This is a genomic window from Cronobacter dublinensis subsp. dublinensis LMG 23823 (assembly GCF_001277235.1).
GTDB classification, from domain to species: Bacteria; Pseudomonadota; Gammaproteobacteria; order Enterobacterales; family Enterobacteriaceae; genus Cronobacter; species Cronobacter dublinensis.
The window spans coordinates 3,259,303-3,489,418 of sequence record NZ_CP012266.1 but is presented as its reverse complement, the minus strand read 5'-3'; the positions used below and the strand labels follow the sequence as shown (position 1 = coordinate 3,489,418).

The 230,116-nt window shown below is 57.6% G+C and carries 219 protein-coding genes, 2 tRNA genes, 3 rRNA genes, 1 other RNA gene, 1 pseudogene and 1 other annotated feature (2 of these 227 running past the window's edge); of the genes and pseudogenes, 167 read left to right on the top strand and 59 right to left on the bottom strand.

What is annotated here, in order from left to right:
* The 3 genes from AFK67_RS16085 to AFK67_RS16080 form a co-directional block, all read right to left on the bottom strand.
* Nucleotides 1-897: the 5' portion of a site-specific integrase gene (locus AFK67_RS16085; RefSeq protein ID WP_007730305.1), read on the bottom strand. Its footprint begins 273 nt before the window's first position; 897 of the gene's 1,170 nt are visible here — the first part of the coding sequence; its start codon is at nt 895-897; the stop codon falls past the left edge of the window.
* The gene (locus tag AFK67_RS22215) at nt 858-1,064 is read right to left on the bottom strand and encodes an excisionase (protein WP_071602770.1); all 207 of its coding nucleotides are present in this window, start codon (nt 1,062-1,064) and stop codon (nt 858-860) included. Before AFK67_RS22215 ends, AFK67_RS16085 begins: the two co-directional genes overlap by 40 nt.
* 455 nt (nt 1,065-1,519) lie before the next feature.
* Nucleotides 1,520-2,188, bottom strand: a complete 669-nt coding sequence (locus AFK67_RS16080; RefSeq protein WP_032967594.1) for a LexA family protein — start codon at nt 2,186-2,188, stop codon at nt 1,520-1,522.
* Between the two features lie 87 nt (nt 2,189-2,275).
* On the opposite strand from AFK67_RS16080, the gene AFK67_RS16075 reads away from it, so the two are divergent.
* The 7 genes from AFK67_RS16075 to AFK67_RS16050 all read left to right on the top strand — a co-directional run bounded on the left by AFK67_RS16075 (nt 2,276) and on the right by AFK67_RS16050 (nt 6,053).
* Complete coding sequence (locus AFK67_RS16075) at nt 2,276-2,506, top strand: helix-turn-helix domain-containing protein (protein ID WP_032967586.1); 231 nt, start codon at nt 2,276-2,278, stop codon at nt 2,504-2,506.
* 28 nt (nt 2,507-2,534) lie between these two features.
* On the top strand, nt 2,535-3,071 hold the full coding sequence (locus AFK67_RS16070) for a YmfL family putative regulatory protein (protein ID WP_007730303.1): 537 nt from the start codon (nt 2,535-2,537) through the stop codon (nt 3,069-3,071).
* 193 nt (nt 3,072-3,264) lie between these two features.
* A complete protein-coding gene (locus AFK67_RS22210; protein WP_015386538.1) occupies nt 3,265-3,432 on the top strand; it encodes a DUF4222 domain-containing protein in 168 nt (55 codons plus the stop codon).
* Nucleotides 3,429-4,310 carry a conserved phage C-terminal domain-containing protein gene (locus AFK67_RS16065; RefSeq protein ID WP_007725981.1) on the top strand — a complete coding sequence of 294 codons (882 nt, stop codon included), beginning with the start codon at nt 3,429-3,431 and terminating at the stop codon, nt 4,308-4,310. Before AFK67_RS22210 ends, AFK67_RS16065 begins: the two co-directional genes overlap by 4 nt.
* Nucleotides 4,307-4,543 carry a PerC family transcriptional regulator gene (locus AFK67_RS16060; RefSeq protein ID WP_007725982.1) on the top strand — a complete coding sequence of 79 codons (237 nt, stop codon included), beginning with the start codon at nt 4,307-4,309 and terminating at the stop codon, nt 4,541-4,543. The genes AFK67_RS16065 and AFK67_RS16060 overlap by 4 nt, the downstream gene beginning before the upstream one ends.
* Nucleotides 4,543-5,721: a phage N-6-adenine-methyltransferase gene (locus AFK67_RS16055; RefSeq protein ID WP_007725983.1), complete on the top strand. Its 1,179-nt coding sequence runs from the start codon at nt 4,543-4,545 to the stop codon at nt 5,719-5,721. Before AFK67_RS16060 ends, AFK67_RS16055 begins: the two co-directional genes overlap by 1 nt.
* On the top strand, nt 5,718-6,053 hold the full coding sequence (locus AFK67_RS16050; RefSeq protein WP_007725984.1) for a LexA family protein: 336 nt from the start codon (nt 5,718-5,720) through the stop codon (nt 6,051-6,053). The genes AFK67_RS16055 and AFK67_RS16050 overlap by 4 nt, the downstream gene beginning before the upstream one ends.
* 94 nt (nt 6,054-6,147) lie before the next feature.
* Here AFK67_RS16050 and AFK67_RS16045 read toward each other — a convergent pair whose 3' ends face one another.
* The gene (locus AFK67_RS16045; protein WP_007725985.1) at nt 6,148-6,624 is read right to left on the bottom strand and encodes a hypothetical protein; all 477 of its coding nucleotides are present in this window, start codon (nt 6,622-6,624) and stop codon (nt 6,148-6,150) included.
* Between the two features lie 81 nt (nt 6,625-6,705).
* On the opposite strand from AFK67_RS16045, the gene AFK67_RS16040 reads away from it, so the two are divergent.
* From AFK67_RS16040 to AFK67_RS16010, 8 genes are all read left to right on the top strand, one after another.
* Nucleotides 6,706-7,086, top strand: a complete 381-nt coding sequence (locus AFK67_RS16040) for a RusA family crossover junction endodeoxyribonuclease (protein ID WP_038884399.1) — start codon at nt 6,706-6,708, stop codon at nt 7,084-7,086.
* Nucleotides 7,083-8,132, top strand: coding sequence for a DUF968 domain-containing protein (locus AFK67_RS16035; RefSeq protein ID WP_038884397.1), 1,050 nt, complete (start codon nt 7,083-7,085; stop codon nt 8,130-8,132). Before AFK67_RS16040 ends, AFK67_RS16035 begins: the two co-directional genes overlap by 4 nt.
* An 18-nt stretch (nt 8,133-8,150) precedes the next feature.
* Nucleotides 8,151-8,909 carry an antitermination protein Q gene (locus AFK67_RS16030; RefSeq protein WP_038884395.1) on the top strand — a complete coding sequence of 253 codons (759 nt, stop codon included), beginning with the start codon at nt 8,151-8,153 and terminating at the stop codon, nt 8,907-8,909.
* Between the two features lie 214 nt (nt 8,910-9,123).
* A complete protein-coding gene (locus AFK67_RS22960) occupies nt 9,124-9,405 on the top strand; it encodes a hypothetical protein (protein WP_134792932.1) in 282 nt (93 codons plus the stop codon).
* Between the two features lie 363 nt (nt 9,406-9,768).
* Nucleotides 9,769-10,149 carry a phage holin family protein gene (locus AFK67_RS16025; RefSeq protein ID WP_053532914.1) on the top strand — a complete coding sequence of 127 codons (381 nt, stop codon included), beginning with the start codon at nt 9,769-9,771 and terminating at the stop codon, nt 10,147-10,149.
* Entirely contained in the window at nt 10,136-10,420 is a 285-nt protein-coding gene (locus AFK67_RS16020; RefSeq protein ID WP_007710540.1) for a phage holin family protein, read from the top strand. Before AFK67_RS16025 ends, AFK67_RS16020 begins: the two co-directional genes overlap by 14 nt.
* The gene (locus AFK67_RS16015) at nt 10,417-11,040 is read left to right on the top strand and encodes a glycoside hydrolase family 19 protein (RefSeq protein WP_007710538.1); all 624 of its coding nucleotides are present in this window, start codon (nt 10,417-10,419) and stop codon (nt 11,038-11,040) included. The genes AFK67_RS16020 and AFK67_RS16015 overlap by 4 nt, the downstream gene beginning before the upstream one ends.
* The gene (locus AFK67_RS16010) at nt 11,040-11,504 is read left to right on the top strand and encodes a lysis protein (protein ID WP_032966260.1); all 465 of its coding nucleotides are present in this window, start codon (nt 11,040-11,042) and stop codon (nt 11,502-11,504) included. Before AFK67_RS16015 ends, AFK67_RS16010 begins: the two co-directional genes overlap by 1 nt.
* A 277-nt stretch (nt 11,505-11,781) precedes the next feature.
* Here the strand turns inward: AFK67_RS16010 and AFK67_RS16005 are convergent, their stop codons facing one another.
* Nucleotides 11,782-12,378, bottom strand: a complete 597-nt coding sequence (locus AFK67_RS16005; RefSeq protein WP_032966259.1) for a hypothetical protein — start codon at nt 12,376-12,378, stop codon at nt 11,782-11,784.
* Nucleotides 12,365-12,814 (bottom strand): hypothetical protein, encoded by a 450-nt coding sequence (locus AFK67_RS16000; protein WP_007710533.1) that lies wholly within the window; start codon nt 12,812-12,814, stop codon nt 12,365-12,367. Before AFK67_RS16000 ends, AFK67_RS16005 begins: the two co-directional genes overlap by 14 nt.
* A gap of 139 nt (nt 12,815-12,953) precedes the next feature.
* Between AFK67_RS16000 and AFK67_RS22205 the strand changes: the two genes are divergently transcribed.
* The 26 genes from AFK67_RS22205 to AFK67_RS23295 all read left to right on the top strand — a co-directional run bounded on the left by AFK67_RS22205 (nt 12,954) and on the right by AFK67_RS23295 (nt 35,554).
* The gene (locus AFK67_RS22205) at nt 12,954-13,307 is read left to right on the top strand and encodes an HNH endonuclease (RefSeq protein ID WP_032966258.1); all 354 of its coding nucleotides are present in this window, start codon (nt 12,954-12,956) and stop codon (nt 13,305-13,307) included.
* A 63-nt stretch (nt 13,308-13,370) separates the two neighbouring features.
* The gene (locus AFK67_RS15990; protein ID WP_032966256.1) at nt 13,371-13,712 is read left to right on the top strand and encodes a hypothetical protein; all 342 of its coding nucleotides are present in this window, start codon (nt 13,371-13,373) and stop codon (nt 13,710-13,712) included.
* A 134-nt stretch (nt 13,713-13,846) separates the two neighbouring features.
* Nucleotides 13,847-14,320, top strand: coding sequence for a phage terminase small subunit P27 family (locus AFK67_RS15985; protein WP_032966255.1), 474 nt, complete (start codon nt 13,847-13,849; stop codon nt 14,318-14,320).
* Complete coding sequence (locus tag AFK67_RS15980; RefSeq protein WP_038884387.1) at nt 14,320-16,077, top strand: terminase large subunit; 1,758 nt, start codon at nt 14,320-14,322, stop codon at nt 16,075-16,077. Before AFK67_RS15985 ends, AFK67_RS15980 begins: the two co-directional genes overlap by 1 nt.
* Complete coding sequence (locus AFK67_RS15975; protein ID WP_007710518.1) at nt 16,077-17,381, top strand: phage portal protein; 1,305 nt, start codon at nt 16,077-16,079, stop codon at nt 17,379-17,381. Before AFK67_RS15980 ends, AFK67_RS15975 begins: the two co-directional genes overlap by 1 nt.
* A gap of 8 nt (nt 17,382-17,389) precedes the next feature.
* Nucleotides 17,390-18,244 carry a head maturation protease, ClpP-related gene (locus AFK67_RS15970; RefSeq protein ID WP_007710517.1) on the top strand — a complete coding sequence of 285 codons (855 nt, stop codon included), beginning with the start codon at nt 17,390-17,392 and terminating at the stop codon, nt 18,242-18,244.
* A gap of 13 nt (nt 18,245-18,257) precedes the next feature.
* The gene (locus tag AFK67_RS15965) at nt 18,258-19,478 is read left to right on the top strand and encodes a phage major capsid protein (protein ID WP_007710515.1); all 1,221 of its coding nucleotides are present in this window, start codon (nt 18,258-18,260) and stop codon (nt 19,476-19,478) included.
* A 51-nt stretch (nt 19,479-19,529) separates the two neighbouring features.
* Nucleotides 19,530-19,730 (top strand): DUF7210 family protein, encoded by a 201-nt coding sequence (locus AFK67_RS15960; RefSeq protein WP_007710513.1) that lies wholly within the window; start codon nt 19,530-19,532, stop codon nt 19,728-19,730.
* 9 nt (nt 19,731-19,739) lie between these two features.
* Nucleotides 19,740-20,066, top strand: a complete 327-nt coding sequence (locus AFK67_RS15955) for a head-tail connector protein (RefSeq protein ID WP_007710510.1) — start codon at nt 19,740-19,742, stop codon at nt 20,064-20,066.
* Nucleotides 20,063-20,404 carry a phage head closure protein gene (locus AFK67_RS15950; RefSeq protein WP_032966254.1) on the top strand — a complete coding sequence of 114 codons (342 nt, stop codon included), beginning with the start codon at nt 20,063-20,065 and terminating at the stop codon, nt 20,402-20,404. Before AFK67_RS15955 ends, AFK67_RS15950 begins: the two co-directional genes overlap by 4 nt.
* Nucleotides 20,401-20,850 (top strand): HK97-gp10 family putative phage morphogenesis protein, encoded by a 450-nt coding sequence (locus AFK67_RS15945; protein ID WP_007710503.1) that lies wholly within the window; start codon nt 20,401-20,403, stop codon nt 20,848-20,850. The genes AFK67_RS15950 and AFK67_RS15945 overlap by 4 nt, the downstream gene beginning before the upstream one ends.
* Nucleotides 20,847-21,176, top strand: coding sequence for a tail completion protein gp17 (gp17, locus tag AFK67_RS15940; RefSeq protein ID WP_007710500.1), 330 nt, complete (start codon nt 20,847-20,849; stop codon nt 21,174-21,176). Before AFK67_RS15945 ends, gp17 begins: the two co-directional genes overlap by 4 nt.
* Nucleotides 21,177-21,222: 46 nt before the next feature.
* The gene (locus AFK67_RS15935; protein ID WP_004388601.1) at nt 21,223-21,678 is read left to right on the top strand and encodes a phage tail tube protein; all 456 of its coding nucleotides are present in this window, start codon (nt 21,223-21,225) and stop codon (nt 21,676-21,678) included.
* Nucleotides 21,679-21,727: 49 nt separating this feature from the next.
* Nucleotides 21,728-22,123 (top strand): phage tail assembly chaperone, encoded by a 396-nt coding sequence (locus tag AFK67_RS15930; RefSeq protein ID WP_007710495.1) that lies wholly within the window; start codon nt 21,728-21,730, stop codon nt 22,121-22,123.
* Between the two features lie 23 nt (nt 22,124-22,146).
* The gene (locus tag AFK67_RS15925) at nt 22,147-22,416 is read left to right on the top strand and encodes a phage tail assembly protein T (protein WP_007710490.1); all 270 of its coding nucleotides are present in this window, start codon (nt 22,147-22,149) and stop codon (nt 22,414-22,416) included.
* Nucleotides 22,417-22,541: 125 nt separating this feature from the next.
* Complete coding sequence (locus tag AFK67_RS15920; RefSeq protein WP_032966252.1) at nt 22,542-22,862, top strand: lipoprotein; 321 nt, start codon at nt 22,542-22,544, stop codon at nt 22,860-22,862.
* A 95-nt stretch (nt 22,863-22,957) separates the two neighbouring features.
* Complete coding sequence (locus tag AFK67_RS15915) at nt 22,958-26,230, top strand: phage tail tape measure protein (protein WP_038884382.1); 3,273 nt, start codon at nt 22,958-22,960, stop codon at nt 26,228-26,230.
* Nucleotides 26,231-26,276: 46 nt separating this feature from the next.
* Nucleotides 26,277-26,615 carry a phage tail protein gene (locus tag AFK67_RS15910; protein ID WP_007710483.1) on the top strand — a complete coding sequence of 113 codons (339 nt, stop codon included), beginning with the start codon at nt 26,277-26,279 and terminating at the stop codon, nt 26,613-26,615.
* Nucleotides 26,616-26,621: 6 nt separating this feature from the next.
* Nucleotides 26,622-27,374 carry a phage minor tail protein L gene (locus AFK67_RS15905; RefSeq protein ID WP_053532912.1) on the top strand — a complete coding sequence of 251 codons (753 nt, stop codon included), beginning with the start codon at nt 26,622-26,624 and terminating at the stop codon, nt 27,372-27,374.
* 2 nt (nt 27,375-27,376) lie between these two features.
* Entirely contained in the window at nt 27,377-28,081 is a 705-nt protein-coding gene (locus AFK67_RS15900) for a C40 family peptidase (protein WP_007716443.1), read from the top strand.
* Entirely contained in the window at nt 28,078-28,674 is a 597-nt protein-coding gene (locus AFK67_RS15895; RefSeq protein WP_053532894.1) for a tail assembly protein, read from the top strand. The genes AFK67_RS15900 and AFK67_RS15895 overlap by 4 nt, the downstream gene beginning before the upstream one ends.
* A gap of 49 nt (nt 28,675-28,723) precedes the next feature.
* The gene (locus AFK67_RS15890) at nt 28,724-32,026 is read left to right on the top strand and encodes a TipJ family phage tail tip protein (RefSeq protein WP_038884377.1); all 3,303 of its coding nucleotides are present in this window, start codon (nt 28,724-28,726) and stop codon (nt 32,024-32,026) included.
* Nucleotides 32,026-32,985: a DUF6453 family protein gene (locus AFK67_RS15885; RefSeq protein ID WP_053532910.1), complete on the top strand. Its 960-nt coding sequence runs from the start codon at nt 32,026-32,028 to the stop codon at nt 32,983-32,985. The genes AFK67_RS15890 and AFK67_RS15885 overlap by 1 nt, the downstream gene beginning before the upstream one ends.
* Before the next feature lie 58 nt (nt 32,986-33,043).
* Complete coding sequence (locus AFK67_RS23305) at nt 33,044-35,089, top strand: hypothetical protein (RefSeq protein ID WP_053532908.1); 2,046 nt, start codon at nt 33,044-33,046, stop codon at nt 35,087-35,089.
* Between the two features lie 2 nt (nt 35,090-35,091).
* Nucleotides 35,092-35,334, top strand: coding sequence for a hypothetical protein (locus tag AFK67_RS23300; RefSeq protein ID WP_050569288.1), 243 nt, complete (start codon nt 35,092-35,094; stop codon nt 35,332-35,334).
* On the top strand, nt 35,327-35,554 hold the full coding sequence (locus tag AFK67_RS23295) for a tail fiber assembly protein (RefSeq protein ID WP_050569290.1): 228 nt from the start codon (nt 35,327-35,329) through the stop codon (nt 35,552-35,554). The genes AFK67_RS23300 and AFK67_RS23295 overlap by 8 nt, the downstream gene beginning before the upstream one ends.
* 260 nt (nt 35,555-35,814) lie before the next feature.
* On the opposite strand, the gene AFK67_RS23085 is transcribed toward AFK67_RS23295, so the two are convergent.
* Entirely contained in the window at nt 35,815-36,600 is a 786-nt protein-coding gene (locus AFK67_RS23085; RefSeq protein ID WP_038884363.1) for a hypothetical protein, read from the bottom strand.
* Nucleotides 36,601-37,192: 592 nt separating this feature from the next.
* Here AFK67_RS23085 and umuD point away from each other — a divergent pair.
* Together umuD and AFK67_RS15855 are read left to right on the top strand one after the other, a co-directional pair.
* Nucleotides 37,193-37,630 carry a translesion error-prone DNA polymerase V autoproteolytic subunit gene (umuD, locus tag AFK67_RS15860; RefSeq protein ID WP_032966622.1) on the top strand — a complete coding sequence of 146 codons (438 nt, stop codon included), beginning with the start codon at nt 37,193-37,195 and terminating at the stop codon, nt 37,628-37,630.
* A complete protein-coding gene (locus AFK67_RS15855; RefSeq protein ID WP_038884361.1) occupies nt 37,614-38,879 on the top strand; it encodes a Y-family DNA polymerase in 1,266 nt (421 codons plus the stop codon). Before umuD ends, AFK67_RS15855 begins: the two co-directional genes overlap by 17 nt.
* Before the next feature lie 84 nt (nt 38,880-38,963).
* Here the strand turns inward: AFK67_RS15855 and AFK67_RS15850 are convergent, their stop codons facing one another.
* The 5 genes from AFK67_RS15850 to AFK67_RS23485 all read right to left on the bottom strand — a co-directional run bounded on the left by AFK67_RS15850 (nt 38,964) and on the right by AFK67_RS23485 (nt 42,791).
* The gene (locus AFK67_RS15850; protein WP_032966283.1) at nt 38,964-39,392 is read right to left on the bottom strand and encodes a hypothetical protein; all 429 of its coding nucleotides are present in this window, start codon (nt 39,390-39,392) and stop codon (nt 38,964-38,966) included.
* Entirely contained in the window at nt 39,382-40,149 is a 768-nt protein-coding gene (locus tag AFK67_RS15845) for a hypothetical protein (RefSeq protein ID WP_032966282.1), read from the bottom strand. The genes AFK67_RS15850 and AFK67_RS15845 overlap by 11 nt, the downstream gene beginning before the upstream one ends.
* A 385-nt stretch (nt 40,150-40,534) precedes the next feature.
* Complete coding sequence (locus tag AFK67_RS15840) at nt 40,535-40,849, bottom strand: hypothetical protein (protein WP_032966280.1); 315 nt, start codon at nt 40,847-40,849, stop codon at nt 40,535-40,537.
* A 350-nt stretch (nt 40,850-41,199) separates the two neighbouring features.
* Nucleotides 41,200-42,216: a site-specific integrase gene (locus AFK67_RS15835; protein ID WP_007710861.1), complete on the bottom strand. Its 1,017-nt coding sequence runs from the start codon at nt 42,214-42,216 to the stop codon at nt 41,200-41,202.
* Nucleotides 42,216-42,791, bottom strand: a complete 576-nt coding sequence (locus AFK67_RS23485; RefSeq protein ID WP_234008666.1) for a phage repressor protein CI — start codon at nt 42,789-42,791, stop codon at nt 42,216-42,218. Before AFK67_RS23485 ends, AFK67_RS15835 begins: the two co-directional genes overlap by 1 nt.
* A 435-nt stretch (nt 42,792-43,226) precedes the next feature.
* Between AFK67_RS23485 and AFK67_RS15825 the strand changes: the two genes are divergently transcribed.
* From AFK67_RS15825 to AFK67_RS15805, 5 genes are all read left to right on the top strand, one after another.
* The gene (locus tag AFK67_RS15825; RefSeq protein WP_032966278.1) at nt 43,227-43,730 is read left to right on the top strand and encodes a phage regulatory CII family protein; all 504 of its coding nucleotides are present in this window, start codon (nt 43,227-43,229) and stop codon (nt 43,728-43,730) included.
* Between the two features lie 10 nt (nt 43,731-43,740).
* Nucleotides 43,741-43,932, top strand: a complete 192-nt coding sequence (locus AFK67_RS15820; protein WP_007710858.1) for a phage filamentation protein Fil family protein — start codon at nt 43,741-43,743, stop codon at nt 43,930-43,932.
* Nucleotides 43,925-44,341 carry a hypothetical protein gene (locus AFK67_RS15815; RefSeq protein ID WP_320769043.1) on the top strand — a complete coding sequence of 139 codons (417 nt, stop codon included), beginning with the start codon at nt 43,925-43,927 and terminating at the stop codon, nt 44,339-44,341. The genes AFK67_RS15820 and AFK67_RS15815 overlap by 8 nt, the downstream gene beginning before the upstream one ends.
* A 3-nt stretch (nt 44,342-44,344) precedes the next feature.
* Nucleotides 44,345-44,746 (top strand): hypothetical protein, encoded by a 402-nt coding sequence (locus tag AFK67_RS15810; protein ID WP_007751600.1) that lies wholly within the window; start codon nt 44,345-44,347, stop codon nt 44,744-44,746.
* 66 nt (nt 44,747-44,812) lie between these two features.
* Nucleotides 44,813-45,046: a DUF2732 family protein gene (locus AFK67_RS15805; RefSeq protein WP_007710855.1), complete on the top strand. Its 234-nt coding sequence runs from the start codon at nt 44,813-44,815 to the stop codon at nt 45,044-45,046.
* A gap of 27 nt (nt 45,047-45,073) precedes the next feature.
* Here the strand turns inward: AFK67_RS15805 and AFK67_RS15800 are convergent, their stop codons facing one another.
* Complete coding sequence (locus AFK67_RS15800; RefSeq protein ID WP_032966277.1) at nt 45,074-45,376, bottom strand: hypothetical protein; 303 nt, start codon at nt 45,374-45,376, stop codon at nt 45,074-45,076.
* Between the two features lie 299 nt (nt 45,377-45,675).
* On the opposite strand from AFK67_RS15800, the gene AFK67_RS15795 reads away from it, so the two are divergent.
* From AFK67_RS15795 to AFK67_RS15785, 3 genes are all read left to right on the top strand, one after another.
* Nucleotides 45,676-47,538: a replication endonuclease gene (locus AFK67_RS15795; RefSeq protein ID WP_007710851.1), complete on the top strand. Its 1,863-nt coding sequence runs from the start codon at nt 45,676-45,678 to the stop codon at nt 47,536-47,538.
* Between the two features lie 87 nt (nt 47,539-47,625).
* Nucleotides 47,626-48,330, top strand: a complete 705-nt coding sequence (locus AFK67_RS15790; RefSeq protein WP_032991145.1) for a hypothetical protein — start codon at nt 47,626-47,628, stop codon at nt 48,328-48,330.
* Nucleotides 48,323-48,748 (top strand): hypothetical protein, encoded by a 426-nt coding sequence (locus AFK67_RS15785; protein ID WP_032966276.1) that lies wholly within the window; start codon nt 48,323-48,325, stop codon nt 48,746-48,748. The genes AFK67_RS15790 and AFK67_RS15785 overlap by 8 nt, the downstream gene beginning before the upstream one ends.
* A 410-nt stretch (nt 48,749-49,158) precedes the next feature.
* Here the strand turns inward: AFK67_RS15785 and AFK67_RS15780 are convergent, their stop codons facing one another.
* From AFK67_RS15780 to AFK67_RS15770, 3 genes are read right to left on the bottom strand one after another with little or no spacing between them, the layout of a single operon-like run.
* On the bottom strand, nt 49,159-49,482 hold the full coding sequence (locus tag AFK67_RS15780; RefSeq protein ID WP_007751594.1) for an Ogr/Delta-like zinc finger protein: 324 nt from the start codon (nt 49,480-49,482) through the stop codon (nt 49,159-49,161).
* Nucleotides 49,482-50,519: a phage portal protein gene (locus tag AFK67_RS15775; protein ID WP_007710845.1), complete on the bottom strand. Its 1,038-nt coding sequence runs from the start codon at nt 50,517-50,519 to the stop codon at nt 49,482-49,484. Before AFK67_RS15775 ends, AFK67_RS15780 begins: the two co-directional genes overlap by 1 nt.
* Nucleotides 50,516-52,294, bottom strand: coding sequence for a terminase large subunit domain-containing protein (locus AFK67_RS15770; RefSeq protein WP_032966284.1), 1,779 nt, complete (start codon nt 52,292-52,294; stop codon nt 50,516-50,518). Before AFK67_RS15770 ends, AFK67_RS15775 begins: the two co-directional genes overlap by 4 nt.
* A 164-nt stretch (nt 52,295-52,458) precedes the next feature.
* On the opposite strand from AFK67_RS15770, the gene AFK67_RS15765 reads away from it, so the two are divergent.
* From AFK67_RS15765 to AFK67_RS15655, 26 genes are all read left to right on the top strand, one after another.
* Entirely contained in the window at nt 52,459-53,283 is an 825-nt protein-coding gene (locus tag AFK67_RS15765) for a GPO family capsid scaffolding protein (RefSeq protein ID WP_007710842.1), read from the top strand.
* Between the two features lie 60 nt (nt 53,284-53,343).
* Entirely contained in the window at nt 53,344-54,366 is a 1,023-nt protein-coding gene (locus AFK67_RS15760) for a phage major capsid protein, P2 family (RefSeq protein WP_007710841.1), read from the top strand.
* A 3-nt stretch (nt 54,367-54,369) separates the two neighbouring features.
* Entirely contained in the window at nt 54,370-55,068 is a 699-nt protein-coding gene (gene gpM / locus AFK67_RS15755) for a phage terminase small subunit (protein WP_007710839.1), read from the top strand.
* Between the two features lie 96 nt (nt 55,069-55,164).
* Nucleotides 55,165-55,617 (top strand): head completion/stabilization protein, encoded by a 453-nt coding sequence (locus AFK67_RS15750; RefSeq protein WP_007710835.1) that lies wholly within the window; start codon nt 55,165-55,167, stop codon nt 55,615-55,617.
* Nucleotides 55,614-56,114 carry a phage tail protein gene (locus tag AFK67_RS15745; protein ID WP_007710834.1) on the top strand — a complete coding sequence of 167 codons (501 nt, stop codon included), beginning with the start codon at nt 55,614-55,616 and terminating at the stop codon, nt 56,112-56,114. Before AFK67_RS15750 ends, AFK67_RS15745 begins: the two co-directional genes overlap by 4 nt.
* Nucleotides 56,114-56,821: a hypothetical protein gene (locus AFK67_RS15740; RefSeq protein ID WP_032966272.1), complete on the top strand. Its 708-nt coding sequence runs from the start codon at nt 56,114-56,116 to the stop codon at nt 56,819-56,821. The genes AFK67_RS15745 and AFK67_RS15740 overlap by 1 nt, the downstream gene beginning before the upstream one ends.
* On the top strand, nt 56,818-57,945 hold the full coding sequence (locus AFK67_RS15735) for a DUF2586 domain-containing protein (protein WP_032966271.1): 1,128 nt from the start codon (nt 56,818-56,820) through the stop codon (nt 57,943-57,945). Before AFK67_RS15740 ends, AFK67_RS15735 begins: the two co-directional genes overlap by 4 nt.
* A complete protein-coding gene (locus AFK67_RS15730; RefSeq protein WP_007710825.1) occupies nt 57,942-58,397 on the top strand; it encodes a phage protein in 456 nt (151 codons plus the stop codon). Before AFK67_RS15735 ends, AFK67_RS15730 begins: the two co-directional genes overlap by 4 nt.
* 9 nt (nt 58,398-58,406) lie before the next feature.
* Nucleotides 58,407-58,700, top strand: coding sequence for a phage holin family protein (locus AFK67_RS15725; RefSeq protein ID WP_007710824.1), 294 nt, complete (start codon nt 58,407-58,409; stop codon nt 58,698-58,700).
* Nucleotides 58,701-59,042 carry a M15 family metallopeptidase gene (locus tag AFK67_RS15720; protein WP_007710822.1) on the top strand — a complete coding sequence of 114 codons (342 nt, stop codon included), beginning with the start codon at nt 58,701-58,703 and terminating at the stop codon, nt 59,040-59,042.
* Nucleotides 59,042-59,374, top strand: a complete 333-nt coding sequence (locus AFK67_RS15715; protein ID WP_007710820.1) for a hypothetical protein — start codon at nt 59,042-59,044, stop codon at nt 59,372-59,374. The genes AFK67_RS15720 and AFK67_RS15715 overlap by 1 nt, the downstream gene beginning before the upstream one ends.
* Nucleotides 59,346-59,534, top strand: coding sequence for a hypothetical protein (locus AFK67_RS23475; protein ID WP_007710812.1), 189 nt, complete (start codon nt 59,346-59,348; stop codon nt 59,532-59,534). Before AFK67_RS15715 ends, AFK67_RS23475 begins: the two co-directional genes overlap by 29 nt.
* A complete protein-coding gene (locus AFK67_RS15710; protein ID WP_007710810.1) occupies nt 59,521-59,778 on the top strand; it encodes a putative phage tail assembly chaperone in 258 nt (85 codons plus the stop codon). Before AFK67_RS23475 ends, AFK67_RS15710 begins: the two co-directional genes overlap by 14 nt.
* 17 nt (nt 59,779-59,795) lie before the next feature.
* Complete coding sequence (locus AFK67_RS23680) at nt 59,796-59,969, top strand: DUF6890 family protein (protein ID WP_373330296.1); 174 nt, start codon at nt 59,796-59,798, stop codon at nt 59,967-59,969.
* Complete coding sequence (locus AFK67_RS15705) at nt 59,966-62,023, top strand: phage tail tape measure protein (RefSeq protein ID WP_007710805.1); 2,058 nt, start codon at nt 59,966-59,968, stop codon at nt 62,021-62,023. The genes AFK67_RS23680 and AFK67_RS15705 overlap by 4 nt, the downstream gene beginning before the upstream one ends.
* On the top strand, nt 62,023-62,349 hold the full coding sequence (locus AFK67_RS15700) for a DUF2590 family protein (RefSeq protein WP_007710803.1): 327 nt from the start codon (nt 62,023-62,025) through the stop codon (nt 62,347-62,349). The genes AFK67_RS15705 and AFK67_RS15700 overlap by 1 nt, the downstream gene beginning before the upstream one ends.
* Nucleotides 62,346-63,530: a baseplate J/gp47 family protein gene (locus AFK67_RS15695; RefSeq protein ID WP_007710801.1), complete on the top strand. Its 1,185-nt coding sequence runs from the start codon at nt 62,346-62,348 to the stop codon at nt 63,528-63,530. Before AFK67_RS15700 ends, AFK67_RS15695 begins: the two co-directional genes overlap by 4 nt.
* Nucleotides 63,523-64,110 (top strand): phage tail protein, encoded by a 588-nt coding sequence (locus tag AFK67_RS15690; RefSeq protein WP_007710799.1) that lies wholly within the window; start codon nt 63,523-63,525, stop codon nt 64,108-64,110. The genes AFK67_RS15695 and AFK67_RS15690 overlap by 8 nt, the downstream gene beginning before the upstream one ends.
* Before the next feature lie 8 nt (nt 64,111-64,118).
* The gene (locus AFK67_RS15685; RefSeq protein WP_007710796.1) at nt 64,119-65,966 is read left to right on the top strand and encodes a phage tail-collar fiber domain-containing protein; all 1,848 of its coding nucleotides are present in this window, start codon (nt 64,119-64,121) and stop codon (nt 65,964-65,966) included.
* Nucleotide 65,967: 1 nt separating this feature from the next.
* Nucleotides 65,968-66,399 (top strand): tail fiber assembly protein, encoded by a 432-nt coding sequence (locus tag AFK67_RS15680; RefSeq protein WP_032966270.1) that lies wholly within the window; start codon nt 65,968-65,970, stop codon nt 66,397-66,399.
* Nucleotides 66,389-67,114, top strand: a complete 726-nt coding sequence (locus tag AFK67_RS15675) for a hypothetical protein (protein WP_007710789.1) — start codon at nt 66,389-66,391, stop codon at nt 67,112-67,114. The genes AFK67_RS15680 and AFK67_RS15675 overlap by 11 nt, the downstream gene beginning before the upstream one ends.
* Nucleotides 67,086-67,634, top strand: coding sequence for a baseplate complex protein (locus AFK67_RS15670; RefSeq protein WP_032966269.1), 549 nt, complete (start codon nt 67,086-67,088; stop codon nt 67,632-67,634). Before AFK67_RS15675 ends, AFK67_RS15670 begins: the two co-directional genes overlap by 29 nt.
* A gap of 2 nt (nt 67,635-67,636) precedes the next feature.
* Entirely contained in the window at nt 67,637-69,337 is a 1,701-nt protein-coding gene (locus AFK67_RS15665) for a hypothetical protein (RefSeq protein ID WP_038884354.1), read from the top strand.
* A gap of 110 nt (nt 69,338-69,447) precedes the next feature.
* Nucleotides 69,448-69,996 (top strand): YfbU family protein, encoded by a 549-nt coding sequence (locus AFK67_RS15660; protein WP_032967442.1) that lies wholly within the window; start codon nt 69,448-69,450, stop codon nt 69,994-69,996.
* Nucleotides 69,997-70,198: 202 nt separating this feature from the next.
* Entirely contained in the window at nt 70,199-70,474 is a 276-nt protein-coding gene (locus tag AFK67_RS22620) for a hypothetical protein (RefSeq protein ID WP_164474027.1), read from the top strand.
* A gap of 155 nt (nt 70,475-70,629) precedes the next feature.
* Nucleotides 70,630-71,265, top strand: coding sequence for an Ssp6 family T6SS pore-forming effector (locus AFK67_RS15655; protein WP_134792936.1), 636 nt, complete (start codon nt 70,630-70,632; stop codon nt 71,263-71,265).
* 336 nt (nt 71,266-71,601) lie between these two features.
* On the opposite strand, the gene AFK67_RS22950 is transcribed toward AFK67_RS15655, so the two are convergent.
* The gene (locus AFK67_RS22950; protein ID WP_134792935.1) at nt 71,602-72,075 is read right to left on the bottom strand and encodes a hypothetical protein; all 474 of its coding nucleotides are present in this window, start codon (nt 72,073-72,075) and stop codon (nt 71,602-71,604) included.
* Between the two features lie 162 nt (nt 72,076-72,237).
* Nucleotides 72,238-72,601: a transfer-messenger RNA gene (ssrA, locus tag AFK67_RS22190) on the bottom strand.
* Between the two features lie 610 nt (nt 72,602-73,211).
* On the opposite strand from ssrA, the gene AFK67_RS15640 reads away from it, so the two are divergent.
* The 4 genes from AFK67_RS15640 to AFK67_RS15625 all read left to right on the top strand — a co-directional run bounded on the left by AFK67_RS15640 (nt 73,212) and on the right by AFK67_RS15625 (nt 90,150).
* Nucleotides 73,212-85,373 (top strand): Ig-like domain-containing protein, encoded by a 12,162-nt coding sequence (locus AFK67_RS15640; RefSeq protein WP_038884352.1) that lies wholly within the window; start codon nt 73,212-73,214, stop codon nt 85,371-85,373.
* 89 nt (nt 85,374-85,462) lie between these two features.
* A complete protein-coding gene (locus AFK67_RS15635) occupies nt 85,463-86,812 on the top strand; it encodes a TolC family outer membrane protein (RefSeq protein ID WP_007726992.1) in 1,350 nt (449 codons plus the stop codon).
* A 23-nt stretch (nt 86,813-86,835) separates the two neighbouring features.
* A complete protein-coding gene (locus tag AFK67_RS15630; protein WP_007726990.1) occupies nt 86,836-88,971 on the top strand; it encodes a type I secretion system permease/ATPase in 2,136 nt (711 codons plus the stop codon).
* A gap of 9 nt (nt 88,972-88,980) precedes the next feature.
* The gene (locus AFK67_RS15625) at nt 88,981-90,150 is read left to right on the top strand and encodes a beta-barrel domain-containing protein (RefSeq protein WP_007726988.1); all 1,170 of its coding nucleotides are present in this window, start codon (nt 88,981-88,983) and stop codon (nt 90,148-90,150) included.
* A gap of 191 nt (nt 90,151-90,341) precedes the next feature.
* Here the strand turns inward: AFK67_RS15625 and smpB are convergent, their stop codons facing one another.
* Complete coding sequence (smpB, locus tag AFK67_RS15620) at nt 90,342-90,824, bottom strand: SsrA-binding protein SmpB (protein ID WP_007726986.1); 483 nt, start codon at nt 90,822-90,824, stop codon at nt 90,342-90,344.
* 148 nt (nt 90,825-90,972) lie between these two features.
* Between smpB and AFK67_RS15615 the strand changes: the two genes are divergently transcribed.
* Both AFK67_RS15615 and AFK67_RS15610 read left to right on the top strand, forming a co-directional pair.
* Nucleotides 90,973-91,410, top strand: coding sequence for a type II toxin-antitoxin system RatA family toxin (locus tag AFK67_RS15615; protein ID WP_007681574.1), 438 nt, complete (start codon nt 90,973-90,975; stop codon nt 91,408-91,410).
* Complete coding sequence (locus tag AFK67_RS15610) at nt 91,400-91,690, top strand: RnfH family protein (RefSeq protein WP_007726984.1); 291 nt, start codon at nt 91,400-91,402, stop codon at nt 91,688-91,690. Before AFK67_RS15615 ends, AFK67_RS15610 begins: the two co-directional genes overlap by 11 nt.
* A gap of 92 nt (nt 91,691-91,782) precedes the next feature.
* Here AFK67_RS15610 and bamE read toward each other — a convergent pair whose 3' ends face one another.
* From bamE to nadK, 3 genes are all read right to left on the bottom strand, one after another.
* The gene (gene bamE / locus AFK67_RS15605) at nt 91,783-92,127 is read right to left on the bottom strand and encodes an outer membrane protein assembly factor BamE (protein ID WP_007726983.1); all 345 of its coding nucleotides are present in this window, start codon (nt 92,125-92,127) and stop codon (nt 91,783-91,785) included.
* Nucleotides 92,128-92,343: 216 nt separating this feature from the next.
* Entirely contained in the window at nt 92,344-94,005 is a 1,662-nt protein-coding gene (gene recN / locus AFK67_RS15600; protein ID WP_007726980.1) for a DNA repair protein RecN, read from the bottom strand.
* Between the two features lie 86 nt (nt 94,006-94,091).
* A complete protein-coding gene (nadK, locus tag AFK67_RS15595; protein WP_007726977.1) occupies nt 94,092-94,970 on the bottom strand; it encodes an NAD(+) kinase in 879 nt (292 codons plus the stop codon).
* A gap of 122 nt (nt 94,971-95,092) precedes the next feature.
* Between nadK and grpE the strand changes: the two genes are divergently transcribed.
* Nucleotides 95,093-95,686 carry a nucleotide exchange factor GrpE gene (gene grpE, locus AFK67_RS15590; RefSeq protein WP_007726974.1) on the top strand — a complete coding sequence of 198 codons (594 nt, stop codon included), beginning with the start codon at nt 95,093-95,095 and terminating at the stop codon, nt 95,684-95,686.
* Nucleotides 95,687-95,747: 61 nt separating this feature from the next.
* Here grpE and AFK67_RS15585 read toward each other — a convergent pair whose 3' ends face one another.
* Both AFK67_RS15585 and AFK67_RS15580 read right to left on the bottom strand, forming a co-directional pair.
* A complete protein-coding gene (locus AFK67_RS15585; protein ID WP_007726970.1) occupies nt 95,748-97,037 on the bottom strand; it encodes an HlyC/CorC family transporter in 1,290 nt (429 codons plus the stop codon).
* Nucleotides 97,038-97,064: 27 nt separating this feature from the next.
* Nucleotides 97,065-97,856 (bottom strand): cytochrome C assembly family protein, encoded by a 792-nt coding sequence (locus AFK67_RS15580; protein WP_007726968.1) that lies wholly within the window; start codon nt 97,854-97,856, stop codon nt 97,065-97,067.
* A gap of 162 nt (nt 97,857-98,018) precedes the next feature.
* Here AFK67_RS15580 and ffh point away from each other — a divergent pair, with 162 nt between their 5' ends.
* From ffh to AFK67_RS15530, 10 genes are all read left to right on the top strand, one after another.
* Nucleotides 98,019-99,380 carry a signal recognition particle protein gene (ffh, locus tag AFK67_RS15575; protein ID WP_007681558.1) on the top strand — a complete coding sequence of 454 codons (1,362 nt, stop codon included), beginning with the start codon at nt 98,019-98,021 and terminating at the stop codon, nt 99,378-99,380.
* A gap of 272 nt (nt 99,381-99,652) precedes the next feature.
* A complete protein-coding gene (gene rpsP, locus AFK67_RS15570) occupies nt 99,653-99,901 on the top strand; it encodes a 30S ribosomal protein S16 (protein WP_004385557.1) in 249 nt (82 codons plus the stop codon).
* An 18-nt stretch (nt 99,902-99,919) separates the two neighbouring features.
* The gene (gene rimM, locus AFK67_RS15565; protein WP_032967439.1) at nt 99,920-100,468 is read left to right on the top strand and encodes a ribosome maturation factor RimM; all 549 of its coding nucleotides are present in this window, start codon (nt 99,920-99,922) and stop codon (nt 100,466-100,468) included.
* Between the two features lie 30 nt (nt 100,469-100,498).
* Nucleotides 100,499-101,272 carry a tRNA (guanosine(37)-N1)-methyltransferase TrmD gene (gene trmD / locus AFK67_RS15560; protein ID WP_007726962.1) on the top strand — a complete coding sequence of 258 codons (774 nt, stop codon included), beginning with the start codon at nt 100,499-100,501 and terminating at the stop codon, nt 101,270-101,272.
* A gap of 45 nt (nt 101,273-101,317) precedes the next feature.
* Nucleotides 101,318-101,665 (top strand): 50S ribosomal protein L19, encoded by a 348-nt coding sequence (gene rplS, locus AFK67_RS15555; RefSeq protein ID WP_006178051.1) that lies wholly within the window; start codon nt 101,318-101,320, stop codon nt 101,663-101,665.
* Between the two features lie 163 nt (nt 101,666-101,828).
* The gene (locus tag AFK67_RS15550; RefSeq protein WP_007726959.1) at nt 101,829-102,260 is read left to right on the top strand and encodes a DUF2946 domain-containing protein; all 432 of its coding nucleotides are present in this window, start codon (nt 101,829-101,831) and stop codon (nt 102,258-102,260) included.
* 55 nt (nt 102,261-102,315) lie between these two features.
* Nucleotides 102,316-103,683 (top strand): PepSY-associated TM helix domain-containing protein, encoded by a 1,368-nt coding sequence (locus tag AFK67_RS15545; RefSeq protein ID WP_007726956.1) that lies wholly within the window; start codon nt 102,316-102,318, stop codon nt 103,681-103,683.
* Nucleotides 103,684-103,881: 198 nt separating this feature from the next.
* Nucleotides 103,882-104,952, top strand: coding sequence for a 3-deoxy-7-phosphoheptulonate synthase AroF (gene aroF / locus AFK67_RS15540; RefSeq protein ID WP_038884351.1), 1,071 nt, complete (start codon nt 103,882-103,884; stop codon nt 104,950-104,952).
* 10 nt (nt 104,953-104,962) lie between these two features.
* Entirely contained in the window at nt 104,963-106,084 is a 1,122-nt protein-coding gene (gene tyrA, locus AFK67_RS15535; RefSeq protein WP_007726951.1) for a bifunctional chorismate mutase/prephenate dehydrogenase, read from the top strand.
* A 75-nt stretch (nt 106,085-106,159) separates the two neighbouring features.
* Entirely contained in the window at nt 106,160-107,029 is an 870-nt protein-coding gene (locus tag AFK67_RS15530) for an SMP-30/gluconolactonase/LRE family protein (protein WP_038884348.1), read from the top strand.
* Between the two features lie 32 nt (nt 107,030-107,061).
* Here AFK67_RS15530 and pheA read toward each other — a convergent pair whose 3' ends face one another.
* From pheA to raiA, 3 genes are all read right to left on the bottom strand, one after another.
* Nucleotides 107,062-108,222: a bifunctional chorismate mutase/prephenate dehydratase gene (gene pheA / locus AFK67_RS15525; protein ID WP_007726947.1), complete on the bottom strand. Its 1,161-nt coding sequence runs from the start codon at nt 108,220-108,222 to the stop codon at nt 107,062-107,064.
* A 21-nt stretch (nt 108,223-108,243) separates the two neighbouring features.
* Nucleotides 108,244-108,369: a sequence feature (Phe leader region), on the bottom strand.
* Nucleotides 108,321-108,368 (bottom strand): pheA operon leader peptide PheL, encoded by a 48-nt coding sequence (gene pheL, locus AFK67_RS23290; RefSeq protein WP_171999258.1) that lies wholly within the window; start codon nt 108,366-108,368, stop codon nt 108,321-108,323. It overlaps the preceding feature by 48 nt.
* A gap of 103 nt (nt 108,370-108,472) precedes the next feature.
* Entirely contained in the window at nt 108,473-108,814 is a 342-nt protein-coding gene (gene raiA / locus AFK67_RS15520; RefSeq protein WP_004385565.1) for a ribosome-associated translation inhibitor RaiA, read from the bottom strand.
* 351 nt (nt 108,815-109,165) lie between these two features.
* Between raiA and AFK67_RS15515 the strand changes: the two genes are divergently transcribed.
* Nucleotides 109,166-110,377 carry a lysozyme inhibitor LprI family protein gene (locus AFK67_RS15515; RefSeq protein WP_038884346.1) on the top strand — a complete coding sequence of 404 codons (1,212 nt, stop codon included), beginning with the start codon at nt 109,166-109,168 and terminating at the stop codon, nt 110,375-110,377.
* 53 nt (nt 110,378-110,430) lie between these two features.
* Here the strand turns inward: AFK67_RS15515 and bamD are convergent, their stop codons facing one another.
* Nucleotides 110,431-111,168 carry an outer membrane protein assembly factor BamD gene (gene bamD / locus AFK67_RS15510; protein ID WP_007726944.1) on the bottom strand — a complete coding sequence of 246 codons (738 nt, stop codon included), beginning with the start codon at nt 111,166-111,168 and terminating at the stop codon, nt 110,431-110,433.
* 129 nt (nt 111,169-111,297) lie between these two features.
* Here bamD and rluD point away from each other — a divergent pair, with 129 nt between their 5' ends.
* The 9 genes from rluD (at nt 111,298) to AFK67_RS15465 (ending at nt 122,133) form a co-directional block, all read left to right on the top strand.
* On the top strand, nt 111,298-112,278 hold the full coding sequence (gene rluD, locus AFK67_RS15505; protein WP_032967437.1) for a 23S rRNA pseudouridine(1911/1915/1917) synthase RluD: 981 nt from the start codon (nt 111,298-111,300) through the stop codon (nt 112,276-112,278).
* A complete protein-coding gene (yfiH, locus tag AFK67_RS15500; RefSeq protein ID WP_007726942.1) occupies nt 112,275-113,003 on the top strand; it encodes a purine nucleoside phosphorylase YfiH in 729 nt (242 codons plus the stop codon). Before rluD ends, yfiH begins: the two co-directional genes overlap by 4 nt.
* Nucleotides 113,004-113,132: 129 nt before the next feature.
* Entirely contained in the window at nt 113,133-115,706 is a 2,574-nt protein-coding gene (gene clpB, locus AFK67_RS15495; protein ID WP_038884344.1) for an ATP-dependent chaperone ClpB, read from the top strand.
* 438 nt (nt 115,707-116,144) lie between these two features.
* Nucleotides 116,145-117,687, top strand: a 16S ribosomal RNA gene (locus AFK67_RS15490).
* A 69-nt stretch (nt 117,688-117,756) separates the two neighbouring features.
* Nucleotides 117,757-117,833: transfer RNA gene (locus AFK67_RS15485), tRNA-Ile, on the top strand.
* Nucleotides 117,834-117,867: 34 nt separating this feature from the next.
* A tRNA-Ala gene (locus tag AFK67_RS15480) sits at nt 117,868-117,943 on the top strand.
* A 169-nt stretch (nt 117,944-118,112) separates the two neighbouring features.
* Nucleotides 118,113-121,016 (top strand): 23S ribosomal RNA (locus AFK67_RS15475).
* A 90-nt stretch (nt 121,017-121,106) separates the two neighbouring features.
* A 5S ribosomal RNA gene (rrf, locus tag AFK67_RS15470) occupies nt 121,107-121,222 on the top strand.
* The 16S, 23S and 5S rRNA genes sit together here with 2 tRNA genes alongside, the layout of an rRNA operon.
* Before the next feature lie 443 nt (nt 121,223-121,665).
* Complete coding sequence (locus AFK67_RS15465; RefSeq protein ID WP_007728364.1) at nt 121,666-122,133, top strand: helix-turn-helix domain-containing protein; 468 nt, start codon at nt 121,666-121,668, stop codon at nt 122,131-122,133.
* A gap of 38 nt (nt 122,134-122,171) precedes the next feature.
* On the opposite strand, the gene AFK67_RS15460 is transcribed toward AFK67_RS15465, so the two are convergent.
* Entirely contained in the window at nt 122,172-123,968 is a 1,797-nt protein-coding gene (locus AFK67_RS15460) for a thiamine pyrophosphate-requiring protein (protein ID WP_007728363.1), read from the bottom strand.
* Between the two features lie 157 nt (nt 123,969-124,125).
* Between AFK67_RS15460 and AFK67_RS15455 the strand changes: the two genes are divergently transcribed.
* Both AFK67_RS15455 and AFK67_RS15450 read left to right on the top strand, forming a co-directional pair.
* Nucleotides 124,126-124,581, top strand: coding sequence for a DUF4385 domain-containing protein (locus AFK67_RS15455; protein ID WP_007728361.1), 456 nt, complete (start codon nt 124,126-124,128; stop codon nt 124,579-124,581).
* Between the two features lie 121 nt (nt 124,582-124,702).
* Entirely contained in the window at nt 124,703-126,004 is a 1,302-nt protein-coding gene (locus AFK67_RS15450; protein WP_007728358.1) for an MFS transporter, read from the top strand.
* Here AFK67_RS15450 and AFK67_RS15445 read toward each other — a convergent pair.
* The 5 genes from AFK67_RS15445 to trxC form a co-directional block, all read right to left on the bottom strand.
* On the bottom strand, nt 126,001-126,324 hold the full coding sequence (locus AFK67_RS15445; RefSeq protein ID WP_007728355.1) for a YfiM family lipoprotein: 324 nt from the start codon (nt 126,322-126,324) through the stop codon (nt 126,001-126,003). The genes AFK67_RS15450 and AFK67_RS15445 overlap by 4 nt on opposite strands.
* A gap of 53 nt (nt 126,325-126,377) precedes the next feature.
* Nucleotides 126,378-127,733, bottom strand: a complete 1,356-nt coding sequence (gene pssA / locus AFK67_RS15440) for a CDP-diacylglycerol--serine O-phosphatidyltransferase (RefSeq protein WP_007728354.1) — start codon at nt 127,731-127,733, stop codon at nt 126,378-126,380.
* Between the two features lie 112 nt (nt 127,734-127,845).
* Nucleotides 127,846-130,506, bottom strand: coding sequence for a bifunctional acetate--CoA ligase family protein/GNAT family N-acetyltransferase (locus AFK67_RS15435; RefSeq protein ID WP_038883059.1), 2,661 nt, complete (start codon nt 130,504-130,506; stop codon nt 127,846-127,848).
* 33 nt (nt 130,507-130,539) lie between these two features.
* On the bottom strand, nt 130,540-131,241 hold the full coding sequence (locus AFK67_RS15430) for a tRNA-uridine aminocarboxypropyltransferase (RefSeq protein WP_032967510.1): 702 nt from the start codon (nt 131,239-131,241) through the stop codon (nt 130,540-130,542).
* 65 nt (nt 131,242-131,306) lie between these two features.
* Nucleotides 131,307-131,738, bottom strand: a complete 432-nt coding sequence (gene trxC / locus AFK67_RS15425) for a thioredoxin TrxC (protein ID WP_007728351.1) — start codon at nt 131,736-131,738, stop codon at nt 131,307-131,309.
* A 209-nt stretch (nt 131,739-131,947) separates the two neighbouring features.
* Here trxC and AFK67_RS15420 point away from each other — a divergent pair, with 209 nt between their 5' ends.
* Nucleotides 131,948-133,009, top strand: a complete 1,062-nt coding sequence (locus AFK67_RS15420; protein ID WP_007728350.1) for a tRNA/rRNA methyltransferase — start codon at nt 131,948-131,950, stop codon at nt 133,007-133,009.
* Nucleotides 133,010-133,068: 59 nt separating this feature from the next.
* Here AFK67_RS15420 and ung read toward each other — a convergent pair whose 3' ends face one another.
* Nucleotides 133,069-133,758, bottom strand: a complete 690-nt coding sequence (gene ung, locus AFK67_RS15415) for a uracil-DNA glycosylase (RefSeq protein ID WP_007728349.1) — start codon at nt 133,756-133,758, stop codon at nt 133,069-133,071.
* A 306-nt stretch (nt 133,759-134,064) separates the two neighbouring features.
* On the opposite strand from ung, the gene grcA reads away from it, so the two are divergent.
* The gene (gene grcA / locus AFK67_RS15410; RefSeq protein WP_007728348.1) at nt 134,065-134,448 is read left to right on the top strand and encodes an autonomous glycyl radical cofactor GrcA; all 384 of its coding nucleotides are present in this window, start codon (nt 134,065-134,067) and stop codon (nt 134,446-134,448) included.
* A 69-nt stretch (nt 134,449-134,517) separates the two neighbouring features.
* Here grcA and srmB read toward each other — a convergent pair whose 3' ends face one another.
* Entirely contained in the window at nt 134,518-135,855 is a 1,338-nt protein-coding gene (srmB, locus tag AFK67_RS15405) for an ATP-dependent RNA helicase SrmB (protein ID WP_038883061.1), read from the bottom strand.
* A 128-nt stretch (nt 135,856-135,983) separates the two neighbouring features.
* Here srmB and trmN point away from each other — a divergent pair, with 128 nt between their 5' ends.
* Nucleotides 135,984-136,721 carry a tRNA(1)(Val) (adenine(37)-N(6))-methyltransferase TrmN gene (gene trmN, locus AFK67_RS15400; RefSeq protein ID WP_032967509.1) on the top strand — a complete coding sequence of 246 codons (738 nt, stop codon included), beginning with the start codon at nt 135,984-135,986 and terminating at the stop codon, nt 136,719-136,721.
* On the opposite strand, the gene nadB is transcribed toward trmN, so the two are convergent.
* Nucleotides 136,706-138,325 carry an L-aspartate oxidase gene (nadB, locus tag AFK67_RS15395; RefSeq protein WP_032967508.1) on the bottom strand — a complete coding sequence of 540 codons (1,620 nt, stop codon included), beginning with the start codon at nt 138,323-138,325 and terminating at the stop codon, nt 136,706-136,708. The two genes, trmN and nadB, sit on opposite strands and share 16 nt — an antisense overlap.
* Nucleotides 138,326-138,749: 424 nt before the next feature.
* Here nadB and rpoE point away from each other — a divergent pair, with 424 nt between their 5' ends.
* The 11 genes from rpoE to acpS all read left to right on the top strand — a co-directional run bounded on the left by rpoE (nt 138,750) and on the right by acpS (nt 148,103).
* Nucleotides 138,750-139,325 (top strand): RNA polymerase sigma factor RpoE, encoded by a 576-nt coding sequence (gene rpoE, locus AFK67_RS15385; protein ID WP_007728334.1) that lies wholly within the window; start codon nt 138,750-138,752, stop codon nt 139,323-139,325.
* Nucleotides 139,326-139,356: 31 nt separating this feature from the next.
* Complete coding sequence (rseA, locus tag AFK67_RS15380) at nt 139,357-140,007, top strand: anti-sigma-E factor RseA (RefSeq protein ID WP_007728333.1); 651 nt, start codon at nt 139,357-139,359, stop codon at nt 140,005-140,007.
* The gene (gene rseB / locus AFK67_RS15375) at nt 140,007-140,960 is read left to right on the top strand and encodes a sigma-E factor regulatory protein RseB (protein WP_038883064.1); all 954 of its coding nucleotides are present in this window, start codon (nt 140,007-140,009) and stop codon (nt 140,958-140,960) included. The genes rseA and rseB overlap by 1 nt, the downstream gene beginning before the upstream one ends.
* Complete coding sequence (gene rseC / locus AFK67_RS15370; protein ID WP_007712624.1) at nt 140,957-141,436, top strand: SoxR-reducing system protein RseC; 480 nt, start codon at nt 140,957-140,959, stop codon at nt 141,434-141,436. Before rseB ends, rseC begins: the two co-directional genes overlap by 4 nt.
* A 200-nt stretch (nt 141,437-141,636) precedes the next feature.
* Nucleotides 141,637-143,436: a translation elongation factor 4 gene (lepA, locus tag AFK67_RS15365; protein ID WP_007751446.1), complete on the top strand. Its 1,800-nt coding sequence runs from the start codon at nt 141,637-141,639 to the stop codon at nt 143,434-143,436.
* Nucleotides 143,437-143,450: 14 nt separating this feature from the next.
* Entirely contained in the window at nt 143,451-144,416 is a 966-nt protein-coding gene (gene lepB / locus AFK67_RS15360) for a signal peptidase I (protein WP_007712630.1), read from the top strand.
* 171 nt (nt 144,417-144,587) lie between these two features.
* Nucleotides 144,588-145,268: a ribonuclease III gene (gene rnc / locus AFK67_RS15355; protein ID WP_007664232.1), complete on the top strand. Its 681-nt coding sequence runs from the start codon at nt 144,588-144,590 to the stop codon at nt 145,266-145,268.
* Nucleotides 145,265-146,170: a GTPase Era gene (era, locus tag AFK67_RS15350; RefSeq protein ID WP_007712633.1), complete on the top strand. Its 906-nt coding sequence runs from the start codon at nt 145,265-145,267 to the stop codon at nt 146,168-146,170. Before rnc ends, era begins: the two co-directional genes overlap by 4 nt.
* A gap of 9 nt (nt 146,171-146,179) precedes the next feature.
* A complete protein-coding gene (recO, locus tag AFK67_RS15345) occupies nt 146,180-146,917 on the top strand; it encodes a DNA repair protein RecO (RefSeq protein WP_007712636.1) in 738 nt (245 codons plus the stop codon).
* A 74-nt stretch (nt 146,918-146,991) separates the two neighbouring features.
* Nucleotides 146,992-147,723: a pyridoxine 5'-phosphate synthase gene (gene pdxJ, locus AFK67_RS15340; RefSeq protein ID WP_007712638.1), complete on the top strand. Its 732-nt coding sequence runs from the start codon at nt 146,992-146,994 to the stop codon at nt 147,721-147,723.
* Nucleotides 147,723-148,103: a holo-ACP synthase gene (gene acpS, locus AFK67_RS15335; protein ID WP_007712640.1), complete on the top strand. Its 381-nt coding sequence runs from the start codon at nt 147,723-147,725 to the stop codon at nt 148,101-148,103. Before pdxJ ends, acpS begins: the two co-directional genes overlap by 1 nt.
* Here acpS and AFK67_RS15330 read toward each other — a convergent pair.
* A complete protein-coding gene (locus AFK67_RS15330; protein ID WP_032966467.1) occupies nt 148,100-148,360 on the bottom strand; it encodes a YfhL family 4Fe-4S dicluster ferredoxin in 261 nt (86 codons plus the stop codon). The genes acpS and AFK67_RS15330 overlap by 4 nt on opposite strands.
* Before the next feature lie 56 nt (nt 148,361-148,416).
* Nucleotides 148,417-149,265, bottom strand: coding sequence for a MurR/RpiR family transcriptional regulator (locus AFK67_RS15325; RefSeq protein ID WP_007712644.1), 849 nt, complete (start codon nt 149,263-149,265; stop codon nt 148,417-148,419).
* A gap of 121 nt (nt 149,266-149,386) precedes the next feature.
* On the opposite strand from AFK67_RS15325, the gene murQ reads away from it, so the two are divergent.
* The 4 genes and pseudogenes from murQ to tadA all read left to right on the top strand — a co-directional run.
* Nucleotides 149,387-150,280: an N-acetylmuramic acid 6-phosphate etherase gene (gene murQ, locus AFK67_RS15320; protein WP_007712645.1), complete on the top strand. Its 894-nt coding sequence runs from the start codon at nt 149,387-149,389 to the stop codon at nt 150,278-150,280.
* 13 nt (nt 150,281-150,293) lie between these two features.
* Complete coding sequence (locus AFK67_RS15315) at nt 150,294-151,661, top strand: PTS transporter subunit EIIC (protein ID WP_007712646.1); 1,368 nt, start codon at nt 150,294-150,296, stop codon at nt 151,659-151,661.
* Nucleotides 151,662-151,664: 3 nt separating this feature from the next.
* Entirely contained in the window at nt 151,665-152,300 is a 636-nt protein-coding gene (gene yfhb / locus AFK67_RS15310) for a phosphatidylglycerophosphatase C (RefSeq protein WP_007712647.1), read from the top strand.
* Between the two features lie 100 nt (nt 152,301-152,400).
* Nucleotides 152,401-152,799 (top strand): annotated as a pseudogene (gene tadA / locus AFK67_RS22165) (tRNA adenosine(34) deaminase TadA); the annotation flags it as partial.
* Here the strand turns inward: tadA and mltF are convergent.
* Nucleotides 152,762-154,321 carry a membrane-bound lytic murein transglycosylase MltF gene (gene mltF, locus AFK67_RS15300; RefSeq protein WP_007712650.1) on the bottom strand — a complete coding sequence of 520 codons (1,560 nt, stop codon included), beginning with the start codon at nt 154,319-154,321 and terminating at the stop codon, nt 152,762-152,764. The pseudogene tadA and the gene mltF sit on opposite strands and share 38 nt — an antisense overlap.
* Nucleotides 154,322-154,588: 267 nt before the next feature.
* Here mltF and purL point away from each other — a divergent pair, with 267 nt between their 5' ends.
* The 5 genes from purL to glnB all read left to right on the top strand — a co-directional run bounded on the left by purL (nt 154,589) and on the right by glnB (nt 163,035).
* Nucleotides 154,589-158,479, top strand: coding sequence for a phosphoribosylformylglycinamidine synthase (purL, locus tag AFK67_RS15295; protein ID WP_038883066.1), 3,891 nt, complete (start codon nt 154,589-154,591; stop codon nt 158,477-158,479).
* Between the two features lie 578 nt (nt 158,480-159,057).
* Entirely contained in the window at nt 159,058-160,494 is a 1,437-nt protein-coding gene (locus AFK67_RS15290; RefSeq protein WP_007712656.1) for a sensor histidine kinase, read from the top strand.
* Complete coding sequence (gene qseG / locus AFK67_RS15285; protein ID WP_038883069.1) at nt 160,491-161,264, top strand: two-component system QseEF-associated lipoprotein QseG; 774 nt, start codon at nt 160,491-160,493, stop codon at nt 161,262-161,264. Before AFK67_RS15290 ends, qseG begins: the two co-directional genes overlap by 4 nt.
* Nucleotides 161,261-162,598 carry a two-component system response regulator GlrR gene (gene glrR, locus AFK67_RS15280; RefSeq protein ID WP_007712661.1) on the top strand — a complete coding sequence of 446 codons (1,338 nt, stop codon included), beginning with the start codon at nt 161,261-161,263 and terminating at the stop codon, nt 162,596-162,598. The genes qseG and glrR overlap by 4 nt, the downstream gene beginning before the upstream one ends.
* Nucleotides 162,599-162,696: 98 nt before the next feature.
* The gene (gene glnB, locus AFK67_RS15275; RefSeq protein ID WP_002438074.1) at nt 162,697-163,035 is read left to right on the top strand and encodes a nitrogen regulatory protein P-II; all 339 of its coding nucleotides are present in this window, start codon (nt 162,697-162,699) and stop codon (nt 163,033-163,035) included.
* A 171-nt stretch (nt 163,036-163,206) separates the two neighbouring features.
* Here glnB and hmpA read toward each other — a convergent pair whose 3' ends face one another.
* The gene (hmpA, locus tag AFK67_RS15270) at nt 163,207-164,397 is read right to left on the bottom strand and encodes an NO-inducible flavohemoprotein (protein WP_007712665.1); all 1,191 of its coding nucleotides are present in this window, start codon (nt 164,395-164,397) and stop codon (nt 163,207-163,209) included.
* A 324-nt stretch (nt 164,398-164,721) separates the two neighbouring features.
* Between hmpA and glyA the strand changes: the two genes are divergently transcribed.
* The 4 genes from glyA to AFK67_RS15250 all read left to right on the top strand — a co-directional run bounded on the left by glyA (nt 164,722) and on the right by AFK67_RS15250 (nt 168,104).
* Nucleotides 164,722-165,975: a serine hydroxymethyltransferase gene (gene glyA, locus AFK67_RS15265; RefSeq protein ID WP_007751396.1), complete on the top strand. Its 1,254-nt coding sequence runs from the start codon at nt 164,722-164,724 to the stop codon at nt 165,973-165,975.
* Nucleotides 165,976-166,043: 68 nt separating this feature from the next.
* Nucleotides 166,044-166,406: a MerR family transcriptional regulator gene (locus AFK67_RS15260; RefSeq protein ID WP_007712669.1), complete on the top strand. Its 363-nt coding sequence runs from the start codon at nt 166,044-166,046 to the stop codon at nt 166,404-166,406.
* Nucleotides 166,407-166,461: 55 nt separating this feature from the next.
* On the top strand, nt 166,462-166,839 hold the full coding sequence (locus AFK67_RS15255; RefSeq protein WP_007712672.1) for a carboxymuconolactone decarboxylase family protein: 378 nt from the start codon (nt 166,462-166,464) through the stop codon (nt 166,837-166,839).
* A gap of 125 nt (nt 166,840-166,964) precedes the next feature.
* A complete protein-coding gene (locus tag AFK67_RS15250; RefSeq protein WP_038870276.1) occupies nt 166,965-168,104 on the top strand; it encodes a 3-phenylpropionate MFS transporter in 1,140 nt (379 codons plus the stop codon).
* Here the strand turns inward: AFK67_RS15250 and csiE are convergent.
* The gene (gene csiE / locus AFK67_RS15245) at nt 168,101-169,381 is read right to left on the bottom strand and encodes a stationary phase inducible protein CsiE (RefSeq protein ID WP_032966470.1); all 1,281 of its coding nucleotides are present in this window, start codon (nt 169,379-169,381) and stop codon (nt 168,101-168,103) included. The two genes, AFK67_RS15250 and csiE, sit on opposite strands and share 4 nt — an antisense overlap.
* A 125-nt stretch (nt 169,382-169,506) precedes the next feature.
* On the opposite strand from csiE, the gene AFK67_RS15240 reads away from it, so the two are divergent.
* Both AFK67_RS15240 and AFK67_RS15235 read left to right on the top strand, forming a co-directional pair.
* On the top strand, nt 169,507-170,154 hold the full coding sequence (locus AFK67_RS15240; protein ID WP_032966472.1) for a DUF1007 family protein: 648 nt from the start codon (nt 169,507-169,509) through the stop codon (nt 170,152-170,154).
* A complete protein-coding gene (locus AFK67_RS15235) occupies nt 170,145-171,122 on the top strand; it encodes a nickel/cobalt transporter (protein ID WP_007712682.1) in 978 nt (325 codons plus the stop codon). Before AFK67_RS15240 ends, AFK67_RS15235 begins: the two co-directional genes overlap by 10 nt.
* Nucleotides 171,123-171,321: 199 nt before the next feature.
* Here the strand turns inward: AFK67_RS15235 and suhB are convergent, their stop codons facing one another.
* Nucleotides 171,322-172,125 carry an inositol-1-monophosphatase gene (gene suhB / locus AFK67_RS15230; RefSeq protein ID WP_038883071.1) on the bottom strand — a complete coding sequence of 268 codons (804 nt, stop codon included), beginning with the start codon at nt 172,123-172,125 and terminating at the stop codon, nt 171,322-171,324.
* Nucleotides 172,126-172,246: 121 nt separating this feature from the next.
* Here suhB and trmJ point away from each other — a divergent pair, with 121 nt between their 5' ends.
* The 13 genes from trmJ (at nt 172,247) to AFK67_RS15165 (ending at nt 185,639) form a co-directional block, all read left to right on the top strand.
* Complete coding sequence (trmJ, locus tag AFK67_RS15225; RefSeq protein WP_007712696.1) at nt 172,247-172,990, top strand: tRNA (cytosine(32)/uridine(32)-2'-O)-methyltransferase TrmJ; 744 nt, start codon at nt 172,247-172,249, stop codon at nt 172,988-172,990.
* Between the two features lie 124 nt (nt 172,991-173,114).
* Nucleotides 173,115-173,603: a Fe-S cluster assembly transcriptional regulator IscR gene (gene iscR / locus AFK67_RS15220; RefSeq protein WP_007712698.1), complete on the top strand. Its 489-nt coding sequence runs from the start codon at nt 173,115-173,117 to the stop codon at nt 173,601-173,603.
* Nucleotides 173,604-173,719: 116 nt separating this feature from the next.
* Complete coding sequence (gene iscS, locus AFK67_RS15215; RefSeq protein ID WP_007712700.1) at nt 173,720-174,934, top strand: cysteine desulfurase; 1,215 nt, start codon at nt 173,720-173,722, stop codon at nt 174,932-174,934.
* Between the two features lie 28 nt (nt 174,935-174,962).
* On the top strand, nt 174,963-175,349 hold the full coding sequence (gene iscU, locus AFK67_RS15210; protein WP_004385925.1) for a Fe-S cluster assembly scaffold IscU: 387 nt from the start codon (nt 174,963-174,965) through the stop codon (nt 175,347-175,349).
* Between the two features lie 24 nt (nt 175,350-175,373).
* Entirely contained in the window at nt 175,374-175,697 is a 324-nt protein-coding gene (iscA, locus tag AFK67_RS15205) for an iron-sulfur cluster assembly protein IscA (RefSeq protein ID WP_007712703.1), read from the top strand.
* Between the two features lie 81 nt (nt 175,698-175,778).
* Nucleotides 175,779-176,294, top strand: a complete 516-nt coding sequence (gene hscB, locus AFK67_RS15200) for a co-chaperone HscB (protein ID WP_007712707.1) — start codon at nt 175,779-175,781, stop codon at nt 176,292-176,294.
* Between the two features lie 15 nt (nt 176,295-176,309).
* Nucleotides 176,310-178,160 carry a Fe-S protein assembly chaperone HscA gene (gene hscA, locus AFK67_RS15195; protein ID WP_007712710.1) on the top strand — a complete coding sequence of 617 codons (1,851 nt, stop codon included), beginning with the start codon at nt 176,310-176,312 and terminating at the stop codon, nt 178,158-178,160.
* Nucleotide 178,161: 1 nt separating this feature from the next.
* A complete protein-coding gene (gene fdx, locus AFK67_RS15190; protein ID WP_038883073.1) occupies nt 178,162-178,497 on the top strand; it encodes an ISC system 2Fe-2S type ferredoxin in 336 nt (111 codons plus the stop codon).
* A gap of 1 nt (nt 178,498) precedes the next feature.
* Nucleotides 178,499-178,699, top strand: a complete 201-nt coding sequence (gene iscX / locus AFK67_RS15185) for a Fe-S cluster assembly protein IscX (protein WP_007664159.1) — start codon at nt 178,499-178,501, stop codon at nt 178,697-178,699.
* A gap of 63 nt (nt 178,700-178,762) precedes the next feature.
* Nucleotides 178,763-180,049 (top strand): aminopeptidase PepB, encoded by a 1,287-nt coding sequence (gene pepB / locus AFK67_RS15180; protein WP_007712717.1) that lies wholly within the window; start codon nt 178,763-178,765, stop codon nt 180,047-180,049.
* Nucleotides 180,050-180,292: 243 nt separating this feature from the next.
* On the top strand, nt 180,293-181,090 hold the full coding sequence (sseB, locus tag AFK67_RS15175; RefSeq protein ID WP_032966474.1) for an enhanced serine sensitivity protein SseB: 798 nt from the start codon (nt 180,293-180,295) through the stop codon (nt 181,088-181,090).
* A 210-nt stretch (nt 181,091-181,300) separates the two neighbouring features.
* Complete coding sequence (locus AFK67_RS15170) at nt 181,301-183,403, top strand: M48 family metallopeptidase (RefSeq protein WP_032966476.1); 2,103 nt, start codon at nt 181,301-181,303, stop codon at nt 183,401-183,403.
* Between the two features lie 112 nt (nt 183,404-183,515).
* Nucleotides 183,516-185,639: a M48 family metallopeptidase gene (locus AFK67_RS15165; protein ID WP_007712725.1), complete on the top strand. Its 2,124-nt coding sequence runs from the start codon at nt 183,516-183,518 to the stop codon at nt 185,637-185,639.
* Between the two features lie 73 nt (nt 185,640-185,712).
* Here AFK67_RS15165 and AFK67_RS15160 read toward each other — a convergent pair whose 3' ends face one another.
* The 4 genes from AFK67_RS15160 to AFK67_RS15145 form a co-directional block, all read right to left on the bottom strand.
* Complete coding sequence (locus AFK67_RS15160) at nt 185,713-186,486, bottom strand: MurR/RpiR family transcriptional regulator (protein ID WP_007712731.1); 774 nt, start codon at nt 186,484-186,486, stop codon at nt 185,713-185,715.
* A gap of 3 nt (nt 186,487-186,489) precedes the next feature.
* Nucleotides 186,490-187,335 carry a 3-mercaptopyruvate sulfurtransferase gene (sseA, locus tag AFK67_RS15155; RefSeq protein WP_007712734.1) on the bottom strand — a complete coding sequence of 282 codons (846 nt, stop codon included), beginning with the start codon at nt 187,333-187,335 and terminating at the stop codon, nt 186,490-186,492.
* A 92-nt stretch (nt 187,336-187,427) separates the two neighbouring features.
* Nucleotides 187,428-188,792, bottom strand: coding sequence for a 6-phospho-alpha-glucosidase (locus tag AFK67_RS15150; RefSeq protein ID WP_007712741.1), 1,365 nt, complete (start codon nt 188,790-188,792; stop codon nt 187,428-187,430).
* A 12-nt stretch (nt 188,793-188,804) separates the two neighbouring features.
* Nucleotides 188,805-190,349: a PTS transporter subunit EIIC gene (locus AFK67_RS15145; protein ID WP_032966478.1), complete on the bottom strand. Its 1,545-nt coding sequence runs from the start codon at nt 190,347-190,349 to the stop codon at nt 188,805-188,807.
* A 357-nt stretch (nt 190,350-190,706) separates the two neighbouring features.
* Here AFK67_RS15145 and AFK67_RS15140 point away from each other — a divergent pair, with 357 nt between their 5' ends.
* The 11 genes from AFK67_RS15140 to AFK67_RS15090 all read left to right on the top strand — a co-directional run bounded on the left by AFK67_RS15140 (nt 190,707) and on the right by AFK67_RS15090 (nt 207,630).
* Nucleotides 190,707-195,656: an alpha-2-macroglobulin family protein gene (locus AFK67_RS15140; protein ID WP_032966480.1), complete on the top strand. Its 4,950-nt coding sequence runs from the start codon at nt 190,707-190,709 to the stop codon at nt 195,654-195,656.
* A 13-nt stretch (nt 195,657-195,669) separates the two neighbouring features.
* Nucleotides 195,670-198,000: a peptidoglycan glycosyltransferase PbpC gene (gene pbpC / locus AFK67_RS15135; protein ID WP_038883161.1), complete on the top strand. Its 2,331-nt coding sequence runs from the start codon at nt 195,670-195,672 to the stop codon at nt 197,998-198,000.
* A gap of 166 nt (nt 198,001-198,166) precedes the next feature.
* A complete protein-coding gene (gene ndk, locus AFK67_RS15130; protein WP_007712751.1) occupies nt 198,167-198,598 on the top strand; it encodes a nucleoside-diphosphate kinase in 432 nt (143 codons plus the stop codon).
* Between the two features lie 182 nt (nt 198,599-198,780).
* Nucleotides 198,781-199,947, top strand: a complete 1,167-nt coding sequence (locus tag AFK67_RS15125; RefSeq protein ID WP_007712753.1) for a dual-specificity RNA methyltransferase RlmN — start codon at nt 198,781-198,783, stop codon at nt 199,945-199,947.
* Between the two features lie 417 nt (nt 199,948-200,364).
* Nucleotides 200,365-201,375 (top strand): cytoskeleton protein RodZ, encoded by a 1,011-nt coding sequence (rodZ, locus tag AFK67_RS15120; RefSeq protein ID WP_038883076.1) that lies wholly within the window; start codon nt 200,365-200,367, stop codon nt 201,373-201,375.
* Nucleotides 201,376-201,401: 26 nt separating this feature from the next.
* Entirely contained in the window at nt 201,402-202,520 is a 1,119-nt protein-coding gene (gene ispG / locus AFK67_RS15115) for a flavodoxin-dependent (E)-4-hydroxy-3-methylbut-2-enyl-diphosphate synthase (protein ID WP_038870318.1), read from the top strand.
* Between the two features lie 114 nt (nt 202,521-202,634).
* Nucleotides 202,635-203,909: a histidine--tRNA ligase gene (hisS, locus tag AFK67_RS15110; RefSeq protein WP_007712762.1), complete on the top strand. Its 1,275-nt coding sequence runs from the start codon at nt 202,635-202,637 to the stop codon at nt 203,907-203,909.
* Nucleotides 203,910-203,944: 35 nt separating this feature from the next.
* On the top strand, nt 203,945-204,565 hold the full coding sequence (locus AFK67_RS15105) for a YfgM family protein (protein WP_007751267.1): 621 nt from the start codon (nt 203,945-203,947) through the stop codon (nt 204,563-204,565).
* A 10-nt stretch (nt 204,566-204,575) separates the two neighbouring features.
* The gene (gene bamB / locus AFK67_RS15100) at nt 204,576-205,757 is read left to right on the top strand and encodes an outer membrane protein assembly factor BamB (RefSeq protein WP_007712764.1); all 1,182 of its coding nucleotides are present in this window, start codon (nt 204,576-204,578) and stop codon (nt 205,755-205,757) included.
* A gap of 119 nt (nt 205,758-205,876) precedes the next feature.
* Entirely contained in the window at nt 205,877-207,358 is a 1,482-nt protein-coding gene (gene der, locus AFK67_RS15095) for a ribosome biogenesis GTPase Der (RefSeq protein ID WP_038870322.1), read from the top strand.
* A 50-nt stretch (nt 207,359-207,408) separates the two neighbouring features.
* Nucleotides 207,409-207,630 (top strand): zinc ribbon domain-containing protein, encoded by a 222-nt coding sequence (locus AFK67_RS15090; protein ID WP_007712780.1) that lies wholly within the window; start codon nt 207,409-207,411, stop codon nt 207,628-207,630.
* On the opposite strand, the gene AFK67_RS15085 is transcribed toward AFK67_RS15090, so the two are convergent.
* The 3 genes from AFK67_RS15085 to xseA all read right to left on the bottom strand — a co-directional run bounded on the left by AFK67_RS15085 (nt 207,627) and on the right by xseA (nt 210,458).
* Nucleotides 207,627-207,977, bottom strand: coding sequence for a protealysin inhibitor emfourin (locus tag AFK67_RS15085; protein WP_007712783.1), 351 nt, complete (start codon nt 207,975-207,977; stop codon nt 207,627-207,629). The two genes, AFK67_RS15090 and AFK67_RS15085, sit on opposite strands and share 4 nt — an antisense overlap.
* On the bottom strand, nt 207,977-209,002 hold the full coding sequence (locus AFK67_RS15080; RefSeq protein WP_007712785.1) for a M4 family metallopeptidase: 1,026 nt from the start codon (nt 209,000-209,002) through the stop codon (nt 207,977-207,979). The genes AFK67_RS15085 and AFK67_RS15080 overlap by 1 nt, the downstream gene beginning before the upstream one ends.
* A gap of 82 nt (nt 209,003-209,084) precedes the next feature.
* Entirely contained in the window at nt 209,085-210,458 is a 1,374-nt protein-coding gene (xseA, locus tag AFK67_RS15075; protein WP_007712787.1) for an exodeoxyribonuclease VII large subunit, read from the bottom strand.
* 170 nt (nt 210,459-210,628) lie between these two features.
* Between xseA and guaB the strand changes: the two genes are divergently transcribed.
* Together guaB and guaA are read left to right on the top strand one after the other, a co-directional pair.
* Entirely contained in the window at nt 210,629-212,095 is a 1,467-nt protein-coding gene (guaB, locus tag AFK67_RS15070; RefSeq protein ID WP_007712790.1) for an IMP dehydrogenase, read from the top strand.
* Nucleotides 212,096-212,161: 66 nt separating this feature from the next.
* Nucleotides 212,162-213,739: a glutamine-hydrolyzing GMP synthase gene (gene guaA / locus AFK67_RS15065; protein WP_038883077.1), complete on the top strand. Its 1,578-nt coding sequence runs from the start codon at nt 212,162-212,164 to the stop codon at nt 213,737-213,739.
* A gap of 263 nt (nt 213,740-214,002) precedes the next feature.
* Here guaA and AFK67_RS22155 read toward each other — a convergent pair whose 3' ends face one another.
* Nucleotides 214,003-214,203, bottom strand: coding sequence for a YfgG family protein (locus tag AFK67_RS22155; RefSeq protein WP_071601058.1), 201 nt, complete (start codon nt 214,201-214,203; stop codon nt 214,003-214,005).
* Nucleotides 214,204-214,564: 361 nt separating this feature from the next.
* On the opposite strand from AFK67_RS22155, the gene AFK67_RS15060 reads away from it, so the two are divergent.
* Nucleotides 214,565-216,805, top strand: coding sequence for a sensor domain-containing phosphodiesterase (locus AFK67_RS15060; RefSeq protein ID WP_007712812.1), 2,241 nt, complete (start codon nt 214,565-214,567; stop codon nt 216,803-216,805).
* A gap of 36 nt (nt 216,806-216,841) precedes the next feature.
* On the opposite strand, the gene ppx is transcribed toward AFK67_RS15060, so the two are convergent.
* The 4 genes from ppx to purM form a co-directional block, all read right to left on the bottom strand.
* Nucleotides 216,842-218,383: an exopolyphosphatase gene (gene ppx / locus AFK67_RS15055; protein WP_007712815.1), complete on the bottom strand. Its 1,542-nt coding sequence runs from the start codon at nt 218,381-218,383 to the stop codon at nt 216,842-216,844.
* Between the two features lie 3 nt (nt 218,384-218,386).
* On the bottom strand, nt 218,387-220,447 hold the full coding sequence (gene ppk1, locus AFK67_RS15050) for a polyphosphate kinase 1 (RefSeq protein WP_038883078.1): 2,061 nt from the start codon (nt 220,445-220,447) through the stop codon (nt 218,387-218,389).
* 235 nt (nt 220,448-220,682) lie between these two features.
* Nucleotides 220,683-221,324: a phosphoribosylglycinamide formyltransferase gene (gene purN / locus AFK67_RS15045; protein WP_007721221.1), complete on the bottom strand. Its 642-nt coding sequence runs from the start codon at nt 221,322-221,324 to the stop codon at nt 220,683-220,685.
* A complete protein-coding gene (gene purM, locus AFK67_RS15040; protein WP_007721222.1) occupies nt 221,324-222,361 on the bottom strand; it encodes a phosphoribosylformylglycinamidine cyclo-ligase in 1,038 nt (345 codons plus the stop codon). The genes purN and purM overlap by 1 nt, the downstream gene beginning before the upstream one ends.
* A gap of 232 nt (nt 222,362-222,593) precedes the next feature.
* Here purM and upp point away from each other — a divergent pair, with 232 nt between their 5' ends.
* The 3 genes from upp (at nt 222,594) to AFK67_RS15025 (ending at nt 225,387) form a co-directional block, all read left to right on the top strand.
* Nucleotides 222,594-223,220: a uracil phosphoribosyltransferase gene (gene upp / locus AFK67_RS15035; protein WP_007721223.1), complete on the top strand. Its 627-nt coding sequence runs from the start codon at nt 222,594-222,596 to the stop codon at nt 223,218-223,220.
* Nucleotides 223,221-223,299: 79 nt separating this feature from the next.
* The gene (gene uraA, locus AFK67_RS15030; protein WP_007721224.1) at nt 223,300-224,589 is read left to right on the top strand and encodes a uracil permease; all 1,290 of its coding nucleotides are present in this window, start codon (nt 223,300-223,302) and stop codon (nt 224,587-224,589) included.
* 96 nt (nt 224,590-224,685) lie between these two features.
* Nucleotides 224,686-225,387 carry a DnaA inactivator Hda gene (locus AFK67_RS15025; protein ID WP_071601059.1) on the top strand — a complete coding sequence of 234 codons (702 nt, stop codon included), beginning with the start codon at nt 224,686-224,688 and terminating at the stop codon, nt 225,385-225,387.
* A gap of 52 nt (nt 225,388-225,439) precedes the next feature.
* On the opposite strand, the gene arsC is transcribed toward AFK67_RS15025, so the two are convergent.
* Nucleotides 225,440-225,796, bottom strand: a complete 357-nt coding sequence (arsC, locus tag AFK67_RS15020) for an arsenate reductase (glutaredoxin) (protein WP_007721227.1) — start codon at nt 225,794-225,796, stop codon at nt 225,440-225,442.
* 11 nt (nt 225,797-225,807) lie between these two features.
* On the bottom strand, nt 225,808-227,274 hold the full coding sequence (bepA, locus tag AFK67_RS15015; RefSeq protein ID WP_007721229.1) for a beta-barrel assembly-enhancing protease: 1,467 nt from the start codon (nt 227,272-227,274) through the stop codon (nt 225,808-225,810).
* A 223-nt stretch (nt 227,275-227,497) separates the two neighbouring features.
* Here bepA and AFK67_RS15010 point away from each other — a divergent pair, with 223 nt between their 5' ends.
* Complete coding sequence (locus AFK67_RS15010) at nt 227,498-228,562, top strand: AI-2E family transporter (protein ID WP_007721231.1); 1,065 nt, start codon at nt 227,498-227,500, stop codon at nt 228,560-228,562.
* Between the two features lie 108 nt (nt 228,563-228,670).
* Here the strand turns inward: AFK67_RS15010 and bcp are convergent, their stop codons facing one another.
* Entirely contained in the window at nt 228,671-229,141 is a 471-nt protein-coding gene (bcp, locus tag AFK67_RS15005; protein ID WP_032967181.1) for a thioredoxin-dependent thiol peroxidase, read from the bottom strand.
* A 2-nt stretch (nt 229,142-229,143) separates the two neighbouring features.
* Nucleotides 229,144-229,713: a glycine cleavage system transcriptional repressor gene (locus AFK67_RS15000; RefSeq protein ID WP_007721234.1), complete on the bottom strand. Its 570-nt coding sequence runs from the start codon at nt 229,711-229,713 to the stop codon at nt 229,144-229,146.
* Between the two features lie 147 nt (nt 229,714-229,860).
* Here AFK67_RS15000 and dapA point away from each other — a divergent pair, with 147 nt between their 5' ends.
* Nucleotides 229,861-230,116, top strand: partial view of a 4-hydroxy-tetrahydrodipicolinate synthase gene (gene dapA, locus AFK67_RS14995; RefSeq protein WP_007721236.1) — the 5' end (the start) only. It continues 623 nt past the right edge of the window; 256 of the gene's 879 nt are visible here — the first part of the coding sequence; the start codon lies at nt 229,861-229,863; the stop codon falls past the right edge of the window.

Sequence of the window (230,116 nt, the reverse complement as noted above, 5' to 3'; positions counted from 1 at the left end):
AAATATGGTTGCGTCTTTCATGAAGGTGAATGCCTTCTGCGACGCCAGTACCGCCATTGCCTGCTCGTTGAGCTCCACTTTACGTGTACCAGCTTTGGTCTTTGTCCCTTTTATTACGCCCACTACGCTTGCGTTCTGTACGTGAGCCGTTCTTCCGATAAAGTCGATATCGCGCCAGCGCAACGCGCAAAGTTCAGAGCTGCGCAAGCCTGTCTGGATAGCAAACATGAAAAGATTTTCCCACTGCTTATTACCGGCAGAGGATAGGAGGGCATCTATTTCTGCTGGTGAAAGTGGATCGACAATATAGTCGCTGTCAGCAGTCGATTTATCGCTTTGATACCGCGATGCAGTTACCAGTGATACTGGGTTGAGTTGGATCACGCCATCTGTTACAGCCTCATCAAGCGCTGAGCGCAGGAAAGAAAGTTGATTACGAATTGTTTTTAGAGTGGTGGTGCGGCTTTGGATCCATGCTTTCATTGATGCCGGCGTAAGCTCGCTTGCAGGCAATGAATGAAGGGCTGCCAGCGCGCTACGGCATTTTTTATAACCGCCGATAGTTGAAGGTGATAATTTTCGTGTTTCACAAATGCCAATATACTCGTCCAGGTACATCTTGACGGTTTTACCAGCAGCTGCATTTCCGAATATCTTCAGGCGCGCTGATCGCGGGAAGTATTCAGCGTAAACGAACGTCCCGCGCTCAATTTTATTATAAATTTCGCCGAGGATACGCTCGGCGTATTTTAGGTTCTTACTGTTCACCTCAAGATTAGAGAGCGGCTCACGGCACTTAACTCCTTTATAGGTGAAAGTAATATTAATTGTCTCTCCCTGGCTGTGCTTTCTTACGGTCACGCCGCGCGGGAGTTTTGGCAGCTCTGTCTTGCCCATTTAGCAACCTCATTAAGATCAATCCATCTTTCCTTAACGCCTTCCACCTTCAGCACTTGAACGCCTTCACGCCAAACGCCACGTTGCACACGTTTGGTGATGGCATCCGGTGTCTCGCCAGTTTCTTTGCAATAAGTTGAGATGGGAACACAATCGAGGTTCAGCATAATTCCTCCACTAGTACCGGCTGCACCCGGCTATTTCTGGTCAAAAACGCATACATCGCATCTCGTTACTGACATCCATATCCCGGTAGCCTTACTTGCCGCCGCGCTGTCCTTTGGTTGTAGCTACCTTGCTCATGTGAAATGGGGTAAGTCTGTTTAAACAGTTTTATTCACTCCCGTGAAAGGGGGCGGCCATCTGCACTGGCCGCCAGGTAGTTTCTCCATACAACACATAAGAGCACCTGCGGTTAGGAGTGACCCCCGGGTGGATTGGGTTATGAGCCGGTCACCCAGTGATGCTCTTGTGTGTAGCGTAAAATTGAAGCTGTCCAGCGACGCCAAAAGGAGCGTCAAACTAAGCTATCATGTTCCTTGTGGGTACATTATGTACCTAAATGGTACATTGTCAAGGCAAAAAAAAGCCCGCCTAAGCGAGCTTTGATTCAGAAGATAATTTATTTGAAGTAACGTCTTGGTTTACCAGAGAAAATAACGGTGCCAATTATTGAACAGTTACCGTCTATTTTTAGATATTGATCAGGCCAGCTCTTATTTAACGCTTTCAGATATTTTTGCGAACCATCTTCAACAAGACGCTTGAAGGTGGTTTCACCACTTTCGTGCATTAAGGCAATGACATCATCACCGTGAACCGGTACGACTTCAGGATCCACAAAAATCATGTCACCAGGACGGTATTCTTCGATCATCGAGTCACCGATAACACGGAGTATATAAGTCATCGGCCCGCAGGGAACGGGGCAAGGAAACGTCTCTGCTGTGCTCAAATCAACCTCTGAATATCCTATTTCAGTCCATGCGCCAGCTTGTACCCAAGATATTACGGGCACTAATTGGAATTCAACCTCTGTTTTAAAAACGTCTTTCGTGGGCGCAACATTGGTGGTCTGATGCTCTTGGTCAAGCCATCCCATAGGTAGCTGGAAGCATTTTTCAATATGGCGTGCGAGATCATCCCCAATCCGTTTCGAAGGATTGCGGCCGATTATTCGACTTATCTGGGTCGCTTCTCGGTCAAGTATAGTAGCGAATGACTTATTGCCGCCAACGCTATCACGCAGTGTCCGCGCGTTATCCCGCCTGATTTCATCAATGGTTTTCATGCCCAATATTAAACCGTGTGTACCCGTAAGGTACAAGGTTCTTGCGGGTACATCGTTTTCGTGCATAATGTATCTCGGAGGTACACTATGAAAGAATACTGGAACACCCTTTCTGCCACGCAAAAAGCCGAACTGGCTAAAAAAGTTGGAAGCAGTACTGGATATCTCAGGCTCGTTTTTAAGGGGCACAAAAAAGCTGGCTTTCAGCTGTGCCAGAAGCTTGAAGAAGAAACGGCTGGTGCTATCTCGAAAAACGAATTGCGCCCAGACATTTACCCAAACTCACTACTTGCAAGCAACGATAACAGCAGGGCGTGAAAAATCTAACTACCACAGGAAAAGCCAAATGGTAGACAACATCAAAGCAGCAATCAGTGCGATGTGTAAGGCGCACCCCGCCGGCCGCCTCGGGATGGCTGCCGATCTCGGCATGAACATCGACACCTTTCATAACCACATGTACCAGAAATGCGGCAGCCGCTTCTTCACGCTGGCCGAACTTGAGCGCATGGAGGACCTGTCCGGCATATCAATGCTGGCGGAATATGCCGCGGCGCGCGTCGGCAAATTGCTGGTGGACATTCCAAAGCCGGAAAGCATGGACAACGTGGACCTGTTCGCGATCGACATGAAGACCAGCGCGGCGAAAGGCCAACTGGCCCAGGCGCAGATTGAAGCGGCTGAGGATGGGGTAATTGACCGTCATGAACGAAAAAAGCTCTCTGAGCTGTTTCGCAAGACTATTCGCCACCAGTTCCACGGATTCATGGGTTTTATGGCGCTGTATGGGGTTTCAGACCAGGCAGTAGAAGTGTTTATGAGCACCAGAAAAGGTGACGCCCCGAGTGTGCAGCTCGAGGCGTCGGGCGCGTCTTTTCAATAGTGGAGAAACTACGCATGAACAGTTTAACAACACGTTACCGCAGGTCGCAACTTATTGCGCTGCCGGTACCGGGCGGAGCCGGTCCGGTGCAGTACCGGTATGCAGTGAGAGTATCAGGCCACTGTGTGCCCGTCAGCTACCAGCTCGTTCAGCAGATGGTAGGGGAGTTTAACCGTCAGGCGGGGGCTTTCGCGTGCAGGAACTCAACAGACGATACCGCGACTGGCGGGGAACTGAAGTCCACGTCACCGGTTACGACCCCGAAAAACGACAGGTTATCTTCCGGCGCGCGGGTTACCCGCACGACTGCATGCAGCCTGTTGAGCGGTTCCGCGAGAAGTTCAAAAGGGTGGATGCATGAGCGTTAAGTTATCAGCATACGTGTGGGATGGCTGCGCGAGTGCCGGTGTTAAAGGTACGAAGCTGCTGATCCTGGCGCGCCTGGCTGATTTCTCCAGCGATGAAGGTATCAGCTGGCCCAGCGTCGACACTATCGCGCGCCAGATTGGTGCCGGTCGCAGCACCGTTATTACCGCAGTTGGTGAGCTTGAGCGTGACGGATGGCTGACCCGCAAAGAACGCCGTCAGGGCCAGCGCAGCGGTACCAACATCTACACGCTGAACGTGCCGCGCCTGCGACAGGCGGCTGCCGGTGCTTATTCTCAGGGTCCGGATTCTGAACATTCAGAATCCGAAGGTTCAGAAGCTGGACGTCCAGAATCTGAACGTCCGGAAAACCGCAATAACCGGTCTTCTCAGGGTCCAGAATCTGGACACGATCCGTCAGTAACTTCAAAACAAGAACCATCAGATAAACAACCTTCTTGTCAGGTTGCCGGGCAACCCGACGCTGAGCAGCTGATCACCGATAAAGCGATTACTGTGCTGAAGCACCTGAATCTGGTCACCGGCGCGCGTTACCAGAACTCGAAATCCTCACTGGAGAACATCCGGGCCCGGCTGCGCGAAGGTCATTCGGTGGACGACCTGCAGCTCGTTGTCGACTACAAGCACGAGCACTGGCACGACACGGAGATGTACGACTACATGCGCCCGCAAACGCTGTTCGTCCCGAGCAAGCTTGAAGGCTACCTGCTGAGCGCTACCCGCTGGAAAGAGCGCGGACGCCCGTCGCGCCAGCAGTGGAAGCAGCGCAGTGTGCAGCGTGACGACAGCGCATTTAAAGCCAGTTATGCCGGTGTTGATTACAGCCAGGTTCCGGAGGGGTTCAGAGCATGACAAACGAGAAGCTGAAACACGAAGTTTTTGAAGAGCTGGCCTGCCAGCTGGAAAGACAGAATCTGTGGCGCCGCGCCGCGCATGTTTACCTGGCTGCATTCGATGCCTCGAAGAGTAACCGGGACCGCGAACGGCTGGCGAAGAAGCGTACCCAGTGCCTGAAAATGAGCAACCGCGTTGGTTACGTGGAAGGTCGTTGCTATCTGGCCGGTAACTATGTGGGGGAACTGTGATGCACGCGTTGAATGCTTATAACCAGGCGCTGGCGGCGCTGCGCAGCAAACCGGCTCACGAACTTAAGGAAGTCGGCGATCAGTGGCGGACGCCGGACAATATTTTTTGGGGCATCAACGCCATGTTTGGCCCGCTCGTACTGGACCTGTTCTCTGATGGCGAGAACGCCAAATGTGAGGCTTATTACACCGCCGAAGATAACGCACTGACGCAGGACTGGTCCGCGCGTCTGACCGAACTCAACGGAGCCGCGTTCGGCAACCCGCCGTACAGCCGCGCGTCCAGGCACGACGGGGAGTACATCACCGGCATGCGTTACATCATGCAGCGCGCCAGCGAGATGCGGGAAAAAGGCGGGCGGTACGTATTTCTGATTAAGGCGGCCACCAGCGAGGTCTGGTGGCCGGAAGACGCGGATCACGTCGCCTTTATCCGTGGCCGCATCGGTTTCGATCTTCCGTCATGGTTCATCCCTAAAGACGAAAAGCAGATCCCGTCCGGCGCGTTTTTTGCGGGTGCCATTGCAGTATTCGATAAGACCTGGCGTGGCCCGGCAATGAGTTATATCAGCCGCAACGAGCTGGAAGCGCACGGCGACGCGTTCCTTGCACAGATACGCCGTCAGGCTGAACGCCTGCTGATGAGTAACCGCCTGGAACCCGATGAGGATGCAACAGATCCGCATTCAGAAACTGAGCAGCAACTGCAGGCTGATGAAAGTGAATTACCGCTGACAGCAGCCGACATCCTGGAACGAAGCGGCGTTGAAGTATGGGCCTGTGCCACCGCGGCGTTCGGCAGCAAAGAGGTGTATGCCTTCCATGAATCACGCTTTGCTCACAGCTGGGCCGCCGATTCTGTGGAAAGCCCGATGCTGGTGACGGTGACCGCAGACGTCATTTCGCGCGCGCAGTCGCTGATTAAAGAGCATCACAACGGTGTGAAACTGCGGGCGTTCATGGACCTCAATGATTTTGTCTTTCAGGACGATGCGGAGCGGAAAGACATGTACGAACGGCTCGCGACAGTCGCTCGCGAAGCTGAAGATCAGCATGGCCTGGCGATGGATGAGGTTCTGCTGGTTGTCGGGGCAATTGACACCACGCACTGGCGGAACATTCGGCAGCTTAGAGCCTCCGTTCGCGAAATGGCTGGCGCGCGGGAGAAAGCGGCATGAATTCCACCTCTGCTTTGACCGCCCGTCAGCAGCAGGTGCTGAATATGCTCGCGGATTTCCAGAGACGAAACGGTTACCCACCAACGCAAAAAGAAGTGGCCCAGCTAATGGGGGCTGCTTCACCCAACGCTGCGACCGATATGCTGCGTAAGCTGGAGAAGAAGGGAGCTATATCGGTATCAAGGGGCGTCGCCCGCGGCATCATCATCAACGGCATCGCCAAAGAGGATGAGGCCGTTTCGCTGCTGCGCGCCATGGTTGAACGTGAATCTGATGCACGTGAACGGGCAATTTCTTTCCTGCATAAAATGGAGAGCGAGCAGTGCAAATAACCTTTCTGTCCAGCCTCAGTAACACCGAAGCCATTATGCTCCCGGGAAATAACCCTCATATTCCCGTAGGCACAAAAGCGTGTTTAAAAAGATGTCATTTACTGAATACAGTGCGACGAAACTCTTCAACAGCAGCAGCGACAGGCGGCCAGATTGAAACTTCACTGCCATTAACATCAAAGACTTTTCCGTGGTTCTTTTCGGCGATGTTTTTCATCTGTACGAAATTAATGTCGAAGTTGTCTTCGCCAACCTCTTGTTTAAGTTGTGCTTCAGATACTTTGCGATCCGTCCCATCTGAAAGCTTAAGGAATGCTTTCAGGATCCTGGTGTTCATTTGTTCAGGACGCTTAGCCCAGAGTTTAAGACGACGTGAAACTTTGGAGACTTCCTGCAGTTCGCCCTGCGCGGAGGCGGTGCCTGTAGCAAACATTCTTTCTAACTCCTCAAGAGATACTAAACCCTTAACAATGTTTCTGTGCGCTTCCAGTAATTCCCTGCCGGAGGAAACCTGGAATGCTGCTGCCTCAAGAAAATTTTTAGCCTCTGTGATTTTTTCGGTAATGTCCATTTTAGTTAAATTCCACTCAATATTAGTTGATTTAGTAAATTTAGTCTTTTTAAGTGTTTTTAGCAAGGGGGAATTGTGCACATGAAACTGGTTTTGCCATTCCCTCCCAGCGTTAACAGCTACTGGCGCGCCCCTACTAAGGGGCCGCTAAAAGGCCGTCATCTCGTCAGCGCCGACGGGCGCAAATATCAGAGCAATGCCGCAGCGGCCGTTGTTGAGCAACTGCGGCGCATACCCAGGCCTGTCACCAGCCTGCTGGCGGTGGAGGTGGTGCTTTACCCACCTGACCGGAAACGCCGCGATCTGGATAACTACCTGAAGGCACTTTTCGATGCGCTGACGCTGGCCCATGTCTGGGAGGACGACAGCCAGGTGAAAAAGATGCTGGTGGAGTGGGGGCCGGTAACCAGCAAAGGGAAGGTGGAAATCACGATCAGTAACTTTGGGATAGGTACAGTATGAGGGCGCTGTTAACACCGGAAATCGCGCGCGGCATGGGTATCGTTTTGCTGCGCCCTGGCCCGGAACTGATGCCCATATTTGCAAACGGGCGCGTGCTGGTGGAGGTGCAGCCAGAAAGCATGGCACGGTTCCCGAGCGGCGCGGTGCCGCCAGCGCACCAGCCGCTGGTTGACGACGAGGGGCTGAAAATCTTCTTTACTGATGAGCGAGTAATCCGGGCTGCTGGTGGCGTCAATGCGCTGGAGCACTGGCTGATGAAGCAGCAGGGCGGCTGCCAGTGGCCGCATAGTGAGTACCATCACCATGAGATGACCACGATGCGGCATGAACCCGGCGCGCTGCGTCTGTGCTGGCACTGTGATAATCAGCTGGCCGAACATTTTACTGAGCGCCTGTCAGCAATTGCCCGTTCCAATGTGATAGCCTGGATTATCAGCGTCGCGCGCGGTGCCCTCGCCTTTGACGTTACCCACGAGCTGACTCTGCCGGAGTTATGCTGGTGGGCTGTCAGGATGGATATCACTGATGCGCTGCCGGACAGTGTGGCGCGCCGCGCGCTGCGCCTTCCGCCTTTGCCAGTGCAGGGCGTGTCGCGTGAAAGCGATATGGTTCCGGGACCGTCGGCGGCTGAAATAGTACAGACGAAAGCACAGCGTGCTGGTGCCTTGAAGACGCTAATAAACTGCGACAAGCCGCAGGGACAACAGCCGCGGGTGGTTGCGCTGACAATCGACCCTGAGTCGCCTGAAAGTTACATGCTCCGGCCAAAGCGCCGCCGCTGGGAAAACGAGAAATACACCCGCTGGGTTAAGCAGCAGCCTTGCGCATGCTGCAACCAGCGGGCAGACGATCCCCACCACCTGATCGGCCACGGGCAGGGCGGGATGGGTACCAAAGCCCATGACCTTTTCGTGTTGCCTTTGTGCAGAAGGCATCACGATGAACTTCATCGGGACACCGTGGTATTCGAAGAAAAATATGGCTCACAGCTCGAGCTGATTTTTCGTTTTTTAGACTGCGCGCTCGCGATCGGCGTGCTGTCATAAGTGGAGTGGAGACCACACATGAACTTCGAAGCCTTACCAAAGTTCTATTCCCCAAAATCACCTAAACTCAATGATGAGACACCAGCCACCGGCAGCGCCGCGCTGACCATCTCGGATGTTATGGCCGCACAGGGTCTCGTCCAGTCTAAGGCGGCGCTGGGGTTCAACCTTTTCCTCGCCAAAATGGGCGTTCAGGATCCGCAGCCCGCTATTGATGGGCTGGTTAAATATGCGCTCGCGCTAAACAACGGCGTAATGAAAAAACTCGGTGAGAGTGCGCGCGAGGAAATGGCCCTTTGTCTGGCTCAGTTCGCCTACAGCGACTATTCGCGTTCGGCAGCCAGCAATTGCGAATGCCATCACTGCGAAGGAAAAGGGGTTAAGCGTATGCGTCGGGAAGTGGTGAAGCATCCTGGCGTGAAAGGCGTGGATGCGACAATTCGCGAAGAGGAAATGGAAGAACTCTGTAAGCAATGCGGCGGGAAAGGGGTTATCAGTACGGCCTGCCGGGACTGCTCGGGACGGGGAACGGCGCTTGACCGTAAGCGTACCGAGTTACACGGCGTGCCGGTGCAAAAGCTGTGTGAGCGATGCGGCGGTAAAGGGTTTGCACGTCTTCCCACCACTCTGGCGCGCCGTCAGGTGCAGGTTCTGGTGCCTGATATGACGGATTATCAGTGGTACAGCGGCTTTGCTGACGTGATTAACCTGCTGGTGACGAAATGCTGGCAGGAAGAAGCATTCGCGGAAAAGATGCTGCGAGAAGTAACACGTTAGAAGCCTGATTAAACATTTTAGCGACACGATGCTTGCTAAATCCAAAAAAATCGGGTAGGATTTTTCTAACGATGGGCATTGTGTATCCACCGTTCAGAACCCGCCGATGAGCGGGCTTTTTATTGGCTGCAATGCGGGGAAGCGGTAAAATGCGTTCGTCACTCATCGGGTGATGCGCGCAGGATGTGCGGTTCGTCTCTATGAAGGTGAAACTATGCACAACTCAGAAACAATACGTTATATTTTAGCTCTCCATAATTCTAATGATGGAATAAAAGCCGTTGTGCGAGAAATTCGCATCTCAAGTTATAGCTGTGATGGGATTAATTATTACCATGGACTTTTTCCTGATACTGGCGTAAGCATCCTAATGACTGAATATTCCTATCTAAGGACGTATGACACAGCCGAAGAGGCTGAGATGGGAAAGCCACAGTGGCTTCATTGGCGGCAGCAGGAAGCGTTAGATTTAAAAAGAAATCTATATGAAACTTAAAATTGAATCATTCAAGCCCTGGCAATAGCTGGGGCTTTTGTGTTTCTGAAGGGAAAGAAAATGTGAAAGCCAAACGGATAGACCGCAGCCGCAAGGCTGTGCAGCAGTCGTGATCCTGCCCCGAGTCGCCATTGTGCGAGCCTGTGTAGTGATGGGTAAGGGTTCATAGATTAAAACAAGCTCCGGTAAAGCAGCGCGAACCGCCAGACGCGCACCGGTCATTAGCGGCGATGAAGCGACAGCACCTCAAGGGCATGAGCGTGGCTACTCCGGGAAGTGGCAAAGAATTAACAGAGGCTCGCATACGCGGGCCTTTTTTATTTCCCCTCTTTGGAGAGGATACACAGCAATAGAGGGGGCTAAATGTCCGATCCGGTTTCGGGAACTGTCGCGGCAGGAGCTGCGCTTACTGGTGCAAGTATCTATGGACTGCTGACCGGCACAGATTATGGCGTAATTTTTGGCGCGTTTGCCGGTGCGGTCTTTTATGTTGCCACCGCGGCAGACCTGACCCTGATCCGGCGCGCAGCCTATTTTGTTGTTTCGTACATCGCTGGCGTTTACGGTGCCGGGCTGGTGGGCTCCAAACTTGCCAGCTGGACGGAATACAGCGACAAGCCGCTTGATGCACTGGGGGCCGTTATCCTCTCTGCGCTGACGATTAGAATCCTGACGTTCGCCAGCCAGCAAGACCCCGCGCAGTGGTTCCAGCGGTGGAGAGGGGGAGCCAATGGTAATAAGTGATCCGCTGGTACTGACCAACGTGGCGACGTGCTCGGCCATTGTTTTGAGGCTGATGCTGTTCCGCAAGCCCGGTGCTCGTCACCGCTGGTGGGCATCGTGGCTGGCATATCTGATTATTCTGGCGTATGCCTCTGTGCCGTTCCGCTACGCCTTCGACTTTTACGTCCACACTCACTGGGCGTCGGTCATCATCAACTTAATCATCTGCGCCGCCGTGTTCCGTGCCCGGGGCAACGTGGCGCGCCTTTTCCATGTACTGAGGCCCGAATGAACCAACAACAATTTCAGCACGCGGCTGGTTTAAGCGCCGGCTTAGCTGCGCGCTGGTTCCCGCACATTGATGCGGCGATGCGCGAATACGGCATCACTGCGCCGGTCGATCAGGCAATGTTCATTGCGCAGGTCGGCCATGAAAGCACCGGCTTTACCACGCTGGTGGAGAGTTTCAACTACAGCATCGCAGGGCTGAATGGCTTTATCCGGGCTGGCCGGTTAACTCAGGATCAGGCCAACATGCTGGGCCGCCGCACGTATGAAAAGGTGCTGCCCCTTGAGCGTCAGCGCGCGATCGCCAATCTGGTTTACAGCAAGCGCCTCGGTAATTACGCCCCGGGTGATGGCTGGAAATATCGCGGACGCGGCCTCATCCAGATCACCGGGCTCGAGAATTTCCACGATTGCGGCGCCGCGCTGAAACTCGACCTTGTGAACTCGCCGGAACTGCTTTCCGAAGACGCCACCGCAGCGCGCTCTGCAGCATGGTTCTATACCAGCAAAGGCTGCCTGAAATATCCGGGCGATGTGCTTCGAGTCACGCAGATTATTAACGGTGGGCAGAACGGGCTGGAAGACAGACAGGCCCGCTATGCGGCAGCGCGCCGGGTGCTCTGATGGTTGCGCTATGGGCTTTTGTCCGGGCATGGTGGAAGCCGCTACTCTTCCTGGCCGTTGTTGGATTCGCGTTTTATTACCGGGCCTCGCTCACAAAAGCAGAGGCATCTTTAACCAAAGTTAATCGTGAATTAAAACTGGCTAAAGATGACATTGAGGATATGCAGCGCCGTCAGCGCGACGTAGCGGCTCTTGATGCGAAATATACGAAGGACTTAGCGGATGCTCAGAAAAATATTGCTCAGCTTGAGCGCGATGTGGCTGCTGGCCGTAAGCGGTTGCAGCTTAACGCCACCTGCCCCGCGAACGGAGCGCCCAGCACCACCCGCGTGGATGATGGCCCCGGCCCCCGACTTACTGACGCCGCTGAACGGGATTATTTCAAACTCAGAGAGCGAATCGAAACTGCTACAAAACAATTGAATGGCCTGCAAACCTACTTACGTGAACAGTGTTTGAACTGACCTAGAGGTAAATATGATTTGGTTAACAAAATCGTATTTAGATGTGTTTCCTATATCCATTTAACATTACCTGTCACGTCGCAAATTTATTAAACCGCCATTTGGTTGTCACAATGCTGGTTTTCGAGCTGATCTGATGGTTGTTGTAGTTATTCGCATTTTAAAGTAAGTAGTGTGTGTGGTAATTGGCAAAATGTATACGGCAGGATCCCCTCGTTGCCGAATGAGCATATGCTAAAGTTATTTGCCTGTTATATCTGGATATAACAGGCAAGGCTTATTGGTTTTTGCTCTTATAAAAGACATAATGTCCAGCTATTCTTTTATATTGAGCACGTTTAGGCGCCATACTGTGGTTGGCTGGGTTACTTTCTCTTTTGTAGTCAGAATCATTTACATGCTCTAGCAAACCATCAAAACGAGGCTCAAAGGTTTTGTCGCTATTTATTTCATTGATTTTCTTCATTATAAGAGCTGTTGCGTCTTGCTTTGATAATGATGAGCAAGCTTGATGCACTTCAAGTAACAGCGAGATTATTTTGCTTTTGGGTGATAGTGATCGATAGGCTTTCTTATTATCCTCAAGTGCTATTTCGAGCCTTTTTATTTCTTCACTTTTTTCATCAATCTCTATGTCCTTATCGGAGGCTTTACATACAACTCTATACGTAGTAAAGAGACCGCTAAAAAAAGCACCAAAAAGATAAGCAATAATAGACAGCTTATCACCATAGTCTGTAGATGCATTAGGATAATACTTTTTAATTAAAATAAGGCAAGCTGTGGGGACACCTACAGCCAACGTCGACGCAAACCATCCAATAATAAATATACCTAAGTCACTTTGTTTTTTCTTTTTGTTAGGATTTGCCATTTTCTTTAATCTCATCATTTATTGTTTCGAAAACTTTAATGGCAGACTTTATCAGATCAAGTGACAAGCTAATTCTGGCTTTTAAAAGATCTTTGTTAAGTACATCTTTAACTCTTATTATCTCTTCACGAACAAAAAGAAAATGGCTTTTTTCTTCATCTGAAATTATTGCTTTTGTTCCTACAGCAAAAGTATTAAAATCATTTACAAGATCTTTTATTGGCTTATTAAAATGCATTTCCTCTAAAGAAACTGGATTCGAAGTGTTGATTACAATGTATTCTTCAGATATGTTTTTTATCATCATGAAAAATTGTTCGTCTTTATTTTCGAATCTCATTACCTTAGTATCATCGTCGAGACTTTCTTCATCAGTAATTTTGACAATATCTATCTTTTTAATTGTTGCTATTAAATCTTTGATTTGTTTGTTCACTTTTTATCCTTTAAGTATGCGACTGATTAAACTATAGAGCTAGTTGACAAGGATTTTATAAATTTCGTATAGGTAAGTATAGTGTTTTATTTATACAAAAAACATTATCCTTTAAAATTCAATATGTTGAGGTTGGGTTATGCCTGTTGCTATATATCGAGCTTGTCGTAAACGTGGTTGTCCAGGAAAAACCACTCATCGCTCAGGTTTTTGTGAAGCGCATAGTAGCGAAGGATGGCTGCAATATCATCGCGGGTTAAATAGGCACCAGCGTGGCTATGGTAGTAAGTGGGATATCATTCGTGTTCGTATCCTTAGCCGTGACAGGCACATCTGCCAAGAATGTCTGCGCAATGGCAGGCCGCGCCCGGCTGAAACCGTCGACCATATCATCCCGAAAGCTCATGGCGGCACAGACAACGACAGCAACCTTCAGGCGCTGTGCTGGCCCTGCCATAAACGTAAAACCGGCAGAGAAAATACCAAAAATTGATAGTTTTCTTTTTTTAGTAAATGAACAACGATTCTCCTTAATTTACTAAAACAGGAGAAAAGCATGTCTTTGCAAAGAGGTGAAGCCGCAGCCTTTATGACTCAGCTGGTTAACAACACGGCTAGTTACGTCACATTAATTGCCGCCATGACATTCATTGTCATTATGGCCGATAAGAAAGGCTATCCCGGAGTTGGGGTTCCCATGGCTATTATTTATGGACTTTGCGCAATGGCTCTTCTTGGATATTGGATTAAAAATGTCATAGAAGAATGTAGAAAATTTAAAGTTGATAAGGAGGGGTTCTGGGCTGGCTTACATGTATCCATCATTGGTTTAGTTACCTTATTAGGTTGTTCTGGCGCAGTCATCGTCACCATCTATACGCTTACTGAAACCCTGTAAGTCGGGGTAGGGCGGGGCAAAAGTTCAGGGCCCTGCCTGTTAAGGACCGCCGCCTAACCCTTTTTCACACCGCCGCAGGTTAGAAAACTTTTTTATGGGGTCCCCCACTCGATGATTAATAGGAGTTTTCGATTATGTCCGGACCACCGAAAACCCCGACCCATCTGCGTTTGGTGAGGGGTAACCCATCAAAACGCCCGATCAATAAAGACGAGCCACAACCCCCTGCAGGGGTACCCCCAACTCCAAAGCATTTCGACAAACAGGCGAAGTACTGGTTTAAGCGAATGGCCGAAGAACTGGATGCCGTTGGCGTCATTTCTCAGCTGGACGCCCGCGCGCTCGAATTGCTGGTTGAGGCTTATACCGAGTACCGCCACCACTGCGATACGCTGGAAATCGAGGGCTATACATACCGCACTGAAACGCAGACGGGAGATGTACTGATTAAGGCGCATCCGGCAGCAATGATGAAGTCAGATGCCTGGAAGCGGCTGCGCGCCATGCTGGCAGAATTTGGGATGACGCCAGCCAGCCGGTCGAAGGTCAGCGCCAGTACGCCGGACGCGGTTGACCCGCTGGCTGAGTTCATGAAAGCGAGGGATTAATGGCTAAGGTTGCCGATGGTATCCGCTATGCCGAGCGCGTCGTGGCGGGGGAGATTATTGCCTGTGAATACGTCCGGCTGGCCTGCCAGCGTTTTCTGGACGATCTGCAAAACGGCGAGGCGCGGGGTATTTTTTTCAGCGAGCCCCGCGCCCAGCACATCCTGAATTTTTATAAGTTCATTCCGCATGTGAAAGGCGCTCAGGCCGGGCAGCCGATCGCCCTGATGGACTGGCATGTTTTCATCCTTATCAATATTTACGGTTTCGTTATTCCGCTGATGGATGAGGAGACCCACAAGGTTGTGTTGCGGAATGATGGCAGCGGCCGCCCGGTAATGGTGCGGCGGTTCCGTACCGCTTACAACGAGGTGGCGCGTAAAAACGCCAAATCCACGCTTTCTTCCGGGGTTGGCCTGTACATGACGGGCGCGGATGGCGAGGGTGGGGCCGAGGTCTACTCTGCGGCCACAACCCGCGACCAGGCGCGCATCGTTTTCGAAGATGCCAAAAATATGGTGAAAAAAGCGAAATCGACGCTTGGGCGCCTGTTCGAGTTCAACAAGCTGGCTATCTATCAGGAGCAAAGTGCCTCTAAATTCGAGCCGCTTTCCAGTGACGCAAATAACCTGGACGGCCTGAATATTCACTGCGGCATTGTTGACGAGCTGCACGCTCATAAAACCCGTGACGTATGGGACGTTCTGGAGACGGCGACCGGCGCACGCCTGCAGTCCCTGCTGTTTGGTATTACCACCGCGGGTTTTAACAAAGAAGGCATCTGCTACGAGCTGCGCGATTACGCCATCAAGGTGCTGCGCGGTTTCAACAGTGAAGTGGAGGGGGCGGTCAAAGACGACACCTTCTTCGCCATCATCTACACCCTGGACGACGGCGACGACCCGTTCGACGAAACGGTATGGCAGAAGGCTAACCCCGGACTTGGTATCTGTAAGCGCTGGGATGATCTGCGCCGCCTGGCGAAGAAAGCAAAAGAGCAGGTGTCCGCCCGGGTTAACTTTTTCACCAAGCATATGAATATCTGGGTGACCGCCGAGTCTTCCTGGATGGACATGCTGAAGTGGGATAAATGCGAATTTATTGCGCCGGCGCATGAGCTGAAAACCTACCCGCTGTGGGTCGGCGTCGACCTGGCGAACAAAATCGACATTTGCGCCGCCGTAAAAGCCTGGCGATCCCCTGATGGTCACGTTCACGCCGACTTTAAGTTCTGGTTGCCCGAAGGACGACTGGACAAATGCTCGCGGCAGATGGCTGAGCTTTACCGTAAGTGGGCAGAGCTGGGCAAACTCATCCTCACTGATGGTGATGTGATCGACCATGCCCAGATTAAAGAAGAACTGCAGGAGTGGGTGACCGGCGAGAGCCTCAAAGAGATTGGCTTCGATCCATGGAGCGCCACCCAGTTCAGCCTTGCGCTTGCTGAAGAGGGCTTACCCCTGGTTGAAGTGCCGCAGACGGTGCGCAATTTCTCCGAAGCCATGAAAGAGGTTGAGGCGCTGGTTTACGGCGGCCGGTTCCACCACAGCAATCACCCCGTGATGAACTGGATGATGTCGAACGTCACGGTGAAGCCGGATCGTAACGACAACATCTTTCCCAACAAATCGACACCTGAGGCCAAGATTGATGGTCCGGCTGCGCTGTTCACCGCGATGAGTCGTCTGCTCGTTAACGGTGGCAATGACCAGCAGGACCTGAGCGGCTTCTTTGATAATCCCATCATGGTAGGTTTCTGATGAAGAAAAATAAGCAGCCGGGCAGGGTGAAAAGCGCCCTGCTTAACTGGCTGGGCGTCCCCATCAGCCTGACCAACGGGACGTTCTGGCAGGAATGGTACGGTACGAGCAGCAGCGGGAAGGTGGTCACCGCGGATAAGGCCATCCAGCTGTCAGCGGTCTGGGCCTGCGTCCGGCTGCTGAGCGAGTCAATATCAACGCTACCGCTGAAGATTTACGAGCGGCAGCCTGACGGCTCGCGCAGGCTGGCCCAACAGAATCAGGTTTACCAGGTACTTTGTCGCAGGCCGAATCTGGAGATGACACCATCGCGGTTTATGCTGATGCTGGTGGCGAGTATCTGTCTTCGCGGAAACGCCTTCGTGGAGAAGCTGTTTATCGGCAACAAACTGGTCTCGCTGGTGCCGTTGCTTCCCCAGAACATGGTGGTAAAACGCCTCGATACCGGCCGGCTTGAGTACACCTACACCGAGAACGGTACTGCGCGTGTCATTGCGGAAAGAAACCTGATGCACATTCGCGGCTTCGGTCTCGACGGGGTCTGCGGCATGATGCCGCTGAGTTCCGGGCGGGATGTGATCGGTGCCGCAATGGCGGTCGAAGAGTCGGCTGCCAAAATATTTGAGAACGGTCTGCAGAGCTCGGGTTTTCTCTCAGCAGAAATGCCGCTGGATAAAGATCAACGCGAACGGCTGCGCAGCTACATGGCACAGTTCACCAGTTCAAAGAATGCCGGGAAAATCATGGTGCTTGAAGGCGGTCTGAAATATCAGAACGTCACGATGAATCCAGAAGCAGCTCAGATGCTGGAGACGCGCTCTTTTGGCATTGAGGAAATCTGCCGCTGGTTCCGCGTGCCGCCGTTTATGGTCGGGCATACCTCTAAGCAGAGCAGCTGGGCATCAAGCCTGGAGGGAATGAACCTGCAGTTTCTGACCCATACGCTGCGGCCACTGCTGGTCAATATTGAGCAGGAGATTTCCCGCTGCCTGCTGAACGGTGAAGAGGACATTTTTGCCGAGTTTTCTGTTGAGGGGCTGCTGCGTGCCGACAGCGCAGGGCGCGCCGCCTACTATACCAGCGCGCTGCAGAACGGCTGGATGTCACGCAATGATGTGCGCCGGCTGGAAAATCTGCCTCCCATTGAAGGTGGAGATATTTACACGGTGCAGCTGAACCTGACGCCGCTTGAGGACCTTAAAAAGAACAGCCCGGCAGCGCAGGCTGCCGCGCTTCGTCAGCTTCACAGTCACGTTTTCCCCGATATTCCCTTCGAACAGTCCCCGCTGAAGCAGGCGGCATAGGAGCATCCATGACCATTAAAAGCCTTCCGGCGGCGCCGGAGGGGCGACCTTTTGCGCGCGAAAAACCAGACCTGCCTGCTGCGGCGATGGAACGCTGGAACGGTAGCATCCGTGCGGCGCGCGACGGTGATAACAGTATCTCGATTTTTGACGTGATCGGCGCAGATTACTGGGGCGAGGGCGTGACCGCGAGCCGTATCGCCGGTGCGCTTCGTTCGCTTAATGGCGAAGACGTTACGGTCAACATCAACAGCCCCGGCGGCGACATGTTCGAAGGGCTGGCGATTTACAACCTGCTTCGTGAGTACGACGGCAAAGTCACCGTGAAAGTGCTGGGACTGGCAGCTTCTGCTGCGTCGATTATCGCAATGGCAGGCGATGAAGTGCAGATAGGCCGCGGCGCGTTCCTCATGATCCACAACTGCTGGGTCTATGCGATGGGCAACCGTCACGACTTGGCGCAGATTGCCACTGACATGGCGCCGTTTGATAAAGCCATGAGCGATATCTACCAGGCGCGCAGCGGCCTCGACGCCGCCACCGTCGATAAAATGATGGACGGTGAAACCTATATTGGCGGCAGCGAAGCCGTGGAAAAGGGCTTTGCTGACAGCCTGCTGTCTGCTGATGAAATCGCCGACGATGATGAAAGCCCAGTCGCCGCGCTGCGCAAGCTTGATGCGTTACTGGCGAAAGCAAACACGCCACGGTCTGAACGCCGAAAACTGCTTAAAGCCTTATCGGGCAGCACGCCGGGCGCTGCTGCCACCCCTGACGGTACGCCGAGCGCTGCCACCATCGAAAAAGAAACCATTGACCGTCTGGAAGCCGCCATTAGCGGGCTGAAAGCGGCTGCCCAGTAAATACGGAGATGTTATGTCTGAAGTAAACGAGATCCTGAAAAAAGTCAGCGCCAGCATTGAAGAGGCCACCGGCAAATTCAACGCGAAAGCAGAAGAGGCGCTGAAAGAAGCCCAGAAAACCGGCAAGTTGTCGGCAGAAACTAAAGAAACCGTCGACAAAATGGCCTCCGAGTTTAACGCCCTGAAAGAGGCGGAAAAGACGCTTAAGGCCGCGCTCGGCGAGCTGGAGCAGCAGGTCGCTCAGATGCCCCTGGCGAATGCAGCAAAAGTGGTAGAAACCGTCGGCCAGACCGTTATCAGCAGCGAAGCACTTAAAGCGTTCGCCGCCAGCGTTGAAGGTGGCAAGCGCGTGAGCGTGCCGGTTAATGCTGCACTGATCTCTACTGACGTGCCAACCGGTGTGGTAGAGCCGCAACGCCTGCCGGGTATCGACACCGCACCGAGACAGCGTCTGTTCATCCGTGACCTGATCGCCCCCGGCCGCACGGCGGCACCGGCTATCTTCTGGGTGCAGCAGACGGGCTTCACCAATGCGGCAAAAGTGGTCCCGGAAGGTACCGCCAAACCGTACAGCGATATTCAGTTCGCCACCCAGATCACCCCGGTAACCACCATTGCGCACATGTTCAAAGCGTCCAAGCAGATCCTGGACGACTTCGCGCAGCTGCAGTCCACGATTGATGCGGAAATGCGATATGGCCTGAAGTATGTCGAAGAGCAGGAAATTCTGTTTGGCGACGGCACCGGCGCGCATCTGAAAGGCATCGTGCCGCAGGCGTCCGCCTTCAGCGCTGCGTTTGAAGTCGAGAAACAGAACGGAATTGACGTGCTGCGCCTGGCGATGCTGCAGGCACAGCTGGCGCGCTTCCCGGCGTCCGGCCATGTTCTGCACTTCATCGACTGGGCGAAGATTGAACTCACCAAAGACAGTCTGGGCCGCTACGTCCTGGCGAACCCGGCTGCGCTGAGCGGGCCGACCCTCTGGGGCCTGCCGGTGGTGGCGACCGAAACGGCAGCGTTCCAGGGTAAGTTTCTGACCGGCGCGTTCAACGCGGCTGCGCAGCTCTTCGACCGCGAAGATGCCAACGTGGTGATTTCCACCGAGAACGCGGATGACTTCGAGAAAAACATGATCTCGATTCGTTGTGAAGAACGCCTGGCGCTGGCGGTGAAACGCCCGGAGGCGTTCATCTACGGTGCGTTTACTGCGACGGCCGCCGGTGGCGGTGCGTAACCCTTATCAGCGGCTCCCGGGCCGCTTTTCTTTTCCCTGAAGGAGAACATCATGAAGCTGATCGCTATCAAGCCCATCTATTTTGAAGGCAATGTACTGACTGAAGGCACTGAGTTCGAGACGCTTGAGCAGCACGGTCGCGAATTGCTTAAAAAAGGTTACGCCGCCGCACCGTCGAAGAAAAATACTGCGGAGCAGCCGGAGCAGCCGGAGCAGCCGGAGCAGACAGCAGCAAAAAAGAAGCAGAAATAAGGGGCGCGCATGCTGACCAGAGAGCAGGTTAAGCATCACTGCAATATCGAGCCGGATTTTACGGAGGACGACAACTGGATCGAAAACAGCATAAAGGCGGCTTCGCGGTATGTGGAAAAGTGGACCCGCCGCCGGCTTTATGATTCACCTGAAAATCCGGGCTACCTTTCCGACCCTGAGCACCTGCTTTACAGCGATGATATTGAAATGGCGATGCTGATGCTTATCGGGCACTGGTACGCGAACCGTGAAGCGGTCAACGTGGGTAACGTCACCTCTGCACTGGCCCTCTCCACCGAAGCACTTCTTCAACCTTACCGGGTGTATGGCGTATGAAAGCAGGAAGACTACGGCACAGGGTAAGCCTGCAAAAACCCGCTACCGGGCGGCTACCGTCCGGGCAACCGGCAACAGGATGGATTGATGTTGCTTCGGTACGCGCAGAAGTCGCAGATGTATCGGGACGGGAGATGATGGATGGTGGCGCGGAGCTGAGCAGCACCACTACCCGAATTTGGATGCGGCGGTATCCGGGTATTCCGGTAACGACAGGCTGGCGCGCCGTTCACCTGCCGCCTACCGGCAACGGTGAAATATACGATATCAGTTCGGTTATCTCTGCGGAAAACGGCACCAGACTTGAACTACTCTGTCAGAAGGGGGTGAAGCAGTGATATCGACGAATCTTGATTTTTCCGGACTGGTCGACATTGCAAAGGATCTGGAAACACTCAGCCGGGCAGAAAATAACAAGGTATTACGTGACGCGACGCGTGCGGGTGCTGAAGTTCTGAAGGATGAGGTCGAAAAGAGGGCCCCAGTTAAAACCGGCAAGCTGAAGAAAAATGTTGTGGTCGTGACGCAGAAAGCGCGTCGCCGCGGCGAAATTTCATCAGGCGTACATATCCGCGGCGTAAATCCGGTCACAGGTAACAGTGACAGCACCATGAAGGCCAGCAATCCGCGTAACGCATTTTACTGGCGCTTTGTTGAGCTTGGTACATCAGCTATGCCGGCGCACCCTTTTGTGCGTCCGGCCTTCGATACCCGTCAGGAAGAGGCCACGCAGGTGGCGCTTCGGCGGATGAATCAGGCGATCGATGAGGTGCTGGCGAAATGACGGAGGCTGATATCTACGCGCGACTCGGTGCACTGGCAGGCGGCAATGTTTTCCCGTTTGTCGCCCCGCAGGGCACAGCAGCACCGTGGGTAGTTTTCCTTCTGCCCGCATCTGCCAGCGAGGATGTTTTATGCGGACCGGCAGAAACCGCCTGCGCGGTTCAGGTAGATGCCTGGGCCAGCTCGATTGACGACGCCCGCGCGCTGCGCGAGCAGGTTAAATCAGCTCTTGCTGATCTGCATCCCGTTGGTCTGAACGAGATTAACGCATACGAGCCTGACACTGCGCTGTACCGCGCCACGCTGGAAGTTCAGATCTGGCAATAATCCACTCAGCCGCCTCCGGGCGGTTTTTTTATATTCGGAGCTCTCTATGTCCTCAAAGTACGAAAAAACGCAGGGAACGAAAATTAACGTTTCCGCCGATCCGGCAACGGTGCCTAATCCCACCGGTGCGACCTGGCAGTCCATTAACTGTTCGACCAAAGAACTCAGCTATACCGGCGGGCAAAAATCGGATATCGACACCACCACCCTTTGCTCCACCGAGCAGGAGATGACGAACGGCCTGGCTGCGCCCGGGGAGATGACGGTTTCCGGTAACTGGTCAGCCGATGAAGAAGGTCAGAACACGCTTCGCGCCGCCTACGATACCGATGCACTGCATGCGTTTCAGGTGATTTTCCCCTCCGGTAATGGTTATGCGTTCCTGGCAGAAGTACGCCAGAACAGCTGGAGCCTGGGCACGGCCGGGGTGGTGACGGCGTCGTTTACGCTGCGCATCAAAGGAAAACCCGTCCCGATCGTACCGGCCCCAGCAGCAGGTTAATCACAGCGGCGAAAGCCGCTTTTTTTAGTGCTAAAACGAGAGTCATGAAATGGAAAAGCAGGTTTCACAGAGTTCACTCCGCGCGCTTGCGCTGGCACCTATGGCGGGCTTCCGTACCAAAGTCGTGACTGTACCTGAATGGGAAAACGCCACAGTAAAACTGCGTGAGCCCTCCGCTCAGGCCTGGCTGGAATGGCAGCAGGTGCTTACCCCGAAGCAGACAGATGGCGAACCAGAAGAACTGACGGCTGCAGAGCGGGCGCTGCGTAACAAGAGCGCTGACGTCGTTTTGTTTATTGATGTACTACTTGAAGAAGATGGCTCGCAGGTATTTTCTGAAGAAGACAAGCCGCAAGTGGAGCTATTTTATGGCCCGGTGCACGCCCGTCTTCTTAAGCAGGCACTCGATCTGACCACTTCGGCTGCCGAAGTGGAAAAGCCGTAAGCCAGCCCGGCACTTTCTTCCTGATGACACTGGCGCTGCGTCTCGGGCGTACGCTTCTTGAACTGAAGCAGACAATGACGGCCAGCGAGTTGCGTATGTGGATCGAATTTGATCGCCTCAACCCGATCAGCGACCGGCGCGGCGATATCCAGGCTGCGCAGGTTGCCGCTGCAGTGCTTAACTCACAGGGCGCAAAGTTAAGCATTGATGATGTTCTCCTGCAGTGGAGCGCGCTGGATCAGCAAGAGGACAACTCCGGGCTGGAAGGCTTTTTTGCTGCGCTGGCACAATGAAGTAATGGCCTGCTGTCGCCTTAGCTGCGGCACACACTTAATGATTCTGATCCCTGCAAAATAGTAGGGTAGGGATAAGGCTATAATGTTAGGATGTTTCCGATTGCAATTAACGGAAACATAAAATGAAAAAATTAATGGTTTTAGGAGTTGGATTATTGATGCTCACTGGATGTGCGACCAAGCAGTATCCACAGGCTTCGTCTGTAACGAGCGAGGAGGCCAGCGCATTCGACTGTAAGGCATTAAATGTAGAGATTGCTAAAGCACATAGTGTTCAGCAGGAGATTGAAAGCACCGGCCAGTTTGATGGACGTACTGTGCTTGGTTTTCTCGGCGACTTCGGTATCGGAAACGGTATGGCCAAAAATGATGCGCGAAAAAAAGCACATGAGCGTCTGAATCAGCTCGAGTCACTTAAAGCAGTGAAATGCACACAGCAATAATTAAGTGCGAAATTCATTTCGACTTACGTAAGAACAAGTTCCGGTTGAATTTTTAAATGTGAACCCGCTTCGGCGGGTTTTTTTATGGGACTAACATGGCCACTCTGCGCGAATTAATAATCAAAATCTCTGCAAATTCTCAGTCATTTCAGTCTGAGATTTCCCGCGCCTCCCGGATGGGCTCTGATTATTACAAAACGATGGAACAGGGGGGCCGCCGTGCGGCTGCCGCTACGCGAGAAACGCAGCGTTCTTTAGGCGAGCTCAATGCGCAGCTTGCATCGGTTAAGTCATCCGCAGCAGGTATGGCTGGCGCGTTTGCCGGAGCGTTTGCTACCGGACAGCTGATTCACTATGCCGATACCTGGAACCAACTGAATGGTCGTCTGCGGCTCGCCTCTTCTTCGGCACAGGACTTTACTACGGCGCAACAGTCGCTGATGTCTATCAGTCAGCGGACCGGAACCTCTTTTGAAGCAAACGCCAATCTCTACAGCAGAATCGCTCAGTCCCTGCGTGACGCTGGCTATGCATCTGCGGACGTGGCGAACGTCACCGAAACCGTTGCGACCTCCCTCAAGTTATCCGGCGCCAGCACGGAAGAAGCCAGTTCTGTCATTACGCAGCTCAGTCAGGCGCTTGGTTCTGGCGTGCTGCGTGGTGAGGAGTTTAACGCGATTATGGAAAGTGGCGGACGTCTCGCCAAATTTCTTGCCGACGGTCTTCACACGACGATCGGCGGACTGCGTAACATGGCCAATAATGGGGAACTGACCACCGATAAGATTGTGCCGCTGCTGACCAATGTGGCGCAGCTTCGTAAAGAATTCGACACCCTTCCGGCAAGTATCAGCGGATCTGCTCAGAAGGTAGAGAACGCTTTTATGGCCTGGGTGGGCGGCGCTAACCAGGCCGTGGGTGCATCTTCCTCATTGTCGGGCGCACTTGATGGACTGGCAGAAAACATCGATACCGTAGCGAATGTCGCGGGCGCGCTTGTCGGGCTGGGCGTGGCGCGATACTTCGGCAATATGGTCGGCAGCATCACAACTGCAACAGCTTCTCTGGTTGGGAATACAGCAGCAGAGGTGGGGCTTGCGGAAGCGCAGCTGCGCGGCACCCAGGTCAGTGTGGCAACGGCAAGGCAGGCTGTTTACCGTGCGCAGCAGGCCCGTGCCGCCGCGGCTGGCATTGAGGCGCAAATCACAGCAGAGCGGCAGCTAACCGCGGCGCAGGCACAGCTTCATAACGCTATCAGCGCCCGCTCCTCCGCTGCCAGCCGGTTAACTGAAACCGCCTCTGTGATGTCCCGCCTGGGTGGTGGCGTACTGAGCCTGTTAGGCGGCTGGCCGGGCGTCATCCTGGCATCTGGTGCAGCGATGTATGGCCTGTACCAGCATACCGAGCAGGTTCATAAAGAAGCTGTAGGCTTTGCCAGTAACCTGGATGAGATCAACGCCCGGCTTAAGGATATGTCATCCCTCGGCCTGCGCTCTACGGCAGCGAATGCCCGCTCATCCATTGATGCCCAGAAAAAGGATATAGCCGATCTTGACAGTCAGATAGCTAGGGTTAAAGACAGTCTGACGGGGCTCGCACAAATTCAGCAGGACTATAACCAAAACCCAACCATGACGTGGATTAACACGTTTATGGACCAGGCGGATATTACAGAGAAAAATATTTCTCTTACGGATCAGCTGAACAATCTGGAGTATCAGCGGGAGCAGGCCGTTTCAAAACTTCAGCAGACCCAACGATTGTTTAACGACGCCAGCGAACAGGCTACGCAGAAAGCCATTCAGGAGGCAGGGGCTATTGCCACCCTGAAAGGGGCATATGATCTACTGAACCGCAGCATGGGGGTAACACCCGCCAGTCGACCTGCATCGTATGCCGGGCCGGTAATTTCCGCCTCTAACGCGACGCCCCAGCAGACAACAGCACTGGAAAAAGCCCGTCGCGATAATGAGCTGGCGAGTCTGTCCGGCTTGCAGAAACTTCATCAGCAGCATGTTTATGAAGCGCAGGATCTGAAACTGACCGGGGCGCTCTATACCCAGTATATTTACAATAAGGATCAGGCCGCCCGGAAAGATGAGGCGCTGGCCCAGGTGAAAAAGGATGAGACGGCTGCAACCCATGCCCAGAATAAAGCGGCGAGAGAGGCGGCGCAGACCGCTGAACAATACAGCCGAAAAATCGCCGATCTGAGTGTTGCTGTAGAGGTCCAGAAGGTACGCGCTACGCAGGGAGAAAAAGCGGCTGAGCTCTACGCTGCCTCTCATGAAAATGGCGTGAAGTGGAGCGAGGAGCAGCGAAAATCCATTGAGGCGGGTGCCGTGGCGCTGGCTCAGTGGACGCAGAAAGCCGATGAGGCTGTCCGCAAGCAGCATGAAATGGCTGACGCGCTGAAAGATCTGAAGGACGCGGCACGCCGCTACCAGGATGATGCTGGCTTAACCGCCACTACGTCAGGAATGGGGAACCGCCAGCGTGAACAGTACCGCGAGCGGCAGGAGGTTGAGCGCGTTTTTGATAAAACCGATAAGGGGGCAGAAGCAATCGCAGCGCGTCAGTCAGCGCTGGATGCGCTTGATAAAAAATATCAGCAGGCGAAGGCCAGCGAACTGGACTGGCGCGCGGGCGTAAGTGCGGGGCTTGCTGACTGGATGGATAACGTCAGCAACATTGCCGGCACGGTATCGCAGGGCATTACCTCCACGATGGACAGTGCGCTTGATAACGTCTCCGCAATGCTGGTGGGTAACAAGGCCAGCTGGAAGGACTGGGGGTTATCCGTTCTGCAGACTATCTCAAAGGTTGCGCTGCAGATGGCCGTGGTTAACGCGATGGGTGGCGGTTCGTCTGGCAGTGGACTTTTCGGCTCCCTTCTCGGAGGAATTGCGGGAGGCGTCGCCGGAAGCGCAACCGGCAGTGCCGGTGCGGGCACCGCCATTCAGAACTACGGTGCGTCGTTTCAGTTTAACGCGAAGGGTGGGGTTTATTCGTCAGCCGATCTTAGCAGCTATAGCGGTAGTGTCGTTGATACCCCCACCTTTTTTGCGTTTGCGAAGGGGGCCGGCGTGATGGGCGAGGCCGGGCCGGAAGCCATTATGCCGCTGACCCGCGACGCCACCGGCAGGCTGGGCGTAAAAGCGCTGGGTAGCGGCGCGCAGGGCGGCGCGGGCGTCAGCGTCAGCATCGGGACCATTAATTTCACAGGCGACAAAGGTGGTGCACAGGGTAACGCTAACGCCGCGGGCGCGGTGGCTAACCAGCTCACCGGCGCCATCCTCGATACCATCAACTCGCAGCTGCGCAAGCCCGGTACCCCCTTGTGGAACGCTACGCAGGGCAAGCGCTAAAAATCAATTTACCACCCGCTACGGCGGGTTTTTTTATGGGTGAAACATGGCAACCGAAACCTTTACCTGGTGCCCGCGCATTAATGCCGGGGGCGAGGTGACTCACCGCGTCCGCCGCGCGCAGTTCGGCGACGGGTACGCCCAGGCGTCGGGAGACGGCATTAACGCCCGCGGTCAGAAATGGGATCTGGAATTCGTCGGGGATGAAAGCTACATCACCGCGATTATGGACTTCCTCGACAGACATGGCGGCAGCCGTTCATTCGTCTGGCAGGCACCGCTGAAAGGCGCGGGGCTTTACCGTTGTGATGCCTACCGCCCGTCGGCGCTGGGCGCCGGTAAATATTCGCTTTCAGCGACCTTCACACAGGCATTCGCTCCGTAGGTACTTATGGCAATCAGTAATGACGTTCAGAAGCTTGAGCCCGGCGACAGTGTCCGCCTGGTGACCGTCGATGGCTCGGCGTTCGGCGCGGGCGTGCTGCGCTTTCACGCCTGCACCATTCCCCACTCGCCGGAAGAAATCGCGGCAAGCGGCGGTGACACTTCGAAGCTTGCCGCTAAATCCATCTGGTTTGATGACGAGGAATACGGTGCCTGGCCGTTTGAAATTACCGGGCTGGCGTCGTCGAGTGACGGCCAGAGTGCGGAGCCGGTGCTGCGCATCGCCAACCTTGATGGCGTGGTGACCGCGCTCTGTCTGCGCTTTGATGACATGGTGCAGGCGAAGGTCACGATTCTGGATACATTCGGGCAGTATCTTGATGCGCGTACCTTTCCTGACGGCAACCCGTCGGCGGATCCGGGGCAGTATTTCCGCCAGGTATTTTACATCGACAGCAAGGCGGCAGAGGACAACGAGGTGGTGGAGTTTCGCCTCTCCAGCCCGATGGACCTGCAGGGGCTGCTGATCCCGACGCGCCAAATCACGGCGGTCTGCACCTGGGCCTGCCGCAATAAATACCGCAGCGGTGACGGCTGTACCTACAACGGCCCGCGCATGTTTGATCTGAAAGGTAACCCGGTGACCGACCCGGCACAGGATAAATGCTCAGGCCTGCTGACCGACTGTAAAAAACGCTTTGGCGCGGATGCCCAGCTCGATTTCGGCGGCTTTCCCGGCGCCAGCCTGATCCGGAGGTAACCATGCGCGATAAAACCATTGCCGATATCCTGGCCCATGCTGAGGCGGAATACCCGCGCGAGTGCTGCGGCCTGGTGGCGCAGAAAAGTCGCGTCGAGCGGTATTTCCCGTGCCGGAACATCACCGGCGCGCCGGAGGAGCAGTTTGAACTGTCGCCGGAGGATTACGCTGCCGCGGAAGACTGGGGCACCGTCACCGCCATTGTGCATTCCCACCCGGGCGACGGCGCCACCACCCAGCCGAGCGAGCTCGACCAGCTTCAATGCGACGCCCACGGCATCCCCTGGGTAATCGTCTCGTGGCCGGAAGGTGACCTGCGCACCATCGCGCCCCGCGGCGAACGGCCGCTGGGAGGGCGCGCTTTTGAGCTGGGTTATGCGGACTGCTGGTCGCTGGTGATGGACTGGCACCGGCAGCAAGGCGTGACGCTTCGCAACTACAGCGTTGATTACCCGTGGTGGGAGCGGGGCGAAAATCTCTATATGGATAACTGGTATGCCGAGGGGTTTCGCGAAGTCACAGAGCCGCGGCCCGGCGACATGGTGCTGATGCAGGTGTCCGCGCCGGTGGTGAATCACGCCGGTATTCTGCTGGAGGGTAACCAACTGCTGCATCACCTCTACGGCCAGCTCTCCTGCACCACGCCATATGGCGGCTACCTGCGCGAGCGCACCATCAAAATTGTCAGACACAAGGATCTGCCATGAACCAACTGAAAACGGTGCGGCTGTACGGCGCGCTGGGTGCGCGGTTTGGTCGCGAGCACCGGCTGGTGATAGCCAGCCCGGCGGAAGCCTGCCGCGCGCTGTCAGTCATTATCCCCGGCTTTGAGCAGTACATGCAGACGGCGCACCTGCGCGGCCTGCGCTTTGCCGTGTTCAGGGGGAAAAAGAACATCGGCCAGGATGAGCTGAAGCACAACAGCGGCGAAGCGGATATCCGCATTGCGCCGGTGATCGCCGGCAGCAAGCGGGCGGGCGTGCTGCAGACAATACTGGGCGCGGTGCTGGTGGTGGTCGGTGCCATTGGCATGACCATTGGGCAGGCCTGGGGCGGGGCGACGTGGGGCCCGTATGCCTTACAGGCCGGTATCGGGCTGATGGCCGGCGGCGTGGTGCAGATGCTGTCACCGCAGCCCGGAGGACTGGCATCGCGTCAGGACCCCGATAACGCGCCGAGCTACGCCTTTGGCGGGCCCGTGAATACCACGGCAATGGGTAATCCCGTCGGGCTCTTGTATGGCGAGCGCGAAATCGGCGGCGCGATTGTCTCCGCCGGCATCTACACCAACGACCAGTGAAAACCGGTCTGATAACAGCGCCTGCGGGCGCTTTTTTTATGGGCGCAGTATGGAAAAAATAACCGGTAAAAAGGGTGGCGGTGATAAACCCCGCACGCCGCATGAATCCCCTGATTCACTCCAGTCCATTGCGACCGCCAAAATCTTGCTTGCGCTGGGCGAGGGGGAGTTCGCCGGCGGCCTCACGGATAAAGATATCTTTCTCGACGGCACCCCGATCCGCAGCGCTGACGGCACGCTTAACTTTCCGGGTGTGAAATGGGAGTTCCGGTCCGGCACCCAGGCGCAGGCTTACATCCCCGGCGTGCCGTCGGTGGAAAATGAAATCACCATTAACACTCAGCTTAAAGCGACACAGCCGTGGACGCGCGCCATCAGTAACACGCAGCTCTCTGCCGTCCGGGTTCGCCTCGGCGTACCTTCGCTGCAGCGCATGAAGGACAACGGGGATGTGGTCGGTTACCGCGTCGACTACAAAATTGAGCTGTCCGCCGACGGCGGCGGGTATGTCACGGTGCTGAACGGCGCGTTCGACGGTAAGACCACCTCGCTGTATGAGCGCAGCCACCGCATCGATCTCCCGCCCGCCCGGACCGGCTGGCAGCTTCGTGTACGGCGGACGACGGTGGACAGCACCTCCAGCCGCATCGTCGACACCACCAATATCGAGGCCTATTCGGAAATCATCGATGCAAAGCTGCGCTACCCGAACACCGCGCTGCTCTTTGTGTCGTTCAACGCGAAGCAGTTCAGCAATATCCCGCAGATCAGCCTCCGCGCCCGCGGGCGGCAAATCCGCGTGCCCACCACTTACGATCCGGTGACCCGCAGCTATTCCGGCACCTGGGACGGCTCGTTTAAATGGGCCTGGAGCAATAACCCCGCCTGGGTCTTTTACGACCTGGTGCTGAGCGACCGTTTCGGAACCGGTGACCGGCTGGATGCGACCCAGGTGGACAAGTGGGAGCTCTACCGCATCGCGCAGTACTGCGACCAGCCCGTGCCCGACGGTACCGGCGGCAGCGGTACCGAGCCGCGATTTCTCTGCGACGTGTATATCCAGAGTCAGAACGAGGCGTTTACGGTGCTGCGCGACCTGGCGAGCATCTTTCGTGGCATGACCTACTGGGCCGGTAACCAGCTCTCCGCGCTGGCGGACATGCCGCGCGACATGACGTATGTCTACACCCGGGCCAACGTCATCGACGGCAAATTCTCCTACGCCAGCGGCAGCGAGAAGAACCGTTATTCAACGGCGATGGTGAGCTGGTCAAACCCGGAGAACCATTACACCGATGAAGTGGAAGCGGTAATGGAGCCTGACCTGGTGCGCCGCTACGGCGTGCGCCAGACGCAGATCTCCGCCATCGGCTGCACGCGGCGCACCGAGGCCAACCGCCGCGGCCGCTGGGCGCTGCTGACAAATGCTAAAGACCGGATGGTGAGTTTCGCCACCGGGCTCGAAGGCATTATCCCGCTGCCGGGCCATATCATCGGCGTGGCGGATCAGTATCTGTCCGGGCGGGTGATGGGCGGGCGTATCAGTCAGGTGAACGGTCGCGCGCTGACACTCGACCGGGCGCCGGATGCAAAAGCGGGCGACAGGCTTATCGTCAACCTGCCGTCCGGTAAATCACAGGCCCGTACCCTGCAGGCGGTCAGCGGCCGCAACGTCACGGTGTCTGCGGCATTCAGCGAAACGCCGGAGCGCGAGGCGGTCTGGTCGGTGGATGCGCAGGATGTGGCGATCCAGCAGTACCGGGTCACGTCTGTCGAAGACAACAACGACGGCACCTGGACCATCAGCGCGGTGCAGCACAATCCGGATAAGTATGCCGCCATCGATTCCGGCGCCAGGCTCGATGAACGCCCGGTATCGGCCATTCCACCCGGCGCGCAGGTGCCGCCCGCATCCGTGACCCTCAGCAGTTACAGCCGCGTGGTGCAGGGCCTCAGCGTGGAAACCCTGCGTGTCGCCTGGCCCGCCGCGCCCGGTGCCGTGGCGTATGAATGCCAGTGGCGCAAGGATAACGGCGACTGGGTGAATGTACCGCGCACGAGCTCGCTCGGCTTTGAGGTGCAGGGTATCTATGCCGGGCGGTATATGGCGCGCGTCAGCGCCGTGAACGCCAGCGATGTTGCCTCGGTCTGGCAGACCAGCGACGAGGTGACGCTGACCGGCAAGGTGGGGCAGCCGCCGGTGCCGCTGAACTTCCGCACCACGGCGATCAACTGGGGCATCCAGCTCGACTGGACTTTCCCGGACGGCGCGGACGACACGCTGATGACCGAAATTCAGTATGCCGCTGCGCCCGACGGCAGCGACGCGCTGCTGCTCTCCGATGTGCCCTATCCGGCGCGCCGCTACACGCAGCTCGGTCTGCGCGCCGGTCAAATCTTCTGGTACCGCGCGCGGCTGGTTGACCGTATCGGGAACCAGTCGGCATGGACGGCGTGGGTACGTGGCATGGCGAACGACAACGCGGAGGATTACCTGGGCGATATCGCGGGCGACTTCATGACGAAGGAAGACGGTGAGGCGCTGCTCAGCCAGATAACCCTCGATCCCGAAGCCATTCTGCAGAATGCCCTGGGCGGCCACGACACGGTGAACCAGCAGTGGAAGATGTATGGCAATAACCGCGCGGGCATCATTGAGGCCCGGACGCTGGCCGCCGATGCCGGTAAGTCCGTCGCAGCGCTTGAGACGACGGTGAACGCGAAATTTGACGATTTCAACGCCACCGCCAGTCGTCTCGAGAAAGCCACGGCGGATAACACATCGGCCATCAGTGAGATAAACGACACGGTGGTGGCGCGGTTTGAGGATGTGGCGGCCGCGGTAGAAGGCAAAATGGATGCGTATGTTGATGCAAACGGCGGCTCTGCCATCTACACCATGAAAACCGGCGTGCAGTATAAGGGGCAGTATTATGACGCCGGGCTGTCGGTGGCGGTCACCATTAACGGCACCGCTGTCGATACCCGCTTTGCGGTGAATGCGAATCAGTTTGTGGTGATGAGCGGTAGCGGAAACAACCGTTACTCACCGTTTGCAGTGGTAAACGGCCAGGTGTTTATGAACTCGGCCTTTATCCAGAACGGCACGATTACCAGCGCCAAAATCGGCGCGTCCATTCAGTCAAATAACTACGTGGCGGGCTCCGCGGGCTGGATCATCAATAAAGCCGGTAACGCTGAGTTTAATGAAGTGACGGTGCGGGGGGCCATTATTGCAACGGAGGGAAGATTCTCCCTGGCCGGTAGCGGAAATGGTGTGGTCATCAACGGTAACGGTGTGACGGTAAATCTGGCGAATGGCGGGCGTATTATTCTGGGGGAATGGAATTAATGCCGAGTGGGCTGTATATCGATCTCAATGACGGCGGTCCGGCGATGACCATCACCGCGGGGCTGCGGTGCCCGTCCTATTGCGGGTATGCCAGCGGCAGCGGAAATCAGTACGCGATACCGGGCTATGTGGCGGGTGCGTCAGCCGTCTTCGCACCGCATGTCACCGCCGGGATTTATCTTGGCGGCAGCACAAGCCTGATCCCGGATATGGACGTGTTAACCGGCGTATCACAGAGCGGAAATGTGCTGACCTTCTCCGTCTGGTCAAACTACAGAATGAGCAATGGGAAAATATACCCCGGCACGGTCTGGCAGATCCTGCCCGCCAGTCAGTCGGGCAATCGCGGGCTTTATATTTCTGACAGTACTGATTTCACCGTTATCACAGACGGGGCCGCGGTCGGTCAGTGTGTGTATCGGGGGCGGGTAACGTTTACCGGCTCCTGGTCACCGCCCCCGACCGGCTATACCCGGCAGTCCTACGCCGTATTTGCCAGGTGGAGCGCCAGTGGGGTGGTGGTGGAATACGACGGTAACGTGGTCCGGGCCGTGGCCGAGCGTAACGGGGCGAACGTCAGCGCGACCGTAACGATGGACGTGGTGATTTTTGCGACCGGCACCGCGCCGGTTCCGGGGCCCGGACTGAACTTCTTCAACAGCAGAGGGCAGTGCACCTTTTCCACAACAAAGCGCCCGTTCCTCTACAGCAATGCCTTCTGCAGGCCGTCAGGGGCTGCCACTGATATCGGGAACCGGTACATCATGCTCGGTCGTTACGGCGCGCAAACCGACATCTCCGGCGGCTGGTGTTATGCAAAATATCAGGGGCTGGTCCGGGCGGGTAATGCCGTCCGGGTGGGGCGCGGTTATGTGGCTGCGGTATGGACGTCTGACTATTCGCTGGACGTAAACAGAACGACCGGCATGAATATCCTGTTACTCGACAGTATGTACTGACCGCTTATTGACTGAATGACCCGCTACGGCGGGTTTTTTATTTTAAGGAGCAGGCCTGATGGCTAAAGGCACGATCAGCATCAAAAACGGCGCAACGACCATCAACGGCGACGGCACCACATTTACCAGCGAACTGGTCGCGGGGGATTACGTCGTCTTCACGGCGGGTCAGGTTGTCTACACGCAGGCCGTTAAAACGGTCAGCAGCGACACGGCGCTGACGCTCACCAGAACGTATACCGGGCCCGATGCGGCGGGGCTGGCATGGTCAGCGGTGCCGCGCGGTACCATGAGCCAGGTAACGATGGAAGTGGTGAATCAGGTTACCGAAGCCTTACGCGGGCTCAACCTCGACAAAGCCAACTGGCAGCAGGTTTTTTCCGCAGGTGAAAATATCACCGTTACGCTGCCTGACGGCAGCCAGTTTAAAGGGCCGAGCTGGCCGTCACTGGTGAGCCTGCTCGAAGACCTCGATCCGGGCAGCCTTCAGAAAATCGTGGAGGGTATTAAGCAGGCGCAGGCCAGCGTCAGCGCGGATCGGCAGGCTGCCGAGACGGCCAGCAGCGGGGCAAAGGCTTCCGCAGATAATGCCGCCGCGGCTAAAAAGGCGGCAGAGGACGCTATGGCCGTTGCCAGCAGAGGAGCCAGCAATGCCGCAGCCAGCGCAAGCACGGCGGCGCAGGCCGTGGGCACTGCCAGCCAGGCCGCTACTGACGCACGCACTCATGCCGATCGTGCGCAGTCGCTTGCCGATAAATTTGACGCCGAAAAAGTCCTTACGAAAGACGCGAACCTGTCCGACGTCACAGACAGGGCGGCTTCGCTGCAAAACCTGCTGAACGGGAAGCCGTTGCCGCTGCCTGCGGAAGCGGTATCTGATTATGATGCGGTGACCCTGCGTCAGCTCAAAGCGTCGTCTGGTGGGGGCGGTGGGGCAAGCATGAACGGCGTGATGAATGACTTCATCGGCGCGGTTCAGTGGTTCAACGGCTTGCGGGCGGCGCTGCCTGCCGGTTATATCGCGGCAGACGGCCAGCTTGAGAGCCGTACCGATGCAAAAACCGCCGATTTATGGGCCGCCGTAAACGCCGGTATTCTGACGGCGACGCAGACGGATGCGGTCTGGCTGACGTCCAGCAACGCTGGCGCACCGGCCATGAACCGTGGCATGTACTCGCCTGGAAACGGAACGACAACGTTCCGCGTGCCGGATCTCAACGGCATTCAGGACGGCAGTATCAAATCGCCGTTCCTTCGCGGCGCGGCGTCTGGTGACGTGGTCGGGCGAATTTTGCAGGACAGCGCACCTAACATTTCCGGGCAGTTGTTCGCCTACAACTACGATCAGTCAACCAGCGGTAAAAACGGGTTTGTCAGCTGGACCAACGGCGGGAATAACGTATTTCAGCTTGACGGTACCACCACCAGTTCAACCCGATATGAACGTTACGTTCTTGATGCCAGCACTCAAAGCGCAAATTATGGTCGTGACGGAAGCGGTGAGATCCACCCGAACGAGGTTTTTGGGATCTGGATTATCCGCGCGTCCGGCGCATTTCAGGCGGCCGGCACATCCTTCGATGTGGTTAATTCATACGCAACGCAGCCGGGCAGCGGCGTGCTGATGCGTGGTGGTGATGTTAAGTCAACGATGAAGGTTGCAGGCCAGATTAAATCGTCCGCCTCGCTGGTTGCGCTACAGCGGGTTGGGGCGCGACCGTTCTCTGCCATCACCGTAAACGACGGGGCCACAACCAGGGTATACAGCATTCCGGCCTCTGATGTTGACGTTGAGCTGCTTGCCACCAATTCGCCCCAGGGCGCTGTGGCGTGGTGTCGTTTCAGTGGTGACACGATAGTCGCGGCTTTTAACATTTCCTCTGTCACTAAGGAGGCGGCAGGTGCTTACCGGCTCGTTTACCAGAACCCACCGGCAGATGAAATCAATCAGTCCATTATGGTGACGGCAATTCAGGGCTCTAATGATGTTAACGCGATCAGCGGCAGCGTTTATTCGATCAGCAAAACCTTTTTTGCTGTTGCGACAAGGAATAACACGGGCCGGATTGACGCCTCCGTGATGGTTACGGTTCACAGGAAATAGATATGGAAAAGCGAATTATCTATAAATCAGAGTTTGGTGTGTCGCTCATGATCCCTTATCTCCCATGCGGCCTGACCGTTCTGGAAATCGGGCAGAAAGATGTTCCCGACGGCGTCCCATTCTGGATCGTTGATTCTGCCGAGGTGCCTGACGATATTCCGCAGGAGGCGTGGGAAATTAACGAAAGCACTATGCCTGCGCCGGACGGGTATGGCGGAACCTATGAGGCTGCCCGCGATGATTAAAATTAATCAGGAGAAGTTAGAGGCCATCAGGGCCGCAGAAGTGCGCGCCGAACGCGATCGACTTATTGCCGCTTCTGACTGGGCAATGATGCCTGACGCGCCGACCGACAAAGAAGCATGGGGCGCTTACCGGAAGGCATTACGTGAGGTTCCACAACAAGAGGGTTTTCCCGAAAAAACTGTCTGGCCGGTGCCCCCGGTCACCGTAAGCGGGGAATAATTTGATCGCATTACTCTCTGGTAGAGAAGATAACTATCATTGTCATGCCCCCAAATATGACTCATGTCAAAACAACGACATTATTAAATCATTCACATGATATTTTTACAGTGAAGTGTCAGCCCATATCCTCTTCTGGAAAGAAATGGGTATGGGTGAACGGAGTGAAATTTATACTGTCATATTTAAAGGGCAGATGATAAAATTTCTCAAATTATTAATATTTTAAATTTAACGGTGAGCTGGCGAAGGTTTTTTCTTTACTCTGCTTCACATTCCATGAGCTTAAATGAATAGGTTTCGTTTTGGTTTGTAGCAACGAGGATTTTATCATCTCCAATGAATGCAACTTTCCCTTTAATGAAATTAGAACATTTGCTTTTATCAAACATCTCAAGATTGTAAATTAACCATTGAGATTTATAACTTATGTAAGACATGTAATCGTTGCCCTTGAGTGTTGCAAGATGGAATAGGAAAGACCAATAAACAACGACTAAAAACATTTGTATTAACAAAGTCACCTTATGTAGGAACGTTTTGTTGTTTGGCTGGTAACCTGGGAATAAGAATTTAATAAGCTTTTCATCGTATACAAAAAACCAACCCCATAAAGGCAATGTTATCAGGATGATAGTAAATGGCAGTGACATAACAATGGGGATAATCAAGGGGATCATTGCAGTAGCAATGAATATCAAAGAGTGAGGGAAGTTTGACGGTGATACAGATGTGATGTCATTTATTATTATTCCCGAAAAGCATAGGGCTAAATTTACGCAGATAGAGCCTGCCAAGATTAAAATTCCTTTACCTAAAGTTGTTTCGTATGCTTTTTTATATAATTTAATTAAGAAACTCACTACTGCATAAGACCAATACATTAAAGTTATAATAAAAAAGCCTTTCCATAATTTCTCACTTCCCGATAGAGAAAGCAAATATAGAATAAACATGGATATAATTAGGTTTCTAATTACTTTTTGTGAGGAATCGAGTTTTGCATTGAATGTCGATATTTTCTTAAAAAAAACACTATTTAACATTGTTCGCTCCGCATAGTTAGTAATGAGCAACCGATCTTATGACTTTTCAGTAAAGCATGCTAGTATATATAGAGAATATATCTCTGGGATTGTAGGGGGTGTAGAACTGGCATGAATGTAGTATCCATAGTTTCTCTCATATCAAAACACTACATATTGTATTAAATTTCATGTCCGTGCGGATTATATAGCGTATATTGAGGTTTATTTTTCTTTTCACATAAGATTCAGCTCAATTAGCTTAAATACTGACAATCAGGCTGCGTTATTCGAAAGCACGTCCGCCCGAACTCGACGTACATTTTCCAACTCTTACTGGGCAATGATTCCTGACGCGCCGACCGACAAAGAAGCATGAGGCGCTTACCGAAAGGCATTACGTGAGGTTCCACAACAAGAAAGCTTTTCCGAAAAACTGTCTGGCCGGTGCCCCCGGTCACCGTAAGCGGCGAATAATAAGCTGGCGCATTGTCCTGGCAGAGCAGCTGTTAAAACTGCTCTGCCGTTACGATTAATAGGCCGCTTCGTCTTGATTTCGTTACCTCCTGAAACTACTGTATAAATACACAGTAATTTTTACAGGAGGTACATAATGAAAATACACCCCCTCGTCTTGCCGGTTAAGCCGGTCAGCATCCCATTCTATGCAGACCTGATTTCTGCTGGTTTCCCGAGCCCTGCCGCTGATTATATCGACAGCGGTATTGATCTTGTTTCCCACCTTATTGCACATCCCTCATCCACCTATGTTCTGCGGGTCGCAGGAGACTCGATGCGCGACGCTGGTATTCTCGATGGCTCCCTTCTGCTGGTGGACTTCAGCCTTCACGCGAAGCACAACGATATCGTCGTCGCCAATATCGGCGGGGAGTTCACCGTGAAAAGGCTGGTGACGTACCCGGTGGCGCAGCTGTGCGCCGAGAACCCGGCTTACCTGCCTATAGCTGTTTATGACGCCGACGACCTCGAAATCGTCGGCGTTGTCATTTGCGTGATTAATACCCTGCACCGCAATGTTCGCGCTGGTTGATATGAACTCGTTCTACACGAGTTGCGAGACGGCATTCCGTCCGGATCTGGCCGGTCAGCCCATCGTGGCGCTCTCGAATAACGACGGCTGTGTGATAGCGCGCAGCCGCGAAGCAACAGCGCTTGGCATAAAAATGGGCATGCCCTGGTTCCAGCTGCGCGAGATGCAGTTTCCGCAGCGGATCATTGCCTTTTCCAGCAACTATGAGCTTTACGGTGACATGAGCCAGCGGGTGATGACCACGCTTGAGGAAATGTGCCCGCGCGTCGAGGTCTACAGCATCGATGAGGCTTTCTGCGACCTGATGGGCGTGCGGAACTGCCGCGACCTGGCTGATTTTGGCCGGGAGATACGCGACACCGTCCGGCGTAACACCCGGATCCATTGTGGTGTCGGTATCGCCCAGACGAAGACGCTGGCGAAGCTCGCCAATCGCGCGGCGAAGGAGTGGCCGCAGACGGGCGGGGTGGTGGACCTGTCGAACCAGGCGCGCCAGCGGCGGCTGATGGCGCTGATGCCGGTGGAGGAGGTCTGGGGCGTCGGTCGGCGTATCGCCAGAAAGCTGGAGGCAATGGGTATTAAAAATGCTTTGCACCTCTGTGATACCGATATCCGCTTTATCCGCAAACACTTTAACGTCGTGCTGGAGCGCACCGTGCGCGAGCTGCGCGGCGAGCCCTGTCTGGAGATCGAAGAGTTTGCCCCGGCGAAACAGGAAATCGTCTGCAGCCGGTCATTTGGGGAGCGAATCACCGATTATGAAGCGATGCGCCAGGCTATCTGCAGCTATGCGGCGCGCGCGGCGGAAAAGCTCCGTGGCGAGCATCAGTTCTGCCGGTACATTTCGGTGTTTGTGAAAACGTCGTCGTTCTCTGCTGAGCCGTATTACGGCAACCACGCCGGGACCAAATTGCTGACGCCCACACAGGACACGCGCGACATTATCGCCGCGGCGACGCGCTGCCTCGATGCGGTCTGGCGCGACGGCAACCGGTACCAGAAAGCAGGTGTGATGCTGGGTGACTTTTTCAGCCAGGGCCTGGCGCAGCTGAACTTGTTTGATGAGAACGCGCCGCGCGCTAACAGCGAGGCGCTGATGTCACTGATGGACAAACTCAACCAGCAGGGGCGGGGAACCCTGTATTTTGCGGGGCAGGGCATCCAGCAGGCGTGGCAGATGAAACGTGAGATACTGTCGCCCTGTTACACGACGAGGTTGAATGATGTGCCAGTAGTAAATGCAAGTTAATAAAAAGCTTGCCTCGAGTAAATACACCTCGGTACATATAAAAAACGGCCTAATCAGGCCGTTTTTTATATCTTTCGCGATTTACTAAAGTGTAGGGGCTTTAGCGGACGGGCTGGCAGGCTGTGGTGGGTAGGTTTCTTCATACATAGCCTTTGCTTTTTCAAGACCTTTTTGAGCCATAATCAGCACTGCTTCGGCGTCGGCCTTAGGGTAGTCATCATCAAGATTATAATCCGCCCATTTCCGTTGGATGTGCAGATGCTTAAGCAATGTTCCTAACGAGATGAGTTTCATTTTATCAAAAGGCTCATTACCCATAAGCCATGCACTATCAATGAGATAGTCTCTTACGGATCTATGGGTAGCTGGGTCAGGGCCTTTCTCTAGTTTCGAGCATACCTCATGATAGAGGCCGTAGTATGCTCTTCCGACAGCATTTCTGTACCCGATTTCATCGCCATGAGCTATGCATTTCACAGCAAAGTTAAAAAAGTCTTGCCCGTTAACTGTCACGGCGTTGCTCCATGCCATCCATATCGCTGCGGAACCAAGAAGTAAAAGGCAAAGAGCGATACTCCTCGGAAGACAATAAGCAGAGCATTTCGAGATTCAGCTCTGCTAGAATCTCGGGATCATCAGTTTCTGCGCGTACAACGAAAGCGTTGTCTAAATCTTCATTAACAAAATAATGAACACCAATGCAGTTGATCCCATGTTTGTTGGCAATACCTTCTGCCGCATCACACAGTACTTGGATTTGATTCGAAGAAAGCGTTGTGGCCTGCTTGAATTTTTCAACCTGTGCAATCATAAATGCCCCTTGATCCTTCAATTCTTGTTTTTCTTTTCCGTCACAGAGCGCAGCGAGCTTCAATGTATAGCGACGGATGAGCTTAACATCGCCTATACAGTAAGCCGCGTTCCTGGCAATGCGACGCATGGTAGGTAAACAGAATTGTTCTTCCAAGCGGAAGATTTCCATTCTATGGAAATAGTTATGAGCGCTTGAGCCAATGTAAGCTAGGTAGTTAAGTGCAATCGTGCCGTCTTCAAACTTTAGCGCATCATTGAACCATCGAACGGCTGCATCAAAGTCGCCTTTTGCGGCATAAAGGAGGGCGCTAAGATAAGCTTTTTCCTCGCCATGCAGCGCGGCGATAATCTTTTCAAAGTTATCAACAGCTTCCTGTTCGATCACCTCTTTACGGTTTATGTATGACCATAAAGTACTGTGAAGTTCGTTTGCTTTCGTCTGTGCCTGAGCTGACATGCTAGACCTTGTAACTCATTAAAAAAGAACAAATAAATTGTTCGGATGTCTTGGCGTAAGCCTTTATATGTAGGCGCAGAGTGTACCACTCTGCTACAAACTGTCACTCCGAAAGTGATTGTTTTCGTGCTCAACCCACATATAAAAAATGATAGTCGACGAATGTCACCTTTTGTAATCGGCAACGGAAACACAAACTTTAGAAGTTGGTTCTGGGGGATGATCAGCTTTCTGAGTAACCCATCCTATTTATATCTATGTGAATAATAACAATTAGATACTAAATTGAATGCAGGCAAAAAAACAACCACAATGCGCGGCTTTTCGAAGTTAGTGTGTCCGACAAGCCGTTGAGTTCCGACTCTGCCTCACTGTGATTAAGAGATTAATCAATCATATAGCGAATTTGTTGCGCTACCGCTTTTATCTGGTTTTGCAGGTGTGCACCAAAAGGCATTGTAGGAAATTGAGCCTCAGGAACAAGCCATTCAATTGGATAACCTTGCTCATCTACGATGTATAACCCCGGATCACCCAAATGCGACTGTTGAAATTCAATAACATTTTTAACATGCTGGACAGCAGATTCGCGGGAATACTGGGACGTTACGATAAGTATTGCCGCTTTTTCAGCTATAAAATCGTACATGCCTTGACGATACTCTTCTTCCATTTGCTCGGTGATGTAGTCTGCTGCCATACGTACCTCTGACTTTAGCGAAGAAAACAAGTATAAGAAGACAAAAAAGCCCGCAAAAGCGGGCTTTCATAACACTACGAGCCGCGGCTCCTGTGCGTATCCTTTTTTGTCCCTTGGGTGTCCGGTCACCGTCCGGGTTAAGTAGCTAAGGCGCTGTTTTTTAAGCTTCTGTCCTGCCACTGTCCATGTATATTTGGTGGAGCTGGCGGGAGTTGAACCCGCGTCCGAAATTCCTACATTCTTCTGGACGCTAAAGAAAAACAACCACTTATCTTATTAATCAGCTATTTATATGACAATGGTTAACAAGCGTAACCAACGGTTACAGTATTCGGTGGACAAAATGTGGATCACACGTCCAAAGCTGACAAGGGGTTTTTGGTTACCGCGTCCTCAAGATGTGTGGGCGCAAAGTGAGCGTAAATCATTGTCATTTTGATGTCAGAGTGGCCGAGAATGTCTTTTAAAACTAATATATTGCCGCCATTCATCATAAAGTGGCTGGCAAAGGTATGTCGTAGCACGTGTGTACACTGGCCTTCCGGTAAATCGATTCCAGCTTTTTGTATGACTCGCTCAAAAGTTTTTCTGCACGGAGTAAATAAGCGCCCCCGCTTTTTTGGTATTTCATTATAAAGCTTTTCAGAAATGGGTACGGAGCGAACTTTTTTATTTTTCGTATTACGATATGTAATTCTATATGGAGTAACCTGAGCGCCTTCGAGGTTTTCAGCCTCGCTCCATCGCGCCCCAGTTGCTAAACATATTTTAGCAACCAATAACACGCTTGAACTATTAGACTCATTGAGATATTCAAGCAATGTCTTGATTTCGGCTGGATATAAAAACGAAACCATTTTTTCATCCACTTTAAAAGTAGGAATGCCAGCCAACGGGTTAGGGAGTTGCCAGTGCCCTAATTTTTTTAGTGTGCCAAATACGGCAGATAAATTTCGCTGTTCATGGTTGACTGTTTGTGGTTGGATTGGCATGCAGCGACCTGTAATATCTGGTATCTCGCCTTTAAGTCGCCCCTCACGATATTCACTGAAATCTGCTGCCGTGATGTTAGAAGCGATGGGATCACCCATACCTGCACAAATAGCTTTAAGTTTTGACATCATTCGGTTTGAATCAGACAGTGTTCTACCGTAAAGGTCATACCACAAATTAATCAAATCTGATAAGCGTCTATTATCCTGCTTTTCGCCTAGCCAAGGCTTATCCTCTAATTCAGCATTAATGAATTTTTCATAGGCCAGCGCTTCACCTTTAGTGACAAATTTCTTTCTTATCCGCTTTCCTTTTACGCCATTAGGGCGCAAGTCGCATAGCCATTCGCCAGAATCAAGCTTTCTAACAGTCATTACTCGTTTACCATATAAATCGCTACTACCTTACCCAGTAAATTCACGTCTGCGACTTCACAGTCTATAGGGTATTTGCCCCAGTCAATTCTGAGCTTGTTACCAGGTAAGAGCGAAACATCCTTAACGCTTTTTGCGCCAGAGTATTCAATCAAGAATCGTCCATCCGTAACTTGATAGTCTGCAATATCAACAAAGTAATTTGTTTTCACATCTGTAATGATTTGTAGTTCTCCTTTGTAGTCAGGAAGCATAGCCTTATCGCAGATGAACGATGCCTGGCGAAGCAAATTCCCACCTTCGATTTTATAAGCAGAAACGCGCTTTATATCACTCGCTACTGGATCAAATTTGACGCCTTCACCAGTAGTCAACCAGTAAATAGAAGCCCCTGTTTCTAAAGCACAAAGCAAGACTAAATCAGCCGGGAAATTGTCTCTCATTATGCGCGTGCTAAGTGCACTTGCTGACATGCCTAAGTAATTCGAAAGCTGTAGTCGTGATGTGAATCCGTATGCCTCACAGATGCGCTCAACAGCTTCACGTGCACCCGTTTTGATGTTGTAAGTTGTCATTTTTGTAGTTCGCAATGGTTGACAAACGACAACATGAGCAATAGTCTTTGCATTGTTTCGTATGTAGACAATTGAATGTGTCGAATGTGGTTGGTTAACAATCGTTGCCACTGGATGACAAAGGTGACAACAAATAGGAGATTTTGCCTTATGCGTGTAAGCGCTGCAACAGACAAAGCTAAACGCCCAGTACTGGGTGTAAGCCATACCAAAGATAACGATGCACGATGGATTCCTCTCAAAACTTTTTGTGACCGCGTAGGCATTAGAGTTCGCACGGGCCGTTACTGGTACCAAATCGGACGCATAAGAATTCGACCAAAAGTGAAGCCAAAGGATCATGTTTGGGTTGATTGGTACGCATGGCAAGAAGGCAAGTAATTGTCACGTTTGGTTAACGTGCCTTGAAGGCTAACAGTTAGGAAACAGTGATTCATGTACGATTATAAAGTTTCTGTACGCAACTACTTAGATGCCGCATGTCGTGATTTTGTGCAGGCTCATAACATCACTGCGGTTGCTAAGGCCGTTGGTATGCATCCGGCTACATTGCGCCACAAACTTAACCCGGAACAGCCTCACCAGTTATCGCTTTCTGAGCTTATAGCGATCACTGATTACACCGAGGATTCCCGGATTCTTGATGGCCTGCTGCGTCAGATTAATTGTCAGCCATCCGTTCCCATCAATAACGCGACGCCGGGAAACATGCAGCTTTGCGCGCTGACCGCTGCGGCCAGCGTGGGGGCGATAGCCGGTGAGGCTGTATCAACTGAGCACATGAGCGCCGCGCGCCGTAACCACATCCTTGATAAAGCGCGCGATGCTATACGCAGCCTTTCGCTGCTTGCTTACACGGTTGAAAACCGTATCCATTCCGCGCCCGTCCTGGCCGCTGCCGTCGATATCGTAACCGGCAGCGCTACCGGCCTGATGTAAGGGGAACGCTATGCGACCTTTCGTTTCTTATCTGACCGAGCAGTCACCCAGCCCGCAGCTGAATGCCTTTAGTCACGGCTGGATTGAACTGCCGAACGGGCAGCGCTGGAACCCGGCGACCCGTTACAAATTCACAGGTAAAAGCCCGCGCCGCCCACTGTGGCGACGTTTACTGAATATCAAAGGGGGTAAGCGTGGCTGACGGTCTGGTGTGGTGTGAGCGTATGCGCAAGCAAATTAATCCCAGCCATTCCGCCGCGGCAGATTTTTGGGATTCCTTACAGCCTGAATGGCGCGGTGTGGTTCTTCATGCGGCGGCGATTTCCGGCACCTGTGAACTTAAAGCCACACTGGCGAAGTGCAACTGGCGTGAGCTTTATGCGCGTGTCGGCGTTCGAGGGATGGTGCAAATTCGCACCGGTATTCAGCAGGCGCGCAACATGTTCGGCGGCTTTGGCTCGCTGCGTCGTGATGATTTTGTACCCCGTACCGCTAACCGCAAGGCAAAGCCGTGTGTGCCGGTTAAGAACGGCCCGGAAATGGTTATTGCGCCGCAGATACTCCAGATAATGGAGCAGCGCGCGCAGCTGCATAACAACACAGGAAACTGAACAATGACGATTATCGCGGTAGAAAAAGAGTGTTTGATGCAGGAAATGGAAGCATGGCGCGTGCCGATGAATTATGTGCGTGCCTTTACTGCTAAAAGTACCCAGACAGGCGGCCTCATTGGCCTTGACCTGTTTTTCTTCAACGACACGGAGCATCTGATCAGCCCTCGCCACTGGCTGGCCATACAGGCGGCGTTCTGGTGTTGCGCTTACCGTGAGGCAGAAGGGCGGGAAGCGCAGATTGAGGCTCTTGCTGGCGTAAGGGCCATATTTTACACGGCGGGCGCGCTGGGCGTCGGCGAAATAACCGCAATGATCCAGGCGTGGTGGCGCGCGGCTTATCCGGTTCACCTGGTGCCAGCCCCGAACCATTCAGCTGCCGTAACTCCTCCCATTTTTCATTAATTAACCCGGTAATGCACAGGCCACCCATGGCGTGGCCGGGCATTCCTTTGCCTTGAGGAAACCCAAATGAAAATGATTCGTCAGGATTTAAACACCACGACGCCAGCTGTCGACATGCTGGCCATGCTGGCTAAAGCTACGCAGGAAGGTAAGGCCGTCGCCGCCGATTTGTGTTCCACCCGTCTGGATAAACTGGCGACCTTTGCCGCTAACGAAGGCTTAAGCGCTGCTGAAATTGTGGAGCTTATCCGCGAAGAAGCTGCCGCCATTACAAGCCAGGGTGGTGCAGCATGGCAGTAAAGACACCACTAAAATGGGGAGTCGGTTCTAACGAGAAGATGCACGGTCAATATACTCCTGACTCAAAAATACAGAGTCGTAATCCTTCAAACCCATTCCGTAGTCCGATGCATCTACAAGATCCAGAGACAGGAGAAATTCACGTGCTGCAACGTATTCACCCAGTCCATCACACGTGAGGGCTCTGTAAAAAACATTCTCGTTGCAAATAAGGATTTTGTATGGAACTCCGGGAAGGGATTCCTGCTGTTTTTCAAGCCATGCAGCGATGGCTGAATCGTATGAGGGCAGTTTTAAGCCGTCTTTCATCTTGAATAATTTATGTTGCATCGCAGTACCTTTTTACTCTCAATTTTGCGTGAGGCTACACAACCAATGGCATGTAATCAAAGAGAAAATATACAGAAAATACACGATGGCAAAGCAGCCAGTGTTACCCATGAACTGATCACTGTAGGCGGTTAATCGTGAGTGATAATGTTTTGTCGGTAGGAAACCATCATGCTGTAGATACCTGGCGGCGTGAACATTTCGCGCGTGGTGTGCCGCGTGATGTAACACTGACAGAGCGTAAGCTTTGGCAGACCAATCCCGCCGATCATGATTTCCGCGCGCAGTATCTTCACGAAATGCCCGACTGGTTAGCCGGGTATTTCGGCCAGCGTTATGAAGCCCTGTTTAATGGCCGCGACGGGCGTCGCCGTGCCAATACTTTTTTGCGCCAGACCATTGGCCAGAATGTATTGCCACGTCTGCGCAAAGTATCAGAGCGCTATCGTATGCGCGCAGATGAAAACGATCTGCCTTTCGGTAAGGCGCTGGCGCGTCTGCCTTCCCTTGACCGCCGGGAGGTCAAAGAGCTTTCTGCGAAGGTGGCCAGCTGGATGGCGCAGTCGTTTTATGAGTTCACCGACACACTCAAAGGCAAGCCCAAAGACGAAAAAGAAATGCGCCAGCGTACGTATGATGCATATATTCGGCTTTCTGACCTTGCCACATTCATTGGTTTTACAGCGCCCTACTGGGCCACTTTCAAGGCTGACAAGCTGACCACTCGCCAGGCGGAATGTGGTCTGCTGCGCATGATGGCCCCGGCGTGGTGGTACGCGAAGATTAAGCGCGCCCGCGACGTGCAGCGCGAACACATGGCAATTGCCGTGGGGCAGGTGCAGAAGGCGGCCAGTGCTTATGTGTCGCGCGGTGCGCTCAATGAATGGACGGAGCAAAAGCGACGCAACGCGGAGTTTTTTAAGAAGTTCGACCTGATGAATGAGGACGGCGATCGGGTTTCGCTGGCTGATAAGGTTTATGGCAGCGTGGCCAATCCTGCGATTCGTCGCTGCGAACTGATGGTGCGGATGCGCGGCTTTGAAGATATCGCAAGCGAAAAAGGCATGGTGGGCGATTTCTACACCATCACGGCACCGTCACGTTATCACTCTGTACACAGCAAGGGCGGCTTTGTGTCGCAATGGAATGGCTGTAATCCGCAGGACACCCAGCGTTACCTCTGCGGCGTATGGGCGAAGGCCCGCGCTGCGCTTTCCCGCGCTGGCATTCACGTTTTTGGCTTCCGTGTGGTTGAGCCGCACCATGACGGCACACCACACTGGCACATGCTGCTTTTCATGCGCCCGCAGGATGTTGATGCGGTGCGCGATATCATTTGCTATCACGCCCGCATCACCGACTCAGAAGAACTGAATACACCCGAAGCGCTTAAGGCGCGTTTTTTTGTTGAGCCTATCGATCCGGAAATAGGGTCAGCCACCGGCTACATCGCCAAATACATTTCAAAAAATATTGATGGCTTTGCCCTCGACGGTGAAAAAGACAGCGAAACCGGCGAGAGCCTGCGCGATATGGCTAAAGCTGTAAGTGCCTGGGCATCCCGCTGGCGTATCCGCCAGTTTCAGCAGATTGGCGGCGCGCCGGTGACGGTCTGGCGTGAGCTGCGCCGTTTGCGTGGTCAGCAACTGGCCGATCCGCATATGGATGCTGTTTTAGCTGCGGCGGATATCGCCAGCGACTGGGCATCGTATACGGAATTACAGGGTGGGCCACTGGTGGCGCGCCGCGATCTCGTTGTGCGTCTCGCATATGAAATTACCGAACAGGGCAACGAATACGGCGAGGATGTGCAGCGCGTTCAGGGCATCTATTCCCCGCATGTTCAGGGGTCGGAAGTCGCCACGCGCCTGGTGAAGTGGGCGATTGTGCCGAAGTTGGCCGAAGCGTCAGCGGAGGCTGGTTTTTCTGGCGGCGCAGCCGCCCCTTGGAGTTCTGTCAATAACTGTACGGGGGGGATCCGCCGACGATTAACGATAGAGCTACAAAATCGCGGTTTTGATGGCAGCGATTTGGAAATTGATGCGCTGTTAAGGGGCAGCAGTCTGGCGCTGGGGTCCGGAAAATCACTCATCTACCGAAAAGGGCGGTTGCAGGAACGGATGCCACAGCCCCAAAATGAAACCTGGCCTGGATGGTCATAGTCTGTTTTGTCAGTGGCAGGCTCTTAAAATGCATCTGCCGCCGGATATCATCTGGTTTAGTGCCGCCTCGAAAGGAGAAGATTAAGGATGAGTAAGCGTGAAGATATAGTGGATGGTAAGCTCAGCGCTAGTCTGAAATATGGACTTATCTATACGGAAGTTCTGGGCTGGATTGATTTAGGACATGCTCAGGGAAATGATATACGGAAGCTATTGGCGCAGTTCGAGGCAGGTGAAGCCTCAGGGCAAAAAGAATATGACGTAACCTATTCCCAATCGATGGTTGATCCCACCAGGACCAGGAAAATGGGGAAGTTTCTTAAGTGGACTATAAAAAGCGGTCGGACATATAACGAGCGGTTGAGTATCGCCCTTGCAATGATGATGGCTTTAGCGAAGAAGTTTGAAGGGCTTCAGGATTCTTTCATTATCAGTCTCTTTACTGATAGCGGTTTCAGTGGCGAGGATTTGGTTTCTGATTTGCTGGGGTTTTACCGCGTGGTATCCATAGAGAATCCTTTTGATTTGCTGCGGCCTGTCAGCAAAGAGGCTGCGTTAATGCGTTGGGATTATTATGGAAAAATAGGTGACTGGAAAAACAAAGGCTTCACCCCGTGGCTTTTCCCTGATCCAGAGAGGTTTCGTAACGCTAAACCCCACAAAGGGTATCTCCCCAGCTTCATGCGTACCATTATGCCGTGGAATGATTTCCGCTCAGGTATTGTTAAAATCAATACTATGAACGGTAATTACATGGATAAAGCAAAAGGGGGCAGTCTGCCTTATGCATAAAAAGACCAAAATCCTTCTAAGCCTGGTAGTGCTGTTATGTGGCTTTATCATTTACGCAATTCCGTTTATAAAAATGGAGTTCGCAGAGAGTGCTCATTACACAGAAAAGGACTCTCGCGAATACAGCTTCTATACGCCCGAAATTTTGCAGGAAATGCCACGGATTTCCGAGAAATATGAATTCATTTTCATGAATGTTACCGGGCCCGCCGCTCATGTAAATGTGGTTAAGTTTTATGGCACTATGGATACTACGAAGGTTGATGAATACCTGTTAAACAAAGGGTTTGAGAAGCAAGACAAGTGCGATATCAAAGCGACTTGTTGGCATGGCAGCGATCCTCAAGAAACCATATATGTTAACAGCCCCCCAGGCGAAAACATGGTTATCGTTCAGGTAGTAAACGATTTTTCGTAACGAGTATTTTTCAGTAATAAATATACAAAAAGCCGCAATTTTGCGGTTTTTTTGTGCATCTGATGGTTCAAGACTTAAGCAAGCTGCGGTGAAGTTAGTCGGCCAAAGCTCTTGTAAATACAGAGATAGTTTCAAAACGAAATCATTGTTTACAGGTGTTTTTAAGGTAATATACTGTTTATATGTACAGTGTTTTATGGAAGGGAGGGGCCGTGCGGGATCTGTTGTTAGAAACTGTGGAATTACAGCGCATCATCTTGTTTACGAAGTTAGTAGCGAGCGGTGATTGTACACATAGTGAGAAAGAGCTGGCGTTACAGTGGCTGGGCGAAATGACCGGTTCGCTGGAAAGAAACCTTGATAAGTACCGTTTAGATAAAGAAAACCCCCAGGAAAGGGGGTCTTATAACTCACACAGCAGGCGCGGCTTTCAGTAAGTCCAGCGCCATTTGTTTTTGATCCGGCGACAGAGCGCTTAAGATCTTTTGCACCATCGCGTCGCCGGTTTTCGCGCTTGGGCTGAGGGTGTGTGAGAACGTCAGATTCATTACGAAAGTATGGCCACACTCCACGTCAGCACAGGCGCAGTAAATATCTGATATCTGCCGGTGCTTCCGGTTAGTTTTACGAATAACAGCCTTAGAGCCGCACTCCGGGCATTCGATTTTTAAAACGCGCATATTCCATGCTCCAGCTGCCAAAATATGCCTGGATTTTAACCTTTTTTGCATCATCATGCACCTTCCCGGCCCGCTTCCAGGTAGCTTAAATCAAAATTTAGCTGAAGGCGTTCCGGCACCTCCGGATCGGTATTTACCGCCTGCATGAACCGGCGCTGAATGGGGGCCACCTCGTTCTTTTTATACGTTCTCTCTGCTTTCTCAACGTCGCCCAGACCGGCAGCATTTTCCGGGATGATACCGGCGAGCCCTGCCGGGAACCGGTGGGCGTTCAGCACGTCCTGCGCACTGATGTTTTTCACGCTGGCAAACTCGTCCTTTGCGGAAATATCCCCCATCTGAATAAACTGCACGCCTTCTTTATCGCCGCCCGGAATGTTCACCAGTATGGTTGAAAAGTTGCCAATGCCTTTGCTGTCACGTAGCTGGCGTTCGATTTCTTCTTCCATCTCATCGGTCAGGCTCGGATCGCGCGTGTAGAGAATGCCGCCGGTATGCGCGCCGTTGTGGTAATAGCGGCGGCGAAAAATCACCGCCTCACTATTCAAGAGGGCGGAGTGAATGCCGCCGATGTAATCCGGCAGGCCATAGATGTGCTGCTGCGGGTCATACATCTTGATGAAAATGATGTCGTCCCGCGGGTAAACAATTGGCTCGCCATCCTGTAGCACGACAAATTCACCGGTTTTGCGGCGGCGGGTGTAGAGCCCCGGCAGCGGTGCCAGGCCGATCACGTCACCCCAGCCGTTGCGCACCTTCAGGATGGCCACGTCGCCGAACGTCAGAAAATCAAAGGCGCCAGCCTCCATCTCATCGCGCGACAGACCGCCGCCCTGATAATCAGCCAGAACCATGTTTTTGCGTGCATGAATGATGCCGCCGTGCTGGCCGTTCAGGTTAATAAGCTGCGCCAGCGCCAGCCGGTCAATCGGCAGCGTGTAGTGTTCGGCGTCATTGTCATACCACACATCGCGATAATCTGTGCCGGTGGTCAGTACGGGTTCGGGTTTGCCGAAGCGCAGAATGCTCATGCTGCGCGCCGGTTTGCTGCTGTCCTGGCGCTTTGCGGCGCGGAATTTCTTCTTACTCATGCGGATTGTCTGAGCCTCCAACGCGATTTTGGTCGGTTTTCATAGTTAAGGGGTTCGTTATGCAGGGCGTGCGCGATGGCCCAGAACGCCTCGGCGTGTCCGGTGTCCGTGCTGCGATCTGCGACAAAGGTCATGGCGCCACCGGCCTGCGTGGTGGTGCGGCGGATGGCCATAAAGCTGGCCGGAATTTCTTTCAGCTCCTTATCCCACTCAATGCGCTGGCTTTCCACCACGTCAGCGGCCTTGAGTACCAGCTGATTTTTGGTGTTGCGGTCATAGCGGATTGGCACGGCGACGCGCAGCGCAAAATGCTGAATGTTGTCGAACACGCCCTGACCAATGCCGGTTACATCAACGCCCAGATAGGTGAAGTTGTATTTTTTGAAAAGCTGCTCAATCTGCTTGGCCTGCCAGCGGAAATTCATTCCTTTCCAGTTGAACACCCGCAGGACGCGGAATTTCTCACCTGCAAACAGCGGCGGGGCGACAATCACAAAGCAGGAAAAATCACCGCTGCGGGCCGGGTCAAAGCCGCCCCATACTTCCCTGTCACCAAAGGGGCGCATCGCGTCGGGTTTATGATCCTGCCAGGTCTCGGTTTCCACCGCGCAGGCTTCCAGGTCGCCATAGCTGAAAACGGAATCCTTACTGTCCACGAAAACGCACATGTAGAGCATGTTGAACGTGGTCGGGTTGTAGCGGTTACGCAGCTTGTCGATGTTGGCCAGGTTGAAGCCGCCCGCAATGGCATCTTCCATCGTAATGACGTAACGCCACTGGCCATCTGGGCAAAGGCGGCCGCCATCGCGCATCTCATCAAATGATGGAAACTGAACGGCGGCGCGTTTCTTGCTGCCCTGTTTCCATTCCTCACCCGTCCAGAACGGATACGCCTGGTGTGTTTTGGCGGAAGGCGTGGAAAAGTAGGTGGTGCGCCATTTGTCATGGGTGGCCATCGCAGAAGCGACTTCATTAAGCCGCGCGAAGTTAGGCACCCAGAAATATTCGTCACAATACAAATGACCACTGTATGACTGTGCGGTGTTTTTGTTGGTGGACAGAAAGCGCAGCTCGGCGCCGTTGCTTAATCGGATCGGGTTGCCGGTGAGCGTGACGCCGAAATACTGCTCCGCGATGTTGACGATATAGGAGCGGAAAACCTCTGCCTGGGCTTTTGACGCGGAAAGGAAAATCTGCGGATCGCCCGTCAGCACGGCGTTTTCAAACGCCTCAAACGCAAAGTACCAGGTGGCACCAATCTGGCGGCTTTTAAGGATGTTGCGCACCTGCTGGCCAATGTTGGCGCGCAGGTGTTTCTGATACCCGAAAAGGTGTTCATCCGCCCAGGCGTTAAAGTCGTCCTCTGACAGCCCGGAAATGTCATTCTTTTTGTATTTGCGTTTGCGCTTTGGCTGGTCGTCGTCGCTCTCGTCTGCGGTCGCAGCTGCACGCGCGACGCCCTGGCTGGTTGCCAGCTTCTCTTTATGCTTGTTGCTCTGCGCCCGCAGTTTAGTGGCGTGCGCGATCAGCATGTCCATCTCTTTTAAATCCAGGTCGGTTTTGTTATCCCGCCCGGCAAGCAGCTGATAGCGGCGCTCAATCGCATCCTCTGTGCTTTCCATGCTGAGTAAATCCGCCCAGCTGTATTTTTCCGCCCAGTAGTAAACGATCCGCGCATTCGGCAGATTTAATTCTGATGCTATTTCTTTTGGCGTATAGCGGCGCAGGTAAAGCGAGCGTACAACGCCTTTTAATTCGTCTGAGTATTTAGCCATAGCCTTTATTATGCCTGCGCCTTTTTTATAAAACGGTGCCGTCAGTTCGTACTTATTCGGGAAAGGCGTTATATCCGAACTGATAAGAATAAAGCGGCGTGCGGCGTCGGGTTTATTTCGTAATAATTCATTCTGCAACATGATGGCAGGCAATCAGGGGGGATATGTCGCAATCGCATTTACGCACTGACTGGCTTTGCATCGCAACGGAAGGAGATACGGTTGATGGCCGGGAATTAAAAAGGCAGTGGCTGGTTGATGCTGCTGAAACTTATAACCGGCAGTGGTACGGTGCATTAATCTGGCCCGAACACGAAAAGAACTGCGGAAACTTTGGTGAAGTGCTGGATGTAATGGGGGAGGAAGGGGAAGACGGGTTATATCGCCTTTATGCCCAGATACGGCCCAATGCTTACCTGCTCGAAGCGAACCGCTATGACCAGCTTATCTATTTCTCTGTGGAACTGACGCCAGACGGCAACTTTCGCAATACGGGCCGTACCTATCTGGAAGGGCTGGCGGTGACTGACAGACCGGCCAGCGTGGGAACAACCCGGCTGCGCTTTAACAGGCGCAAGGTCAATAAAGCAGGTTATTACGGATGTGTAATTACCCGCGACGGTAAATTTATTCAGGAAAACGAAATGAAAAATAACTGGCAGTCTTATTTTGGTCTTAAACCGAAAACGAAAAACTTTGCTGAGGGCGATGAAACGGAAACCCCATCAGGCGACGATCAGCTTAATGTGCTGGCTAATGCCGTCAATGAACTGGAAGGCCGTGTGAGTGTGGTCGAAACCCAGTTGAAAGAATTGTCCGGCGATATGGACAAGGTGGCCGAAGTCATGGATACCGAAGATTTCGCGCGCCTGCGCGATAACCTCGGCACCATTCTGGCGAATTTTGGCAAGCTGGACGAAAAAATCACGAAGCTGCCGAAACGTAATTTCGGCCAGCAGGATAAGAAGCCGCGTTTTAACGTGCTTTAATTTCGCCTTCGTTCCTGTAACCGGGAATTAATTTATATCGCGTTAACGCGAGGGAACATTATGCAACTTAATCAACGTGCGCGTGATCTCATTGGCGCATATTCGGCGGCACTCTGCCAGGGCTATAACGTCCAGCAGACCGACCGTTATTTCTCGCTGACTGACCCGAAAGAAACCGCGCTGCGCCTGGCGCTGCTGGAAGCGGTGGAATTTCTCAACATGATTACCTGCGCGGATGTCGATCAGCTGTCCGGCCAGGTGGTCAGCGTGGGTTCCTCGGCGCTGCATACCGGGCGTAAAGAAGGCGGTCGCTTCATGCGTAGCGTCGGTGTGGACGGTAACGACTATAAGCTGGTCGAAACCGATTCCTGCGCCGCGCTTAAGTGGGATTTGCTGTCCGTCTGGGCAAATGCCGGTAAAGAGGAAAACGAGTTTTTCAACCTCGTTCAGACCTTCTCTAACCAGGCGTTTGCGCTGGATATGCTGCGCATCGGTTTTAACGGTGATCGCGTGGAAAAAACAACCGATCCGGAGAAAAACCCGAACGGCGAGGATGTGAACATCGGCTGGCACAAGCTCATGAAAGGCTTTGAGGCCGGTAAGCAAATTATCACCGATGCCGTCACGCTGGATGACAAAGGGGATTACCGCTCGCTGGATGCGATGGCCTCCGACCTCATCAACACCAAAATACCGCAGCAGTACCGCAATGACCCGCGTCTGGTGGTGCTGGTCGGCGCTGACCTGGTGGCGGCTGAACAGTACCGCCTGTACCAGAGCGCAGACCGCCCCAGCGAGAAAATCGCCGCCCAGATGCTGGGCAGTACCATCGCGGGCCGTCCGGCCATCGTGCCGCCGTTTATGCCGGGCAAGCGCATGGTGGTAACGCCGCTGAGTAACCTGCACATCTACACCCAGCGCGGCACGCGCCAGCGTAAGGCTGAGTTTGTGGATGACCGTAAGCAGTTTGAAAACAAATACCTGCGCAACGAAGGTTACGCCGTTGAAGTGCCGGAGCTGTACGCGGCCATTGACGAAAACGCCGTGACCATCGGCCAGGTCACTGAGCCAGCGGAGGGCTAACCGATGGCACTTTCACCCGCACAGCGACACAGCCAGCGCATTGCGATGGAACAGCAGCTGCTGCGCCGCGAGGCCGTGGAGCGCGCTGAAAGCCTGCATTTGCAGATTCAGGCGCTGAATAACGACGTTGCCTACGTGCGCAGCCTGCCGACCATCGCAGACCGTGAAGCGTACAAGCGTGATGTGCTGCTGCCGAAATGGGTTCCGACTGTGGAATCGTATCTGTCCGGCGGCCAGGTGTATGCCAATCCGGTTTTTGCGTGGTGCGTGGTGTGGCTGTTTGATGCGGGCGATTTCGAAAAGGCGCTGGCTTGGGCAGATATCGCCATTGAACAGCAGCAGCCGACGCCTGAGGAAATCCGCAGCCACTTCCCGGCATTTGTGGCGGATACCGTCCTGAGCTGGGCGGAAGCCACGGCGGCAGCGGGTGAAAGTGTCGAACCCTATTTTTCGCAGACCTTTGAGAAGGTCACGCAGTGCTGGCGTCTGCATGAGCAAATCACGGCGAAATGGTTCAAGTTCGCCGGGCTGTTGATGCTGCGTGATGACGAAGGTCAGCCACGCGCCACGGCGCTGGATGATGTGGAGACGCTGGAAAAGGCCGATGCGCTGCTGGCGTCAGCAGAAAAGCTTTATAAGCGCGTCGGGGTGGGAACGATGCGTGCGCAGATTGGCGCGCGTATCCGCAGCCTGACGAAGTAACGACTACCGCAAGCCAGGCGGGCGCGGCTGAGGGCAAAACACACTGTGTAATGCGCCGTGGACGCCGGTCAGCCCGCCTTTTTATTCGGGGGATTCATGTTTAACGGCAGGCCGCTGGAATACCAGGATGCACCGCTGACCAATAACGGCTTCTGGCCGGATCTGAACCTGAAAGATTTTCAGGCACAGCGCGCACTACCGCCGGATATCGAGGCGGACACCATCGCGCAGGCGCTGATTGCCGCCGTGATGGAAGTCAATGCGGAGCTGGTCAGCGTGGAGGCCATGCACAGGGCGCAGGGCCATGCGTCGGCAGCGGATGTGCCGGGCGTGATGATGGCAGGCATTAACGGGCTCTGCGCGCAGTACACGAAAGCCGTATTTGCCCGCGCCAAAGCGGATTTGCTGGGCGAGTTTGCCACTATCGGGCGACGTGAAACCCATCCGGGGCAGGAAAGTGACGAAACCCGCGCCGGACTGCTGGCCGAAGCCTCGGTGGCCATCCGGCGCATGAAGGGGCTTAAACGGGCCACGGTGAAAAAAGTATGAAAACGCAGCTGGAATCACTGACCGATTTTTTCAGTGAAAACATCCCTGAGCGCGCCCGGCAGGGCTTTGACAGCGTGATCGATGAGATGCAGGTAGTGCCGGCGGCCAAAGAGATGGGCCTTGACCAGTACCGGCAGGCGCTGATCCGCTACAACGCTTTACTGAGCTGGGAGCGTTTCCCGTATCGCCTCTGCCCGCCGCAGCTGCTGGTTTCGCTGCTGGAAGCCTGGCTGGACGAGTACGGCAGCGAGCTGATGGAGCATATCGGGATTACCGATGCCGATCCGCAGTGGGATGTCACGGTGGAGGATGCGGAAACCGCCACGGTGGTGCTGACTGTGCCACTGGTGGAAGAACTGGTGATCCGCAGGGATGAGAAAGGCGCTATCCCGTTTCGCGGCGAGCGCTGGTCACTGGTTGATCCGGAAATCTGGACGGCGTTAAGCGCGCAGGTGTACGGGGTGGATGAAACCGGCGCACCGGTAGGGCAAGGATGATGTTTGTCGGCGGAGAGCTTAACAAAAAGCAGCTGGCCGATTTGCGCGGGGCGCTGGCCAGTCTGGAGCTGCCGCCCCGAAAGCGTCAGCGTCTGCTGTGGCGTCTTGCGAAATACGGGCTGATCGCCGCGGCAAAACGCAACGTGCGCAATCAGCAGTCACCGGATGGCCAGGCATGGCCGGGCCGTCAGACGAAGCGCAAAGGGAAGATGCTGCGCAACATGCCGAAGCTGCTGCATATCCGGGAAATGCCGGAAATCGACGCGGTGAGGGTTTATCTGGCGGGCGGCGGCTACCGCAACGGCAAAACACCGGTTTCTGCCGGTGCCGTGGCCTGGAGCCAGCAGAACGGCATGAAGATGCGCATCAACCGCAGCGCGCAGCCGCGCGAGGCGACGGCGGGAAAAATGGCCACCATCGCCCAGGCCAAAAAGCTGCGGGCGCTGGGGTATCAGGTGAAGCGCGGGAAGCGGATGAAAAAGCCCACCTACCGCGAGATTACCGAAACGATGCCTTATGCGCAGGCCGGTTTGCTGATCCGCAAACTGACCGGCAGGGCAGCAAAAACAAGCTGGACAATCGACCTTCCCGCGCGTGCCTTTCTCGGCATGAGCGACGAAGAATTTAACAAGGCGCTGGCGCGCCAGCTGCAAGCCATCGGCTTTGGCTGGGATGTGAATGCGCAGGATATCAGGGGGAGAGTATGACCTGGCCAAGTGTGGACGTGAACCAGGTAAACCAGCTACAGGGCGAAACCAGTGAGGTGGAGCGCGTGGTCTTGTTTACCGGCACGGCTAAAACCAATACCGGCAAAACGCTGGCCGTCACCGCGCAGACGGATTTTGATGCGCTGCTGGGTGCCGCCGACAGCCCGCTTAAGCGTGATTTGAAGGCGGCGCAGGCGAACGCGGGCCAGAACTGGTGGGCGTTTGTGCATCCGCTGGCTGCGGATGCCGGGGCGGATGCGTGGGTAAATGCCGTACTGGCCGCGCAGGTGTCGTGTTCCGTGGAAGGCGTGGTGCTTTCGGATGATGTGTCCGACAAATCCGTGATTAACCAGGCCGCCACGCTGCGATCGACGCTGATTGCAAAATATGGCCGCTGGGTATGGTTTGCCCTGGCCGTGCAGGGAATGCAGCCCGACGAAGGGCAGGCGGATTACCTCAAGCGCCTTTCTGAGCTACAGGCCGGGATTGCCGAAAAGGCGGTGCAGCTGGTTCCCCGCCTCTGGGGTAACGAGCCGGGCGTGCTGGCCGGGCGGCTGTGTAACCGTGCCGTGACCATTGCCGACAGCCCGGCGCGCGTGAAAACCGGCGCGCTGCTGAATACTGGCAGCGATGAAATGCCGGTGGACGGCACCGGCGCGGTGCTGGAGCTGGCGACGCTGCGCGCGCTGGAGTCGCAGCGCTACAGCGTGCCGATGTGGTATCCCGATTATGACGGCATCTACTGGGCAGACGGGCGCACGCTGGATGTGGAAGGCGGTGATTATCAGTCTATCGAAACGCTGCGCATCGCGGATAAAGCGGCCCGCCGTGTGCGTCTGCTGGCCATCGGCAAGATTGCGGATCGCTCGCTGAACAGTACGCCGGGCAGTATTGCGGCGCATCAGTCGCTGTTTGCCAGGCCGCTGCGCGAAATGTCAAAGGCCGCTGAAATCAACGGCGTGACGTTTCCCGGTGAAGTGAAGCCGCCGCAGGATGGCGACGTGTCCATCGTCTGGAAAACCAAAAAGCAGGTGGAAATTTATATCGTGGTGCGCACGTATGAAGTGCCGCTGCAAATTTCGATTAGCCTGGTGCTTGATCAGAGTCTGGAGGCCAGCGCATGAGTAAGCGTATTTCCGGTATGTCTTTTGATTTTTACATCGACGGCACGCTTGTCCATGCCGAAAAAATCACGCTCGACATTACCGACAACACCACGGCAGTACAGACGCGGGGCGTGCCGGATGGTTTCGTGGATGGCGATGTGTCTGCCGAAGGCGAAATTGAGTTCAGCATCAAGGCGCTGGCCGTGCTCAAGGGGCTGGCCCAGCGTTATGGCTCCTGGCGCGGTATCCCGCCGGTGGATTACCTCTTTTACGCGAAAGCGGGCGATGAGGAATCAAAGGTGGAGGCGTTCGGCTGCAAGATGAACCTGAGCAGCATTCTGGACATCGATCCGAAGGGCGGCGCGCTGTCCACGCGTAAGGTGAAATACCAGGTCACCGATCCGCGCTTTATTAATATTGACGGCGTTCCGTATCTGGAACCGGAAGCCACTGAAAACCTCATCGGGTAAGGGAAGGGAATGCAGGAATACGAAAAGGGCTTCTGGGCGCTGCTTATCATGGGCGGGCTTATCGCCCTCGGCAAGATGCTGACCAGTAACGAGCCGATCACGGTTCGCCTGGTGCTGGGCCGGGTGATTGTCGGCAGCGCGCTGTCACTGATGGCGGGCGTGGTGCTCTATCTGGTGCCGGATATTCACCCGCTGGCGCTGATTGGGTTTGGTTCGGCGCTGGGTATCCTGGGCTTAAGCGGCGTGGAAGCCTGGCTGCGAAAAAAGGGTATCAGCGGTTTATTCAGCAAGGGAGGCAATTAAGTGACCTTAAGCGAAAAGCAGCAGCTGTTCACCGTGATGGTGGCAAATCTCATCCACTGGACCGAAGAAAAGGGCTATCGCCTGACTTTTGGCGAAGCGTACCGCACGCCTGAGCAGGCGGCGCTGAATGCGAAGAAGGGCAGCGGCATCAGCAACAGCCTGCATACCCAGCGCCTGGCCGTGGATTTTAACCTGTTCATTAACGGTCAATACGTCACGCGCACCGAGGACTATCTGCCGCTGGGTGAATACTGGGAATCGCTGGGCGGCAGCTGGGGCGGGCGTTTTAAAACCAACCCGGACGGCAATCATTTCAGCCTTGAACATAACGGGGTGCGCTGATGAGCCGCGCCGCGCTGGCGGTGATGGTTGCCCTGGTGCTGGCGTTTGCCGGGGGCTGGAAGGCCGCAGGCTGGCAGCGTGACAGCATCGACCTGGCCATCCAGCGCACCGCAGCGGCCACCGGCAAACAGGTGCAGGATGCGGCCAGCAATTCGGGCCGGGCGCTGGAGGAAAAACTGGAGGCTTTACGCAATGCGCCACCGCGTGAAATCCGCACGGAGCTGGTTAAGCCGGTGTTTACCAGTCGCTGTCTGTCTGATGAGTTTGTCAGCATGTACAACGACGCCACCGCCAGTACCGAGCGTGCGTTATCAGGAAAACCTGAAAACTAAATGCAGCACGCAGCTGCCGCGCCTGACCGGCATAACCGGCAGGGATGCGGCGGAATTATTAACCCTTTATCTGGAGCTGTACGGGCAGTGCGCCGCACGCCATAACCAGCTTGTTGACGAAATTAACCAAAGAGAGACGTTATTAAATGGAAAAAATTAAACTTGTCGTGGCCGGTACTGAAATTACTTTTGAACCGAACCAGACCGCCTATAACAAATTCATCAACGAAATGTCGATGGATAATAAAGTCGCCCCGGCGAATAACTATCTGAACCGTATTGTTGCGGCAGAAAGCAAAGAGGCGCTGGCCGAAATTATTAAGCGTCCGGGCGCGGCTTTGCAGCTGGTCGGGAAAATTAACGAGCTGTACGCGCCTGAACTGGAAATTGAAGTAAAAAACTAACAAAGCGAGTCCAGTCGATTGAGCAAAATGGACTCGACCAGTATTTAATTTTACGCCGCCATTATCTGCCGACCGGGCAGGATAATATTGATGATATTGCCGCCGCTATCTGGCTGGATAACCGCTACTGGGAAAATATGTCCGTGGCGGTAGCCAATGGCGTGGGCATCGCTTTTAAAGGCTCTGAATGAAACAGCTGGATTTTACATTAAGCCTTATCGACAAATTAACGCGCCCGTTAAAGCAGGCGCAGAATTCTGTCACGGGCTTTGCGGATAAATCAAAAGAGGCTTTTAAGCGTATCGGCGGCGGCGCGCTGGCCATGTGGGGGGTGGCGGAAACGGTAAAAGGGGCGCTGGGCCCGGCTATCGAAATGTACGACGCCCTCAACGAAGCCTCGGCGCGCGGTGTGGACAGTACGGCACTGCAAACCGTTCAGCGTGATGCGATGCGCTTTTCCATGACCTACGGGGCCAGCGCCGTGGAGTTTGTCAACTCCACCGCTGAAATCAGCGGCGCGATTGACGGGCTGACCAGCACGGATCTGCCGCAGGTGACGAAGGTTGCTAACACGCTGGCTTTTGCGCTGAAAGCCACGTCTGCGGATACGGCGGAATTTATGGGGCAGATGTTCGCCAACTTTCGCAGCGATGCGCAGCGCCTCGGTAACGTGCAGTTTGCCGAACAGCTGGCCGGGAAAATGGCTTACATACGCCAGACGTTTGGCGTGGAAATGGGGGCCATCAAAGACCTGATGGAAGGCGCGCGCGGCGTCGGCACTAACTTCAACATTGGCCTCGATGAGCAGCTGGCCGTGCTGGGCCAGCTTAACCGCACGCTGGGCAGTGAGGCGAGCAGCGCTTATGAAGGCTTTATGACCGGCGCGATCGACGGGGCCAAAAAGCTGGGCCTGTCCTTTACGGATATGCAGGGCAACATCCTGTCCATGCCGGAAATGCTGATGAAGTTGCAGGGCAAGTACGGCAAGAGCCTGGAAGGGAACCTGAAAGCCCAGGCGGAGCTTGATGAGGCGTTCGGTGACAGTTCGGCAGTGGTCAAACAGCTTTACGGCAACGTCGCGCTGTTGCAGCGCAATATTAACGAGCTGGGCGGCGCGGACGGGCTCAAGCGCACGCAGGAAATGGCTGCGAAGATGGTTAAGCCGTGGGATCGCTTTGTGCAAATCCTAAAGGCCATCCAGACCGTCATCGGGTTAACCCTTGTGCCGGTGCTCTATCCGGTGCTGAACCGCCTGGCGGATATGGGGCAGACCTTTGCGCGTTGGATGCAGATTTTCCCCAATATTGCGCGCGTGGTGGGTTATGCCGCGCTGGCCATTCTGGGATTTGCGGCGGCGGGCGCCTCGGCAAACATCATTCTGGGCCTGTCCTCGTTCATTCTGACGGGATTAAAGGCGCTGTGGTATGCCGTCACGCTGCCGGTGCGTCTGTTCACCGGCGCGGTGTGGCTCGCCAGGAGCGCGATTGTGGCCTGGAACGCCATGCTTGGCGTGCTGCGCGGCGTACTGCTGGCCGTGCGCATCGCGGCGGTGCTGGCCGGTGTGGGTATTAACTTCATGAGCTGGCCGGTATTACTCATTATCGGCGCCATCGCGCTGCTGGTCGCGGGCTGCTGGTTACTGGTCAAACACTGGGATGCCATCAAAGCGGCGGTAATGGACACCGCAGCCTTTCAGACGGTGGTTGCTGCCGTTAAATGGGTGGCGGATATGTTCGGGAAAGCCTGGCAGTTTATTGCTGAGGGATGGGAGGCGTTCACAAAACTGTTAAGCGGTTTCTCGCCTGCGGCGGCGCTGGCTGACATGGCCAGCGGTATCGTGAATGTGTTCAGCAATATCTGGTCAACGATTACAGAGAGCTTTTCCAAAGCGTGGAAGTGGATTGTTGACAAGCTGAATAACATTCCCGGCGTGAATATTCCTGTAACCGCTGAAATTAAACAGGTGGACGCTTTAACCGGTGCCGGTGCGGTGCCTAAAAACAGCGCATTTATTTATTCGGGAGCTGCTGCGGCACCGGTGAAAACTGATGCGGCACCGTTAACGGCTAATACGCTTTCAACCGGCGGGCAGGTTAAAAATCTGGATAAAGGCGGCATCAGCAAAACGATAAATAACAACGGCAGAACGGTGACGGATAACAGCCGGAAAATTAACACGGTAAATATTTATCCGAAAGAAACGCTTTCGCCGGGGCAATTAATGGAATGGCAGGAACTGGGCTGATGAGTGATTTATATATCGATTTATTAATTGAGGGGCGCAATTTTACCCTGAATCCCGGTAATGAGCCGGTGCTGTGTAATAACAGCCAGAGCATCGGGCAGGACATTGTTCACGCCATTCTTGAAAGCGGGCTGGCCACGGAACTGGTTGCGGAGCGCAGCCCCACATTGCGCGCCGATATCCTTACCCGCCTTGAGCTGCTGATAGAAAGCGATGAGCGTATTGAGCCCGGCACGGTGCTGGTTAACGAGGAAAACCAGACGCGGCTGTGGATCACTGCCGGTACATGGGATTTCGGGCCGGTATCCGTGAGGGCTGACTTATGACCGAAAAACCGCAGGTGGATTTTGAAGAAGTGGTGAAAGCCAGCGGAATGCCCGTAACAAAAGAGGCGCTGCGCGAGCGTTTCAACGGGATTGTGCAGGAAGAAGGGCTGATCACGAACACGTCGAACATGTCACCGTTCTGGCGGCTTATCACCGCGATTGTGACCACGCCGGTGCTGTGGCTTAAGGATGTGCTGGTCGGCACGGTGCTGGCCAATATGTTTGTGGCCACGGCGTCCGGGCAGATGCTGCGCCTGCTGGCGTGGGCGGTGAACGTCACGGCAAAACCCGCCACGGCGGCGCAGGGCGTGATCCGCTTTTATAAGGCTGACGCCGGGGCCGTGGTGACGGTAAAAGCAGGAACGCTTATCCAGACGGAAAGGATTAACGGCACCGTGTACGAGCTGGCCACCACGGCAGATTTTACCATCCCCAACGGTGTGGCCAGCGCACTGATCCCGGTTCAGGCCACGGCCACCGGCGGCGCGTATAACCTCGCGCCGGGGTATTACCGCATCCTGCCGGTTGCCGTGGATGGTATCAGCCATGCCGTGAACGAAGCCGACTGGCTGACAGTGCCGGGCGCTGATGAGGAAAGCGACGACGAGCTGCGCGAGCGCTGCCGTAACCAGTTTAACCTGGTGGGCAATTACCACACGGATGCGGTTTACCGCTCCATGATTGCCAGCGTGGCCGGGCTGAGTATTGACCGTATTTTCTTTGAGCATGAGGCACCGCGCGGGCCGGGAACGGCAAACGCCTATCTGTTGCTGGATACGGGTGTGACCTCCGATCCGTTTATCGAGGCGGTCAACGACTACATCACCACGCAGGGCTATCACGGCCACGGCGACGATATGCAGTGTTTTGCCATGCCGGAAACCCGGCACGTCCTGGCGGTGACGCTGTATGTCAGAAATCTGGCCAACCTGACCGACGAGGAACAGAGCGTGCTGCGCACCGGGGCCGAAAACCTGATCCGCTGCGCTTTTCGGGAGAACAATGAATTTGACGTGAAGAAAACATGGCCATTTTCGCGTTTCTCGTTTTCCAACCTGGGGCGCGAGCTGCATCGCCAGTTTGCCGCGATTGATTCGCTGGCCTTTTCGCTGACCGATATCGTCAGCGGGCTGAACGTGCCGCGCCTCGATACGCTGACCGTGAGGCTTATGAATGCCTGACTTTATGAAAAAACTGGCCGGGCTGCGCCTGCCTTTCTGGATGAGCGAGGGCGAACCCGCCACGCTGCTGCGTGCTGCGCGGCGATTCTGGACGCTGGTTTATGGGTGGGTGACGTGGCCGGTGAGTCAGTTTGATCCGCTGACCTGCGCCGAACCGCTGTTAAACCTGCTGGCTTATGACCGCGACGTGACGCGCTTTGATGGTGAGCCGCTGGCGCTGTTTCGCAAGCGCGTGGCGTATGCCTTCGTGAACGCCCGCGATGCCGGTTCGGTTGAGGGGTTTATTAATATTTTTGAGCGGCTCGGCATCGGTTATGTGGAGCTACAGGAGCGCCAGCCGGGCATCGACTGGGATGTGATTCTGGTACGTGTCACGGATGGCCAGATTGCGGATAACACGCAACTGATGATCCAGATTATCCGCCAGTACGGGCGCACCTGCCGCCGCTATCAGTTTGAAGTCATTACTTCGGAAAGTCTGGCCATCCGGGCCGGATGGGATCAGGGCGAATACGTGGTTTATCCGGCGCAGCTGAATGGCGCCGGGGCCGCAGGCGCAACATTCAGCGCGACGTTATAGGGAGTTTTATGTCACAGACAGTAATCACACTGGCCTTTGAGCAGTGGAAAGCGAAGCAGGGCGTGACGGGTGAAGCCATCCTGCTGGATGAATTTGTGTTTGCAAACGTGCCGGGGCTTAACCCTGATGCGCCGATCAGCCGCAGTGAAACGCTGCCACCGGCGGCGCAGATTGTTCACCGGCAGGCGGTCAGCCGCAAGGGTGTGGTGAATGAAAATGCCGTGGTGCATTCCGTGGTACTGGGCGCGGATGTGGGCGATTTCTCGTTTAACTGGATTGGCCTGATGAACAAGGCCAGCGGCACGCTGGCAATGATTGTTCATGCGCCGGTGCAGCAGAAGCTGAAAACGAAAGCGGGCCAGCAGGGCAACGTGCTCACGCGCTCTTTTCTGATGGAGTACAACGGCGCGCAGGCCGAAACGGGCATTAACACCCCGGCGGAAACCTGGCAGATTGATTTTACCGCGCGCCTGGCCGGGATGGATGAGCGCCAGCGCCTGGAAAACATCGACGTATTCGGCGCGGCGGCGTTTATGGGCGATGGCTGGCTTGTCGGCAAAACCGGTACACAGTATTTCGTGACGCCTGGCACCGGTTATGTGCAGGGGCTGCGCGCGCAGCTGGCTGCCAGCCAGAACATCACAGTGACCACGAAGCCGGTTAAGGTCTGGCTTGATGTGAGCTGGGAAGGTTCGCTGGTCAGTGCCTGGCAGGTAAAAAGCAAAGTGACCGTGGCGGCAAATCTTGCCGATTACGTGCAGAACGGGGTGCAGCATTACGTGTTTGCGCTGGCCAGTATTGATGCAAGTGGCGTGATTACTGACCTGCGCCCGAAAGGTTCGCTTGCGGGGCAGGATGCCAGCGATGCCATGAAAAAACATGAGCAGTCGCGTAACCATCCTGATGCGACGTTAAACGCGAAGGGCTTCACGCAACTGAGTAGCGCGCTGGACAGTGAAGCGGAAGATAAAGCCGCCACGCCGAAAGCGGTTAAGGCCGCGAATGACAACGCCAGTGGCCGCGTGCCGTCCGGACGCAAGGTTAACGGTCGCGCCCTGAGCGAAGATATCAGCATCACCGCGCAGGATATTTTTAACGGGCAGTCGGTAAGCATCGGCAGTGCGGCAGACCTGAACGCATACACCGTGCCGGGGCTGTATTACCAGCTTGCTAATTCGCAGGCGGCTAACGGAAAGAATTACCCGGAGCCGGTCGCGGGTTCGCTTGAGGTCTATAAGCACGCCGGTATTACGCAGATTTACCGTATTTACAACAATTCCCGTGCGTACATCCGCACGGCGTTTAACGGTACCTGGTCAGCCTGGGCGCAGCAGTACGACGAAGCCAACAGGCCCACGGCGGCGGATGTGGGTGCCCTGCCGGCGGGTGGTACTGCCGTTGCGGCCAGCAGGCTGGCCACCGCGCGCAAAATTGCCGGTGTGGCGTTTGACGGTACGGCAGATATCGCCATCCCTGCCGCGAACGTGGGGGCATATACCAAAGCAGAGGGTGACGCGCGCTACCAGCCCAAAGGCAGTTACACCCCGGCGGGGCAGGCTTACACGAAAGCGGAATCTGATGCGCGCTTTCAGAAAATCAACACCGCCTCACTTGGGGCGAACGGGTGGTTCAGGGATACCAATACGGGGATGCTTATCCAGTATGGCAAGGTCACCGTAATGACCAGCGGGCAGGGCGTCACGTTCCCGGTGGCATTCAGTATTGTTCCGTCGCTGTCTCTGAACGTTAACAGCGGCAGTTATGGCGATGTGGGGGCGTCGAGCACATCCACCACAGGGTTTGTGATTGTCGCTTCGCAGCGTAATACCGTGGGCTGGATGGCTATAGGACGATGAGATGAAAGTATATTTTAGTGCCACAACTAACGGCTTTTATCCTGAGCAGATGCGGGCCGATTATGAGCAACAACAGTGCTGGCCTGATGATGCGCGGGAGGTATCAATAAGCTGGTATCAGTACCTTCTGGAATCCCAGACCGGAGGCAAAGTTATCACGTCAAACGAATATGGCCAGCCGGTACTTGCCGATCCGCCACCGCCCGACCAGGAAACGCTGAACGCGCTGGCCGCCAGTAAAAAGACCGCGCTGATGAGAGCGGCAGGCGATGCGATTGCCCCGCTTCAGGATGCAGTAACTCTGGGCCTGGCAACCGATGAAGAAAAGATGCGGTTAACTGAGTGGCTACAGTACCGCGTGCTGCTTAACCGCATTGATGCCAGCGCCGCGCCGGATATCACATGGCCGGAGGCGCCTGGCGATGTGGCGTGAAGCAAAACTGGCGTTCTCTGATGCGTTTTCCGCGCTGGACTGCGCCATCGTTCCGGCGCATCCGTGGATTTACGGGGTTGGCCAGCAGACCGAAAACGGGGCTTATCTGAGTCCGGCCAATGCCGTGGCGTATCTGGCCGGAAGGCTGGCGAGTGCGGCGGATGTGCAGGATGTGGTGATTTTTCTCATTACCGGCCAGACGCAGGATGATTTTATTCAGCGTCTCGATGCGCTGACAGAGGTTTTTCCGGCGCCCGCTTTTACGCAGGTGAGCCGCCTGGCGCGTTCGGCGGCGGAGCTTGCCACGGTACGGATGCAGCTGCCTGCGCGCAGTGGCGGCGGCCTTCCCGCTGCGCTGCCGCTTTCTGTGCCAACAAGCCGGGCGGTAATGAACGCCAGAGCCGTGGCCAGCGCCCAGGCACAGGCCAGCGCCGGTGTTGATATGGCCGGAATGAAAGCCGCGCTTGCCGGGTTCGCCGCCGAGCGCGCCGGGCTGCTTTCACAGCTGGCTGACGGGCTCAAACAGTTAACCGGCAAGAGCGCCCGCGCCTGGGTTTTTACGGCGAAGGGTGACGCGGCGACGCGCACGCGCACGCTCATGCAGGATATACCGCAGCCTTTTGCCGTACACAGCGCGGCCATCATGCTGGCCGGTGACAATCTCGACGGAATTAAGGGAATGATCCATGACATCAACGATCATGCTGGCGCTTAACGGCGAAGCCATACCGCTTAAAAACATGCGCGTGACGGTCAGCCAGCAGTTTCAGGACAAAGACCAGAGCGGGCAGACCAGCGCCACCACAAAAGCCGAGCAGGGCGCAAAAGGCAAAGAGCTGCGCGTGGTGGGCGAAGTGCCGTTTAAGCAAATCAGCACGCTGTCACGCATTTTCGCCCTGGCGAACGCCACGGATGCGGGCGGCAAGCGGCAGGTTTACCGCGTGGCCAATGAGGTGGCTCGCGCCGTTAATCTGCGAGAAGCCACGTTTACCGGCACAGTGGACGCGCCGCCGCAGGATGGCCGCATGAGCTGGCTGGTCACGTTCACTCTGACCGAACATCTTAGCGTTCAGGAAAAACGTGAAGCGCGGGCGGCGTCCAGAACGGCCAGCAAAACGCAGAAGGCTGGCGCCGGTGGCGGCGCAGCCAGCCAGGCCAGCGCCGGAGAGGATGCGGAAACGCTGTCATGGTTTGAAAGTAAGGTGCTTAAACCTGTCAATGATGCGCTGGGGTAACGATGAAGCCTGTTAAACGTCTGTACCTGTCCACGGATGAGGTGCATCTGGTTGATGTGAATATGACGCTTGAGCTGAACAGCTGCGGGCGGGGGTTTATCACAGCGGAAACCGACACGGACTACACCGGAAAACTGGTGCGGCTTGATGTGGGTTACAGCGATTTATTGCTGCGCTGGTTTACCGGCTACGTGGAGCGCTCGCAGCCCGCCGAAAAGGGCTTCCAGCGCCTCTTTGTGCGCGAGCTGGTCGGCGTGTTCGAACGCAGCTGGCCCTGTTCGTTCCAGCATCCCACGCTGAAAGAAATCGCCAGCTGGATGACGGAGCACAGCGGCATTACGGTAACGGTGCCGGATGCCGCCTACCGCGACACGCCGATCCCGCATTTCACCCATTCCGGCAGCGGGTTCCAGCTGCTGGATAATCTGGGCCGCGCTTTTGGCGTGAATGATTACGTCTGGTATCAACTGCCGGATGGCTCTTTGTATCTGGGCGGCGCGGAAAAGGCGCTGTTTGCCGGGCGGCCCGTTGAAATTCCGGCAGACTTTAACCAGGGCGCTGCCGGTGGCAACAGCATGACCATTCCCCTGGTGCAGACCCTGCGCCCCGGTGCGGAAGTGAACGGCCAGCGGGTGACGAAAGTTAATCTGTCCGGCGACAGCATGACCATCACGTGGACGCCGCGCGACAGGAAAACCGGCAGGCCGCTACAGAAAACCCCGGCGCAGCGCCAGATTGAGGCGCATTATCCAGAGCTGGCATCCGGGCTGCATCTGCCGAAATTCGCGCGGGTGGTGGCGCACAGCGAGCCGGTGAGCAGCGGGAATTTTTCCGATCCGTTCCGCCCGCGCTACGCCGTTGACGTGCAGCTGCTTGACGCAGACGGTAAGCCGGACGGTAACACGCCGGTGTATTCCGCCGTGCCGCTGCCGGTGCCGATGGCCGGTAATGATTCGGGGATGTTCCAGTTTCCGCCCGAAGGCACGCTGGTAGAGGTGGGCTTTACCGGCGGGCGCGCGGATAAGCCGTTTGTACGTCAGACCGTGCCGGATGGCACAAGCCTGCCGGACGTAAAGCCGGGTGAGCAGCTGCAACAGCAGCGGGAGGAAGTTTCCCAGCGTGTCACGCAGGCCGGTGACTGGGTGCGGAAAACTGACCAGACCATCAGTGAAACATCAATGAGCCGCGAAGTGACCGCAGACCGGGAGCGCCGCGAGCTGGTCAGCCGTGAAACCACGGTAAAAGCCACGGATAAAACCACGGTACTGGGTACCGTCAGCCTGTTGGCCGGAGCCGTTCAGCACGTGGCCACCGGCGATTACGCCATCGCGGCCAGCGGCAAATTTCTGGCCCGCGTGGAAGGCGATGCCGAAGCTGAAATTGACGGCCAGCAGAAAACGCACGTGAAGGGCGGCATCGAGACGCAGACCGATGGCGCACTTACCGAGAAAATCGCGCAGCTGCGTAAAAGCATCGCCGCGGGCGGCCAGCAAATCATGGGGCCAACGGTACACATCGGCAGCGAAGGCGTTAACACGCTGCAGATGATGCTGGATACCATAGACCTGCTGGCACAGCTGGCCAGCCAGTGCGCCAGCCATTCACACCCTGGCACCGGCGGGCCGACCACTGCCGCCGCGTTCAGCCAGACGGCGGCGGAGGCGGCACAGACCCGCAGCCGGTATGAAAATATAATTGCCTGATTTGTGAACATCTGCCTGCTCAAAGAGGTGTAACAGAGCGTCGGTGCTACACTGAGTAGTCTAAGTTTTAAGCAAATCTAATGCGTTCAGGTATCGTTAAGGAGATCCCTATGAAACTGACCGATGCCGAAAAGGTGTCTTTGACATTGCTGACTGAGATACATCGCTCATTAAAATTATATGAAGAGGGTATTGACTCAACACTGATAAGTAATGCCATAGATACCGGAAACGAGTGGGCTATTACGTGGAAATATGGAAGCTATCTTGGGTTTAATGACAGAGAAATACCTGACGAAGTTAAAGAGGTCAGCAATATACTTGAAATGTGGTCCTTTATTGAGGAAGGCGTAGCGGCTTTAGACGCCAGTGAACGACAGATACTTGAGGAAAAAGCGGCCCCGTATGGTAGAAACCCTGTCTTTAGCGGATTTGATGGAAATAATGAGGCCCGGTTACAGAGTATTGCGAGTTTTCTTTCCAATGAGTTAGGTGTATATGAACGGTTCGCTGGGCGTAGCTTCTACTCACCGTCGCCACGTATGCCCATTTATCAGCGTATGTATGTAATTTTCGAGGCATGGCTTAAAAACTATCCGGACCGGAATCTTAATCTTGATGAGTTGGTTAAGATACTTAATGCAAGACAGTCCCAATAAGTTACAGGCCCGCCAGTGTGCGGGTTTTTTTATGCCCGACATTAACCGATCCAGAACGCCGCACAGCGCCCGCAGCGCGTAAACCACGCACCGCCACCCCTGAAATAGATCCCGCCCGCCTCGTTGCGCTGACGCAGCCATAGCCCCACAAAAAAAACGTTCGCAGACAAAAACGGCACTACACCGCACCCGCCTGCAAGTTTTGGATCGCAAAATTTTTTCAGTTTTGTTTTTTTACAAACGACATGGTCAGACCGCGCCAGCGCTGGCGCATTGCCAGAAAAGCGAAACTGAAATGATTGAAAATAATTTCAGTGTTTTTCATTTTTTTGGATCGCTGATGGATCTGCCTGAAAATTCATGCGCATGTTTTAATTGGATTTTTTTGATTTTACGTCAGAGGAAGGGAGCTTCGGCCGCAATGGCAGACGGCACGTTATATAGAGAAAAGCCAGACGCGGCAGGGCATGTACAGTAACTTCCACCTCCGGCAGAACTGAAAAAATGTTCATTAAACATTGCACTGCTGATTTCCATTTTCCAGGAATCATCCGAAAGGTTAAGCCGTTCAGATGGTAAGAATATGCTGTTTTGATAACCTTCCACTACCGCATATTTCGTGAGATGGGTTTTATGGATGCAAAACTGATAGCGAAGGGAATTGTTGACGGGCTCGCAGCTTTTCCGGAAGGGCTTTATTTAACCGCCGTGAGGACAGTTGAAGGGTCAGGTGCCTTTGGGCGCGAGTTGAAAGTGCGCAATGAGTATGAAACCGAGCGATTTATGCGGGCATTCAAAGACCTCGCATCAAATGAAGAGCCGGTTAGAAGACTGGTTACGATGGTGATAACTGATTTCTATCAGAAATTAGATGATGCAGGTAAGAAAGCGATCAACGATAAGCTGCATTACTCAGATGCAAAGCTGGGTAGCCGTATGGGGGCTCAGGCATTTGTCTCGCAATACATTGCTAAACGCATAATAAATAGGGTGAAAATGGGAAAGGTCATGACGCGTGTCACTCGCGTAGCGTCAGCCTTCACGCTCAACATTGTTATGATACAAGGCATGATTGAAGAGGCTGCCAGAGCATCCCGAAGGATGAAAACCAAATATCCGATTACCTATTACAAAGTTGTCTACATGAATTTAGATATGGTTTATTTTCTGGTCGAAAGTGAACTTGAACCCTATCTGATATATATCGAAAGCCACCCAGTTCAGTGTAAAGGTATTGAAAATGAAATGTGCAAACTCCTCGCGAAATAATGTTTTTAAATCTGTGAGGAATCATGCGGCAAACATGGTCGAGGCGGTTACAACCTGCCTTTGCGCTTTCGCGGCTTTTGGTTGTCTGTTTATAGTAGATGGTTGGCTGATGAAGCTGGCCGGGTTCGTCGGCTTTTTTGCGTTGGCTTATCTAATCGCTTGGCTTGTCGATCTGGTGAAGACAGAGCGCCCGGAATAGCACTGGAATATCGTTGGATGGAGGCAAACTAACTCTGTGTCGCCATTTTGTCGCCTTTGATTGCAAAGCAATCTGACAAGCTGCTGTTTTGTAAAGATTAATTTTAGTGGCAATAAAAAACCCATTATCGTTGATACTCAAGGGGAAAGTGCTACACGTTGGCAAAACTCAAAGTCTGCTACCCCTATGGCATTTTTTCCTTTTTCGAAACTATCAGATATGCGGTTTATGGCGTACCCATCACCTTTAAACTCACTTATGATCTTTGCGTATGATAATACTTTTTCATAAGGTGTTAATTGTGTAGAGGAGCCTAAAGAGCATGAATTAAAGCTTGCTTTGATAAGCCTGATGCCTTTGTCTTGCGCAGTCTCATTTTTGAGTGCTTTATCTTTTATAAATTTGTCAGCTTTTCTCATCATATCGATATCCCAGCAGACTCCCGTTCCTTTTGGGCCGCTATCTTCACTTTCAGCGAATCCATGTTCATTAATACTATAATTACACTCAACCCCTTGTTTGTTGTAAATTTTAAAGGTTACAGCATGGGAGCAGACACTTAGTGGCGATAAAGCAAGCAGGAGCAAGGACTGATTCAAAAATGTGCGCATACCCTTCAAAGTTCCCTTGTGTTGGATTACAAACGCCTTAGAGCATCTCCAACATAAGTTAGGTCAAATGGCGATGTCTATAGCTCGTTGATAGTGGTGGACGCAAAGTGGTCTTGGGCAAAGAAAAAGGGGCTACGCTTGCGCGTAACCCCTTGTTTTATTTGGTGGAGCTGGCGGGAGTTGAACCCGCGTCCGAAATTCCTACATCCTCGGTACTACATGCTTAGTCCAGTCTTTACATTCGCCTGGCAGCTGCGGACGGACACGCCACTACCAGACTAGCCTGATTAGTTTTAACGCTTCAACCCCAGGCAGGGTATCCACGCGATCTCTTTTGGGTTTGACCTCTCTTGATCCCCGTCCTAAGAGCGGAGGCTAGGGAGAGAGGGCTCTAAGCAGGTTATTAAGCTGCTAAAGCGTAGTTTTCGTCGTTTGCGACTATTTTTTTGCGGCTTTTTACGAGGCCAACCGCCCCTCGGCATGCACCTTGGGTTTCGCGAATCCCGTCGAATCCAGAATCAGCCCCAAAAGTGTAACGCTAAGTATAACAGAGTTTACCCACGCGTGACCAGTCCATATCGTTTCGCCTGCTGACTGCTTGTTTTTTGTGCTTTTAGGTTGCCAGCAAAGCAGTTGCAGAAAAGTGAGACATCTTTCACAACTCTACCGTTTCGCTTCGTTATATCCCCAGAAAATACCCCCTGAATTCCTGGGAAATAAATCGAATCAAAAAATAGAATATATTTTTACGCTTCTTTAAGAATCGGGTGATTAATTCATTTTTGATGATTTTAAAATTCATTAATAACGCCTGAGTCGCATTTTAAATTTCCGTGACTTAACGACAAAATAACGCCGGGTAGACCACGCCGCATTATTGTGCAAGCACTCTTTTTTTTATGTTTTTTTTGCCAAACGGCACCGCGTTGCTTATACATTTTGTTAAGTATTTGTACACATAAACCGCTTCGTTTTACATCAACTTATTGTTTTTATTGGTTTAACAAATATTTCAACACATTTCGGGACATCGACTCTCCCCAGCGCCGCCCTGTTCGGTAAGGGGTAACCCATAAGTGTCTATTAATGGACGCTTGTGCCGCGCAGCGTGCTTCCCCAGTCAGAGGAAATGAAGAATGGCCGTTCAAAATAGTCTTTCGCCTACCGTGGATATTCTCAACCAGAATACCGGAGATGTCGTTAACCATTATTCACAGAGTGCGGACCGGGTGGTGAATTTATCCCAGACCAGCATTGTGCGAATAAATGCTTCTCCCGAAACGGTTAATTTTTATGAACGGCAGGGAAACGACCTGATTGTCCATATGAAAGACGGGACAACGGTGCGCTACCAGAACTTCTTCCAGCTTGATGCTGAAGGTCAGCACAGCGAACTCATTTTCGAAGACGACAACGGCGTGCACCACGCGCTGTTTCCTTTTGCCTCCGAGCCCGGCCCGGCGGTCGCCGAGGCGATTGTGCCGACGATGGCGGAAACCTCCCTCGGCGCGCTGACGGGTGCGGAAGGGCTGACCACCCTGGAAGTGCTGGGCGGGATCGCGGCAGTCGGGGCTATCGCGGGCGTCGCGATTGCAGCCAGCGACAGCGGCGGCGGTGGGGGCGGCGGCAACGATAACAACAACGGCGGCGGCGACAACGGGGGCGGGGATAACGGCGGTGGTGACAATGGCGGTGGCGAAACGCCAGATCCGGCGGCAATCGACCTCGATCCGTTCACCGAGGATAACGTGCTTAACGCCAGCGAAGTGCTGCAAAACCAGGTGCTGAGCGGCGTCGTGGATGTCGCTAACGCGGGGCGCACCATCACCGTCACGCTGGGCGGCCAGACCTACACTGGCGTTATCGGTGCCGACGGCACCTGGAGCGTGACGCTTCCTGCAAGCGTACTGCAAACGCTGCCGCAGGGGCTGAACACAATCACCGTATCGCTGGTGGACGTTAACGGCAACACGGTGAACCAGACGGTCGATATTAACGTCGACACCGTGGCTCCCACGTTACAGCTGACGCCGTTTACCGACGGGGTGCTCGGCGGCGAGCAGACCGCAACCGATCAGATCCTGCGCGGCTCCACGGGAGTCGCGGAAGAGGGGCAAATCGTCACCATCACGCTGAACGGGAAAACCTACACCGCCGTTGTGGAAGCCGATGGCCGCTGGCAGGCGGCCATTCCGGCGGCAGATCTTCAGGCGTTGCAGGACGGGCAGCAGTACGTGCTTGGCGTCAGCATTACCGATCTTGCGGGCAACACCACCACCAGCGAAACCCGGTTTACCGTTAATTTCGACCAGCCGGCGCTGGCGGTGGATCCGCTGACGGCGGATAACGCCCTGAATGGCGCTGAGCTCGGCATCGATCAGGTGCTGAGCGGCTCGACGCAGAATATCGCGGCGGGCACGGTAGTGACGGTCACGCTCAATGGCCAGAACTATTATGCTACGGTCGGGGGCGACGGCACCTGGCAGGTGACCCTCCCGAGTGGTGACCTCCAGGCGCTCGCCAACGGCAACGCCACGCTCAGTGTCAGCGTACCGAACGGCACCGGCGCGCCGCTTACCGTGACGGACACTATCCCGGTCGATCGCACCGTGCCGTCGGTCTCGATTGCCATTCTCTCCACAGACGACTACCTCAACGCGGCGGAAGCCACGCAGCCGCTGGAAATTCGCGGTATCACCACCGTGACCGGGCCAGGCGCGCAGGTGACGGTCACATTTAACGACAAAACCTACACCGCCGTGCTCGACAGCGCGGGCAACTGGAGCGTGCTGATTCCGGCGGCCGACCTGGCCTCGCTGCCGGATGGCCCGCGCACCGTGACGGCGACCGTCACCGCCGGGCAGACCAGCGCCACCGCCGACCGCGTGATTAACGTCGCGATTAACGATCTGCCGGAGCCGACCATCACCACGCCGTTTGGCGACGGCGCGCTGAACGCCGCCGACCTGCAGCAGAATCAGACGCTCACCGGCAACACCGGCGTCAGCGGTAGCGGCCAGACGGTCACCGTACAGCTCGGCAACCAGACCTATACCACGACAGCAGGCGCTGACGGCGGCTGGAGCGTCACCGCACCGGCCTCGCAGCTGCAAACGCTGCCGACCGGGCAGACGCCGGTTGTGGTCACGGTCACGGACGGTGCGGGCAACAGCGCCAGCAGCAATACCACCGTTACCGTTGACACCACGCCGCCCACGCTCTCGCTCTACACCCTGACCGACGACGGCAAGCTGAACGCCCAGGAGCTGACGACCGATCAGGTGCTCTCCGGCAACAGTTCGGAGGCAGGGCAAACCGTTACGGTTACGCTCAACGGCCAGACTTACACCACGACGACCGGCAGCGACGGCAACTGGCAGATAACGCTACCGGCGGCCGATCTTGGCGCGCTGTCACCCGGTGCAAACCCGGTTGTGGTGACGACCACCGACGCCGCGGGCAATACCACGACGGTGACCGACGCCATCGATGTGAAAACCGCGCAGCCATCTGTCACCGTCACGCCGTTTACCGGTGACAATGTGCTGGACGCGGCGGAAATCAAAACCGCGCAGCCCCTGCAGGGCAGCGTGGCCAACGCCGAGCCGGGCAGCCTGGTCGCCGTGACCATCGGCGCGTGGAGCGCCACGGCGACGGTGGATGCGGCAGGCAACTGGCGCGTCGATGTGCCTGCCGTCGTGTTGCAGGGGCTGGCGAACGGCGATAACGCCATTCAGGTGAGCGTCACGGATACCTGGAACCAGACGCAGACGATTCAGGCGCCGATTACGGTCGATACCGCGGCGTCCGGCGTCGCCATCAGCATCATCGCCGACGACGATTTTATTAACCGCGCCGAAGCGGATTCCCCGTTAACCATTCGCGGCACCAGCGCCGGGCTGGCGGCCAACACCGAAATCACCGTCACGCTCAACGGCATCACCTACACCGCAACCGTCGACGCCAGCGGCAACTGGCAAACCACCGTTCCGGCCGCAGATCTGCAACAGCTCCCCGATGGCAGCTATGAAGTGACCGCCACCGCGCAGGCGGGCGGCGTCAGCGACAGCCATACGCTCACGGTTATCATCAACAACCTGCCGGATGTGACGGTGGACCCGCTGTTTACCGACGGCACGCTGAGCCAGGCGGAAGCGGGTGTGAACCAGACGCTCACCGGCACCACCGGCAGCACCGGCGCGGGCCAGACCATCACCATCACGCTGAACGGCCAGGCCTATCAGGGCACTGTCGACGTCAACGGAAACTGGTCGGTGACGCTGCCGTCCGGCGCGCTGGACTCGCTCACCGGCAATGACTCCCCTGTGCCGCTGCAAATCGTGGTACGCGACGCGGCGGGCAACAGCCAGACCTCGACGGTCGATTTCACCGTCGATGTCGACGCGCCGACGCTGACGCTCAATCCGTTCGCGCAGGATGACGCGCTGAATATCACCGAAGCGGGCCAGGCGCAGCCGTTCTCGGGCGTCGCCGCCGGGGCCGCGCAGGGCGACAGTATCGTCGTGACGCTGAACGGCAAAACCTACAACACCACCGTGACCGGCGCGAACGGCGAATGGACGGTGGATATTCCGGCGGCGGATCTGCAGGCGCTGCCGAACGGCCAGGCGCAGTTTAGCGTCACGGTCACCGACGCGGCGGGCAACACCGCCACCGCCTCGCGCCCGATAACTGTCGCGGTCGACCCGGCGCGCGCGCCGCTGCTGACTATCGATCCGGTGGGCGGCGACGGCGTTATCGACGCCGGGGAACGCGCCACCGGGGTAACGCTTCGCGGCACCGCTACCAACGTCACCGCCGGCCAGACCGTCACGGTGACGCTTGGCGACGATACGTTCACCGGCGTCGTGGATTCAGCGGGTCGCTGGCAGGTGGATCTGCCCGCCAGCGCCTTAACGGGCCTGACTAACGGCGATTACACTTTGACGGTTGGCGCGAGCGACGCGGCGGGCAACAGCGTAAGCCTCGATCGCGGCTTTAGCGTCGATACCGACATCAGCGCGCTGACGGTTACGCCGGTAACCGGTGATAACCGCGTCTCGCTGAACGATATCGCCGATGGCCTGGTGCTGAGTGGCACCAGCGTGAACTTCGCGCCGCAAACGACGCTAACCATCACGCTCAACGGCAAACAGTACACCGCGGCCACCGACGCCGACGGCGGCTGGAGCGTCACCGTACCGCGCGCGGATGCGATCGCCATCGGCGACGGCACCGCAACGCTGACGGTCTCCGGCACCGATGAAAACGGCGCGGTCGTCTCCGGCAACCAGAGCTTTACCATTATCACCACCGCGCTGCCGGAAGTGACGCTCAACACGCCATTTACCGACGGTATTATCAGCGCTGCGGAAGTGAGCGCAGGCGGCACGCTGAGCGGCGCTACCGGCGTTAATGGCGCGGGGCAAACCGTCACCGTTCAGCTTGGCGACGACACCTACACCGCCGTGGTGGACAGCAGCGGCAACTGGTCGGTCACGCTGCCGCCCGCCGCGCTGCAGGGCCTTAACGAAGGCGAGACGCCGCTGGTCGTGACCGCGACTGACGCCGCCGGGAACCAGAACACCTCGACAAGCACGGTGACGGTCGATCTCACCGCGCCGGTGCTGAGCGTTAACGACATCACCGCCGATAACATCATCAACGCTACCGAAGCCGCACAGCCGCTGACCATTAGCGGCAGCGCGACGCCGTACGATCCGCAGAACCCGCAAACGGTGCTGGTGCAGATTGGCGGCCAAAGCTACAGCGCGCTGGTGCAAAGCGACGGCAGCTGGAGCGTGACGCTGCCTGCGGGCGCGCTCGCGAGCCTGCCGGACGGCCCGGTCAGCGTCATCGCCACGGTGAGTGACGCGGCGGGCAACACCAGCAGCGAAAGAGTGTCGCTGACGCTCGATGCCTCGGCGGCTAACGCGCCGCTGGTGACGGTGAATACCGTGGCGACGGATAATTTCATCAACGCCGCCGAAGCGCAGTCGCCGCTGCAAATCACCGGCACCACCACCCGCGTCGAGTCGGGCCAGACCGTGACCGTCACCCTCAACGGGCAGACGTATACCGGCGAGGTTCAGGCGAACGGCACCTGGACCGTGACGGTCCCGACCACCGCGCTGGCGCAGGTCGCGGATGGTCAGCAGATCGTGGGCGTTACCGTTACTGACCAGTCGGGCAACCAGGCGTTTGTTCAGTATCCGGTGAACTTCGCCGCCCAGCCTGGCTCACAGCCACAGGTGGCGCTGAACCCGATCGCGGGCGATGACATCATCAATAGCCAGGAGAGCGGCCAGCCGCTGGATATCACCGGCACCTCGTCGAATCTCGCGCCGGGCACTATCGTCAGCGTGGTCTTTAATAACGTCACCTACACCGGCACCACTGATGCCAACGGCCTGTGGAGCGTGACGGTGCCGGCGTCGGCGCTCGCCGGGCTTGCCGATGACGGTTATACCGTCACGGTCACCGCCAGCGACGCGGCGCAAAACACGGCGACCGACACCAGCACGGTGACGGTGGATACCTCACTGCCCGCAACCGGCATCAACCCCGGCAGCTTCCTGGATGACGGGATCCTGAACGTCAGTGAATCACTGACCGAGCAGACGCTCGGCGGCACCACGACGGCAGGATCGACGGTGGAATTAACGGTCGGCGACCAGACCTATCAGACGGTGGCGGGTAACGACGGCAACTGGAGTATTACTATTCCGGCTGCGCAACTGCAGGCGCTGGAGAATGGCCCGCAGGAACTGACGCTCACGGTGACCGACCCGACCGGCAACCGCGACAGCCAGCCGCTGCCGGTTACCGTTGGTAATGACACCACGCCGACCGTCGCGCTCGGCACGATTTTCACCGACGGCCTGATTAACCTGAGCGAAATCCAGAACGGCGGCGTTATCAGCGGCACCTCGACGGGGCTTGCCGTCAATACGCCGATTGTGGTCACCGTGGGCGGCGTGACGCTGAATGGCGTCATCGGCGCGGGCGGCGCATGGCAGATTAATGTCGGCCCCGACCAGCTGACGGCGCTGCAAAACGGCCAGTACACGCTCTCCGTCAGCGCGCAGGATCAGTTCGGCAACCCGGCGAGCGCGGGCGCGTCGGTGGAGGTGTTGCGCACGCCGCCGACCGCCGCCGTGCCGGATCTGCTCTTTGGCGATGGCATTATCAACCAGAGTGAGGCGGCGCTCGGCCAGCAGGTTACCGGCAATACCGGCCTGACCGGCGCGGGCCAGACGGTGCAGATAAGCATCGATGGCGGCGCGGCACTTACCGGCACGGTCGATAACAACGGCAACTGGACGGTGGCGCTGACGCCGGCGCAGTTGGGCGCGCTGGCCGATGGCAATCACACTATGACGGTCACCGTTTCGGATCGCGCAGGCAATACCGTCACCAGCCCGGAGGCGACGTTTACCGTTTACGCCGACCCGCTGCCGACCCCAGCGCTGACGGAGCCGTTTACCGACGGCATCCTGAACGCCGCCGAAGCCGGCGCGGGTAGCGCGCTTAGCGGCGCTACCGGCCTGCCTGCCGGGCGTATCGACACCGTGATGGTGAGCGTCAATAACGGCACGATGGTGGAGGCGACCGTCGATGCGAACGGCAACTGGTCGCTGCCGTTGACGCCTGCGCAGCTCGGCGCGCTGCCGGACGGCACCATTGCGGTCACCGTCGTGGTCACCGATACGGCGGGCAATACCAGCACGCTCACCGACAGCTTCGAATCACGCATTAACAACATTCCGGACGCGACTATCAACACGCCGTTTATCGATGGCGCGCTGAACAACGCCGAGGCGGGCGCCGCCCAGACGATCACTGGCTCCACCGGCGTGAGCGGGGCGGGCCAGACGGTAGCGATTGTGCTGAACGGCAACACCTACACCGGCACGGTGCTGGAGAACGGCGACTGGTCAGTCTCGCTGCCGCCTGCCGCGTTCACCGATCTGACGCCGGGCAGCACGCAGGATTTCACGGTCAACGTGCGTGACGCCTTCGGCAATACCGACAGCCAGCCGGGGTCGTTCGCGGTGCAAACCCAACTGCCTGCGCCGACGGTGACCACGCTGTTTGGCGATGACACCATCCTGAACATCAGCGAGGCCAGTGCGCCGCTGACGCTTACCGGCACCACCGGTATTACCGGCTCTAACCAGTATGTTTCAGTCACGATCGACGTGAACGGCACGACCTATGTGGCCAATGTCGACAACGCGGGCAACTGGACGCTGCCTCTGCCCGCGGGCGCGCTGGCGGGGCTGTCGCCTGGCGACCATACGCTGACCATCATCGCGCAGGATAACTTCGGCAACACCCAGCCCATCGAGGTACCGTTCCAGGCGGCGCTGACGCCGCCTGCGGTGGCGGTCACCCAGCCGCTGTTCGGCGACGGTTATGTGAATATCAACGAAGCGGGCGCGGCGGGCGCTATCAGCGGCACGCTGACCAGCGATATCCCGGCGGGCAGTGAGATTACCGTCACCATCGGTAACCAGACCTTCGGGCCCGATCGCGTGACCATCACCGGCAATACCTGGACGCTGAACCTGAGCGCGGCGGACTGGGCAAACGTGCCGAACGGCCTGCAGGCGGTGAGCGTGAGCCTGGTGGATGGCGCGGGCAACACCGCCGTGACCACCGCGCCGCTCTACGTGTCGCTCGCCGCGCCTACGCTCACCATCGACGCGCCGTTTGGCGGCGACGGGCTGAGCGGGGCGGAGAGCCAGCAGGCGCAGACCATTACCGGTACCGTGACTAACGTCGAGCCGGGGCAGACCATTACTGTCACCCTGGCGGGCCAGAGCTTTACCACCACGGTACTGAACGGTAACACCTGGTCGCTTCAGCTCTCCCCGGCGCAACTGGCGACGCTCGCCAACGGCGCTCAGGAGATTAGCGCTACGGTCACCGACCGGGCAGGCAACGTAGCGACCGCGCCTGCGACGCCGGTATCGGTGGACACCACGCCGCCGCCGGTGGCGGTCAGCATTAACCCGGTCACGGGCGATAACATCATTAACGCGGGCGAACTGGGCGATACGGTGGCGCTGAGCGGCACCACGCTTGGCGATGTCTCCACCGTGACCGTGACCATTAACGGCGCGACGGTCGGTACGGCGACGGTACAGCCGGACGGCAGCTGGTCGCTGGATGTTCCTGCCACGCAGTTCCCGGATCAAGGCAACTACACCGTGGTGGCGACGACCGATGGCGGTACGCCAGCCACCACAACCGTGACCGTCGCGCTCGATACAGTGCCGCCGGTCGTGACCGTGGGCGCGATTGCGGGCGATGACATTATCGACGCGACCGAAGCCAGCCAGCCACTGGTGCTGAGCGGCACCGCCAGCACTTCGGAGGCGGGTCGTCAGGTCACGGTTACCTTTAACGGCGAAACTTACTACGCCGTGGTCGGCGCGGACGGCGCGTGGAGCGTCAGCGTGCCGCAAAGCGCGGTCTCCGGGCTGGCGGACGGCGACTATACCGTCACCGCCACGCTTACCGACGCGGCGGGGAACACGGATACCGACAGCCGCACCGTTACTCTGAACGCCGACGGGCCGCTGCTGACGGTAGACGCCGCGGGCGTGCCTGCGGTGCTCAACACCGTTAACGCGGCGGGCGGGCTGCTGTTACAGGGGACCGGCGAGCCGGGCCAGACGGTCACGCTGCGGATCGGGCCATTGACGCAAACAGCAGTGGTGGATCAGGACGGCAACTGGAATTACACCTTCCCGCAGGTCGATCTCAACACGCTCACCGACGGCGCACAGGTGATAAACATCACTTCTACTGACGCGCAGGGCAACACCTCCACCAACAACGTGGCGCTCAATGTCGCGCTCAACAAAGGACTGGGCGTGCTGGTGGATGACCTGTTCGGCGGGGACGGCATCCTGAACGTGGCGGAATCGCTGGTGACCCAGACATTGACCGGTCAACTGAGCGGCGACTATCGCGGCGCGACAGTGACCGCGACGCTGGTGGGCACCGATATCAACGTGCCGCTGGACGTGCTGGTAGGCGGCGACGGGCGCATCTCCGTTGATTTCCCGCCGAGCCTCTGGCAGGGCATCGTCGATAACACGCTTGCGGTACAGCTCAACGTCACCGACGCTTTCGGCAACGTGCGTAATGAAATCATCGACATTAACCTGGCGCTGACGGACGTACCGGTCATCAGCCAGGTGCTGGTGGGCGGCGACAACCTGATTAACGTCGCGGACAGCACGGTTAACCAGACCATCAGCGGCGTGGTCAGCAATGCGGAAAATGTCTCGTCGGTTATCGTTAATATCGCCGGTCAGCGCCTGACGGCGGTGGTGGACGACGCCGGTCGCTGGACCGCGACGCTGCCCTCCACGCTACTCGCAGGGCTGCCTGACGGTCAGGTCGCGTTGCAGGTCGTGGTCACCGATAACGCAGGCAACGTCAACACTACGGGCGCAAGTTTCAACGTCGCTATCAACAACCTGCCGACGATTAACATCGGCTCGCTGTTCGGCGACGGCACGCTGAGTATCCCTGAGCTGTTGCAGGGCGCGCTCAGCGGCACCGCCACCGGGCTTGCGGGGCAGACGCTGACGATCCAGATTGGCAGCACGCCCGCCTTTACGGCCACGGTCGGCCCGAACGGCGTCTGGAGCGTGAACCTGCCGGGCGCGGTACAGAGCGCGCTCACCGGGATCGCCACCGGCAACCAGACCGTGACCGTTACGGCCACGGATACCAACGGCAATACCGCCTCCACCAGCGGCTCGCTGAGGCTGGATCTGCTGGCCCCGACGCTCAGCTCGCTGTCGGTCTTCGGCGACGGCCTGCTGAACGCTACCGAGGCGCTGACGAGCCAGACGATTTCCGGCGTTGTGACCAACGCGACGGCGGGCTCGACGGTGAGCGTGGCGCTTGGCGCGCGCACCTTTAACGGCACGGTGGGCAGCGACGGGCGCTTCAGTATTCAGCTGAACCCGACCGATCTCGCCTCGCTGGCCGAAGGCTCGCTGACCCCGCGCGTGACCATCACAACGCCTGACGGCAACACCACGACGGTGAATGGCGCGCCGGTGGTCGTTGGGATCACCTCACTGCCGACGGTCGCTATTACTACGCTCTTTGGCGGCGACGGCTGGCTGAACGCGGCGGAGGCGAACGCCGGGCAGGTCATTAGCGGCACCAGTAACCTTGCGAACGGCACCGTCACGGTGAATGTCGGCGGCAGTGCCTTTACGGCGACCATCAATAACGGCGCCTGGTCGGTGAATGTCCCAGCCACGACGCTCAAAGGTATCCAGGACGGCACGCTGACGGTGAGCGCCAGCGTGACGGACCCGGTCGGCAATGTGGCGACCGGCTCGCAGGTGGTGAGCGCGATTGTTCAGGCGCTGCCGCAGGTGGTGGTGAACCCTGTCTTTGGCGACGGCCTTCTGAGCTTAAGCGATCTGCTGAGTCCGCAGCTTATCAGCGGCACCGCCACTAACCTGGCGGCGGGCAGCGCGCTAACCGTGACGCTCGGCGCGCTGACGTTTAACACCACAGTACGCGCCGACGGCACCTGGCAGGTATCGGTACCGACGACCTCGCTGCAAGGGCTCGCCGACGGCCCGCTGAATGTGACCGTGACGGCGCGCGATACGGCGGGCAACACCGCCAGCGCCAATGGCGGGCTGAATGTCAGCATCGGCGCGCTGCCGACGCTCGCCATCACCTCGCTGTTTGGCGATAACGGCCTCAACGCTACCGACATTCTGAGCGCCCAGACCATCACCGGCACCAGCACCAATGCCGTAGGGTCGCAGGTCAGGGTGTCGCTTGGCGGTAAAAGCTACGTCACGACCGTCGGCAACGACGGCACCTGGCAGCTCTCGGTGCCGAAGACCGATCTCAGCGGTCTGCTGGACGGCACGCTGACGGTCAACGCCAGCGTCACCAACCCGGCGGGCAACAGCACCAGCACCAGCGGTTTGCTGAATGTGGTAACCCATTCGCTGCCGACCGTGTCGCTCACCTCGCTGTTCGGCAACGACGGTTATCTGAACGTCAGCGAAGCGGGCAGCGGCCAGACGCTGAGCGGCAAGATCAGCGGCGTGACCGATGGCGCGACGGTGAAGGTGACGCTCGGCGCCAACACCTATAACGCGGCCGTGGCCAGCGACGGCACCTGGACGCTGCCGGTGACCAACACCATTCTGCAGGGCCTGAGTAACGGCGCGCTGAAAGTCGGCGTCTCGGTGACGGATAAAGTCGGCAACGTCAACAGCACCAGCAGCGACGTGACGGTGAAACTCACCACCCCGACGCTCTCCTTTACGCCGCTGGCAAGCCTTAACCCGCTCGCGCTGCTCTCTACGGGCCTGACGCTGCGCGGTGGCTCGACCAACCTGGCGCCGGGCTCGGTCGTGCATCTTTCGTTGCTGAACGGGACGGTGAACACCACGGCCATTACCGACAGCAACGGTAACTGGTCGGCCAACCTCGGGCTGGGGCTCAATATTCTGCAACTGCTGTCGCTCTCCAGCGTGCTGAATATTTACGCCACGGATGCGGCGGGCAACACCGGCTACCTGAACGTCGGCCTCGGCGGGCAGATTATCTCCACCACGCCGCCTGCCACCTTCGCCGCCGCGAGCGTTGAGCATGAGGCGGCGCTGTTCGCGCTCTCTGATGAAAACAGCCAGACCGCCACGCAGAGCGACACTCAGCAGACCACAGCGACAGCGAAAACCGCGACAGTGGCGGTCACGGCGGAGGAGAACAGCGCCACGGCGGAGGATACGGCAAGCGCGACAGGCGGTTACACCATCGGCGGGGTCAGCATCGATCTCGCCGATGGCACCAGCCAGAGTGGCGAGTCACTGCAGGGCAGTAGTGGCAGCGACACCATTCACCTCGCGACGCTCGGTTTCGCATCACTGGATGGCGGCGCGGGCACCGATACGCTGGTGATTGACGGCGTCAATATGAAGCTCGATCTCACGGCGCTCGACGGCCAGATCAAGCACATCGAGATTTTCGATCTCGGTAAGTCCGGCACTAACAGCCTGACGCTGGATCTTCATCAGGCCCTGACCTTAACCGACAAGCCGGAAGACGATCTGATCGTCAAGGGCGTCGACGGGGACCGGGTCAATCTGGTGAAAGGCGGCAGCGACATCTGGGAAGTGAGCGGGCAGCGGGAAGTGGACGGCGTGCAGTTCGACGTCTGGCATAACAGTTCACAGACCAACACGCTGGGAGATGTGCTTATCCAGCACGGCTTGCACGTCAATATGGTCTGACAACGCCACGGCGCCTCAGGGAAGAGGTGCCAGCGTCATTTTAACAATATCACCGGCCGCAAAGACGGCGTTATTAAGGTGGAAACAGGATGCACAACAATACAATGCGCTACAGGCGGCTGGCATTGATGCTGGCGACCGTCCTGATGAGTTTTCCCGCTGTTTCCCAGGAGGAATTTACCTGGCAGACCGCCCCGAGCGAGCAGTTGCAGGCGCAGCTCACTATTAAAGAAGCCATTCTGCGCGCCTTCGCGCGTAACCCGAAAATCGCCCAGGCGGCGGCGCAGATCCGGGTGGGCAAAGCCAATCTGGAAGAGGCGCAAAGCGCCTGGTTTCCGCAAATCTCCCTTCAGGGCAACGTCGGGCGTAACCATCGCACCGACTCCTCAGGCTCACTCAACAGTAACGCCGCAGGCGGCGTGAACCTCAAACAGCTGATTTACGACTTCGGCAAAACCGGCGGCAGCATCGACGAGCAGGAGAATCTCTCCGAAGCCTACCGGTTTCAGCTTTACGACACGCTGAATCAGGTCGGGATGCAGACGCTACAGGCGTATTTGCAGGTGCGCCGTTATCAGAGCCTCGCCGAGGCCGCGGTGCGTAATCTTGCGTCGTTGCGCGCCGTGCAGAATATGGCGGATTTACGCTCAGAGGCCGGGCTCAGTACCCAGTCGGACGTGTTGCAGGCGCAGAGCCGTATCGCCGGGATGAACGCGACGCTTGAGCAGTATCGCGCCCAGGCGCGTTCGGCGCAGGCGGCGTTAAGCGTGCTGACCGGCGTGGTGGCCGACACGCTGCCCGATCTCCCGGAAGATTTATTGCGCCAGCCCATTACGCTGAAATCGCTGCCGTACGAGCAGACCAACGCGGTGCGCGCCGCGCAGGCCAAACAGCTCGCCGCCGAACAGCGCATTCGTCAGGCGCAGGCGCAGCACTGGCCGACGGTCTCGGTGCAGGCCGGACGCACGCGCTACCAGAACGACAACGCGAATTACTGGGACGACCAGGTGCAACTGGTGGTGGACGCGCCGGTCTATCAGGGCGGGGCGGTCAGCGCCCGCGTGGACGCCGCCGAAGGCGATCGCGCCAGCGCCCGTGCGGATGTCGAGGCGAGCAAGCTTGAGATCAACCAGAAAGCCGCTACCGCCTGGGCCGACCTCACCGGCGCCCAGCAGCGCCAGCGGGCCGGTGAACAGCAGATAGCCAGCGCCGGACATGCCCGCGAGGTCTACCGCGATGAATACCGGCTCAGCAAGCGCAGCCTCAACGACCTGCTCAGCATCGAACAGGATGTGTTTCAGGCCGACACGCTCGCCATTACCGCCCGCTACGACGCCTGGGATGCGGCGGTCCGCTACGCGGCGGCAGTGGATAATTTGCTCGATATGCTCGGCATTGAACGCGCCCGGATGACCGGCGATACCCTGCCGTCGCTCTGAGCGCGGCATTTTGAGGAGTAGTGATGTCCCAGATCCCTGATACCGAAAGCTGGATCCGCGCCATGACCCGCGCGGCGGGGCGTTTCGGGCTCCCCGCCGACGCTCCGGCGGTGCGCCAGCAGATGCGCTGGTTTGAAAATCTGCCGCTGGCGCCGCGGCTCGACCGGCTCGCGGCGCTGATGGGCTTACAGGTGCGCCTGACGCCGCTGAAAAGTATGCGCTGGAACAGCCAGACCCTGCCGGTGATTGTTCAGCTGGAAGAGGGCGGCCTGATGCTGCTGGAGGCCATCGACGCCGACGGCGTGGTGACCTACTGGCTGAGCGAAGGCGGCGACCTGGTGCGCGAAGAGCCGCTGGACGCGCTGCTTGAGCGCGTCAAACCGGAGGTGGCGCTGCTCGGCATCGCCGCCCGCGGGCGCGACGCGCGCATTGACGATTTTACCCGGCCTTATGAACAGCATTGGTTCTGGCGACACTTCCGCCACGCCGGACGCAAGCTTGCCGAGATCTCGCTCGCCTCGGTGCTCGGCAACGTGCTGGCGCTGGGGGGCATTCTCTTTTCGATGCAGGTCTATGACCGCGTCATCCCGGCGGAGTCCTTCCCGACGCTGTGGGTGCTGTTTTTCGGCGTGCTGCTGGCGGCGCTGTTTGAGTTTTTTATTCGTCTCGCCCGCACCCATGTCTCGGACATTATGGGCAAGCATATCGATCTCAACGTCTCGTCGCTGTTTTACGCCCGCGCGATGGCGATTAAAAACGACGAGCGGCCGAAATCCACCGGATCGTTTATCTCGCAGCTGCGCGAAATCGATCAGGTGCGCGAGCTGCTGACCTCCACTACCGTTGGCGCGGCGATGGATATCCCGTTTGTATTGCTCTTTTTAGGGATCATGGCGCTGGTGGGCGGACAGCTGGTGGCGATCCCGCTTATCGCGATCCCGCTGATTGTGATCCCAGGTCTTCTGATCCAGTGGCCGATGGCGAAACTCGCCAAAGAGGGGATGCGCGAGAGCGCGATCCGCAACGCGGTGCTGGTGGAGTCGATCGAGGGCGTGGAAGATATCAAAGCGTTGCAGGCGGAGCCCTATTTTCAGCGCCAGTGGGAGCATACCCATAGCGTCGGGGCGGGCATCGGTATGAAGCAGCGCGTCTGGGGCGCGCGCTTAAGCGGCTGGGCGTCCACGGTGCAGCAGATAACCTACGCGGGCATGCTGGTGTTCGGCAGCTATCTGGTCCTTGATGGACAAATCACGACCGGCACGCTGGTGGCGTGTAGCCTGCTTTCTTCGCGCACGCTGGCGCCGCTGATGCAGCTGACGATGGTGTTCTCCCGCTGGCAGCACGCCAAAACCGCCATGAGCGGACTGAACGAGCTGCTGAAAAAACCGCTTGATAAAGAGGCGGGCAGCAAGATGGCGCACTGTCCGGTGCTGGCGGGCCACTATCAGTTTCAGGATGTGCAGTACAGCTACGACAAAGAAAAGGGCGATCAGGCGCTGCTGGTCCCGTCGCTGGAGATAAAGCCCGGCGAGCGCGTGGCTATTCTCGGCAAAGTGGGCGCCGGGAAATCGACGCTGCTGAAACTGCTTTCGGGTCAGGCGCAGGCCAGCAAGGGCAAGGTGATTATCGACGGCGTCGATCTGGCGCACATCGACCCGATGGATGTACGTCGTCAGGTGGGGTATTTGTCGCAGGAGTCGCGGCTGTTCTTCGGCACGCTGCGCCAGAACCTGATGCTCGGCCACCCCAACGCCACCGATGCCGAGCTGTTGCAGGCGCTGCGTATCAGCGGCGCGCTCTCGATGGTTCAGCATGACGCGGCGAGCCTCGACCGGCTGATTAACGAAGGCGGGCGTGGGCTCTCCGGCGGCCAGCGCCAGATGGTACTGCTGAGCCGTCTGCTGGTGCGTAACCCGCAAATTGTGCTGCTGGACGAACCTACCGCGTCGATGGATGAACAGCTTGAGGCGCATGTGATTCGCCAGCTTCACCAGTGGCTCACCGGTCGCACGCTGGTGCTGGTGACCCACCGCCCGGCGCTGCTGTCGCTGGTCGATCGCGTGGTGGTGATGGAGAACGGCAAAGTGGTGGCGGACGGCCCGCGCGACGCCGTTTTGCAAAAGGCGCAGCGCAACAGCAACGTGGCCTCGGTGGCGTAAGGAGCATTAATGAGTCAACTGACGATGCAGGAAGAACTGGCGCGCCAGGGGCGGTTTTACTCCTCGGTTATCTGGTTGACGCTGGCGGCGCTGGTACTGTTTTTCGTCTGGGCGTGGTTCGCAACGCTGGATGAAGTGACGGTGGGCACCGGGAAAATCACACCGTCAAGCCGTGCGCAGGTGATAGAGAGCCTGGACGGCGGGATAGTCAACGCGCTGCTGGTGCATGAGGGCGATGTGGTGGAACGTGGGCAGATGCTGGCGCGGCTCGACCCGACGCGATTTCAGTCAAATTACGGCGAAGCGGCGGCGCGCGCGAGGGCGCTGCGCGCCTCCAGCGAACGGCTGCGTTCGGAGCTGACCGGCGAACCGCTTAAGTTTAGCGAGGAGTCGCTGCGCGAACCGGCGCTGGTCGCTCGCGAGCGTCAGTTATATGAGTCGCGCCGCCGTAATCTGAACGAAACGTTAGAGAACCTGCAAAAAACCTACAATCTGGTGATGGCGGAGCTACGCATGACCCAGCCGCTGGTGGCGAAAGGGGCCGCGAGCGAAGTAGAAGTGATCCGCCTGCAACGCCAGGCCGCAGAGCTGAAAGGCAAAATGGACGACGCGCGCAACCAGTTTGCGGTACGCGCCCGCGAAGAGCAGGTGAAAAATAACGCCGATCTCGACGCCCAGTTGCAGGCAATGGCAGGCAAGGCAGATCAGCTCGATCGCGCCACGTTGTTTTCGCCTGTGCGCGGGGTGGTGAAGGATATTCAGGTGACAACCGTGGGCGGCGTGCTCCAGCCTGGCGGCAAGCTGATGGAGATCGTGCCGCTGGAAGATCAACTGCTGGTGGAGACGCGCATTAACCCGCGCGACATCGCCTATATCCGCCCCGGCCTGCCGGCGACGGTGAAGATAACCGCCTACGATTCGTCGATTTACGGGGATCTGAAAGGCGAGGTGGAGATGGTGTCGCCGGATACGCTGCAGGATGAGGTGAAGCGCGATCAGTTTTATTACCGGGTGTATGTGCGCACCCGGAGCGCGGAGCTGAAAAACCGCAACGGCAAGCGCTTCCCGATCCTGCCAGGCATGGTGGCGAACGTGGAGATTAAAACCGGCCAGAAAACGGTGCTCGATTATTTGATTAAACCGCTCAACAAAGTGAAAGAGGCGCTCCGGGAGCGGTAGGCGGGGGGACGTTGGGGTTAGGTTGATAGTGATGTTGATATGGCGGGTGCGCTGCGCTTACCCGCCCGACGCACAGCAATAGTCGTGTTGACGATGTAGGGTGGGTAAGCGTAGCCCACCCACCATTTAACCCCAGCCCATCTTTGTGCCATAAAAAAACCGGCTTTTGCCGGTTTTTTTTGCTGGTGCGTTTAGCGTCCGGCATGTTTCATAATGCGCGCTTTGTCGAGCTGCCATTCGCGATCTTTCAGGTCGGAGCGCTTGTCATGCTGCTTCTTACCTTTCGCCACGCCGATTTTGACTTTGCACCACGCGTTCTTCCAGTACAGCGACAGCGCCACCACGGTATAACCTTCGCGGTTCACGCGGCCATACAGCGTGTCCAGTTCGCGCTGGTTCAGCAGAAGCTTACGGGTACGGGTCGGATCGCAGACCACGTGGGTGGATGCCACATTCAGCGGCTGGAAGTTAGCGCCGAACAGGTACGCTTCGCCTTCTTTGAGGATCACATAGCTGTCGCCGATATTGGCTTTACCCGCGCGCAGGGATTTTACTTCCCAGCCCTGGAGGGCCAGGCCTGCTTCAAACTCATCTTCGATGAAGTATTCGTGACGGGCGCGCTTGTTGAGCGCAATAGTGGCTGAGCCAGGTTTGTGTGCTTTTTTCTTGGTCATAGTGCCGCTCAGTATAGGTAATCCAGTCGTAAAACGCACCCCTTCCCCGGGGTGGAAAAGGGTTATCTTAGCATGTCTGCCGGCGAGTTTTTGTTTAATGGATGATAAATGTTATTATTTCTAAGTCGTATGACTCACAGGAAATACTATGCCCCAGATTAGTCGTACTGCCCTGGTGCCTTACAGCGCTGAGCAGATGTATCAGTTAGTGAACGATGTGAAATCCTATCCGGAATTTTTGCCCGGCTGCGTGGGAAGCCGCGTGCTGGAGTCTTCTCCGGGCCAGATGACGGCGGCGGTCGAAGTCTCGAAAGCCGGGATCAGCAAGACGTTCACCACCCGCAATACGCTGATCAGCAATCAGAGCATTTTGATGCATCTGGTCGATGGCCCCTTCAAGTCGCTGATGGGCGGCTGGAAATTCACGCCGCTGACCGAAGACGCCTGCCAGATTGAATTTAATCTCGATTTTGAATTCACCAACAAGCTCATCGAACTCGCGTTTGGTCGGGTCTTTAAAGAGCTGGCCTCCAGCATGGTGCAGGCGTTCTCGCAGCGCGCCAAAGAGGTTTACAGTGCCGGGTGAAATCCAGGTGGAGGTGGCGTATGCCCTCCCTGAAAAACAGTACCTGCGTAAAGTGAAGCTGGCCGAAGGCGCGTCGGTGGAAGACGCGATTATCGCCTCCGGGCTGCTTGAGCTGCGCAGAGATATCGACCTTAAAAAGAACAAGGTCGGGATTTACAGCCGCCCGGTTAAACTTGCCGATACGCTTAACGATGGCGACCGCGTCGAAATCTACCGGCCGCTGATTGCTGACCCTAAAGAGCTGCGCCGTCAGCGCGCCGAGCGAGCCGCGAAAAAGTAACGCGTCGCGGGCTACATTTCAGCTCGCTATTGCGCGCAATAAAAAAGGTGCCTCAGGCACCTTTTTTGTTTTATCGCGTTCACGCACGGCGATTAGCGCTGCGCGTCGAGCTTCGGTTTGTTATCCATGTTGGTCAGCACGCCGTTGCTGTTGAAGGTCAGGGTCAGCGTCTGCTGTGTGACATCTTCGTGGCCCGGCTGCTGGCGAAAAATGTAGAACCACGTATTGCTGCCGAACGGATCCGACATCATCGGCGTACCCAGCGCGTAGGCAACCTGCTGTTGCGTCATGCCGATGCGGATTTTAGCAATGTCGGTAGGCGTCAGGTAGTTACCCTGATTAATGTCGGGGCGGTAAACCACTCGCTCCAGAGTAGAACAGCCTGCGGTCAACATCAGAAGGACCGCTGCGGCAGCAGTCAGCGTTTTACAGCGCATAGTGATTAGATTCCTTTTCGGGCCCGAGCAACACGCGGCTCATACATAATTAGCCGATGATAATAAACCTTCAGTCAGTTTAAAACCTTAAGGCGCTTCACTATGACCGTAGCGGATGAAAAAAGTTAGCGCAAAACGCGATTAAAGCACGCGGTGCGCTTTGGTTGCTGGTTTTCTGAGCGAAAGGGCGGGGCGCTGGCCCCGCCTGCTGTGATGTTACGCCGCCAGCAGCTCTTTGGCGTTCGCGAGCGTGTTGCGTGTGACTTCGCTGCCGCCGAGCAGACGGGCCAGCTCCTGCAGGCGCGCTTTTTTATCGAGCGGCTGCATATGGGTTTCGGTCATCGCGCCGTCCGTTTCCTTGCTGACAAAGAAGTGATGGTGTCCGCAACCGGCTACCTGCGGCAGGTGGGTGACGCACATCACCTGCGTTGACTCGCCGAGCTGGCGCAGCAGCTTACCAACCACGGCGGCGGTCGGGCCGCTGATACCGACATCCACTTCATCGAAAATCAGCGCCGGGGTTTCCATCTTACGGGCCGTGATCACCTGAATCGCAAGTGCGATACGGGAGAGCTCGCCGCCAGAGGCCACTTTGGCGAGCGGTTGCAGCGGCTGACCGGGGTTCGTGGAGACACGGAAATCGATGCGGTCTGCGCCTTCCGCCGTCAGATGGTGCTCTTCAAACACCACGTCAATGGTGAACTGACCGTGCGGCATCGACAGCGAATGCATGCTGTCGGTGATGAGCTGCGTCAGTTCGCGCGCATAACCCACGCGGCTTTCGTGAAGCTCGCGGGCCACCGCCAGCGCCTGCTGGTGATGCTTGTTGACCGCAAGGGTCAGGGTTTCCAGGCAGTCGGCCTGGTCGTCCAACTGCTGCTGTTCGTCAAGCAGCTTCTGGTGGAACGCGGGCAGCTCTTCCGGGGCGATATGGTGCTTACGCGCAAGCGTAATCTGACGGGAGAGACGCTGCTCCAGCTCATACAGGCGGTTCGGGTCGAGATCCAGACGCTCGCAGTAGTGGCGCAGTTCGTCACTGGCTTCGCTCAGCTGGATGGCGGCCTCTTCAAGCATATTCAGCACGCCGGAAAGTTTGTCATCCATACCGACCAGATCGGTCACCAGGTTGCGTGCGCTGTAAAGCTGGCTTTGCAGGTTGGCATCTTCCGCGTCGGCCAGCAGGTTTAACGCCTGCTGGCTGGTAGAAAGCAGCTGCCCGCTGTTGGCTAACCGTTTGTACTCTTCATCAATTTGCTCAAACTCGCCCGGCTGCGGGTTGAATTCGTTGAGCTCTTTTAACTGATAGTGCAGCAGCTCGGCGCGGGCGACGCGCTCCTGGCTCTGCTGCTGATGCAGGGCTAAATCGCGGCAGCTCTGGTGCCACTGACGATAGCTTTGGGCCATTTGCGCCATCAGCGAACCTTCGCCAGCGTAACCGTCCAGCAGGCGCTTCTGGTGTTCAGGCTTCAGCAGAAGCTGGTGGGCGTGCTGGCCGTGAATCTGAATCAGCAACTGGCCGAGCTCGCGCAGTTGCGAAAGCGGCACGGCGGTGCCGTTGATAAACCCGCGCGAACGGCCATCGCTGCTGATAACGCGACGCAGCAGACACTCGCTACCGTCTTCAAGCTGGTTCTCTTCGAGCCAGCGCAGCGCGGCGGGGGTATCTTTCAGCGCGAAGCGCGCGCAGAGATCGGCGCGGCTGGCGCCTGCGCGGACCATGTCGCCCTCAGCGCGGCCGCCGAGGCACAACCCCAGCGCATCGATCGCGATGGATTTACCGGCGCCGGTTTCACCAGTGATGGCGGTCATCCCGGCGTTAAAGTCGATTTCCAGTTCACGAACGATAGCGAAGTTACTGATGGTTAATTGTGCCAGCATAGCCGCCTTCCTGTATAAACTCACAGAGCTGTAATTGCATACAGTATAAACTGGTTTTATATACAGTAAAGTGGCTAGCGCGGGTTTCAGAATAATTTTTTTGACCAGCCGAGTTTTGAACTTAACGTATTGAAATAGCTATAGTCTTTTGGATGAATAAGATTCAGCGGGTAATCGCAGCGGCGGATAAAGACATCTTCGCCCTCCTGAATCGGCAGCGCAATCTGGCTGTCGCAGCTGATTTCCAGATCGCTGCGCATGTTGGAAAAGCGCAGGCGGATGGTGCTGCTGCTGTTAATGACGAGCGGGCGCGCCGAGAGCGTATGCGGGAACATGGGCACCAGCGTGATGGCGTCGAGCGACGGCGTGAGTATCGGGCCGCCCGCGGAGAGCGAGTAGGCGGTCGAGCCGGTGGGCGTGGAGATTATCAGCCCGTCAGAGCGCTGGGAGAAAGCGAATTTTTCGTCGATATAGACTTCAAATTCAATCATGTGCGCCACTTTGCCGGGGTGCAGTACGACTTCGTTGATGGCGGTACTGATGCGCTTCTGGCAATTTTTCTGGCAGACCTGCGCCTCCAGCAAAAAGCGCTGCTCGCGGATGTAATGGCCTTCGAGCACGTCCGCTAATTGTTGCTGGGCGTTATCCGGGTCGAGATCGGTGAGAAACCCGAGATTGCCGCGGTTAATGCCGATGACGCTGATGTCGTAACGCGCCAGCACGCGCGCGGCCCCCAGCATGTTGCCATCCCCGCCGACCACCACCGCCAGATCCGCCTGCTGGCCTATCTGTGCCAGCGTCCCGGTGCGGGCATCCCTGAGTTTTAACTCCTCGGCAATCTGCTCTTCGATAATGACGTCATAGCCGCGATCTAAAAGCCAGCGCCAGAGCATTTCGTGGGTCGTCAGCGCGGTAGGGTGGCGCGGATGTCCGACAATACCGATGCAGTTGAAATGGTTATTCATTTTCCTGGTCGTCCTTATAGGCGTGGAAAGGGGGACAATCTGTCTGCTTCCCTTGAAACCCGCAAACTGATCCCCATAATAATCCAGGTTAGCGATACGAATGCATAAACGCGGAGAATTTCATGAGTAGTAAAGAACAGAAAACGCCTGACGGGCAAGCCCCGGAAGAGATCGTCACGGAGCAGCATGAAGAGGTTGAGGCTGTGGAGTCTGCCGAATCTGCTGAGCAGGTGGATCCGCGCGATGAAGAGATTGCCCGGCTGCAGTCGGAGTTAGCGGAATCTCAGACCCGCGAGCGCGACAATGTGCTGCGCATGAAAGCGGAGATGGAGAACCTGCGCCGTCGTACTGAGCTGGATATCGAGAAAGCGCATAAGTTCGCGCTGGAAAAATTCATCAACGAGCTGCTGCCGGTTATCGACAGCCTCGATCGCGCGCTCGAAGTGGCGAACAAAGAAAACCAGGATATGGCCGCGATGGTGGAAGGGATCGAACTGACCCTGAAATCAATGCTGGACGTGGTACGCAAGTTCGGCGTGGAAGTGATTGCCGACACCAACGTGCCGCTGGATCCGAACGTGCATCAGGCTATTGCGATGGTGGAATCGGAAGAGGTTTCGCCGAACCACGTGCTGGCCGTGATGCAAAAAGGCTATACCCTGAACGGTCGTACTATTCGCGCCGCGATGGTAACCGTCGCGAAAGCGAAGGCGTAAGCCGCGCAGTAATAAAAAAGGCCAGTCATCGCGACTGGCCTTTTTTTTATGGGCGCAACGGCTAGCTGCCTTCCACGCTCTCGCGCAGCGGTTTCACCGGCGTAACCCGCACCTGCTTAATCATGTTCTCCTGCACATCGAGAATATCAATGTCGTACTGATTGAGGCGCAGACGAATACCGCTTGAAGGGATATCTTCCAGGGCTTCGAGGATCATGCCGTTGATGGTACGGGCTTCGTCCTCCGGCAGACGCCAGTTAAAGGCTTTGTTGATTTCCCGCACGTTGGCGCCGCCTTCGATAATCACCGAGCCGTCATTCTGCGGCGTGACCTCTTCAGCAAGCGTCGGCGACATTGATGTAGTGAAATCACCGACAATCTCTTCGAGAATATCCTCAACTGTCACCAGCCCCTGGATGTCGCCATATTCGTTGACCACCAGGCCTACTTTCTTTTTATTACGCTGGAATTTCACCAGCTGGACGCTGAGCGGCGTACCTTCCGGCACGTAATAGATTTCATCGGCGGCGCGCAGCATGACCTCTTTGGTGAACTCTTTTTTCTCATTCATCTGCCGCCATGCTTCGCGGATGCGTAGCATGCCGATGGCGTCATCGAGCGACTCGCGATAGAGCACGATGCGCCCGTGAGGCGAGTGCGTGAGCTGGCGCACGATGGATTTCCAGTCGTCGTTGATATCAATGCCGACGATATCGTTGCGCGGCACCATGATGTCGCTGACGCTGACCTTTTCCAGGTCCAGCACTGACAGCAGCATGTCCTGATTGCGGCGCGAAATCTGCGAGCGCGACTCATGCACAATGGTGCGTAGTTCATCTTTACTGAGCGCGGCGCTGACGACGTTATCGGCCTTGATGCCGACCATACGCATCAAAAGGCGCGTAATGGTGTTCAGCAACCAGACCAGCGGCATCATGACGATTTGCAGCGGCCCCAGCAGAAAGCTGCTCGGAAACGCGACTTTCTCCGGGTAGAGCGCCGCGACGGTTTTCGGCAGGACTTCGGCGAAAATCAGCACCACAAAGGTGAGGACGCCTGTGGCGATGGCGACACCGGCGTCGCCATAGAGGCGCATACCGACGATGGTCGCCAGCGACGAGGCGAGAATATTGACGAGGTTGTTACCGATTAACACCAGGCTTATCAGGCGATCGGGCTTGCGCAGCAGGCGCTCGACGCGTTTTGCCGCGCGGTTGCCCTGCTTTGACAGGTGCCGCAGACGGTAGCGGTTGAGGGTCATCATCCCGGTTTCGGAGCCGGAGAAGTAAGCGGAGACCACCACCATCACGATAAGCGTTACGATGAGCGTGGTGGTTGAGATATGTTCCAAACGCGTTGTCCTTAGATGTGTGATTCGTTAACCGGCGAACTGCTGAATAACCCGGCTGCCGAAATAGGCCAGGGTCAGCAATGCGGCGCCCGCGACGTTAAACCACACCACGCGGCGCCCGCGCCAGCCTTCATGATAGTGTCCCCACAGCAGGATGATATAGACAAACCATGCGACGATGGACAGCACCGCCTTGTCGATATTCTCCATGCTGAACATGTTGTGAAGATAGAACAGGCCAGTGCAGAGCGTCAGGGTCAGCAGCACGACGCCGACCTGGGTGATATGGAACATTTTGCGCTCGATGCCCATCAGCGGCGGCATCTCGGCGCTGAAGACCAGCTTTTTGTTTTTCAGCAGATAGTCAATCCACGCCAGTTGCAGCGCGTAGAGCGCGGCGATGATCAGCGTCGCGTATGAGAAGAGCGACAGGCCGATGTGCACCATCATGCCCGGCGTAGCCTCAAGGTGCGTAATGTATTCATTCGGCACGAACGTCGCGAACGCCAGATTGATAAGCGCGAACGCGTAGACAATCGGCAGCAGCAGCCAGCCGCGATTTTTCGAGGCGACAATGGTCATCACGGTGCAGATCATCAGACTCACCAGCGAGCCGACGTTCAGCAGGCTGAGATTCTGCCCGCCGCTGCCGTCCGGGAATATGCGGCTTTCGAGCGCGACGGCGTGGCAGACGAGCGCTATCACCGCCGAAAGTATCGCAAGGCGGCGCCACGCGCTGTTCTTGCGAAGCAGGCCGGGAATGATAAGCGCCAGGCTTACCGAGTAGGCGACAAGCGCCAGCAGTGAAAAAACAGGCATATAGGATGTCGGTTTAGCCAGAAGAGAAAGAGAAGCAGTATAGCGTTACGCGCCGCCTGCTCCAACCGTTGCATCACAACCAGGGCGGCTTCATGTTATACTGCGCCTCATTCGTACTCGGTGTCGCTGCGGCGGCCTAAAGTTACCCTTGGGCAAGAGATCATGTTTGATAATTTAACTGACCGTTTGTCGCGCACGCTGCGCAATATCAGCGGCCGTGGGCGCCTGACTGAAGACAACATTAAAGAAACGCTGCGCGAAGTGCGCATGGCGCTGCTGGAGGCGGATGTCGCGCTGCCGGTGGTGCGCGATTTCATCAACCGCGTAAAAGAGAAAGCGGTAGGGCATGAAGTTAATAAAAGCCTGACGCCGGGCCAGGAGTTCGTGAAGATTGTTCGTAACGAACTGGTGGCGGCGATGGGCGAAGAGAACCAAAGCCTGAACCTGGCCGCGCAGCCGCCCGCCGTGGTGCTGATGGCGGGCCTGCAGGGCGCCGGTAAAACGACCAGCGTCGGTAAGCTCGGTAAGTTCCTGCGTGAAAAGCACAAGAAAAAAGTGCTGGTGGTTTCCGCGGACGTCTATCGCCCGGCGGCGATTAAACAGCTCGAAACGCTGGCACAGCAGGTCGGCGTGGATTTCTTCCCGTCCGACGTTGCGCAAAAGCCGGTCGACATCGTGAACGCGGCGCTGAAAGAAGCGAAGCTGAAATTCTACGACGTGCTGCTGGTGGATACCGCCGGTCGTTTACACGTCGACGAAGCGATGATGGACGAGATCAAGCAGGTTCACGCGTCTATCAAGCCGGTGGAAACGCTGTTTGTGGTCGATGCCATGACCGGCCAGGATGCCGCCAACACCGCGAAAGCCTTTAATGAAGCGCTGCCGCTGACCGGCGTGGTGCTGACCAAAGTGGACGGCGACGCCCGCGGCGGTGCGGCGCTCTCGATTCGCCACATTACCGGCAAACCAATTAAGTTCCTCGGCGTCGGCGAGAAAACCGAAGCGCTGGAGCCGTTCCACCCGGACCGTATCGCCTCGCGTATTCTCGGCATGGGCGACGTGCTGTCGCTGATTGAAGATATCGAAAGCAAAGTCGACCGCGCGCAGGCGGAGAAGCTCGCCACCAAGCTTAAAAAAGGCGACGGCTTTGACCTCAACGATTTCCTTGAGCAGCTCAAGCAGATGAAAAACATGGGCGGCATGGCGAGCCTGATGGGCAAGCTGCCGGGCATGGGGCAACTGCCTGACAACGTGAAATCGCAGATGGATGACAAAATCCTGGTGCGCATGGAAGCCATCATTAACTCCATGACCATGAAAGAGCGCGCGAAGCCGGAAATCATCAAAGGCTCGCGCAAACGTCGTATCGCGGCAGGCTGCGGAATGCAGGTGCAGGACGTTAACCGCCTTCTGAAACAGTTCGACGACATGCAACGCATGATGAAGAAGATGAAGAAAGGCGGTATGGCGAAGATGATGCGTGGGATGAAAGGGATGATGCCGCCAGGCTTCCCTGGCCGCTGATCGGCCAGGCTTCCCTGGCCGCTGATCGGCCTGGCTTGTTTGCCATTTCGGCACCGGGGTGTGCTCGCCATCCTCACGTACTGCGTGTACGCTCCGGTGGCTGTGCGCACGTCGGCACCGAACTGACCGCACCGCCGACGGCCTTTTACGGTGGGTGTATTAACTGCAGATTGCTTTTTCCCCAGAAATCAGTAAAATTTTCGGGCTTTTAATATGACGCCGGGCTCCGTTCCTCGATGGGGCCCGGTGTTTTATTCACACAAGAGGATGTTATGGTAACTATTCGTTTAGCACGTCACGGCGCTAAAAAGCGTCCGTTCTACCAGGTTGTCGTTACTGATAGCCGCAATGCACGCAACGGTCGCTTCATTGAGCGCGTTGGTTTCTTCAACCCGATCGCAAACGAAAAAGAAGAAGGCACCCGCCTGGATCTGGATCGTATCGAACACTGGGTTGGCCAGGGCGCTACCGTTTCCGATCGCGTTTCCGCGCTGATCAAAGCAGCAAAAAAAGCAGCTTAATCTGTCACGGTGGTCATGATGAGCAAGCAAGACGCCGCTAAAGCCCCTGTTAACCCGATTGTTCTCGGGAAAATGGGTTCTTCATACGGCATTCGTGGTTGGCTCAGAGTGTTTTCCTCCACCGAAGACGCCGAAAGCATTTTTGACTACCAGCCCTGGTTTATCCAGCAGGCGGGTCAGTGGCAGCAAGTACAGCTGGAAAGCTGGAAGCACCACAATCAGGACATGATCATCAAGCTGAAAGGCGTGGAAGATCGTGATGCCGCGAATCTGTTGACCAATTGCGAAATTGTCGTGGATTCCTCGCAGTTGCCGGAGCTTGAAGAGGGTGATTACTACTGGAAAGACCTTATGGGTTGCCAGGTTATCACCACGGAAGGCTACGACCTCGGTAAAGTCGTCGATATGATGGAAACCGGGTCGAACGACGTTCTCGTCGTGAAGGCAAACCTGAAAGATGCGTTCGGTATCAAGGAGCGGCTACTTCCGTTCCTCGATGGGCAGGTTATCAAGAAAGTCGATCTCGCTACTCAAAAGATTGAAGTAGATTGGGATCCTGGTTTTTAAACCTCCGGACAAACGGTAATAAACGGCGCTATGTGGATTGGCATAATCAGCCTGTTTCCTGAGATGTTCCGCGCGATTACCGATTACGGGGTAACTGGCCGGGCAGTAAAAAATGGCCTGCTGAGCATCGACAGCTGGAGTCCTCGCGACTTCACGCACGACCGGCACCGTACCGTGGACGACAGGCCCTACGGCGGCGGACCGGGGATGCTAATGATGGTGCAACCCTTGCGGGACGCCATTCACGCAGCGAAAGCCGCGGCAGGCGAGGGCGCAAAGGTGATTTACCTTTCACCTCAGGGACGCAAGCTTGATCAAGCGGGCGTCAGCGAGCTGGCGACGAACGAGAAGTTAATTCTGGTTTGTGGCCGCTACGAAGGGATAGACGAGCGCGTTATCCAGACCGAAATTGACGAAGAATGGTCAATCGGGGATTACGTGCTCAGCGGCGGCGAGCTACCCGCCATGACGCTTATCGATTCGGTTGCCCGGTTTATTCCAGGCGTACTGGGTCACGAAGCGTCGGCAACGGAAGATTCCTTTGCCGAAGGGTTGCTGGATTGTCCGCACTATACCCGGCCTGAAGTGTTAGAGGGGATGGAAGTACCGCCAGTTTTACTGTCGGGCAACCATGCCGAAATCAGACGCTGGCGCCTGAAGCAGTCGCTGGGCCGTACCTGGCTTAGAAGACCTGAACTTCTGGAAAACCTGGCTCTGACTGAAGAGCAAGCAAAGTTGCTGGCGGAGTTCAAAACTGAACACGCGCAACAGCAACATAGACATGATGGGACTGGCGACGCGTAAGCCGCTACCCGAAACATCAGTTTACCCAGGATAAGAGATTAAATTATGAGCAACATTATCAAGCAAATTGAACAAGAGCAGATGAAGCAGGACGTACCTTCCTTCCGTCCGGGTGATACCGTGGAAGTGAAAGTATGGGTTGTTGAAGGTTCCAAAAAACGTCTGCAGGCATTCGAGGGCGTGGTTATCGCTATTCGTAACCGCGGTCTGCACTCTGCATTCACTGTTCGCAAAATCTCCAACGGCGAAGGCGTTGAGCGTGTCTTCCAGACTCACTCTCCGGTAGTTGACAGCATTGCTGTTAAACGTCGTGGTGCTGTACGTAAAGCTAAACTGTACTACCTGCGTGAGCGCACTGGTAAGTCTGCTCGTATCAAAGAGCGTCTTAACTAAGATTCGCTTAAGCGACATCCGATATAAAAAGGGCTGGCCTGCGGGCTGGCCCTTTTTTTGTCCGGGGCACCCGGCCCCGTGTAAAAACCGCTGGTTTCCTTTCCTTTACGTTAACTTTCCATATCTGAATCATTTACAATAAACCTCCATTTCTGGAGGTGCAGTGGGCAGCAACGTCTTTTATCAGTCAGTGTTTCGTTATCGCGCGGCTATGCTTGCGCTATTCGCGATCCTGCTGATTGTGGTGGCGCCGCTTATCTCTGTCAGCCTGCAAAAAGACCCCATGAGCGCAATGCCCGGCATGCACCACGCGATGCCGATGGATGACATGTCTGACATGCATCCAGGAATGCCCCACGAGATGCCTTCTCCTGCGCCTGCCTCTGTGCCTGTCGATCATGCCGAAGCGTGCGGCTACTGCGTGCTGCTGGCGCATGTCCCGGGGCTGCTGCTGGCACTGTCGCTGCTGGTCTCGTTTATTCTGCAACGCGTCCGGCTGCCGGTTCCGCGTCCGGTGGCCAGGCACTGGCGCTTTTATCCCCGACTCTGGCCCGATACCCGCGCGCCGCCGCGCGTGTCTGCTTTTTCCTGCTGAAAAACTCTCTGCGCTAAGGCGCAGCGCTACCTTCTGCTTTTAAAAAAGGAAAAGTATGACTTCCTGCACCCCGCGCGCGGCATGGGTAAACCTGCTGCGACGCCTTCATTTTTATATTGGTCTGTTTATCGGGCCGTTTATCTTCGTGGCCGCGCTGACCGGCACGCTGTATGTCGCCACGCCGCAGCTTGAAAACTGGATCTATCGCGACGCGCTTTCTGGCGCAACGTCCGGCGAGCGTCAGCCGCTGGCGCTACAGGTCGCGGCGGCGGAACACCGCACCGGCGGCGAGCTGCGCCTCTCGGCGGTGCGCCCGGCGTTGACGCCTGGCGAGACAACGCGCGTGATGTTCGCCGATCCGGCGCTTGGCGAGTCAGAATCGCGGGCGGTATTTATCGACCCGGTGTCGCTCGCGGTGAAAGGCGATATGACCGTGTACGGCACCAGCGGCATCTTGCCGCTGCGTCAGTGGATAGATTACGCGCACCGCTCGCTGCTGCTCGGTAATGTGGGCCGCGTTTACAGCGAACTGGCGGCGTCATGGATGTGGGTGACGGCGCTCGGCGGCATCGCGCTCTGGTACTTAACCCGCCCGAAGCGGCGTATGAGTAACACGTTTCAGAATACGCGCCGCCTGCACGCAGGCCTCGGCTGGGTATTGCTCGCGGGCATGCTGCTGTTTTCGGCGACCGGGCTCACCTGGTCGCAGTGGGCGGGTGCGAACGTCGATAAAATGCGCGCCGCGTTCGGCTGGCTGACGCCGCAGGTTAACACGCAGCTGCAGGGCGACGCGCCGCCGCACGACCCGCACGCGGAGCATCATATGCATCACGGCGTGATGAACATGCCTGCGCCGTCCATCGATGCGAGCCTGTATGACCGCGTGCTGGCGGCGGCGAGAGGCGCGGGCATCGACGCTGGCAAACTTGAGATTCGCCCGCCGCGCGAGGCGGGACGGGCCTGGACCGTCACGGAGATCGATCGCGCCTGGCCCACGCAGGTGGATGCCGTCGCGGTGGATGGCGTCACGCTGCGCGTTATCGACGCCACCCGCTTTGCCGATTACCCGCTGATGGCAAAGCTGACGCGCTGGGGCGTTGATTTCCATATGGGCGTGCTGTTCGGGTTGGCGAACCAGCTGTTGCTGGTCGCGTTTGGTTTGGCGCTGTGCGTCGCGATTGTGCTTGGTTACCGTCTCTGGTGGCTGCGTCGTCCGCCGGGGCCGCTGGTGAGCCCTGCCGCGACGCTAAGCCAGGGCTGGCTAAATCTGCCGCCCGTCTGGCGCGTTATTACCCTGGCCGTTGCCGTGCTGCTGGGCCTGGCGCTGCCGGTCATGGGCGTCAGCCTCGCTATACTGCTGATAATGGATTACTGGCGCTGGCGGCAGGGGGGCACTAAAACCCTCACGCATAAGGCACAGTGAAAACGAGGCGGGGAAGCCCGCCTTTTCATTAACTGTAAAATAAATATTACATATTTATGCCTGTTTAGCGCCATTTATTTTATTAATGTAAAGTTATCGGTACGTATTGTGGATTGAAATCTTTACCGCGTATGGTATTGTTAAACCCTCCTCGCAGAGGAAAACTATCGCAACGAGCAAACTTACAGGATCGCTATCATGCAAAAAGACGCGCTGAATAATGTTCATATCGCCGATGAACAGGTATTAATCACTCCTGACCAACTGAAAGCCGAGTTTCCGCTGACTGTAGAACAGGAGGCGCAGGTGGCGCGCTCTCGCCAGACCATCTCCGATATTATCGCCGGTCGCGATCCGCGTTTGCTTGTGGTGTGTGGACCTTGCTCGATCCACGATCCTGAAGCCGCGATTGATTATGCTCGTCGTTTTAAAGCCCTGTCCGAACAGGTCAGCGATAGTCTCTATCTGGTTATGCGCGTCTATTTTGAAAAGCCCCGCACCACGGTGGGCTGGAAAGGGCTGATTAACGATCCTCATATGGATGGCTCGTTTGATGTGGAAGCAGGTCTGAAAATCGCCCGTAGCCTGCTGGTGGAGCTGGTGAGCCTCGGGTTGCCGCTCGCGACCGAAGCGCTCGACCCGAACAGCCCGCAATACCTGGGCGATCTTTTTAGCTGGTCCGCGATTGGCGCGCGTACCACGGAATCGCAGACGCACCGCGAAATGGCGTCTGGCCTCTCAATGCCGGTCGGTTTTAAAAACGGCACCGACGGCAGCCTCGCGACCGCCATTAACGCAATGCGCGCCGCCGCTATGCCGCACCGTTTCGTCGGCATCAACCAGGCAGGCCAGGTTTGTCTGCTGCAAACCCAGGGCAACCCGGATGGTCATGTGATCCTGCGCGGCGGCAAAGCGCCGAACTACAGCCCGGCGGATGTGGCGCAGTGCGAAAAAGAGATGGAGCAGGCGGGCCTGCGCCCGGCGCTGATGATCGACTGCAGCCACGGCAACTCGAATAAAGATTACCGTCGCCAGCCGGGCGTCGCGGAATCCGCCGTTGCGCAGATCAAAGACGGCAACCGGTCGATTATCGGCCTGATGATTGAAAGCCATATTCACGAAGGCAATCAGTCTTCCGAACAGCCACGCAGCGCCATGAAATACGGCGTTTCCGTGACGGATGCCTGCATCAGCTGGGAAACCACGGAAGCGCTGCTGCGCGAGCTTCATCAGGATCTGCAAGGGGCGCTTGCTGAGCGTCTGGCGTAAGGGGTTAACGATGGTGGCTGAACTGACCGCGCTGCGCGATCAAATCGATGAAGTGGATAAGGCGCTGCTGGGGCTGCTGGCGCGCCGTCTGGAGCTGGTGGCGGAAGTCGGTGAAGTAAAAAGCTGTTACGGCCTGCCGATTTATGTGCCGGAGCGCGAAGCCTCTATGCTGGCGTCGCGCCGTGAAGAGGCCGAGTCGCTCGGCGTGCCGCCGGATCTTATCGAAGATGTGTTGCGGCGCGTAATGCGCGAGTCGTATTCCAGCGAAAACGATAAAGGTTTTAAAACGCTTAACCCGGCGCTGCGCCCCGTGGTAATTGTCGGCGGCGGCGGGCAGATGGGCCAGCTGTTTGAAAAAATGCTGACGCTCTCCGGTTATCAGGTGCGAATTCTGGAGCAGCAGGACTGGCCGCAGGCCGCGACGCTGTGCGCCGACGCCGGTATGGTTATCGTCAGCGTGCCGGTGCACCTGACGGAAGCGGTTATCCGCAAACTACCGCCGCTACCGGAAGATTGCGTGCTGGTGGATTTAACGTCGGTGAAAAACGTGCCGCTGCAGGCGATGCTGGAAGTGCATCACGGCCCGGTGCTTGGCCTGCACCCCATGTTCGGGCCGGACAGCGGCAGCCTTGCCAAACAGGTGGTGGTCTACTGCGACGGGCGCAAGCCAGAGGCGTATCAGTGGTTCCTTGAGCAAATCCAGGTCTGGGGCGCGCGGCTGCACCGCATCAGCGCGGTAGAGCACGATCAGAACATGGCGTTTATCCAGGCGCTGCGCCACTTCGCGACATTTGCCTACGGTCTGCATCTGGCCGAAGAAAATGTGCAGCTGGAGCAGCTGCTGGCGCTCTCCTCGCCGATTTACCGGCTGGAGCTTGCGATGGTGGGCCGCCTCTTTGCGCAGGACCCGCAGCTTTACGCGGATATTATTATGTCGTCGCCGGGTAACCTGTCGCTTATCAAGCGTTACTACCAGCGGTTCGGCGAGGCGATTGGACTGCTGGAGCAGGGCGACAAACGCGCCTTTATCGACAGCTTCCGCAAAGTCGAGCACTGGTTCGGCGATTATGCGAAGCGGTTCCAGCAGGAGAGCCGCACGCTGCTGCGTCAGGCAAACGACAGCCGCCAGTAACGCAAAAGCCGCTTATACTCAAAAGCCAGTGGGCCAGTCCGCTGGCTTTTTTTATGGCGAAAAAGGATGAACGAAATGGCGCAACCGCAGCTGTTGTTTGATTATACCGGTCACCTGCCGGAATGCCCGACCTGGGACGCGCAGGAGCAGGCGCTCTACTGGGCCGATATCCTGGAGCAGGAGATCCATCGCTACCACCCGCACAGCGGCGAACACCGGGTCTGGCAGTTTCCGGAAGAGGTGGGCTGTTTCGCGCTGCGTGAAAAAGGCGGTTTTATCGTCGCGCTGCGAAGCGGCATCTGGCTTGCCGACGAGCGCGGCATTCTGGGGCGCAAAATTTGCGACAACCCCAATAATCCGGCGCTGGCGCGTTTTAACGACGGCGGTACCGATAGCGACGGACGTTTTTACGCCGGTACTTTCTGGGCACCGGGCGATTACAAAGGCGCGCTGCTGGTGCGCGTCGATAACGATCTGAGCGCGCATGTCATTCAGAGCGATATTCACGGTGCCAATGGCCTGGCGTTCAGCCCGGACAAGCGCTGGATGTATACCTCAGATACGCCGAAAGGCGTGATTTATCGCACGCCGTTGGATGAGCAGGGCGAGCCGGGCAAGCGCGAGGTATTCAGAACCTTCGGCGAAGGCGAGGGCATCCCGGACGGCGCGGCGCTGGATGTCGAAGGCTGTTACTGGACGGCGCTGTTTGATGGCCACCGCATCGCGCGGTTCTCCCCGCAGGGCGAACAACTTGAAGAGCACAGGCTGCCGGTGCGCTGCCCGACGATGGTCTGTTTTGGCGGGGCGGATATGAAAACGCTCTATATCACCACCACGCGGGAAAATATGGAGCAGGAAGAACTGGCGCAGCGTCCGCTCTCAGGCGCGATTTTCACGCTGGAAACGCTGGTCGCCGGTGTGCCGAAGCCGAAATTTAAAGGGTGAAAAAAGCGGCCGGGGCGTCCGGCCGCGTTACCTTATGCCGGGTCTACCGGCACGACATTTTCGCTGGGGTAGCAGCCCAGCACTTTCATTGAGCGCGTAATCTCCGTCAGCTCTTTCAGCGCCAGCTGCATCGGCGCGTCCTGAAGATTCGCCTGGATATCCAGATAGAACATCTCTTCCCACGGGTTGCCGTTAATCGGGCGCGATTCCAGCTTCGTCATCATCAGGTTGTGATTACGCAGCACCAGCAGCGCTTCGACCAGCGCGCCAGCCTGTTGTCCTGTCGCCATCAGCAGCGTGGTTTTCGCCGGGACCTGATCGGAAACATTAATCGCCTTACGGGCCAGCACCACAAAACGGGTAATGTTTTGGGTCTGGTTGGCGAGATTGCGCTCCAGCACCTGCAAGCCGTACAGCGCGCCGCCCGCCTCGCTGCCGAGGGCGGCGACATACGGCGAATTCGCATGCGCTACTTTCTCCATTGCCGCCGCGGTGCTTTCGCAATACTCGATTTTCCAGTTCGGGTAGCGCTTGAGGAACTGGCTGCACTGCTGGAAAGGCTGCGGATGGCTGTAGACGGTTTCAATTTTCTCAAGCGTGGTGGAGGTGGAGACCAGCACGCAGTGGTCGATAGGCAGCGTCAGCTCGCCGACAATCGACAGGCTAGTGTGTTGCAGCAGGTCGTAGACGTCGTTGATCGCGCCGGAGCTGGTGTTTTCAATAGGCACTACAGCGTAATCGGCCTGACCCGTTTCGACCTGGTTGAAAATGTCGTGGAATTTCGCGCAGCCGCTTTCAATAAACTGATCGAAATGGCGGGCGGCATATTGACGGGCGGCAAGGTGCGAGTAGGAGCCTTTCGGGCCGAGAAACGCGACGCGGGCAGAGTGCGGGTTAGTCTGGTTAAGATGCTGCTGAAGGAGCGCCTGCTGTGTGAGCACGGAGTCTTCGATAATGAGCTGAAAGAGCCGGGTGATGTAATGTGCGTCGAGATGATGGGCTTTGCCGATGTCAATCAGCCGCTCCAGCAGATCGCGCTCGCGATCGATATCCCTCACTGGCCGATGGGTGGCGAGTTTCGCTTTACCCACGTCAACTGCCAGCGCCCGGCGTTGCGCCAGCAGGGCGAGTAATTGTTCATCCAGCGCGCTAATTTTATCGCGCAGGGCCAGCAACGGGTTTTCCGCAGTCATAACGCCACCTTGTGTATAGCCATAAAAAAGGCCCCCCGGAGTGGGAGGCCTGTTAGTTCGTCTTCGCTTGCTTTCTGATACGACGACACGCCTCCCGTTCAGGGGAAGGTAAAAAAGAAAGCGAAGAAAAACGGGTGTTGTTTCATGAGTGTTTCCTTAAAAAGCATACCGGTAAAGTACCCGCTCCCTTTTTGTTCTGTCAATAAAAAACGCGCCCGAAGGCGCGTGGTAAAGGATGACGCAGGGGGTATTACTCTTCTTCTTCGACTTCAGCGAAGTTGGCGTCTTTCACCGAGCCGGTGGTACGGCGGGCTTCACCTTTGTGCTGGACTTTATTCAGTTGCCTTTCCAGCTTGTTAATTAATTCGTTGATGGCCGTGTACATATCTTCATGTTTAGCGCTGGCGACCAGATGGCCGTTGGGCGTATTGATGGTGGCGTCAGCGACGAACCCCTGGGGTTCTTTAGATAAAATGATATGCGGATTAATCAGATGAGTTTGCCATTTTTCAAGTTTGGCGAGACGGTCGGCGACGTGCTGGCGGATAGCGGGGGTGATTTCCATCTGTTTGCTGGTAATGTTCATTGTCATAAATGTTACCTCTTGTCTTTCCCGTCTTGGTAATTTTAGCATAACCGCCACAGCGTCAATTTGTGTGATTAAGATCACTTAATTTTGTCACTTTTTGTCAATGAAACGCTTTTGTGAGACAGGACAGGAAGAGGGCAGATTTCGCTTGTCGCCCTCATGAAAAGCGGTCATAGTCGATGAGTTAACTCGCCAGGCTTCTTTGCACACACTTTCAGCACTACCACCTCTCTGGCTGTTTTTTAGCAATTTTCGCGTATACCTTTTTTAAGAGCTCCTCGAAATTCCTGCCTTAAGCAATAATAGCGCGCGACTTCTGCCCGACTCGCAGGTCTTTACTTGAAAAGGATTGTTATGAAAGCCACCTTCCGGCTGACGACGCTTCGTCGTCTCGCTTTGTGCGTTACGCTCGCCTGCGGCGCAAGCCCCGCTGTTGCCGCGTCTTTTGATTGCGATAAAGCAGGCACGCCCGTCGAACACGCCATTTGCCAGCAGCAGACGCTCGGCGAACTCGACAGCAAAATTAACGATGATTACCTGCGTGCGATGGGCAGCCTGCCCGCGCAGGAAGCCGCGGCGTTACGTATCGAACAGCGCGCCTGGCTGAAAACCCGTAACGCCTGCGCAGGTAGCGCTAATGAGATTCAGGCCTGCCTGACCGACACGATGAAAACGCGCGCCGGGACGCTCAACGATATGGCGCGCCGCGCCACGCATGACTTCGATACGGCAGTCAGCCTGATCCCGGATTCGCCGGTTAACGCCGCTGATAAACTGCGCGCCTACCAGACGCCGCTTGCTTCGGCGTGGCTGGTTTACCTGAATCATTTCGTGCCAGCCAGCGGCGTGACGGCCCAGGAAGCCAGTAAACGTCATCAGATGGCGCTGGACGGGCTGCGCGACGATGACTTTGCTTACTCCATCATGAAGGATATCGAAAAGGATCCGAAAGAGAGTAAAGACAAGGCGGTGCTGACGCTTCTGCGTATGAATATCGAAAAAATGGACTATCAGCGTGATAACGACGATGACCGTCCTTACGTGCACTGCTTTATTTTTGAAGCTCAGGGGCAGGCGGCCTACGAGGCGTTCGGTTCGCTGTATGGCTCGACGCGTGACGGTTTTGCGCCCATCTGTAAGCCGCAGGATGTGATTTTCGACTCGCCTGCCTGGACTGCATTGAACGAGGCATTCAGCGAGCCGTTAGAGAAAGCCAGCGATGGCGCCGGCACCATCAAGTACTCCAGCTATGCGGACTGGGAAATATTCGAACTGCATGTGACGGTAAAACCGGAAGACTACCTTAACGTTGCCGCTCAGGATAAAAAACAGCAGGATCCCGAGCAGGAGATCCGCGAGTGGAAAGACGACGCGGCATGGCCGAAAGCGCAGCGTGAGAAAGCGCTGGCGGCGATTGAGCCTGCGCGAAAAGCGACACAAGCGTGGCTGCAAAACGATCGCGGCTGGACTGCGGAGAATGCCCGCAAAGGCGCTGACAACATTGTGCGTCAGTGGCTGGATGACCGGGTGATTTTTATCGACGGGTCAGGCTGGACGGGCGAGTAAACGCCATAAAAAAAGCCAGCCCACCGGGCTGGCTTTTTACGCTGAAGTGACAATCAGGCGCCGGTGTTATTAGCTGCGATGATTTTCGCTACTTTATCGGCCTGCGCGTTAAGCTGCAGCTCGCGATAAGCGTTTTCCATCAGGCCCAGCCCTTCGCGGGTTGCTTTGGTATCCGGGTAATCACGCAGCATGCCTTCCACACGGTTAACCACCGCCACCCACGCGCCGCGTTTGGTGTAATATTGCGCAACGGAAAGCTCATATTTGGACAGACGGTCTTTCAGGTAGACCAGACGTTTGGTCGCATCGGTTGAATACTGGCTCTGCGGGTAGCCACGCACCAGTTTCGAGAAGTCGCGGAACGCGTCGCGCGCATGTTGCGGGTCGCGGTCACTACGATCGACGCCGAAGAAGCCCTGCAGCGCGCTGTCGTCGAGCGCCATATTGGTCAGGCCGCGCATGTAAATGACGTAGTCGATATTCGGATGCGTCGGGTTAAGGCGAAGGAAACGGTCAATAGCGGCCTGGGCCAGCGGCAGATCGGCATTTTTATAATAGGCGTAGATCAGATCCAGCTGTACCTGCTGAGAATATGGGCCAAACGGATAACGGTTATCTAACGCTTCCAGTTGCGTTATTGCCGCTTTCCAGTTACCGTCCTGCAGCTTTTGCTGCGCAGTCGCGTAGATCTCTGAAGGCGGATTATCGGGCACCTCTTCCTTAGAACCGGAGCAGCCCGCCAAAGCCAGGCTCAACGTGGCGGCTGCCACCAGATATTTCATGCGCGTCATGACGTTTTGACTTTCCTCAGATGTTATGCGGGAGTTTCACAGTTCCAGCTCCCGATTAAGACCAGCTACAATAGCACACTATATTAAACGGCAAAGCCGTAAAACCCAACGTTAACGAAGAAGCTGTATATGGCACAACGAGTACAACTCACCGCAACGGTGTCCGAGTCACAGCTCGGTCAACGCTTAGATCAGGCTTTGGCCGAATTGTTCCCGGATTATTCACGTTCACGCATAAAAGAATGGATCCTTGACCAGCGCGTACTGGTTAACGGCCAGATGTGTGATACGCCGAAAGAGAAAGTGTTGGGTGGAGAACGTGTCGCCATCAATGCTGAAATTGAAGAAGAAGCGCGCTTTGAACCGCAGGATATCCCGCTGGATATCGTCTACGAAGATGACGATATCCTCGTCATTAATAAGCCGCGCGATTTCGTCGTACATCCTGGTGCCGGTAACCCGGACGGCACCGTGCTGAACGCGCTGCTGCACTATTATCCGCCGATTGCCGACGTGCCGCGCGCGGGTATCGTGCATCGTCTGGATAAAGACACCACGGGTCTGATGGTCGTGGCGAAAACCGTTCCGGCGCAGACGCGTCTGGTCGAGGCGTTGCAGCTGCGTGAAATCACCCGTGAATATGAGGCGGTCGCTATCGGTCATATGACGGCGGGCGGTACGGTCAGCGAGCCTATCAGCCGCCACCCGACCAAGCGCACCCATATGTCGGTTCACCCGATGGGTAAACCGGCGGTGACGCATTACCGCATCATGGAGCATTTTCGGATTCACACCCGCCTGCGTCTGCGTCTGGAAACTGGCCGTACCCACCAGATCCGCGTACACATGGCGCATATTACCCATCCGCTGGTGGGCGATCAGCTCTATGGCGGACGCCCGCGCCCGCCGAAAGGCGCAAGCGAGGCGTTTATCCAGGCGCTGCGTCAATTCGACCGTCAGGCGCTGCACGCAACGATGCTGCGCCTCTATCACCCCATTAGCGGCGTGATGATGGAATGGCACGCGCCTATCCCGCAGGATATGATCGACTTAATCGATGCGCTGCGCGCCGATTTCGAAGCCCATAAAGACGACGTGGACTGGTTATGAAACTGATTACTCCGCAGTGGCCGTTGCCTCCGGGCGTCGCGGCCTGTAGCTCTACCCGCCACGGCGGCGTCAGCCTGCCGCCTTACGATGCCTTAAACCTGGGCGCGCACTGCGGGGATAATCCGGAACATGTGGAAGAAAACCGTCGCCGTTTTTACCAGGCGGCGAATTTCCCTGGAGCGCCCGTCTGGCTTGAGCAGGTTCACGGTAAAGAGGTGCTGCATCTTACCGGCGGCCCTTATGCCTCGAAGCGTGCCGATGCCTCCTATACCCGCGAGCGCGGCACGGTGTGCGCGGTGATGACTGCCGACTGCCTGCCGGTGCTGTTTTGCGATACGGCTGGCCGCGAAGTGGCGGCGGCGCATGCGGGATGGCGCGGCCTTTGTGAAGGCGTGCTTGAAGAGACGGTCAGTTGTTTTGAGGCGGCGCCTGCGACCATTCAGGCCTGGCTTGGCCCGGCCATCGGCCCGCAGGCCTTTGAAGTCGGCCCCGAAGTGCGCGACGCTTTTATCGCCAAAGATGCCGCGGCCGCGGAGGCCTTTCGCCCGCACGGTGAGAAATATCTCGCCGATATTTACCTTCTTGCGCGCCAGCGTCTGGCGAGCGTTGGCGTCACCGCTGTTTATGGCGCAGAGCGCTGCACGCACAGTGAAAGCCACGATTTCTTCTCTTATCGCCGCGACGGAACCACAGGTCGTATGGCAAGTTTCATTTGGCTGATATAACCTACTGAATCAAGACGATCCAGTACGCGTAACGGACGCTCCACATTATTCAGGTCATTCACCTTGAATAATTGAGGGATGACCTCATTTAATCTCCAGTAGCAATTTTGACCTGTTATGGGAGGAGTTATGCGTCTGGATCGTCTTACCAATAAATTCCAGCTTGCTCTCGCCGATGCCCAGTCTCTCGCACTGGGGCACGACAATCAGTTTATCGAACCCCTGCACCTCATGAGCGCTCTGTTAAATCAGGAAGGCGGCTCCGTTCGCCCGTTGCTGACGTCTGCGGGCGTTAATGCCGGGAAGTTACGCACTGACCTCGATCAGGCCCTGAGCCGTCTGCCGCAGGTGGAAGGCACCGGCGGCGATGTTCAGCCATCGCAGGATCTGGTGCGCGCGCTCAACCTCTGCGACAAGCTGGCGCAGAAACGGGGCGACAACTTTATTTCCTCAGAGCTGTTTGTGCTGGCGGCGCTGGAGTCGCGCGGTACGCTTGCGGATCTCCTCAAAGCCGCGGGCGCCACGACGGCGAACGTCACACAGGCAATTGACAATATGCGCGGAGGCGAAAGCGTGAACGATCAGGGCGCCGAAGATCAGCGGCAGGCACTGAAAAAATATACCGTCGATCTGACCGAGCGTGCCGAACAGGGCAAGCTGGATCCGGTAATAGGCCGTGATGAAGAAATCCGCCGCACCATTCAGGTGCTGCAGCGTCGTACCAAAAATAACCCGGTACTGATTGGTGAGCCTGGCGTCGGTAAAACCGCCATTGTTGAAGGGCTCGCCCAGCGCATCGTTAACGGCGAAGTGCCGGAAGGGCTGAAAGGGCGCCGCGTACTGGCGCTGGACATGGGCGCGCTGGTGGCAGGCGCGAAATACCGCGGCGAATTTGAAGAGCGTCTGAAAGGCGTGCTGAACGATCTCTCGAAACAGGAAGGCAACGTCATTCTGTTTATCGATGAACTGCACACCATGGTGGGTGCCGGTAAGGCGGATGGCGCAATGGATGCAGGCAACATGCTGAAGCCTGCGCTGGCGCGCGGTGAACTGCACTGCGTGGGCGCCACGACGCTGGATGAATATCGTCAGTACATTGAAAAAGACGCGGCGCTGGAACGCCGTTTCCAGAAAGTGTTTGTGGCCCAGCCGTCGGTGGAAGATACCATCGCCATCCTGCGTGGCCTGAAAGAGCGTTACGAGCTGCATCACCATGTGCAGATTACTGACCCGGCGATTGTCGCGGCGGCTACGCTCTCGCACCGTTATATTGCCGACCGCCAGTTGCCGGACAAAGCCATCGACCTGATTGATGAGGCCGCGTCGAGTATTCGTATGCAAATCGACTCGAAGCCGGAAGAGCTCGACCGTCTCGAACGCCGCATCATCCAGCTTAAGCTGGAACAGCAGGCGCTGATGAAAGAGTCGGACGAGGCCAGTAAAAAGCGCCTCGATATGTTGAATGATGAGCTGAACGATAAAGAGCGCCAGTATTCTACGCTTGAAGAAGAGTGGAAAGCGGAGAAAGCGTCGCTCTCCGGAACGCAGACCATTAAAGCCGAGCTTGAGCAGGCGAAAATCGCTATTGAGCAGGCGCGACGCGTAGGCGATCTGGCCCGGATGTCGGAACTTCAGTACGGGAAAATCCCGGAGCTTGAGAAACAGCTCGCCGCCGCCACGCAGTCGGAAGGCAAAACGATGCGTCTGCTGCGTAATAAAGTCACCGATGCGGAAATCGCCGAAGTGCTGGCGCGCTGGACCGGTATTCCGGTCTCTCGCATGATGGAAAGCGAGCGCGATAAGCTGCTGCGTATGGAGCAGGATTTACATCAGCGCGTCATTGGCCAGGATGAAGCGGTCGAGGCGGTGTCGAACGCGATTCGCCGCAGCCGCGCCGGGCTTTCTGATCCTAACCGGCCTATCGGTTCGTTCCTGTTCCTCGGGCCGACTGGTGTCGGTAAAACGGAGCTCTGTAAAGCGCTGGCTAATTTTATGTTCGACAGCGACGATGCGATGGTGCGTATCGATATGTCCGAGTTTATGGAAAAACACTCGGTGTCTCGCCTGGTGGGCGCGCCTCCGGGATATGTCGGTTATGAAGAGGGCGGTTATTTGACCGAAGCGGTTCGCCGTCGTCCCTACTCGGTGATCCTGCTTGATGAAGTCGAGAAAGCGCATCCGGATGTGTTCAACATTCTGCTGCAGGTGCTCGACGACGGACGCCTGACGGACGGGCAGGGGAGAACCGTCGATTTCCGCAATACGGTGGTGATCATGACGTCTAACCTTGGCTCCGACCTGATTCAGGAGCGTTTCGGCGCGCTGGATTATGCCAGCATGAAAGAGCTGGTGATGGGCGTGGTGGGGCAGAGCTTCCGTCCGGAATTCATTAACCGTATTGATGAAGTCGTGGTATTCCACCCGCTGGGGCAGCAGCATATTGCTTCTATTGCGCAGATCCAGCTGCAGCGGCTATACCAGCGTCTGGAAGATCGCGGCTATGCGGTGCGTATCTCGGATGAGGCGTTGCAACTGCTTGGCGAGAACGGCTACGACCCGGTATATGGCGCGCGTCCGCTGAAACGCGCTATTCAACAGCAGATTGAGAACCCGCTGGCACAGCAAATCCTTTCCGGAGAGCTGGTGCCCGGTAAAACTATCGAGCTGGTTGTGCGTGATAACCGCATCGTTGCTGTGCAGTAACTCGCAAAAACTAAAAAACGGGCCCTGTGGGGCTCGTTTTTGTTTATAAACCAGGCGACGATGGTCGTTCTTCAGGCGCATTGCCTGGAAAATGAACGCTTAGAAACTTTTTTCAAATTAGGGGTTGTCAGGCGCGAAGAACTCCCTATAATGCGCCTCCACTGACACGGCACAACGTCAAACAAACCGGCCCGTCAGGCAGACGAAAGCGAAAATAAACGCTTGACTCTGAAAGAGGAAAGCGTAATATACGCCACCTCGCGACAGCAGGCTGAAGGCCTTGTCGCACCGCTCTTTAACAATTTATCAGACAATCTGTGTGGGCACTCGGGGCACTGATATCTTAACGTCTTCGGACGATAAATGATTATCAAGTCTCAAGTGAACAACAGTTAATTCATTACGAACTAACAGTTTAATTCTTTGAGCATCAAACTTTAATTGAAGAGTTTGATCATGGCTCAGATTGAACGCTGGCGGCAGGCCTAACACATGCAAGTCGGGCGGTAACAGGAATCAGCTTGCTGATTTGCTGACGAGCGGCGGACGGGTGAGTAATGTCTGGGAAACTGCCTGATGGAGGGGGATAACTACTGGAAACGGTAGCTAATACCGCATAACGTCTTCGGACCAAAGTGGGGGACCTTCGGGCCTCATGCCATCAGATGTGCCCAGATGGGATTAGCTAGTAGGTGGGGTAAAGGCTCACCTAGGCGACGATCCCTAGCTGGTCTGAGAGGATGACCAGCCACACTGGAACTGAGACACGGTCCAGACTCCTACGGGAGGCAGCAGTGGGGAATATTGCACAATGGGCGCAAGCCTGATGCAGCCATGCCGCGTGTATGAAGAAGGCCTTCGGGTTGTAAAGTACTTTCAGCGAGGAGGAAGGTGTTGTGGTTAATAACCACAGCAATTGACGTTACTCGCAGAAGAAGCACCGGCTAACTCCGTGCCAGCAGCCGCGGTAATACGGAGGGTGCAAGCGTTAATCGGAATTACTGGGCGTAAAGCGCACGCAGGCGGTTTGTTAAGTCAGATGTGAAATCCCCGGGCTCAACCTGGGAACTGCATTTGAAACTGGCAAGCTTGAGTCTCGTAGAGGGGGGTAGAATTCCAGGTGTAGCGGTGAAATGCGTAGAGATCTGGAGGAATACCGGTGGCGAAGGCGGCCCCCTGGACGAAGACTGACGCTCAGGTGCGAAAGCGTGGGGAGCAAACAGGATTAGATACCCTGGTAGTCCACGCCGTAAACGATGTCGACTTGGAGGTTGTGCCCTTGAGGCGTGGCTTCCGGAGCTAACGCGTTAAGTCGACCGCCTGGGGAGTACGGCCGCAAGGTTAAAACTCAAATGAATTGACGGGGGCCCGCACAAGCGGTGGAGCATGTGGTTTAATTCGATGCAACGCGAAGAACCTTACCTGGTCTTGACATCCAGAGAATCCTGCAGAGATGCGGGAGTGCCTTCGGGAACTCTGAGACAGGTGCTGCATGGCTGTCGTCAGCTCGTGTTGTGAAATGTTGGGTTAAGTCCCGCAACGAGCGCAACCCTTATCCTTTGTTGCCAGCACGTAATGGTGGGAACTCAAAGGAGACTGCCGGTGATAAACCGGAGGAAGGTGGGGATGACGTCAAGTCATCATGGCCCTTACGACCAGGGCTACACACGTGCTACAATGGCGCATACAAAGAGAAGCGACCTCGCGAGAGCAAGCGGACCTCATAAAGTGCGTCGTAGTCCGGATTGGAGTCTGCAACTCGACTCCATGAAGTCGGAATCGCTAGTAATCGTGGATCAGAATGCCACGGTGAATACGTTCCCGGGCCTTGTACACACCGCCCGTCACACCATGGGAGTGGGTTGCAAAAGAAGTAGGTAGCTTAACCTTCGGGAGGGCGCTTACCACTTTGTGATTCATGACTGGGGTGAAGTCGTAACAAGGTAACCGTAGGGGAACCTGCGGTTGGATCACCTCCTTACCTGCAAGATACAACCTCGTAGTGCTCACACAGATTGTCTGATAGAAAGTAAAGAAGCAAAACCTCTACAGGCTTGTAGCTCAGGTGGTTAGAGCGCACCCCTGATAAGGGTGAGGTCGGTGGTTCAAGTCCACTCAGGCCTACCAACTCCGCACGGAGTTGCAGAGGTTTAACTACGATGGGGCTATAGCTCAGCTGGGAGAGCGCCTGCTTTGCACGCAGGAGGTCTGCGGTTCGATCCCGCATAGCTCCACCATCACTTCAGAGTGTACTCCCTGAGTATACTGCGAAGTATTTGCTCTTTAACAATCCGGAACAAGCTGAAAATTGAAACAGACACGCTGTTGCATTCTTCCGTAAATAAGGAATGCGCGGTGTGTCAGAGTCTCTCAAACTCGCAGCACGAAGACTTCTTCGGGTTGTGAGGTTAAGCGAACAAGCGTACACGGTGGATGCCCTGGCAGTCAGAGGCGATGAAGGACGTGCTAATCTGCGAAAAGCGCCGGTAAGGTGATATGAACCGTTATAGCCGGCGATGTCCGAATGGGGAAACCCAGTGTGATTCGTCACACTATCTCAGCATGAATACATAGTGCTGTGAGGCGAACCGGGGGAACTGAAACATCTAAGTACCCCGAGGAAAAGAAATCAACCGAGATTCCCCCAGTAGCGGCGAGCGAACGGGGAACAGCCCAGAGCCTGAATCAGTTTGTATGTCAGTGGAACGGTCTGGAAAGGCCGGCGATACAGGGTGACAGCCCCGTACACGAAGGCACACAGGCTGTGAGCTCGATGAGTAGGGCGGGACACGTGATATCCTGTCTGAAGATGGGGGGACCATCCTCCAAGGCTAAATACTCCTGACTGACCGATAGTGAACCAGTACCGTGAGGGAAAGGCGAAAAGAACCCCGGCGAGGGGAGTGAAACAGAACCTGAAACCGTGTACGTACAAGCAGTGGGAGCCTTCGTAAGAGGGTGACTGCGTACCTTTTGTATAATGGGTCAGCGACTTATATTCTGTAGCAAGGTTAACCGTATAGGGGAGCCGAAGGGAAACCGAGTCTTAATTGGGCGTTAAGTTGCAGGGTATAGACCCGAAACCCGGTGATCTAGCCATGGGCAGGTTGAAGGTTGGGTAACACTAACTGGAGGACCGAACCGACTAATGTTGAAAAATTAGCGGATGACCTGTGGCTGGGGGTGAAAGGCCAATCAAACCGGGAGATAGCTGGTTCTCCCCGAAAGCTATTTAGGTAGCGCCTCGTGAACTCATCTTCGGGGGTAGAGCACTGTTTCGGCTAGGGGGCCATCCCGGCTTACCAACCCGATGCAAACTACGAATACCGAAGAATGTTATCACGGGAGACACACGGCGGGTGCTAACGTCCGTCGTGAAGAGGGAAACAACCCAGACCGCCAGCTAAGGTCCCAAAGTCATGGTTAAGTGGGAAACGATGTGGGAAGGCACAGACAGCCAGGATGTTGGCTTAGAAGCAGCCATCATTTAAAGAAAGCGTAATAGCTCACTGGTCGAGTCGGCCTGCGCGGAAGATGTAACGGGGCTAAACCATGCACCGAAGCTGCGGCAGCGACACTATGTGTTGTTGGGTAGGGGAGCGTTCTGTAAGCCTGTGAAGGTGTGCTGTGAGGCATGCTGGAGGTATCAGAAGTGCGAATGCTGACATAAGTAACGATAAAGCGGGTGAAAAGCCCGCTCGCCGGAAGACCAAGGGTTCCTGTCCAACGTTAATCGGGGCAGGGTGAGTCGACCCCTAAGGCGAGGCCGAAAGGCGTAGTCGATGGGAAACAGGTTAATATTCCTGTACTTGGTGTTACTGCGAAGGGGGGACGGAGAAGGCTATGTTGGCCGGGCGACGGTTGTCCCGGTTTAAGCGTGTAGGTGTGTGTTCCAGGTAAATCCGGTTCACTTTAACACTGAGGCGTGATGACGAGGCACTACGGTGCTGAAGTAACAAATGCCCTGCTTCCAGGAAAAGCCTCTAAGCATCAGGTAACATCAAATCGTACCCCAAACCGACACAGGTGGTCAGGTAGAGAATACCAAGGCGCTTGAGAGAACTCGGGTGAAGGAACTAGGCAAAATGGTGCCGTAACTTCGGGAGAAGGCACGCTGACATGTAGGTGAAGCCCCTGCGGGTGGAGCTGAAGTCAGTCGAAGATACCAGCTGGCTGCAACTGTTTATTAAAAACACAGCACTGTGCAAACACGAAAGTGGACGTATACGGTGTGACGCCTGCCCGGTGCCGGAAGGTTAATTGATGGGGTTATCGCAAGAGAAGCTCCTGATCGAAGCCCCGGTAAACGGCGGCCGTAACTATAACGGTCCTAAGGTAGCGAAATTCCTTGTCGGGTAAGTTCCGACCTGCACGAATGGCGTAATGATGGCCAGGCTGTCTCCACCCGAGACTCAGTGAAATTGAACTCGCTGTGAAGATGCAGTGTACCCGCGGCAAGACGGAAAGACCCCGTGAACCTTTACTACAGCTTGACACTGAACATTGAGCCTTGATGTGTAGGATAGGTGGGAGGCTTTGAAGCGTGGACGCCAGTCTGCGTGGAGCCAACCTTGAAATACCACCCTTTAATGTTTGATGTTCTAACCTGGCGCCATAATCTGGCGTGGGGACAGTGTCTGGTGGGTAGTTTGACTGGGGCGGTCTCCTCCCAAAGTGTAACGGAGGAGCACGAAGGTCAGCTAATCCTGGTCGGACATCAGGAGGTTAGTGCAATGGCATAAGCTGGCTTGACTGCGAGAGTGACGGCTCGAGCAGGTGCGAAAGCAGGTCATAGTGATCCGGTGGTTCTGTATGGAAGGGCCATCGCTCAACGGATAAAAGGTACTCCGGGGATAACAGGCTGATACCGCCCAAGAGTTCATATCGACGGCGGTGTTTGGCACCTCGATGTCGGCTCATCACATCCTGGGGCTGAAGTAGGTCCCAAGGGTATGGCTGTTCGCCATTTAAAGTGGTACGCGAGCTGGGTTTAGAACGTCGTGAGACAGTTCGGTCCCTATCTGCCGTGGGCGCTGGAGAATTGAGGGGGGCTGCTCCCAGTACGAGAGGACCGGAGTGGACGCATCACTGGTGTTCGGGTTGTCATGCCAATGGCACTGCCCGGTAGCTAAATGCGGAAGAGATAAGTGCTGAAAGCATCTAAGCACGAAACTTGCCCCGAGATGAGTTCTCCCTGAGACTATAAGTCTCCTGAAGGAACGTTGAAGACGACGACGTTGATAGGCCGGGTGTGTAAGCGCAGCGATGCGTTGAGCTAACCGGTACTAATGAACCGTGAGGCTTAACCTTACAACGCCAAAGAAGTCTGGCGTGTTGAGAGACAATTCAGCTTGTGACGGATAAACGTTCATGGCGTAAGCGGTGGACGGACAGAATTTGCCTGGCGGCTGTAGCGCGGTGGTCCCACCTGACCCCATGCCGAACTCAGAAGTGAAACGCCGTAGCGCCGATGGTAGTGTGGGGTCTCCCCATGCGAGAGTAGGGAACTGCCAGGCATCAAATAAAGAACCCCTCAGCGATGCTGAGGGGTTTTTGCTTTTAAGCGTACCAGACAACAGCATCAGCCCCGCCTTTTCCCCCCTCAACAACCCACCGCACTATGCCCGCACTGCATATTCCATCTACCCGACGTAAGGATCACCATCCCCGCTTTTGTCTCCCCGGCTTACGCGCGAGACTACGTTTTATATTGCATTTTCTTTCGTACACCCTGCACGCTTTCCCTCTTCTTCATACCACCAGGCTTAGCCACACTTGCCCCACACTTTATCACCGCCTATCCTGCTCTTACTCATTAGTAAGCCCTGAGGCCGCGTCAGCCGCCTGTCGCCACGCTGTCAGGTCGCTGTCAGGTCGCTGTCGGGGCCGTGTCGTGGCGGCCACAGCGTTCAGCGCGCAATACTGTTCATCACATTTCCTCAGACAGAAGGTTACAGATATGCAGATGGAAAATCGTATTCGCTCGCTTCGGCTCGCCCGCGCCTGGTCACAGGAGCAACTGGCCGAACTCGCCTCGGTCAGCGTCCGCACCATTCAGCGCATTGAGAAAGGCGAGCCGCCGTCGCTCGAAACCTTAAGCGCGCTCGCCGCCGTTTTTGAAACGCGTATTGAAGCGCTGACTGGCGAGCCGCTTAATGCTGCAGGCCCACTGGATGACGCCATTACGCTTGCACGCCAGCGGCTTGATGAAGAACGCCTTTTTTACCGCAGCCTTACCACTGCGCTTATCGTTTGCGGGGCGCTTTTCCTGTTGAACCGTTATACCGCGCCGCAAAGCCACTGGTCACTGTGGGTCATTGCTATCTGGGGTGCGTTATTACTGATGAAAGGGATTCGCTTGTTTTTACTGCGTGAGTGGATTGCGCAATGGCAGCAGCGTCGGCTGCAAAAGTTACTGCGTAAGTAATGACAGAAGGCTCCCCAGCGAGCTGAGGAGCCGTCTCGTTACGCTTTCTTGCCGGGCAGGACGGTGCTTAGCACCTGATGAGCAGTATCAGCGAGTACTTTGCCTGCTCCGCCATCGCCTTTCGCCATGGATGACATAAACCCTTTGGCCTGCGCGAAACGGATGTGCGGTGGCAGCGGTGCCACTTCCGGATCGGTTTTCACCTCCAGCACCACCGGGCGGTCAGCAGTCAGCGCTTCCTGCCACGCGGTCTGTAGCCGTTGCGGATCGTCCACATAAATGCCTTTTAACCCAAGAGACTCGGCAAACTGCGCGTAAGGCACATCCGGAACATCCTGCGTCGCGGCGAAGCGCGGGTTGCCTTCCATGATCCGCTGCTCCCAGGTGACCTGATTCAGATCCTGATTGTTAAACACACAGACGATCAATCGCGGATCGGACCACTGCTGCCAGTATTTCTGAATAGTAATCAGCTCCGCCATATTATTCATCTGCATCGCGCCGTCGCCGACCAGGGCCACCACGGGTTTTTCCGGGAACGCGAATTTCGCGGCAATCGCATACGGCACGGCGGCGCCCATACAGGCGAGACCACCGGAAAGTGACGCCCGTTGCCCCTGTTTGATACGGAAATCGCGCGCGAACCAGTTAGCGCAGGAGCCGGAGTCTGATGTCACGATGGCGTTATCGGGCAGCAGCGGCGACATCTCCCACACCACGCGCTGCGGGTTGACCGGGTTTGCTTTCGCCATCGCCCGCTCTTCCATTTTCTCCCACCACGCCTGCACGGAAACCGCAATCTTCTCCTGCCAGTGGCGGTCTTCTTTACGCCTGAGCAGCGGCAGCAGCGCCTGTAAGGTACTCGCCGCGTCGCCGTGCAGGTTCACTTCGGTCGGGTAACGCAGGCCAAGCATCGAGGCATCCACATCGATTTGCACCGCCCGCGCCTGGCCTTCTTTGGGCAGGAATTCCGTCCACGGGAAGCCGGTGCCAATCATCAGGAGCGTATCGCACCCCTGCATCAGATCCCACGACGGCTCGGTGCCGAGCAGGCCGATACACCCGGTGACAAAGGGCGCGTCATCCGGCAGCACATCTTTGCCGAGCAGGGCTTTGGCCACGCCCGCGCCAAGCAGATTCGCCGCCTGTACCACCTCTACTGCGGCTTCACGGGCCCCGGCGCCAATCAGGATCGCGACTTTTTTACCGTCGTTAAGGATATCCGCGGCGCGCTGGAGATCGTACTGATGAGGAATAACATGGGGGCGCTGATAGCCCGGCCCGGAATGCGTAAAGCCGTGCGCGTGCTGCGGCTCCTGCCACGGTTCATCCTGCACATCTTTCGGCAGTATCAGCACCGTCACGCCATTATTCGCTTTCGCGATCCGCACGCCCCTGTCCACCAGATGGCGCAGCTGCGCGGGCGTGGCCGCCTCCTGAATAAAGCTCGCCACATCGCTAAATACGCGATCGAGATTCAGCTCCTGCTGATAGTTCGCGCCGCGTGCGGTCACCTCCGCCTGGCCCGCGATGGCGATGACCGGTACATGGTCCATGCGCGCGTCATACAGGCCGGTCAGTAAATGCGTGGCGCCCGGTCCGCCGGTCGACAGGCAAACGCCCGGCTCGCCGGTGAACTTCGCATGGGCGCAGGCCATAAACGCCGCCATCTCTTCATGGCGTACCTGGATAAATTCAATGCCGTCGCCCGCCTTGTCGGCGCGCTGGAGGGCCCCAAGCACGCCGTTAATCCCGTCGCCCGGGTAGCCATAAATGCGGGTGACGCCCCACGCTTTGAGTCGTTCTACAAAGAAGTCGCTGGTTTTTTTGGTCATTATCGTGCCTCGCGTCAGGTGAGTGTGCGCATAAGCCTGAGCTGCGCTCGAAAGGTAACCTGTTGAAGGGTAGCCCACTTCCCGTCGGTCCGCGAAAAGCGGGAGTTCTCTGAAGCCTGCTATGGTTATACGAGTCGCAAAAGAATGAGGTTTTCCCGTGAGCAGCAAAACGTTTGATTACGAGCAGGACTTCGCCAGTATCGACTTTCGCGCGCACCCGGAACGTTATCAGGTCGGACGTGGGGAGCAGGGCGTACTGCTGGTTGAACCTTACAAAAGTGAAATCCTCCCGTACTGGCGCTACAAAGATGAGGAGAGCGCCAACGCCTCGGCGGAAAAAATCTATCAGTTGTTCGAGGAGTATCGGAAAAAAGACGACTTTGTCGGAATGGACATGGCGCGCAAATTTATTCAGATGGGCTACACCCGCGCCCGGCGCTACGCCAACTACAAAGGCGGTAAAAAGTATGATGAAGATCGTAACCTCAACCCGCGCGGCAACGATCCGGTGAAAGCCGCGGCGGCGACCGTGTTTAAAGGCTGGTGGGATCGTATTCGGGCAGATGAGGACTATCTGCGGCGTAAAAAAGCGCACCAGGAAAAATGGGGGTAGAGCGCCATAAAACAGCCGCTCCCTCATCCCGATTTGTTAACATAGAATTAACAAGATAAACGTATTGCCCGCTGCTTGCCCTGACACTCTTCGTGCGTCGGGCTGGAACAAGGAGAGACACATGACTGAAACTGCGGCCCGGACGGAGAAACCGTCTTTGACTTCCAGCGATACCCGCCGTCGGGTCTGGGCGATTGTTGGCGCGTCATCAGGCAATCTGGTGGAATGGTTCGATTTCTACGTCTACTCGTTCTGCTCGCTCTATTTCGCGCATATCTTCTTCCCCTCCGACAACAGTACAACGCAGCTGCTACAAACGGCGGGCATCTTTGCGGCGGGCTTTCTGATGCGCCCGATCGGCGGCTGGCTGTTTGGCTATATCGCCGACAAGCACGGGCGTAAAACCTCCATGCTGATTTCGGTCTGTATGATGTGTTTCGGCTCGCTCGTTATCGCCTGTCTGCCGGGCTATGCGGTGATCGGCACCTGGGCGCCGCTTCTTTTGTTACTGGCGCGCCTGTTTCAGGGGCTGTCGGTCGGCGGCGAGTATGGCACCAGCGCGACCTATATGAGCGAAGTGGCCATCGAAGGGCGGAAGGGGTTTTATGCCTCCTTTCAGTACGTCACGCTCATCGGCGGGCAGTTAATGGCGCTGCTGGTCGTGGTGCTGCTGCAACAGATCCTTCCTGATGCCGACCTGCACGCCTGGGGCTGGCGTATTCCGTTCGCGCTTGGCGCGGTGCTGGCGATCGTGGCGCTGTGGCTGCGCCGCTCGCTGGATGAAACCTCACAGCAGGAAACGCGCGCGCTGAAAGAAGCCGGTTCGATGAAAGGGCTCTGGCGCAACCGTCGGGCATTTATCATGGTGCTCGGGTTTACCGCCGCCGGTTCGCTGAGTTTTTACACCTTCACCACTTACATGCAGAAATACCTCGTCAACACGGCGGGGATGCATGCGAACACGGCGAGTATGGTGATGACCGGCGCGCTGTTCCTGTTCATGCTGTTACAGCCGCTCTTCGGCGCGCTTTCTGACCGCATTGGCCGGCGCAGCTCAATGCTCTGCTTCAGCGCGCTCGCCACGCTCTGCACCGTGCCCATTCTGATGGCCCTGCAAAATGTCACTTCACCGCTGGCCGCGTTCGGGCTGGTAATGCTGGCGCTGCTGATTGTAAGTTTTTATACGTCCATCAGCGGCATCGTTAAGGCGGAGATGTTCCCGGCGCAGGTGCGCGCGCTCGGCGTCGGGCTTTCGTATGCCGTCGCCAACGCGCTGTTTGGCGGTTCGGCGGAGTATGTGGCGCTTTCGCTTAAATCGCTCGGTTCAGAAACCGCGTTTTTCTGGTACGTTTCGGCGATGGGGGCCGTCGCGTTTGTGGTTTCACTGAAACTGCATCGTAAAGGAAAAGGCATGCGGCTTTAATGCCCTGCCATCTGCCAGACGGCGTAACCCGCGCTTGCACCCGCCACGTCCCACGCCAGATCTTTCCAGCTCCAGCCGCTCCCTGCCGGGCGGCTGTCCCACAGCTCTTTCCCCATGCCGAGCGAGACGGAAAACAGCAGCCCGAACGCGGCGGCCCTGTCTGGCAAATGGCCCTGGCGCTGCGCATACTCATTACCGGCGGCCGAGAGCAGCGCCGAACCTAAAAAATGCTGGGCTTTATCCTGACCGGACCAGCGGTCCTGCGCCATATGGCTACAGCCGCAAAGCGTTAAAACGAGGGCAAACAGCAGGGCGCGCATAGCGTTCTCCATAAAAAAGCCCTGCGTGGCAGGGCTTCGTTAAGCGACAAACGTCAGAGAATACGGCTAATCAGACGATCGATACGGATTCGGCGCAGGCGGCGGATAAGTTTGCGCACTTTCACCGGATAATCGGCAATGCTTTGCAGGTCGCGGTAGTGTTTGACGATCGTCGTGTGCGTGCGAATCGTCTCCAGCTCATGCTCGCGCTGCGCGGCGAGTTCCTGCTTCGGATCGTGGATAAGGATCGCGTTTTCCAGATCGAGACGCCAGGCGCGCGGATTCAGGTTATTGCCGGTCAGCAGCATCCACTCGTCATCCACCCACATACCTTTCAGATGGTAGCTGTTATCGCCTTCTTTCCACAGGCGCACTACCAGTTGATCGGTGTTGACGTAATATTGCAGGCGGCTTAAGAAGCGGCGCAGGTTGATCTCATAGAGATACGGCAGCGCGCCGATAATCTTAAACGGCTGATCTTCCGGAATGTAAAAGTCGTTCGCGGTTTTGTCGCCGACGATGATTTCCACTTTCTTGCCGTCGCGCAGAAGCGCGATGATATTGCGCACCAGCACCGCCGGCAGGTTAAAGTACGGCGTGCAGATGACCAGCTTCTCTTCGGCGCAGGGCATCAGGTGGAAAATCGCTTTATTCAGCGGACTCGATTTGCCAAGACCCACCAGCGGCGTGACGGCCAGCTGTTCGTTATCGGCATCGCCCTGAAATTGATAGGCGGCGTCGCGCAGCGCATGGCGGAACTGGCGAATGTCGTTTTTGATTTCCGGGCTTTTCGGACGATCCGGATTATCCAGGCGGTTCACCGCGAGGCCGTTCATCAGCTGATTGCGCACCCAGTCATGCATCACGTCGGCAAGCTTCGCGTTACGGATGCAGTGGTAGCGGTCATAGCGGTATTTATCGTGCTGGTGCAGATAAACGTCGTTCAGGCTGGCGCCGCTGTACAGCACGCTGTCATCAATGATAAAGCCTTTGAAATGCAGCACGCCCAGCGCTTCGCGGGTATTCACCGGCACGCCGTACACCGGCACGCTGACACCAGGATTTTCCTGCGCCATGCGGCAGTACCAGTCGGCATTGGTGTTCGAGGCTTCAACCCCGATGCGTCCGCGCTGCGCGCGATGCCAGTCCACCAGCACGCTAATGTCCAGCTCAGGACGCTGACGTTTGGCGTCATAGAGCGCCGACATCACGCCTTTGCCGCCATCGTCCTGCTCAAGGTAGAGCGCGATAATGCAAATACGCGTGGTCGCCGTGGCTATCTTTTCCAGCAGCGTTTTGCGGAAATCGGCAGGGGAGAAATAGAACGCGACATCATCAACTGACTGAGAAAGCTTCGGTAGTTGGGCAAGGTGTTGTTGATGTTTATTGCGTTTAAATTTTGACAACATCACAGTGCATATCTTCTCTGAAGTGGATGGTCTTCTGTGCAATGCAGACGACGGAAGCGGACGATAATATCATTACTGTCCAAAAATGTGGTCAACATTTCCAGTACCTTACTCACGAACCGGCGGGGTTGGTCAGCGCAAGACTCAGCCCGACGATGCCTTCATCCAGCTGAATATCGACGCTAAACCCAAGCTTGCGGGCCAGCGCCACCATCCCCTGATTATGCGGCATCGTGATGCCGTTGAGCCGTGAAAGCCCGTGATCGCGGGTGTAGGCGATCAGTTTTTCCAGCAGCCGACGCCCCAGTCCCAGCCCTTTTAAATCGGAGCGCACCAGCACCGCGAACTCAGCGTCGATATTATCCGGATCGGAAATCGCGCGCGTCACGCCGATGATCTCCTCGCCGTCCGCCTGCTGACGGACCGCCACAAAGGCCATTTCTCGATCGTAGTCGATCTGGGTCATGTTGGCTAAATCATCATGGGTAAATTCATTGATCTCGCTAAAGTAACGGTAATAAAGATCTTCTTTCGTCACCTGCGAGATAAAGCGCTGTAGCTGCGGCTCATCTTCAGGAAGGATCGGGCGGAACAGGCAGCGCTCGCCATTTTTCAGCACCACCCACTCTTCTAAACGGTGCGGATAGGGGCGCACCGCCAGACGCGCGTCCGCGTCGCCGCTAAAGGGCGCCAGCTGCAGCGTCACGTCGAGCGCGGTGAAATCGCCGCCTGCGGCCAGCAGCGGATGAATATCCAGCCGCGTTATCTCCGGGCAATCCACCACCAGGTTGGACACCCGCACCAGCAGTTGGCTTAAGCCGGGAATATCCAGCGGACGCAGCGCGCTGCGCCCACGGATCTTGCCGCTCTTAATCGCCTGAATCACCAGATAGCGCGCCAGATTCATGTTCAGCGGGGGCAGCGCCACCGCCGCTTGTTCTTCGGGGCGCCACTCCACGCCGCCTTCGCCAAGCATAATCAACGGGCCGAAGACCGGATCATGCTCCACCACCACCCGTAACTCCTGAGCGCCTGCGCGGTTCGCCATGCTCTGTACCAGCAGGCCATGAATACGCGCCTGCGGCCAGGTCATTTTCACCCGGTCGAGCATCGCGTCCGCCGCGCGCTGGACCTCGTGGGCGGTGCGCAGATAGAGCATCACGCCCTGCACCTCGGATTTATGGGGAATATCCGGCGAGCGCAGCTTCAGCGCCACCGGGTAGCCAATCTGCCCCGCGATATGCACTGCCTCGGCGCTGTCGCCTGCAATCCAGGTCGGCAGCGTTTGCAGGCCGTAGGCTTCAAGGATCGGGCGCACTTCATGGGTGTCAAGCTGCGTGACGCCCTCGGCACACGCCTGTTGTAACAGCCGGTGCGCCTGGGCGGTATCCGCCGTCAGTGTGGCGGGTAACGCCGGGGTTTCGCGCAGTTGTTTCTGGTTACGGCGATACTCGACCATATGCATAAACGCGGTGACCGCGCCTTCCGGCGTGCGGTAGGTCGGAATGCCCGCTTCGCTGAAGAGATGCCGCGCCTCCTGAGAAGAGAACTCGCCGCCCCAGTTGGTGATGAGCGTGACATATTTTCCGCGCGGGTGACGGTTGAAAAGCTCGATTAACGCGCGCGCGCATTCGCTGCCGGGCGCGGCGGCGCTGGGGGAGTGGATAACCATCAGGGCGTCAACATCGTGACTTTCCAGCAGCGCTTCGATGGCTTGCAGATAACGGGCGGGCGTCGCGTCGTCGCGCAGATCGAGCGGGTTGTCGGCCTGAATGCCCTCCGGCAGCGCCTGTTGCAGGCGGGCCAGCAGGGCGTCGTCCAGCGTGGCGAGTTTGCCCTGACGCAGCCAGAGTTCATCCAGCGCCAGTGCGGCAGGTGCCGCGCCGTTGCTGACAATCATCAGCCGCTCGCCGCGCAGCGGGCGCATATGGCTTAGCGTTTCCACCGCCGAGAAGAGTTCATGGGTGTCCTGCACGCGCAGCAGACCGGCGCGCTGGATAGCGGCGTCCCAGGCGGCGTCGAGCCCCGCATGCGTATTCAGCAGGCGGCGCGCGCTCGGGCTGCGGCCGCTCTTGATGACCAGAATCGGCTTATTACGCGAGGCGCTGCGCGCGGCGGAGACAAAGCGTCGGGCGTCGCTCAGGTGTTCAAGATAGAGAAGAATGGCGCTGGTTTTGCTGTCGCGCGCCAGGTAATCAAGCAGTTCGTCGACATCGATATCGAGGCTGTCGCCGAGCGCGATAAACCACGAAAACCCGAGCTGGCGCTGCTGCGCCCAGTCGAGAATGGTATTGGAGACGGCGGCGGACTGCGAAATAAACGCGAGCTTGCCTTTGCGGATCGGCACCGGCGAAAAGCTCGCGTTAAGGCCCTGCCACGGCGCCAGCAGGCCTAAGCTGTTCGGGCCAAGCAGCCGCATCTGAAAGCGCGCCGCGCAGGCGAGCAGCCCGGCATGTTGTTCCGGCGGCGATGAGAGCACCAGGCAGGTTTTGCAGCCTTTTTCGCCGAGCGCCTCCAGCAGCGCCAGGTTGCGCTTTGCGTGGGTGCAGAGCACGGCGAGATCGGGCGTAAACGGCAGGCTTGCGACATCCGGCCAGGCCAGCACGCCGCACACCGCCTTCCAGGCGGGCGTCACCGGCAGAATCGGCCCGCTGAAACCGCCCGCCAGCAGATTGCGCATCATCAGAAAACCGGCTCTGTCAGGTTTCATCGAGGCGCCTATCACGGCGATGGATTTGGGACGTAACAGCGCTTCCAGGCCACGTTGGCTCATCATTTCCTCCGGCGTCGAAGTGACCTGATGATTTTAAACGCTTTCTGCCTGCGCTGCTGTGATGCTGCCCTGATGATGAGGTTTACCGGCGAGATAACGCTCGCGAAACAGCGCGAAGTGATCGCTCAGGCCCTGCGCCGCAGCGGTATCGCCCGCGCCGTCCAGCAGAGCAATCGCCACTTCCGCCGTGCAGTACTGACCGTCGGCGTGCGCCTCGCGCAGCTGATACGCCGACACGCGCGTTAAATCCACCGAAATCACCGGCAGCGCGTCCAGATAAGGGCTTTTGCGAAACATCTTGCGCGCTTCAGTCCAGGTGCCGTCGAGCATAATAAAGAGCGGCGGTTTGCCGGTACGCGGCGGGGCGCCCAGCACGTCACGGCCCGGATCGGCATAGGAGGCCGGAAAAACCACCAGCGGCTGATAATCGGGGTTCGCGACCAGCTCAAGCAGCGCGGCAGGCGGCTCGGTGCGCGACCACTGAAACGCCTCAGTATCCGGGAGAATATCGGCGATAAGCCTGCCGGTATTGCTGGGCTTCATCGGTTCGGTGTCAAACATCACCAGACAGAAACGGCTGCGGGCCTGCTGCGGTTGCAGCGTGTCGCATAAGCAGTGGCGTAAGGGCAGCAGGCAGCGCTGACAGCGCGTAATGCGGTTGCCGCGGGCGAGAAAAGGGCGGGTGGCGCGCGCGAGGCGCTCGGCGCGCAGGCGAAGAACGGCGTTTTCAGTCATTAGCGTCGACAAAAACGCCATTGTCGCAGAGGGAGAGACGGGGCACAAGATGCGCCCCGCAAGCGTTATACAGCGCCGTTGACGGCGTCATTCAGCCAGCTGTCGAACGGGGCTTTAGGCACGGCGCCGTTGAGCATATCCACCATCTGGCCCTTTTTGAACATCATAATGGTCGGGATACTGCGAATGCGGAAACGCGCGCTCAGTTCAGGCTCCGCTTCGGTGTTAATTTTCACAAAACGGATTTTGCCGCTGCGCTCTTCGGCGACATCTTCAAAGATGGGCGCAAAGCTGCGGCACGGGCCGCACCACGGTGCCCAGAAATCGACAACGACCGGCAGGTCATCTTTAAGCAGCTGATCCAGCGTTTCGCTGGTGGCGTTAATCACATCGCCGTCAAACAGCGCGTGGCCACAGCGGCCGCACTTCGCGCCGTCTTCAATACGCTCTTCATCCACGCGATTGACAGTCTGGCAGGCGGCACAAACGGTATTCATAGCTAACCTCTGGGTTGCAGGTGACAGAAACCGACGCGGAAACGCCGGCTATGTTTCGATAATGTTACGTAGTATCTGCAACAATGTTTCGTAGCTCAAACCGTTTTATCCAATGAGTACAATAGTTATTAGCTTTTGCGCGAAAGAATGGCTAAGCGTGGATACATCGGGTAATCTGCGCGCTTCGCGCAGCGCAGGTGGAGAAAAGCATGAACGACAACGACGAATTTAAAGGCAAGAGCGGCAAGGTCAAAGTGATGTATGTCCGCAGTGATGATAATACGGACAAACGCAGCTCAAACCCGCGTACCGGTAAAGGCGGCGGTCGTCCCGCTGGTGCCGGTAAACCGGAAGGCGGTCGTCGTGCTGCGCGCAATGACCGACCGGCCGACCGTGAACGCAGCCGTGACCGTGACCGCGACCGTGATGCCTCGCCGTGGCGCACCGTATCCCGGGCGCCGGGCGCCGAAGCGCCTGAGAAGCCGGATCACGGCGGTATCAGCGGTAAAAGCTTTATCGACCCGGAAGTGCTGCGCCGTCAGCGCGCCGAAGAGACCCGCGTCTATGGCGAAAACGCCTGTCAGGCGCTGTTCCAGAGCCGCCCTGAGTCCATCGTTCGCGCCTGGTTTATCCAGAGCGTGACCCCGCGCTTTAAAGAAGCGCTGCGCTGGATGGCGGCCAACCGCAAAGCGTATCACGTTGTGGACGACGCGGAGCTGACCAAAGCGTCCGGCACCGAGCACCACGGCGGCGTCTGCTTCCTTATCAAAAAACGCAACGGCGCGAGCGTTGAGCAGTGGCTGAGTAAAGCTGGCGAAGAAGATTGCGTGCTGGCGCTGGAAGACGTGGGCAACCCGCATAACCTCGGCGCCATCGTGCGCAGTTGCGCGCATTTCGGCGTGAAAGGCGTGGTGGTGCAGGATGCCTCGCTGCTGGAGTCCGGCGCGGCGGTACGTACCGCAGAAGGCGGCGCAGAGCATGTCGAGCCGATTACCGGCGACAGCTTCGGCGACGCACTGGCGCAGTTCCGCGCGGCCGGTTACGCCATCGTGACCACCTCCAGCCATAAAGGCACGCCGCTCTTTAAAGCGACGCTGCCGAAGAAAATGGTGCTGGTGCTGGGCCAGGAGCGCGAAGGGATTTCTGAAGCGACGCTTGCGAACGCGGATTTAAGCCTGTCTATCGACGGCACCGGCAACGTGGAAAGCCTGAACGTCTCCGTGGCGACCGGCGTGCTGCTCGCCGAGTGGTGGCGTCAGAATAAAGCGTAATAAAAACGCCAGCGTGAGGCTGGCGTGATGAACAGCGAAAACCTCCTGCGGGAGGTTTTTTATTGGGCGTTTTCCGGCACGACCGGCGTCCAGTTGATGGGGGCCTCGCCGCGGCTTTCCAGATACTGATTGGTTTTTACGAAATGGCCGCAGCCGAAAAAGCCGCGGTGCGCCGAGAGCGGCGACGGGTGCGGCGCCTGCAACACATGATGGCGGTCGCGGTCGATAATCGCGCCTTTTTTCTGCGCGTGAGAGCCCCACAGCAGAAACACCACGCCTTCACGATGTTCGTTAATCAGCGAAATGACTTTGTCGGTGAACGTCTCCCAGCCGAGATTCGCATGCGAATGCGCTTTGCCCGCCTGCACGGTCAGCACGGTATTGAGCAGCATGACGCCCTGGCGCGCCCAGCTCTCCAGATATCCGTGGGCAGGGCGGGTAAAGCCAGGAATCGACTGCTCCAGCTCTTTATACATATTGACCAGCGAAGGCGGCGGCGCGATGCCCGGACGCACCGAAAACGCGAGGCCATGCGCCTGGCCTGGCCCGTGGTAAGGGTCCTGCCCCAGGATCACCACTTTCACATCGCCGAGTTCGGTAAAGCGAAAGGCGTTGAACACATCCTTCTGCGGCGGGTAAATGGTGACGCCCGCGTCGCGCTCGGCGGCGACGGTGGTCAGGATCTTCTGGAAGTACGGCTTTTCTTTTTCGTCGGCCAGCACGTCGTGCCAGGTGAGTTTATCTGTCATCTCGCTCTCCTGCGATTTTCTGTGTCCTAAGCTTAACGCCTTATATCCGAAGAACAAAACCGTGTGGCACCACGTGCGGATTTTCAAAACTTCTCGGCGGCAGTCGGGCGCGTAAGTTGATGTAAAACAATTCCTTTGTGATATACCCTTACTCGGCGAGTGGTTTATTTTGATTTAAATCAAAGAATCACCGCCCTTTGGTGGTATATAAAACAATAAGACAACAATGGTTTTACCAATTAGCCAGCCGCCTGACCACTCACCCGCTGGCTTACTGCATCAAACAAGCCCACAGGGAGGCAACCTATGATTACTGGTATCCAGATTACTAAAGCTGCTAATGACGAACTGCTGAATTCTTTCTGGCTGCTCGATAACGAAAAAGGCGAAGCGCGCTGCGTTTGCGCCAAAGCGGGTTTTAATGAAGATGACATCGTGCCGGTAAGCCAGCTCGGCCAGTTCGAATACCGTGAAATTCCGATGGAAATCAAACCGGAAGTCCGCGTGGAAGGCGGTCAGCATCTGAACGTGAACGTGCTGCGTCGCGAAACGCTGGAAGATGCCGTTAAACATCCGGAAAAATATCCGCAGCTGACCATCCGTGTTTCTGGCTATGCGGTGCGCTTTAACTCGCTGACGCCTGAGCAGCAGCGCGACGTTATCGCCCGTACCTTTACCGAAAGCCTGTAATTTCAGACGCAGGGCCGGCGGCGTGCCGCCGGTTCAAATAAAAACCGCCAGCAGATGCTGGCGGTTTTTTTATGACTCGGCGCTGTCGGAAGACGGTGCCGCGTTGCTGCTCGGCTTGCGGCGCTTGCCGATATTTTTCGTGTCGCGGTGACGTTTTTTCACGCGCGGCTTCTCTTTTTCTTTCTCTTTCTTTTTCTCTTCGCGTTTGGCGAGCGCTTTTTTCGACGGCTTGCCGGTGAGTTTTTCACTCGGCGCGCGCGTGGTCGGGCGCAGCTCGTCAATCACGCGGGCTTTCAGCGGCTCGTTCAGGTAGCGGCCCACTTTGCCCAGCAGCAGGTGGTCATGCGCTTCGACCAGCGAAATCGCGGTGCCTTTACGTCCGGCGCGGGCGGTACGGCCAATGCGGTGCAGATAGGTATCGGCGGTGCGCGGCATGTCGAAGTTAATCACGTGGCTGACATCCGGGATATCAATACCGCGCGCGGCGACGTCGGTCGCGATAAGCACGTTAACGCGGCCGTCGGTCAGGCGTTTGATCGCTTCGTTACGCTTCACCTGCACCATTTCGCCTTCGAGATAGCAGTTGTTGATGCCCGCTTCGCGCAGCCAGTTCGCCAGCTCATGCACGCGATCGCGCTTACGCACAAACACGATAGAACGGGTGGCTTCCGGTTGTTTCAGCAGATGCACCAGCAGCGCGGTTTTATGTTCGATGTTATCGGCGCGGTAGTACCACTGGTGGATTTTTTTACGCTCGCGGGTGGACGGCGTGGCGGACACTTCCACCGGCTCTTCCAGCAGGCGTTCGGCGAAGTCTTTAATCGCGTCGCCTTCAAGCGTGGCGGAGAACAGCATGGTCTGCTTGCGCCAGCGGGTTTCCCCCGCAATGGTTTCGATATCCTGCGCAAAGCCCATATCCAGCATGCGGTCGGCTTCGTCAAGGATCAGCGTTTCCACGGCGCGGCAGTCGAAGTTTTCTTCTTTAATATACTGCAGCAGGCGGCCGGTGGTCGCGACTACGATATCCTGGTTTTCGCTGAAGACTTCCGCGTGGTTCATATACGCCACACCGCCGGTAATAGTGGCGATATCCAGATGCGTGTGTTTTGCCAGTTCACGCGCCTGCTCGGCAACCTGCATCGCAAGCTCGCGGGTCGGCGTCAGGATGAGAATACGCGGCGGCCCCGATTTTTTGCGAGGGAAGTCGAGCAGATGCTGCAACGCCGGCAACAGATAAGCTGCCGTTTTACCGGTGCCTGTCGGCGCAGAACCGAGCACATCACGCCCGTCGAGCGCAGGCGGAATGGCGGCCGCCTGGATAGCGGTCGGGCGGGTGAAGCCTTTATCCTGGAGCGCATCCAGAAGGCTTTCATCAAGTTCAAGTTCGGAAAAAGTGGTTACAGTCATTTTCTACCTCAGTGTGGGGCGCAGATTATAGACGTTCAGCGCCCAATGTTCATCCCTTTCCCGGCTTCTCCTTTTCCCCGGCGGCGCTTTCGCCTATGCTACAGCGGTTTTGTTATCAGGTCCTCATGATGTCTCAGCCAAAAACACCGCTACGCCGCAACGGCTTTACCTTCAAGCAATTTTTTGTCGCCCACGACCGCTGCGCCATGAAAGTGGGCACTGACGGCATTCTTCTGGGCGCGTGGGCGCCGGTCGCGAAAGCGCAGCGGGTGCTGGATATCGGCACCGGCAGCGGTTTACTGACGCTGATGCTGGCGCAGCGCACGCCCGATGCGGTGACGCTCGATGCGGTGGAGCTCGACCCGGAAGCGGCGGCGCAGGCGCGCGAAAACGCCGATGCGTCGCCGTGGGCCACGCGTATTAAGGTACATAGCGCCGATATTCAGACCTGGACGCAGCAGCAGACGCAGCGTTATGACCTTATCGTCAGCAACCCGCCTTATTATGACAAAGGCGTCGCCTGTGCGACGCCTGCCCGTGAACAGGCACGCTACACCACGACGCTCGACCACGGCGCGCTGCTCGCCTGCGCGGCGCAGCTTATTACCGAAGAGGGATTTTTCTGCGTGGTGTTACCGGAAAGCAGCGGCGAGGCGTTCAGCCGTCAGGCGACGGAGCAAGGGTGGCATTTGCGTTTGCGCACGGATGTCGCGGAGAACGAAGGAAAACTGCCGCACCGGGTTCTGCTGGCGTTTTCGCCCGCGCCCGGTGAGTGCTTTAGCGATGATGTGCTGATCCGCGGGCCGGATCAGCACTATTCGCAGGCCTACTGCGCGCTGACGCAAGCCTTCTATTTATTTATGTGAACCAGCGGCGAGAGCACGGAAGGGCCGGAATCCGGCAGCGCTTGCGGGTAATCAAGCGTGTAGTGCAGACCGCGGCTCTCTTTACGCATCATGGCGCAGCGCACGATAAGCTCCGCTACTTGCACCAGGTTACGCAGTTCCAGCAGATTGTTGGAGACGCGGAAGTTGGCGTAATACTCTTCAATCTCCTGCTGCAACATCGTGATGCGCCGCAGCGCGCGCTCAAGCCGCTTGGTGGTGCGCACGATACCCACGTAATCCCACATAAAGAGCCGCAGCTCGTGCCAGTTATGCTGTAGCACCACCAGTTCGTCGGGATGTTCGACGCGGCTTTCGTCCCAGTCGGGCAAGGTTTTCACGTCGCGCGCGTAGGGCAGACGCAGCCGGATATCTTCGGCCGCCGACCAGCCGTAAACCAGGCACTCCAGCAGAGAGTTCGAGGCCATGCGGTTCGCGCCGTGCAGACCGGTGTAAGTCACCTCGCCAATGGCGTAGAGACCGTCAACATCGGTGCGCCCGTGCTCATCCACCATGACGCCGCCGCAGGTGTAGTGCGCGGCAGGAACTATCGGCACCGGCTCTTTTGTCAGATCAATGCCAAGCCCCAGCAACTTTTCATAGATGGTCGGGAAATGCTGGCGGACGAACGCTTCCGGCTTGTGGCTGATGTCCAGATACATGCAGTCGGCGCCGAGACGTTTCATTTCATGATCGATAGCGCGCGCCACGATATCGCGCGGCGCGAGCTCTGCGCGTTCGTCAAACTCCGGCATAAAGCGGCTGCCGTCAGGGCGTTTTAAATACGCGCCTTCGCCGCGCAGCGCTTCCGTCAGGAGGAAATTGCGCGCCTGGGGATGAAACAGGGCTGTCGGGTGAAACTGGTTAAATTCGAGGTTGGCGACGCGACACCCCGCGCGCCAGGCCATCGCGATGCCGTCGCCCGAGGCGATATCCGGGTTGGTGGTGTACTGATACACCTTCGACGCGCCGCCGGTCGCCAGCACGACAGCTTTCGCGCGGCAGGTTTCGACGGCTTCTTTATTACGGTTCCAGACCCATGCGCCGACCACGCGACGGGTGCCCGGCAGCCCGATTTTGTCCGAGATAATTAAATCGACGGCGTTGTGACGCTCAAGAATGCGGATGTTAGGGTGGCTCAGCGCTTTGTCCATCAGCGTCGTGGCGACGGCCTTGCCGGTGGCGTCCGCGGCGTGAAGAATGCGGCGGTGGCTGTGGCCGCCTTCACGGGTGAGGTGATAGCTCTCCTCGCCATTGGACTGTACTTCAGTGTCAAAGAGCACGCCCTGATCGATAAGCCACTGCACGCAGTGGCGCGCGTTGCCCGCGACAAACTCTACGGCGTCGCGATCGCAAATCCCGGCCCCCGCGATTAGCGTGTCCTCAACGTGCGAGGCGATGCTGTCGGTTTCGTCGAAAACCGCGGCGATGCCGCCCTGCGCATAAAAGGTAGAGCCTTCGCTCAGCGGGCCTTTACTCAATACCATCACCTGGCTGTGTTCCGCCAGACGCAGCGCCAGAGAAAGGCCAGCGGCGCCGCTACCTACAATCAGCACATCACAGTGAAGCTCAGTTGTCGTTTTCATCGCGGGTGTTTAATTTACTAAACAATGTTTGGCCAGCATAGCACCAGAATGCGAAATCAAACACGCTTTTTTTAATCTGCGTTGTAACGACTAAACACGCGAGCGACATTCTGCCTTATCGCCTGCGGGCATAAAGAAAACGCTGCGTAATGCCGCGCATCCCGGAGATTTAAAGATGAAAAAAGGGCGGGCTTGCGTTACCCTGCAAGCGGCCTGTGTAACAAAATACTGTTATTACAGGCTTCATTCGGATTGTGAACATATAATGAGTAGAACCGGCGTTCGCAATTGCTGCACAAAAACAAAGGCGTAACGGAACTTTCCGGGTGACCGGCGCTCTAAGCTTCTGCTTGCTCACAGTGCAGAGTTCGGGTGGCATTTCGATTACGCGTGGAAATTCAGGTTTGGGGAGACATTACCTCGGATGAGCGAGCAGTTAACGGATCAGGTCCTTGTCGAACGGGTCCAGAAGGGAGATCAGAAAGCCTTTAATTTACTGGTCATTCGTTACCAGCATAAGGTCGCGAATCTGGTGTCCCGCTATGTCCCCTCCGGCGACGTCTCTGATGTTGTTCAGGAATCTTTTGTTAAAGCCTGGCGCGCGTTTGATTCTTTTCGCGGCGACAGCGCCTTTTATACCTGGCTCTACCGTATCGCCGTTAATACGGCAAAAAACTATTTAGTCGCTCAGGGCCGTCGGCCGCCTTCCAGTGACGTTGACGCCAACGAGGCGGAAAACTTCGAAAGCGGCGGCGCGCTGAAAGAAATTTCGAACCCAGAGAACTTAATGTTGTCTGAGGAACTGAGACAGATCGTATTCCGTACTATCGAGTCACTCCCGGAAGATTTACGCATGGCAATTACGTTGCGGGAGCTGGATGGCATGAGCTATGAAGAGATAGCGGCTATTATGGATTGCCCGGTCGGTACGGTTCGCTCCCGCATTTTTCGCGCGCGGGAAGCCATTGATAATAAAGTTCAACCGCTTATCAGGCGTTGACGATAGCGGGATACTGGAAAAGGTATTAAGCATGCAGAAAGAAAAACTTTCCGCTTTAATGGATGGGGAAGCTCTGGACAGCGAGTTGCTGAGCGCCGTCGAAAACGACAAAGCGCTCCAGCAAACCTGGGAAAGCTATCACCTCATTCGTGATACCCTGCGCGGCGATACCGGCGAAACGCTTCATTTCGATATCTCCGCGCGTGTTATGGCGGCTATCGAAAACGAGCCGGCCCGTCAGGTCGCGCCGCTCATTCCTGAATCGCAGCCCGCGCCGCAACAGTGGGCGAAAATGCCGTTCTGGCATAAAGTCCGCCCCTGGGCGAGCCAGCTGACGCAGGTTGGCATGGCCGCGTGCGTGTCGCTGGCGGTGATCGTCGGCGTTCAGCACTATAATGGTCAGCCGGACGCTGCCGCACAGCCGGAAGCGCCTGTTTTCAATACGCTGCCGATGATGGGCAAAGCCAGTCCGGTCAGCCTCGGCGTACCGACGGCGGATGCCAACACCACCGGCGGTCAGCCGCAGGTTCAGGAACAGCGTCGCCGCATTAACGCGATGCTGCAGGATTACGAACTGCAACGCCGCCTGCATGCTGAACAGCTTCAGCTGGAGCAGTCGCAGACGCAGCAGGCCGCCGTACAAGTGCCTGGTAATCAGACTTTAGGAACTCAATCGCAGTAATGAAGCAACTTTGGTGCGCCGTCTCTCTTATGGCGGGCAGCCTGTTCGTTTCCTTCAACGCCTCGGCGGATGCATCGTCCGAGGCGTTGTTGCAGCAGATGAACCTGGCGAGCCAGTCACTCAATTACGAGCTCTCATTTGTCAGCATCAATAAGCAGGGTGTGGAATCGCTGCGCTATCGGCACGCCAGGCTCGACAATAAGCCCCTCGCACAGTTATTGCAGCTGGACGGCCCGCGTCGCGAAGTCGTACAGCGCGGCACCGAAATCAGCTACTTCGAGCCGGGGCTTGAGCCCTTTACGCTGAACGGCGATTACATCGTCGATTCCCTGCCGTCGCTGGTCTACACCGATTTCCGCCGCCTCGCGCCTTATTATGATTTTATCTCCGTCGGGCGTACCCGCATCGCCGATCGCCTCTGCGAAGTGATCCGCGTGGTCGCGCGCGATGGCACCCGTTATGGCTATATCGCATGGCTCGACAGCGATACCCGCCTGCCGATGCGCGTCGATCTGCTGGATCGCGACGGCGAAACGCTGGAGCAGTTCCGCGTGGTCTCATTCACGGTTAACGACAAGCCGGGCACAATGATGCAGAACCTCGCGAAAGCATCGCTGCCGCCGCTGCTGTCCGTACCGGCTGGCGATAACGCGCAGTTTGGCTGGTCGGCCTCCTGGCTGCCGCAGGGCTTCACTGAGATTTCCAGCAGCCGTCGTCCCTTGCCGGGCATCGACTCGCCGGTCGAGTCACGGCTCTATTCCGACGGTCTGTTTAGCTTTTCCATTAATGTGAGCCGCGCCAGCGCCAACAGCAGCGAGCAGATGCTGCGCACCGGTCGGCGCACCGTCAGTACCGAAGTTCGCGATAACGCCGAGATAACGGTGGTCGGCGAATTACCGCCCCCGACCGCCAAGCGGATCGCGAGCAGCATTAAATTCAGGGCACCCCAATGATTAAAGAGTGGGCCACGGTCGTGTCGTGGCAAAACGGCGAAGCGGTACTCAGCTGCGACGTCAAAGCGTCGTGCAGCAGTTGCGCATCGCGCGCAGGTTGCGGTACGCGCGTGCTTAATAAGCTTGGGCCGCAAAACACGCACTTTATTAACGTGCCAAGCGAACAACCGCTGGTGGCCGGGCAGAAAGTAGAGCTGGGCATCGCCGAGGGCAGTCTGCTGGGCTCCGCCATGCTGGTGTATATGTCGCCGCTGGTGGGCCTGTTCATTATGGCCGGGGTGTTTCAGGCGCTGTTTGGCACCGATATCGCCGCGCTGTGCGGCGCGGCGCTTGGCGGCGTCGGCGGTTTTCTGCTGGCGCGCGGCCTGTCGCCGAAGTTTGCGGCGCGCGAAAGCTGGCAGCCGGTTATTCTCAGCGTCGGCCTGCCGCCGGATGCGCTGCGCGTTGAAACCACGTCCTCCTCAGACAGCCGGTAACCGCCGGCTGCGTGCTTTTACGCTTCCTTTCTTTGTGATTTTCATTCGCCGTCTATGCTTACCTGAGACGCAGTTTCCCCGCTTTCTGGTTGTAGTGTAGAATGCAGCGTTTCAGGCATAAGACAGCCAGAGACATCATGCTCAGTACCGCGCGTTGCGCCGAGCCTCTCAGGATTTATAAGGCATAAAAATCTCGCTATATGAAGAACATACGCAACTTTTCGATCATCGCACACATCGACCACGGCAAATCGACGCTGTCTGACCGTATTATCCAGATTTGCGGCGGCCTTTCCGATCGCGAAATGGAAGCGCAGGTGCTGGACTCCATGGATCTGGAGCGCGAGCGCGGCATTACCATTAAAGCCCAGAGCGTAACGCTGGACTACAAAGCCTCCGACGGCGAAACCTATCAGCTTAACTTTATCGACACCCCCGGCCACGTCGACTTCTCCTATGAAGTTTCCCGCTCCCTCGCCGCGTGCGAAGGCGCGCTGCTGGTGGTGGACGCAGGGCAGGGCGTGGAAGCGCAGACCCTCGCGAACTGCTATACCGCGATAGAAATGGATCTCGAAGTGGTGCCGGTACTGAACAAAATCGACCTGCCCGCCGCCGACCCTGAGCGTGTGGCGGAAGAGATCGAAGACATCGTCGGCATCGACGCCACCGACGCGGTGCGCTGCTCGGCGAAAACCGGCGTTGGCGTGCAGGATGTGCTGGAACGTCTGGTGCGCGATATCCCTGCGCCGGAAGGCGATCCGGACGCCCCGCTGCAGGCGCTGATTATTGACTCCTGGTTCGATAACTATCTGGGCGTCGTCTCGCTTATCCGTGTGAAAAACGGCACCCTGCGCAAGGGCGACAAAGTGAAAGTCATGAGCACCGGCCAGACCTACAATGCTGACCGTCTCGGAATTTTCACGCCGAAACAAATCGACCGTACCGAACTGAAATGCGGCGAAGTAGGCTGGCTGGTCTGCGCGATTAAAGACATCCTGGGTGCGCCGGTCGGCGATACCCTGACCCTTGCGCGTAACCCGGCGGACAAAGCGCTGCCAGGCTTTAAGAAAGTGAAGCCGCAGGTTTACGCCGGTCTGTTCCCGGTCAGCTCCGACGATTATGAGTCCTTCCGCGATGCGCTCGGCAAACTAAGCCTGAACGACGCCTCTCTGTTCTACGAGCCGGAAAGCTCAACGGCGCTGGGCTTCGGCTTCCGCTGCGGCTTCCTCGGCCTGCTGCACATGGAGATAATCCAGGAGCGTCTGGAGCGTGAATACGATCTTGACCTCATCACCACCGCGCCGACCGTAGTGTATGAAGTGCAGATGACCAACAATGAAGTGGTTTACGTCGACAGCCCGTCCAAGCTGCCGCCGCTGAACAACATTCAGGAACTGCGCGAGCCTATCGCCGAGTGTCATATGCTGCTGCCGCAGGAATATCTGGGCAACGTGATTACGCTGTGCGTGGAAAAACGCGGCGTGCAGACCAACATGGTCTATCACGGCAACCAGGTCGCGCTGACCTATGAAATCCCGATGGCGGAAGTGGTGCTCGACTTCTTCGACCGCCTGAAGTCCACCTCGCGCGGCTACGCGTCGCTCGATTACAACTTCAAGCGCTTCCAGGCCTCTAACATGGTGCGTGTCGACGTACTAATTAACGGCGAGCGCGTCGATGCGCTGGCGCTCATCACCCACAACGACAACGCGCCGTATCGCGGTCGCGAGCTGGTGGAGAAGATGAAAGAGCTGATCCCGCGCCAGCAGTTCGATATCGCCATTCAGGCGGCTATCGGCAACCACATTATTGCCCGCTCCACAGTGAAACAGCTGCGTAAAAACGTGCTGGCAAAATGCTACGGCGGCGACGTCAGCCGTAAGAAAAAGCTGTTGCAGAAACAGAAAGAGGGTAAAAAACGCATGAAGCAGGTCGGTAACGTCGAGCTGCCGCAGGAAGCGTTCCTCGCCATTCTGCACGTTGGGAAAGACGGTAAATAACCTAAGGAGTTGGCATGGCGAATATGTTTGCCCTGATCCTGGTCATCGCAACGCTGGTGACGGGCATCTTGTGGTGCGTGGATAAATTTATCTTCGCACCGAAGCGCCGCGAGCGCGCGGCGCTTGCCGCCGCCGATGCGCAGGAGACGGTCGCGTCGAAGAAAGCGAGCCAGAAGCCTGGCTGGCTGGAGACCGGCGCATCGGTGTTTCCGGTTCTGGCTGTGGTGCTGGTGGTGCGGTCGTTTATCTACGAACCCTTCCAGATCCCCTCAGGCTCGATGATGCCGACGCTCCTTATCGGCGATTTCATCCTGGTGGAGAAATTCGCTTACGGGATTAAAGATCCGATTTACCAGAAGACGCTTATCGAAACCGGTCATCCGAAGCGCGGTGACATCGCCGTGTTTAAATATCCAGGCGATCCGCGCCTTGACTACATCAAGCGCGTGGTGGGTCTGCCGGGCGACAAAGTAAGCTACGATCCGGTGGCGAAAGAAGTTACCGTTCAGCCAGGTTGCAGTTCAGGTCAGGCGTGCGCCAGTGCGCTGCCCATCACCTATTCCGGCGTTGAGCCGAGCGATTTCGTGCAGACCTTTGGCCGTCAGAATGGCGGCGAGGCGAGCAGCGGTTTCTTCCAGGTGCCGAAGAACGAAAGCAAAGATGGCGGTATTCGCCTGACCGAGCGTAAGGAAACCTTAGGCGACGTCACGCACCGCATCCTGACCGTGCCGGTCGCGCAGGATCAGGTGGGCATTTACTACCGCCAGCAGGGCCAGCAGACCGGCACCTGGATCGTTCCGCCAGGACACTACTTCATGATGGGCGACAACCGTGATAACAGCGCCGACAGCCGCTACTGGGGCTTCGTTCCGGAAGCGAATCTGGTGGGTAAAGCGACCGCTATCTGGATGAGCTTCGAGAAGCAGGAAGGCGAATGGCCGACAGGCGTGCGCCTGAATAGAATCGGCGGCATTCATTAACGAATTAAATCTGTTGGAACTAACGACATCCCCTGTCGTTGTGTATAGAATATTCCCCCGACGATTTCCGGCTGGCTCCCGTAAGGGAGCCACGGCACACGAAACAGCTTTGAACCCCTTCAGCCCTGTTCCGTGTGCTGAATTTTTGACGCATTCATTAATTGGTATCGCATGAACCCCATCGTAATTAATCGGCTTCAGCGAAAGCTGGGCTACACTTTTCATCATCAGGAGCTGTTGCAGCAGGCATTAACGCATCGCAGTGCCAGCAGCAAACATAATGAGCGTCTGGAGTTTCTGGGTGACTCCATTTTAAGTTTCGTGATTGCGAACGCGCTGTATCACCGTTTTCCGCGCGTGGACGAAGGCGACATGAGCCGCATGCGCGCGACGCTGGTTCGCGGCAATACGCTCGCTGAAATCGCCCGCGAATTTGAGCTTGGCGAGTGCCTGCGCCTCGGGCCGGGCGAGCTGAAAAGCGGCGGCTTTCGTCGCGAATCGATTCTTGCCGATACCGTTGAAGCCTTAATTGGCGGCGTGTTCCTCGACAGCGATATTCAGACCGTCGAGCGCTTAATTCTCACCTGGTATCAAACCCGTCTGGATGAAATTAGTCCGGGCGATAAACAAAAAGATCCGAAAACGCGTCTGCAGGAGTATCTGCAGGGGCGCCATCTGCCGCTGCCGTCTTACCTGGTGGTGCAGGTGCGTGGGGAAGCCCACGATCAGGAATTTACTATCCATTGCCAGGTAAGTGGCCTGAGTGAACCGGTGGTCGGCACGGGTTCCAGCCGCCGCAAAGCGGAGCAGGCAGCCGCTGAGCAGGCGCTGAAAAAACTGGAGCTGGAATGAGCGAAGCCAAAACTTACTGCGGATTTATCGCCATCGTGGGTCGCCCGAACGTCGGAAAATCCACGCTGCTGAATAAACTGCTCGGGCAGAAAATTTCTATTACTTCCCGTAAGGCGCAAACCACGCGCCACCGTATCGTGGGCATCCATACCGAGGGTGAATATCAGGCAATTTACGTCGATACTCCCGGCCTGCATATGGAAGAAAAACGCGCCATCAACCGTCTGATGAACAAAGCGGCCAGCAGCTCCATCGGCGACGTTGAGCTGGTGATTTTCGTGGTCGAAGGCACCCGCTGGACGCCGGACGACGAAATGGTCCTGAACAAACTGCGCGAAGGCAAAGCGCCGGTTATCCTGGCTATCAATAAAGTGGATAACGTGCAGGAAAAAGCGGATCTGCTTCCGCACCTGCAGTTCCTGGGCAGCCAGATGAACTTCCTCGATATCGTGCCGATCTCGGCTGAAACCGGTATGAATGTCGATACTATCGCGGCGATTGTGCGCAAGCATCTTCCGGAAGCGACTCATCACTTCCCGGAAGATTACATCACCGACCGTTCGCAGCGCTTTATGGCATCCGAGATCATCCGTGAAAAACTGATGCGTTTCCTCGGCGCTGAACTGCCGTATTCCGTGACGGTGGAGATCGAGCGTTTCATCACCAACGAGCGCGGCGGTTACGACATCAACGGTCTGATCCTCGTCGAGCGCGAAGGCCAGAAGAAAATGGTGATTGGCAATAAAGGCGCCAAAATCAAAACCATCGGCATCGAAGCGCGTAAAGACATGCAGGATATGTTTGAAGCGCCTGTGCATCTTGAGCTGTGGGTCAAAGTGAAATCGGGCTGGGCTGATGACGAGCGCGCGCTGCGCAGTCTCGGTTATGTAGACGATCTCTAAGGCACCCTGATGGAAGGCTGGCAACGCGCCTTTGTGCTCCACGCGCGTCCGTGGAGCGAAACCAGCCTGATTATCGATCTGTTCAGCGAAGAGGCAGGCCGCGTGCGCGTCGTCGCCAAAGGCGCGCGCCGCAAACGCTCTAACCTCAAAGGCTCGCTGCAGCCGTTTACGCCGCTGCTGGTGCGCTGGAGCGGGCGCGGCGAGGTGAAAAACCTCACCAGCGCTGAAGCCGTCTCTCTTGCGCTTCCGCTTTCCGGTATCACGCTCTACAGCGGCCTGTACGTCAACGAACTCGTCGCACGCGTGCTGGAGCCGGAAACCCGTTTCTCCGAGCTTTTCTTCGATTACCTCCACTGCATCCAGGCGCTCGCGGGCGCTACCGGCTCGCCGGAGCCCGCGCTGCGGCGTTTTGAGCTCGCGCTGCTGGGGCACCTGGGTTACGGCGTTGATTTCCTTCACTGCGCCGGGACGGGCGATGAAGTAGATGACGTAATGACCTATCGCTACCGCGAAGAGAAAGGCTTTATCGCAAGCCTGGTTATCGACAACACCTCGTTTACCGGCCGCCAGCTGAAAGCGCTCGCCACGCGCGAATTCCCCGATGCCGACACGCTGCGCGCAGCCAAGCGCTTTACCCGGATGGCGCTCAAGCCCTATCTCGGCGGCAAGCCGTTAAAAAGCCGCGAGCTGTTTCGTCAGTTTGTGCCGAAAAAACGTCCGCTCCCGCCGCAAGACGAAAACGCCTGACCGCGCAGCCATAGCCAGCCTTTCCCGACCAGGTGTAAACTGCCCGCACTATTTGTCGATTTACGAGGATTGTCATGGCTGATTTGCTGTTAGGGGTTAACATCGACCACATCGCCACGCTGCGTAACGCCCGCGGCACCGCTTATCCTGATCCGGTACAGGCGGCGTTCATCGCCGAACAGGCTGGCGCGGACGGCATCACGGTTCATCTGCGTGAAGACCGCCGCCATATTACCGACCGTGACGTGCGTATTCTGCGCCAGACACTCCACACCCGAATGAATCTCGAAATGGCCGTCACCGACGAAATGCTGGCTATTGCCTGCGAGACAAAACCGCATTTTTGCTGCCTGGTGCCGGAAAAACGTCAGGAAGTGACGACCGAAGGCGGGCTCGATGTCGCAGGTCAGCTCGATAAAATGCGCGACGCCTGCGAGCGTCTGGCGCAGGCGGGCATTCTGGTGTCGCTGTTTATCGACGCCGACCACGCTCAGATTGACGCCGCTGTCGCCGTCGGCGCGCCGTATATTGAAATCCACACCGGCTGCTACGCCGATGCTGAAGATGACGCTACCCGCGCGCGTGAACTGGAACGTATCGCGAAGGCCGCGACCTACGCCGCCAGCAAAGGGCTGAAAGTGAACGCCGGTCACGGGCTCACCTACCACAACGTCCAGGCCATCGCTGCGCTGCCGGAGATGCATGAGCTTAATATCGGCCACGCGATTATCGGGCGCGCCGTGATGAGCGGGCTGAAAGAGGCGGTTTCTGAGATGAAACGTCTGATGCTGGAAGCGCGTCGCTAATGGCGATCCTGGGCCTTGGCACCGATATCGTGGAGATTGACCGCATCGAGGCGGTCATCTCCCGCTCCGGCGATCGTCTGGCGAAGCGCGTACTGAGCGCCAACGAGTGGGCGCAATACCAGACGCACCAGCAGCCGGTGCGGTTTCTGGCGAAGCGCTTCGCGGTCAAAGAGGCGGCGGCGAAAGCCTTCGGCACCGGCATCCGCAACGGGCTGGCGTTTAATCAGTTTGAAGTCTTTAACGACGAGCTGGGAAAACCTAAATTGCGGCTCTGGGACGAGGCGCAGCGGCTGGCGGAGCGCATGGGCGTGACGGCCGTGCATGTCACGCTCGCTGACGAGCGGCATTACGCCTGCGCGACGGTGATTATCGAAAGCTAGAGTTTATCAGCATGGTGGAGCAGCACGAACTTATCCCACAGCTGCTCTTCATTTTCGAGGTGCGCCGGATCCTTAATAATCGTGTTCGGGATCGGGCACACTTTCTGACAGGTCGGTGTCTCGTAGTGCCCCACGCATTCGGTACAGCGATCGGTATCGATCTGATAGATGTTGTCTCCCATTGAGATAGCCTCGTTCGGGCACTCCGGCTCGCACATGTCACAGTTGATACATTTTTTAGTGATAAGCAGTGCCATCAGGAAAATCTCAGAAACAACACAAACAGGGCGGGCATTATACGCCCATTCGATGCTCAGACCAGTTTTTTTACCAGCGCCTCGCTGTGGCGAATGCGCTCCGGCGCTTTCTCCAGATCCTGCTGCACCAGCGCCATAAAAAGCAGATCCGCCAGCATCATCTGGGCGGACGTGGACGAGATAGCCGCGCTGCGCGTCGCCTGCTCCTCCGCGATGGTATAGAGGCACTGCGTCGCGCGCTGCTGCAACGCGTTCGGCGTAAAGCCGGTGATCGCCAGGATCCGCGCGCCCACGCGCAGCGCCTCGTCGGCGGCCAGATTGATCTCACGGCGTTCGCCGGAGTAAGAGAGCGCGACCAGTAAATCTTCCGGCTCCATCGCCTGCACGGTCGCCAGCAGCGCGTGCATATCCTGTTCGGCCACGGCATTGAGGCCAATTTTCATTAGCTTCCAGGAGAAGTTTTTCGCGACCAGCCCCGAGGCGCCGATGCCGGTCAGCACGATGCGCCGCGCGTTGCGCAGCAGGCCGACGCTTGCCAGCAGTTTTTCTTCCGGGTTGATATCCAGCGACGCATGCATCGCCGCGAGATTTTCTTTGATGAGCTTTTCTCCCACCAGCCGCAGCGGATCGTCGCCCAGAATCTCATTATGCACCGCAATGGAGTGAATATTGCTCTGGCTGGCCAGCGCTTCACTGATGGCGAGCTTCAGCGCCGGAAACCCCTTATAGCCGAGCTTCTGGGAAAACTTCACCACGCTCGACTGGCTCACGCCGGCTTCCGCCGCCAGTTGCTGCGAGCTGAGATGGCGAGCGTAGTCGGGGAATTGCAGCAGGAAATCGGCAAGCTTTCGGTCGCTTTGCGCCAGCGTCGGGTAACGCTGACGGATAAGGATCAGGGTGTTCATTAACGTCTCCGGCTCGATTAAGTGTGATCGGCTTTTAAATGCCGGGAAATTTGCTCGCCACTTTGAATTTTATATTCCATTATAGCGTCATCATTATGAATTAAAAATTCAGAGGTGCAATATGAATCTTGGCTCGCTGGTCTCCGAAACCCGTAACCCCGACACGCGGGATCTCGACGCGCTCCCCACCCTTGAGATGCTGAAGCGTTTTAATGAAGAAGACAAGCGCGTGGCGCTCGCCGTGCGTGAAACGCTGCCGGAAGTGGCGAAAGCGGTGGACGCGGCGGCGCAGGCGCTGCAAAACGGCGGCAGGCTCATCTATATGGGCGCGGGCACCAGCGGACGGCTCGGCGTGCTGGACGCCTCAGAATGCCCGCCCACCTTCGGCGTGCCGCACGGCGTGGTGGTCGGGCTTATCGCGGGCGGCCCCGGCGCGCTGCTGAAAGCCGTCGAGGGCGCGGAAGATAACGCGCAGCTTGGCGAAGACGACCTCAGGGCCATCGAGCTTGAGCCGCGCGATATGGTGGTCGGGCTCGCGGCATCCGGGCGCACGCCGTACGTCATCGGCGGCCTGCAATACGCCCGCGCGCTGGGCTGCGCGACGGCGGCGGTCTCCTGCAACCCCGGCTCGCCCATCGCTGAAGCCGCGGGCATCGCCATCTCGCCAGTGGTCGGCCCGGAGGCGCTCACCGGCTCCACCCGCCTGAAATCGGGCACCGCGCAGAAACTGGTGCTCAACATGATCTCCACCGGCGCGATGGTCAAATGCGGCAAGGTGTATCAGAACCTGATGGTGGATATGAAAGCGACCAACGTCAAACTGGTGGATCGCGCCTGCCGCATGGTGATGGAGGCGACAGGCGTGACGCGCGACGAAGCCGAAGCGGTGCTTTCGCAAACGGATTATGAAGTGAAACCCGCCATTTTAATGGTATTGACCGGACTGGATGCGGACGCCGCGCACGCGCGCCTTGCCGCGCATCACGGCTTTTTAAGGGCGGCGTTGCAGCCGTAAGAGGGCAGAGCGTATGGAAAAATCGGTGACACTCGCCACGCAAATCCTCAAGGGCGTGGGCGGCGAAGGCAATATCCAGCGGCTGGAAAACTGCATGACGCGGGTACGCATGGAGCTGCGCGACGACAGCCTGCTGGATCTCCCGGCGTTGAAAGCGCTGCCCGGCATCAGCGGTTATGTGAAGCAGGGCGCGCAGCATCAGCTGATCGCAGGCCCCGGACGCGCGGGCCAGGTTGTCGAGGCGATGCGCGCGCAGATGCAGGGCGGCTCGCAGGCAGGATCGACGCCTGACGACGCGGCGCGCGTTAAAGCGCAGGCGAAAGCCCGTTACAAGGCACCGATGAGCGACGCGCTGCGCCAGCTCGCCAACGTGTTTATTCCGCTGATCCCGGCGTTTATCGCCTCCGGGTTGATTACCGGCATTATTAATATCCTCAAACGCCCGGATATCGTTGGCGGTTTCGCCACCAGCTACCCTAATCTGCTGGGCCTGCTCGGTATTTTCGGCAGCGCCGTGTTCGCGATTATGAATATCCTGGTGGGCGTTAACGCCGCGCGGGTGTTCGGCGGCTCGGTGGCGATGGGCGGCGTGATGGCGGGTATTCTCTCCAGCCCGCAGCTCGCGCAGATAACCCTCTTCGGCGAGCCGTTACAGCCAGGCCGCGGCGGCGTGATCGCCGTGCTGCTGGTGGTGATGCTGATGTGCTGGCTTGAGAAAACGCTGCGCCGTCTGCTGCCGGTTTCCGTCGAGCTTATCCTCAATCCGCTGCTGACGACGCTGATTACCGGCGCGGTCGCCATCGTGGCGCTGCAACCGCTGGGCGGCGTCATTTCAGAGAGCATCGCCCATGGCGCGTCGCTCGCTATCGATAAGGGCGGGCTGCTGGTGGGCGCGGTGCTGGCGGGCACGTTCTTACCGCTGGTGCTGACCGGGCTGCATCAGGGGCTGGTGCCAATCCACGTCGAACTGGTGCAGACGCACGGCTACAACGCGCTGTTTCCGATCCTCGCGATGGCGGGCGTCGGCCAGATAGGCGCGTCGCTTGCGGTACTGATGAAAACCCGCAACGCGCGGCTGAAAAAGGTCATTAAAGGCGCACTGCCGGTCGGGCTGCTCGGCATCGGCGAGCCGCTTATCTTCGGCGTGACGCTGCCGCTTGGCAAACCGTTTATCGGCGCGTGCCTCGGCGGGGCGGCAGGCGGCGCGATTATCAGCTACTTTAAAGTGGCGACGGTTATCACTTTCGGCATCTCCGGCTTGCCGCTGGCGTTAACCATCGTGACCGGAAAAGTGATGCTCTATCTGTTAGGCTATCTGGTAGCGGTGATCGCCGGTTTTCTGTTTACGTGGTTCCTGGGCTTTAACGATCCAGAGGAGTAAGGTTTGGCCAATAACGAGCGTCGGGTAGTATTTTTCGATCTGGATGGCACGCTGCATCAACAAGATATGTTTGGCACCTTTATGCGCTATCTGCTGCGACGTCAGCCGCTCAACCTGCTGCTGGTTATTCCTCTGCTGCTCGTGGTGGGCGCAGGGCTGTTAATTAAAGGACGCGCGGCCCGCTGGCCGATGAGCCTGCTGCTCTGGGGCTGTACCTTCGGCCACAGCGAAGCGCGTCTCAAAGCGCTCGAAAAAGACTTCTCCGCCTGGTTTCGCCAGCATGTGACCGCCTTCCCGGTGGTGCATGAACGCCTGACCGGCTATCTCACCAGCACCGACGCTGACGTCTGGCTAATCACCGGCTCTCCGCAGTCGCTGGTGGAGCTGGTCTACTACGACACCCCCTGGCTGCCGCGCGTTAATGTGATTGCCAGCCAGATGGAGCGCCGCTTCGGCGGCTGGATCCTGACCCTGCGCTGCCTCGGCCACGAAAAAGTGGCACAGCTGGAGCGCCAGATTGGCACGCCGCTGCGTCTTTACAGTGGCTACAGCGACAGTAAGCAGGACAACCCGCTGCTTTACTTCTGCCAGCACCGCTGGCGTGTGACGCCGCAAGGGCAGCTTCAGCAGCTCGAGTAAGGCGCGCGTTTCGCAACCCATAAACGGTGTGTATAATGCCGCCCGCCTTATACTCCCGGAGAACACCGTGTCACAGACTGAACTCACCCATGAATACTGGATGCGCCATGCGCTGACGCTCGCGCAGCGCGCCTGGGACGAGGGCGAGGTGCCGGTGGGGGCGGTGCTGGTGCACGATAATCAGGTGATTGGCGAAGGCTGGAACCGGCCGATTGGCCGCCACGATCCGACCGCGCACGCGGAGATCATGGCGCTGCGCCAGGGCGGGCTGGTGCTGCAAAACTACCGCCTGCTGGAAACCACGCTCTATGTAACGCTCGAACCCTGCGTGATGTGCGCGGGCGCGATGGTACACGGGCGCATCGGCACGCTGGTGTTCGGCGCGCGCGACGCCAAAACCGGCGCGGTCGGTTCGCTGATGGATATCACCGGTCACCCCGGCATGAATCATCAGGTGCAGGTTATCGAGGGGATAATGGCACCAGAGTGTTCGGCGATGCTGAGTGCGTTTTTCCGACAGCGCCGGCTTGAGAAAAAGGCCCTAAAGGCAGCGGCGAAAACGGCGACGGGAACAGACCCTGTGGCGTGATGCCCGTCGGGTAGCGCTGCACAAGCTTAGGCTGCGCCGCGGCGGCGGCCTGTTTTTCTTTCTCCAGCAGATACCCCACCAGGCTTATCTGGTATTTACGAATATTCTCCACATAGGCGTAAGCTTCATGGCCGCGCGCGTAGCCGTAGGTCAGCTTGCTGTAATAAGGCCGCTGGCTCAGTAGCGGCAGCCGTTGCTTCACATCTGCCCAACTGTCCGGGTTGCCTTTCTGCTTCGCCGTTAACGCGCGGGCGTCCAGCATATGCGCGTAGCCCATGTTATACGCCGCCAGCGCAAACCAGATCCGCTCCTCTTCCGGCACGCTTTCCGGCACTTTGCCCATCATATCTTTCAGATAGCGCGCGCCGCCGCTGATGCTCTGCTCGGCGTCTAAACGGTCGGTCAGGCCCAGGCTTTGCGCCGTATTGCGGGTCAGCATCATCAGACCGCGCACGCCGGTCGGCGACGTCGCCTGGCTGTCCCAGTGGGATTCCTGATACGAAATCGCCGCCAGCAGCCGCCAGTCAATATCGGTGGCGTACTTCTCAAACAACGGGCGGAGATCCGGCAGCACGTTATCGACGGCGCGCAGGAAACTGCGGGTATCGACGTAATCGAAGTCGTTGCCGTGGCCGAGGTATTTCTCTTCAAGGCGCGCCAGCGTGCCGTCTTCGTTAATCTGGTTAAAGAAGTCGAGCAGGGCGGCGGAGAGCGAGTTATCGCTGCTGCGGCGGCTAAACCAGGTCACCGGCTGTTCGTCGCTCAGATCCAGCGCCACTGCCAGCTGCGGGTGTACGCGCTGGAAGAGGCCGATGGCCACCGAGTCGGCGATGGTGTAATCGAGTTTGCCCTGCGCCACCAGCAGCATCAGATCGTTACTGCTGAGCTTCGGGTCGACGCGCCAGCTTAAATCCGGGTAGCGGGTCTCTTTCAGGTGTTGCAGCTCGCTGAGCGCCACATGGCCCGGCGCGATGGTGAGCTGATCGTCTTTAATGCTGGCGAGGCTTCGCGGGCGCAGGCTGCCGACGCGGTAAACCATCTGCTGCGACACCGAGTAATAAATGGGCCCCGCCTGATAGTGCTGGCTGCGGTCTTCGTTATAGACCAGCCCGGCGGCGAGCAGATCGGCGTCGTTATTGTCGAGGTCGTCAAACAGCTGGTTGATATTCTGGCGTACGGTGACTTCGAGCTTAACGCCCAGATAGTCGGCAAACGCCTGGCTTAGCTCGTAGTCGAGCCCGGAGATAGACTCATTGACGCGGTACATGGTCAGCGGCGTGGCGATAGTGCTGACGCGCAAAACCCCCCGCGCCTGAATTGCGGCGATACGGTTATCGGCTTTACCGGACCAGGGAATGGCCGGCCATAAGGCCACTGCCAGCAGCAGGGTAACGACGCCGATGAGCAGATAATTAAGCTTTAATTTTTTCAATTAGTTAATTCTCTGCGTTGCCTCGTGGCTCAGCGAACAATCGTTAATAAACCGTTTCGTTTGAATGGCATGGAGCGGCATTTTGCGCAACAAAGCGACACTTGGCAACTAATTACAGGAATTGGTCACACCAAACGTTAACGCGACGGCAGGATTTTATTTCTACGCAAACGGTTTCGTCAGCGCGCCGGATTCTCTATAATGACGCCCGTTTTCCCCCTTGCGCCCAATGAGGTGCCCTCCGGCGCTTCGAAGACGAGAGACTTGATGATGGAAATTCTGCGTGGTTCGCCCGCTCTGTCGGCATTTCGTATTAACAAACTGCTGGCTCGTTTTAAAGACGCTCACCTCCCGGTGAAAACCATTTATGCCGAGTATGTTCATTTTGCTGACCTCGCCGCACCGCTGAATGCCGAAGCGCACGCGCGCCTTGAGCGCCTGCTGAAATATGGCCCGAGCCTTGCGGGCCACGCCCCGACTGGCCGCCTGCTGCTGGTCACGCCGCGTCCCGGCACCATCTCTCCCTGGTCCTCTAAAGCGACGGATATCGCCCACAACTGCGGGCTCGGCCAGATCAAACGCCTGGAGCGCGGCGTGGCGTATTACATTGACGCCGACGCGACCGCAGGCAATGACGCCTGGCAGCAGATTGCCGCTGTGCTGCACGACCGCATGATGGAGACCGTCTTCGGCGCGCTGGAAGACGCCGCCCAGCTGTTCTCACACCACGAGCCCGCGCCGGTGCAGAGCGTGGATCTTCTGGGGCAGGGCCGCCAGGCGCTGGCTGAAGCCAACGTGCGTCTGGGGCTGGCGCTCGCGGAAGATGAAATCGACTACCTGCATGACGCCTTCACCCGCCTGGGGCGCAACCCGAACGATATCGAGCTCTATATGTTCGCGCAGGCCAACTCCGAGCACTGCCGCCATAAAATCTTTAACGCCGACTGGGTTATCGACGGCGAAAAACAGCCGAAATCGCTGTTTAAAATGATTAAAAACACCTTCGAGAGGACGCCGAACTTCGTGCTCTCCGCTTATAAAGACAACGCGGCGGTCATGGAAGGCTCATCGGTGGGTCGTTTCTATGCTGACCACGAGGCGGGCCGCTACAGCTTCCATCAGGAGCCGGCGCATATCCTGATGAAAGTGGAAACGCATAACCACCCGACCGCCATTTCACCGTGGCCGGGTGCGGCGACGGGCTCCGGCGGCGAAATCCGCGACGAAGGCGCGACGGGCCGCGGCGCGAAGCCAAAAGCGGGGCTGGTGGGTTTTTCCGTCTCGAACCTGCGTATTCCGGGCTTTGAGCAGCCCTGGGAAGAAGATTTCGGCAAGCCGGATCGCATTGTCACCGCGCTCGACATCATGACCGACGGCCCGCTCGGCGGCGCGGCGTTTAACAACGAATTTGGCCGCCCGGCGCTGAACGGTTACTTCCGTACTTATGAAGAGAAAGTCGCGAGCCACAACGGCGAAGAGCTGCGCGGTTATCACAAGCCGATCATGCTCGCAGGCGGCATCGGCAACATTCGCGCTGACCACGTGCAGAAAGGCGACATTCCGCCAGGCGCGAAGCTCATTGTGCTCGGCGGCCCGGCGATGAATATCGGCCTCGGCGGCGGCGCGGCGTCCTCAATGGCGTCCGGCCAGTCGGATGCCGATCTCGATTTCGCCTCGGTACAGCGCGACAACCCGGAAATGGAGCGCCGCTGTCAGGAAGTGATCGACCGCTGCTGGCAGCTGGGCGACGCCAACCCTATCGTGTTTATTCATGACGTCGGCGCGGGCGGTCTCTCTAACGCCATGCCGGAGCTGGTGAGCGATGGCGGGCGCGGCGGACGCTTCGAGCTGCGCGATATTTTAAGCGACGAGCCGGGCATGAGCCCGCTGGAAGTCTGGTGTAACGAATCCCAGGAGCGCTACGTGCTGGCGGTCGCCCCGGAGCAGCTGGCGCTGTTTGACGAGCTCTGCCGCCGCGAGCGCGCGCCTTACGCCGTTATCGGCGAGGCGACCGAGGAACTGCACCTGACCCTCAACGACCGCCATTTCGACAACCAGCCGGTGGATATGCCGCTCGACGTTCTGCTCGGCAAAACGCCGAAAATGACCCGCGACGTCACCCGCCTGCAGGCCGCCGGTCAGCCGTTCGACCGCACCGGCATTACGCTTGCCGACGCGGTGAAACGCGTGCTGCATCTGCCGACCGTGGCGGAGAAAACCTTCCTTGTCACCATCGGTGACCGCACCGTGACCGGCATGGTGGCGCGCGATCAGATGGTCGGCCCGTGGCAGGTCCCGGTGGCCAACTGCGCGGTCACAACCGCGAGCCTCGACAGCTACTACGGCGAAGCGATGGCGATAGGCGAACGCGCGCCGGTGGCGCTGCTGGACTTCGCCGCCTCTGCCCGTCTGGCGGTGGGCGAAGCGCTGACTAACATCGCCGCGACGCAGATTGGCGATATCAAACGCCTGAAGCTCTCCGCCAACTGGATGGTGGCGGCGGGGCATCCTGGGGAAGACGCCGGTCTCTACGAGGCGGTGAAAGCGGTCGGCGAAGAGCTTTGTCCGCAACTCGGCCTGACCATTCCGGTCGGCAAAGATTCGATGTCGATGAAAACCCGCTGGCAGCAGGATGGCGAGCAGCGCGAGATGACCTCGCCGCTGTCGCTGGTTATCTCTGCGTTCGCCCGCGTGGAAGACGTGCGCCGCACCGTAACGCCGGAACTGACGACCGAAGATAACGCGCTGCTGTTTATCGATCTCGGCAACGGCCATAACGCGCTCGGCGCGACGGCGCTGGCGCAGGTTTATCGCCAGCTTGGCGACAAACCGGCCGACGTGCGCGACGCAGGTCAGCTGAAATGCTTCTACGACGCCATTCAGGCGCTGGTGGCGCAGCGTAAACTGCTGGCCTACCACGACCGCGGCGACGGCGGCCTGCTGGTGACGCTTGCCGAAATGGCGTTCGCGGGCCACTGCGGTATCGAGGCGGATATCGCGGCGCTGGGGGACGATGCGCTGGCCGCGCTCTTTAACGAAGAGCTTGGCGCGGTTATCCAGATTGCCGCCGCCGAGCGCGAGCAGGTCGAGCGCGTGCTTAAAGACCACGGTCTTGGCGAGTGCACGCACTACCTCGGCAAAGCGGTGGCGGGGGATCGTTTCACCCTGACCGCAGGCGATAACGTGGTGTACAGCGAAAGCCGCACTCAGCTTCGCATGTGGTGGGCGGAAACGACCTGGCAGATGCAGCGCCTGCGCGACAACCCGGAGTGCGCCGATCAGGAGCATCAGGCGAAAGCCAATGACAACGATCCGGGCCTGAACGTCAAACTGACCTTCGATCTTAAAGACGATATCGCGGCGCCGTTTATCGCGACCGGCGCGCGCCCGAAAGTGGCCGTGCTGCGCGAGCAGGGCGTGAACTCTCACGTGGAGATGGCGGCGGCATTCCACCGCGCGGGCTTTGACGCCATCGACGTGCATATGAGCGATCTGCTCGCGGGGCGTCGCGGCCTCGGCGATTTCCACACGCTGGTGGCGTGCGGCGGCTTCTCCTACGGCGACGTGCTGGGCGCGGGCGAAGGCTGGGCGAAATCCATCCTGTTCAACGACCGCGTGCGCGACGAGTTCATCGAGTTCTTCCACCGTCCGCAGACCCTGGCGCTCGGCGTCTGTAACGGCTGTCAGATGATGTCCAATCTGCGCGAGCTTATTCCCGGCAGCGAACTGTGGCCGCGCTTTGTGCGTAACCAGTCTGATCGCTTCGAAGCGCGCTTCAGCCTGGTGGAAGTGACCGCCAGCCCGTCGCTGCTGCTTGATGGCATGACCGGCTCCCATATGCCGATCGCAGTTTCCCACGGCGAAGGCCGCGTGGAAGTGCGCGACGCGGCGCATCTGGCGGCGCTTGAGAGCAAAGGCCTGGTGGCGCTGCGCTACATCGATAACTTCGGCGCGGTGACGGAGACCTACCCGGCGAACCCGAACGGCTCGCCGAATGGTATTACCGCCGTGACCACCGAAAGCGGGCGCGTCACGATTATGATGCCGCACCCGGAGCGCGTGTTCCGCACGGTGGCGAACTCCTGGCACCCGGCGAACTGGGGCGAGGACAGCCCGTGGATGCGCATCTTCCGCAACGCGCGTAAGCAGCTCGGTTAACCTCTGTACCCGTTTAACTTCTGTAAAGGCCTCGCAAGAGGCCTTTTTCTTTTGGCGGCCACCCCAATTCTGTTTGATTACGGTCAGTGTCGGTAAATTGCGACAGCGGCCGGATCGGGGTGTCTCTGATTTGCGACATTTAAGTTATTGATTTATATGACGCATAAAAAGCAGCGGGGGAAGTGTTGGCTTTTAGCGACACTCCGGCGAAAAAGAATACAAGATCTTGATCGACTTCATATATTTAAAATGCTTTCATAACAGCAACTTATGATTTATGTGGTAAAGCTGGCACGGTTACTGCATAATATTAACCAGTGGCTCATTCACCTTCTTATGTCAGCCCCTTAGCGAGCGCTACATAAACCTCGAATGACGCACTCAAAGGTGCCTGCCGTCCAACTGCTGATCATAGCGATGCTATTTCAGAACCCGGGCGACACGTTGAGTAAGGCACCGCCTGATTCCATCACAAAGGCAGGGTTCATCCCCTGCCTTTGCTGTTTTTTGCGTTTGGCTTTGCACAACCGCTCCTCTCGGTTAGCATCAGGCTTTTGCAATCACCCCGGGATAACGCCGTGAAACGCTGGCCCGCTTTTCCCCGCTCGCTTCGCCAACTGGTCATGATGGCCTTTTTACTGGTGATGGTGCCGCTGCTGTTTCTCGCCTGGCAGGCGTGGCAGAGCCTCAACACGTTAAGCGCCCAGGCGGCGCAAACCAACACGCTCACCCAGATGGACGCCCGGCGCAGCGAGGCGATGACCAATATCGCGCTCGAAATGGAGCGCAGCTATCGCCAGTACTGTGTGCTGGACGACCTCACGCTTGCCAAAGTCTATGAAAGCCAGCGCCAGCGTTACTCGCGCATGCTGGAGGCGCAGGCGAGCGTATTGCCGGACGCCCGGCTTTATAAGGCGTTGCGCCAGAGCCTCGTGGAGCTGGCGCAACTCCAGTGCCACAATAGCGGCCCGAAGCCGGACGCCGCGGCGCGCCTTGAAGCGTTCGCCGATACCAATACCCGGCTGGTGCAGGCGACCCGCGCCGTGATTTACGCCCGCGGGCAGCAGCTCCAGCAGGAGATCGCCGCGCGCGGTCAGCTGTTCGGCTGGCAGGCGCTGGCGCTCTTTCTGGCGAGCCTCGCGCTGGTATTGCTCTTTACTCGCATGATTATCGGCCCGGTGAAGGGGATTGAGCGGATGATCAACCGGCTGGGCGAGGGGAAATCGCTCGGCGCCACGATGATGTTCAAAGGCCCGCGCGAACTACGCTCGGTAGGCCAGCGTATTATCTGGTTGAGCGAGCGCCTCGCGTGGCTTGAGTCGCAGCGGCACCAGTTCCTGCGCCATATCTCTCATGAATTAAAAACGCCGCTCGCCAGCATGCGCGAAGGCACCGAGCTGCTGGCCGATCAGGTCGTCGGGCCGCTCACCGCGGAGCAGCGCGAAGTAGTGGAGATCCTCGATACCAGCAGCCGTAATCTGCAAACGCTGATAGAACAACTCCTTGATTACAACCGTAAACTGGCGGGCGGGGCGGTGGAGCTTGAGAAAGTCGAGCTCGCCCCGCTGGTGGACATCGTGATGACCTCACACAGTCTCCCGGCGCGGGCTAAAATGATGCATACCGAGGTGTCGCTTGTCGCAGACGCCTGTCTGGCGGAGCCGATGCTGCTAATGAGCGTGCTGGATAATCTCTATTCCAATGCGGTGCACTACGGACGCGAATCCGGTACCATTTATCTGCGAAGCCGCCGTCAGGGCAATACGCTATGTATTGAGGTGGCGAATACCGGCACGCCTATTCCTGAGGCGGAGCGGGAGATGATTTTCGAGCCCTTTTATCAGGGAAGCCATCAACGTAAAGGGGCGGTGAAAGGCAGCGGCCTGGGCTTAAGCATCGCTCAGGATTGCATCCGACGTATGCACGGCGAACTGCGGCTGGTCGAGGATGACACGACCGACGTCTGTTTTCGCATTGAATTACCGCTCTTTGACCCGGAACGATTAAAAAAATGAATTTACGTCTGGTAAACGCATGGCGCAACCTGCGCGCGCGCGGCACAACCTTTTTCTCTCTTCGCAGGCTGGCAGGCTCAGCGCTGTTGCCCTGCCTGTTAGCGGGCTGCGTGCAGAGCCCGGTCTCCACTAACATCAAACAACACGACCCGAAACTGCCGGAGCAGCAGCTGGCGGATTTTCTGTTCACTGACTGTTCAGGCATCTGGCAGCTCTCCGGGCAGAATGTCGAGAGCAACCCGCTGTTCTGGCTGCGCGGCATGGACTGCGCCGAGCGTCTGGCGCCCGCCGAGGCGCGCGCTCAGGCGCGCCGCTTCCCCGATGAAACCTGGCAGCACGCCTTTCGGCGCGGCATTTTACTGGCGAACGCGCGCATTACGCCCGCCGAGCGTCGCAGCTATCTCACCACGCTTGGCGCTACCGCAGGCAACATTCCGGCGCATGTGCGTCCGCTGTATGAAGCCTGGCGCGACGGCCAGGCCGCGCAGCTGGCGCTGTCTGATGAGCGCGGGCGTTACAGCAAGCTTCAGCAAAGCGCCGACAGCGAGCTGGACGCCCTGCGCGAGCAGCAGCGCCACCTGCGCACTGAGCTTGAGCTCACCACCCGCAAGCTTGAAAACCTGACGGATATCGAACGCCAGCTCTCCACCCGCAAAAGCGCGGGCGGCTATATTCAGGACAACAGCCACAGCGCGGGCGACGCACAGAAAGAGAACGCTGCCCCGGCCGGGAAAGACGGCGCGCCTGCGCAGGAGGAGACCAAACCATGACACAGCATAAACCCGCGCGCCTGTTGCTCGTCGATGACGATCCGGGCCTGCTGAAACTGCTGGGCCTGCGCCTTGCGAGCGAAGGATTTACGGTTGAGACCGCCGAGAGCGGCCATGACGGGCTGCGCATTTTAGGGCGCGAGAAAATCGATCTGGTGATTAGCGATCTGCGTATGGATGAGATGGATGGCATGCAGCTGTTCGCCGAGATCCAGAAACTCCAGCCGGGGATGCCGGTGATTATTCTCACCGCCCACGGTTCGATCCCCGATGCGGTGGCCGCGACCCAGCAGGGCGTATTCAGTTTTCTCACCAAGCCGGTGGATAAAGACGCGCTCTATAAGGCCATCGACGACGCGCTGGCGCACGCCGCGCCTGCGGGCGACGAACAGTGGCGCGAGAGCATTGTTACCCGCAGCCCGGCGATGCTGCGTCTGCTGGAGCAGGCGCACATGGTGGCGCAGTCCGATGTCAGCGTGCTGATTAACGGCCAGAGCGGCACCGGCAAGGAGATCCTGGCGCAGGCTATCCATAATGCCAGCCCGCGCGCCAAAAATGCCTTTATCGCCATCAACTGCGGCGCGCTCCCGGAGCAGCTGCTGGAGTCGGAACTCTTCGGCCACGCGCGCGGCGCGTTTACCGGCGCGGTAAGCAGCCGTGAAGGGCTGTTCCAGGCGGCGGAGGGCGGCACGCTGTTTCTCGACGAGATTGGCGACATGCCCGTGCCGTTGCAGGTGAAGCTGCTGCGTGTGTTACAGGAGCGCAAGGTGCGCCCGCTTGGCAGCAACCGCGATATCGATATCAACGTGCGGATTATCTCCGCTACCCACCGCGACCTGCCGAAAGCAATGGCGCGCGGCGAGTTTCGCGAAGATCTCTTTTATCGCCTTAACGTCGTGAACCTGAAAATTCCGGCGTTGCAGGAGCGCGCGGAAGATATTCCGCTGCTGGCAAACCATCTGCTGCGTCAGGCGGCGGACCGGCATAAGCCGTTCGTGCGCAGTTTCTCGACCGACGCCATGAAACGCCTGATGACCGCGAGCTGGCCGGGCAACGTGCGCCAGTTGGTGAACGTGATTGAGCAGTGCGTGGCGCTGACCTCCGCGCCAGTTATCAGCGACGCGCTGGTGGAGCAGGCGCTGGAAGGCGAAAATACGGTGCTGCCGACGTTTGTTGAGGCGCGCAATCAGTTCGAGCTGAACTATCTGCGCAAGCTGCTGCAAATCACCAAAGGGAACGTCACCCACGCCGCGCGCATGGCAGGGCGCAACCGCACCGAGTTTTACAAGCTGCTGGCCCGCCATGAGCTTGAGGCGAATGATTTTAAAGAGTAGTTTTTGATGCCCAAACCGCCGCAAGGTATGGTAATTTGAGCAACCGATTACGCGAATTGAATCGCCGTGCAGGCGCTGGCAGGAATTAAGGATCCACCATGAAAAAGATTGATGCGATTATTAAACCCTTCAAACTCGATGACGTGCGTGAAGCGCTGGCGGAAGTCGGGATCACCGGGATGACGGTGACTGAGGTGAAGGGATTTGGTCGTCAGAAAGGCCATACCGAGCTCTATCGCGGCGCGGAGTATATGGTGGATTTCCTGCCGAAAGTGAAAATTGAAATCGTGGTGACCGACGATATCGTCGACACCTGTGTGGATACCATTATCCGCACCGCCCAGACCGGTAAAATCGGCGACGGCAAGATTTTCGTTTTCGACGTGGCGCGCGTGGTGCGTATCCGTACCGGCGAGGAAGACGACGCCGCGATTTAACCGCGGGGTTGCGCGTGATAAACAAAAAGCAGGTCGCGATGACCTGCTTTTTTTATGTCGGTGTAGCAGTAAAGGGCGGGGGTGCTGCGCTTACCACCCTACAATGTATGCAAACTGCCGCGTTCGTAGGGCGGGTAAGCGACGCGCACCCGCCGTGGCAAATTCCGCCGCTTACAACACCTTATGCGGGCCGAAGCATTCGTAATGGATATTCTCTTTGTTCACGCCAAGGCTAACCAGCTGTTCGGCGGCGAACTGCATAAATTTCACCGGACCACAGACGTAAAACTGCATGCCGGGCGTGGTCACATGCGCTTTATGGTCGTGCAGGGCCATCAACCCTTCGCTGTTATAGCGCCCCGCGCTGCGATCGGCGTCGCTCGGCACGCGATACCAGATATGGCTGATAAAGTGCGGGAGTTTTGCGCCAAGCGCTATGACTTCATCGGTAAAGGCATGCACATCGCCGCTTTCCGCCGCGTGATACCAGTTCACCTGCGCCGGGTGCTGCGCGCTCGCGAGCGTATCGAGCATCGCCAGCATCGGCGTCTGTCCGACGCCTGCGGAAATCAGCGTCACCGGGGTTTGCGGGTCGACCTGCATAAAGAAATCGCCGGCGGGCGCGGCAAGCGCAATCACATCGCCCGGCTGCGCATGCTGATGCAGCCAGTTCGACACCTGGCCTTCGCCCTCGCGTTTCACCGCAATGCGATAGCTTTTGCCGTTCGGTTTGCGGGTCAGCGAATACTGACGAATCTCCTGATGCGCGAACCCTTCGGGTTTGATCCACACGGCGGTGTACTGGCCGGGCAGATAATCGGCCACCGGGCCGTCATCGACCGGCTCCAGCTCGAAACTCGTCACCATCGCGCTCTGCGGCGTTTTGCTAACGATACGGAACGGACGAGTGCCTTCCCAGCCGCCGGTTTTTTGCGCGTTGCTCTGGTAAATCTCCGCTTCGCGGTTAATAAACACGCCCGCTAACACCCCATACGCTTTGCCCCAGGCGTCCAGCACTTCCTGGCCCGGACTGAACATCTCATCCAGCGTCGCCAGCAGGTGCTCGCCGACGATGTTGTACTGCTCGGGTTTAATGTTAAAGCTGGTGTGCTTCTGGGCGATTTTCTCCACCGCAGGCAGCAGGGCCGCGAGATTTTCAATGTTGGTCGCATAGGCGCAAATGGCGTTAAACAGCGCTTCACGCTGATCGCCGTTGCGCTGGTTGCTCATATTGAAGATCTCTTTCAGCTCCGGGTTATGGGTAAACATCCGGTCATAGAAATGCGCGGTCAGTTTCGGGCCGGTCTGCGCCAGCAGCGGAATGGTGGATTTCACGACGGCGATGGTTTGACTATCCAGCATAATTGCTTCCTTCCAGGTTTTTATAAAGTGTATTTTAAATGCATCTTATGAAAAATAACTGCACGTTGCAAAGGGTTTTACCTGCACCTTCGACACCGCTCACACTGGATGAAAAAAGCACAGGTTGATGATGAAAATATATCGCGCGCCTCCCCTCGATGCTTAATCGTTCAAACCCTTGCGCCACGCCATGCCAAACGTTTGCGTAAAAAGCTGTGTCAAGACCTATCTTCACACTGCCAATCGGTTTACACTGTTGCCCGTCGCCCAAAAGGGCACCTCATTGCAGTACTTTTTTATTGTCAGCTGAGTCAGGAGATGCGGATGTTAAAGCGTGAAATGAACATTGCCGATTATGATGCCGAACTGTGGCAGGCTATGGAGCAGGAGAAAGTTCGTCAGGAAGAACACATCGAACTGATCGCCTCCGAAAACTACACCAGCCCGCGCGTCATGCAGGCTCAGGGCTCTCAGCTGACCAACAAATATGCCGAAGGTTATCCGGGCAAACGCTACTACGGCGGCTGCGAATATGTGGATATCGTTGAGCAGCTGGCGATTGATCGCGCAAAAGAACTCTTTGGCGCAGACTACGCCAACGTCCAGCCGCACTCCGGCTCCCAGGCGAACTTCGCGGTCTACACCGCGCTGCTGCAGCCGGGTGACACCGTGCTGGGTATGAACCTGGCGCAGGGCGGCCACCTGACGCACGGCTCCCCGGTTAACTTCTCCGGTAAGCTCTACAACATCATCCCTTACGGTATTGATGAGTCCGGCAAAATTGATTACGAAGACATGGCGAAGCAGGCGCAGACCCACAAACCGAAAATGATCATCGGCGGCTTCTCTGCTTACTCCGGCATCGTTGACTGGGCGAAAATGCGTGAAATCGCCGACAGCATCGGCGCGTACCTGTTCGTTGATATGGCGCACGTGGCGGGCCTTATCGCCGCAGGCGTTTACCCGAACCCGGTTCCGCATGCGCATGTCGTGACCACCACCACCCATAAAACCCTGGCGGGCCCGCGCGGCGGTCTGATCCTCGCCAAAGGCGGCAGCGAAGAGCTGTACAAAAAACTCAACTCCGCGGTGTTCCCGAGCGCGCAGGGCGGCCCGCTGATGCACGTTATCGCAGCGAAAGCGGTCGCGCTGAAAGAAGCGATGGAGCCGGAGTTCAAAACCTACCAGCAGCAGGTCGCGAAAAACGCCAAAGCGATGGTGGAAGTGTTCCTGAATCGTGGCTACAAAGTGGTCTCCGGCGGTACGGAAAACCACCTGTTCCTGCTGGATCTGGTGGATAAAAACCTGACCGGTAAAGACGCTGACGCAGCCCTCGGCCGCGCCAACATCACCGTCAACAAAAACAGCGTGCCGAACGATCCGAAGAGCCCGTTCGTCACTTCCGGTATCCGTATCGGTTCTCCGTCAGTGACTCGCCGCGGCTTCAAAGAAGCGGAAGTTAAAGAGCTGGCTGGCTGGATGTGCGACATCCTGGACAACATCAATGACGAAGCGGTCATTGAGCGCGTCAAAGGTAAAGTGCTGGATATCTGCGCACGTTTCCCGGTTTACGCGTAAGCGAACACCTACGGATGAAGGCCGCCTCGCGCGGCCTTTTTTTATGGTCTTACTACACAGGCACCGCTATGCGCATACAGGAATTCTCAACGCTGACCGGCCTTAGCGTGCATACGCTGCGCTATTACGAAAAGCTGGGGCTGCTGGTGCCTGCGCGCAACGCGAGCGGGCACCGGGACTATCGGCGTGCCGATCTCGACTGGGTCGCGTTTATTAAACGCCTGAAGGAAACGGATATGCCGCTTGAGGCTATCCAGCGTTACGCGCATCTGCGCGCGCAGGGAGACGCGACCGCGGCCGAACGGCGTGAACTGCTGGCGCAACACGCTCAGCATCTGGAGGCGCGGCTCGCGCAACAGGCCGAGCATCTGGCGCGCCTGAAAGAGAAGATGGCGTATTACGATCAGACGCTGTTAAAAAACAGCGCTTGACCTGGAGTTAACTCGAAGCTTTACCGTTATGCGCATCACACAAAAGGAGAACGGTATGACTTCATCACGTTATGACACAGGACTTGCGCGACTGGCGGAAATCGACGGCGCGGCAGGGCAGAAGGTGATTAAAGCGCTGGCCGATATCGCCCCCGATCTGGGGCGCTACGTTATCGAGTTCGGCTTCGGCGATGTCTACAGCCGCCCCGGGCTGTCGCTGAAAAGTCGGGAACTAGCGACGGTCGCTGCGCTCACCGCGCTTGGCCACGCGCAGCCGCAGCTGGCGGTCCATCTGCATGCCGCGCTGAACGTCGGCTGCACGCGCGAAGAAATAATCGAAGTGATTATCCAGATGTCGCTGTACGCTGGCTTCCCGGCGGCGCTGAACGCCATGTTTACCGCCAAAGCGGTGTTTGCTGAAGCGGGCGTGTAACACCCGAAAGGCCGCTTCAGCGGCCTGTCTGCAAACCGGATGCGCAATGTTATGGCGTTGTTATGCATCGCTTGCAACCCCCCGCCTTTCCCGCCAGACTAACGCCTCCAAAACGGGAGGGAATCATGGTTTTGCATTCCACGCGCTGGCTGGCGCTCAGCTATTTCACCTACTTCTTTAGCTACGGTATTTTTCTGCCCTTCTGGAGCGTCTGGCTCGCGGGCGTCGGCGTCGCGCCGGAAACCATCGGTCTGCTGCTCGGCTCAGGCCTCGTCGCGCGCTTTCTCGGTAGCCTGCTGCTGGCGCCGCGCGTGAAAGATCCCTCCCGCTTAGTCTTCGCACTGCGCCTGCTGGCCACACTGACGCTGGTTTTCGCGCTCGGCTTCTGGTTCGGGCATCAGACCGCCTGGCTGTTTGTCATTCTGGTCGGTTTTAACCTCTTTTTCTCGCCGCTGGTGCCGCTCACCGACGCGCTCGCCGCCACCTGGCAGCGCCAGATAACGATGGACTACGGGCGCGTGCGCCTGTGGGGATCGCTGGCGTTTGTGATTGGCTCCGCGCTCACCGGCAAGCTCGTCAGCAGCTACGACTACCGGGCGATTCTGGCGTTGCTGTCGCTTGGTGTGGCCTCGATGCTTATCGGGATGATGCTGAAGCCGTCCGTGATGCCGCAGGGCGAAGCGCGCCACAATGAGGCCGCGGGCTGGCCGGTGTGGCGCAAGCTGGTTAGCGAAAACTGGCGCTTTCTCGCCTGCGTCAGCCTGTTGCAGGGCGCGCACGCCGCCTATTACGGCTTCAGCGCGATTTACTGGCAGGGGCAGGGCTATTCCGCCTCGGTGGTGGGGTATCTCTGGTCGCTCGGCGTGGTGGCGGAAATTGTCATCTTCGCGCTCAGTAAAAAACTCTTCAGCCGGTTTGGCGCGCGCGATCTGCTGCTGCTCTCCGGCGTGCTGGGGATTATCCGCTGGGGACTGATGGGGTGGACGACCGCGCTGCCGTGGCTCATCGTGGCGCAGATCCTGCACTGCGGCAGCTTCTCCATTTGCCACCTGGCGGCGATGCGCTATATCGCCGCGCGCGAAGGCTCAGAAGTTATCCGCCTGCAGTCGGTGTACTCCGCCGTGGCGATGGGCGGCGGCATCGCCGTAATGACCGTGTTCGCGGGCTTCCTTTACCAGCACCTCGCGGGCGGCGTGTTCTGGGTGATGGCGCTGGTCGCGCTTCCCGCGCTGTTCCTGCGCCCGAAAGTGGCGGCGCGCGCTTAAGCCTCCAGAATCTCCCGTATGCGCTGCTGCTGCTGTTCGCCAAGCGGCAGCGTGGCGTGGATCAGCGGCGGCGAGAAAAGCGGCAACGAGGTGGTGTACGGCGTCACAATCAGCGCCACCTCTTTTGGCGCGCCTTCCTGCTGGAAGGTATGCAGCGTCAGATGTTTAATATTAAGCGGCAGCAGGGTAAGTTCTCGTAGCTGCTGCTCAATGTCCGCCTCAAGCTGCGCGTCGTTGCCCGTCAGCAGCAGCACCTGTTTCTCATGCAGATCCGCCTCCTGCATCAGCCACGCGCCGAAAATCACCGCCACCAGACCCACCTCTTCATCGGAAAACGCCACCTGGTATTCCTCTTCAAAGCGGTCAAACGCTTTGCGGGTGGTGCGCATCAGGCGAGGGTAGAGGCGGTTAATCTCTTCCGGCAGCGCATTGTCGATGCCGATGCCGAACAGGCTGCGGTCAAGCGCCTGACATAAATGGATATAGAGCTGATCGGCAAGCCCTTGTTCATCGCTGAAGGCCATGCCGGAAAGCTCGCGAAAGCGGGCGATAAGCGAGCCGACCGCCTGGCGCAGCCGGTGATCTTCCGGATGCGCGTCGCGCAGCGGGTCGGGCGTGCGCAGCATCATAAACAGCAGCGCCAGGAAGCAGTGTTCGTTGACGTGTGGCGACTGGGCGACGCGGCGCTGCCAGTGGCGCACGATCTCCTGGGCGGCGAGAAACTCCGCGCGGGCGCGCATCCAGAGCTGCTGCGGCTCGGTGAACTCCGGCGTCAGGCCGTAATGGTGCTGCACCAGGCAATATTGCAGGTAGAGGCGCAGGAACTGTACGTCGCGCGCTTCGAACTGACGGTTCAGACGGCGCGCGCAGAGGTTGACCAGCGCGTGTAAATTCGTATCGTCATACAGCGCCGTTGCAATGCCGTGCTGGCGCAGTTCGCTTTTCAGCGCAGGCGTGAAATGCTGCTGGATAAACTGCGGGCACAGGCGCAGCGCCCGGCGCAGCCAGTGCAGCAGGCACAGACGTCTGTCTAACGCGGTGCCTTCAATCCGGTAGCTGCCGTCCTGCTGGGTGATAATACTCAACCGGTGGTATCGCTGAATTTCGTCGCCGGTTTCGGCAATGTCCTGACGGGCGATGGCGCCGTCGACGCCATTGAGCCTGCCCAGGCTTTCTGGCGTGATGGTCTGGCCCGGCAGGTAGAGCATTAAAAGTACCTGGCAGCGGCGCTGCGGACTGGAAAGCACAGATGGTGGAGGGCAGAGCAGAGTCATCATCCGTTTTGTCCAGTGAGTGAGATTAATGCTAAGAATAGCTAAAGGATCGTTGAATGCCGTTCAGGGTGCGCAGTTTGATCGCGGAATTCTGGCTGGCTCACAGAATTTTTCGTCAGAGGAAGATAATGAGCGCACGTCTTTACCCGGTAATGGTTGCTGCGGCTGTAGTGATGCTGGTTCCGGCGCAGCAGGCCGCGGCGCATCCGCATAGCTTTATCTCATTGAAAACCGAGATTGTCAGCGAAGCGGGGCAGATAACCGCGCTTAAAATGCGCTGGAAAATGGACGAAATCACTTCAGCAGATCTACTGTATGACGCGGGCAGCGCCGCGCCCGGCTCGCCGGTGTGGAAAAAGCTGGCGGCGGAAGTGATGGCGAACGTTATCGGCCAGCACTATTTCACCGAGTTCTGGCATAACGGGCAGAAGGTGAAGTTCGCCGCCACGCCGCAGGACTATGCGCTGGCGCGCGAAGGGCATCAGGCGGTGTTGACCTTTACGCTGCCGCTTGCGCATCCGCAAAAAGCGCAGGGCGAGCGCTATACCTTCGCGACGTTCGATCCGACGTACTACGTGGCGATGAGTTATGACGCGCCGCGCGACGTGACCCTGGGGCAGGGGCTTCGCGAGCGCTGCAAAGTGGCGGTGAAGACGCCGCAGCCGGATGTGGCGGTGCAGCGCTTCGCGCTGTCGCTCGATAAAGCCGACGCGCCGCCAGAGGATATGGATTTAGGTAAGCAATTTGCTCAACAGGTGACGTTGCAATGTCAGTGATTTCAACCCCGTTTGCCGCACGCCGTCTGGTGCATTTCTGGCCGCTGGCGCTGTTTGCGGTGCTGGCGCTGGCGGGCGGCGTATGGCTGTGGCTGGCGTGGCCGCAGGTGCTGATGAAAAGCGCCGTCTGGCAGCGCGATATCAACCGCGAGATGAGCGCGCTGCTGCAACAGGTGGCGCAGAACCCGACGCGCGCCGGCGGCTCGCTGCTGCTGTTCAGCTTTGTCTATGGCGTGCTGCACGCGCTCGGGCCGGGGCACGGTAAAGTCGTGATCGCGACCTGGCTTGCCACGCATCCGTCGCGCCTGAAAACGAGCCTGACGCTGACGTTCGCGTCATCGCTGTTGCAGGGGCTGGTGGCGATTACGCTGGTGACCGTGGTGCTGACGGTGCTCGCGCTGCCGGCGCGGCAGCTGCATCTGAGCGGCTACTGGCTCGAAAAGGGCAGTTATCTGCTGGTGGGCGCGCTGGGGCTGCTGCTCTGCTGGCGCGCGGGCAGCGCGCTGCGCAGGTTGTTGCGCCGCCCGGTGTTCACCGCGTTTACCCCGCACCATACACACAGCGAGACCTGCGGCTGCGGACATCAGCATCTGCCGACGCAGGCGCAGCTGGAGCGCGGCGAAGACTGGCGCGCGCGGCTTATGGTGGTGCTCTCCATGGGAATGCGCCCGTGCTCCGGCGCGCTGATGGTGCTGCTGTTCAGCAAGGTGATCGGCGTCTTTGGCTGGGGTGTGGCTTCGGCGCTGGCGATGGCGGCGGGAACGTCCCTGACCCTCTCGGGCATCGCGCTATTTGTGCATAGTTTCCGCCGCCTGGCCGCCCGGCTCGGCGGACAGACAACCCCGCCCTTGTGGCGCAGGACGGGCGGGGCGACGCTCGCGCTTGCCGGCGGCGTGGTGTTAGTGGTCGCCGCGCTGGTGATGTGGTTAAGCGCCGCGCCTGTCGCGCAGGGGTTGCGACCGTTTTAAAGGTGGGGCGAGGCGTTTGGGCGTTGGTGGGTACGCTGCGCTTACCCACCCTACCTGGTTTGCGGGCAGGTATCAGGAATAGGGCGGGTAAGCAAAGCGCACCCGCCATCTTACAAATCGAATCCACCCGCCATCCCAAACAAACAATAAAAAAGGCAGGGCGCTTTCGCGGCCTGCCTTTCTCGTACTGAAGAGCGGATTAACGCTTCAGCGCTTCGCTCAGCTCATCACGCATGTTGCCCAGCATCGCTTTCACCATGCGCGGGTTACCGGCGACGATGTTGCCGGTCATCATGTAATTGTGGCCGCCCACGAAATCGCATACCAGACCGCCCGCTTCACGCACCAGCAGCTCGCCTGCGGCGAAATCCCACGGTTTCAGGCCGATTTCAAAGTAACCGTCCACACGGCCAGCGGCTACATAGGCCAGGTCCAGCGCGGCGGAGCCGGTGCGGCGGAAATCGGCGCACTGGGTAAAGAGTTTGGTCACGATGTTCATGTACGGGGTGGCGTGCTGTTTGGCTTTAAACGGGAAGCCGGTCGCCAGAATGGTGCCGTCCAGATCGCGAGCGGTGCTGCCGCGCAGGCGGTAGCCGTTCAGCTGCGCGCCCTGGCCGCGAACGGCGGTGAAGAGTTCGTTACGCATAGGATCGTAAACCACGGCGACTTCCGCGCGGCCTTTGATGCGTACAGCGATAGAAACCGCGAAGTGCGGAAGACGTTTAACGAAGTTGGTGGTGCCATCCAGCGGATCGATAACCCATTGAATATCTTGCTCGGTGCCGGCGTGTTCACCGCTTTCTTCGGTGATGATGGTGTGTTGCGGGTAGGACTGACGAATGGTGTCGATAATAATGCGCTCTGCGCCTTTATCCACGTTAGTCACAAAATCGTTGCTGCCTTTCTGGCTGGTCTCAACGGCGTCCGGGGTTTCGTAGTTTTTGGCGATAAAATTTCCGGCCTTGCGCGCAGCACGCACGGCGATGTTGAGCATCGGATGCATCAGGTTTCTCTCACTGGATGTTAAAGAACGGGAAAACGGCGCGGAGTATAGCAGAGGGTTCGGAATATGTCTCAGGTTTATGATAGGATGTCCCGATATTCTTTATTCATACTGAGTCGCTATGCTGCAAAACATTCGTATCGTGCTGGTAGAAACCTCTCACACCGGCAACATGGGTTCCGTCGCCCGCGCCATGAAAACCATGGGGCTCACCAATCTGTGGCTGGTGAATCCGCTGGTGAAACCGGATTCGCAGGCCATCGCGCTCGCCGCAGGCGCCAGCGATGTGATCGGCAACGCGCAGATCGTCGATACGCTTGATGAAGCGCTGGCGGGCTGTAGCCTGGTGGTCGGCACCAGCGCGCGTTCGCGCACGCTGCCCTGGCCGATGCTCGACCCGCGCGAATGCGGACTCAAGAGCGTGGCGGAAGGCGCGCACGCGCCGGTCGCGATTGTGTTTGGCCGCGAGCGCGTTGGGCTGACCAACGACGAGCTGCAAAAGTGCCACTACCATGTCGCGATTGCCGCGAACCCGGAATATAGCTCGCTGAATCTCGCGATGGCCGTGCAGGTTATCGCCTATGAAGTGCGCATGGCCTGGCTTGCCACGCAGGAGACCGACGCCGCGGCGCATCATGAAGAAGAAACCCCGTATCCTTTAGTGGACGACCTGGAGCGTTTCTACGGTCATCTTGAGCAGGTTTTGCTCTCCACCGGCTTTATCCGTGCGAATCATCCAGGCCAGGTGATGAACAAATTACGCCGCCTGTTTACCCGCGCGCGCCCGGAAAGTCAGGAACTTAACATCCTGCGCGGCATGCTGGCGTCGATTGAAAGCACCCGGAAAGACGAGCCTAATACTTGAGTAAAATACTCGGGTAAATAGTTGACCAAATTACTCGGGAATGTCAGACTTGCGCCTGCTATGCAATACCCCCATTTTCATAAAAACCCCCGCGTCGAGGGGCGAGCTTGAGGTTAAGTAAGACATGAGACTGACATCTAAAGGGCGCTATGCCGTGACCGCAATGCTGGACGTTGCGCTCAACTCCGAAGCAGGTCCGGTGCCGTTGGCAGATATTTCTGAACGTCAGGGGATCTCCCTTTCTTATCTGGAGCAGTTATTCTCTCGCCTGCGTAAAAATGGCCTGGTGGCCAGCGTACGCGGTCCGGGCGGCGGTTACCTGCTGGGTAAAGACGCGGGCCAGATTGCGGTGGGTGCCGTGATAAGCGCCGTGGATGAGTCTGTCGACGCGACGCGTTGTCAGGGCAAAGGCGGCTGCCAGGGCGGTGATAAATGCCTGACCCACGCGCTGTGGCGCGATTTAAGCGATCGTCTGACCGGTTTTTTGAACAACATCACTTTAGGTGAACTGGTGAACAACCAGGAAGTGCTGGACGTCGCTGACCGTCAGCACAATGAAGCACATCGCCCGACCCGCGCTCAGGACGCTATCGACGTTAAACTGCGCGCTTAAAAAAATAATACGCTTTTCCCGAATCAGGCCAGGATGCTCCGGCATCCTGTAGACTGCGGCGTACATCCAGCCGGCTGCCTGATTCACCGCTTTGAGATGTACGGAGCTTAAGAGCAATGAAATTACCGATTTACCTCGATTACTCCGCGACCACGCCGGTGGACCCGCGCGTCGCCGAGAAAATGATGCAGTTTTTAACGATGGACGGAACCTTCGGTAACCCGGCCTCCCGCTCCCACCGTTTTGGCTGGCAGGCGGAAGAGGCAGTGGATATCGCCCGTAACCAGGTAGCCGATCTCATCGGCGCGGACCCGCGCGAAATCGTCTTTACCTCTGGCGCGACCGAATCCGACAACCTCGCTATTAAAGGTGCGGCCAATTTCTATCAGAAAAAAGGCAAGCACATCATCACCTGCAAAACCGAGCATAAAGCGGTGCTCGATACCTGCCGTCAGCTGGAGCGCGAAGGCTTTGAGGTGACCTACCTTGCCCCGCAGAGCAACGGCATTATCGATCTTAAAGAACTCGAAGCCGCGATGCGTGACGACACCATTCTGGTCTCCATCATGCACGTGAACAACGAAATCGGTGTGGTGCAGGATATCGCCACCATCGGCGAAATGTGCCGCGCGCGTGGCATCATCTACCACGTTGACGCCACCCAGAGCGTGGGCAAACTGCCTATCGATCTGTCCCAGCTGAAAGTGGATCTGATGTCCTTCACCGGCCACAAAATCTATGGTCCGAAAGGCATCGGCGCGCTCTACGTGCGTCGCAAACCGCGTATTCGCATCGAAGCGCAGATGCACGGCGGCGGTCACGAGCGCGGCATGCGTTCCGGTACGCTGCCTGTTCACCAGATTGTCGGCATGGGCGAAGCCTATCGTATCGCCAAAGAAGAGATGGCGACCGAGATGGAGCGCCTGCGCGGCCTGCGCAACCGCCTGTGGAACGGCATCAAAGATATCGAAGAAGTTTACCTGAACGGCGACCTGGAGCAGGGCGTTCCGACCATCCTGAACGTGAGCTTCAACTACGTGGAAGGCGAGTCGCTGATCATGGCGCTGAAAGACCTGGCCGTTTCTTCCGGTTCCGCCTGTACGTCTGCGAGCCTTGAGCCGTCTTACGTGCTGCGCGCGCTGGGTATGAATGACGAGCTGGCGCACAGCTCTATCCGTTTCTCTCTGGGCCGTTTCACGACTGAAGAAGAGATCGACTACACCATCGAACTGGTACGCAAATCCATCGGCCGCCTGCGCGACCTCTCTCCGCTGTGGGAGATGTTTAAGCAGGGCGTGGATTTAACCACCATCGAATGGGCTCATCATTAATCGGTATCGGATTCAGGAGAAATAACACATGGCATACAGCGAAAAAGTCATCGATCATTACGAAAACCCGCGCAACGTCGGCTCTTTTGACAACAACGACGACAACGTCGGCAGCGGCATGGTCGGCGCGCCGGCCTGCGGCGACGTGATGAAGTTGCAGATCAAAGTCAACAATGAAGGTATCATTGAAGACGCACGCTTTAAAACCTACGGCTGCGGCTCCGCTATCGCGTCCAGCTCGCTGGTCACCGAGTGGGTAAAAGGCAAATCCCTGGATGAAGCGCAGGCAATTAAAAACACCGACATCGCAGACGAGCTCGAACTGCCGCCGGTTAAAATTCACTGCTCTATCCTGGCGGAAGACGCCATCAAAGCCGCTATTGCGGACTATAAAAGCAAACGTGAAGCAAAATAATCATTGATGAGTTGAGGTTGTAGTATGTCGATTACCCTTAGCGACACCGCCGCCGCGCGCGTCAACGCTTTCCTGGCCAACCGCGGTAAAGGTTTTGGCCTGCGTCTTGGCGTTCGCACGTCCGGCTGTTCCGGCATGGCCTACGTGCTGGAATTTGTTGACGCACCGCAGCCAGAAGATACGGTGTTCGAAGACAAGGGCGTGAAGGTGGTGGTCGATGGTAAAAGCCTGCAATTCCTTGATGGCACTCAGCTGGACTTCGTCAAAGAAGGTCTGAACGAAGGGTTTAAATTCACCAACCCGAACGTAAAAGATGAGTGCGGCTGCGGCGAAAGCTTTAACGTCTGATAATCTTTCCCGCCTCTCCCCGTCTGCGCCCGCCGCAGGCGGGGTATTCGCTTTATCACGTTGACTGACCCCGAGACTGTTATGGATTACTTCACCCTCTTTGGGCTGCAGGCCCATTATGCGCTGGACAGTGCCCAACTGGCGGCGCGTTACCAGGATCTGCAACGTCAGTATCATCCCGATAAATTCGCAAGCCACTCCCAGGCCGAACAGCTGGCGGCGCTCTCCCAATCCGCCACCATCAATCAGGCATGGCAAACGCTGCGCCACCCGCTGACGCGCGCCGAATATCTGCTCTCTCTGCACGGTTTCGATCTGGCTAATGAACAGCACACCGTGCGCGACACCGCGTTTCTGATGGAACAATTAGAACTGCGTGAAGCGCTGGACGAGATTGAGCAGGCTAAAGACAGCGACCGCCTTGAGGCGTTCATCCGTAACGTCAAAGCCATGTACCAGGAACGCCATCAGCATATGGTGACGGAGCTGGACAACGAGGCGTGGGCGCAGGCGGCTGACACGGTGCGCAAGCTGCGTTTTCTCGACAAGCTTTTAAGCCAGTCAGAACAACTCGAAGAAAAGTGGCTCGATTTTTAATTCTGGAAGCTCAACATGGCCTTATTACAAATCAGTGAACCCGGCATGAGTAGCGCGCCGCACCAGCGCAGACTGGCGGCGGGCATCGATCTCGGCACCACGCACTCGCTGGTCGCGACCGTGCGCAGCGGTCAGCCGGAAACGCTGGCGGATCATCAGGGCCGCGCTCTGCTGCCGTCCGTGGTGCACTACCAGGCGCAGGGCTATACCGTTGGTTATGACGCCCGCGCCCAGGCGGCGGACGATCCGGTTAACACCATCAGCTCCGTGAAGCGCCTGATGGGCCGCTCTCTCGCCGACATCCAGACGCGCTACCCGCACCTGCCGTATCAGCTGCGCGCAAGCGAAAACGGCCTGCCGATGATCGACACCCCGGCAGGGCTGTTGAACCCGGTGCGCGTCTCCGCCGATATCCTCAAAACGCTCGCTGAACGCGCGCGTGAAGCGCTGGCAGGCGAGCTCGACGGCGTGGTGATCACCGTTCCGGCCTATTTTGACGATGCGCAGCGCCAGGGCACCAAAGACGCGGCGCGTCTTGCCGGGCTGCACGTCCTGCGTCTGCTGAACGAACCGACCGCGGCGGCGATCGCCTACGGCCTCGATTCCGGCCAGGAAGGTGTTATCGCCGTTTACGATTTGGGCGGCGGCACCTTTGATATCTCCGTGCTGCGCTTAAGCCGCGGCGTGTTTGAAGTGCTGGCGACCGGCGGCGATTCCGCGCTCGGCGGGGACGATTTCGATCACCTGCTGGCGGATTATATTCGCGAGCAGGCGGACATTGCCGATCGCAGCGATAACCGCCTTCAGCGCCAGCTGCTTGACGCCGCGACCCAGGCGAAAATCGCGCTCAGTGACGCCGATGTCGCGCAGGTCAACGTGGCGGGCTGGCAGGGCAGTATTACCCGCGAGCAGTTCAATGAACTCATCGCGCCGCTCGTTAAACGCACCTTGCTTTCGTGCCGTCGCGCGCTGAAAGATGCGGGCGTGGACGCGAACGACGTGCTGGAAGTAGTCATGGTCGGCGGCTCGACCCGCGTGCCGCTGGTGCGCGAGCGCGTCGGCGAATTCTTTGGCCGCACGCCGCTCACCTCCATCGACCCGGACCGCGTGGTAGCTATCGGCGCTGCGATCCAGGCCGATATCCTGGTCGGCAACAAGCCAGACAGCGAAATGCTGCTGCTGGACGTTATCCCGCTCTCGCTTGGTCTTGAAACCATGGGCGGCCTCGTGGAGAAAGTGATCCCGCGCAACACCACCATTCCCGTGGCGCGCGCGCAGGAGTTCACCACCTTCAAAGATGGCCAGACCGCGATGGCTATCCACGTTATGCAGGGCGAGCGTGAGCTGGTGCAGGATTGCCGGTCGCTGGCGCGCTTTACGCTGCGCGGCATTCCGGCGATGCCGGCGGGCGGCGCGCATATCCGCGTCACCTTCCAGGTGGACGCCGACGGCCTGCTGAGCGTCACCGCGATGGAGAAATCCACCGGCGTGGAAGCCTCCATCCAGGTAAAACCGTCCTACGGTCTGACCGATGGCGAAATCGCGAGCATGATTCAGGATTCCATGAGCTTTGCCGAGCACGACGTGAAAGCGCGTATGCTCGCCGAGCAGAAAGTGGAAGCCGCCCGCGTGCTGGAAAGCCTTGAGGGCGCGCTGAAAAGCGACGGCGCGCTGCTAAGCGCCACCGAGCGCGCCGCTATCGACGACGCGATGACGCAACTGCGCGCCGCCGCCGGTGGCGATGACGCCAGCGCCATTGAAGACGCGATAAAAAATACAGATAAACAGACCCAGGAGTTCGCCGCGCGCCGTATGGATGAGTCCATCCGTCAGGCGCTGAAAGGCCACTCCGTCGACGAGGTTTAATATGCCTAAGATTGTTTTTTTGCCTCATCAGGATCTTTGTCCGGATGGCGCAGTACTGGAAGCGCAACGCGGTGAAACCATTCTTGACGTTGCGCTGCGCAACGGCATTGAAATTGAACATGCGTGTGAAAAATCGTGCGCCTGCACCACCTGTCACTGCATCGTGCGTGAAGGCTTCGATTCGCTGCCGGAAAGCACCGAAGATGAAGACGACATGCTGGACAAAGCCTGGGGGCTGGAGCCGGAAAGCCGTCTGAGCTGCCAGGCGCGCGTGACCGATGAAGATCTGGTCGTTGAGATGCCGCGTTACACCATCAACCACGCTAGGGAGCATTGATATGGGACTGAAATGGACCGACAGCCGCGAAATCGGCGAGGCGCTGTATGACAGCCGCCCGGACGTGGACCCGAAAACCGTGCGCTTTACCGATATGCACCAGTGGATCTGCGACCTCGAGGATTTCGATGACGATCCACAGGCCTCTAACGAAAAGGTTTTAGAGGCTATACTGCTGGTCTGGTTAGACGAAGCAGAATAACGCAACGGGCTGCCAGAAGGCGGCCCGTTTTCGTTGCGTATAAGGCGATATAAGGAAAATAAAATGACCGAAGCCATGAAGATTACCCTTTCCCACGAGCCTGCCGACGCTCGCTGGGGTGAAAAAGCGTTCTACAGTTTTACGCAGGACGGTATCGTGCTGCATCTGACGGGCAAAGACGATTTGCATCTTATCCAGCGCGCCGGGCGTAAAATTGACGGCCAGGGGCTCAAACACGTTGAACTCGCGGGCGACGGCTGGGATGTCGAGAAAAGCTGGGCGTTCTGGATGGGCTATCGCGGCCCGAAAGGCAAACGCACCGTCACCTGGGCACCGCTTGACGACGCGCAGCAGAAAGAGCTCAACAGCCGCCTGAAAGTCATCGACTGGGTGCGCGATGTGATTAACGCCCCGGCGGAAGAGATGGGGCCGGAGCACCTCGCGCAGCGCGCGGTGGATCTGCTGGCGGACGTCGGCGGCGAGCGCGTGAGCTACCGCATCACCAAGGGCGAAGATCTGCGCGAGCAGAACTACCTCGGGCTGCACACCGTAGGCCGAGGCTCAGAACGCCCGCCGGTGCTGCTGGCGCTCGACTTCAACCCGACGGGCGACGCTAACGCGCCGGTTTACGCCTGCCTGGTCGGTAAAGGCATTACGTTCGATTCCGGCGGCTACAGCATTAAACAGACCGCGTTTATGGATTCGATGAAATCCGACATGGGCGGCGCGGCGCTGGTGACCGGCTCGCTCGCCTTTGCCATTACCCGCGGCCTGAACAAGCGCGTGAAGCTCATTCTCTGCTGCGCGGATAACATGATAAGCGGCAACGCGTTCCGCCTCGGCGATATCATTCGCTATCGCAACGGCAAGACCGTTGAAGTGATGAACACTGACGCCGAGGGCCGCCTGGTGCTGGCGGACGGGCTGATTGACGCCAGCGCCCAGAAGCCTGAGCTGATTATCGACGCCGCGACGCTGACCGGCGCGGCCAAAACCGCGCTCGGCAACGATTACCATGCGCTGTTCAGCTTTGACGACGCGCTCGCGAACCGTCTGCTGCAAAGCGCGCAGGCGGAAAACGAAGCCTTCTGGCGTCTGCCGCTGGCGGAGTTTCACCGCAACCAGCTGCCGTCTAACTTTGCCGAACTGAACAACACCGCAGGCGGCGCGTACCCGGCGGGCGCCAGCACCGCGGCAGGTTTCCTGTCGCACTTTGTGGAAAATTATCAGCAGGGCTGGCTGCATATCGACTGCTCCGCGACCTACCGCAAAGCAGCCGTCGAGCAGTGGGCGGCGGGCGCGACCGGTATCGGCGTGCGTACCCTGGCGAACCTGTTGACCGGCGAATAATCTTCGCCGCGTGAAGGGCGGTTGATGGCGTTAACGGCGGGTGCATACAAACAACGTCTTATCCCTGTAGGGTGGATAAGCGAAGCGCACCCACCAACGCGATAATAATGTAAGCGGCGATTGCACCGCCTTTATCCGCCTTACATCACCATTAACGCGATGCCGCAGGTTTCCCCCTCTCCGGCAGGAGAGGGCCGGAGTAAGAGACGTTTCTCTTACTCATTACTGACAAATACAAACGCTATGTCCGAAACGAAAAACGAAAACAACGCAGAAAAAAACGAACTCGAAACCCTGCTTGAAAAAGCGGCGGCGGAGCCGGCGTTCCGCCCGGCCTTTTTCCGCACGCTGCTGGAATCAACGGTATGGGTGCCGGGCGAAGCCGCAGACGGCGAAGCGGTCGTGGCCGAGAGCGCGGTAGATCTTCAGCACTGGGAAAAAGATGACGGCACGTCGGTGATTCCGTTCTTCAGCTCACCGGCCGCTCTTGAGCAGGCGGTCGAGGGCGAACAGGCATTCGTGGCCATGCCGGTGCGAACGCTCTTTGAAATGACGCTCGGCGAAACGCTGTTCCTCAACGCCAAACTGCCGACCGGCAAAGAGTTCACGCCCAATGAAATTCGCCATCTCATCAGCCCGGAAGGCTCGGCGCTCAGCCAGCAGGAAGTGCTGGAAGGCGGCGCTTCGCTGCTGCTGTCCGAAGCGGCTGAACCGCCCGCGCAGATGATTGAATCTCTGACCCTGCTGTTTAAAGAGATGAAAACGGTCAAGCGCGCCTGGCTGTGCCTCCTGAAAGAGCGGGCCGACGAGCCTGCGAACTATCTTATTGGCATTGAGGCGGAGGGCGATATTGAGCCGATTATCAACGCCGCCGGCAGCGTGGCGACCGATACGCTGCCGGGCGATGAACCTGTCGATATCTGCCAGGTCGTGGAAGGCGAGAAGGGCATCAGCCACTTTATGATGGCGCACCTGACGCCGTTCTATGAGCGCCGCTGGGGCAGCTTCCTGCGCGACTTCAAACAAAACCGCATTATTTAACGTCAGACCTTCCCACGCGGCGCACCACGCCGCGTTTTTCTTCCTCGTTAACCCGTTGTTTTCTGTAGCAAGTCAAAATCTGGTAGGCCCGCCCGCGCACGCGCTTTGCTAAGCTTGCCGCCTTCTGCGTCCCCCGTTACGTTTCTTTGCTGTTACGCTGCCTGAATGTGGGCGGGCGCCGTTCCTGTTTTATCGACCCGGGGCCACATCATGAATAAAAAGAGCGTCACTTACCTCTTTTTAATACCGCTTATTCTGTTCTTTTATGCCGCCTGGCAAAACGGGCGCGTTAACACGGTGGTTGAGCGCGCTGCGTATGAAACGCAGATTATTGAGACCGCCAGCCAGTCGCCGCAGGCGACCCTCACGTATCGTCGCGATGGGCAGGAGGTTGACCTGCCTGCCGCCGAGGCACAGGAGGCAGCCAGGCGTTATCTGGATGAAAACAGAGACTGGATTAGCGCGGCTGACATTGAGCGCTTTCTGGCACACTGGAGTATGTGGTTCACGGCCCTCAGTTTACTGATTAATGCGGGCGTGGTGGCGCTGTGCCGTTTCTGCGTGCTGCAAGGCAAGCGTTCGCAGCGGGCGCTGTTAAACGCGTTTTACCTGTCTCGCTTTTTGCTACCCCTTTTTATGGGCGCGCAGTTGCTGATAGGCCCGACCTATCAGCTAAGCCTGCTGTTTTATGAAATGATCTGGGCTGCGATACACTTCGAGCTCAGTCTCAAGGCAGGTAAAGTCTTTTTATTTCTTTTCATCATGGCAGCCGCTTTGCTGTGGTTTTTCGGGCGCGTGCTGGTGACGGTCGTGAAATGCTACGGCCTGTTCCGCCCGGTGGCGAAGCCGGTGCTCGGGCTGCGTGTCAGCCGCACTGAGGCCCCCGCGCTCTGGCAGGCGGTGGACGCGCTGTCAAAGGGCGCTGACGCGCCAGATAACATCGTGGTGGGGCTTACGGAAAATTTCTACGTTACCGCAAGCCCGGTGCAGCTTGATAACGGCGAGATGGTAACTGGCCAGACGCTTTATTTCCCGCTCACCTGGGCGGCACTGCTGAGTCCGGAAGAAATAACGGCCGTGGTGGGGCATGAGCTTGGGCACTTCAGTGGAAAAGATACGGAATTTAGTCGCCGCTTTTTACCGCTTTACGCCGGGTTTAGCCGCAGCCTTGAGGCGCTGGAACCCCAGGAGGGGAAAAAGCCTTTCGCGAGCGTGCTGGAGCTTCGCACCGCGTTATACAGTGCGCATTATTTTCTCGAGCAATTCCACGGCATGGTGATGTACTGGCGTCAGCAGCGTGAACACGCCGCCGATGAAGCGGGCGCAAAAGCGAGCTCGCCGCAGGCACTCGCCTCGGCGCTGTTGCGTATTGTTGCGCTGAGTGGCCCGGTGGATGAGTATCTGAGCGAGGTTTACCAGGCGAAAGTCCAGACCGATAACGTTGTGACGTCGCTGCTGGCCCATCTCAGCGGTCGCCCGCTGCCAGACCCGCGCGATTATCTCGAACAAGAGATTTCGCACCCTTATGACTCCCACCCGTCGTCCCGTTCGCGTATCGAGGCGCTGGGCTGCTCCGTCGAGCTGTCGGCGATCCAGGCTTCACGCCCGGTCACGATGCAAAGTTACGCGCACCTGCAGACGCTGTTTGCCGATGTCGACGGGCTGGCGCGCGCGCTTACCGCGCACCTCGTAGGTGAAGTCGCCGAACAGCGCAATGTCTGGCGCGAAGAGCTCAATACCGTGGTGCAGGCCGCTTCAGGCGAAAAAGCGATCTACAGCCGCAGCCGTATTTCGCGCGGCGGAATTCTGACTATCGTCACGTTTGTCTCGCTGATAGTGGCCTTTCATACCGGTCGTGAGTGGGATTACCCGCCCGGCAAGCGTGAGTTTACTGCGCTTATCCTCACGCTGGTGTTTGTCTATTTCTGCTGGCTTGGCGTTCGCAGCGTGCTGCGTTACTGGCGCGCCAGCAAAGAGCCCATCATGATCCTGACGCCGCAAAGCCTGATTTTCAGCGAGCTCACCGAACCGGTGCCGCTTTCCGCGCTGACCGGCTATCAGTTCTTCCTCACGAAAAACGATATGCTGATAGAACTTGAATACAAAGAAGGCTACCAGCCTCCGCCGTTGGCTGGCTCGCGCTTTCGGGCGTATCGCCATGTGGATAAAAAAGCGCGCCAGATGCTGCTGGATGTGAGCGGCAAACTGCGTGATGCCGACAATAAACCGGTTTCGCAAGAACAACTGATGGAGCTGGTGGAAATGTATTTCCATGCGCCCGCCGCCCAGGCGGAACTCCATACGATGCAATAACCCACCGGCCCCGTCAGAGGGCTGTGGTTAAGGCGCCTGTCGGTGAACAGGCGCGTTTCACCGCGGGGGAAGGCCCCCGCAGTCTATGGATGAACAAGGAAACGACGTAACGATGAACAGGAAGCATCTCGCTTATCTTTTTCTGGTGCCGCTGCTGGTGGCCTGCTATGCCGTCTGGCAGCACTGGCGCGTTAGCGACATTCTGGAGAGCGTCGACAGCTCAAACCACCTGATTCAGGTCGCGAGCGACGCGATGAAAAAGGACCCGAAAGCGATCATTGAATTCGAGAGCGACGGGAAAAACTATCGCGTTCCGGCCGCTGAAGTGATTGAGAGCGAGCGGAGCGTGCAGAACGAATACGCCGGGCAGATCATGCTGGCGCGCGCCCAGGGCGGGATGACGTCATTCGCCATCGGCCTTGCGCTGCTCTGTATCGCTATCAACGCGGGCGCTATCGCGCTGTGTCGTCGTAGCGTGACGATAGCGAAACAGTCGCAGGACGCGCTGGTGCAGGCGTTTGACAGATGCCGCAAGCTGCTGCCGTGGCTGATGGTGACGCAAATCGTCTGCTGTGGGCTGGCGCTGTTCGCGGTCGTCGGGTATGAGACGCTCTGGTTCGCCACCCACTTCAAAATGAACGCGGGCGGCATCAAGGTGATGTTCCTGGCGCTGCTGGTGCTGTTCGGTATTTTGTGGGTGCTCTATAAAAGCCTCGGCAGCATCCGTCGCTGCTTCGCGCTGTTCCAGCCGGAGCCGAACCACGTTGTGGGCCATAACCTGACGCGCGAGCAGGCGCCTGCGCTCTGGAGCCTGGTGGAGTCGCTCGCGCAGAAAACCGGGGCGATGGTGCCGGATAATATCGTAGTCGGGATGCTGGAAGGCTTTTACGTCACCGCCAACAATGTGCAGCTTGAAGACGGTCCGCTGCTGACCGGCCAGACGCTGTACTTCCCGCTCACCTGGGCGGCGATGCTCGATAAAGACGAAACCAGCGCGGTGATAGGCCATGAGCTGGGTCACTTTGCAGGTCAGGATACCCAGTACAGCCTGCGCTTCGCGCCGCTTTACGCGGGCATTACCAACAGTATCCACACGATGGCGGAGAGCCAGCAAAACGCGCCGTTTATCGATCACGTGGTGCTGTATCCGTCGCTCTATATGGGCGTCTATTTTATCGAGCAACTGCATGAAACGGTGAGCCACTGGAGCCGTATTCGCGAACACGCCGCTGACGAAATGGGCGCGCGCGCCAGCTCGGCGCAGGCGCTGGCCTCGTCGCTGCTGCGTATTTCCGCCATCAGCGAGCCGCTGGACAACACGCTGGAAGATTTCTTCAACGGCAAACCGGGCTTTGACGATCTCGTGGCCGCGCTGGCAGCCCGCATTGGCGAAGAGGGCTTTGGCGATATTCAGCGTTACCTTGAGCATAAAGCCGCGCACCCGACCGACAGCCACCCGCCGTCACGCTCGCGTATTGAAGCGCTCGGCTGCGCTATCGACGATACGCTGATCGGCCACGCCACGCGCCCGGCACCGCAGGATGCGTGGGAAAACCTGCGTCTGTGGTTCGCACAGCCTGAAGCGCTTACCGGTAAGATGACTGGCGAACTTGCCGGGAAAGTGGCGGAGCACCGCGAAGAGTTCCGCCGCGAGCTGGAAGAAGTGGTGCAGCAGTCTGGCGAGGCCGTCACCCTTTATTCCGGCAAAAAAGTCTTTTTCGTCGGCGGTATTCTGGCGGTGGTGCTGTTTATCGCCACGTTTGCCCTGCTGGTGGTCGTTAATCCGTTTACTATGGCGGGTGCTGACGGTGTCAAAATGATTGCCACCGGGCTGGGCACGGGCCTCCTGGGCTTGCTGACCTGCTTCGTGCTCTGGCAGCAGTGGCAGAAGCGTGACATTCCGTTCCTGACAATGACGCCGGACGCGCTGCAGTGCCGTCAGTTCACCGCAGGCATTCCGCTTAGCGCCATTGAGGATTTCTCGGTGCAAACCGCCAACCACACCACCACCGTGACGCTGTTTTACCGCGAAGGGTTTGAACCGCCGCGCGCGGTCGGTGGTCGCTGGAAAAACTACACCCGCGTGAAGCGCAGCAAGCGTAAGCTGGCGTTTGTGTTTATCGGCGGGCTGCGCGAAGGGGATGGCCGTAAAACGTACTCCGCTGAGATGCTGGTGGAGCTGCTGGTGCGTAACCTTAACGCCATCCATGCGCGCGACGCGCTGGCGCGTTTCTGACGCGTAAAAAGCGCGGCCTGTGTGCCGCGCGGTGGATGTTCAACGCAGAACCACTTCTTCGGAAGTGGTTTTTTTATTCCAGCGCCTGCAACAGCAGCAGATCGATAAGCATCACCAGGTTGGATTCAAACGAGGTGATCCCCGCCGCCTCAGCGGCGTAATGGATAGCTTCGTCATAGAGCGCAAAATGCAGCCCGGACAGCGCCGCCAGCGGATTAGGCGACGCGCGGGTAAACGCCACCACCTCCATGCCGACATTGCGGGCGATGCGCGCTTTATCGAGCACCTGCTCCGTTTCGCCGCTGCGTGAGACCGCGATAAACACTTCATAACGCGCCGCGTTGCTGAGGAAAATATTACGGCTGTCGCCGGGGCCGGAGATAAACGCCGTCTTACCCAGCACCTGTAATTTTTTAGTCAGGTACTCGGCAAACAGATACGAAAACCCGGCACCATAGAGAAAGAACCGCTCTTTTTCGCGCAACAACTGGCTGAAGGCGGCGATCTTTTCAGGCGTTACCCAGCGAAAGCTCTGCTGATAGTTATCGATAAAGCGCTCAAACAGCACAGGCAGCGAGTCCGGCTCGGCCTGCGCCTCAATGGCAATATGCGGCGTGTCAGTAAGCAGTTGCTTACAATGCCAGATAAGCTCGCTGTAGCCGCTGAAGCCAAGCTTATGGCACAGCCGCATAATGGTGGCGGTGGAAACAAACGTCTCCTGCGCCAGCTCGCGTACCGTGATATTTCCCACCCGTAGCGGATGCGTCGTCAGGTGGGAAAGCACGCGATATTCGGCGCGGGTGAGCGATTCCCCGCGGGTTAATAGCGGCGCGAGGCGGCTGTCCATTGCTTACGCGGGCTCGACAGGCAGATCCTGACGGCCGCCCCATTCGCTCCACGAGCCGTCATAGAGCGTCACGTCGCTCGCACCAAGCGTGGCGAGGGCGAGGGTGACGACCGCCGCCGTCACGCCTGAGCCGCAGCTGGTGATAATCGGGCGATGCAGATTCACGCCCTGGCGTGCGAAAATCGCGTGCAGTTCGTCAGTCGTTTTCAGCTGGCCTTTAACCACCAGTTCGGTCCACGGCACGTTCAGCGCGCCGGGCATATGGCCGCGTCTGAGGCCGGGGCGCGGCTCGTCGGCTTCGGCGTTAAAGCGCGCCGCCGGGCGGGCATCGACAATCTGCGCGGTTTTCTCATGGCTCGCCAGCAGCACGTCGGTCAGGCGCTTAATCTGCAGTTCGTCGAGTTTCGCCTCGAATTCGCCTTCCGGCGCCTCGACCGCGCCTTCCTGTAAGGGAAAACCGTCGCGCTGCCATTCGGCGAGGCCGCCTGCCAGAATCGAGACGTTCTGCACGCCGAACGCGCGCAGCATCCACCAGGCGCGCGGCGCCGAGAAGAGATTGCCTTCGTCGTAAATAATCAGGTGTTTATCATCATTGACCCCAAGCTCGCGCATGGCGACCGCGAAGGTCTCCGGGCGCGGCATCATATGGGGCAGGGGAGAGGCGTGATCGGACAGCGCTTCGATGTCAAAAAAAAGCGCGCCGGGCAGATGGCCCGCCCGGTACTCTTGCGCCATATCGCGCAAATGTTCCTGTCCGGCAGGGGCCATGCGGGCGTCGAGGATCTGAATTTCCGGGTCGTCGATATGCTCTGCAAGCCAGTGGCTCGCGACAAAAAAAGAGGTGGACATGGCGTTCTCCGTGTCATCGCTGAGAAACGGATTGTCAGCGCTTTTTCACCTCACCACAAGCCATCATTATTGATGCCGCGAGCGGGCTCCGGTTATGACGCTGCTTCTCCGTTCACCCAGGCTTTTTGCAGCGCCGGCCAGTAGTCGCGGTTCGCCTCGATCATGTCATCGAGGATCGCTTTGGCGTGCTGCATCGTGGGTACCGTACGGTTAAGTGTAAACGCCTGCAGCGCTTTTTCGTAACTTCCTTCAAGCGTCGCCTCAACCAGCAGCTGTTCGGAGGCAAGCTGTTGCATCAGCAGCGTCTGGTGGAAGAGCGGCACTGCGCCCATGCGCACCGGCTCCGGGCCTGCGGCGGTGATGTAAGCGGGCACTTCAACCATCGCGTCGTACGGCAGGTTGGCGATAGCGCCTTTGTTCTCGACGATCACCAGATGACGCTGTCGTAAATCGAACGCCAGCGAGCAGGCGACATCCACAATAAACGCGCCGTGTACGCCTACGTGGAAGGCATCCGGGAGTATACCGGTACGTTTATATTCTTCCGCTGCCGCGAACAGCTTTTTCTCACGCCCGTCCATCACTTCGTTGGCGCGCGTGTAGTTCGGATCCTGGTGCTCCACGATAGCGTTCGGCATCAGGTAATACTGCAAATAAGGGTTCGGCAGATAATCCGGGAAGTTATCCATGATTGGCTTAATGTTGCGCCAGGTTTTCACCCAAGAAGGATCGGAATGCTGCGGATCAGTCTGCGCCGCGTCTTCCGTCAGCAGGCCGAACTTCGCGATATGACGGCGCAGCGCCGGGAGTTGATCCTCGCCATCCACCAGCACGCGGGTAAACCAACCGAAGTGGTTCAGCCCAAAGTAATCTACCTCCAGCTTATGGCGATCCACACCCAGGATAGCGCCCATATTACGCATCGCCGCCACCGGCATATCGCAGATATTGAGTACGCGCGCGGTCGGGCGCAGACGACGCACGCCTTCGGCCACAATCGCCGCCGGGTTGGAGTAATTCACAATCCAGGCTTTTTCATCGGCGTAACGCTCGACCATATCGATAAGTTCGACCATCGGCAGAATGGTGCGCAGGCCATAAGCCAGCCCGCCGGGGCCGCAGGTTTCCTGGCCCACCACACCGTGGCGCAGCGGAATTTTTTCATCCTGCTCGCGCATTTTGTACTGACCGACGCGCATCTGGGCGAAGACAAAATGCGCGCCGCTGAACGCCACTTCCGGGTCGCTGGTGGTGGTGAATTTGATGGTCTGGCTATGGTCGCGGATCACTTTCTCCACCACCGGCGCGATCGTCGCCTGGCGCGCGCTGTCGATATCGTAAAGACGAATTTCGGCGAGCGGGAAATCGCTTAAGCGCACCATCAGGCTTTTCACAATGCCTGGCGTATAGGTGCTGCCGCCGCCGGCGATAGATAAAATAAAGGGAGGTTTCAACATCATCAGCTCCTGTCAGAGAAACATTTCGACTGCTTCACGCATTTTTTTCACATGTAGTCCGTAGACCACCTGAACGTTATTACCCTGTTTAATCACCCCTTTCGCGCCCGTGGCTTTCAGGCGGGGTTCATCGATAGCGGCGATGTCGCGCACCGTGACGCGCAGACGGGTGTAACAGTTATCCACCACTTCGATATTGGTCCGGCCACCCAGACCTTCGATAATCGCTTCGCCAAGGCCGTCGTTAGCGCCTTTCGCCTGGTACTCCTGCTTGCTGTAAAGCCGCGTCTCCTGGTCATCATCTTCGCGCCCCGGCGTTTTCATGTTGAAGCGCAGGATAAGGAAGCGAAACACGGTGAAATAGAGCGCCGCCATGATGAGCCCCACCAGCAGGTACATCGGCCAGTTCGATTTTTCGGTGCCTAGCGGCAGGTTATAAAGAATGAAATCGATAATGCCGTTAGCGCCGATGGCGTGAACGTCCAGCAGATAAAAGAGCATCATGCCGATGCCGGTCAGTACGGCGTGCACCACGAACAGCAGCGGCGCGATAAACAGGAATGAAAATTCGATAGGTTCGGTGACGCCGACCAGCAGCGACGTCAGCGCGGCCGGGATGAGAATGGCTTTGGCGGCGGCTTTCCGCTCCGGCTTCGCCGTCATGTACATCGCGAGCGCGGCGGCGGGCAGGCCGAACATTTTGCTGATGCCGCGGGCGTCCCACACGGCTGTAGAACTTAATTGCGTGACGGAAGGGCAGGCCATCTCGGCAAAGTAAATATTGCGCGCGCCCTGATAGACGGTGCCGCATACCTCCTGCGTGCCGCCAAGCTCGGTATAAAGAAACGGCGTATAGACCAGGTGATGCAGGCCGGTCGGCACCAGAATGCGCTCAAGGAAGCCATACACCGCCACGCCAAACGGGCCCGCGCCTTTGATAGCCAGCGCCATCGCGCTGATGCCGTGCTGGGCGAAGGGCCACAGCTCGCTCATCACGACGCCCAGCACCATCGACACCGGCAGCATAATGATGGCGACGAAACAGTGGCCGGAGTAAATCGCCATCGCGCCGGAAAACTGCACGCCAGAATAGCGGTTATAAAGCCAGCCGGAGAGCGCGCCGGTAAGGATGCCCGCGAACACGCCCATTTCCAGCACCTGCACGCCGAGCACCATGCTTTGCCCGGCCGCGCGCATCTGGTCGGCAGGCGCGAGTTCGCCCTGCAACTGTAGCGTCACGCTCATCGCGTTGATAAAAACGATAAACGTCACCAGGCCAATCAGCGCCGCGTAGCCTTTGTCGCGCGCCGCAAGGCCGATGGGAATACCGACGGCGAACACCAGCGCCAGGTTCGCGAGCACCGACACCGCCGATTTAGCGATGAGCTGCCCGGTATGTTGCAGCGCTGGATGACCGAGAAACGGCAGATAGTCAGCAAGACTGCCATTCCCCAGCACGTTGCCGAACGCGATAAACAGGCCGACGATCGGCAATATTAATACGGGTCCGTAAAGGGACTTTCCAAAATGTTGTAGGGCGTTCACGGCGTATTTCATTTAGCTCTCTCTTGTTATCGTCTGGCTAAACATCGTTATCGTCTGTTTAAACGTCGTCTGGCGAAATCACCTGATGCGCAGGGGTACCGCTCAAAGGTAGCAATCCGGCGCGTTGCTAATCCAGTTATCTGATTGTTTTAAAAACAAATAACTCAAAAGGTAACATGTAACGTTACGCGCTGTGATCGCGGTAACATCTGAGGGGGAAGGGCGGGCATGGACAGCGTTTTGCAGGTCGTTGCAGAGAATTTGCAAAGCATTATGCGCTATTTATTTTTGGTGGTTTTTGTTGTCATCACTTTTAAGCATAATAGCCGCCGTTACCGGAACCGACGGCCGCGATGGCCAGGGAAAACTATGAAACAATTGCGTCTGGCTGTCATTGCGACAGCATTACTGGCGTCTTTCACTCTCGGCGGGTGCGACGACAAGGAAAGTGCTTCCGCCGATTCATCCGCGCCTGCGGCTCAAAGCAGCGCCGCGCCTGCGGCTAAGCCACAGGCGGCGGACCTGCAAAAACTGGCGCAGCAAAGCGCTGGCAAGCCCCTTAAGCTGCTTGATGCCTCCGAGGTCCAGCTCGACGGCGCCAGCACGATGGTGCTGACCTTCTCCGTCCCGCTCGATCCCAACCAGGATTTTGGCCGCGTTGTGCATCTTGTCGATAAAAAAGACGGCAAGGTAGACGGCGCCTGGGAGCTTGCTCCGAACTTAAAAGAGCTGCGTCTGCGCCACCTTGAGCCTAACCGTGAACTGGTGCTGAGCGTCGATCGCGAACTGCTGGCGCTCAATAAAGTGACGTTCGGCATGGCTTACGAGAAAACCCTGACCACGCGCGATATCGCGCCGAGCGTCGGTTTCGCGAGCCGCGGCTCGCTGCTGCCGACCAAAGTCGTGCAGGGGCTGCCGGTGATGGCGCTCAATATCTCAAGCGTCGACGTTAACTTCTACCGCGTGAAGCCGGAATCGCTGGCGGCGATGGTCAGCCAGTGGGAGTACCGCAACTCGCTCAGCAACTGGGAATCTGACCAACTGCTGAAAATGGCGGATCTGGTCTATACCGGTCGCTTTGACCTCAACCCGGCGCGCAACACGCGCGAAAAACTGCTGCTGCCGTTAAGCGACATCAAACCGTTGCAACAGCCGGGCGTCTATCTGGCGGTGATGAACCAGGCGGGGCATTACAACTACAGCAACGCCGCGACGCTCTTTACCCTGAGCGACGTCGGTCTCTCGCTGCATCGCTACCATGATCGCATGGATATCTTCACCCAGAGCCTCGAGAACGGCGCGGCGCAAAGCGGCGTGGAAGTGCGTCTCCTGAACGACAAAGGGCAGACGCTGGCGGAAGCGACCAGCGACAGCACGGGGCATGCGCGTCTTGATACGCCGAAAGAGGCGGCGCTGGTGCTGGCCCGTATGGGCGAGCAGACGACTATGCTCGATCTCAATCTCCCGGCGCTCGATCTGGCGGAGTTTGATACCGGCGGCGAGCGCGGCTACAGCAAGCAATTCTTTATGTTCGGCCCGCGCGATCTCTATCGCCCTGGCGAAACGGTGATTGTTAACGGTCTGCTGCGCGACAGCGACGGAAAACCGCTTTCGGCGCAGCCGGTGAAATTCGAAGTGGTTCGCCCGGACGGCCAGGTGGCGCGTACCCAGGTGGTGGAGCCGAATAACGGGCTTTATCAGCTCACCTGGACGCTGGATGACCAGGCAGCGACCGGCCAGTGGGTCATTCGCGCCAACACCGGCGACAACCAGAACCGCAACTGGCTGTTCCACGTTGAAGACTTTATGCCGGAGCGCATGGCGCTCAACCTGAACGTGCAGAAAGCGCCGCTGGCGCCTGCCGATACCGTGAATATCGGTATTGAAGGGCACTACCTCTACGGCGCGCCTGCGGCAGGCAACAGCCTGCAGGGCCAGCTTTATCTGCGTCCGCTGCGTGACGCGGTGCCGCAGCTGCCGGGCTTCCAGTTCGGCAACATCGCCGAGGAAAATCTTTCCCGCAGCCTGGATGAAGTGCAGCTGAATCTCGACGACGCGGGTGTGGCTCAGATCTCTACCGAAAGCCAGTGGCAGGACGTGCGTTCTCCGCTGCGCTTTATTGTGCAGGCGAGCCTGCTGGAATCGGGCGGTCGTCCGGTCACCCGCCGCGCCGAGCAGGCCATCTGGCCTGCCGATACGCTTGTGGGCATTCGTCCGCAGTTTGGCGAAAAAGCGGTCTATGACTATCGCACCGACGATACCGTTAACCAGCCGATGGTGGATGAAAACGGCAACGCCGGTTTCGATATCGTCTATGCCAACGCGCAGGGCGAAAAAGTGGCCGTGAAGGGGCTGAAAGTGCGCCTGGTGCGCGAGCGCCGCGACTACTACTGGAACTGGTCAGATTCGGAAGGCTGGCTGTCGCAGTTCGATCAAAAAGATCTGGTCGAAGCCGAGCAGACTATCGATCTGGCGGCGGGCGAAACGGGCAAAGTCAGCTTCCCGGTGGAGTGGGGCTCTTATCGCCTCGAAGTGGTATCGCCTGACGAACTGGTCAGCAGCATGCGCTTCTGGGCCGGTTACAGCTGGCAGGACAACAGCGACGGTGCCAGCGCGCCGCGCCCCGATCGCGTCACGCTGAAAATCGACAAACCGTTCTACCAGCCGGGCGACACCATCAAGCTGCACATTGCCGCGCCAGCCGCAGGCAAAGGCTATGCGATGGTGGAATCTTCTGAAGGCCCGCTGTGGTGGCAGGAGATAGACGTGCCGGAGAAAGGGCTCGATCTGGAGATTCCGGTCGATAAAGCCTGGAAACGTCACGATCTCTACCTCAGCACGCTGGTGGTGCGCCCTGGTGACAAATCCCGTTCTGCGACGCAAAAACGCGCGGTCGGCCTGCTGCATCTGCCGATGGGCGATGAAAACCGTCGCCTGAACCTGACGCTGGACACGCCTGCAAAAATGCGCCCGGACAGCACGCTGTCGGTGAAAGTGAAAGCCAGCGTGAAAAACGGCGAGCTGCCGAAGCAGATCAACGTACTGGTTTCGGCGGTGGACAGCGGCGTGCTGAACATTACCGACTACGTCACGCCCGATCCTTGGCGCGGCTTCTTTGGCAAGAAACGCTACGGCGCGGATATTTACGATATCTACGGTCAGGTGATTGAAGGCCAGGGTCGTCTGGCGGCGCTGCGCTTCGGCGGCGACGGCGACGAGCTGAACCGCGGCGGCAAGCCGCCGGTTAACCATGTCACCATCATTGCCGAGCAGGCGGTACCGGTGCAGCTGAACGAGCAGGGCGAAGGCACGATCACGCTGCCGGTCGGTGACTTTAACGGCGAACTGCGCGTGATGGCGCAGGCCTGGAGCGACGACCGCTTCGGCAGCGGCGAAGGCAAAGTAATCGTTGCCGCGCCCGTGATTGCCGAGATGAGCACGCCGCGCTTCCTCGCGGGCGGCGACACCTCGCGCCTGGCGCTGGACATCACCAACCTGACCGAACAGCCGCAGCAGCTTAACGTTAACTTCAGCGCCAGCGGGCTGGTGCGTATGGATACGCAGACCACCGAGCAGGTCAGCCTGAAAGCGGGCGGTCGTACCACGCTGTTCGTGCCGGTGGCCGCCAGCGACGGCTTCGGCGACGGAACGATACAGGCGCAAATCACGGGCCTGTCGCTGCCGGGCGAGCGCTTCGCGCCGCTCAAGCGCGAGTGGAAAATCGGCGTGCGTCCGGCGTACCCGGCGCAAACTATTAACAGCGGAGCGATGCTGCGCGCGGGCGAAATCTGGACTGTTCCAGCGTCGCACCTGCAAGGGCTGAACGCCTCGACGCTTGAGGGCCGGTTGCTGCTGAGCGGCCGTCCGCCGCTGAATATCGCGCGTTATATCGAAGAGCTGCGCGCCTATCCTTACGGCTGCCTTGAGCAGACCACCAGCGGCCTGTTCCCGTCGCTGTATACCAGCGCCGCGCAGCTGAAAGCGCTCGGCATTAAAGGCGATACCGACGAGCAGCGCCGCGCGGCGGTGGATATCGGCATTGCCCGCCTGCTGGAGATGCAGCGTGAAGAAGGCGGTTTTGGTCTGTGGGATAAAGAAAGCCCGGAAGAGTACTGGGCAACAGCGTACGTGACCGATTTCCTGGTGCGCGCGGGCGAGCAGGGCTACAGCGTGCCTGCGGATGCGCTGAATAAAGCCAATGCGCGCCTGCTGCGTTACCTCCAGGATCCAGGCACCATCGCGCTGCGCTACAGCGAAAATAACGCGGCCTCGCGCTTTGCGGTACAAGCGTATGCCGGACTGGTGCTGGCGCGTCAGCAGAAAGCGCCGCTCGGCGCGCTGCGTGACGCCTGGGAGCATCGCGCGCAAGCGGGCGGCGGTCTGCCGCTGGTGCAGCTTGGCGTCGCGCTGAAGCTGATGGGCGATGCGCCACGCAGCACAGCCGCGCTGGATCTGGGCGTGAAAACCGAGCGTCCACGCAATCTCGGCTGGCTTGGCGACTACGGCAGCGACCTGCGTGACGACGCGCTGAAGCTGAGCCTGTTGCAGGAATATAACCTGCAGGCCGACCAGCAGAGCACGCTGCTCTCCGCGCTCTCTGATGAGGCGTATGGCCAGCGCTGGCTTTCTACGCAGGAAAGCAACGCGCTGTTCCTGGCGGGCCGCAACCTGGTAAACCAGCCGGGTAACTGGCAGGCGCAAACCACCCTTGCTGGGCAGTTCATGAGCGGCGATAAAGCGCAGAGCGTGGCGCTGAACGCCGATACGCTTAGCGCGCTGCAGGTGACCAACACGGCCCAGACGCCGCTCTGGATCCGTCTTGACAGCCAGGGGTACCCGGACGCCGCGCCGCAGCCTTCCGGCAACGTGCTGCATATCGAGCGCCACTACCTCAACAGCAAAGGCGAGTCGGTGTCGCTCTCCAGCCTGAAGAGCGGTGAACTGGTGCTGGTCTGGCTGAACATCTGGGCGGATAAAACGGTGCCGGACGCGCTGGTGGTGGATCTTCTCCCTGCCGGGCTTGAACTGGAAAACCAGAATCTCGCTAACGCCAGCGCCAGCCTGAGCAGCGCCGGTGGCGAGGCAGGCGAGCTTATCAGCCGCATGCAGCAGATGGATATTCAGCATATGGAATTCCGCGATGACCGCTTTGTCGCCGCGCTGCCGGTGAACGAAGGCGCGTACGCTACGCTGGTTTATATGGCGCGTGCGGTGACGCCGGGCACCTATAAAGTGCCTGCGCCGCAGGTGGAGTCGATGTACGTGCCGCAATGGCGCGCGACCGGTGCGACTATCCCTGCGCTGACTATCTACCCCTGACAGGTGAGTTGTGATTAAAAGCCTGTTGAAAAGGCGCCGCCGCTGGATGATTCTGGCGGCGGCGCCGCTTTTATTGTGTGCCGCGCTATGGCTTGCCGATAAACTCTGGCCGCTGCCGCTGTATGAAGTGCAGCCCGCACGCGTGGTCGTGGCGCAGGACGGCACGCCGCTGTGGCGCTTCGCGGATAAAAACGGCATCTGGCGTTATCCCGTCACCATTGAGGATGTGTCGCCGCGCTATCTTGAGGCGCTGCTGAACTATGAAGACCGCTGGTTCTGGCGCCACCCCGGTATCAACCCGCTCGCCATCGCCCGCGCGGCCTGGCAGGATCTCCGCTCCGGCTCGGTCGTCTCCGGCGGCAGCACGCTGACCATGCAGGTCGCGCGCCTGCTGGACCCGCATCCGCGCACCTTCGGCGGCAAGCTGCGCCAGGTGTGGCGCGCAATGCAGCTCGAATGGCATCTCTCGAAAGCGGACATTCTCACGCTCTACCTGAATCGCGCGCCGTTTGGCGGCACGTTGCAGGGGATAGGCGCGGCCAGTTGGGTCTATCTCGGCAAGCCGCCTTCCAGGTTGAGCTATTCCGACGCCGCGTTGCTGGCGGTGCTGCCGCAGGCGCCGAGCCGTCTGCGCCCGGACCGCTGGCCGGATCGCGCCCAGGCGGCCCGCGATAAAGTCCTGCGCCGTATGGCGACGCAAGGTGTCTGGAGCGAGAAACAGGTGCGCGAGTCGCTGGAGGAGCCCGTGTGGCTTGCGCCACGCCAGATGCCGCAGCTTGCGCCATTGCTCTCGCGCCGCCTGGTCACCCAGCGGCGTGAAACCAAAATCACCACCACGCTCGACGCCGGGTTACAGCGTCAGCTGGAAGATCTCGCGCAGAACTGGAAGGGGCGTCTCCCGGCGCGTACCTCGCTTGCGATCCTCGTGGTCGACCATACTACGATGGAAGTACGCGGCTGGGTCGGTTCGGCGGATATCAACGACGACGCGCGCTTCGGGCATGTCGATATGGTGACGGCCATCCGCTCGCCGGGCTCGGTGCTGAAGCCGTTCGTGTACGGGCTGGCGCTCGATGAAGGGCTGATCCATCCGGCGTCGCTGTTGCAGGATGTGCCGCGCCGTTTCGGCGACTATCGTCCCGGCAACTTTGACAGCGGCTTTAACGGCCCGGTCAGCATGAGCGAGGCGCTGGTGCGTTCGCTCAATCTGCCCGCCGTTCAGGTGCTGGAAGCCTACGGGCCGAAGCGCTTTACGGCCCGGTTGCGTAACGTTGGGCTGGCGCTGCGCTTCCCGCCGACGGCGCAGCCGAGCCTGGCGGTGATTCTGGGCGGCGCGGGTGCTCGTCTTGATGAGATTGTGGCGGCGTACAGCGCGTTCGCCCGCCACGGTCAGGCGGCGCAACTTCGCGTGGTGAAGGGCGATCGCCTGGTGGAGCGGCCGCTGATGTCGCCGGGCGCGGCATGGATTATTCGCCGTATCCTGGCGAACGAGGCGCAACCGCTGCCGGACGGCTCGCTGCCGCAGGTGGTGCCGCTGGCCTGGAAAACGGGCACCAGCTACGGCTATCGCGATGCCTGGGCCGTGGGCGTCTCGTCGCGCTATCTGATTGGCGTCTGGACAGGGCGACCGGATGCGACGCCGGTCGCCGGACAGTTTGGCTTCGCCAGCGCCGTACCGGTGCTTAACCAGGTGAATAATCTGTTGCAGGCGGGTGCTGCCTCGGCGGTGCAACAGGCGCGCGAGCCGGTGGATCCGCGTCCGGCGTCGGTTTCCGCTGGCACTATCTGCTGGCCGGGCGGGCAGCATCTGCCGCCAGGCGACACCAACTGCCGCCGCCGGTTATCGACGTGGCTGCTGGATAACAGCGAGCCGCCGACGCTGCTTGCCGAAGGTCAGGAGGGGAGCCGCGGCATTCAGTTCCCGCTGTGGCTGAACGAAAAGGGCGAGCGGGTGGCGGCGGATTGCCCGCACGTCTCTGAGAGCCGGTTGCTGCTCTGGCCGCTGCCGCTGGAGCCGTGGCTGCCGCCGGGCGAGCGACGGGCCGCGCGTCTGCCGCCGGTCTCCGCACAGTGTCCGCCGGTGCATCAGCAGGATCTGGTGCCGCTGCTGCTGACCGGCGTGCGCGACGGCGCCGTTCTGAAGCGGCTGCCGGGGCAAGCGTCGCTTTCTCTGCCGCTGCGCAGTCAGGGCGGCGGCGGTCGTCACTGGTGGTTCCTGAACGGCGAACCGCTGGAAAAAGAGGGCGACAGCGTGACGCTGACCTTCACCGACAGCGGCGATTATCAGGTATTGCTGATGGATGAGGCCGGGCAGGTCGCCGCCGCGCAGTTCCGCGTGGAGTAAACAAAAAGCGCAAAAAGCGCGCTTTCGACATTAAGTGTTGCCAAAGGTAATATTATTTTAAAAAAATGTTATCCCTAACCGTAGGCAAGGATAGCGTTGCTCATTATAATCGGCGCCAATTCTAAACTCGCCTGTCGGGCAAACAGAACAACTTACAGAGGTAATCATGGCAATTGAGCGTACTTTTTCCATCATCAAGCCGAACGCGGTCGCTAAAAACGTTATCGGCAGCATTTTCGCCCGTTTTGAATCCGCTGGCTTCAAAATCATCGGCACCAAAATGCTGCACCTGTCCGTTGAGCAGGCGCGTGGCTTCTACGCTGAGCACGAAGGCAAACCGTTCTTCGACGGCCTGGTGGAATTCATGACCTCTGGCCCGATCGTGGTTTCCGTTCTGGAAAGCGAAAACGCGGTACAGCGTCACCGCGATCTGCTGGGTGCGACCAACCCGGCTAACGCGCTGGCAGGCACCCTGCGCGCTGACTACGCGGACAGCTTCACCGAAAACGGCACCCACGGTTCCGATTCCGTTGAGTCTGCGAACCGCGAAATCGCCTATTTCTTCGGCGAAGGCGAAATCTGCCCGCGCACTCGCTAATTGAGCGAAACGGCTAAGCGACATTTACATTTTATTTCCATGATGTCGCTTTAAGCCGTGGCGTCACTGCCATAGAATTTGTACAATGCTGCGCCCCGGATGAGCCTGCTCTTACCGGGGCGTCTTCTTTTTTATCAACCCTCCAGAGGCCGTAACGTGTAACAACGAGGCCAGGATCGAATATGTCTGAACACATTGTCACGCCTGAGACTGATTCAGCAGCGCCTGCTATTAAGTCTGAAAAAATTAACCTCCTCGATCTGAACCGCCAGGAAATGCGCGAGTTCTTTAAAACGCTGGGTGAAAAGCCGTTTCGCGCCGATCAGGTGATGAAATGGATGTATCACTATTGCAGCGACGATTTCGATGAGATGACCGACATCAACAAAGTGCTGCGCGGCAAGTTGAAGGAAGTGGCGGAAATCCGTGCGCCGGAAGTGGTCGAAGAGCAGCGCTCTTCTGACGGCACCATCAAATGGGCTATCGCGGTCGGCGATCAGCGCGTTGAAACCGTTTATATCCCGGAAGACGATCGCGCCACGCTGTGCGTCTCGTCGCAGGTGGGCTGCGCGCTGGAGTGCAAATTCTGCTCAACCGCACAGCAGGGCTTTAACCGCAACCTGCGCGTGTCGGAAATTATCGGCCAGGTGTGGCGCGCGGCGAAGATTATCGGCGCGGCGAAAGTGACCGGCCAGCGTCCTATCACCAACGTGGTGATGATGGGGATGGGCGAACCGCTGCTGAACCTGACCAACGTGGTGCCGGCGATGGAAATCATGCTCGACGATTTCGGCTTTGGGCTTTCCAAACGTCGCGTGACGCTCTCTACGTCGGGTGTCGTGCCGGCGCTGGACAAGCTTGGCGATATGATTGACGTGGCGCTGGCGATTTCGCTGCACGCCCCGAACGATGAAATTCGCGATGAAATTGTGCCTATCAATAAAAAGTACAACATCGAGACGTTCCTCGCTGCCGTGCGCCGTTATATCGGCAAATCCAACGCCAACCAGGGCCGTGTGACCATCGAGTACGTGATGCTGGATCACGTGAACGACGGCACCGAGCATGCGCACCAGCTGGCGGAACTGCTGAAAGATACGCCGTGCAAGATCAACCTGATCCCGTGGAACCCCTTCCCGGGCGCGCCGTATGGCCGCAGCTCCAACAGCCGTATCGATCGCTTCTCTAAGGTGCTGATGAGTTACGGTTTCACCACCATCGTGCGTAAAACGCGCGGCGACGATATCGACGCGGCCTGCGGACAGCTGGCGGGCGACGTTATCGACCGCACCAAACGCACTATGCGCAAGCGTATGCAAGGTGAACCGATCGCCGTTAAGGCAGTCTGACAGGCAGTAAAAAGCCTGTAAGGTCACGCGAGCAGGCTGGCGCGTGACCCGTTCCGGCGCAGGCGCAGCGATCGCTGCGTAAAGAAGCGCACGTGGTGAATAATTACGGTGCGTTTCTCTGCGCTTTGAGGCAGTATGTAGCGTCGCAACAACATGTTAGCTGGGGCTTTCTGGCTTATCTGGCGCCACTTAACAGACACCGGATAAAAAGCTGGCTATGGTTAACTAACGTTTCTGATTATCGCCTGCGGCATTGCGCCGTCTGAGGCGTTAAAATACGGGAACGGGTAACGGATGACGCACAGGCGTGTGTCCGATGAGAATGATTTCGCGGTATGGGCAGACAGGGCAGCGAAACGTTGTCTTATTCCTGCCGGTGCCAGTTCCTAATGAAAACAGTACCAGCAGTTGTAGCTAATGAATACTGAAGCCACTCACGAAGAAAATGCACCACACACCACGGGTGAGCGTCTGCGCCTTGCCCGTGAACAACTGGGACTCAGCCAACAGGTTGTGGCGGAACGTTTATGCCTGAAGGTGTCGACGGTCCGTGACATCGAAGAAGATAACGCGCCTGCCGACCTGGCCTCGACATTCCTGCGCGGCTATATCCGCTCTTATGCCCGTCTGGTGCATGTGCCGGAAGAAGAACTGCTGCCGATGCTTGCCAAACAGGCGCCGGTGAGAACCGCACAGGTCGCGCCAATGCAAACCTACGCGCTCGGCAAAAGCCGTAAAAAACGCGACGGCTGGCTGATGAGCTTCACCTGGCTTGTGCTTTTTGTGGTCGTCGGCCTGACGGGCGCCTGGTGGTGGCAAAACCACAAAGCGCAGCAGGAAGAGATAAGCACTATGGCGGATCAGTCCAGCGCAGAGCTGAGCCAGAACGCCGCCAGCAGCCCGCAATCCGTTCCATTGAATACTGATACCCCCGCTGACGCGTCGCAGGAGCAAGCGACGCCGCCGGCGGATCTGCCTTCTGGCGATGCGCAGGCCACGGCCGCGAACACGCCGCAGCCGACGCCGATGCCTTCGCCGACGACGGCGAGCCAGCAGCCGGTGGTTGTGCCGCCGAGCCAAGCGAGCACCGATACCGCCGCGCAGCAACAGAACGCCGCGCAAAGTCAGTTGCCGGTCGGCCAGGCCTCTACGGCGTCTGCCGCGAACGGCAACGCGCTGGTGATGAATTTCACCGCCGATTGCTGGCTTGAAGTGACTGACGCGACCGGTAAGAAATTGTTCAGCGGTCTGCAACGTAAAGATACTAATCTGAATCTGACCGGTGAGGCGCCGTACCGTCTCAAAATCGGCGCGCCGTCGGCAGTGCAGATTCAGTACCAGGGCAAACCGGTGGATTTGAGCCGTTTTATCAGAACTAACCAGGTTGCACGTCTGACCCTCAATGCCGAACAATCAGTAACGCAGTAACAGACGGGCAATGAGGGAGATTTGTCATGCATAATGAAGCGCCCATTCAGCGTAGAAAATCTAAACGGATATACGTCGGTAACGTCCCCATCGGCGATGGCGCACCCATCGCCGTACAGTCGATGACCAATACGCGCACGACGGATGTCGAGGCGACGGTCAATCAAATCAAAGCGCTGGAGCGCGTGGGCGCGGATATCGTTCGCGTCTCGGTGCCGACGATGGATGCCGCTGAGGCGTTTCGTCTCATCAAGCAGCAGGTCAACGTTCCGCTGGTCGCGGATATTCACTTCGACTACCGCATCGCGCTGAAAGTGGCCGAGTATGGCGTCGACTGCCTGCGCATTAACCCCGGCAATATCGGCAATGAAGAGCGTATCCGCTCGGTGGTGGACTGCGCGCGCGATAAAAACATTCCGATCCGCATCGGCGTTAACGCCGGATCGCTTGAAAAAGATCTGCAGGAAAAGTATGGCGAGCCGACGCCGCAGGCGCTGCTGGAATCCGCCATGCGCCATGTCGATCACCTGGATCGGCTCAACTTCGATCAATTCAAAGTGAGCGTGAAAGCCTCTGACGTTTTCCTCGCCGTGGAGTCATATCGTCTGCTGGCAAAGCAGATCGATCAGCCGCTGCATCTGGGGATCACCGAGGCGGGCGGCGCGCGCGCAGGCGCGGTGAAATCCGCGATCGGCCTTGGCCTGCTGCTGTCCGAAGGGATCGGAGACACCCTGCGTATTTCGCTCGCGGCCGATCCTGTCGAGGAGATCAAGGTCGGTTTCGATATTCTGAAATCGCTGCGCATTCGCTCACGCGGCATTAACTTCATCGCCTGCCCGACCTGTTCCCGTCAGGAGTTTGACGTGATTGGCACGGTGAACGCGCTGGAGCAGCGCCTGGAAGATATCATCACGCCAATGGATGTCTCGATTATTGGCTGCGTGGTGAATGGCCCAGGCGAAGCGCTGGTTTCCACACTTGGCGTCACCGGCGGCAACAAGAAAAGCGGCTTTTACGAAGAAGGCGTGCGTAAAGATCGCCTCGATAACGACGACATGATAGCGCAGCTCGAAGCCCGCATTCGCGCCAAGGCGTCGATGCTGGATGAGAACCGTCGCATCAGCGTGCAGCAGCTGGAAAAATAACGCAAACGTGGGAAGCGGCGTGCTTCCCGTGTATGATTGAACCCGCAAACCGCCCCAGCCACACCGGAGCGGTCTGTTTCGGGTTCATTTTTTGTATAGAAAAAGAGAATAAACGTGGCAAAAAACATTCAAGCCATCCGCGGCATGAACGATTACCTGCCGGGCGATACCGCCATCTGGCAGCGCATTGAAGGCACACTCAAGCAGGTGCTCGGCAGCTACGGTTACAGCGAAATCCGTTTGCCGATTGTAGAGCAGACCCCGTTGTTCAAACGCGCTATCGGTGAAGTGACCGACGTGGTTGAAAAAGAGATGTATACCTTTGAGGACCGCAATGGCGACAGCCTGACGCTGCGTCCTGAGGGCACCGCGGGCTGCGTGCGCGCCGGCATCGAACATGGTCTGCTGTACAATCAGGAACAGCGCTTGTGGTACATCGGCCCGATGTTCCGTCACGAACGTCCGCAGAAAGGGCGCTATCGTCAGTTCCACCAGCTTGGTGCCGAGGTCTTTGGCCTGCAGGGCCCGGATATCGACGCGGAGCTGATTATGCTAACCGCGCGCTGGTGGCGTGCGCTGGGCATCGCTGAGCATGTTTCACTGGAGCTGAACTCTATCGGCTCTCTGGAAGCGCGCGCGAACTATCGCGACGCGTTGATCGCGTTCCTTGAGCAGCACATCGATAAGCTTGATGAAGACTGCAAACGCCGTATGTATTCGAACCCGCTGCGCGTGCTGGATTCCAAAAACCCGGACGTGCAGGCGCTGCTAAACGACGCGCCGATGCTGGGCGATTACCTGGATGAAGACTCCCGCGAGCACTTCGCCGGCCTGTGCGCTTTCCTTGACGACGCCGGTATCGCTTACACCGTCAATCAGCGCCTCGTGCGCGGCCTCGACTACTACAACCGCACCGTGTTTGAGTGGGTCACGACGAGCCTCGGCTCGCAGGGCACGGTCTGCGCGGGTGGCCGTTACGACGGTCTGGTGGAGCAGTTAGGCGGTCGCGCCACCCCGGCGGTGGGCTTTGCGATGGGCCTTGAGCGCCTCGTTTTACTGGTTCAGGCGGTAAATCCGGAATTTACGGCGGATCCTGTTGTCGATATATACCTGATTGCGTCCGGCAACGGCGCGCAGTCGGCGGCAATGCAGCTGGCCGAGCGTGTGCGTGACGCGCTGCCGGGCTGCAAGCTGATGACCAACTACGGCGGCGGCAACTTCAAGAAGCAGTTCGCCCGCGCAGACAAATGGGGCGCGCGTATCGCGCTGGTTCTGGGCGAGGATGAAGTCGCCAACCGTCAGGTTGTGGTGAAAGATTTGCGTTCAGGTGAGCAACAGGCGCTCGCGCAAAGCGAACTGGCCGCGCATCTGCAAACGCTGCTGGGCTGATTTCCCGGCGACATTTCGTTAAGGAGAAGGACTGCGTGGAAATTTACGAGAACGAAAACGAGCAGCTCGACGCGGTAAAGCGTTTCTTTGCTGAAAACGGCAAAGCGCTGGCGGTGGGTGTGGTATTAGGGATTGGCGCGCTGGTCGGCTGGCGTTTCTGGAACGGCTCGCAGGTCGATTCCGCTCGCGAAACGTCGCTGCACTATCAGAATGTCATGACGGATGTCCGCGCAGACGATCCGAAAACTCTGAGCGCGGCGGAGCAGTTCGTCGCCCAGAACCAGAACAGCTACGGCGCGCTGGCCTCGCTTGAACTGGCGCAGCGTTATGTGGATAAAAACGATCTCAACAAAGCCGCGCAGCAGTTGCAGCAGGGCATTGAGAACGCGAAGGACGAGAATCTGCGCTCGCTGATGAACCTGCGCTTAGCGCGCATTCAGATCCAGCAGAAACAGGCGGATGCCGCACTGAAAACCCTGGACGGCGTGAAAGGCGAAAACTGGTCGGCAATGGTGGCCGATCTGCGCGGTGACGCGCTGCTGAGTAAAGGCGATAAACAGGGCGCGCGTGATGCCTGGAGCAAAGGAGTGAATGATAAAAACTCTCCGGCGCTTGGCGATATGATGCAGATGAAAATCAATAACTTGTCCATCTGAGAGGGACCCGATGCAATTGCGTAAATTAGTTCTGCCAGCGATGCTTTCCGTCACGCTGTTAAGCGGTTGCTCACTGTTTAGCGGTGAAGAAGACGTGGTGAAAATGTCGCCGCTGCCGACCGTTGAAAACCAGTTTGCACCGGAAGTCGCCTGGGACACCTCCGTAGGCAGCGGGATTGGCGATTTTTACTCCAACCTGCACCCTGCATTCCTTGATGGCACCGTTTACGCGGCAGACCGTCGCGGCACCGTGAAAGCCGTTAATTCGCAGGACGGCAAGGAAGTCTGGAGCGTCGATCTCTCTGAGAAAACCGGCTTTTTCTCCCGTAACCGTCCGGCGCTGCTGTCGGGTGGCGTGACCGCCGCTGGCGCGCATGTCTACGTGGGCAGCGAAAAGGCGCAGGTCTATGCGCTTAATACGTCTGACGGCTCTGTCGCATGGCAGACCAAAGTGGCGGGCGAAGCGCTCTCCCGTCCGGTCGTCAGCGATGGCCTGGTGCTGATTCATACCAGCAACGGCATGCTGCAGGCGCTGAATGAAAGCGACGGCGCTATCAAATGGACTGTAAACCTGGATATGCCGTCGCTCTCGCTGCGCGGTGAATCCGCACCGGCGTCCGCCTTTGGCGCCGCAATTGTCGGCGGCGATAACGGCCGCGTCAGCGCGGTGTTGATGCAGCGCGGCCAGATGATCTGGCAGCAGCGCATTTCGCAGGCGACGGGCGCGACAGAAATCGATCGTCTGAGCGATGTCGATACCACGCCGGTTATCGTTAACGGCGTCGTGTACGCGCTGGCGTATAACGGCAATCTGACTGCGCTGGATCTGCGCTCCGGTCAGATTATGTGGAAACGCGAGCTGGGCTCGGTGAATGATTTCATCGTCGACGGCGGGCGTATCTTCCTGGTTGACCAGAGCGACAACGTGCTGGCGCTGAATGTGGAAGGCGGCGTCACGCTCTGGACACAGACGCAGCTGCTGCACCGTAACCTCACCACGCCGGTGCTCTATAATGGATCACTGGTCGTAGGCGACAGCGAAGGCTACCTGCACTGGATGGATACCGATAACGGCCGCTTTGTGGCGCAGCAAAAAGTGGACAGCTCCGGCTTCCAGACCGAGCCTGTCGTGGCGGATAACAAGATCCTTATCCAGGCCAAAGACGGCACGCTCTACGCGATCACGCGTTAACAGACAGGCGTAGCACAGCTAAAACGGCTCCTGATTATCGCAGGGGCCGTTTCCTGTTTTCTGAAGCCCGCGCTTTGCGGCGGGTTTAATAATGATTTATCAGTAATGAGGCTTTAACAATGATACCTGTGGTCGCGCTGGTCGGGCGCCCTAACGTCGGAAAATCCACGTTGTTCAACCGTTTAACCCGCACCCGGGATGCGCTGGTAGCGGATTTCCCGGGGCTGACGCGTGACCGCAAATATGGTCGTGCCGAAGTAGAAGGACGTGAATTTATCTGCATCGATACCGGCGGTATCGACGGCGCGGAAGAAGGGGTGGAAACCCGCATGGCGGAACAGTCGCTGTTGGCGATTGAAGAAGCCGACGTGGTGCTTTTCATGGTCGACGCCCGCGCGGGCCTGATGCCGGCGGATGAGGCTATCGCCCAGCATCTGCGCAGCCGCCAGAAGCCGACGTTCCTGGTCGCCAACAAAACCGACGGTCTCGACCCGGATCAGGCGGTTGCGGATTTCTACTCGCTCGGTCTTGGTGAAATTCATCCGATTGCCGCTTCTCATGGCCGTGGCGTGACCTCGCTGCTGGAACATGTGCTGGTACCGTGGATGGACGATATCGATCCCCGGGAAGAAGTGGACGAAGAAGCCGAATACTGGGCGCAGTTTGAAGCCGAGCAGAACGGCGAAATCCCGGAAGAAGAGGAAGAAGACGACTTCAATCCGCAGGATCTGCCGATTAAACTGGCTATCGTCGGGCGTCCGAACGTTGGTAAGTCAACGCTTACCAACCGTATTCTCGGCGAAGACCGCGTGGTGGTTTTCGACATGCCGGGCACCACCCGTGACAGCATCTACATCCCGATGGAGCGCGACGGGCGCGAGTTCGTCCTCATCGACACCGCGGGCGTGCGTAAGCGCGGCAAAATTACCGATGTCGTAGAGAAATTCTCGGTCATCAAAACGCTGCAGGCTATCGAAGACGCCAACGTGGTGCTGCTGGTGATTGACGCGCGCGAAGGCATTTCCGATCAGGACCTCTCGCTGCTGGGCTTTATCCTTAACAGCGGCCGCTCGCTGGTAATTGTCGTCAACAAGTGGGACGGTCTCAGCCAGGAAGTGAAGGACGAAGTCAAAGAGACGCTGGATTACCGTCTCGGCTTTATCGATTTCGCCCGCGTACACTTCATCTCCGCGCTGCACGGCAGCGGCGTTGGCAACCTGTTTGAATCGATCCGTGAAGCCTATGATAGCTCCACGCGCCGCGTCAGCACCGCGCTGTTGACCCGCATCATGAAGATGGCGGAAGAAGATCACCAGCCGCCGATGGTGCGCGGTCGCCGCGTGAAGATGAAATATGCGCATGCGGGCGGTTATAACCCGCCGATTGTGGTCATCCACGGCACTCAGGTAAAAGACCTGCCGGATTCCTACAAGCGCTATCTGATGAACTACTTCCGTAAATCGCTGGACGTCATGGGCACGCCTATTCGTATTCAGTTCAAGGAAGGCGCGAACCCGTTCGCGAACAAGCGCAACACGCTGACGCCAAACCAGCTGCGTAAGCGTAAACGCCTGATTAAGCACATCAAGAAAAGTAAATAACCGAAGCGGGAGTCATGATGACTCCCGCTCTGTTTTTAAGGAGGTAACGCGTGGAATTACATTGTCCGAACTGTCAAAACCCGCTTGAGCCGAGCGAGCGCGGCGCGCACTGCGCCACCTGTCATCAGGATTATCAGGTTGAAGCACGCTGCCCTGAATGCCATCAGCCACTGGAAGTGCTGAAAGCATGCGGCGCGGTGGACTATTTCTGCCGTAACGGCCACGGGCTGATTTCGAAAAAACGCGTCGATTTCACGCTCCAGGCGCACTAGTCGCAGATACAGCCTTCGCCACGCTTCCAGAGCTCGCGCAGCCCTTCCGGCGCGGCGTTTTCCGGCACCAGAAGTACGATGTCGGCATAACCGGCCTGATTGTGCTGCGTCCAGAGGATCTGGATGCGGAAATAGCGCTGGTCGCCGCGCCCTGGCGAATCGGGCTGCCCTGGCGGAGAGGCCTGCGGCAGCGCCTGATGCAGAATATCGATAAGCCGCTGGCGCTGTTCGGCGTTCAGTTCAGCGACGGCGATGCGCCGCTGACCGGCCAGGCGTGGCATGTACGCCACGCCGCCTTCACGCGCCAGCTCTACGACGGCGTCATCCGTCAGATCTGGCAAATCCATCACAACACTCCTGTGGTTTTCCACGCCTGTTCGATAGCCTGCGCCACGCTGTCGCCGGAGCGTTTACGGCCATGCTCAATGGTCAGCTTCGCGAAACTCGCGAAATCGGCGTTCTGAGAAAGTGAGCGGTCACACACGGTGTCATACCAGGCATAGCCCGCTTTTTCCCAGGCGTAACCGCCAATAGCGGTCGCCGCCAGGTAAAACGCGCGGTTCGGAATGCCGGAGTTGATGTGTACGCCGCCGTTGTCTTCGCGGGTTTTTACAAAATCATCCATATGGCCGGGCTGCGGATCTTTACCCAGCAGCGGGTCGTCATAGGCCGTGCCGGGCGCTGACATCGACCGCAAACCGATGCCGTTAATGCCTTGCGCAAGCAGCCCTTCGCCGATGATCCAGTCCGCCTGATCCGCCGTCTGCTGGCGATGGTACTGCTTCACCAGCGAGCCGAAGACATCGGAGAGCGATTCATTAAGCGCGCCCGCCTGCTCGAAGTAGATAAGTCCCGCTTCGGTTTCCGTCACGCCGTGGCTCAGCTCATGCCCCACCACGTCAATGGCGATGGTAAAGCGGTTGAAGATTTCGCCGTCGCCATCGCCGAACACCATCTGCTGGCCGTTCCAGAAGGCGTTCTGGTATTCACGCCCGTAATGCACCGTGCCGCTGAGCACGAGGCCTTTGTTGTCCAGCGAGTCGCGCTGATACGCTTTCCAGAAGAAATCGTGCGTAACGCCCAGATAGTCGTAGGCTTCGTCCACGGCGACATCGCCGTTGGATGGTGCGCCTTCGCGGCGCACGAGCTCGCCTGGCAGCGCTTCGCGGTTCTGGGCGTCATAGATATCGCGCTCCAGTTTGCCTTTGGCGGCGACATGCGCGGCAGCGGCCTCTTTGTGCTGATGGGCCATCAGCGTCTGAACATGGGTGAGGGTCTGGCGCGCTTTCTGCTGCTGGGGGGCTGAGCCATTGTCGATAATGCGACGCAGGATGTACGGGGGAATAACGGTTGGATAACGTGACTGGTTCATTAGGGTCTCCTTACACGGCAAGTGCCGTTGAAAAAACCAACACTTGCAGTATAGTTCGTGACCCGCTGATTGCCCCTGAGGCTTATCCGGTTTTCTTTTTGCGCGTTTTTTTGGCAGGCGTGATCTGGCGCACTTCGCTTTCCACCCAGCCGTCCGCCAGCCGTGTGGTCAGCGTGTCGCCTGGCTGCACCTGCTTCGTCGCCTTCAGCACGTTGCCATTCGGCGCCGTAGTGACGCTGTAGCCGCGTGCCAGCGTCGCCAGCGGGCTCACGGCCTCCAGATGCGTGATGGCGTTGCCAAAGCGCTCACGCGTGTGGCTGAGGCGCGCTGAGACTGTCTGGGCGAGCCGATACTCGAGCTGCTGAATGCGCGCCGAGGCGCGATGCAGGCGTGGCAGCGGCTGCTGCTGGTTAAGACGCTGCGCCAGACGGGCCTGCCGTTGGGTCGCCTGACGCAGACGGCTGTCGAGCGCGTTGTCCATCCGCTGGCGCAGGCGCATCAGCAGTGTCTGCTGACGGGCGAGGCGCAGCTGCGGGTGCTGCTGTTCCAGACGATGGTGCAGACGCGTAAAGCGCTGCTGGCGATTGGCCAGCGAGTAATCCATCGCCATTTCAAGACGCTGCTGTAATCCCTGCACCTGACGCAGCAGCTCAAGCTGATTGCGGCTGACGATTTCCGCCGCCGCGGACGGCGTCGGCGCGCGCAGATCAGCGACGAAATCCGCGATGGTCACGTCGGTTTCATGGCCGACCGCGCTCACCACCGGAATGCGGCTCGCGAAAATCGCCCTCGCCACGCGCTCGTCGTTAAAACTCCACAAATCTTCCAGCGAGCCGCCGCCGCGCCCGACGATTAGCACGTCGCACTCGTCACGCAGGTTGGCAAGCTCAATGGCGCGCACGATCTGCGCGGGCGCGTCGTCGCCCTGTACGGCGGTGGGGTAGATGATGACCGGCAGCGACGGGTCGCGTCGGCGCAGTACGTTCAGCACATCATGCAGCGCCGCGCCGGTTTTCGAGGTGATCACGCCCACCTGACGCGCCGGGGAGGGCAGCGGCTTTTTCAGCGTGGTGTCGAACAGCCCTTCGGCGGCGAGCTGCTGCTTGAGCTGTTCATAGCGCTGTTGCAGCAGGCCTTCGCCCGCGGGCTGCATGCTTTCGACGATAATTTGATAGTCGCCGCGCGGCTCATAAAGCGTGATATTGGCGCGCACCAGCACCTGCTGGCCATGCTGCGGGCGGAAGGTGACCCGCCGGTTGCTGTTGCGAAACATCGCGCAGCGCACCTGGGCGGTGTCATCTTTGAGCGTGAAGTACCAGTGCCCGGACGCGGGCTGGCTGAAATTGGAGATTTCACCGCTGATCCAGACCTGGCCCATCTCCTGCTCAAGCAGCAGACGAACGCTCTGGTTAAGGCGGCTGACGGTAAAAACTGAGGGTGTCTGAGTAAGCGGCATGTGAGCTGGATCAAATTTTAAATCAGCAGGTTATTCAGTCGATAGTAACCTGCGTCCTGGCGATCGCAACCTTTTTTCGCAAAAAAATGTAGAAGCAATCGGTTACGCTCTGTATAATGCCGCGGCAATATTTTATCTGTTCTCATTCACCCCAGGTTGAGATATTGCCCATGCTACGTATCGCTAAAGAAGCACTGACGTTTGACGACGTTCTCCTCGTTCCCGCTCACTCTACCGTTCTGCCGAATACCGCGGATCTCAGCACCCAGCTGACCAAAACTATTCGCCTGAACATCCCCATGCTTTCAGCGGCCATGGACACCGTAACCGAAGCGCGTCTGGCGATTGCCCTGGCGCAGGAAGGCGGCATCGGCTTTATCCACAAAAACATGTCTATCGAGCGCCAGGCGGAAGAAGTTAAGCGCGTGAAAAAACATGAGTCCGGTGTGGTCACGGACCCACAGACCGTACTGCCGACCACCACGCTTCGCGAAGTGAAAGAGCTGACCGAGCGTAACGGGTTTGCAGGCTACCCGGTCGTTACCGAAGATAACGAGCTGGTGGGCATTATCACCGGGCGTGACGTGCGTTTCGTTACCGATCTGAATCAGCCGGTCAGCGTCTACATGACGCCTAAAGCGCGTCTGGTGACCGTTCGCGAAGGCGAGTCCCGCGACGTCGTACTGGCGAAGATGCACGAAAAACGCGTTGAGAAAGCGCTGGTTGTGGACGATAGCTTCCACCTGCGCGGCATGATCACCGTAAAAGATTTCCAGAAAGCCGAACGTAAACCGAACGCCTGTAAAGACGAGCAGGGCCGTCTGCGCGTTGGTGCCGCGGTGGGCGCTGGCGCCGGTAACGAAGAGCGTGTCGACGCGCTGGTTGCCGCTGGTGTTGACGTACTGCTGATCGACTCCTCACATGGCCATTCCGAAGGCGTGCTGCAGCGCATTCGCGAAACCCGCGCGAAATACCCGGATCTGCAAATCATCGGCGGTAACGTCGCGACGGCTGCGGGCGCGAAAGCCCTGGCGGACGCGGGCGTCAGCGCGGTCAAAGTGGGCATCGGCCCGGGCTCTATCTGTACCACCCGTATCGTGACCGGCGTGGGCGTACCGCAGATCACCGCCGTGGCGGACGCGGTTGAAGCGCTGGAAGGCACCGGCATTCCGGTTATCGCCGATGGCGGCATCCGTTTCTCCGGCGATATCGCTAAAGCGATCGCGGCAGGCGCAAGCGTCGTGATGGTCGGCTCCATGCTGGCAGGCACCGACGAATCTCCTGGCGAAATTGAACTCTACCAGGGCCGTGCTTACAAATCCTACCGCGGCATGGGCTCGCTTGGCGCGATGTCCAAAGGCTCATCCGACCGCTACTTCCAGACCGATAACGCCGCTGACAAGCTGGTGCCGGAAGGCATCGAAGGCCGCGTAGCGTATAAAGGCCGTCTGAAAGAGATTATCCACCAGCAGATGGGCGGCCTGCGCTCCTGCATGGGGCTGACCGGCTGTGGCACGATTGATGAGCTGCGCACCAAAGCGGAATTCGTGCGCATCAGCGGCGCGGGTATTCAGGAAAGCCACGTTCACGATGTGACCATTACTAAAGAGTCTCCGAACTACCGCATGGGTTCTTAATTTTCCCCGCCCGGCGTTCGCGTCGGGCGTTTACTTTGTATCAGCTACTTTCTGGAAAACGCGTCAATGACGGACAACATTCATAAGCATCGTATCCTTATCCTCGACTTCGGTTCTCAGTACACCCAACTGGTGGCCCGCCGCGTGCGCGAGCTGGGCGTTTACTGCGAACTGTGGGCCTGGGACGTGACGGAAGAGCAGATCCGCGGCTTTAACCCTAACGGGATCATTCTCTCGGGCGGCCCGGAAAGCACCACTGAAGAAAACAGCCCGCGCGCGCCGGAATATGTGTTTAACGCCGGCGTGCCGGTGCTGGGCGTCTGCTACGGCATGCAGACCATGGCGATGCAGCTTGGCGGCCACGTCGAAGGCTCTAACGAGCGTGAATTCGGCTATGCGCAGGTGGAAGTGAAAACCGATAGCGCGCTGGTGCGCGGCATTGAAGATGCGCTGAGCGCCGACGGCAATCCGCTGCTGGATGTCTGGATGAGCCACGGCGACAAAGTGACCGCCATTCCGTCTGATTTCGTGACCGTCGCCAGCACTGAAACCTGCCCGTTCGCGATTATGGCGAACGAAGAAAAACGCTTCTACGGCGTACAGTTCCACCCGGAAGTGACCCACACCCGCCAGGGCCTGCGTATGCTGGAGCGCTTTGTGCGCGACATCTGCGAGTGTGAAGCGCTGTGGACGCCGGCAAAAATCATCGATGATGCCGTTGAGCGCATCCGTCAGCAGGTGGGCAATGACCGCGTGATCCTCGGTCTTTCCGGCGGCGTAGACTCCTCCGTTACCGCGATGCTGCTGCACCGCGCGATTGGCGACCGTCTGACCTGCGTCTTCGTTGATAACGGCCTGCTGCGCCTGAACGAAGCCGAGCAGGTGATGGATATGTTCGGCGACCATTTCGGTCTCAACATTGTTCACGTTCCGGCGGAAGATCGTTTCCTCAACGCGCTGGCGGGCGAGAACGATCCGGAAGCGAAACGTAAGATCATCGGCCGCGTGTTTGTTGAAGTGTTCGATGAAGAAGCCCTGAAGCTTGAAGACGTGAAATGGCTGGCGCAGGGCACCATTTACCCTGACGTGATTGAATCTGCCGCGTCGGCGACCGGCAAAGCGCACGTTATCAAATCGCACCACAACGTGGGCGGCCTGCCGAAAGAGATGAAAATGGGCCTCGTCGAGCCGCTTAAAGAGCTGTTCAAAGACGAAGTGCGCAAGATTGGTCTGGAGCTCGGCCTGCCGTACGACATGCTGTACCGTCACCCGTTCCCGGGCCCGGGCCTCGGCGTTCGCGTACTGGGCGAAGTGAAAAAAGAGTACTGCGATCTGCTGCGCCGCGCTGACGCCATCTTTATTGAAGAACTGCGTCGCGCCGATCTTTACGACAAAGTGAGCCAGGCATTTGCGGTATTCCTGCCGGTGCGCTCCGTCGGCGTGATGGGCGATGGCCGTAAATATGACTGGGTCGTCTCGCTGCGCGCGGTGGAAACCATCGACTTCATGACCGCCCACTGGGCGCATCTGCCGTACGATTTCCTGGGGCGCGTCTCCAACCGCATCATCAACGAAGTCAACGGCATTTCCCGCGTGGTGTATGACATCAGCGGTAAGCCACCAGCCACGATTGAGTGGGAATAAGCAGAACCGTCATTCTCTGTTTATTATCCATTAACGTTATTAAGCCCTCTGTTTTTACAGAGGGTTTTTCTTTTATAAGCGGCATGGCTTTTATTAGACGGTGTAGTTACAGCCTGTGTTTGAATGCGTTTATGCGGCCAGAGCATGGCTGAAGATATTTAGTGAGCGCACCAGAGCCTGGAGCAGAACAATACAAACAAAAACGCCCGTTAATCATCGATTGCGGGCGTTTTTCTGTGGCGTCGCAATGGGGCTTTAAGACACTAGCGCGGCTGTTGCTGCGAAGAGGAGTCGAGAGTCATGCTGAGTTGCTGGGCCTGGACTTTATCCTGGTGGTGATACCACGCGCCGACGGCGGAGTAGATAAAGCGACCAAAGAAGAAAAGAAAACTGATAAGCAGTACAATGCGGGTCATTCGACTGTTGAATCGATGCCGTCTTCGTATGCTGGTGGCCTGTGACACGCCTTTACCCTTTAAATTTACCCGTCATCTGCGGGCGACGTAAATATTAAGGCACAGCGAGGCGAAGAGGTCAATTATTCATCATGTAAAATTGCGTACAGAACGGCAAAATATGCTTTTTATCAATATATTTAATAAGTTGATTAATAAAGTGATATGCGTCTTTTTCTGCAAGTGTGCGCTGGCAGAGGGTACGGCTGCGTCACTTGATGTATATCAATGGAAAGCGGTTTCCTCTGACTAAAATCGGCTAATCGCGCCGCGTCCGGCTCAGATTGGCCGCGGTTTACAACACAACAGCCAGGTCGGATGCCTGCCTGAAATTCTTGCCCTGGAACATGGGGCCTGGTATCGAGCATCTATGTTATTGGTTGAAATCCTCAGAAAAAATAAAGACAAGTGGTGGGCGCTGCCGCTGGTATTGACGCTGCTGCTGCTGCCACTCGCCCGCGCCGGGAATACCTACGCGCATATCGATGGCGGGCTTGTCGTGCTTTATTACTTACCGCTGTCGCTGTTTAGCGCCTTAGTGATGCTCTATGGGCGTCGCGCGCTGCCCGGCATCGCGCTTGGCGTTCTCGTCTATTATCATCGCAACGTAGGCCTGCTCGATTTAAGCGTGACGTTGCTGAATTTTATCGTGGCGACGGCACTCAGCTGGTGGGGTTACCGAATTTTCGCGCCCGGTCATCATGCGGTTTCCTGGTGGCACACGCGAAGCGGCGCGCAGCGCATGTTCTGGCTAGTGTTTTTCAACGCGACGGTATTTATCCTCTTTTATCAGATAGCCGCTTTTCTCGGCCTGTATGAACGGCCCACCTCGCTGACCGGCGATAACCCGTTTACCGTTCTGACGCTTATCAGCTATCAGGCGGTGCTGGTCGGTTGCCTGACGGGCACGCCGTTTTTTTATCTCATCATTCGCGTGCTGCGCCATCCGCGCTATCTGAAGAGCTTTCTCTCTCAGGCGCGGGCGCAGCGCGATAAAAAGGTCAGCAAAACGGAAGTGGTGGTCTGGACGGCCATTATTCTGTTTCTGCTCGGCTGTCTGGTGCAGCCGACGGGCGACAGCAGTTCGCTGTTTAATACCACCTACACGCTCTCGCTGCTGCTGCCCGTCATGCTGTGGGGCGCGATGCGCTTTGGTTATTTCTCTATCACCACGGTCTGGACGCCTGTGCTGGCGCTGCTGTGCCATTACTACTATCTCTACTTCCCGGCGGTGCCCGGCTACGAAACCCAGATGGTGATCAACACCTCCAGTTATGGCGTGTTTTCGCTGGTTATCGTATTCATGGCGCTCACCGCCACTCGCCAGCGCCTGATGCACCTGCGCGGCAGGCGTCTGGCGCTCATTGACCCGCTCAGCCATATGCCGAATTTACGGGCGCTGAATCGCGATCTCGCTAAAGCGCCGTGGTCGGTGCTGTGCTTTATGCGTATCCCGGAGCTGGAGCTGCTCGGGCGCAACTACGGCGTGATGCTGCGTATTCTTTATAAGCAGCAGCTGGCGGCGTGGCTGCGCCAGAGCCTGCTGCCGGACGAGCTCGCCTACCAGCTCTCCGGGCACGATATCGTGCTACGTATTCATACCGAGTCTTATCTGGAGCGCATTGACGCGCTGGATAAACGCGTGCGCCAGTTCCGCTTTATGTGGGACGGCATGCCACTGCAACCGCAGGTCGGCATCAGCTACAGCTTCGTGCGCGCGCCGGTCACGCACCTGCATCTGCTGCTTGGCGAGATGAGCACGATGGCGGATCTGTCGCTCGCCACCAACCAGCCCGAAAGCCTCCAGTGTCGCGGCGCGAACCATGTCCAGAAGGGCGTGAAGCTCAAAGTGGATATGCTGAACCGCCTGCAGCAGGCGCTGGATAATCATCATTTTCGCCTGATGGCGCAGCGTATCGAGGGCATGCGCGGCGACAGCTACTACGAAATCCTGCTGCGTATGCACGGCGAGGATGGCGAGCTTATCGCGCCGGAAATTTTTCTGCCGGTGGCGCATGAGTTTGGTCTGTCGTCGCGTATCGACCTGATGGTGCTGGAAAGCACGCTGAAATTTATGGACGCCTCCCGCGACGCGCTGCCCGCCAGCCGGTTTTCGATTAACCTGACGCCCGCTACGGTCTGCCGCGTACCGTTTCCGGGCGAAGTGCAGCGGCTGCTGGCGCGCTATCATGTCGAGCCCTGGCAGCTGATTTTCGAAATCACCGAAAGCCAGTCGTTTACCAATGTGGAGCAGACCCAGATAACACTCTCGCGGCTGCGCGCGATGGGATGCCGCATCGCCATCGACGATTTCGGCACCGGCTACGCCAGCTATGCGCGGCTGAAAAGTATTAACGCCGATATCCTGAAAATCGACGGCAGCTTTATCCGCAATATCGTCACCAGCAGTCTCGATTATCAGATTGTCGAATCAATGTGCCATCTGGCGCGCATGAAGAATATGCAGGTGGTGGCGGAATATGTCGAAAGCGAAGAGATTAAAACGGTGGCCTGTTCGCTCGGCATCGATTATTTGCAGGGGTATGTGATTGGCAAGCCGCAGCCGCTGGAGTCGCTGGTCGCCGGAAAACCGCAAGCGGTGGCGCAATAGCAAAAAAACGGTGAGCCAGGCTCACCGTTTTGCGTTTCAGGCGGCCACTTCCGGGCTCGCTTCTTCTTCGATATTCAGCTTCCAGCCGGTCACGCCTTCCCAGTACTGCTGCTCGCGTTCGAGATCCAGCAGCACCAGCGCGTTCTGACTGAACCAGTCGTGCGGGAAGCGCAGCGTCCAGTGGTTCTCGTCGGTATGCAGCACGAGCGTGGGCGGCGTGGTGGTCGCCTGGCGCTGATTATTCAGCAGCACGCCAAGACGCAGCAGCTGAATAAGCGGCAGGAACTGCTTTTTCTTATACAGCGTAAAGCGCGGCAGCTCATCGAGCTTAATCGCCTTGCGGTGATAGCGCACCAGCGTCGCCATCATCATCTGCTGCTCCTGATTAAAACCCGGCAGATCGCTGTGCTGAAGGATATACGCCGAATGGCGGTGCAGGCCGCTGTGATTGATGCCAAGCCCGACCTCATGCAGCATCGCCGCCCACTTCAGCAGCGCCGCCAGCGACGGGTTGGAAAGCTTCGCGTTCTGCTGTTCCCACTGCTCATACATCAGCATGGTGGTGTCCAGCACGCGGTGCGCCTGTTCTCTGTCGATATGGTACTGATTGGCAAGGCTCTGCGCGGTGCGAATGCGGATATCCTGATGGCGGAAACGGCCTTCCATCTCATACAGCACGCCCTCACGCAGCGCGCCGTCGGAGAGCCGCAGCTCGCGGATAGCCAGCGCGTCAAACACGCCGCAGAGGATAGCGAGCCCCGGCACAAACACCACTTTGCGCTCGTCCGAAAGCCCCGGCAGGGTGAGGGCGGAGAACTGGCCGAATTTCAGCACTTCGTCGCGCAGCATATCGAGGCGATCCGGCGTGATAAAACCGTCTTTTTCGCCCATCTCCACCAGCACTTCATGGGCGGCTTTGATGGTGCCGGAGGCACCCAGCGCCACGGTCCAGCCCTTCAGACGGTACTGCCAGGCGAGACTTTCGAGCTTTTGCACCGCGGCAAGACGCGCGCGACGGAAATTATCCGGCGTGATTTCGCCATTCGGGAAGAAATGCTGCCCAAAGCTGACGCAGCCCATACGGCGGCTCTCCACCAGCTGCGGTTCGAAATCTTCGCCAATCACCAGTTCCGTCGAGCCGCCGCCGATATCAATCACCAGCTTGCGTCCGCGCTCCGGCTGGGTGTGTTCCACCCCCATAAAGATCAGGCGCGCTTCTTCGTTGCCGGAGATGATTTCAATCGGGTAGGGGATCACCTTTTCCGCGCGTCTGAGGAAATCCGTCGCGTTGGACGCCTGACGCAGCGTATGCGTGCCGACGATGCAGACGTTGGCTGCGGAAAAGCCCTGCAGGCGCTCGGCGAACAGGGAGAGACACGCGAGGCCGCGCTCCATGGCCTCTTCGCTCAGCATATTATTTTCATCCAGCCCGTCGGCCAGATGGACGCGCTGTTTCAGGCGACCAATGATTTGCATGGCGCCATCCACCACACGGGCTATCACCATATGGAAGCTGTTAGAGCCGAGATCGACCGCAGCAAATTCCTCCGGTCGTGGAGCATCAGAAGTTATCGGCATAGATTATTCAGGCTGTTCAAGAGATTTGATGTAATCGTAAATCGCCAATTGTGCGCGAACTTTGCGGCGATTGCCACGCGGCACATAGCGATTGCTCAGTTCTTTATCCACATAACGGGCCTTCACCGTATCACTGAACAGGATATCAATAATATCCAGAATGCGCTGTTTAAGGCGCGGGTCCAGCAACGGCGCGGCGACTTCAATGCGGTAGTCGATATTACGCGTCATCCAGTCGGCAGACGACAGGTAAACGCGTTTATCGCCGCCGTTTTCGAAAATATAAACCCTGTCATGTTCAAGATAGCGGTCGACGATGCTGATGACCTGGATATTTTCGCTGATCCCCTCAAGCTGCGGGATAAGCGAGCACATACCGCGGATCAGCAGATTAACCGGCACGCCGGAGCCGGAGGCCGCATAGAGCCGGTCCACCAGGCCTTTATCGACGAGGTTATTCAGCTTAAGCGTAATCCCCGACGGCAGCCCCTGCTGCGCGTTGGCAATCTCCTGGTCAATCATCTCGTACATCAGGCGGCGCGAATTCTGCGGCGATACCAGCAGGTAGTCGAAGCTCACCGGCCGGTAGGGGTTTTCGATAAAGTTAAACACCCGGCGCACTTCGTTGGTGATGCGCGCATCGGCAGTCAGCAGCGAATAGTCGGTGTAAAGACGCGCGGTTTTCTCGTTAAAGTTGCCGGTGCCGATATGCGCGTAGCGCACCACATCTTCGCCTTCTTTGCGCGAAATCAGGAACAGTTTGGCATGGATCTTGAGGCCCGGGGCCGAGAAGATCACATGCACGCCCGCTTCGGTGAGGCGTTTCGCCCAGTGGATGTTCGCCTCTTCATCAAAGCGCGCCTGTAGTTCCACCACCACGGTGACTTTTTTGCCGTTGTGCGCGGCGTGGATCATCGAGTCAATAATGCGCGAATCTTTCGCCACGCGGTAAATATTGATTTTGATCGCCAGCACGCTTGGGTCGAACGACGCCTGACGCAGCAGCTCCAGCACATGCTCGAACGTGTGGTACGGGTAGTAGAGCAGCACGTCGCGCTCGCGGATCGCGTCAAAGCCGTTGCGGAATTGATCGAACCAGATGTGGCGCAGGCGCGGCAGCGGTTTATTGATTAAATTCGCTTTGCCGACGTTCGGGAAGCTGATGAAGTCTTTAAAGTTATGGTAACGGCCGCCCGGCACGATGGAGTCGTAGCGCGAAATCGAGAGCTTTTCACGCAGCATCTGAACCATCGCGTCCGGCATATCGCGCTGGTAGACAAAGCGCACCGGTTCGGCGGTCAGGCGCTGCTTGAGGCTTGAGGACATCAGCTCCAGCAGGCTTGATTCCATCTCATGCACCAGATCGTACTCGGCGTCGCGCGTCATTTTCATCGAATAGGCGTTCAGCGCGTCGTAGTCGAAAAAGCCTTTGAAGATATCATCAAGGCAGAAGCGCAGGATGTTATCGAGCAGGATCATTGGCTTGCGGCGACGCGGCGTCTCCGGCGGCAGATTGACGAAGCGCGGCACTTTGTCAGCCGGGATCTCCAGCAGCGCGTAGCGGATGGATTCGCCGCGGATGATTTCGACCGCGAGATAGGTGTAATCGTCTTTCAGAAACTGCACCAGATCGGTATCGCGATTAATCAGCGTCGGGGTGACGTGCTGGCGCAGATAATGTTTGAAGTAGTGGCGCAGCCACACCTGCTGGTTTTCAGAGAGCTGACGCTCGTTGATAAGGAAGATCTGGTTGCGCGCCATCTCCAGCAGCAGGTCGTTGTACAGGCCGTCGAACTCCTGATCCGCCTTCAGCACCCGCGACTGGATCTTGCCCAGCAGGTGGCGTGAATGGGAGTTTAACCCTTGTTCTTCGCTGATAATAATGCGCCGCTTAAGCTCGGCGAACCGGACCTTATAAAATTCATCAAGGTTATTGGAGTAGATGCCAAGAAAGCGCATGCGCTCGATCAGTGGATTGGATTTATCCGCCGCCTCCTGCAAAACGCGTTCGTTGAACGATAACCAGCTCAGTTCTTTTTCGATATAAAGCTTATCCTGACCCATTACTACTCACACTCCGGTTGATTAACGCGGGACGTGGCAACGCCGTCTCGGGGTTATTATGGCGAGCTTTGTCATGCTCTGTCCAACTGTGCCAGAAAAGTATGACAGTTATCCGCGAGCTTTCGAACAGGCCGCAAAAAAGCCTGTAAAACCTTGAGGTTGGCGGACGCCTTCTGGCTGTGTTTGTCTGTATTAACGGCACGGGGCAGAAAAAAATAAAGGGCCATGCGGCCCTTTAGTCATCAGATGCGTAACCCTGCGGCGGGAGCGGCTGCCCGTCAAGCCAGGCGCGGCCCTCGCGCATCGCGAGGCGGCCCTCGACAAACCAGCTGACGACCAGCGGATAAATGGCGTGCTCCTGCGCCTGAACGCGCGCGGTAACATCCTCTTCCGTGTCGCCCGCGAACACCGGAACGCGGGCCTGCAAGATCACCGGGCCGCCGTCGAGCTCGTCCGTCACAAAATGTACCGACGTGCCGTGCTCGTCGTCGCCATTGGCGAGCGCCTGGCGGTGGGTATGCAGCCCCGGATATTTCGGCAGCAGAGAAGGGTGGATATTCAGCAGCCGTCCTTCATAGTGCGCCACAAACGCCGGGCTCAGAATGCGCATGTAGCCTGCCAGCACCACGAGATCTGGCGCATACGCATCTATCTCCTGCATCAGCTCGCGATCAAAGGCGTCGCGGCTCGCAAACGCGCCCGCGCTTAAGGCGTGAGCGGGAATGTTCGCATCGCGCGCGCGCTCAAGGCCGAACGCGTCGGCCTTGTTGCTGAAGACGGCGCTGATGACGCCGTTGATTTTCTTCTGCGCGCAGGCATCCATGATGGCCTGCAGGTTGCTGCCGCTGCCGGAAATCAGCACTACGATGCGCTTCATTACGCAATAACCACGCGGTCCTGGGCGTCTGATGCTTTGATAGCGCCGATTTTCCACGCAGTTTCGCCAAGGCTATTGAGCAGCGCAACCGCCTTGTCCGCTCCGGCGGCAGGCAGGGCGATAACCATACCGACGCCGCAGTTAAAGGTGCGGTACATTTCATGACGGCTGACATTGCCAGCCTGCTGCAACCAGTTGAACACCGCTGGCCACTGCCAGGAGGATTCATCAATCACCGCCTGGGTGTTATCCGGCAGCACGCGCGGAATATTCTCCCAGAAGCCGCCGCCGGTCAGGTGGGCGATGGCGTGAACGTCGAGCTTCTCAATCAGTTCCAGCACCGGCTTCACATAGATGCGGGTCGGGGCCAGCAGGTGATCGGCGAGCGGTTTACCGTCAAGCTCGGTGGTCTGCGGATCCGCGCCGCTCACTTCAAGAATTTTGCGCACCAGCGAGTAGCCGTTGGAGTGCGGGCCGCTGGAGGCCAGCGCCACCAGCACATCGCCGTCAGCCACTTTCGTGCCGTCGATAATCTCTGATTTTTCCACCACGCCGACGCAGAAACCGGCCACGTCGTAATCCTCGCCGTGATACATGCCCGGCATTTCCGCCGTTTCGCCGCCGACCAGCGCGCAGCCGGACTGTAAACAGCCTTCGGCGATGCCGCTAATCACGCTTGCCGCCGTCTCTACGTCCAGTTTTCCGGTCGCGTAGTAGTCGAGGAAGAACAGCGGCTCGGCGCCCTGTACCACCAGGTCGTTGACGCACATCGCCACCAGGTCGATGCCGATCGTGTCGTGACGCTTGAGATCCATCGCCAGACGCAGCTTGGTGCCGACGCCGTCGGTACCGGAGACCAGCACCGGCTCGCGGTATTTCTGCGGCAGCGCGCAGAGCGCGCCGAAGCCGCCCAGGCCGCCCATCACTTCCGGGCGACGGGTTTTTTTCACGACGCCTTTAATGCGGTCGACCAGAGCGTTACCAGCATCAATATCAACACCGGCATCTTTATAGCTGAGAGAGGTTTTGTCGGTCACTGCTAAAGTCCCCACGCGGTTGCGGTTGGTGGTAGTAGAGAAATCGCGGCAATTCTAACAGTCCAGGCAAACGTTTGCGAGCGCTTGTTGCGTTGAATAAAACACACTTATAAGATGGCTGTCTTCTGTTCGGTTGATCCCGATCAAGCCCATTACGTATGGCGCGGCGCGCAAAAAGCGGTATAATCCGGCGATTTTTTTTGTGGCTGCCACCTCGCTGGGGAGAAAGAGAATGAAGATCGTCGAAGTGAAACACCCGCTGGTTAAACACAAGCTGGGCCTGATGCGTGAGCATGACATCAGCACCAAGCGTTTTCGTGAACTCGCCTCCGAAGTCGGCAGCCTGCTGACCTATGAAGCCACCGCCGATCTGCTGACGGAAAAAGTGACCATCGAAGGCTGGAACGGCCCGGTGGAAATCGAGCAGATCAAAGGGAAGAAAATTACCGTCGTGCCTATTCTGCGTGCCGGTCTCGGCATGATGGAAGGCGTGCTGGAGAACGTGCCGAGCGCGCGCATCAGCGTCGTTGGCATCTACCGCGATGAAGAAACGCTGGAGCCGGTGCCGTATTTCCAGAAGCTAGTTTCCAACATCGACGAGCGTATGGCGCTGGTCGTCGACCCGATGCTGGCGACAGGCGGTTCTATGATCGCAACCATCGACCTGCTGAAGAAAGCCGGCTGCACCAGCATCAAAGTGCTGGTACTGGTTGCCGCGCCGGAAGGCATCAAGGCGCTGGAAAACGCGCACCCGGATGTCGAGCTTTATACCGCGTCTATTGATAAGGGGCTTAACGAGCAGGGATACATCATTCCGGGCCTCGGCGATGCGGGCGACAAGATATTTGGTACAAAATAAACATTGAGCCGACTTTATAGTCGGCTTTTTTTTGGTCCGAAACGCAACATTTGCACACAACAACACGTGAGGAAATACTATGACGCGCCGTGCTATCGGGGTAAGTGAACGTCCGCCGCTCTTACAAACTATCCCGCTTAGTTTGCAGCACCTGTTCGCCATGTTTGGCGCAACCGTGCTGGTGCCCATCCTGTTTCATATCAACCCGGCCACCGTACTGCTGTTTAACGGCATTGGGACGCTGCTGTATCTCTTTATCTGTAAAGGAAAAATCCCGGCGTATCTGGGCTCAAGCTTTGCGTTTATCTCCCCGGTGTTGCTGCTGCTGCCGCTCGGTTATGAGATGGCGCTCGGCGGGTTTATCGTCTGCGGCGTGCTGTTCTGCGTGGTGGCGCTGATTGTGAAAAAAGCGGGCACCGGCTGGCTGGACGTCATGTTCCCGCCCGCCGCGATGGGCGCTATCGTCGCGGTGATCGGGCTTGAGCTTGCGGGTGTCGCGGCCAACATGGCGGGCCTGCTGCCGGCCGATGGCCAGACGGCGGACTCCACGACCATTACGATTTCGCTGGTGACGCTGGCGGTGACGGTCTTCGGCTCGGTGCTGTTCCGCGGCTTCCTGGCGATTATCCCGATCCTTATCGGCGTGCTGGCGGGCTACGCGCTCTCCTTTGCGATGGGCGTCGTGGACACCACGGCTATCGCCAATGCTCACTGGTTCGCGCTGCCGACGTTCTACACGCCGCGCTTTGAGTGGTTCGCCATCTTCACCATTCTGCCTGCGGCGCTGGTAGTGATTGCCGAGCACGTCGGCCACCTGGTGGTGACGGCGAATATCGTGAAAAAAGATCTGATCCGCGATCCGGGTCTGCACCGTTCGATGTTTGCGAACGGTTTCTCGACCATCATCTCCGGTTTCTTCGGCTCTACGCCGAACACCACGTACGGCGAAAACATCGGCGTCATGGCGATCACCCGGGTTTACAGCACCTGGGTTATCGGCGGCGCGGCGATTATCGCGATCCTGCTCTCCTGCGTCGGCAAACTGGCGGCGGCTATCCAGATTATCCCGGTGCCGGTCATGGGCGGCGTGTCTCTGCTGCTGTACGGCGTAATCGGCGCTTCCGGTATTCGCGTGCTGATTGAATCCAAAGTGGATTACAGCAAAGCGCAGAACCTGATCCTGACCTCGGTTATCCTGATAATCGGCGTCAGCGGCGCGAAAGTGCACGTTGGCGCGGCCGAGCTGAAAGGCATGGCGCTGGCCACGATCGTGGGCGTGGCGTTAAGCCTTATTTTCAAACTTATCAGCGTATTGCGCCCGGAAGAGACCGTGCTTGACGCCGATGAGCCTGAAAAACCGGCCCACTGATCCTCCCGCCGGGCGGCGCTGTCCGCCCGGTTCAACAGCGAAGCGATTGTGTGATAGACTCAATGCGTTTTTTCGCAAGTCCTTGAAGAGGTCCTTCTGAACACACCGGCACAGCTCTCCTTGCCGCTCTGGCTGCCCGATGACGAAACGTTTGCCAGCTTCTGGCCGGGCGACAACCCCTCTTTATTAGCCGCACTCCAGACGATGCTGCGTCACGACCGCAGCGGCTACATCTATTTCTGGTCCCGTGAGGGCGGTGGGCGCAGCCATCTGCTGCATGCCGCCTGCGCCGAGCTGTCGCAACGCGGAGACGCGGTCGGCTACGTGCCGCTGGATAAACGCACCTGGTTTGTGCCGGAAGTGCTGGAAGGCATGGAGCAACTTTCGCTGGTGTGCATCGACAATATCGAGTGCATCGCGGGCGACGAGCTCTGGGAAATGGCGATTTTCAATCTCTACAACCGCATTCTGGAGTCGGGCAATACCCGACTGCTGATAACCGGCGATCGGCCGCCGCGCCAGCTGAACCTCAGGCTGCCGGATCTCGCCTCGCGCCTCGACTGGGGGCAAATATACCGGCTGCAGCCGCTCTCCGACGACGATAAGCTCCAGGCGTTGCAGCTGCGCGCGCGGATGCGTGGGTTTGAGCTACCGGAGGATGTGGGGCGGTTCCTGTTAAAACGCCTCGATCGTGAAATGCGCACGCTGTTCCTGACGCTCGATCAGCTCGATCGCGCATCGATCAGCGCGCAGCGTAAACTGACGATCCCGTTTGTGAAAGATACGCTCGGGCTCTGACACCCGCGTTAAGAAAGAAAAACGCCGCAGGGGCTCCCCGCGGCGTTTTTTATCAGAGGATCTCCAGCACCTGCTCCGGCGGACGGCCCAGGCGGGCTTTGCCGCGACTCACCACGATCGGGCGCTCGATAAGCTTCGGGTTCTCGACCATCGCCTGGATCAGCGCGGCGTCGTCAAGCGACGCGTCGCCGAGGTTCAGCGTCTTGTAAAGCTCTTCTTTGGTACGCATCAGCTCGCGCGGATGGCTAAACCCCAGCTGCTGCATCAGCGTTTTGATGGTTGCCGCATCCGGCGGCGTTTCCAGATAAAGCAGCACTTCCGGCTCGATACCGCGTTCGGTAAGCAGGTTCAGGGTTTCGCGGCTCTTGGAGCAGCGCGGGTTATGGTAAATCGTCACGTCCCGGGACATGGTCTCTCCTGTTACATTTTTTCGTAAGGGCGGAAGCGTTGCTGCAGCTGGCGGAGCTGGTCAATACGCGCGTCGTAGCGCGCCTGTTGCAGACTGCCAAGCTTCACCTGCGAGCTGGCGCTGCTGAGCAGCGTAATCGCCTGATCGAGTTTGCCCAAAAGCGCCATCACTTCGGCGCGCGCCGCCAGCTCCTGATCGCGATTGCCAAGCGCCGCCTGCGCCTGGGCCAGCAGATCCCAGCCGTTGGTATCGTCAGGCCAGCTGAAGGTGTAGCGGTTAAGTATCGTCACCGCCTGCGCGGGCTGGCTGCCCTCCAGATACGCGTTAGCGAGGTTCAGCTGCAACACCGGATTGGCTTTCAGGTCCGGCGCGCTTTTCAGGCGGTCGATCGCTTCCTGGGCTTTGTGCTCGCCAAGCGAAATATCGGTGGCGAGGTCGAGATACCAGGCGTTGCCCGGCTGGGCGCGCAACAGCGGCTCCAGCTGCTGGCGCGCCTCGGCGAAGCGTTTATCCTGCATCGCCTGGAGGGCGCGGCCATACTGCGCGGCGTGCTGCTCGCGCTGGTTGCCTTTAGCAAGTGTCTCCAGCAGATCGCCGGTCAGCTGGTTACGCCCTGAGTTATACATGCCGAGCGTGCGCACTTTCGCCATGTAAAACGCTTCGGAGGATTGCGATACCACCGGGCGCATCTGGTTGGCGCGGTTGCGGGCATCCGCAAGACGGCTTTCCGGCAGCGGGTGGGTGAGCAGAATTTCCGGCGGGCGCGTCGAGTAGCGCGCCTGATCCAGCAGTTTTTCAAGGAACGTCGGCATCGCCTGCGGATCAAAACCCGAACGTTGCAGCACCAGGATGCCGATGCGGTCGGCTTCTTGTTCGTTCTGCTGGGTAAAACTGATAAGGCCCTGCTGCGTGCCGGCAAGCGTGCCGGTCAGCGCCGCCATACCCGCCTGCGGGCTCGCCATCGCCAGCAGAATCGAGCCGAGCGCGCCTACCCAGGTGAGCGGGGCGTTGCGCTTTTGATCTTCCATCGCGCGCGCCAGATGGCGCTGGGTGACGTGAGAAATTTCATGCGCCATGACCGAGGCGAGCTGGCTTTCGTTATCGGCATAGCGGAACAGCGCCGAGTGCAGCACGACGTTACCGCCGAAAAAGGCGAAGGCGTTAATCTCGTCGTTATTGATGAGATAGAAGTGGAAAGGGGTTTTTACCGAGTCGGCGTGCGCAACCAGGCGCATGCCCAGCCCGTTGATATATTGCACCAGCAGCGGGTCGTTAATCAGCGGCGCGCTGCCGCGCAGCTGACGCACATAATAGTCGCCCATCTGCAGTTCCTGACCGATGGAGAGCGTGCTGCCCGCCGAGGTGCCCATATCCGGCAAACTGTCGGCCGGATCGGCGGCCCAGGCTGGCGCAAGCGAGCCTGCCAGCGTGGCGCCGATAAGTGTTGCAACCAGTGTCGTTTTCAACTGCCTGAACATAGCCTCTTTCCCGTCTGTAGAGAGTCTTTTTTGACCCGCCCGGCACCGCTTTGTTCATTATGCGCGTCCGGATCGGCAATCCATTTTACCCATGCGTCGGGAAATCATATTCATCCATTGGCGGGTTGTCTTGCAGGGGGCATAAAAATCACGGTCTTTTTTGTGACATTTCGATACAATTCGCCCTCGCGCCCGCGTCGTCACCCGTCAGGGAAGGTATTTTATGCTTGAAATGTTCGCACAGTGGTATCGCCGTCGCTTCAGCGACCCGGAGGCGATAGCGCTACTGGGGATCCTGGTCGCCGGTTTTTGTATTCTCTTCTTCCTGCACGGTTTACTGGCGCCGCTGCTGGTTGCCATCGTACTCGCCTATCTACTGGAGTGGCCCACCTCCCGATTACAGCGTATCGGCTGTTCGCGCGGGCTCGCCGCGACGCTTGTGCTGGTGCTGTTTATCGGCATTGTGCTGGTGATGGCATTCGTGGTGGTGCCGGTGGCCTGGCAGCAGGGAATTAACCTGATTCGCGATATCCCCGGCATGCTTAACAAGCTCTCCGATTTCGCGGCGACGCTGCCGAAGCGTTTTCCGGCGCTGATGGATGCGGGCATTATCGACGCCATCGCTGAGAACATGCGCACCCGCATCATTACGCTTGGCGATTCCGTCGTGAAATATTCGCTCGCGTCGCTGGTAGGGCTGCTGACGCTTGCTATCTATTTAATCCTGGTGCCGCTGATGGTGTTTTTCCTTGTGAAAGACAAAGAGCAACTGCTGAGCGCGGTGCGCCGCGTGCTGCCGCGCAACCGCGGTCTCGCAGGCCAGGTGTGGGAAGAGATGAACCAGCAGATAACCAACTACATTCGCGGCAAAGTGCTGGAAATGATTGTGGTCGGCGTCGCCACCTGGATTGGTTTTTTGATTTTCGGGCTTAACTATTCGCTGCTGTTATCGGTGCTGGTCGGCATTTCAGTGCTGATCCCGTATATCGGCGCGTTTGTGGCGACTATTCCGGTCGTCTGCGTGGCGCTGTTTCAGTTTGGTATGGGCACCGAGTTCTGGAGCTGTTTTGCGGTCTATCTGATTATTCAGGGGCTCGATGGCAACGTGCTGGTGCCGGTGCTGTTTTCCGAAGCGGTGAATCTGCATCCGCTGGTGATTATTCTATCCGTGGTGATTTTCGGCGGACTGTGGGGGTTCTGGGGCGTTTTCTTTGCTATCCCGCTCGCCACACTCGTTAAAGCGGTGGTGCACGCCTGGCCGGAGACGTCACCCGGCGTGGAAGAGTAACGGCGCGGTATTGGTGGGATGCCGGGTGGCGCTGCGCTGACCCGGCCTGCGTAGACATGCAGTGTGACGCTTCGCTTACCCGGCAAGGCAGGGTAAGCGATAACCCGCTCAGGCGCTCTCTTTCAGCCAGGCCAGCACGACGTCGTGGTGGTTGCTGGTTTTGAAGTCGTTAAAGACATGTTCGACTTTGCCATCGGCGTCTATCAAAAAGCTGATGCGGTGAATGCCGTCGTAGGTTTTGCCCATAAAGGATTTTTCACCCCAGACGCCAAACTGTTCGCTCACCTGATGATCTTCATCCGAGAGCAGCGTGAAGTTAAGCAGCTCTTTTTCAGCGAAACGCGAGAGCTTTTCGGGTTTATCGGTGCTAATGCCCAGCACTTCAACGCCCGCTTTTTTCAGGTCATCCATATTATCGCGCAGCCCGCATGCCTGGACGGTGCAGCCCGGCGTCATGGCTTTGGGATAGAAATAAACCAGAACACGCTGCCCCTGGAAGTCGGTCAAATTTACTTGTTCACCATCCTGATCGGGCAAGCTAAATTTCGGTGCGATATCACCGGCTTTCAGTGGATTCATCACTACACTCCATCCTGTTCATCTTGCTGTGGGTAATTCACCACGCTAATAGTGCCTTGTGCCCCAAGGTCTGTACAGAGTTGACGAAAGGGCTGTTCGATAATCGTCGCATCCTGAGAAGCCGGACTGTGCGCCGTTATTTGAATATAGAGCTGGGCGGACTTATTTTCCTGCGCAGGCTGCGTGCGTGAGATAAGTTCCGCGATATTCATGTCGTGAGAGTGGAACAGTTCGGTGAAGCGCTCAATCAGATGCGGCGAGTCCTCGACCTCCACCTGCACCCAGACGGACGCCGGCATCGCCTGGCGCGGCCGGGCGGTGGTGCGTTTCATCACAATCAGCAGATCCAGCTCGGCGCCCTTAAGCGGCAGCGTGGATTCAATCAGCGTAATGGCGTTCCAGCTGCCGGACAGCAGCATGATGAACGTGAACTCCTCTCCCAGCATCGCCAGACGGCTATCTTCGATATTGCAGCCGCAACTGCTGACATGGCGGGTGATAGTGTTAACGATACCCGAGCGGTCGGCTCCCAGCGCGGTAATAACCAGATAATGGGGGGATGAGGATGTCAAACCTGTGCTTCCTGTTGAAACGGTGAATTAATCCTTAGGAAACCATAAAAAAATCCGCCATACAACCGCATAGCGCGCCCTGGCCGCTTGCTTTTATTACGGCACCAAACGTACCATTGAGCCACAAGTTTGCACTGAGGATGGCCAATGTTCACGGGAAGTATTGTCGCGCTTATCACGCCGATGGATGAAAAAGGTAATGTCTGCCGGTCGAGCCTGAAAAAACTGATTGATTACCATGTCGCTAACGGAACGTCAGCGATTGTATCGGTAGGGACTACCGGGGAATCCGCTACGCTCAGCCATGATGAACACGCTGAGGTGGTGATGATGACGCTGGAACTCGCCGACGGGCGCATTCCGGTTATCGCAGGCACCGGCGCGAACGCCACTTCCGAGGCCA

Coding starts and splice junctions, on each gene's coding strand:
- AFK67_RS15780 (WP_007751594.1), bottom strand. CDS start 49,482: ATGATGCAAAAAAGGTTAAAATCCAGGCATATTTTGGCAGCTGGAGCA.
- suhB (WP_038883071.1), bottom strand. CDS start 172,125: ATGCATCCGATGCTCAACATCGCCGTGCGTGCTGCGCGCAAGGCCGGA.
- AFK67_RS23305 (WP_053532908.1), top strand. CDS start 33,044: ATGGCTAAAGGCACGATCAGCATCAAAAACGGCGCAACGACCATCAAC.
- AFK67_RS15240 (WP_032966472.1), top strand. CDS start 169,507: ATGAGCGCACGTCTTTACCCGGTAATGGTTGCTGCGGCTGTAGTGATG.
- trmD (WP_007726962.1), top strand. CDS start 100,499: ATGTGGATTGGCATAATCAGCCTGTTTCCTGAGATGTTCCGCGCGATT.
- rluD (WP_032967437.1), top strand. CDS start 111,298: ATGGCACAACGAGTACAACTCACCGCAACGGTGTCCGAGTCACAGCTC.
- rpsP (WP_004385557.1), top strand. CDS start 99,653: ATGGTAACTATTCGTTTAGCACGTCACGGCGCTAAAAAGCGTCCGTTC.
- AFK67_RS15790 (WP_032991145.1), top strand. CDS start 47,626: ATGAGTAAGCGTGAAGATATAGTGGATGGTAAGCTCAGCGCTAGTCTG.
- ffh (WP_007681558.1), top strand. CDS start 98,019: ATGTTTGATAATTTAACTGACCGTTTGTCGCGCACGCTGCGCAATATC.
- AFK67_RS16060 (WP_007725982.1), top strand. CDS start 4,307: ATGACAAACGAGAAGCTGAAACACGAAGTTTTTGAAGAGCTGGCCTGC.
- AFK67_RS15925 (WP_007710490.1), top strand. CDS start 22,147: ATGACACTGGCGCTGCGTCTCGGGCGTACGCTTCTTGAACTGAAGCAG.
- AFK67_RS15170 (WP_032966476.1), top strand. CDS start 181,301: ATGAATAAAAAGAGCGTCACTTACCTCTTTTTAATACCGCTTATTCTG.
- raiA (WP_004385565.1), bottom strand. CDS start 108,814: ATGACAATGAACATTACCAGCAAACAGATGGAAATCACCCCCGCTATC.
- smpB (WP_007726986.1), bottom strand. CDS start 90,824: ATGACCAAGAAAAAAGCACACAAACCTGGCTCAGCCACTATTGCGCTC.
- AFK67_RS16015 (WP_007710538.1), top strand. CDS start 10,417: ATGAACCAACAACAATTTCAGCACGCGGCTGGTTTAAGCGCCGGCTTA.
- AFK67_RS15935 (WP_004388601.1), top strand. CDS start 21,223: ATGTCCTCAAAGTACGAAAAAACGCAGGGAACGAAAATTAACGTTTCC.
- AFK67_RS23300 (WP_050569288.1), top strand. CDS start 35,092: ATGGAAAAGCGAATTATCTATAAATCAGAGTTTGGTGTGTCGCTCATG.
- pheA (WP_007726947.1), bottom strand. CDS start 108,222: ATGACTGCGGAAAACCCGTTGCTGGCCCTGCGCGATAAAATTAGCGCG.
- AFK67_RS15920 (WP_032966252.1), top strand. CDS start 22,542: ATGAAAAAATTAATGGTTTTAGGAGTTGGATTATTGATGCTCACTGGA.
- murQ (WP_007712645.1), top strand. CDS start 149,387: ATGAATCTTGGCTCGCTGGTCTCCGAAACCCGTAACCCCGACACGCGG.
- gpM (WP_007710839.1), top strand. CDS start 54,370: ATGGCACTTTCACCCGCACAGCGACACAGCCAGCGCATTGCGATGGAA.
- AFK67_RS15840 (WP_032966280.1), bottom strand. CDS start 40,849: ATGGCAGCAGACTACATCACCGAGCAAATGGAAGAAGAGTATCGTCAA.
- AFK67_RS15700 (WP_007710803.1), top strand. CDS start 62,023: ATGAGTGATTTATATATCGATTTATTAATTGAGGGGCGCAATTTTACC.
- iscS (WP_007712700.1), top strand. CDS start 173,720: ATGAAATTACCGATTTACCTCGATTACTCCGCGACCACGCCGGTGGAC.
- hmpA (WP_007712665.1), bottom strand. CDS start 164,397: ATGCTGGATAGTCAAACCATCGCCGTCGTGAAATCCACCATTCCGCTG.
- AFK67_RS15740 (WP_032966272.1), top strand. CDS start 56,114: ATGTTTGTCGGCGGAGAGCTTAACAAAAAGCAGCTGGCCGATTTGCGC.
- AFK67_RS15145 (WP_032966478.1), bottom strand. CDS start 190,349: ATGAAATACGCCGTGAACGCCCTACAACATTTTGGAAAGTCCCTTTAC.
- AFK67_RS15855 (WP_038884361.1), top strand. CDS start 37,614: ATGTTCGCGCTGGTTGATATGAACTCGTTCTACACGAGTTGCGAGACG.
- AFK67_RS15530 (WP_038884348.1), top strand. CDS start 106,160: ATGGCGCAACCGCAGCTGTTGTTTGATTATACCGGTCACCTGCCGGAA.
- ppx (WP_007712815.1), bottom strand. CDS start 218,383: ATGCCGATAACTTCTGATGCTCCACGACCGGAGGAATTTGCTGCGGTC.
- AFK67_RS15235 (WP_007712682.1), top strand. CDS start 170,145: ATGTCAGTGATTTCAACCCCGTTTGCCGCACGCCGTCTGGTGCATTTC.
- nadB (WP_032967508.1), bottom strand. CDS start 138,325: ATGAAAACGACAACTGAGCTTCACTGTGATGTGCTGATTGTAGGTAGC.
- AFK67_RS15950 (WP_032966254.1), top strand. CDS start 20,063: ATGAAAGCAGGAAGACTACGGCACAGGGTAAGCCTGCAAAAACCCGCT.
- glnB (WP_002438074.1), top strand. CDS start 162,697: ATGAAAAAGATTGATGCGATTATTAAACCCTTCAAACTCGATGACGTG.
- AFK67_RS16040 (WP_038884399.1), top strand. CDS start 6,706: ATGAAACTGGTTTTGCCATTCCCTCCCAGCGTTAACAGCTACTGGCGC.
- AFK67_RS22205 (WP_032966258.1), top strand. CDS start 12,954: ATGCCTGTTGCTATATATCGAGCTTGTCGTAAACGTGGTTGTCCAGGA.
- AFK67_RS15150 (WP_007712741.1), bottom strand. CDS start 188,792: ATGTTGAAACCTCCCTTTATTTTATCTATCGCCGGCGGCGGCAGCACC.
- AFK67_RS15765 (WP_007710842.1), top strand. CDS start 52,459: ATGTCGCAATCGCATTTACGCACTGACTGGCTTTGCATCGCAACGGAA.
- csiE (WP_032966470.1), bottom strand. CDS start 169,381: ATGATGACTCTGCTCTGCCCTCCACCATCTGTGCTTTCCAGTCCGCAG.
- AFK67_RS16075 (WP_032967586.1), top strand. CDS start 2,276: ATGAAAGAATACTGGAACACCCTTTCTGCCACGCAAAAAGCCGAACTG.
- ndk (WP_007712751.1), top strand. CDS start 198,167: ATGGCAATTGAGCGTACTTTTTCCATCATCAAGCCGAACGCGGTCGCT.
- AFK67_RS15885 (WP_053532910.1), top strand. CDS start 32,026: ATGCCGAGTGGGCTGTATATCGATCTCAATGACGGCGGTCCGGCGATG.
- AFK67_RS16045 (WP_007725985.1), bottom strand. CDS start 6,624: ATGGACATTACCGAAAAAATCACAGAGGCTAAAAATTTTCTTGAGGCA.
- rimM (WP_032967439.1), top strand. CDS start 99,920: ATGAGCAAGCAAGACGCCGCTAAAGCCCCTGTTAACCCGATTGTTCTC.
- AFK67_RS15985 (WP_032966255.1), top strand. CDS start 13,847: ATGTCCGGACCACCGAAAACCCCGACCCATCTGCGTTTGGTGAGGGGT.
- AFK67_RS16050 (WP_007725984.1), top strand. CDS start 5,718: ATGAATTCCACCTCTGCTTTGACCGCCCGTCAGCAGCAGGTGCTGAAT.
- bamE (WP_007726983.1), bottom strand. CDS start 92,127: ATGCGCTGTAAAACGCTGACTGCTGCCGCAGCGGTCCTTCTGATGTTG.
- AFK67_RS15835 (WP_007710861.1), bottom strand. CDS start 42,216: ATGACTGTTAGAAAGCTTGATTCTGGCGAATGGCTATGCGACTTGCGC.
- AFK67_RS15695 (WP_007710801.1), top strand. CDS start 62,346: ATGACCGAAAAACCGCAGGTGGATTTTGAAGAAGTGGTGAAAGCCAGC.
- rplS (WP_006178051.1), top strand. CDS start 101,318: ATGAGCAACATTATCAAGCAAATTGAACAAGAGCAGATGAAGCAGGAC.
- AFK67_RS15330 (WP_032966467.1), bottom strand. CDS start 148,360: ATGGCACTGCTTATCACTAAAAAATGTATCAACTGTGACATGTGCGAG.
- ppk1 (WP_038883078.1), bottom strand. CDS start 220,447: ATGGGTCAGGATAAGCTTTATATCGAAAAAGAACTGAGCTGGTTATCG.
- rseB (WP_038883064.1), top strand. CDS start 140,007: ATGAAGCAACTTTGGTGCGCCGTCTCTCTTATGGCGGGCAGCCTGTTC.
- AFK67_RS15680 (WP_032966270.1), top strand. CDS start 65,968: ATGAAAGTATATTTTAGTGCCACAACTAACGGCTTTTATCCTGAGCAG.
- AFK67_RS15905 (WP_053532912.1), top strand. CDS start 26,622: ATGGCAATCAGTAATGACGTTCAGAAGCTTGAGCCCGGCGACAGTGTC.
- AFK67_RS15900 (WP_007716443.1), top strand. CDS start 27,377: ATGCGCGATAAAACCATTGCCGATATCCTGGCCCATGCTGAGGCGGAA.
- iscA (WP_007712703.1), top strand. CDS start 175,374: ATGTCGATTACCCTTAGCGACACCGCCGCCGCGCGCGTCAACGCTTTC.
- glrR (WP_007712661.1), top strand. CDS start 161,261: ATGACACAGCATAAACCCGCGCGCCTGTTGCTCGTCGATGACGATCCG.
- AFK67_RS15705 (WP_007710805.1), top strand. CDS start 59,966: ATGAAACAGCTGGATTTTACATTAAGCCTTATCGACAAATTAACGCGC.
- AFK67_RS22960 (WP_134792932.1), top strand. CDS start 9,124: ATGCACAACTCAGAAACAATACGTTATATTTTAGCTCTCCATAATTCT.
- guaB (WP_007712790.1), top strand. CDS start 210,629: ATGCTACGTATCGCTAAAGAAGCACTGACGTTTGACGACGTTCTCCTC.
- grpE (WP_007726974.1), top strand. CDS start 95,093: ATGAGTAGTAAAGAACAGAAAACGCCTGACGGGCAAGCCCCGGAAGAG.
- AFK67_RS15640 (WP_038884352.1), top strand. CDS start 73,212: ATGGCCGTTCAAAATAGTCTTTCGCCTACCGTGGATATTCTCAACCAG.
- upp (WP_007721223.1), top strand. CDS start 222,594: ATGAAGATCGTCGAAGTGAAACACCCGCTGGTTAAACACAAGCTGGGC.
- AFK67_RS15960 (WP_007710513.1), top strand. CDS start 19,530: ATGAAGCTGATCGCTATCAAGCCCATCTATTTTGAAGGCAATGTACTG.
- AFK67_RS15660 (WP_032967442.1), top strand. CDS start 69,448: ATGAAACTGACCGATGCCGAAAAGGTGTCTTTGACATTGCTGACTGAG.
- AFK67_RS16025 (WP_053532914.1), top strand. CDS start 9,769: ATGTCCGATCCGGTTTCGGGAACTGTCGCGGCAGGAGCTGCGCTTACT.
- AFK67_RS16035 (WP_038884397.1), top strand. CDS start 7,083: ATGAGGGCGCTGTTAACACCGGAAATCGCGCGCGGCATGGGTATCGTT.
- AFK67_RS15805 (WP_007710855.1), top strand. CDS start 44,813: ATGAAAATGATTCGTCAGGATTTAAACACCACGACGCCAGCTGTCGAC.
- AFK67_RS15710 (WP_007710810.1), top strand. CDS start 59,521: ATGGAAAAAATTAAACTTGTCGTGGCCGGTACTGAAATTACTTTTGAA.
- AFK67_RS15255 (WP_007712672.1), top strand. CDS start 166,462: ATGACTTCATCACGTTATGACACAGGACTTGCGCGACTGGCGGAAATC.
- glyA (WP_007751396.1), top strand. CDS start 164,722: ATGTTAAAGCGTGAAATGAACATTGCCGATTATGATGCCGAACTGTGG.
- der (WP_038870322.1), top strand. CDS start 205,877: ATGATACCTGTGGTCGCGCTGGTCGGGCGCCCTAACGTCGGAAAATCC.
- pepB (WP_007712717.1), top strand. CDS start 178,763: ATGACCGAAGCCATGAAGATTACCCTTTCCCACGAGCCTGCCGACGCT.
- AFK67_RS15800 (WP_032966277.1), bottom strand. CDS start 45,376: ATGCAACATAAATTATTCAAGATGAAAGACGGCTTAAAACTGCCCTCA.
- pssA (WP_007728354.1), bottom strand. CDS start 127,733: ATGTTGTCAAAATTTAAACGCAATAAACATCAACAACACCTTGCCCAA.
- AFK67_RS15750 (WP_007710835.1), top strand. CDS start 55,165: ATGTTTAACGGCAGGCCGCTGGAATACCAGGATGCACCGCTGACCAAT.
- sseA (WP_007712734.1), bottom strand. CDS start 187,335: ATGTCCACCTCTTTTTTTGTCGCGAGCCACTGGCTTGCAGAGCATATC.
- AFK67_RS23295 (WP_050569290.1), top strand. CDS start 35,327: ATGATTAAAATTAATCAGGAGAAGTTAGAGGCCATCAGGGCCGCAGAA.
- AFK67_RS15260 (WP_007712669.1), top strand. CDS start 166,044: ATGCGCATACAGGAATTCTCAACGCTGACCGGCCTTAGCGTGCATACG.
- rseC (WP_007712624.1), top strand. CDS start 140,957: ATGATTAAAGAGTGGGCCACGGTCGTGTCGTGGCAAAACGGCGAAGCG.
- recO (WP_007712636.1), top strand. CDS start 146,180: ATGGAAGGCTGGCAACGCGCCTTTGTGCTCCACGCGCGTCCGTGGAGC.
- AFK67_RS16080 (WP_032967594.1), bottom strand. CDS start 2,188: ATGAAAACCATTGATGAAATCAGGCGGGATAACGCGCGGACACTGCGT.
- trmJ (WP_007712696.1), top strand. CDS start 172,247: ATGCTGCAAAACATTCGTATCGTGCTGGTAGAAACCTCTCACACCGGC.
- AFK67_RS15965 (WP_007710515.1), top strand. CDS start 18,258: ATGTCTGAAGTAAACGAGATCCTGAAAAAAGTCAGCGCCAGCATTGAA.
- AFK67_RS15165 (WP_007712725.1), top strand. CDS start 183,516: ATGAACAGGAAGCATCTCGCTTATCTTTTTCTGGTGCCGCTGCTGGTG.
- AFK67_RS15810 (WP_007751600.1), top strand. CDS start 44,345: ATGACGATTATCGCGGTAGAAAAAGAGTGTTTGATGCAGGAAATGGAA.
- acpS (WP_007712640.1), top strand. CDS start 147,723: ATGGCGATCCTGGGCCTTGGCACCGATATCGTGGAGATTGACCGCATC.
- AFK67_RS15915 (WP_038884382.1), top strand. CDS start 22,958: ATGGCCACTCTGCGCGAATTAATAATCAAAATCTCTGCAAATTCTCAG.
- AFK67_RS16065 (WP_007725981.1), top strand. CDS start 3,429: ATGAGCGTTAAGTTATCAGCATACGTGTGGGATGGCTGCGCGAGTGCC.
- AFK67_RS15675 (WP_007710789.1), top strand. CDS start 66,389: ATGTGGCGTGAAGCAAAACTGGCGTTCTCTGATGCGTTTTCCGCGCTG.
- AFK67_RS22950 (WP_134792935.1), bottom strand. CDS start 72,075: ATGCGCACATTTTTGAATCAGTCCTTGCTCCTGCTTGCTTTATCGCCA.
- umuD (WP_032966622.1), top strand. CDS start 37,193: ATGAAAATACACCCCCTCGTCTTGCCGGTTAAGCCGGTCAGCATCCCA.
- bamD (WP_007726944.1), bottom strand. CDS start 111,168: ATGACGCGCATGAAATATCTGGTGGCAGCCGCCACGTTGAGCCTGGCT.
- AFK67_RS15760 (WP_007710841.1), top strand. CDS start 53,344: ATGCAACTTAATCAACGTGCGCGTGATCTCATTGGCGCATATTCGGCG.
- AFK67_RS15545 (WP_007726956.1), top strand. CDS start 102,316: ATGACTTCCTGCACCCCGCGCGCGGCATGGGTAAACCTGCTGCGACGC.
- gp17 (WP_007710500.1), top strand. CDS start 20,847: ATGACGGAGGCTGATATCTACGCGCGACTCGGTGCACTGGCAGGCGGC.
- AFK67_RS15630 (WP_007726990.1), top strand. CDS start 86,836: ATGTCCCAGATCCCTGATACCGAAAGCTGGATCCGCGCCATGACCCGC.
- AFK67_RS15445 (WP_007728355.1), bottom strand. CDS start 126,324: ATGCGCGCCCTGCTGTTTGCCCTCGTTTTAACGCTTTGCGGCTGTAGC.
- AFK67_RS15085 (WP_007712783.1), bottom strand. CDS start 207,977: ATGGATTTGCCAGATCTGACGGATGACGCCGTCGTAGAGCTGGCGCGT.
- fdx (WP_038883073.1), top strand. CDS start 178,162: ATGCCTAAGATTGTTTTTTTGCCTCATCAGGATCTTTGTCCGGATGGC.
- bamB (WP_007712764.1), top strand. CDS start 204,576: ATGCAATTGCGTAAATTAGTTCTGCCAGCGATGCTTTCCGTCACGCTG.
- AFK67_RS15420 (WP_007728350.1), top strand. CDS start 131,948: ATGAACGACAACGACGAATTTAAAGGCAAGAGCGGCAAGGTCAAAGTG.
- AFK67_RS16010 (WP_032966260.1), top strand. CDS start 11,040: ATGGTTGCGCTATGGGCTTTTGTCCGGGCATGGTGGAAGCCGCTACTC.
- AFK67_RS15515 (WP_038884346.1), top strand. CDS start 109,166: ATGAAAGCCACCTTCCGGCTGACGACGCTTCGTCGTCTCGCTTTGTGC.
- AFK67_RS16070 (WP_007730303.1), top strand. CDS start 2,535: ATGGTAGACAACATCAAAGCAGCAATCAGTGCGATGTGTAAGGCGCAC.
- arsC (WP_007721227.1), bottom strand. CDS start 225,796: ATGTCCCGGGACGTGACGATTTACCATAACCCGCGCTGCTCCAAGAGC.
- tyrA (WP_007726951.1), top strand. CDS start 104,963: ATGGTGGCTGAACTGACCGCGCTGCGCGATCAAATCGATGAAGTGGAT.
- AFK67_RS15845 (WP_032966282.1), bottom strand. CDS start 40,149: ATGTCAGCTCAGGCACAGACGAAAGCAAACGAACTTCACAGTACTTTA.
- AFK67_RS15580 (WP_007726968.1), bottom strand. CDS start 97,856: ATGCCTGTTTTTTCACTGCTGGCGCTTGTCGCCTACTCGGTAAGCCTG.
- era (WP_007712633.1), top strand. CDS start 145,265: ATGAGCGAAGCCAAAACTTACTGCGGATTTATCGCCATCGTGGGTCGC.
- qseG (WP_038883069.1), top strand. CDS start 160,491: ATGAATTTACGTCTGGTAAACGCATGGCGCAACCTGCGCGCGCGCGGC.
- AFK67_RS15140 (WP_032966480.1), top strand. CDS start 190,707: ATGAAACAATTGCGTCTGGCTGTCATTGCGACAGCATTACTGGCGTCT.
- AFK67_RS15930 (WP_007710495.1), top strand. CDS start 21,728: ATGGAAAAGCAGGTTTCACAGAGTTCACTCCGCGCGCTTGCGCTGGCA.
- AFK67_RS15670 (WP_032966269.1), top strand. CDS start 67,086: ATGACATCAACGATCATGCTGGCGCTTAACGGCGAAGCCATACCGCTT.
- AFK67_RS22215 (WP_071602770.1), bottom strand. CDS start 1,064: ATGCTGAACCTCGATTGTGTTCCCATCTCAACTTATTGCAAAGAAACT.
- AFK67_RS15975 (WP_007710518.1), top strand. CDS start 16,077: ATGAAGAAAAATAAGCAGCCGGGCAGGGTGAAAAGCGCCCTGCTTAAC.
- hscA (WP_007712710.1), top strand. CDS start 176,310: ATGGCCTTATTACAAATCAGTGAACCCGGCATGAGTAGCGCGCCGCAC.
- yfiH (WP_007726942.1), top strand. CDS start 112,275: ATGAAACTGATTACTCCGCAGTGGCCGTTGCCTCCGGGCGTCGCGGCC.
- AFK67_RS15685 (WP_007710796.1), top strand. CDS start 64,119: ATGTCACAGACAGTAATCACACTGGCCTTTGAGCAGTGGAAAGCGAAG.
- rnc (WP_007664232.1), top strand. CDS start 144,588: ATGAACCCCATCGTAATTAATCGGCTTCAGCGAAAGCTGGGCTACACT.
- purN (WP_007721221.1), bottom strand. CDS start 221,324: ATGAAGCGCATCGTAGTGCTGATTTCCGGCAGCGGCAGCAACCTGCAG.
- AFK67_RS15955 (WP_007710510.1), top strand. CDS start 19,740: ATGCTGACCAGAGAGCAGGTTAAGCATCACTGCAATATCGAGCCGGAT.
- AFK67_RS15625 (WP_007726988.1), top strand. CDS start 88,981: ATGAGTCAACTGACGATGCAGGAAGAACTGGCGCGCCAGGGGCGGTTT.
- uraA (WP_007721224.1), top strand. CDS start 223,300: ATGACGCGCCGTGCTATCGGGGTAAGTGAACGTCCGCCGCTCTTACAA.
- AFK67_RS15690 (WP_007710799.1), top strand. CDS start 63,523: ATGCCTGACTTTATGAAAAAACTGGCCGGGCTGCGCCTGCCTTTCTGG.
- AFK67_RS16005 (WP_032966259.1), bottom strand. CDS start 12,378: ATGGCAAATCCTAACAAAAAGAAAAAACAAAGTGACTTAGGTATATTT.
- AFK67_RS15430 (WP_032967510.1), bottom strand. CDS start 131,241: ATGACTGAAAACGCCGTTCTTCGCCTGCGCGCCGAGCGCCTCGCGCGC.
- AFK67_RS15895 (WP_053532894.1), top strand. CDS start 28,078: ATGAACCAACTGAAAACGGTGCGGCTGTACGGCGCGCTGGGTGCGCGG.
- AFK67_RS15785 (WP_032966276.1), top strand. CDS start 48,323: ATGCATAAAAAGACCAAAATCCTTCTAAGCCTGGTAGTGCTGTTATGT.
- AFK67_RS23485 (WP_234008666.1), bottom strand. CDS start 42,791: ATGACAACTTACAACATCAAAACGGGTGCACGTGAAGCTGTTGAGCGC.
- rpoE (WP_007728334.1), top strand. CDS start 138,750: ATGAGCGAGCAGTTAACGGATCAGGTCCTTGTCGAACGGGTCCAGAAG.
- nadK (WP_007726977.1), bottom strand. CDS start 94,970: ATGAATAACCATTTCAACTGCATCGGTATTGTCGGACATCCGCGCCAC.
- AFK67_RS15970 (WP_007710517.1), top strand. CDS start 17,390: ATGACCATTAAAAGCCTTCCGGCGGCGCCGGAGGGGCGACCTTTTGCG.
- rodZ (WP_038883076.1), top strand. CDS start 200,365: ATGAATACTGAAGCCACTCACGAAGAAAATGCACCACACACCACGGGT.
- AFK67_RS15010 (WP_007721231.1), top strand. CDS start 227,498: ATGCTTGAAATGTTCGCACAGTGGTATCGCCGTCGCTTCAGCGACCCG.
- iscR (WP_007712698.1), top strand. CDS start 173,115: ATGAGACTGACATCTAAAGGGCGCTATGCCGTGACCGCAATGCTGGAC.
- AFK67_RS15465 (WP_007728364.1), top strand. CDS start 121,666: ATGCAGATGGAAAATCGTATTCGCTCGCTTCGGCTCGCCCGCGCCTGG.
- AFK67_RS15730 (WP_007710825.1), top strand. CDS start 57,942: ATGAGTAAGCGTATTTCCGGTATGTCTTTTGATTTTTACATCGACGGC.
- grcA (WP_007728348.1), top strand. CDS start 134,065: ATGATTACTGGTATCCAGATTACTAAAGCTGCTAATGACGAACTGCTG.
- bcp (WP_032967181.1), bottom strand. CDS start 229,141: ATGAATCCACTGAAAGCCGGTGATATCGCACCGAAATTTAGCTTGCCC.
- AFK67_RS15775 (WP_007710845.1), bottom strand. CDS start 50,519: ATGAGTAAGAAGAAATTCCGCGCCGCAAAGCGCCAGGACAGCAGCAAA.
- AFK67_RS15250 (WP_038870276.1), top strand. CDS start 166,965: ATGGTTTTGCATTCCACGCGCTGGCTGGCGCTCAGCTATTTCACCTAC.
- AFK67_RS15160 (WP_007712731.1), bottom strand. CDS start 186,486: ATGGACAGCCGCCTCGCGCCGCTATTAACCCGCGGGGAATCGCTCACC.
- trxC (WP_007728351.1), bottom strand. CDS start 131,738: ATGAATACCGTTTGTGCCGCCTGCCAGACTGTCAATCGCGTGGATGAA.
- AFK67_RS15450 (WP_007728358.1), top strand. CDS start 124,703: ATGACTGAAACTGCGGCCCGGACGGAGAAACCGTCTTTGACTTCCAGC.
- recN (WP_007726980.1), bottom strand. CDS start 94,005: ATGCTGGCACAATTAACCATCAGTAACTTCGCTATCGTTCGTGAACTG.
- AFK67_RS15080 (WP_007712785.1), bottom strand. CDS start 209,002: ATGAACCAGTCACGTTATCCAACCGTTATTCCCCCGTACATCCTGCGT.
- lepA (WP_007751446.1), top strand. CDS start 141,637: ATGAAGAACATACGCAACTTTTCGATCATCGCACACATCGACCACGGC.
- clpB (WP_038884344.1), top strand. CDS start 113,133: ATGCGTCTGGATCGTCTTACCAATAAATTCCAGCTTGCTCTCGCCGAT.
- AFK67_RS15735 (WP_032966271.1), top strand. CDS start 56,818: ATGACCTGGCCAAGTGTGGACGTGAACCAGGTAAACCAGCTACAGGGC.
- AFK67_RS16030 (WP_038884395.1), top strand. CDS start 8,151: ATGAACTTCGAAGCCTTACCAAAGTTCTATTCCCCAAAATCACCTAAA.
- srmB (WP_038883061.1), bottom strand. CDS start 135,855: ATGACTGTAACCACTTTTTCCGAACTTGAACTTGATGAAAGCCTTCTG.
- sseB (WP_032966474.1), top strand. CDS start 180,293: ATGTCCGAAACGAAAAACGAAAACAACGCAGAAAAAAACGAACTCGAA.
- rseA (WP_007728333.1), top strand. CDS start 139,357: ATGCAGAAAGAAAAACTTTCCGCTTTAATGGATGGGGAAGCTCTGGAC.
- guaA (WP_038883077.1), top strand. CDS start 212,162: ATGACGGACAACATTCATAAGCATCGTATCCTTATCCTCGACTTCGGT.
- AFK67_RS15665 (WP_038884354.1), top strand. CDS start 67,637: ATGAAGCCTGTTAAACGTCTGTACCTGTCCACGGATGAGGTGCATCTG.
- bepA (WP_007721229.1), bottom strand. CDS start 227,274: ATGTTCAGGCAGTTGAAAACGACACTGGTTGCAACACTTATCGGCGCC.
- AFK67_RS15060 (WP_007712812.1), top strand. CDS start 214,565: ATGTTATTGGTTGAAATCCTCAGAAAAAATAAAGACAAGTGGTGGGCG.
- xseA (WP_007712787.1), bottom strand. CDS start 210,458: ATGCCGCTTACTCAGACACCCTCAGTTTTTACCGTCAGCCGCCTTAAC.
- AFK67_RS15460 (WP_007728363.1), bottom strand. CDS start 123,968: ATGACCAAAAAAACCAGCGACTTCTTTGTAGAACGACTCAAAGCGTGG.
- AFK67_RS16055 (WP_007725983.1), top strand. CDS start 4,543: ATGCACGCGTTGAATGCTTATAACCAGGCGCTGGCGGCGCTGCGCAGC.
- ung (WP_007728349.1), bottom strand. CDS start 133,758: ATGACAGATAAACTCACCTGGCACGACGTGCTGGCCGACGAAAAAGAA.
- lepB (WP_007712630.1), top strand. CDS start 143,451: ATGGCGAATATGTTTGCCCTGATCCTGGTCATCGCAACGCTGGTGACG.
- AFK67_RS15825 (WP_032966278.1), top strand. CDS start 43,227: ATGTACGATTATAAAGTTTCTGTACGCAACTACTTAGATGCCGCATGT.
- iscU (WP_004385925.1), top strand. CDS start 174,963: ATGGCATACAGCGAAAAAGTCATCGATCATTACGAAAACCCGCGCAAC.
- AFK67_RS15990 (WP_032966256.1), top strand. CDS start 13,371: ATGTCTTTGCAAAGAGGTGAAGCCGCAGCCTTTATGACTCAGCTGGTT.
- AFK67_RS15315 (WP_007712646.1), top strand. CDS start 150,294: ATGGAAAAATCGGTGACACTCGCCACGCAAATCCTCAAGGGCGTGGGC.
- AFK67_RS15615 (WP_007681574.1), top strand. CDS start 90,973: ATGCCCCAGATTAGTCGTACTGCCCTGGTGCCTTACAGCGCTGAGCAG.
- AFK67_RS15435 (WP_038883059.1), bottom strand. CDS start 130,506: ATGAGCCAACGTGGCCTGGAAGCGCTGTTACGTCCCAAATCCATCGCC.
- AFK67_RS23085 (WP_038884363.1), bottom strand. CDS start 36,600: ATGTTAAATAGTGTTTTTTTTAAGAAAATATCGACATTCAATGCAAAA.
- AFK67_RS16020 (WP_007710540.1), top strand. CDS start 10,136: ATGGTAATAAGTGATCCGCTGGTACTGACCAACGTGGCGACGTGCTCG.
- AFK67_RS15715 (WP_007710820.1), top strand. CDS start 59,042: ATGAGCCGCGCCGCGCTGGCGGTGATGGTTGCCCTGGTGCTGGCGTTT.
- AFK67_RS15745 (WP_007710834.1), top strand. CDS start 55,614: ATGAAAACGCAGCTGGAATCACTGACCGATTTTTTCAGTGAAAACATC.
- AFK67_RS15325 (WP_007712644.1), bottom strand. CDS start 149,265: ATGAACACCCTGATCCTTATCCGTCAGCGTTACCCGACGCTGGCGCAA.
- aroF (WP_038884351.1), top strand. CDS start 103,882: ATGCAAAAAGACGCGCTGAATAATGTTCATATCGCCGATGAACAGGTA.
- AFK67_RS15635 (WP_007726992.1), top strand. CDS start 85,463: ATGCACAACAATACAATGCGCTACAGGCGGCTGGCATTGATGCTGGCG.
- purL (WP_038883066.1), top strand. CDS start 154,589: ATGATGGAAATTCTGCGTGGTTCGCCCGCTCTGTCGGCATTTCGTATT.
- AFK67_RS15125 (WP_007712753.1), top strand. CDS start 198,781: ATGTCTGAACACATTGTCACGCCTGAGACTGATTCAGCAGCGCCTGCT.
- pdxJ (WP_007712638.1), top strand. CDS start 146,992: ATGGCTGATTTGCTGTTAGGGGTTAACATCGACCACATCGCCACGCTG.
- AFK67_RS15910 (WP_007710483.1), top strand. CDS start 26,277: ATGGCAACCGAAACCTTTACCTGGTGCCCGCGCATTAATGCCGGGGGC.
- AFK67_RS15770 (WP_032966284.1), bottom strand. CDS start 52,294: ATGGCTAAATACTCAGACGAATTAAAAGGCGTTGTACGCTCGCTTTAC.
- trmN (WP_032967509.1), top strand. CDS start 135,984: ATGTCTCAGCCAAAAACACCGCTACGCCGCAACGGCTTTACCTTCAAG.
- AFK67_RS15820 (WP_007710858.1), top strand. CDS start 43,741: ATGCGACCTTTCGTTTCTTATCTGACCGAGCAGTCACCCAGCCCGCAG.
- AFK67_RS15980 (WP_038884387.1), top strand. CDS start 14,320: ATGGCTAAGGTTGCCGATGGTATCCGCTATGCCGAGCGCGTCGTGGCG.
- ispG (WP_038870318.1), top strand. CDS start 201,402: ATGCATAATGAAGCGCCCATTCAGCGTAGAAAATCTAAACGGATATAC.
- iscX (WP_007664159.1), top strand. CDS start 178,499: ATGGGACTGAAATGGACCGACAGCCGCGAAATCGGCGAGGCGCTGTAT.
- AFK67_RS15795 (WP_007710851.1), top strand. CDS start 45,676: ATGCCCGACTGGTTAGCCGGGTATTTCGGCCAGCGTTATGAAGCCCTG.
- hscB (WP_007712707.1), top strand. CDS start 175,779: ATGGATTACTTCACCCTCTTTGGGCTGCAGGCCCATTATGCGCTGGAC.
- AFK67_RS15655 (WP_134792936.1), top strand. CDS start 70,630: ATGGATGCAAAACTGATAGCGAAGGGAATTGTTGACGGGCTCGCAGCT.
- AFK67_RS15890 (WP_038884377.1), top strand. CDS start 28,724: ATGGAAAAAATAACCGGTAAAAAGGGTGGCGGTGATAAACCCCGCACG.
- AFK67_RS15725 (WP_007710824.1), top strand. CDS start 58,407: ATGCAGGAATACGAAAAGGGCTTCTGGGCGCTGCTTATCATGGGCGGG.